This is a genomic window from Janthinobacterium sp. GW822-FHT07H11 (assembly GCF_058798615.1).
Map to the genome: position 1 here is coordinate 4949584 of NZ_CM179507.1, position 230686 is coordinate 5180269.

The window sequence follows — 230686 nt, forward strand, 5'->3', positions numbered from 1 at the left end:
AAAAATCCGCGAGCGCCCCTGAAGGACTAACTACAATTAAAAGTTCAACGTGCGCTTGTCAACCGCCAGTGCCGCTTCCTTGGTCGCTTCCGACAGGGACGGGTGGGCGTGGCAGATGCGCGCGATGTCTTCGGCCGAGGCCTTGAATTCCATCGCCACGACGGCTTCGGAAATCAGTTCGGACGCCATCGGGCCGACGATGTGCACGCCGAGGATTTCATCGGTGGTCGCGTCGGCCAGGAATTTCACCATGCCCGAGGTGTCGCCCAGCGCGCGCGCACGGCCGTTGGCCATGAACGGGAAGGTGCCGGCCTTGTAGGCGATGCCTTCCGCCTTCAGGGTTTGCTCGGTCTTGCCAACCCACGCGATTTCCGGCGAGGTGTAGATCACCCACGGAATCGTGTTGAAGTTGGTGTGGCCATGCTGGCCGGCGATACGCTCGGCCACGGCAACGCCTTCTTCTTCGGCCTTGTGCGCCAGCATCGGGCCGCGCACGACGTCGCCCACCGCCCACACGTTCGGCAGGTTGGTCTTGCAGTCGCCGTCGACGGCGATGAAGCCGCGCTCGTCGAGCTGCAGGCCGACCTTGTCGGCACCCAGGCCGTTCGTGTTCGGCGTGCGGCCGATCGAGATGATCAGCTTGTCGAACACGGCTTTTTGCGCTTCGCCCTTGGCGTCCACGAATTCCACGGTGACGTCTTTCTTGCCTGGCGTGATCGCACCGATCTTGCAACCGAGGTTGATCTTCAAGCCTTGCTTGGTGAACAACTTCGACGCTTCCTTGGCGATCTGCTCGTCGACGGCGCCCAGGAAGACCGGCAGGCCTTCGAGCACGGTGACGTCGGAGCCGAGGCGGCGCCAGACGCTGCCCATTTCCAGGCCAATCACGCCGGCACCGATGACGCCCAGCTTGGCGGGGACGGCGTCGATGGCCAGCGCGCCCGTGTTCGACAGGATCAGTTTCTCGTCGAATGGTGCGCCCGGGAGTTCGCGTGCGTTCGAGCCGGTGGCGATGACCACGTGCTTGGCCGTCAGGGTTTCGTTGGCTTCGCCCGTCACGCTGATCTCATACGTGCCAGCGGCGGCGGCGGCGAAAGCGGCGCGGCCGTGGAAGAAGGCGATCTTGTTCTTCTTGAACAGGTACAGGATGCCGTCGTTGTTCTGCTTGACGACGGTGTCCTTGCGCTTGAGCATCTGGCCCAGGTTCAGCTTCAGGCCGGCGACGTCGATGCCGTGCTCGGCGAAGCTGTGGCCCGCGTGTTCGAAATGCTCGGACGATTGCAGCAGCGCTTTCGACGGGATGCAGCCGACGTTGGTGCAGGTGCCGCCAGGAGCGGCGCCGCCCTTGGCGTTCGACCACTCGTCGACGCAGGCGACGGAAAAGCCCAGCTGCGCTGCGCGGATGGCGGCGATGTAGCCGCCAGGGCCCGCGCCGATGACAACTACGTCAAATTGTTTAGTACTCATGTTTTGTTATTCCAATCTCTTCGTCTGGTACGAAAATCCACAATAGAAGGTAAATCACCACGCCGAAGCCGAAGGTCAATGTAAACAGGACGAAGACGAGGCGCCAGATCCACGCTTCCATGCCGGAAGCGCGGCCCAGGCCGCCGCACACGCCGCCGAGCCAGCGGTCGTTGCGCGAGCGGCGCAGGCGGTTGAATTCCTGCACCAGGTCGTTCGACGGGCCGGCACCGGACGTGCTGTCCGGCTTGTCCAGGTTGATATTGCTCAGGAGCTTGGCTTTCGCTTGCGCGAATTCCGCGTCGCTCAGGGCGCCCGCCAGGTGCAACTCGTGCAGACGCTTGATTTCTTCAGAGACGTTCATGGGAATCCTCTTTCATTGAGATCAGCCAGCTGCGTCTTCTGGCAAGGGGTATCAGCTACATTGCCCCGGCGGCGACGCCGGGGGACTACAGTGCTTACAGGTCCAGCAGCAGGCGTGCAGGATCTTCCAGCGCTTCTTTCATCGCCACCAGGCCCAGGACGGCTTCGCGGCCGTCGATGATGCGGTGGTCGTAGGACATGGCCAGGTAGTTCATCGGACGCACCACGATCTGGCCGTTTTCGACAACGGCGCGGTCCTTGGTCGCATGCACGCCCAGGATGGCCGATTGCGGCGGGTTGATGATCGGGGTCGACAGCATGGAGCCGAAGGTGCCGCCGTTCGAGATCGAGAACGTGCCGCCCGTCAGGTCGTCCAGGGTCAGCTTGCCTTCCTTGGCTTTCGCGCCGAATTCACCGATTTTTTTCTCGATGTCGGCGATCGACAGCTGGTCCGCGTTGCGGATGATAGGCACGACCAGGCCGCGCGGCGAACCGACAGCGATGCCGATGTCGAAGTAGCCGTGGTAGACGATGTCGTTGCCGTCAACGGAGGCATTGATGATCGGGTATTTTTTCAGGGCGGCGACGGCGGCCTTGACGAAGAAGGACATGAAGCCCAGCTTGACGCCGTGCTCTTTCTCGAACTTGTCCTTGTACTTGTTGCGCAGGTCGATGACCGGCTGCATGTTCACTTCATTGAACGTGGTCAGGATGGCGTTCGTCGATTGCGATTGCAGCAGGCGCTCGGCGATACGCGCGCGCAGGCGGCTCATCGGCACGCGCTCTTCCGGACGGTCGCCCAGGCTGGCGGCCGACGGCGTGGCAACTTGCTGCAGCGCCGGCTTGGCGGCGGCTGGCGCCAGTGGCGCGACAGCTGGCTTGGCGGCAGCGGCCAGGGCGTCGCCCTTGGTCACGCGGCCGTCTTTGCCGGAACCGGCGACGTCGCCAGCGGCCAGGCCTTTTTCGGACAGGATCTTGGCGGCGGCAGGCATGGCGACATCGCCCTTGCTCGCGGCAGCTGGTGCGGAGGCGTTGGCGGCGTCCTGCGCGGCGGCGGCCAGGGCTGGCGCAGGCACGGCCGACACTTCCATCGGGCTGACCTTGGCCGAACCGTCGGTATCGATGATGGCGATGACTTCGCCGGCGACGACGGTGGCGCCGTCAGCCTTGATGATCTGCACGATCACGCCTGCGGCCGGCGCCGGCAGTTCCAGCACCACTTTATCGGTTTCGATATCGATCATGTTTTCGTCGCGCGCGACTGCTTCGCCGACTTTCTTGTGCCATGCCAGCAGGGTCGCTTCCGCAACCGATTCCGACAACTGGGGAACTTTGACTTCGATTTGTGCCATGTAAAACTCCGTTTATTTTGTTATTGCGGCGCCGCCCCTGCGTAGCAAGGGCGGCGCTCCGTCACGATGTATGCGAACAGGCGCCATGCGTAGGCATGGCGCCCGTTATCCTGCCACTTACTTGGTCAGGATAAAACCCTTCAGCTTCGAGAATGCCGTTTCCAGCAGATCTTTTTGCTGGGCGTAGTGCTTGTCATAGTAACCGACAGCAGGCGACGCCGAAGCAGGACGGCCGGCGTAGGCCAGACGCTGACCCGATTCCAGGCCTTCGAAGATGTTGTGCTGGATCTGGAACCAGGCGCCCTGGTTTTGCGGCTCGTCCTGTGCCCAGACGACTTCGACCAGGTTCGGGAACTTCTTCAGTTCGGCAGCAAACGACTTGTGCGGGAACGGATACAGCTGTTCCAGGCGCACGATGGCCGTGTCGGTCTGGCCGCGGGTCTTGCGTGCGTTGACCAGGTCGTAATAGACCTTGCCCGAGCAGGCGACCACGCGCTTGACCTTCTTGGCGTCGATTTTGTCGTCGACTTCGCCGATGACGGTCTGGAAACCGCCCTTGGCCAGGTCGGTCAGCGGCGAACCGGCATCCTTGTTGCGCAACAGCGACTTCGGCGTCAGGATGACCAGCGGCTTGCGGAACTGGCGCACCATCTGGCGGCGCAGCAAATGGAAGATCTGCGAAGCCGTCGTCGGCTGCACCACTTGCATGTTGTTGTCTGCGCACAGCTGCAGGAAACGCTCGGGACGCGCGGACGAGTGCTCAGGACCCTGGCCTTCGTAACCGTGCGGCAGCATCATGACCAGGCCCGAAGCGCGGCCCCACTTCACTTCGCCGGAGCTGATGAATTGGTCGATCACCACTTGCGCGCCGTTGGCGAAGTCGCCGAACTGGGCTTCCCAGATCGTCAGCGTGTTCGGTTCAGCGGTCGAGTAGCCGTATTCGAAGGCCAGCACGGCTTCTTCGGACAGCACCGAGTCGATGACGGTGAACGGCGCCTGGTTGTCCGACACGTTTTGCAGCGGAATGTAGGTACCGGCATCCCAGCGCTCGCGGTTCTGGTCATGCAGCACGGCGTGGCGGTGCACGAAGGTGCCGCGGCCCGCATCCTGGCCCGTCAGGCGGATGGCGTAGCCGGACGATACCAGCGATGCGTAGGCCAGGTGTTCGCCCATGCCCCAGTCCAGGTTCATTTCGCCGCGGCCCATGGTGGCGCGGTCGCCCAGGACTTTTTCCACCAGCGAGTGGACCTTGAACTGTTCCGGCACGGTGGTGATGCGCGCGGCCAGGCGTTTCAGTTCCGTCATCGGCACGGCCGTATCGGCCGAGTCGGTCCATTTCTTGTTCAGGAACGGCAGCCAGTCGACGGCGTACTTGTTCTTGAAGTTCGAGATGACAGGATCGACGGTGTGCTTGCCGGCGTCCATGGCGTCGCGGAAGGCGGCTACCATCTTGTCGCCGCCATCGGCAGGGATCACGCCTTGCGCCACCAGCTTGTCCGCGTACAGCTTGCGGGTGCCTGGATGCTGGCCGATGCGCTTGTACATCAGCGGTTGCGTCAGTGCCGGCGTATCCTGCTCGTTGTGGCCCAGCTTGCGGTAGCAGATGATGTCGAGGACGATGTCCTTCTTGAATTCCATGCGGTAGTCGAGCGCGATCTGCGTCGCCAGCACCACGGCTTCCGGATCATCGGCGTTGATGTGCAGGACCGGTGCTTCGATCATCTTGACGACGTCCGAGCAGTACAGGGTCGAGCGCGAGTCGCGCGGGTCCGAGGTGGTGAAGCCGATCTGGTTGTTGATCACGATATGCACCGTGCCGCCCGTGCCGTAGCCGCGGGTCTGCGCCAGATTCAGCGTTTCCATGACCACGCCCTGGCCGGCGAAGGCGGCATCGCCGTGCACCAGGATAGGCAGCACTTGCGCGCCATGCACGTCGCCGCGGCGATCCATGCGGGCCTTGACGGAACCTTCAACGACAGGGTTGACGATTTCCAGGTGCGACGGGTTGAACGCCAGCGACAGGTGGACCGGGCCGCCCGCGGTGGAGATGTCCGACGAGAAGCCTTGATGGTACTTCACGTCGCCGGCAGGCAGGTCGTCGCCATGCTTGCCTTCGAATTCTTCGAACAGTTCCTGCGGCGCCTTGCCCAGGGTGTTCACCAGCACGTTCAGGCGGCCGCGGTGGGCCATGCCGATGACGATTTCCTGCACGCCTTTTTCGCCGGCGCGCTGGATGGTCTCATCCATCGAGGCGATGAAGGTTTCGCCGCCTTCCAGGGAGAAGCGCTTCTGGCCCACGTAACGGGTGTGCAGATAGCGTTCCAGGCCTTCAGCCGCGGTCAGGCGGTCGAGGATGTGGATTTTTTTCTCCGGGGTGAAGTTCGGGGTGGAGCGGATCGATTCCAGTTTCTCTTGCAGCCAGCGCTTTTCGGCCGGGTCGGAGATGTACATGAATTCGGCGCCGATCGAACGCGTGTAGGTATCGCGCAGGAAGTTCAGCAGGTCGCGCAGGGTGGCGGTCTCGGGGCCGAAATAGGTATTGCTGATGTTGAACACGGTGTCCATGTCCGCATCGGTGAAACCGTAGAAGCTCGGTTCCAGTTCCGGGATCATCGGACGTTCCTGGCGCTGCAGTGGGTCCAGGTTGGCCCAGTGCGTGCCCAGGTAGCGGTAAGCGGCGATCAGCTGGGTGGCGGCGACGCGCTTGCGGCCCATTTCGGCATCGAAGGAAGCGGTCACTGTACGGATCGGGCCTGCTTTTGCGCGCTCGGCGAACGAGGCGACGACGGACGCATGCGCCACGTCAGGCTTGTTGCTGCCATCGACTGCAGGCACGTGCTGCATGGCGTCGAAATAGGCGCGCCAGTTGTCCGGTACCGAACCTGGGTTATTGAGATACGCTTCGTACAGATCTTCCACGTACGGAGCATTCCCACCGAACAGGTAGGAGTTGGACGTAAATTGTTGCATCATATTGCTCACCTTTCTTCGCGCTTCGCGAGATTAGCGGGTTAATCTAACCTTCCGCGACACGGCCTGACCGGTTAGCGGATTGCACATCAAGTTGTGGGGAAGGGCTTTTTTATTGCACCAGCATTCTTCATACCGTCATTTAGAATAGCACGCGGTATTGTAACGCAACAACTGCAAGTTGAATTTTATTTGGCAAGCAAATGTAAGCGGTGTTGCTGATTTTGCCGGGCTTGCAAGCCTGTTACTGTTGCGCTTGCGGCACTTCCTTGCCCACGCCAGGGTGGCGCTTGCGGCCAGGTGGTCTGCCCGGCAAGGACGGCGCCGCGATGGCCGCCAGCCAATCGGCATCGCCGGCGAACCACTCCACCAGGAAGTCGAGCATGGTGCGCAGCAGCGGCGACATGTGCTGGCGCGAGGTATAGATGCCGTAGATGCCCATGTCCTGCGGCTGGTAGGCTGGCAGCAGCTCGACCAGCTGGCCGCTGGCGATCAGCGGCGCGACCGAATAGCGCGGCTGCATGGCGATGCCCGCCCCCGCCACCGTGGCCACCATCAGCACCAGCGACTCATTCGCCGACAGCCGGCCACTGACGGGGACAGTGAGCGCTTCCCCATTGTAGGTAAACTGCCACAGGCTCTTGCCGAAATACGTGTACGTCAGGCAATTATGCAGGGCCAGGTCCTGCGCCCGCCGCGGCGTGCCGTGCGCCGCCAGATACGATGGTGCGGCGCACACCACCGAGGCGCAGCTGGCCAGCTGGCGCGCGATCAGGTTCGGCTCGAGCGCATTCGTGATGCGGATCGCCAGGTCGATGCGCTGCTCCACCAGGTTGACGGCGCGGTTCTCCATCTGCAGGTCGACGGCGGCGCGCGGGTAGCGCCGCAGGTAAGCGGTCACTGCGCCGGCCAGCGCCGTCTGCGCCAGCGATTGCGAACAGGTAATGCGCAGCAAACCATGCGGCGTATCGAGCCCCTCGGGCGAAGCGACGGCCATGGCGCCGGCCACGTCCAGCATTTGCCGGCAGCGCGCCAGGGTCGCGTCGCCCGCATCCGTCAGGCTCAAGCGGCGCGTGGTGCGATGCAGCAAGCGCGCCCCCGCCCACTGCTCCATCTCGGCCAGGTAGCGCGTCACCATGGCGCGCGACATATCGAGCGCCTCGCTGGCGGCGACCATGCTGCCCCGCTCGGCAATGGCGACAAACACCTGCGCGGCGGTTATGCGGTCCATCTGCGGCTTTCCATTGATTCGTCCGATCCATGCAATTAAGTATTGCAATCTACCCTATTTCTCGCCTCCCGGTGCACGGATAGTATGAGGCAATGATCATGAATGTGGGATAGAACCCGTGTTATCGACCTCCGTACTGTATGACCGCCTGGACTTTGGCGCCCCTTCCGGCGGCAACTCCGTTCCGCGCCACGCACTGGCCGGCTTTGCCATGCGCCGCCTGGGCTGTGCCCACGCCCCTTCCCTGCTGCTGAGCGGGCACGGCGAAGCCATCCTCGTCAATGCACAATTCCTGCACAGCGACGCCGTGCAGGTAGCGCAAGCGGTCCAGGCCAGCGGCCGGCGCCTGAGCGCCATCTATATCAGCAGCGCCGAGCCGCAGGCATATTTCGGCCTGGGCGTGCTGCAAGCCGCCTTTCCGCACGCGCGCATCCTCGCCAGCGGCGAGACGGTCGAGACGATCCGCCGCCAGGCGGGCGCCAAGGTGGCCCACTGGGGCGGCATTCTCAAGCACAACGCCCCGCGCAGCATCATCCTGCCGCAGATCCACGAGGGCGCCAGCCTGCCGCTGGAGGGCGCAAGCGTGTGCCTGCAGTCGCTGCTGGCGGCGCTTGGCTGATTCGAACAACATCTGTGCGCATAAAAAAACGGGCCGAAGCCCGTTTTTTGTTTGCTCGATACCGCCGTGGATTAACGCTTGTCCAGTGGCAGTACTTCGCGCGTGGTCGAACCGACGAACAGCTGGCGCGGACGGCCGATTTTCTGTTCCGGATCGGCGATCATTTCGTTCCACTGGGCGATCCAGCCGATCGTACGGGCCATGGCGAAGATACCGGTGAACAGCGATACCGGGATGCCCAGCGCCGATTGCACGATGCCCGAGTAGAAGTCGACGTTCGGGTACAGCTTGCGCGACACGAAGTATTCGTCGTTCAGTGCAATCTTTTCCAGTTCCATCGCCAGCTTGAACAGCGGATCGTCTTGAAGACCCAGTTCTTGCAGCACTTCGTAGCAGGTTTCACGCATCAGCTTGGCGCGTGGATCGAAGTTCTTGTACACGCGGTGGCCAAAGCCCATCAGCTTGACGCCGGAGTTCTTGTCCTTGACTTGCGCGATGAAGGCAGGGATGTTCTCGACGGTGCCGATTTCCTTCAGCATGTTCAGTGCCGCTTCATTGGCGCCGCCGTGGGCAGGGCCCCACAGGCAGGCGATACCGGCAGCGATACAGGCGAACGGGTTGGCGCCCGACGAACCGGCCAGGCGGACGGTCGACGTCGACGCGTTCTGCTCATGGTCCGCGTGCAGGATCAGGATGCGGTCCAGGGCGCGCACCAGCACGTCGTTGACCTTGTACTCTTCGCACGGGTTGGCGAACATCATATGCATGAAGTTGGCGCTGTACGACAGATCGTTGCGCGGATACACGAACGGCTGGCCGACCGAGTACTTGTAGGTCATGGCGACCAGGGTTGGCATCTTGGCGATCAGGCGGATGGCCGACACTTCGCGGTGACGCGGGTCATTGATGTCCAGCGAGTCATGGTAGAACGATGCCAGCGCGCCGACGGTGCCCACCAGGACCGACATCGGATGCGCGTCGCGGCGGAAGCCACGGAAGAAGAATTGCATCTGTTCGTGCACCATCGTGTGCTTGGTGACGGTGTCGACGAACTTGGCTTTCTGCGCCGCGTTCGGCAGTTCGCCGTTCAGCAGCAGGTAGCACGATTCCATGAAGTCGGCGTTGACGGCCAACTGTTCGATCGGGTAACCACGGTACAGCAGCTCGCCCTTGTCGCCGTCGATGTAGGTGATCGACGAGTTGCAGGCGGCCGTCGACATAAAGCCTGGGTCGTAGGTGAACTTGCCGCTACCGGCGTACAGTTTGCGGATGTCGATGACGTCCGGGCCAACCGTGCCTTTGTAGATTGGAAATTCAAGCGATGGGCTGCCATCGGAGAACGACAGGGTAGCTTTTGTGTCAGAGATATTCATGGGCTCTTCCTTCTCGGGAGTGAGTCGAAATTAAAATCAAAAATTCTGGCTGCAATTCGCACCGCATTCGGCAGTGCTACAGCGCGCCACTCGCACCGTTTGCAATATATCGCCCAGGCGTCTAGGCAATGCGCAGTCGTTGCAGCAGTGCGCGCACATGCGGCAGATCGACTTCGCCTTCCGGCTCTTTACGGGCCAGTACCAGATCCATTAACGCATTGTCCGACAAATCCAGCAAACGCGTCAGCGCGTCAACTTCTTCATCGGTCAATTCGGTTTCATACGCATCGAGAAAACGGGTCAGGATAATGTCGTTTTCCAGCAGGCCACGGCGTGAACGCCAGCGCAGGCGGGCGCGGTTGGCCGGGTCGGCCTGATGCGAGGACAAAATTGATTCTGTCATTTGGTTTACCACCTTACAAGTGCCTTGCGGCACGGTACTGCTTTGCAGGCGCCGCCTACAGGCAAGAGAGCATACCCTCTTCCCGCAAACGGCGCCCGGCGGACGCGATCAGACGGATCAGATCGCGCGGCGGACCATCAATTCCTTGATCTTGCCGATCGCCTTGTTCGGGTTCAACCCTTTCGGGCAGACGTCGACACAGTTCATGATCGAATGGCAGCGGAACAGGCGGTACGGGTCTTCCAGGTTGTCCAGGCGCGCGCCGGTGGCTTCGTCGCGCGAGTCGGCGATGAAGCGGTAGGCTTGCAGCAGGCCGGCCGGGCCGACGAACTTGTCCGGATTCCACCAGAACGACGGGCACGACGTGGAGCAGCATGCGCACAGGATGCACTCGTACAGGCCATCGAGTTCTTCGCGCTGTTCCGGCGATTGCAGGCGCTCTTTTTCAGGCGGGATCGAATCGTTGATCAGGAAAGGCTTGATCGAATCGTATTGCTTGAAAAATTGCGTCATGTCGACGATCAGGTCGCGGATGACCGGCAAGCCTGGCAAGGGACGCAGCACGATAGGCTCCGTCAGCTCGTTCAGGTTGGTGGTGCATGCCAGGCCGTTCTTGCCGTTGATGTTCATCGCGTCCGAACCGCATACGCCTTCGCGGCACGAGCGGCGCAGGGCCAGCGAGTCATCGACGTCCGCCTTGATACGCTGCAGTGCATCGAGCAGCATCTTGTCGGTGTCTTTCAGTTCGACCGTCAGGTCTTGCATGTACGGCTTGGCATCCTGGTCAGGATCGTAGCGGTAGATTTTGAATTTGAGAGTGCGTGCCATGGTATAGCCTTAGAAAGTACGTGGTTTCGGTTTGAAGGTATCTACCGTCAGCGGCTTGGTCACGACTGGCTTGTATTCCAGTCGGTTGCCTTCCGAATACCACAGCGTGTGCTTCATCCAGTTGTCGTCGTCGCGTTGCGGGTGGTCGTCCTGGGCGTGCGCGCCGCGCGATTCCTTGCGGGCGGCGGCCGAAACGATGGTCGCTTTCGCCGTTTCGATCAGGTTGTCCAGCTCCAGCGCTTCCACGCGGGCCGTATTGAAGACCATCGATTTATCCTTGAAGGAGACGTGCTTGCGGCGCTCGTCGAGCTTCATGATTTCTTCGACGCCCTTGTTCAGCATCTCGTCGGTACGGAATACGCCGCAGTACTTCTGCATCGTGGCGCGGATGTCGTTCGCCACGCCCTGCACGGTTTCCGAGCCGGTCGAGTTTTCCAGGCGCGCCAGGCGGCCCATGGCGAAATCGGCCGCGTCGGCTGGCAAAGGCTTGTTTTCCTTGGCTTTCAGGCCGCTGCCCACGATGTGGTTGCCGGCCGCGCGGCCGAAGACCACCAGGTCCAGCAGCGAGTTCGTGCCCAGGCGGTTGGCGCCGTGCACGGACACGCAGGCGCATTCGCCGATCGCGTACAGGCCGTTGACGACTTTCGCCGAATTGTCCGGACCGGTCGGGGTGACGACCTGGCCGTGGATGTTCGTCGGGATGCCGCCCATCTGGTAGTGAATCGTCGGCACGACAGGAATCGGTTCCTTGGTGGCGTCGACGTTGGCGAACTTGTGGCCGATTTCCAGGATCGACGGCAGGCGCTTGGCGATGGTGTCGGCGCCGATATGGCGCAGGTCCAGCATCACGTGGTCCTTGTTCGGACCGCAGCCGCGGCCTTCCTTGATTTCCTGGTCCATCGAACGCGAGACGAAGTCGCGCGGCGCCAGATCCTTCAGGGTAGGCGCATAGCGCTCCATGAAGCGTTCGCCTTCGCTATTGATCAGGATGCCGCCTTCGCCGCGCACGCCTTCGGTGATCAAGACGCCCGCGCCGGCCACGCCGGTCGGGTGGAATTGCCAGAATTCCATGTCCTGCAGCGGCAGGCCGGCGCGTGCCGCCATGCCCATGCCGTCGCCGGTGTTGATGAATGCATTCGTCGAGGCGGCGAAGATGCGGCCTGCGCCGCCCGTTGCCATGACCGTCGTCTTTGCTTCCAGGATCATGCATTCGCCGGTTTCCATTTCCAGCGCGACAACACCGATCACGTCGCCTTCGGCGTCACGGATCAGGTCGAGAGCCATCCATTCGACGAAGAAGTGCGTACGCGCACGCACGTTGCGCTGGTACAAGGTGTGCAGCAGGGCGTGACCGGTACGGTCGGCTGCCGCGCAGGCGCGCTGCACCGGCTTTTCGCCGAAGTGGGCCGTATGGCCGCCGAACGGACGCTGGTAGATGGTGCCGTCAGGGTTGCGGTCGAACGGCATGCCGAAGTGTTCCAGTTCGTACACGACCTTCGGTGCTTCGCGGCACATGAATTCGATGGCATCCTGGTCGCCCAGATAGTCGCCGCCCTTGACGGTGTCGAACATGTGCCAGAACCAGTTGTCTTCGGCCATGTTGCCGAGCGACGCGCCGATACCGCCCTGCGCTGCCACGGTGTGCGAGCGGGTCGGGAAGACTTTCGACAGAACTGCGACGTTCAGACCGGCTTCAGCCAGCTGCAACGACGCGCGCATGCCGGAACCGCCGGCGCCAACGATGACCGCATCAAAGCGGCGGGTAGGGATTGCAGATTTATATGCTGCCACGATTACACACTCCAGAGTATCTGTACCGTCCAGCCGGCACAAGCGATCAACCACAGCATGGTGGCAATTTGCAGGGTCAGACGGAGGCCAGCGCTTTTCACGTAGTCCATCCAGATGTCGCGTACGCCGACCCATGCGTGGTAGAACAGGGCGACGAAGGTCACCAGGCTGAACAATTTAAACCACTGCTGTGCGAACAGACCAGCCCAGCCTTCATAGCTGAAGTTGCTGCCGGTCAAGAAAGAAATGAGCAGGATGGCGACATAAGCCACCATGACGATGGCGGTGACGCGTTGCGCCAGCCAGTCGCGCAAGCCGTAATGGGCACCGACGACGAGGCGTTTCGGTCCGATGTTATTGTCTGCCATGTTTAAAATACTCCAAACAGTTTCAAAGCGACCAAGGCCGTCAGCACCAGGCTCACGACCAGCACCGACGAGGCGGTCTTGCGTGCCGAATCTTTTTCGATGGCGACGTGCACGTCCATGAACAGGTGGCGGATACCGGCGCAGAAGTGGTGCAGGAAGGCCCAGACCAGGCCGAGGGTGATCAGCTTGACGAACCAGTGCGATGCGATGCCCTGGAAGTAGGCGTAGGACATTTCGGAACGCAGGCTCAGTTCCAGCATGTACAAAATACATGGCAACAGGGCGAAAATGATAAAGCCGCTGATGCGATGCAGGATCGAGACGATGGCGCCGACAGCCATGCGGTAGTTCGACAATTCGGTAACATGAATGTTACGGAATTGCGGCCGTTCTTTTTTTGGTACTTCTCTTACGGCTTCAGACATAACAAAAACCTCCCCTTGATAACTAAATATTGAAGCGAAGCCGCGATTTTCGCCGATTTTCGCAACCTGCACCAATATCTATTGTTGCATATAACCAAAATGGTTTTTTACTACAAAATACCGCGCTACTTTCCGTAGTTCACGTAATTTAATTACAGAATCGCCGGCAAAACGCCGCCCGCCCGGTGCTGGCCACGCTTTGCCTGCGTGTTCTGCTGTCTCCAATGCCCGTCTTGCGACAGGCACCTTACAAGCGATGCACTTCAGCCTTGCCGCTTGTCCGGACGCCCGCGGGCGCCCCGCTACTTCAGCTGAGTTCATTCTGATAATGATGACGACTGGTCAGGTACAGGCCCCGGCGCAGTTCGACCGGCTTGTCGCCGTAGGTAAACGACACGCGCTCGGAACTGAGCAAGGGCGTGCCGAGATCGATATTGAGCAGATGGGCGGCACCCGCATCGGCGCACACGGCGCGGATCTGCTCGGACGCGCGTATCATGCGCGTGCCAAATTCCGTTTCAAACAGGCCATACATGGGGCCCTTGTATTCCACCAGGCGCTCGGCCGTCAGGCCCTTGAAGATCAGGCCCGGCAGCCACAGCTCTTCGACGATGGTCGGCACGCCGTCGAAATACTGCACGCGCTTGATGAAGATCACGGCGTCGCCGGATTTCAGGTCCATCAGGCGCGCCACGTCAGCCGGCGCGCGCACGCGCTTGACCTCAATAAACTTGCTTTCAGGATAATGCGGCACGCCCTCGTCCGGCACCAGGCGCAGGAAGCGGAAATGCGCGCGTGCCTCATGGTGGGTGGACACGAAGGTGCCCTTGCCCTGGCGCCGCATGACGAGGTTCTCGGCGGCCAGCTCGTCGATGGCCTTGCGCACCGTGCCCTGGCTGACCTTGAAGCGGCCCGCCAGCTCGACTTCGCTGGGAATGAGCTCGCCCGGCTTCCATTCGCCCGATTGCAGGCTCTGCGTGATGAGCGCCTTGATCTGCTGGTACAGGGGACTGAAGGTGGGCGAGGCAGTGACTGCAGGCACGGCAGGCGCAGTGGTATTGCTGCTGGCCGTCACGGTGACTGGCGTACTGGCCGCCGCGGCGACGGGCGTGGCCGGGGCGCCCGCGGTCGGACTGACCGCCCCGCTTGCAGCAGTGGCATTGTTGGTCAGATTGGACGAGGCGGAATTCATAGTCCGACATTTCAACACAAATCACTGCCCGCGTCCAGTAAAACACTCGCAGTTATCTGTCTTATATAAGACATAAGATATGATTGACAGATGGAGATCAGAGGCCTAAACTGCCTTCGATAAAACTTGTGAGCCAGCGTTTTTTGCTGTCGGCCAGCCACTCTGGCCTCGTACAGCACAAGCGTGACGGCAGCGTACACCAGCAATTCGGTGGCGCCGGCCGGTTTTGGTATCATTATAGTTTTTCCGGATAAGCGTAAGCCCAGCTTCAAGCCCGTTTTCTTTCCCATTTTTGGAGATTCATCATGGCTAAAACCCCAATGCGTGTTGCAGTGACCGGCGCCGCCGGCCAGATCGGCTACGCCCTGTTGTTCCGCATCGCCAATGGCGACATGCTCGGCAAAGACCAGCCTGTCATCTTGCAACTGCTTGAAATCCCGGACGAAAAAGCCCAGAAGGCGCTCAAGGGCGTGATGATGGAAATCGACGACTGCGCCTTCCCGCTGCTGACGGAAATGACCGCCCACTCCGACCCGCTGACCGCATTCAAGGATGTCGACGTGGCCGTGCTGGTGGGCGCGCGTCCACGCGGCCCAGGCATGGAACGCAAGGACCTGCTGGAAGCGAACGCGCAGATCTTCACGGTGCAAGGCAAGGCGCTCGACGCCGTCGCTTCGCGCAATGTCAAAGTGCTGGTGGTCGGCAACCCTGCCAACACCAACGCCTACATCGCCATGAAATCGGCACCGTCGCTGCCGGCGAAAAACTTCACCGCCATGCTGCGCCTGGACCACAACCGCGCGCTGTCGCAAGTCGCTGCCAAGACCGGCACCGCCGTCAAGGACATCGAGAAGCTGACCGTCTGGGGCAACCACTCGCCAACGATGTACGCCGACTACCGCTTCGCCACCGTCAACGGCAAGGCCGTCAAGGACCTGATCAACGACCAGGAATGGAACGCCAACGTGTTCCTGCCAACCGTCGGCAAGCGCGGCGCGGCCATCATCGAAGCGCGCGGCCTGTCGTCGGCAGCGTCGGCAGCGAACGCCGCCATCGACCACATCCATGACTGGATGCTGGGCACGGCTGGCAAGTGGACCACCATGGGCGTACCTTCCGATGGCTCGTATGGCATCCCTGAAGGCACCGTGTTCGGCTTCCCGGTCACCACCGACAACGGCGAGTACACCATCGTTCAAGGTCTGGAAATCGATGCATTCTCGCAAGAGCGCATCAACCTGACCCTGAAAGAACTGACCGAAGAGCGCGAAGGCGTGAAACACCTGCTGGCATAAATCCAGTATTGGCGGCGCGGCAATGCGCCGCCCGCCAAGAAGGCCGCCCCGCGAGATTCGCGGCGCGGCTGTTTTATCAAGTAGTCTTTACCTGCAGAAATGCCTTAAGCATGCACCCTTCCGAGGTTTTATTCCAAGGCAAACGCCAGCCGCTGTTGCTCGCCGCTTGCGACCACTACGCCGGCTCCGAAAAGCTGATGCGTAAATCGATTGCTTTGCAACAAGAGCTTGGCCCCCTGTTCGACATCACCTTCGACTGCGAAGACGGCGCCAGCGCCGGCAATGAAGAAGCCCATGCGCAGCTGGTCGCCGGCCTGCTGGCCAGCGACGAGAACCAGTTCAACCGCATCGGCGTGCGCGTGCACGACGTCGACAGCCCGTTTTTTGCGCGCGACGTGGAAATCGTCTGCGCCGCCGCGCAGCGTCTCGCCTACATCGCCGTGCCCAAGGTGGGCGGCGTGCAGGACGCCATGCTGGCCATCGACCTGATCAACCTGCACGCGCGCCGCGCCGGCCGCGACAACCTGCCCGTGCACATCCTGATCGAGACGCATGGCGCGCTGCGCGATGCCTATGCGATCGCCGCCCTGCCCCAGGTCGAATGCCTGTCCTTCGGCATCATGGATTTCGTCTCGGCCCACTACGGTGCCGTGCCGGCCGCCGCCATGCGCACGCCGGGCCAGTTCACGCATCCGCTGGTGGTGCGCGCCAAGCTCGAAGTGGCGGCCGCCTGCCACGCGCACGGCAAGGTGCCGTCGCACAACGTGACGACCGACGTGCGCGATTCGGCCGTGGTGGCGAATGACGCCCAGCGCGCGACGGCCGAGTTCGGCTACACGCGCATGTGGAGCATCCACCCGGACCAGATCAAGCCCATCATCAAGGCCTTCACGCCCCGCCTGTCCGAGGTCAATGAAGCGAGCAACATCCTCAATGAAGCGCTGCGCGCCAACTGGGGACCGATTGCGCAAAATGGCCGCTTGCACGACCGCGCCAGCTACCGATATTATTGGACCGTTTTGCAACGCGCCAAACTGGCGGGCCTGGGCCTGCCCGAGGCGGCCGCCGCATTACTGAATACGCCTTCTTCCGGCACCACTGAAAACTGACAGGAATTACACGATGTCCATCTCCAAATTAGCAATTGCCTGCAGCGTCGCGCTGGGCGCCATGACCCTCACGCTGGCACCCGCCAGCTTCGCCGCCACGGATACCAAAGAGCCGGCCAAGGCCAAGGCCGTCAAGGCCAAGCCGAAAGCCAAGGCCACCAAGGCCGCCGCCAAGGAAGCGCATCCGCTCGCCATGTCGGTGGTCGACAAGGAAGAGTCCGATGAACCGGACACCGCGGGTTCGGCCTCCACCGATTTCAATTGCGAACTTGGTAACAAAATTACCATTTACACCAATGCCACGGATGACAAACACATCGCCCTGCGCTGGAAGAAGCGCCTGCACCGCCTGAGCCGCGTTGGCACCACCACCGGCGCCAATCGCTTCGAAAACCGCTTGTACGGTCTGGTCTGGATCGGCATTCCTGCCAAGGGCATGCTGCTCGATTCCAAGCAGAACCGCCAACTGGCCAACGAATGCAAGGATGCGGAGCAAGCCAAGCCGGCGGCAGTGGTGGAAGCCGCGCCATCGCTGGGCGTGCTGCCGGCGACCGGCGGCTGATGTGCGTAGCAAGGGCCTCTTCGGGGGCTCAGTCATGTTTTGTAACTTGAATAATCAATAATAGACGATACCCAACAAGGAGAGGTCATGTCCCGCAACACTCTGAACACGCTCAAGGACTTTAATATTTCGGACAGCAAGAAGGGCAAGCTGTATTCCCTGCCTGCGCTGGAAAAAAGCCTGGGCATCAATGTCTCCCGCCTGCCGGTGTCGATTCGCATCGTGCTCGAATCGGTGCTGCGCAACTGCGACGGCAAGAAAGTCACCGAAGAACACGTCAAGCAATTGGCGAGCTGGGGCCCGACCGCCGAACGCACCGACGAGATCCCGTTCGTAGTGGCGCGCGTCGTGCTGCAAGACTTCACCGGCGTCCCGCTGCTGGCCGACCTGGCCGCCATGCGCAACGTGGCCGCCAAGATGGGCATCAACGCCAAGAAGATCGAACCCTTGGTGCCGGTCGACCTGGTGGTCGACCACTCGGTGACCATCGATCACTACCGCGAAAAGAAGGCGCTGGACCTGAACATGAAGCTGGAATTCTCGCGCAACAACGAGCGTTACCAGTTCATGAAATGGGGCATGCAGGCATTCGACACCTTCGGCGTCGTGCCGCCGGGCTTCGGCATCGTCCACCAGGTCAACCTGGAATACCTGGCGCGCGGCGTGCACCATTCGGGCAAGAAAGCCGGCGACGTGTACTACCCTGACACCCTGGTCGGCACCGACTCGCACACCACCATGATCAACGGCATCGGCGTGGTTGGCTGGGGCGTGGGCGGCATCGAGGCGGAAGCCGGCATGCTGGGCCAGCCAGTCTACTTCCTGACGCCTGACGTCATCGGCGTGAACCTGACCGGCGCGCTGCGCGAAGGCTGCACCGCCACCGACCTGGTGCTGACCATCACCGAACTGCTGCGCAAAGAGAAAGTCGTCGGCAAGTTCGTCGAATTCTTCGGCGAAGGCACCGAATCGCTGACCTTGACCGACCGCGCGACGATCGCCAACATGGCACCGGAATACGGCGCGACCATGGGCTTCTTCCCGGTCGACGAAGCGACCATCGATTACTTCAAGGGCACCGGCCGCAGCAAGGCTGAAATCGCCGCGTTCGAAGGCTACTTCAAGGCGCAAAACCTGTTCGGCGTGCCAAAAGCGGGCGACATCGACTACACCCGCGTGGTGGAACTGGACCTGGCCACGGTCGCTCCGTCACTGGCCGGCCCGAAACGCCCGCAAGACCGTATCGAAATCGGCAACGTCAAGGCCAACTTCGCCGAGCTGTTCGCCAAGCCAACCTCGGAAAACGGCTTCAACAAGAATCCGGCCGACCTGGCTGCCGTGTACGAAACGACGAACGGCGTGAAAGTGTCGAACGGCGACGTGCTGATCGCCGCGATCACCTCGTGCACCAACACCTCGAACCCGAGCGTGATGCTGGCTGCCGGCCTGCTGGCCAAGAAAGCCGTGGAAGCCGGCCTGAAGGTCGCGCCGCACATCAAGACCTCGCTGGCCCCTGGCTCGCGCGTCGTGACCGAGTACCTGACCGCTGCCGGCCTGCTGCCCTACCTGGAAAAACTGGGCTTTGGCGTGACCGCCTACGGCTGCACCACCTGTATCGGCAATGCGGGCGACCTGACGCCCGAGCTGAACGCCGCCATTGCCACGCACGACATCGTCGCGTCGGCCGTGCTGTCGGGTAACCGCAACTTCGAAGCGCGCATTCACCCGAACATCCGCTCGAACTTCCTGGCCTCGCCACCGCTGGTCGTCGCCTACGCCATCGCCGGCAACATGACGCGCGACCTGATGACGGAACCTGTCGGCAAGGGCAAGGGCGGCAAGGACATCTACCTGGGCGACATCTGGCCAAGCTCGGCTGAAGTGTCGGCCATGATGAAGTTCGCCATGAACGCCAAGGTGTTCAAGGACAACTACGCCGACGTCAAGGGCGCGCCAGGCAAGCTGTGGGAAAAAGTCACCACCGTCTCCGGTCAAGTCTACAACTGGCCGAAATCGACCTACATCGCGGAACCACCGTTCTTCGACAACTTCTCGATGACGCCAGCGGCCGTGGCCACCGGCATCGAAGGCGCGCGCGCACTGGGCGTGTTCGGCGATTCCATCACCACCGACCACATCTCGCCAGCCGGCTCGATCCAGGAAAACGGCCCTGCAGGCAAATGGCTGAAGGAAAACGGCGTCCTGAAGGCGGACTTCAACTCCTACGGCTCGCGTCGCGGTAACCATGAAATCATGATGCGTGGCACGTTTGCCAACGTGCGTATCAAGAACCGCATGATCCCTGCCAAGGCGGACGGTTCGGCGGTCGAAGGCGGCATCACGATTCACCAGCCTTCCGGCGAAGAAATGTCGATCTACGACGCCGCGATGAAATACGTTGCCGAAGGCACGCCAACCATGGTCTTCGGCGGCGAAGAGTACGGTACGGGCTCGTCGCGCGACTGGGCGGCCAAGGGCACCCAGCTGCTGGGCGTGAAAGCCGTGATCACCCGTTCGTTCGAGCGCATCCACCGCTCGAACCTGGTGGGCATGGGCGTGCTGCCGCTGCAATTCATCGGCGACGACAGCGTGCAGACGCTGGGCATCACCGGCAAGGAAACCTTCGACCTGAAAGGCCTCGAAGGCGAAATCAAGCCGCAGCAACTGGCCACCCTGGTAATCCACCGCGCCGACGGCAGCAGCCAGGAAGTCAAGGTCCTGCTGCGCATCGATACGCCGATCGAAGTCGATTACTACAAGCACGGCGGCATCCTGCCATTCGTGCTGCGTCAACTGCTGGCCGAGTAATCGTCCCAGCCTTGATGTAAGATAAGAGCGCCGGTTTCGACCGGCGCTTTTTTTTCGCCCCTGCCCTCCATTCGCGCTTGAAATTGAGGCAATCGGCATGATCTACAGACAGCTTACGTATTGCGTGCGGCCGAATCCTCTACAATACGGTTATAAGGGTTTATCATTGTTTGACTGATCCATTTTTTTCACTTTCCGAGACTCTTATCCCGCTATGCGTCGTCCTTCCAAAGATTCATCCCATAAACTGACTGCCGACAGCCAGCGCCTGGTCACCTTTGCCCAGGCGATCGTACAGGCAGCCAGCCGTCTCGAAGAGCGGTCCTGGGAACACAGCCTGGATACGCAGCTCCAGAAATTACTCAAAACCGGCCACCAGGACACCATCGACAACACCCTGGGCAGCCTGTTCAAGGAAGACTTGAACGCCTACGACGTGCTGATGGACTGCGTTGAAGCCGTCAGCGAATCGACCGTCGTCGTGCATGAAGACGTGCGCTACGACGCCCTGCTGGTGGCCGTGCCCATCCTCGCGTGGACGCGCTTTTCCATCGCCTCCGGTCCCATGGCCGGCGATGCGCACGGCGTATTGTCCGCGCACTTTGCCGCCCACTTGCTGGCCGACGGCACGAAGATGGCCATGGCGCCGACCCTGTACTCGATCGACCAGTTGCCGCGCAGCCACGTCGAGACCTATGCCAAGACGCAGAAGCTGGCGCAAGCGGCGCTGAAGGGCACGGCCGTCAAGGCTTCCGCCAAGGAAGCGGAAACGGCGCCTTTCCTGGCCGACACGCGCTACCTGCTGGTGGCCGTGGTGGCGCCTGCCGGCACCCCGCTGTTCCGCTGGCAGACGCCGGCCAGCCAGCTCGACTTCATCGCCGAGCGCAGCGCCGCCCTGGAACAATGGCGCGCGCAGGCCACGCCGACCATCGCCCGCCTGCTGCCCGGCTGCGGCCTGGAGCTGCTGCTGCCGGAAGCATATTATGTGGCGTGCCGCGAAGCGGACAAGCTGATACGTCCCGTCTCCGTGCGCGCCGCCGTGCACTACCTGACGCACACCTTGGCCATCGAGCCGTCGGAGCTGCGCGCCGTCATCGCCGGTTTCGGCGAGGAAGCGGCCGACGGCCAGGTGGACGAGTACCGCATCGCGTTCACCCTGCGCCAGGCGCCGGAAGTCATCTACGGCATCGTCTGGCCCCTGTACGGCCAGGAAGACGAGGACGGCACGCCGATCGAAGGCCTGATCCAGGTCGGCATCGCCGCGCTGGACAAGCAAAAGACACCGGTCGATGAAATTATCGAACACCTGAACGCGGCTGGCGTGACACAGATCAAACGCCACGCGGAACGCTTTGTCGGCGAATACTGCGACGACTGCGGCGCACCGCTGTTTGCCGACCCGGTCGGCGAGCTGGCGCATGCGGAAATGCCGGAAGATACGCCGCAGGGCACCGAGCATTTCCATTGATGCGGGCTTGTCGGATTACGCGCGCAGCGCTAATCCGACCTACGATGCCGGCATAGGCCGTAGGTCAGATTAGCCGGAACGGCGTAATCCGACTACGGTTTGAAGAGGTGTCGATGCAATAGGTGTCGATGCAATGGTTGAAAGGCAGGCCGTAGGTCGGATTAGCCGGAACGGCGTAATCCGACAACAGCGTTGGCGCATAAAAAAGGCGGAACCCCGGTTGCGCCTTTTTGCATTTCAAGCCACGCTTAACGCGCCATCACCACTGTGAAAACGGGTGGCGGATCAAATTCGCGTTGTAGTAGCGCGCATCACCCGACACTTCCGCGCCTATCCATTCCGGCTTCTCGAAGGGCTGGTCTTCCGACGCCAGTTCGATCTCGGCCACGATCAAGCCCGCGTTGGCGCCGAGGAACTCGTCGATTTCCCACACCATGCCCGCGTGCTCGATGCGGTGGCGGACCTTTTCGATCAGCGGCTGTTCGCACAGGCCGTCGAGCAGTTCGACGGCGTCGGCCAGTGGAATCGGATATTCCCACTCGCCGCGGGCCACGCCCACGTTGGCGCCCTTGATGGTCAGCATGGCCTGTTCGCCCTCGATGCGCACGCGCACCACGCGCTCGCGCGCGGACGACAGGTAGCCCTGGCGCAGCAGGACACGCTGGCCCAGGCCACGCCAGGCCTCGCCTTGCAACAGGAATTTACGCTCGATCTCGACGCCCATGATCAACGCCGTTCAATCCAGCGACAGCAGGATGGGCTGCAGCATGGCTGCGCCCAGGGCCGCGCTGCGCGCGCCGTTCCAGCCCACGCTTGGGTCCGGCAAGTCCGCGTTTTCCTTGAACGGCATTTCCAGGGTCAGCGCCAGGCAGCCGAAGTGGTGGCCGATGTATTTCGACGCCAGGGTCAGCATGTCCGATTTGTACTTGCTGGCGGCGTAGCCGAACTTGTCCTGGAAGTCGGGGCTGGCCTGCTTGTAGCGTTCGATGAAGGCCTTCTGGTGCGCGGCCTGGGCCGGCGTGAAGTTTTCCAGCATTTCGTTGCCGGCCACAAAGTTGTACGGCAGCGCCTCATCGCCGTGGATGTCGAAGAACATGTCGACGCCCGTTTCGTGGATCTTGTTTTTCACGCACAGCACTTCCGGGCTCGATTCCAGCGATGGCGTCATCCATTCGCGGTTCAGGTTGGCGCCTGCCGCATTCGTGCGCAGGTTGCCGCGGATGGAGCCGTCCGGGTTCATGTTCGGCACGATGTGGAACACGGCGCGCTGCAAGAGCTTGCGCGCGATCGGGTTGGCGTCGTCCAGCAGCGAGTCGATCAGGCCTTCGACAAACCATTCGGCCATCGATTCGCCCGGATGCTGGCGCGCGATGACCCAGATTTTCTTTTCCGCCTGCGGGTTGCCGATGGTCACCATGTTCATGTCGCGGCCGTCGACCGTGCTGCCCAGGTCGGACACGCGCGCCAGCGGATGCTCGGCCACTTCGCCCAGCAGGCGCAGATGGCGTTCCCACGAATACGGCTCGAAGTAGGCGTAGTACACGCTGTCGAGTTCCGGCGTGTGCGAGATCGTCATCACCTGGCCGTCGAACGCCGTCGGCACGCGGAACCAGTTTTCGCTGTCGTAGCTGGCCACGGCCTGGTAGTCTTCATAGCCGGCCGGATAGGTGGCCTGGCCCGCGTTCAGGAAGCGCAGCGTGCATGCCTGGCCACGCGCGCCTTGCAGGCGGAAGTGGAACCACTGGTGGATGTCGGCGTGGCTGTCCTTGCGCAAGTTCAGGTCGATGGCGCCGGCGCTGCTGGCGCTCACCACCTCGATGGCGCCCGAGTCGAAATTCTGGCTGATTTTAATGGTCATGTAATGATCCCTTCAGTGTTGTTAGGCGTAGTCGGGTGACGCGGCGGCGCCTCGTGAGCGGCCGTCGGCACACCCAAAAACGCAGTGTAAGCGATCCCGCCATTTTCCGCCCTTTGCCGGCATTCGCAAAGCCTGGCAAGCCGATTTATGCACCAATCCGGGGCATCGACGGAAAAGGCACGGGCAAAAGGGGGAAAAATTGGCCAGCTGTCGCATCTACCGGACAAAAAACTGATTTGTAACAACGCCGGACACATTGGCAAGCAATACCGCCCCTATAATTCTTTCTTTCATAGAGTCGCCAGGAAAGAGTCGTGGACAAGAAGTTAACAAATATTCAGGAACGCAAGCTGCGCGAAGCCCAGGCGCGACGCGAGCACATCATCGACGTCGTCAAGGATCTCATCAAGAAAGGCGGCGCGCGCGCCGTCTCCATCCGCAAGGTCGCCGAGGCGGCCGGCTTTTCCACCACCGTCGTGTATGCATTGTTCCGCGACAAGGCCACCCTGATCGCGCAGGCCATGGACAAGGACTTGCTGGAACTGGTGCGCGCCATGCGCAGCGCCAGCGAGGCCGGCGTCGACCACTGGGAACGCATCCGCCTGGTGGGCCGCGCCTATGTTGAGTATGGCTTCCAGCACCCCGACGAATACTCGCTGATCTTCATGGAATTGCGTCCGCATGCGGAAGTCGACGCTGTCGAAGTCGAACACGGCAATATCGAACAGGACCCGTATGCCTACGCGCTGCACCTGTTCGGCGAACTGGCGCAAACGGGCCAGGTGCGCCACGACGAGCCGGCGCTGCACGCCATGACGCAAATCTTCTGGCAATCGCTGCACGGCCTCGTTTCGCTGCGCATCGTCATGGATGCGGGCGACCCGTGGACGCCGCACCCGGAAATGCAGCAGCACATCGACGACTTGCTGGCCGTCGTCACGACAGGCATCCGCCTGCGTTTTGCTGCCATTTCCTGACGTTTGATCCAGCACAAACCGCGCCGGCGAAAAAGGCGGACAGTGGAGTCAAGCCGCCTGCGCTGGTGCAGCACGGCTGGCGCGAAGGAGCTTGAAATGAACGAAGCCTATGCCACGGACCGGCTTGACAAACAGCAAAGCGCGCACAATGCTGTCCGTATGGAAGCGCGGCTGACAAAATTGGAAACGGACCGGGAACATGACCGGCAATGGTTCAAGACGCTCGAACAGCGTCTTGGCGATGGCCTCGACAACGTGCGCACGGAATTGCGCGACGAATCGCAGCTGCTGCGCGCCGACCTGACGCAGTTTCGCGGCGACCTGCGCGGCGACTGCCATGCCCTGCGCACGGAACTGGGCGATATCCGCAAGCACATGCATACCCACTTCCTGTGGTTCATGGGTATTCAGGCCACCACCACGTTTGCCTTGCTGGGCTTGGGCGCCAAGGCCCTGCATATGTACTGAAGAGTGAAAAAGGCAGGTGCGGTGCTGCACCGCCCTGCCCTTGCGCCGCCCCGGCCTTAGCGCGCTGCCAGCATGCTCTGCGTTTCCTGGTAGCGCGTATGCCACGACAGGGCCTGCTCCAGGATGTGCGGCGTGTGGCCACCGCGCTGGCATGCCGCGTCGTAATAGGCACGCAATTGCTCGCGGTACTCGGGATGCGTGCAGCGCTCGATGATCAGCGGCGCCCGTTCGCGCGGCGCCAGGCCGCGCAAGTCCGCATAACCCCATTCCGTCACCAGCACGTCGACGTCATGTTCCGTATGGTCCACGTGCGAGACCATCGGCACGACGCTGGAAATGCGCCCGCCCTTGGCCGCCGATTTCGACACGAACATCGACACTTGCCCGTTGCGCGCAAAGTCGCCCGAGCCGCCGATGCCGTTCATCATGTGCGTGCCGCACACGTGCGTGGAATTGACGTTGCCGTAGATATCGAACTCGAGTGCCGTATTCAGGGCGATGATGCCCAGGCGGCGCACGATTTCCGGGTGATTGCTGATCTCTTGCGGGCGCAGCACGATTTTTGACCGGTAGTGGTCGATATTGTCCATCAGCTTCTGGTGCACGGCGGCCGACAGCGTGATCGACGAGGCCGAGGCGAAGGCCAGCTGGCCCGAATCGAGCAGTTCGATGGCGCTGTCCTGCAGTACTTCCGAATACATCGTCATGTTCTGGAAGGGCGAACCGATCAGGCCGTGCAGCACGGCGTTGGCGATGGTGCCGATACCTGCCTGCAGCGGCAGCAACTCTGGGCCCATGCGTCCGGCTGCCACTTCGCCTTCGAGGAAGGCGATCACGTGGCCGGCGATGGCCTGCGTTTCCGCATCGGGCGGCAAGGCGTTCGACGGGCTGTCGGGGCTGTCCGTGATGACGATGGCGGCGATGCGGGCCGGATCGATGGCAATGGCCGTGCTGCCCAGGCGCTGGTCCACGCGCGTAAGCGGGATCGGCTCGCGGCCCGGCAAGGTGTGCGGAATATAGATGTCGTGCAAGCCTTCCAGCGCCAGCGGCGTGGACAGGTTGATTTCGATGATGACTTGTGCTGCCTGCTGGGCAAAGGCGGCGGAATTGCCCACGGACATGGTCGGGATGATGGCGCCGGCCGCCGTGATGGCCGTCGCTTCGATGACGGCGATATCGACGGCGGCCAGGTTGCCAGAACGCAACTGCTCGGCCGTTTCCGACAGATGCTGGTCGATGAACATGACTTCGCCATTGTTGATCTTGCCGCGCAGCACAGGGTCGACCTGGAAGGGCATGCGGCGCGCCAGCACGCCCGCCTCGGCCATCAGGCCGTCGCTGCCGTTGCCCAGCGAAGCGCCCGTGATCAGGGTCAGGCTCAACGGGTCTTGCAGGGCGCGCTCGGCCAGCGCGCGCGGCAGGGCCTTGGCGTCGCCGGCACGGGTGAACCCGCTCATGCCGACACGCATGCCGTTGTGGAACAATTTGGCTGCCTCATCGGCGCTCATGATTTTGCTGAGCAAGCCTGGGTGGCGGATACGGTCCTCGTACATCGTGATGCTCCTGATATTCTTAATATTCTCAAATTGGATGGCTGTCATACACCAGCCCCATAAGTGGGTTTCAGTATAAAATCCCGTCCATATGCATGGCATGAATTAATTTCGCCATATCCAGTCGATATTTTCATACCATGCGGAGACGAGCCCCATCTTGGATATCCGTTCCCTGCGCTATTTCGTGGAAACCGTGCGCCTGTCGAGCTTTACACAGGCGGCCGAATCGCTGCACCTGACCCAGTCGACCATCAGCAAGATGGTGCGCCAGCTCGAAGATGAAGTGGGCGCGCAGCTGCTGGTGCGCGACGGGCGCAAGCTGACCCTGACGGACACGGGCCGCATCGTCTACCAGCACGGCCAGGAAATGCTGGCGAACATGCGCCAGCTGACCCTGGAAGTGCGCGACACCCAGGCCTTGCAGCGCGGCAGCCTGACGGTCGGCATCCCGCCCATGATCAATGTGCTGTTTACGCCCGTCTTAAAAGCCTTCCGCGCGCGCCATCCGCACATCAGCCTGACCCTGCAGGAAGACACGGGCCAGCAGATCGAGCGCCAGGTGGCGGCCGGCGAGCTGGAAATCGGCATGACGGTGCTGCCGGCCGATCCGGAACTCGACCTCGTGGCCGTGGAAGTGGCCAGCTACCCGATCTGGGCCCTGGCCGAGCCGGGCACGTTCCAGAAAAACCGCACCACCTTGCCCTTCAAGGCACTGGCCGACTTGCCGCTGGTGTTACTCAAGGATGATTTCGCCCTCACGCGCAGCCTGCGCCAGCATTTCGCGCAGGCGGGCTTCACGCCGACCATCGCGGCGCAGAGCGGACAATGGGACTGGCTGGTGGCGATGGCCTCGGCGGGCCTGGGCGTGGCCCTGCTGCCCGAGCCGTTCATCCACCGCCTGGCCGGCGAACCGCTGGAGACGGTGCGCATCGTCGAACCGGAGGTGGCGTGGCAGGTGGCGCATATCTGGAGCGGGCGCTATCTGTCGCATGCGGCGCGCGCCTGGCTCGAAGTGTGCCAGGACGTGCTGGGCACGCAATTGACGCCCTGACGCAAAAAAAGGGTGGCCGAGGCCACCCTTTTTACTTACCGCACAGTGCTGCGCTTATTTCGCGCCGTCGTTGTACATGCTGGCGTATTTCCAGCCGAAGTACAGAATGAAGGTGTAGCACAGGGCCGGCACGAGGAAGGACAGCTGCAGGTTGATGTGGTCGGCCAGGAAGCCCTGGATGAACGGCACGATGGCTCCGCCGACGATGGCCATGCACAGGATACCCGAACCTTGCCCCGTTTGCGCGCCCAGCTTGTTCAAGGCCATGCTGAAGATGGTCGGGAACATGATGGAGTTGAACAGGCCGACGGCGATCAATGCCCACATGGCCGTGTGACCGCTGGAGAACACGGCGACGAGGATCAGCGCGATGACGACGGCGGCGTTGAAGGCCAGGGTCTTGCCCGGGCTGACATAGCGCATCACGGCAAAGCCGACGAAGCGGCCCAGCATGGCGCCACCCCAGTAATAGCTGACGAAATAGGCGGCGTCGGCGTGGCTGAGGCCCGCGATATGGCTCTCGCCCAGGAAGTTGATCAGGAAGCTGCCGATGCTCACCTCTCCGCCCACGTACAGGAAGATGGCCAGCGCGCCCAGCACCAGGTGGCGGTGCGACCAGATCGAGACCTTGTTGCCGTCCTGCGCCAGAGCCGCCGCATCGTCGGCATGCGAAATCTTGGGCAATTTCGCCAGTGCGAACAGCACGGCCAGGATCACCAGGGTGGCGGCCAGCGCCAGGTACGGGCCCTGCACGGAAGCGGCTTCCTTGGCGCGGTAGGCCAGCTGCTCGGCCGCCGGCAGCAGGTCGAACTGCTGCACCGTCAGCACGGTGCCCGACAAAATCAGCATGCCGCCCAGCGCCGGCGCCACGGTGGTGCCCAGCGCATTGAACGCTTGCGTCAGGGTCAATCGGCTCGACGCCGTCTGCGGGTCGCCCAGTTCCGTCACGTACGGGTTGGCCGCCACCTGCAGCACGGTGATGCCGGCCGCCAGGATGAAGAAGGACAGCAGGAACAGCGCATAGCTGCCGGTGGACGCGGGGTAGAACATGGCGCAGCCGGCGGCGGCGATCAGCAGGCCGGCGACGACGCCGCGCTGGTAGCCGATTTTCTTGATCAGCATGCCGGCCGGCAGGGACACGATGGCGTAGGCGCCAAAGAAGCAGAACTGCACCAGCATCGCCTGCACATAGGTCAAGGTGTAGATCGAGCGCAGATGGGGAATCAGCACATCATTGAGTGAGGTCAGCAGTCCCCACATGAAAAACAGCACCGTGACAATGATCAGGGCGCCTGTATTGTTTTGCGTGCCGGCCTGTGCGCGCGGTACGCCCAGCCCCTGCTTTACGTGTTCCATACTTTCTCCATTGTTCTATCCAAGATTGTCTTGCCCTGCCTGGCGCATCGATTGCATGCTCACCGCCCGGCAGCGGCACCGCTCGTGTTTGAAAGCAACATTCCCCACAAGCCCGAGCGCGTAGTAAAACTACCTATCTACGACCGCATTATGCCCGAAAGGCCCCGTATTGCGCAGCTTTCCCAGCCATTATTCGATAATTGAATAGCTGACATTCGAAATCAAAAGTAGCCTTATAACTTGGAATCGCTATACTTATATTGCAGTGCAGCACAACGCGGCACGCCACTCAAAGGAGTCTGCCATGTCTACCGCATTTACTTACCACACCACGCAAAACAGCAATATCGTCGCCACCCTGGTCCATGCCGCCAAGCGCGTCGGCGCCTGGCTGAATCACAGCAGCGACCGTCGCGAACGCGCTTACGAAGAAGCCTACCTGGCCGAATCGACCGACCGTTACGACCTGGAATACCGCATGCGCGAACTGGCCCGCGCCAACCCGCAGCCTAGCTGGATGAGCGGCCTGAGCCGTTAAGAGTGCAGCAATACCAGCCATGCATTGCAGCCCATCCTCGGCTGTTGCAATAGCGATAGCGCCATCCTGCTCGCCTTGCGCTTGAGCACAGGATGGGCTATACAGGCGGGATGCAAACGCCCATTACGATTCTCGCCATCGCCGGCAGCCTGCGCGCCGCCTCCCTGAACACCGCCCTGCTGCGCGCCATCGCCCGGCTTGCCCCGCCGCCATTTGACGTCCGCATCTATGCGGGACTGGGAGAATTGCCGCTGTTCAATCCCGACCTCGACGCCGACAGCGTGCCGGCCGTGACGGGCCTGCGCGACGCCATCCTGGCGGCCGACGTGCTGCTGCTGGCCAGCCCCGAATACGCGCACGGCGTGAGCGGGCCCATGAAAAATGCGTTGGACTGGATGGTGGGAAATGAATCATTCATCGACAAGCCGCTGGTGCTGCTGAACGCCTCGCCGCGCGCCACGCATGCGCAGGCGGCCCTGCGCGAGACGGTGCGCACCATGTCGGCGCGCCTGATCGACGAAGCCTGCATCAGCCTGCCCCTGCTGGGCTCGGGCCTCGATGCCGACGGTATCGCCGCTGACCCGGCATTGCGCCGGGCCATACTCAATATGCTGCAGTGCATCAGGTCATTTTCATGACCCTCTGCACGTTTCGCTATCAGTTCATCTAGTTTTACTACGTACTTCTACGGACTGCTCAGTGCGGGATCATGCCGGTGAAGACATAGGCCTGCAGCATGGTGATCACGCCGATGATGATGGCGAACAGCAGGCTGTGCTTCAGGGTGAAGCGGAACAGGTCCGATTCCTTGCCCACCAGGCCCGTCGCCGCGCAGGCGACGGCGATCGATTGCGGCGAAATCATCTTCGCCGTCACGCCGCCCGTCGTATTGGCCGCCACCATCAAGGTATCGGACACGCCGATCTGGTGCGCCGTGGTGTTTTGCAGTGAGCAGAACAAGGCGTTCGACGAGGTGTCGGACCCCGTCAGGAAGACGCCCAGCCAGCCCAGGAAGGGCGAGAAGAACGGGAAGGCGGCGCCGCTGCCGGCCAGCAGCAGGGCCAGGGTGGACGACATGCCCGAGTAATTGGCGACAAAGGCAAACGCCAGCACCAGGCCGATCGACAGCACGGGACGGCGCAATTCCATCACGGTTTCCACGAAGGCCTTCACGCCATCGCGCGGCTTCATGCGCAGCATCAGCATCGACAGCACGGCCGTCAGCAAGATCGCCGTGCCCACGGCCGACAGCAGATCGAGCTTGAACACGGCGTCATACGCCTTCGGCTCTGCCACGATGGGCATGGTCTTCATCACCAATTTATCGAGGTAGGGCACGTGGATCTTGATGACCAGGCCAGACAAGGCGCCGCCGGCCGCAAACAGGGCCTTGAAGCCGGGCAGGCTCCACACGGTGACGATGGCCGTCAACAGGCCGAACGGTGCCCAGGCGCGCATGGTCTGCGCCGTCGTGTAGGGCGAGGCGGCGCGGTTGCCGCCGCCGCGCACGTCCGCCTTGCCCGCGCCACCGCCAAAACCGGACAGCGCGGCCGTGCCGCCACCGACGGCGTGGGCCACTTTCGCGTTCTTCGGCTGCCATACTTTCAGGAACAGGGTCAGCGACACCAGGCTGACGAGGGCCGAGGTGATGTCCGGCAGTTCAGGGCCGATATGGTTGGACGTGAAATACTGGGTCACGGCAAAGCTCAAACCCGTCACCAGCGCGGCCGGCCACACTTCGCGCACGCCGCGAAAACCATCCATCATGAAGACCAGCCAGAATGGCACCAGCAGCGACAGCAGCGGCAGCTGGCGGCCCGCCATGGCACCGATCAGGAAGGGGTCGATGCCCGTCACCTGCCCCGCCACGATGATGGGAATACCCATGGCGCCGAAGGCCACGGGCGCCGTATTGGCGATCAGGCACAGGCCCGCCGCATACAGCGGGTTGAAGCCCAGGCCCACCAGCAGCGCCGAGGTGATGGCCACGGGCGCGCCAAAGCCGGCCGCCCCTTCCAGGAAGGCGCCGAAGGCAAAGCCGATCAGCAGCACCTGCAGGCGCTGGTCGTCCGTCACCGACAGCACGGAGGCGCGGATGATATCGATCTGCCCCGTCTTGACGACGATCTTATACAGGAAGACGGCCGTGACGATGATCCAGGCGATGGGCCACAAGCCGTACGCGAAGCCGTAGCCGGCCGCCGCCAGCGCCTGCGGCACGGGCATGCCATATGCGAAGATGGCCACGGCCAGCGCCAGCGCCAGCGTGACGGCGGCCGCCACGTGGCCCTTGATGCGCAGCGCCGCCAGGGCGATGAAGAAGAAGATGATGGGAACGGCTGCCGCCAGCGACGACAGCCAAAGGCTGCCGAGCGGTGTATAAAGTTGGGTCCAGGTTTGCATGTCGGGTCTCCTCCGGTGGATGCGGGTTGATGAAAAAACGGCTTTTGATGTAATTGTGTGTAGCGTGTTTTTTGCGGTGCTTCGGTGCTGCCGGGCCGGGCTATTCTTCCTGCCCGCGTGCATTGAGCAGGTCGGCCAGGCTGCGCGGCGCCGGCGTCAGGGGCTTGCGGTGCTGCGTCCAGCCCAGCTGGGCACGCGGCGTCAGCGCGCGCAGGCGCGTGGCGGCCCAGCGGAACAGGCGGTAGCTGGCGGGGCGCGCAAAGGCGCCGCTCCAGAAGCGCCAGATCAGGCTTTCGCCGCGGCTGAACTTGGCCCCCTGCCCGCGCAGCGGATGCGCCACCTGCTCGTCGGGATTGCGGTTCGCCTCCGTGCGCAGGCGCACCAGCAGCTGCGGAATCGGGATGCGCACGGGGCACACCTCGCCGCAGGCGCCGCACAAGCTCGACGCGGTCGCCAGGTCGGCCGTCGCGTCCAGCCCCAGCAAGTGGGGCGAGATGATCTTGCCGATCGGCCCCGGATACGTGGTGCCGTAGGCGTGGCCGCCGATGCGCGTGTAGACGGGACAGTGGTTCATGCAGGCGCCGCAGCGTATGCATTGCAGGGTGGCGCGCAGCTGCTCGTCCGCGTAGGCCTGGCTGCGGCCGTTATCGAGCAGCACCAGGTGCACTTCGCGCGGGCCATCCTTTTCGCCGGCGCGGCGCGGGCCGGAAATGAGGTTGAAATACGTGGTGATGGCTTGCCCCGTCGCCGAGCGCGTCAAGAGACTGGCCAGCGGCACGATGTGTTCCAGCTTGGCGACCACCTTTTCCATGCCCATGATGGCGATGTGCACTTCCGGCACGGAGGTGGTCAGCCGGCCATTGCCTTCGTTCTCCACCAGCCACAAGGTGCCCGTGTCGGCTGCCGCGAAATTCACGCCCGACAGGCCGATGTCCGCGTCGACGAAGGCCTGGCGCAGGGCGCGCCGGCCCGTCTGGATCAGGCTGTCGACGTCTTCCGTGTAGGGCGCGTCGGGAATATGCTCGGCGAACAGGCCGGCGATGTCGGCCTTGGTCTTGTGAATCGCCGGCATGACGATGTGCGACGGCTTTTCGCCGGCCAGCTGGACGATGTACTCGCCCATGTCCGACTCCAGGCAGGTCATGCCGCGCGCTTCCAGGTAGTGATTGAGCTCGATTTCCTCGCTGGCCATCGACTTGCCCTTGATGAAGCGCGTTGCCTTGGCCTTTTGCGCGATGGCGTGGATGATGGCGTTGGCCTGCTCGCCATCCTCGGCCCAGTGCACCTGCACGCCGGCCGCCGTCAGCGTGTCTTCCAGCTGCACCAGCAGCTCGGGCAGGCGCGCCAGCGCGTGCTGGCGCACGGCTTCGCCGATGTCGCGCAGGCGTTCGAGTTCCTCGCCGTCGGGGAACTGCGCGCTGCGCTTGTCCTGTAAAAAATCCATGGCGCCGCGAAAGCTCTGGCGCAGCTTCGGGTCGTCCAGCGCGGCGCGGGCGCGCGCATGGAAGTCCGCCGGCTTGACGAATTGCAATGGCTTGGCGTTCATGGCTGGCCTCCTTCATGGGCTGACAGGTCGTCGACGATCAGCACCCACAGCCAGCGCGGGCCGTGCGCGCCATACGCGAGGGTTTGCTGGATATCCGACGTTTTCGAGGGGCCGGAGACCAGCACCAGGTTCGCTGGCATGCCGTCCGCCCAGCGCTCGGCGCGCGCCGCCGCATGCAGGTCCGCATGCAGCGTGCTCGCATAGACAAGGCAAGCGTGCAGCGGCGGCGCCAGCGACACCGTGCGCGGCGTGGCCGCATCGGGTGCGATGACCAGGGTCCCGCTGGCGGCGATGCCGGAACGGGCAACGGTGAAACCCGCGTCGACGGTGTCGAACAGTTCCCCCTTCCACTGCGCCAGCGGACGCTCGAACGACAGCGCCTCCACGCCCTGCGGCAAGGCGGCGCGCAAGGCCCGCCCTTCGGCGCTGCCGGCGTCGAGCAGCAAACGGCGTACGCCGTGTTCACCGAGGCGCCGCGCCAGCAGGGCCGGCCAGGCGTCCACGCTGACGCAGTCAACCTGCGCGTGCGAAGCGCGCAGGGCCGCCTGCATGGCGTCGAGCTGCTGGCGCGGCGACTGCGGCAATTGCGCGCGGCGCGCCTGGTAGTGATTGTCGATGGCCGTATCGATGAGCTCCACCGCCTCGGGCGCGGAGGGTGCGGCGGCGCGCAGCCGGCCCAGCATGCGTTCGCGGGCGGTCAATGCCGTGCTCATGGCGCGCCTCCCGTGCGGCGCCACAAGAAACTGGCCAGGTGTTCGACCGGCAGCGGCGCGCCCTGGTGCTGCGCGGCGTGGCCGATGTTGAGCAGGCAACCGCAGTCGGCCGAAACGAGCCGGTCGCAGCCCGTGGCGCAGGCCGAGGCGATCTTGTCGCTGACCATGGCGCCGGAAATGTCCGGGTGTTTCAGTGAAAACGTGCCGCCGAAGCCGCAGCATTCCGATTCGCGCTGGTGTTCGATGCGCGTCACGCCGGGCAAGGCGTCGACCATGGCCACGCCATGGCTGCGCGTGCCCATCTCGCGGCGCGCGCCGCACGAGGTATGCAGCACCACGTTTTCGTCCGGCTGCCCGGGGGCAGCCAGGCCGGCCAGGTCGAGCTTCAGCACGCAGACGAGAAATTCGCTCAGTTCATACACGCGTTCGGCCAGTTCTTGCGCCTTGGGACCGGCGACGCGGTCATCCTGGAACAGCTGCGGCCAGTGGTGGCGCATCATGCCGGCGCAGGAACCGGACGGCACGATCACGGGCCAGGGCTGGGCAAACAGGTCGAGCTGGGCACGGGCCACGGCACGCGCCTGCTCCGGGTTGCCGCTGCTGTAGGCGGGCTGGCCGCAGCAGCTCTGGCCACGCGGATAGTGCACCAGCAAGCCTTCGCGCTCCAGCAGGCGCACGGCATCGAGTCCCGCCTGCGGCACGAAGAGGTCCACCAGGCAGGTGGCGAACAGGTATACCTGCAATGGCGCGGGCGGATAGTGGCGTGGCGCGTGGCGCGGACCTGGCTGCATGACTGTGTCTCCCCGGCGCTCTGTGTGTTGCTGTGGCGCCGCTATGCGTTGTTAAGAATGACTGCTTGACGCATAATTCCAGCTTCCAGGGGACACTTCAAATTGCTTGGACCACTTTAAAACAACAGTGCGGCACAAGACAAAGAGACGGCGATGGCGACAGGCATGCAGGGGCGGGGAAGAGTCGAGGCGGTGATGCGGCGGCTGGAGACGGCATTGCTCGACGGCAGCTTGCCGGCGGGCGCGCAACTGCCGGCGGAACGCCTGCTGGCGGAACAATATGGCGTGGCGCGCAACACGGTGCGCGAAGCGATACAGCGGCTGGCCGCGCGCGGCCTGGTGCGCAGCCGGCGCGGCGCCGGCGTCTTCGTCACGGACCAGCTGCGCACGGGCATCGCCTCGCCATGGAGCCAGCTGGTGGCGGACCACCCAGCCCTGCGCGACGACATCCTGGAGTTTCGCCGCGTGCTCGAAGGGGCGACAGCCTATTTTGCCGCGCAGCGGGCCAACGCGGACGAGCGCGCGCACATCATGGCCCTGCTGACGGAACTGGAACAGGCGCGGCTGGCCGACGACAAGCACGGCGAAGCGCAGGCCGATGCGCGCCTGCACGAAATCATCGCGCAGGCCTCGCACAACACCATGTTCCTGCACTTACATACCAGCGTCATCGGCATGCTGCGCGAACACATCACCCTCAACGGCACGGGCTTGCGCCAGCAGGACGACGCCACCTCGCATCAATTGCTGTCGCAGCACCGCACCGTCTGCGAAGCGATCTGCGCCAGCCAACCCGAAGAAGCGCGCACGGCCATGCAAAGCCATATCGATTTCGTGCGCACGCGCGTCACCCGCGAGGACGGCTAGGTCCCGTCCTGGGGTGCATGCCTGCCCGGCACGGGTGCCAATCGCCCACTGGTAGGACCAATCGCGCATTTTCCTGCGCACGCCTGGCAAGCGTCGTAATTTGTCGCAGGGCGCTGCAAGAATGGCGCTTCGATCCGCTACCCGACAGGTTTTCATGCATCCGCACCGCGCAACCGACGATTTCCGCAGCCTGGCGCTGCGCCCCCTGCTGGCCTTGTATGCCATCGGCAGCGCCACCTTCGGCGCCGCGCTGCTGCCCGCCTCCTGCTGGCCGCTGGCCGCCGCCTTCTGCTGCGCCATGGCGGGCACGCTGGCGTGGGCACTGCGCGCGCCCGATACGGGACACTGCCGCGACGCCGCCGGCTGCATCGTGCTCGTCATGGGCATGGCCGGCTTCCTGCTCTGCTTTTCTCTGCGCGCCAGCGATGCCAGCTGGCATCCGATGGCGTTCTGCGCCCTGCTGCTGGCGCCATATGGCGGCATCACGCAGCGCATGCTGTGCGGCGCCGGGCTGGGCATCGCAGCCAGCGTGGCCTGGCTCTGCCTGCAGGATGGCATGCCCGCCGGCAGCGCCACCACCCTGCTGGCGCTGAACCTCGGCGGCATCGGTGCCGCCCATGGCCAGCGGCGCCAGCGCAACGAACAGGACAAGGCGCTCGCCCTCCTTGCCGACCAGGCCGTGCGCGACCACCTGACCGGCTGCTACAACCGCCGCTACCTCGATGAACACCTGCTGGGCACCGAGCTGGCACGTTCGCAGCGCCATGGCCTGTGCCTGACCGCCATCATGTGCGACCTCGATCATTTCAAGCGCATCAACGACGCGCACGGCCATGCCCGCGGCGATGAAGTGCTGCGCATCTTTGCCGGCCTGCTCGGCAATGCCATCCGCCGCGGCATCGACAGCGTGGTGCGCCACGGCGGGGAAGAATTCCTGCTGATCCTGCCTGAAACCGATCTTGCCGGCGGCGTGCGCCTGGCCGAGCGCCTGCGCGCCAGCCTGCCCCGGCACATCACCACCACCGCCAGCTTTGGCGTCGCCTCCATCCATTTCACGCCGGGCGGCAGGCATTTGAACGCCGCCACCCTGATCGCCGCCGCCGATACCCAGCTGTACCAGGCGAAGCGCGCCGGACGCGATTGCGTCAAGGCGGCCATGCTGCGCGCCGATACGCCCCAGGCGGCGACGCTTTAATTATCAACAAATTAATGTTACCATACGCCAACTTATGCACTGACCAGTGCATGAACACCTGCCATCGAACTGAACGGAACCACCATGTCTGAGCGCACGCCTCGCCCGTCCACCATCATGCGCCAATGGCAGATGCTGAACCTGATTCCCTCCGCGCCGCGCACCATCACCGTGGCCGAATTACACGAAAAACTCAAGGCGTGCGACTTTGCCATCGGCAAGCGCACGATACAGCGCGACCTGCTGGACCTGGCCGAGATATTTGCGCTGACCAATCCAGCCGACAGCAAGCCATTCGGCTGGTGCTGGATGGACAATGCGGCGCGCATGGACATGCCGGGGCTGTCGACACCGGCCGCCCTGACCCTGGCGCTGATGGAACAGCACCTGCGGCATGCGCTGCCGCCCTCGACCCTGGACAGCATGCAGCCGTACTTCAGCGCCGCGCGCCAGACCTTGAACGCCACCAACGAGCGGGCCAACTCGCCCGCCTGGCTGGACAAGATCCGCACCATCGCCCCGATGCAGCGGCTGCTGGCGCCCGTCATCGACGAAACCTGCCAGCGCACTGTATACGAAGCGCTGATGCAGGGCCGCCAGTTGAAGCTCAGCTACAAAAAGCGCGACGCCGACACGCCCGTCTGCTATGACGCCGTGCATCCGCTGGCCATCGTGCAGCGGGGCCAGCTGATCTATCTGGTCTGCCTGTTTGCCGACTACCACGACGTGCGCACCCTGGTGCTGCACCGGGTACAACAGGCGGAGATCCTCTTCCTGGCAGCCCGCAAGAAAGACGGTTTCGACATCGACGCCTACATCGCCTCGGGCGCCATGGGCATACGCGATGGCGAGCCGGTGCGGCTCGAAGCGGCGTTTGCGCGGCGCAGCGGCGAGCACTTGTATGAAACAGCGCTCAGTGCAGACCAGGTCTTGCGCGAACTCGACGATGGACGCCTGCACCTGAGCGCCACCGTGCCCAATACGCGCGAACTGCAATGGTGGCTGCTGGGCCTGGGCGATGGCGTGGAAGTGCTGGCGCCGGCCGCGCTGCGCGAACAGATGAAGGGCACCATCGCCAGCATGGCCAGCCGCTACGCGGCCTGACGCCGCCCGCCAGACCTGCTAACATCGCGCGCCGCCACTTTTTTTCGCCCGCCATGACCGTCCTGAGCCATACCCATCCGCTGGTGATCCAGCTGGAAAACGACTTGCTGCCCCTGTTCCGCGCCGCGCTGCCGCGCATCGCCGCCGCCGCGCCACGGGCGCTGGCATCCGTCTTCGCCTTTTCCAGCGGCTCGGCGGATGCCTTCCAGGCTTACCACTTCGGCATCTCCTGCCTGCTCGACGCCGTGGAGGAAGAGCAGCCCGAAGAAGTAGCCCTGCTGGTCAGCGCGTCGGGACTGGAAGCTGGCGCGCAACTGAGCGCCCAGGTGGTCTGGGGCCAGCCGTCGGGCAAGGTCGAGGCGCGCGCCGACTTGCCGCAAGCGCGCATGCCGGACCTGCACCAGGCACTGCCGCTCCTGCTGGACGCACTGCTGAAAGCGACCAGCCGGGGGCGCCCGTCTAGGCTGGCGGCAACTTGAAAAAAGTGCCGCCAAACAACAACCTACGATTTCCGCCTCGCAACATTATTGACTTGCACTAGCCATTCGCCCTATCCTTTCGGTTACGTTCGGTGAGAATGTATGCGTGCTGACGCGGCATCCCGCATGCCTGCGCGCAGCGTATTCCAGCCACGCCGGCTCGCCCAAAAACTAGTCTTTTCCGCAACTTTGCCGCATTTTATTGCAACCATCAGGGCAGCGCGCCTGGACGGCCGCCGCCAGCAAACTACGGAGCCGACTGACATGCCTCGCCTGAACCGCCATCCCGCTTATTCCTTCGCCTGCTGTGCCTGTGCCTGTGCACTGCTGGCCGCGCTGCCGGTGCGCGCGCAAACGGCGCCCTCGGGCGATGCCCCCGCCGCCGCCAGCATCAGCGCCAACGCGACACTGGCGTCGCAATACATTTCCCGCGGCTTTCGCCAGACCTGGGGCCAGCCCGCGCTGCAGGCAGGCGCCGACTACAGCCACCCCGGCGGCTGGTCGCTGGGCACCTGGCTCTCCACCGTCAGCGACCGCTACATCCAGGACGCCACGCTGGAATGGGACCTGTACGGCGGCTATGCCGGCACGGCTGGCGAAGTGGGCTACAGCGTGCTGGCCTACTATTACAAATACCCGGGCGCCGTCTACCGCGCCACGGGCGTCAAGTACGACTATGGCGAACTGTCGCTGGGCCTGAGCTACAAGATGCTGTATGCCAAGTACAACCATACCGTCACGCGCGACTTCTTCGGCATCAGCAATGCGCGCGGCACGGGCTACCTGGACGTGGGCGCGAATATCGACCTGGGCAGCGGCTTCACGCTGAACCTGCACGCCGGCAACGGCAGGGTGGCCGGCACGGGCAACGACATCTGGAACTGGCGCGACGCCAAGGTCGGCCTCAGCAAGGCCTTCGACGGCGGCTGGAGCGTGAGCGGCGCCTGGACGCGCGCCTGGGGCGCCAGCAACGCCTACGACCACTACACCCTGGGCATTCCGAATGCCGCCGGCCAGTTCGACACGTCGAACCCGGCCGAGGCCACCTTCGTGCTGGCCGTCAGCAAGACTTTCTGAGCGCGCCACCCGCGCCGCTCATGACACCGATTTCCCTCCTCACCAAGGAACAGCAATCATGCAACTCTCGTTAAACAGCAAAATCTGCGTCGCCGCCACGGCCCTGGCCATCCTCAGCCTGGGCATCACGGCGACCGTGATCGGCTATAAAAGCAGCGCCAGCGCCGAAGCGGCCGCGCTCGAACTGGCACGCACCTCGGCGCGCGAAGTGTCGGGCGCGCTGCAGGCGCGCATCTCCAGCAACCTGGCCAGCGTCAGCAGCCTGGCCGGCGCCATGCGCGGCACCCGGGCCGCCAACCTGCCGATGCAGCGCGAGCAGATCAACGAATTGACCAAGGCCACGCTCTCCAGTTCGGAAGACTTGCTGGGCGCGGCCGTGACGTGGGAAGCGAATGCGCTCGACGGCAAGGATGCGGACTTCGCCAACCAGAAACCGAACTATGACGCCAGCGGCCGCTTCATGCCCTACTGGACCAGGGGAGCGGGCGGCAAGCTGCAGGTCGAACCCATCGTCTTCGACCCGAAACCGGGCGCGAACGACTGGTATGACGTGCCCAAGCGCACCGGCAAAACTTTCTTCACGGAACCCTACGTCTACCCCGTCGACGGCAAGAATGTGCTGATGGCCTCGCTCGTCGCGCCCATCATGATCGATGGCGGCTTCAAGGGCACGGCCAGCGCCGACTTCATGCTGACCCGGCTGGCGAAAATCCTGGCCGACCTGAAAGTGATCGAGGGCGGCAAGCTGGCCCTGATCTCGAATGGCGGCCTGTATGCGAGCCACCCCGTGTCCGAACGCCTGGGCAAGAAGGCCGACGACGTGCCCGCCGCCGGGCTGGACAAGGTGCGCCAGGGCCAGCCCTACGAATACGAGGATGGCCAGGGTTATGTGCACCTGCTGCAGCCGCTGCTGATCCACCCGGACATCGCGCCGTGGAGCGTACAACTGAGCTTTCCGAAAAGCGTGGCCACCGCCTCCGCGCGCGAACTGATGACCTATACCCTGATCGTCGCGCTGCTGTGCGCGGCCGCCACGGCCGGCATCCTGATTCTCGTCGTCAATCACCTGACCCGCCCCTTGCGCACCCTGGGCGCGACCATGACCGACCTGTCCAGCGGCGACGCCGACCTGCGCGTGAAGCTGGAAGTGCAGGGAACCGATGAGCTGGCCGTCATCGGCAAGGGCTTCAACCAGTTCGTGGAAAAGATCCATGCCGTGCTGCTGCAGGTGCAGGCCAGCGCCGACAATGTGGCGCGCGCCAGCGCCGAGATCGCCCAAGGCAATAACGACCTGTCGGCCCGCACGGAACAGCAAGCCAGTTCGCTGGAAGAAACGGCCGCCTCGGTGGAAGAACTGACGGGCACGGTGAAGGAAAACGCCGACCACGCGCGCCAGGCCAATCAATTGGCCGCTTCCGCATCGAATGTGGCACAGAAGAGCGGCGAAGTGGTCGGCAAGGTCATAGCAACCATGACCTCGATCAATGACTCGTCCAATAAAATCGTCGACATCATCAGCGTCATCGACGGCATCGCCTTCCAGACCAATATCCTGGCCCTGAACGCGGCCGTGGAAGCGGCCCGCGCGGGTGAACAGGGACGCGGCTTCGCCGTCGTCGCCACCGAAGTACGCAGCCTGGCGCAACGCTCGGCAGCGGCGGCCAAGGAAATCAAGCTGCTGATCGACGATTCCGTGGGCAAGGTGGCGGCCGGCAGCAAGCTCGTCGATGAAGCGGGCGCCACCATGGAGCAGGTGGTCGACAGCGTGCGCAAGGTCACCGCCATCATGGCCGACATCAGCGTCGCCACCAGCGAGCAAAGCGACGGCATCGCCCAGGTCAACCAGGCGCTGGCGCAGATGGATGGCGTGACGCAGCAGAACGCGGCCCTGGTCGAGGAAGCGGCGGCGGCCGCCGAAAGCCTGCAAGACCAGGCCAGCCACCTGGCCCAGGTGGTCAGCGTGTTCAAGCTGGGCGAACAGCTGCGCCAGGCGCCGCAGCCCGCCAGGCCGGCCGCGCCGAACAAGCACCTGGCCGCCGCCAAGCCTGCCGCCGTTGCCGCCGCCGCACGCGCCCCGGCCAAGGCGCCGGCCGGAGATGACTGGGAAGAGTTTTAAGCGGACTGCCATCGTCACGCACGCCTCTTCCGCCACGACAAGGTGAACGTCGCCATCCCCGCATACCGGCTGGTGCTCAATGGCGCGGGCGCCTCCCATGTGGCCAAGGATGGCCAGCCGAATGGTGCTTCAGTACCGGCGGCATCGACATGCACGGCCATACCCGGTATCTGCTGTCGCCTGAGGGAAGCACCGACGTGGCAGATAAAAGCTGACGCGCAAAAAACAGCGCCTGCCAGGCACGGCCTCGCCGGCCGCGCCTGTTTGACGGCCAGTGTGCAGAATCGAACATACATTATAAAAATGGAAAGCTAGACTGTTAAAAAACAGGAGCTTGCCATGCCTTCCACCGCCTTTCCCCTGCCCTCCGGGCAAGACTTCAGCCAGCCGGCCTTGAACGCGCTGCTGCGGCCGCAGGACAGTGATTTTTCGCCCATCGAAGGCTTGCACCGCCTGCTCGCCGCGGGCCTGGACCAGTTGCCCCTGCCCGGCCATGGTGCCACGCTGCAACGCTGGCAGGCCCTGGCCGCCATCGCCGCCATCGACCTCTCCCTGCTCAAGCTGTATGAAGGCCATACGGATGCGCTGGCCATCCTGGCCGAGATCGACGGTCCCGGCGCGCCGGCAGGCAGCAGCTGGGGAGTGTGGTGCGCGGAAATGCCCGGCGCGCGGCTCACGCTGCATCAGACGGCGGATGGCCGCTCCCTGCTGGAAGGACGCAAGGCCTGGTGCTCGGGTGCCGCTGGCCTCAGTCATGCCCTGCTCAGCTGCTGGAATGAACAGGGCCAGGCCTGCCTCGCCTCCGTGGCGCTGGCACAGCCGGGCGTGCGCGTCACCGGCGAAGGCTGGCAGGCGGTCGGCATGGCCGCCTGCGCCAGCGTCGACGTGGAATTTACGGGCGCGCGCGCCTTGCCCGTGGGAGCGCCGGGCGCCTACCTGGAACGGCCCGGCTTCTGGCACGGCGGCGCCGGCATCGCGGCCGCCTGGTATGGCGCGGCCAGCGCGCTGGCCAGCCACCTGCACGCGCGGGCGCAGCAGGCCGCTCCCGATCCGATCCGCCTGGCGCAGCTGGGACAGATCGATTGCGCGCTGCGCTGCGCCGGCGCGCTGCTGCGCGAAGGCGCGCTGGACATCGACCGGCATCCGCAGCGCGATGCCATGGGCCTGGCCCTGCGCCTGCGCCTGGCAGTGGAAGACGCGGCCACCATGGTCCTGCACCTGGCCACGCGCGCCTTGGGCGCCGGCCCGCTGTGCCGCGATGCGCGGTTCGCGCGCCTGGCGGCCGACCTGCCCGTCTTCCTACGCCAAAGCCATGCCGAGCGCGACCAGGCTACCCTGGGCGCCATCGTGGCCGGTGCCGAAGAACATCCTTGGGCGCTCTGACATGCGGCCACGCCACGACACGCAGGCGCGCCGCATCGAAGGCGACGGCACGCCGGACCAGGCCTGGCAGGCCTGGCCGCAGTTGGCCGCGCTGCCGACGATCGGCGCGGCCGAGCTGGTGCCGGCAGGCGCGCGCGCCGTCATCGTCGCGCCGCATCCCGACGACGAGATCCTCGCCTGCGGCGGCTTGCTGCAGCTGCTGGCGGCAAACGGAAGCGAGATCCTGCTGGTGGCCGTCACCGACGGCGATGCCAGCCACCCGGATTCGCCGCTGTGGCCACGGGAGCGCCTGCGCCGCGTGCGCCCGCGGGAATCCCGGCAGGCGCTGCAAACGCTGGGACTGGCAACGCCAGCATGGCTGCGCCTGCACCTGCCCGACGGTGGCCTGGCCGCCATGGCCACGCAGTTGCAAGCCTTGCTGGCAGCCCGGCTGCTTCCCGGCGACAGGGTCCTGACCACCTGGCGCCTGGATGGCCATCCTGACCATGAAGCCTGCGGCTGGGCCTGCGCAGAGGCCGCCTCCGCCTGCGGCGCGGCGCTGCTGGAAATGCCCGTCTGGGGCTGGCACTGGGCCGCGCCGGGCGACACGCGCCTGCCGTGGCACCGCGCGCGCCGCCTGCCGCTGCCCGAAAACGTGCTGCAACGCAAACGCGCCGCCGTGCGCTGCTTCGCCAGCCAGTTGCAGGCCGATCCGTCGACGGGCCGCCCCGCCATCGTTTCCAGCCACGCGCTGCAGCGCCTGCTGCATGCCTGGGAGATCTATTTCATATGAATCCATCAGCCAACACGGGCGACCCGCGCGGCGCCTATTTCGACCAGTTGTACCGGCACGATGCCGACCCCTGGCTGGTACGCGCGCGCTGGTACGAGGAGCGCAAGCGCACGCTGCTGCTGGCCTGCCTGCCGCAGGAACGCTACCGCCATGCCTACGAACCCGGATGCGGCAATGGCGAACTGACGCTGGCCCTGGCGCAACGCTGCGACCGCGTGCTGGCCGCCGACCTGTCCGAAGCGGCGCTGCAGCTGGCGCGGCAACGGCTGCTCGACGCGGGGCAGGACGGCAATGCCAGCTTCGCGCGCCACCAGTTGCCGCGGGACTGGCCGCGCATCCTGCCGGGCGGTGAAAAATTCGACCTGATCGTCATCAGCGAGATCGCCTACTACCTGTCGCCGGACGAGCTGGCGCTGCTGGTCGAGCACTGCGTCGCCAGCCTGGCGCCGGGCGGCAACATCGCCGCCTGCCACTGGCGCGCGCCGTTTGCGCAGCGCAGCATATCGACGGTGCGCGTGCATGCCGCATTCCAGGATGCGCCCGGCCTGCACCGCCTGCTGCGTCACGAGGAAGCGGATTTCCTGCTGGGCGTCTGGTCCAACGATGCGCGCTCGGTGGCGCAGCGCGAAGGGTTCGCATGATCGGCGTGGTGGTTCCCGTGCATGACGAGGAGGCATGCCTGGGCGCCTGCCTGGAGGCGCTGCGTGCCGCCGCCACCTGCGCCCTGCTGGCCGGCGAAGCCGTCGGCATCGTCATCGTGCTCGACGCCTGCAGCGACGGCTCGCAGCGCATCGCGCACGCGCATGCCATGCATGCGGACGCGCGCTGGCGCCTGGACTGCATCGCCATCGACCGGCGCAACGTGGGTGCCGCGCGCGCCGCCGGCGCGCAGCTGCTGCTGCAGCGCGGCGCGCGCTGGCTGGCCTTTACCGATGCCGACACGCGTGTTTCGCCCACCTGGCTCAGCACGCAACTGGGCCTGCATGCCGACGCCGTCTGCGGTTCGGTGGGCGTCGACGACTGGTCGCCGCACGAACACAGCGCCGACGCCCTGCGCGCGCATTTCGAACGCAGCTACACGGACGCCGACGATCACCGCCACATCCACGGCGCCAACCTGGGCGTATGCGCCAGCGCCTACCTGCGCGCGGGCGGCTTTGCACCGCTGGCCTGCAGCGAAGACGTGGCGCTGGTCGCCGCCCTGCAGGCGAGCGGCGCGCGCATCGCCTGGAGCGCCGCGCCCCGCGTCACCACCAGCGCCCGCCGCAATGCCAGGGCCAGGGGCGGGTTTGGCGATACCTTGCTGCAAGTGGTGGAGGCGATGGCTACGCAGACGGCGGCGACGGACCTGGCCACATAGCGCCCCGGTGACGCCCCGGGCGTCCAGCCGCTCCCGCGGCGCCGCGTCTGCCTGCCCCCTGCCGCTGCGCCCGCCCCTTGCGCCCCCTGTTCCCCTGGTCGGCGCCGCCCGTGCCAGGCATGCCGGCAAGCTAGTCGATCGCGGCCTTCAGGCCCGGCGCAAATTCGGCGCCATGCTTGATCTGCGCGGTGGAAGCCTTGACGGTGCCGCCTATCGGCTCGGCGCGTCCGTCGAGGCACTTGCCGAGGAAATTCTCCGTCACCGCATTGAAGGCGATATTGTTCACCGGCCGCGCAAAGCCGTGGCCTTCATCGGGGAACAGCACATAGGTGACGGGAATATGCCTGGCCGCCATCGCCGCCACGATCTGGTCCGATTCGCGCACATTGACGCGCGGGTCGTTGGCCCCCTGGCCGATCAGCAATGGCCGCTGGATGTCTTGCGCAAAGTTCAGCGGCGAGCGCTCCTTCAGCAGCGCCTTGCCTTCCTCGGTCGTGGGGTCGCCCATGCGCTTGTAGAACTGCTGCTTGCCCGCCTCCCAGTAAGGGGGGATCGTCTGCAGCAGCGTGAACAGATTGGACGGTCCGACGATGTCGACGCCGCAGGCGAACGTGGTCGGCGTGAACGCCATGCCGGCCAGCGTGGCGTAGCCGCCGTACGAGGCGCCCATGATGGCGACCTTGTCGGCCGTGGTAACGCCGCTCTTGACGGCCCATTGCACCGCGTCCAGCAGGTCGTCATGCATCTTGCGGCCCCACTGCAGGTCGCCGGCCGAGATGAACTGCTTGCCGAAACCCGTCGAGCCGCGGTAATTCACCGACAGCACCGCATAGCCGCGATTGGCCAGCCATTGATGGTAGCCGTTGTAGCCATACGTATCGCGCGCCCACGGCCCGCCGTGCACCAGCAGCACCATCGGCACGGGCCTGGTAGCCTTGCCGCTGCCGCCCGCATCGGCCGCTCGCGGCAAGGTCAGGTAGGACACCAGGGTCAGCCCGTCGCGCGCCTTGATTTCCTGCGCATGCATGGGTACCAGCGGCGCGCCGTCCAGTTCCGGACGCGTCGCGTACAGGCGCGTCAGGCGCCTGGCCTGGCGCTCGTACAGCCAGGTCGTTGGCGGCGCGGTGACGGCATCGACCGAAACCAGCCATTTGTCGTCGGCCTCGGTACGCGAGGTAACCATGAACTGGCCCCGGGTATTCTCTTTCAGGAAAGCCAGGTCGGCCTTGAGATCCTCCGACAGCGGCAGGTATTCCTGCCGCAGGTAGTCGACCGTATAGGCTTGCACGCGCCCCGTGCGCGTATCGTACAGCGCGTTGGCGATGTCGGCGCGCGGGTCTTGCGCCACCACCGTGGTCTGGCCGCTGGCCACGTCCTGCGCCAGCAGGGCCGAGGTATTGCGGCCGCGCGAATCGGTCCAGTACAAGGTCTTGCCATCGGCCGTGAACGCCAGCGGTTCCGTCGTCTGCGCATCTTCCAGGCCCACCTCGGCCAGCGGCGCACTGTCGACCTTACCGTCCGTCATGCGGAAATACGTCATGCCGCCATCGGCGCGCGCCTTGCTGGCGATGCGCAGCTTGAGCATCTCGTCGGCCAGGTAGTCGCCATAGCCGTCATTCTGCTGCACCAGGGTCAGCTTGCCGCTGGCCAGGTCCAGGCTATACACATCGTGCCAGCGCGCATCGCGGTTATTGATGCCCACCAGGATGCGCTCCTTGACCTTGCTGCTGACCTGGATCACGCGCACGCGGGTCTTGTCAAACGGCGTGTAATTGACCTGCTTGCCGCTCGCGACATTGACGCCATACAGCAGGAAATTCTCGTCGCCGCCCTTGTCCTGGATGAACAGCAGCGTCTTCGAATCGGGTGCCCAGAAGCTGCTGCGGATGGGACGCACGGTTTCCTGCGTCAACGGCCGCGCCTGCGCCAGATCGCTGGCCGGCGCCACCCAGACATTGAGCACGCCGTCGCGCGGCGCGATCCAGGACAGCCACCGGCCATCCGGGCTGATCTTGCCGCCGGACTTGCTGGGATTGCCAAAGAGCTTGGCCCGCTCGATCAGCTGCACCTCATCGACAGGGGCTTGGGCATGCGCCGGCAGTACGCTGGCGAACAATAGTGCAGGCAGGGCATAGCGAATCATGGACACCTCATGGGGAGTGAATGAAGGGAAAACATGGCAATCTTGCATGTGCCAGGCAATCATAGGCCAAAGCTGAGTTGCCAGCTTGATTACAGTGATGGACGACGGGAAACGGGGAACAGGAGGACCGAAACGGGGGATGACATGCGGCGGCGCTGCAGAAGTGGCCCGCGAGCGGCGGCAGCCTGCGGATCCGCCATGGCCGAAAGAGAGGCCACCGCGAAGAGTGGCCTCATTGCTTGCTCTATTGCTCGGGGCCGGTAACTGCCCCATGCATCGCCAGAAAAAAGGCTGCGCCGGCGCCCGCCGACGGACGCGCGTCAGCCCACCGGCACGTCTTTTGGCGCTCCCGCGTATCGAACGAAGACGAGCGCGGTGAACGCGGCCAGGCCAGCGGCGACGCCCGCGCCCAAGAATGCCGCCTGGAAACCAGTCAGCATGGCTTCGGCGCTCTGGCCGCTACCGTGGCCGGAACTGGAGGTCGAGAGCGCAACCATGATCGCAAGACCGATGGCCGAGCCGATCTGGTAAGTGGTATTGATCAGGCCTGAAGCCAGTCCCGTCTCCTCGGGCTTGGCGCCAGCCATGCCCGTCATCGTCGTCGGAATGTACGCCAGCGCCATGCCCAGGGCGGCCAGGACCGAGGCCGGCAGCACGCTCGTCGCGAATGACCCGTCGAGCGGCAGGTTTGCGAACAGCAGCAGCGCGCCGCCCATCAATAGCAAACCGAGCACAAGATTGGGCTTGACGCCAAACCGTCCGATCAGCTTGCCCGAGAAACCCACCATCACGATCATGATCGTTACGGTCATCGGCAGGAGTGCCAGGCCGCTGGCGAGCGCCGACAGGCCAAGGATCTGCTGCAGATAGAGGTTCAGGAAGAACCAGAGTGGAATCCAGGCCGCCCCAAGCAATGCCATCACGAGATTGCCCGCCGCCAGGTTCGGCGCCTTGAAGATACCCAGAGGAAGCAGCGGTGCGCGTCGCACGAACTGGCTGATCAGGAAGACGACGAACAGTCCGGCCGAAATCGGCAGGATCGGCACGGAGCCAAAGCCGGCCGATTCCATGGTGACGATGGCATACACCAGGCTGACAAGCGCACCGGTCACGCTGATCGCGCCAAACCAATCGACGGCCCCGCTGCTGCGCGGCGACTTGCGCAGCACGGCCGGGACCAGTGCCAGCACAAGCAGGCCAAGTGGCACATTCACCAGGAAGGTCCAGTGCCAGGTCATCCATTCTGTGATGACGCCTCCGAGAAATACGCCCGCCGAGCCGCCTGCGGCGGCTGCCGCCCCCCAGAAGCCGAATGCCTTGCCAAGTTCGGCGCCGTCATGCCCGAACAGGCGCATGACGATCGTCAGCGCGGCCGGCGCGATCAACGCGGCGCCAACGCCCTGCAGTGCGCGGCCGGCAAGCAGCATTTCCTGGCTTTGCGCCAGTCCTGCCAGCAATGAAGCAAGGGTCAGTATGGCAAAGCCGCCGGTAAAGATGCGGCGGGCACCGAGCAGATCGCCCAGCCGTCCTCCCAGGAGCAGCAGGCCGCCAAAGGCCACGACATAGGCATTGAATATCCAGCTCAGCCCGCTGGCGCTGAAGCCGAGGTCCGCCTGCATGGCGGGAAGCGCGACGCCGATGATGGACGTATCGAGTATCACGATGAACTGGGCGGCGCACAGCAACGCCAGAGCGGCCCATCTCTTCGGATCAGGTATGACTTGTTGCATTGGAGTTCTCCAAAATCAATTTCTCGCTGATTGCGATTGATGCTGAGTGTTTGGCCTACAACGCTGGGATGGTCAAGCGAGAAAACCAAACCCGGTGCGAAACCGCTGCAATCGCCTGCGGCATCGCGGCCTGCATTCAGAGCCTATCCCAGCAGATGCATGCATCTCCCGCTGGCGCGCCTGAGAAGCGGGGACTGCGTTGAGCGTCGTCGCGTGGCGCGCCACGCGTCCTCTACATCCCCGCCGAAACACCGGCGGTTTGGCGACGCGCCGATATTGCCGCGGAGGTGAAGAAGGCATCGGCATGCAGATCCTCCGGGCGCATGCCGCCTGCCGTACAGATCTGCATGGCCGCTTCCACCATCGGGGGCGGTCCGGCCACATAGGCTTTCCAGCCATCGAAATCCTGCAAGTCCCGGGCCACGGCATCGGTCACCAGGCCGCTGCGCCAGGGCGATCCGCCGCGGGTCGCGGAGACGACAGGCGTGAAGGTCAGGTTGGGCAGCCGTCGCGCCAACGCCTCGAAATGATCGACGAGATACAGATCGCGGGCGCTGCGGGCGCCGGCATACACATGGATCGGCTGCCTCATGCCGCGGGCGATGGCCGACTCGACGATTGCCCTGACCGGCGCGAGGCCCGGGCCGCCGGCAAGGCACAGGATAGGCCCGGCATGCTGCTCGCGCAGGTAGGAAGCGCCGAACGGCCCTTCGAGCAAAACACGATCGCCGGACTTGAGCGACGCGTGGACGTGCCGGCTCGCGGCACCACCCGGTATCCGGCGGATGTAAAAATCGAGCTCTTCCCCGCCCGGACCGCTTGCCATCGAATAGTCGCGCGGCGGAGCGCCGGGGAACGTGAGCCGAACGTATTGACCCGCCGCATAGGCAAGCGGCGCGGCCCCGTCGACGACGAGCCGGACATGCTTGATGTCGTGCGTGGCGTCCGCGATCGCGCTGACGCGGCAGTGCAGGCGCCGCTGCGGATGCGCGGGCATCTCCTCGTCGCCGCCAAGCCAGGCAACGACCGCATTCCTTGTCGGGATCGCGCTGCAGGCCAGAATCAGGCCCTGCGCCTTCTCCCCGGCCGAGAGCGCGAAGCGGCTGTGAGCGAGCATATCGACCGCGCCGCTGACGAGGCGCGACTTGCACGCGCCGCACCGGCCGGAGCGGCAGCCATGCGGATAGGCGATGCCGCCGCCGAGCGCCGCCTCCAGGATCGTGACGCCGTCCGGCACCGCGACGGTGTGGCCGGCCTGGCGTATTTCTACATACTTGATCATGCTGTTCTCACAAATGGTATCGGATTGGCCGATTGTTGCGGCAAAAACACAGGCCCGTCCGGCCACAGGAAGGGAGAGCATTGCGCTCGCCCTTGACCGTGTCGACGGAAGAAAAGCCCGCTTGCTGCTGCCATGCGAAGGTCAGGGCTTGTCGGCACGCTGTTGCGCCAGCGGCGATCGGGGTGCGGCGCCGCCGCAGTCGTGATCTGCCTGCGCACAGACCTCCCAGCCGCCGCCCAGCGCCTTGTAGATGCTGACGACGGCAAGCCGCTGCTTGGTGCGGGCGACCGCCAGCGCGCGCCGGCTGGCAAAATCGGCGCGCTCCGCCTCGAGCACATCGAGGTAGAGGCCCGCACCTTCCGCAAAGCGCAGGCGGGCAAGACCTGCCGCCTCGCGGTTTGCCGCCGACTCAAGCAGCCGTAGTCCAAGCGTGCTGCCGGCGGCACCATAGGCTGTGAAGGCATCCTCTGTTTCCTGTAGTGCGCGCAGCACGGTCTGGTCGTAGACGATCAGGGCCTCCCGGGCGCGCGCCTCGCTGGCGGCGATGCGGGCACGCACGCGCCCCGTATCGAGCAGATTCCACCGAATGACGGGGCCGAGAAAGCTGGACTGCATTCCGGCGTCGCCCATGGCGTCGAGGCTGCCCCCGACGAGACCGATGGAACCGAGCACCTGGACCTCGGGATAGAGGCCAGCCGTCTCCACCCCGATGCGGGCCGTTGCCGCAGCAAGGTTCCGTTCGGCCGCCGCGATATCGGCGCGCCGCGCGAGCAGCGTGGCGGGATCGCCCACGGCGATCGTCCGCACCGACAGCGCGTCACCCCTTGGCATGGCGGCGGGAAGACTGAACGTCTGCGGGACTTCGCCCAGGAGGATGGCCAGTGCGTTGACGCAGGCCGCGCGGCGGCGCTCCAGCTCGGGCTCGGCCACCTCGACTGTGCGCAGCATGGCCTCGGCACGAAGCCGGTCGAGTTCGCTTGCAGCCCCGACGCTCATCAGGCGCTCGACCAGCGCCAGGCTGTCGCGCTGGCTTTGCCGGATGCTGGCGACGACAGCGAGTTCAGCTTCGATGCCGCCCAGCTCGAACCAGGTGCCCGCCACGGCGGCGGCAACGCCCGCCTGCACGCCGCGCAGCAACGCTTCGCGTGAGCCCGCCAGCGCCCGCCCCGCCTCCACGGAGCGCCGCACGCGGCCAAACAGGTCGATTTCCCAGGCAGCGTCGACGGTACCGCGATAAGTCTCGCTCTGGCGCGGCTGGCCGGGAAGCGTCTCGATCTTGCTCAAGCGACGCTTCTCGTAAGCGAGCGCGGCGCCGCCCTGTGGCAGGAAGCCCTGCCGCTCTTCGCGCAGCAGGGCTTTTGCCTCTGCCAGCCGCACGGCAGCGATGCCGACGTCATGGTTGGCCGCCAGCGCCCGCTGGATCAGCGTGACCAGCGCCGTATCGTCGAAGCTGCGCCACCACTCCACCTCGACCGCCCCCGGAACGAGCGCGGCGTGCGCCTGGCCAGCGCCGCCGGAAAACTGCGACGACGACAGCGGCGGCGGCAAAGGCGGCGCGTAATCGGGACCTGCCGCGCATCCGGCCAGCACGATCAGCGCACTGAGCGAGACTACAACTGTGTGATACGGGCGGTTCATGATGTGCTCCTGTCCATGCTGGTCTTGTGTGTTGGCGTGCGGCGCTCGAAGCGGGCCGCCAGGGCGCGCATCACCACATAAAACACCGGCGTGAGGAATAATCCGAACAACGTCACGCCGAGCATGCCGGCGAACACCGCGATGCCCATGGCATGGCGCATCTCGGCGCCGGCGCCACTGGCGAACACCAGCGGCACGACGCCGGCGATGAAGGCGAGCGAGGTCATCAGGATGGGGCGCAGCCGCAGCCGGCAAGCCTCGATGACCGCATCGAGCGCGCTCGCCCCTGCCGTTTCCAGGCTACGTGCGAACTCGACAATAAGGATGGCGTTCTTGGCCGCCAATCCGACGAGCACGATGAGCCCGATCTGCACGAAGATATTGTTGTCGCCGCCCACCAGCCACACGCCGATGATCGCGCTCAGCAGACACATCGGCACGATCAGCAGGACCGCCAAGGGCAGCAGCCAGCTGTTGTACTGTGCGGCCAGGATGAGGTAGGCGAGCAGCACGCACAGCGGGAAAATGAACAGCGCGGAATCGCCGGCCAGCTTTTGCTGGTAGGTGAGGTCGGTCCATTCAAAGCTCATGCCTTCAGGCAACACCTCCTTCGCCAGGCGTTCCATGGCGGCAACCGCCTGCCCCGAACTGACGCCAGCCATCGCGCCCCCCGAAATATCGGCCGACGGGTAGCCATTGTAGTGAACCACGCGGTCCGGACCGGAACTGGGGGTGACGGTGACAAACGACGACAAGGGCAGCATGTCGCCGGCCGCGTTGCGCACCTGCAAGCGACCGATGGCCTCGGCCTGCATGCGGTGCTCCGCATCGGCCTGGGCCGTCACCTTGTAGGTCCGGCCAAAGCGGTTGAAGTCGTTGACATACAGGGAACCGAGATAGATCTGCAGCGACTCGAACACATCGGCCAGGCGAACTCCCTGGCTCTTGACCTGGGTGCGATCGATGGCAACGTCGAGCTGCGGGGCATTGACGTCCAGGCTGGTCATGAGTCCGGCCACCAGTCCCGATTCGGTGGCCTTGGTCATCAGGATATGCGTCTGCTGGACCAGGGCATCGAGCCCGGCGCTGCCGCGGTCCTCGACCAGCATCTTGAAACCACCGGTCGCGCCAAGGCCGGGCACGGGCGGCGGCGGGAACACGCCGAGGAAACCATCGGGAATGCCGGCGAATTTCGCCTGCAGGCGCGCGGCGATCGCGCTCGCGGTGAGATCGGGGGTCGTGCGGTCCTTGAACGGATCGAGCATGACGAACATGACGGCGGCGTTCGGCACGTTGACGAAGCCGTTGATCGACAAGCCAGGGAAGGCAACGACGCTTTCAACGCCAGGTTCGGCCAGCGCGATCCTGGACATCTGCTTGGCGACCGCGTCGGTACGCTCCAGCGATGACGCGTTCGGCAGTTGAGCGATCGCAACAAGGTAATATTTATCCTGCATCGGCACGAAGCCCGGCGGCACGGCCTTGAAGCCGAAGAAGGTCAGCGCCAGCAGGCCGCCGTACACCAGCAGCGCCACGCTGCTGACCCCGACGACCTTGCGCACCGTGTTGCCATAGGCATCCGGCGCGCGCTGGAACGGCCGGCCCAGCATCTGCAACAGGCGCTCGGCGCGACCGCGCAGGCTGCGCGGGTCATGCACAGCCTCGGCCTCGGCCTTGCGTGGCTTGAGCAGGAGGCCGGCAAGCGCCGGGCTGAGCGTGAGCGAATTGACGGCCGACAAAATGGTCGAGATGGCGATCGTCAGCGCGAACTGGCGGTAGAACTCGCCCTGCAGGCCGCTCAGGAAGGCGGTTGGAATGAACACGGCGGCGAGCACCGAGGTGATCGCGATGATGGGGCCCGTGACCTCGTCCATGGCGCGCCTTGCCGCTTGCTTGGGCTCTTCGCCGTCTTCGATGTGACGCTCGACATTCTCGACCACCACGATCGCGTCGTCGACGACGATACCGATCGACAGCACCAGGCCAAACAGGGACAAGGTATTGAGCGAGAATCCCATCAGATGCATGACGGCGAAGGTGCCGATCAGCGACACCGGCACCGCCATGAGGGGGATCAGCGAGGCGCGCCAGTTGCGCAGGAACAGCACCACCACGATGACGACGAGAATGATCGCCTCCAGCAAGGTGGTTGCCACCGATTCCAGCGAGGCGCGCACAAAGACCGTCGGGTCATAGGCAATGCGCGAGCTCAGCCCCGCCGGGAAATTGCCCTCCAGCCGCCGCATGGTTTCCCTTACCGCTTGAGAAACATCAAGCGCGTTGGCGCCCGGGCTCTGTATGATTTGCAAGGCGACGGCCGGCTCGCCGTCAAGCAGGCTGCGCAGTGCATAGGCGTCGGCCCCCATCTCGATGCGGGCGACGTCGCGCAGGCGCGTCACCTGGCCTTCGGCGCCCGTGCGAATGATGATGTCGCCGAACTGTTCCTCGTCGGTCAAGCGTCCGAGCGTGTTGACCGTCACCTGGAAGGCGGCGCTGGAATCGGGAGACTGGCCGACGGAACCGGCTGCCACCTGCACGTTCTGTTCGCGTACCGCGGCAATCACGTCGCCGGCCGTCAAGCCGCGCGCGGCGATCAGGTTCGGATCGAGCCAGAGCCGCATGCTGTATTCGCCCGCGCCCCAGACGAGGACGTCGCTGATCCCGGGAATGCGGGACAGCTCATCGCGCACCTGAAGGTAGGCGTAATTCGACATGTACAGCGGATCATAGCGCTTGTCGGGCGACAGCAGGTGGACCACCATCAGGATGTCCGGCGAGGTTTTCTGTGTGACGACGCCCTGCCGCTGTACTTCTTCAGGCAAACGCGGCAGCGCGCGCGCGACCCGGTTCTGCACCTGGATCTGCGCCATGTCGGCATTCGTCCCCTGCGCGAAAGTGACGGTCAGGATCATGCGGCCATCGGTTGCCGATTGCGACGACATGTACAGCATGCCCTCGACCCCGGTGATGGCCTGCTCGAGCGGCGCCGCCACCGTTTCGGCGATCACCTTGGGATTGGCGCCAGGATAGGCGGCGGTCACCTGCACGGTCGGCGGCGTCACGGCCGGATATTCGCTGAGCGGCATCTGGAAGAAAGCCACGATGCCGCCAAGCACCATCAAGACCGAGAGGACGATGGCAAAGATCGGGCGATCGATGAAGAAACGTGGAAAAGACATTACGCGGCTCCCGAGGTTTTCGGCACGGCAATGGGCGTGCCGTCCATCGCGGCTGACTGTGGCGTCACCTGCATGCCAGGGCGCACCAGGCCCTTGACGACGATGCGCTCGCCTGGCTGCAACCCTTGCTCGATCACGCGCAAACCGTCGACAACCGGGCCCAGCTCGACGGGCCGGTATTGCGTCTTGTCATCTTTGCCCACCACGAGCACATAGCGGCGCCCCTGATCCGTGCCTATCGAGTGATCGGCAACCAGCACCCTGGCTTGCGGCGCCCCCGTTTCCAGCCTGACCTTGGCAAACAGGCCGGGCGTCAGTTTTCCATCGGGGTTGTCGACCACGGCGCGGACGCGCACCGTTCCCGTCCCCCGATCGGCGGCATTGGCGAGGAAGTCGATACGGCCGGGACGCGAATAGCTCTTGTCCGTGGCCAGTGCCACCATGACCTTGGCCGCCTGCGTCCCATGCGGGCTGGCACCGGCCCGGCCGGCTGCGAGCGAGCGCAAATAGGTGCGTTCATCGACATCGAAATAGACATGCAGGGGATCGATGGAGACGATCGTCGTCAAGGGCGTCACGCCGCTGGCGACGTAGTTGCCTTCGGTGACGAGGACTTGGCCGACTCTTCCGCTGATCGGTGCCGTGACGCGCGTGAAGCCGAGCTCCAGTTGCGCGGCGTCGAGCGCGGCCTTTGCCGCGTCGACCTGTGCCTTGCCTGCATGCAGCGCCGCCGTTGCCATGTCGAGACGGTCGCGCGCGACGATTTTCTTGGCGAACAGCTGTTCGGCTCGCGCATGCTCCGCCTGGGCCAGCATCGATGCCGCCTCAGCCTCGCGCAGGCGCGCCGCGGCAGCATGCAGTGCAGCCTGGAACACGCGTGGATCGATGCCAAAGAGCTTGCTGCCCTTCTCGACGAAGCGTCCTTCAGGCACGCTCACGTCCTGCAGGTAGCCGGCCACCTGCGGGCGCAGCTCGACGCGCTTGACCGCGGTCAGCGAACCGTTGAACTCGACGTAAGGTGTTGCCTGGCGAACGATCACTTCGGCCACGGGCACGCTGGGCGGCTTGGCGGCAGCGGCAGCGGATGCCGTCTCCTTGCAGCCGCTGATGGTGAGCGCGGTGCCCAGGACCGCGGTGATCAGGATTATTGGTTTGACTTTCATCATTTTGCCTTTCGCGACTGGAGTCGACTTGGTTTTGTTGAGCTGAAGCAGCTCCCAATGCCTTTATCCGACGTGACACACTTGGAAAGTCAAGCATTTTATGAATTCGGGAGGGAGCGGGACAGGACTGTCGCTACCCGCATTCACGGTCCCGGTATCCCCTCCCCGATGCCCACGCTGAGCGCGTCGGCAGCCATGGGGCGGCCTGCTCACGATACTGAAATCAACTGAAAGTGAAAAATGAGCGATATGAGCGAAGTTAAAAACCCATGCGCATGCCGGCGGTGACTGCGGCAACCGGCAAGGCGCGCCAGGCCAGCAGATCTGCGTCGCACTCGGCGCAAGCGAGTCGACCATTCGGCGCCGAAGAGAGGCGGAGTACAACGACGCACCACCGGTTCTGAGCTGGCGGGGAATCCACCAGTTAGACCTCCTATCGTCGCATGAGAGGCCATCAGCATAATCGGTACCACCGGTCGGCTCTTAAAGAGACCGGCATACCTTAATGAGTATTTCACAAGCTGGCATGCCATAGAACGTAGCGACATGGCCATGACACATTTTTATTGCCATGTGGAAATTTTTTGACTATGCAACAGTATTTTCAACACAGAAAATTACATCTTTTTTTATACAATATTGACAATACATGTTTTTAATTAAGCAACACAAGAAAATCTATGCCCGTGTATTAGCAATGGGCTATTCGGACAAGAAATATCATCAAAAAATATAATATTGATAATTGTGAGTATTGGTGATAATTTGTCATCGCAGTACGGACTTTCTGAAACATTAATCGTCTTTCAGGGGAGAACAACATGAAATTAAAGTCACTCATTGCAGCAGCAGTATTGAGTGCTGCTTCCATCGGTAGCGCCAGCGCCACCGCCTATACTGTCAACCTCGTCAATACTTCAGGTAACCTGTGGACCAGCGGCTTCAACGCCGTGCCCAGCCCGCTCGGCGACTTCACGGATGTCTTCACCTTCACCCCCAGCGCGACCTTCGGCTCGACCGCGCAGGCCTTTCTTGCCAATCTATCCGTCACGGGCTCGGACAGCTCTTCCATCAAATTCACCAGCGCCAACCTGAACGGCATTGGACTGACAGGCTTTGGCGGCCCCACCGTCTTTGGCTATGCACAGGGCGAAGTGCTGGCGCCCACGAGCGTCCTGTTCAATGGCCCGCTGGTCCTGACCGTGGTGGGTAACACCAAGGGCGGCAGCTATGGTGGCGTATTCAACTTGAACCTGGCTCCTGTTCCCGAACCGGAAACCTATGGCATGCTTCTGGCCGGCCTGGGCATACTGGGCTTCCTGGCGCGGCGCCGGAAGCAATCTTGAGTGCTCCTCCAAAAGACGCTGCGGCGTCTTTTTTGTCAACAGCCACGAAATCGATTGCCTGATTGCCAGATTTACTTTCGACGCCGATACCGTGTTTAGTTCTGCGTTTACAATAGCCCGGCTGGCTCTGCCATCCTATCCCAACTAATAATCAGCTCCCTGCGCTCGACTGCCTTGCCGCCACCACCTACGTTGTACGGAATACGGGTCGTATCCATCACCGGCCAGGTCATCGTAGCTGATGTTCTCGAAAGAAAGCGTGCAGCCATCGGCATGCGGCAATGAAAATCATACGGCATGTAAACGGAAAAAACCCAGCACCGATATTATACAAACGTATAATATCCAGTACTGGGTTTCTATACAGCTTGCGCTGTAAGTCCTTGAATCTAATGGTCGGGGCGAGAAGATTCGAACTTCCGACCCCATGCACCCCATGCATGTACGCTACCAGGCTGCGCTACGCCCCGACGAGGTAAGAATTATAGCAGACGCTTTTAGGTTTTTGCCATGCTTTACGCTTGATTCATACCGAACTGCGCAAAGATTTTTATCCTCCCTGGCAAGGTGCCTATTCTTGCAGCAACAACGCCGTCAGGATGATGCGAAAACCGGCGATCAGCGGTTCGACCTTCACGTCAGGATTGTGAATGAAGCGCACGGGCAGCCCCTGGTACAAGGCGACCAGGGCATCGAGGCGCCCCTGCAGCATTTCCTCGTCAGCCGGCAAGCCACGCTTGATGCGCGCGTCGCGGATGATGGAGAGGAATAGCTGGCGCGAGCGCTGGTCCGCGCATTGCAGCATGGCGGCGATCACCGGATTGCGCGACGCTTCGGCAAAAATTTCCAGCGGCATCATCCATGTCTTCGGATCCAGCGCTTCGAGCACATGCTCGCCCGCATTGTCGATCACGGCCTGCAGGGGATCGTCGCGCTGCGCCAGGTCCTGCATCAGGTTCGACACCCGCTCCGTATTCTGCATGACGAAGGCGGCGATGATGGCATCCTTGCTGTCGAAATAATTATAGATGTGGCCCGCGCTCATGCCGGCCGCCTTCGAGATCTCGGCCATGCTGGCGCCGTGGAAGCCGCGGCGGCTGAAGCAGCTTTCGGCCGCATCGAGCACCTGCTTGCGCCGCGTATTGGCGCGCTCGGGATCCGGATGCTTCTTTTCAACTTGGTTCATGACTTTTCCAGTAGCGCGCCGGCCCTGCCCCTGCGGACAAGGGCAGGGCCGGCGTCGGCGTCCCCGTGATTATTGGACGCCGCCAGCCGCCGCGACGGCTGTCTGCTCAGGTTGCCAACCGCCGCCCAGCACCTTGTACAAGGTCACCAGGTTGGTCGATTTGGCCAGGCGCGCCGTGATCAGGCTTTGCTGCGCCGTGTACAGCGCGCGCTGGGCCACCAGGGCGTTCAGGTAGGACTCGGCGCCCTGCTTGTAGCGCGCGTCGTGGATGGCATAGCTCTTCGTCGACGCCTCGACCAGCGAGACCTGCGACTGCAGGCGCTCGTCGATGGTGCCGCGCTGGGCCAGCGCATCGGACACTTCACGGAAGGCGACCTGGATCGCCTTTTCGTATTGCGCCACGGAGATTTCACGCTGCACCTTGGCGATATCGAGGTTGGCGCGGTTCACGCCGCCATCGAAGATCGGCAAGCTGATCTGCGGCAGGAAACTCCACGTGCCGCTGCCCGCCTTGAACAGGCCGGACAGGTTGTCGCTGACCGAACCCGCCGTGGCCGTCAGCGAAATGCGCGGGAAGAAAGCCGCGCGCGCCGCGCCGATATTGGCGTTGGCGGCGCGCAGGGTGCGCTCGGCCGCCAGCACGTCGGGACGGCGCTGCAGCACATCCGATGGCAGGCCGGACGGAATGTCCGCCAGGGCCGTCACGGCGCCGAACTCGCCTTGCGGCAGCAGATCGGCCGGCACGGGGCCGCCCACCAGCAAGACCAGCGCGTTTTGATCCAGCGCAACCTGGCTGGTGAACACGGCCACGTCGGAACGGGCCGATTCGACGCTGGTCTGGGCATCGTACTTGTCCAGGCCCGAAGTAGCGCCGGCACTGAAGCGGCGCACGGCCAGGTCATACGACGACTGCTGGCTCTTCAAGGTGTCCTGCGCCACGCGCAGGCGCTGCTGGTCGGCCACCAGGTTCAGATAGGTGCTGGCCACTTCGGCCACCAGGCTGATCTGCTGCGCGCGGCGTGCTTCTTCCGTGCCCAGGTATTGCTCCAACGCGCTGTCGGACAGGCTGCGCACGCGGCCGAAGAAGTCCAGCTCGTAGGCCGACACGCCCAGGTTCGCCGTGTACTGGCGGTTGATCGACGCTTCGCCCGTCGGGCTGGCGTTTTTCGAGATGCGCGTGGCCGACTGGCCGCCCGACGCCGACAAGGTCGGGATCAGGGCGGCGCGTTCGATGCCGTACGTGGCGCGCGCCTTCTCGATGTTCAGGATCGAGACGCGCAGGTCGCGGTTGTTGGCCAGCGCCAGTTCCAGTACCTGGCGCAGGCGCGCATCGGCAAAGAACTCGCGCCAGGCGACGTCCGCCACCGGCTTGGCATCGGTGGCGGCCGTGTCGGCCTTGTAGGACGGGCCGGTCGGCCAGCTTGTGGGCGCCGGCGCGGCCGGACGCTCATACGTGGGAGCCAGGCTGCAACCGGCCAGCAAGGCCAGCGCCGCCATGGAGAGTAGCGATTTTTTCATATTAATGTGCATCCTTGGAAAGCGTGACGGCTGGCGAACCAGGCGTCGCCGGCGTGGCGGGCGCGTCCGGCTTCGAGAAGAAGCCGCGCACCAGCACGAAGAACACCGGCACGAAGAAGATACCGAGGAAGGTGGCCGTCAACATGCCGCCCAGCACGCCGATACCGATGGCGTTCTGGCTGCCGGAACCGGCGCCGCTGGAAATGGCCAGCGGCAACACGCCCAGGCCGAAGGCAATCGAGGTCATCAGGATCGGACGCAGACGCAGACGCACCGCATGCAAGGTCGCGTCCAGCAGCGACATGCCCGATTCCTGCATTTCCTTGGCAAATTCCACGATCAGAATCGCGTTCTTCGCCGACAGGCCCACCACCGTGAGCAAGCCCACCTGGAAGTACACGTCGTTCGACAGGCCGAACAGCCAGGTGCCGAGCACGGCGCCGATCACGCCCAGCGGTACCACCAGCAGCACCGAGAATGGAATCGACCAGCTTTCATACAGCGCAGCCAGGCACAGGAACACGATCAGCAGCGACAGCGCGTACAGCTGCGGCGTCTGCGAACCGGATTCGCGCTCTTCCAGCGACACGCCGGTCCAGCTGAAACCGATGCCAGGCGGCAGCTTGGCCACCATCTCTTCCATGGCGTTCATGGCCGCGCCCGTGCTCTGGCCCGGCGCCGGCGTACCGAGGATCTCTACCGACGGCAAGCCGTTGTAGCGTTCCAGGCGTGGCGAGGCGTAAATCCACTTGCCGGTGGCGAAGGCCGAGAACGGCACCATCGCACCAGCGGTGTTGCGCACGAACCACTTGTTCAAGTCTTCCGGCAGCATGCGCGATTCGGCATTACCTTGCATAAACACTTTCTTCACGCGGCCACGGTCGAGGAAGTCGTTCACATACGAACTACCCCAGCCCACGCTCAGCACGCGGTTGATTTCCGCGATCTGCAAGCCCAGCGCCGTCGCCTTCTGCTGGTCGATCTCGATCTTGTACTGCGGCGTATCTTCCTGGCCGTTCGGGCGCACGCCGACCATGGCCGGATTCTGCGACGCCATGCCCAGCAACTGGTTACGCGCCGCCATCAGGGCGTCATGGCCGACACCGCCGATATCCTGCAGCTGCATGTCGAAACCGGTGGCGTTACCCAGTTCCAGCACGGCAGGCGGGGCGAACGTAAACACCATCGCATCCTTGATCTGCAACAACTTGCCCATGGCGCGACCGGCCACGGCGGGCGCTTTCTGCGCCACGTCCTTGCGCAGCGACCAGTCTTTCAGGCGCACGAAGGCGATACCCGTATTCTGGCCGTTACCGCCGAAGCTGAAACCGGCGACGGCAAACACGGAAGCGACGTTGTCTTTCTCGCTGTTCATGAAGTGGTCTTCGACCTGCTCGATCACTTTCAGGGTGCGCTCTTGCGTGGCGCCCGTCGGCAATTGAATCTGCGTAAACAGGATGCCCTGGTCTTCTTCCGGCAGGAAGGAAGTCGGCAGGCGCATGAAGATGAACACGAGGCCGGCCAGCAGCAGCACGTACAACAGCATCGAGCGGAAGCGGTGGGTGATCATGGCGCCAACCCAGCCCTGGTAGGTGTTGCTGCTGCGGTCGAAGCTGCGGTTGAACCAGCCGAAGAAACCCTTGTTGGTGGCGTGATGGCCCTTCTCTACCGGTTTGAGCAAGGTGGCGCACAAGGCTGGCGTAAACACCAGCGCGACGACGACGGACAGCACCATCGACGACACGATCGTGATCGAGAACTGGCGGTAAATCACGCCCGTCGAACCGCCGAAGAAGGCCATCGGCACGAACACGGCCGACAGCACCATGGCGATACCGACCAGCGCGCCCGTGATCTGCGTCATGGACTTGCGCGTCGCTTCCAGCGGCGACAAGCCCTCTTCGCTCATCACGCGCTCGACGTTTTCCACCACCACGATCGCATCATCGACCAAGAGACCGATGGCCAGCACCATGGCGAACATGGTGAGCGTATTGATCGAATAACCGAACGCGTTCAGGATGCCGAAGGTACCGAGCAGCACGACCGGCACGGCCATGGTCGGGATCAGGGTGGCGCGGAAGTTTTGCAGGAACAGGTACATCACCAGGAACACCAGGATGACCGCTTCGACCAGGGTCTTGACCACTTCCTCGATCGACAGCTTCACGAACGGGGTGGTATCGAACGCCACCTGGTAGCTCATGCCTTCAGGGAACTGCTTGCTCAGCGTACCGAGCATGGCCTTGGCCGCATTGGCCGTGTCGAGCGCGTTCGCGCCCGTCGCCAGCTTGATCGCCACGCCGGTGGCCGCATGGCCGTTGTAGCGGGCCACGGTGTTGTAGTTCTCGCGGCCCAGTTCCATGCTGGCCACGTCCTTCAGGTGCACCATGGCGCCGTTGGTCGTGGTTTTCAGCAAGATGGCGCCGAACTGCTCCACCGTTTGCAAGCGGCTTTGCGCCGACACGGTGGCGTTCAGCTGCTGGCCCTTGACGGACGGCGTGCCGCCCAGTTCACCGGCCGACACTTCCGCATTCTGCGCCTGCACGGCCGTGATCACGTCCGCCGGGGTCAGGTTGAAGCTTTGCAGCTTGGCCGGGTCGAGCCAGATACGCATCGCGTACTGCGAACCGAACAGGGTCACGTCGCCCACGCCAGCCACGCGGCTCAGTGGATCGACGACGTTGGCGGCCACATAGTCGCTCAAGTCGGTCTGGTCCATCTTGCCGTTTTCGGAAATGAAGCCGAACACCATCAGGAAGTTCTTCGTCGCTTTCGACACGACCAGACCCTGCTGCGTGACAGCCGTCGGCAGCAGTGGCGTGGCCAGCTGCAGCTTGTTCTGTACTTGCACTTGGGCAATATCAGGATTGGTGCCGCTGGTAAACGTCAGCGTAATGCTGATGCCGCCAGTCGCATCGCTCGACGAAGCCATGTAGCGCAAGCCGTCGATACCCTTCATCTTTTGTTCGATGACCTGGGTGACCGCGTCTTCCACGGTCTTGGCGGAGGCGCCAGGGTAGGAGCCGCTGATCGAAATCGACGGCGGAGCGATGCTCGGGTACTGCGCGATCGGCAGGCTGAGGATCGAAATCACGCCGGCAAGCATGATGACGATCGCGACCACCCAGGCAAAAATCGGGCGGTCAATGAAAAAACGGGCCATTAATATTCTCCTGAATTAGTGGGCGCTGGCAGCCGATGCGGCGGCAGAGGCGGCAGCGGCGGGCGCAGGAGCAGCTTCGGCCTTGGCCGGCACGGCAACGGCCGGCGCGCCTGGCTTGATTTTTTGCAAGCCTTCCACGATCACGCGGTCGCCTGCGGCCAGACCCGATGTCACCAGCCAGTTGGTGCCGACCGTGCCGCTGGTCGTCAGCACGCGTTGCTCGACCTTGTTTTCCTTGTTCAGGATCATGGCCGTGGCCTGGCCCTTCTGGTTGCGCGTCACGCCCACTTGCGGCACGGTGATGGCTTTTTCATCGACGCCCGTTGCCAGCTGCGCGCGCACGTACATGCCTGGCAGCAATTCGCCTTTCGGGTTCGGGAACAGCGCGCGCAACACGACGTTGCCGGTGGTCGGATCGACCGTCACGCCGGCGAACTGCAGCTTGCCCGATTCGCCGTACTTGCTGCCGTCCGGCAGAATCAGATCGACCTTGGCCTGGCCCTCGCCGACTTTCTTCAGCGAGCCGTCGGCCATCTGGCGCTTCAGGCGCAGCAGGTCGGTGCTCGACTGGGTCACGTCGACATAGATCGGGTCGAGTTGCTGCACGGTGGTCAAGGCTTCCGCCTGGCCCGCCGTGACCAGCGCGCCGGCCGTCACGGTCGAGCGGCTGGTGCGGCCGCTGATCGGTGCCGTCACGGTGCTGTACTTCAGGTTGATATTCGCCGTTTCCAGCGCCGCGGCGGCGGACTCGACGTCTGCCTTGGCCTGTTCGAAGGCGGCGACGGCGTCATCGTATTCCTGGCGGCTGACGCCTTCGATGGCGACCAGCTCCTTGTAGCGCGACGCTTTCGGACCAGCCGTCAGCAGGTTGGCCTTGGCTTTCGACAGCGCGGCCTTGGCCGAGTTATAGGCGGCCTGGTAGGTGGCAGGGTCGATCTGATACAGGGCCGTGCCCGCTTTCACATCGCTACCTTCGACGAACAGGCGCTTCTGGATCAAGCCGCCCACTTGCGGGCGCACATCGGCGACCTGGTAGGCATTCGTACGGCCGGGCAATTCGGCGCTCATCGGCAACGCGGCCGGATTAACAGTAAACACGACGACCTGCGGCGCTTGCTGCGCGTGAGGAGCTTCCTGTTTTTTACTGCAGCCGGCCATGATTACAGTGGCGCACAGAACGGCAATAGCGCCGCTCGTACGCGGCGACGTCAAGGAAAAGGTTGGTTGCATCTTGGACTTTCTGAAAAAGAAGCTGGCTAGTGTCGTTAGAAATGACTAAATTTATTAACGCAGATCAAAGAATGAACGATCATTCTAAAATCGTCAAGCATCGTTACAATTGAAACATAGTAACTTTCAATTGAATTTTATTGCCAATGATGCAATAAAATTGACAAAAACAGCAGGAGCGCACCACCAGGATCAGTCGAAAAACTGGCAGGCAACGGTAAAACGGTCAGGCGGGAAAGTTGTATTGAATGAATACTGTAGCAGGCAAAGGATATTTTTGCTGAAGATGCAGACAAGTACGCAACAGTTGCTGGCGCAGCCAGGATTGCCGCATAATTATTTACTAATGGTATCGAAAAGACATGGCATGGCGTGTGCGCTAAGATAGATGCCCGCAGCTTGACATGGCAGGGGTACAGCGATGACAGCACAGGCGCAGGAAGCCATACCACCGTACGGCACGGCCAGCCAGGCCACGCCCTCCCTGCTGTCGACCGGGGTTCCCGGCCTCGATGCCGTGCTCGCCGGCGGCCTGCTGGCAGAACGCCTGTACCTGGTCGAAGGAGAACCGGGCACGGGCAAGACCACGCTGGCGCTGCAATTCCTGGCCGAGGGGGCGCGCCACGGCGCTTCCGTGCTGTATATCGCACTGGCCGAATCCGAAACCGAACTGCGCGGCGCGGCCCTGTCGCACGGCTGGGACCTGGCCGGCATCGCCATCGAGGAAGTGGCGCCCAGCGACGACATGCTCGACCCGCAACGCCAGTACACCATCTTCCACCCGTCCGAAATCGAACTGGCCTCGACCAACCAGCGCATCCTGGCCGCCATCGAAAAACACCGGCCCGCCAGGCTGGTGCTCGACTCCTTATCCGAATTGCAACTGCTGGCGGAAAACCCGCTGCGCTACCGGCGCCAGGTCGTGGCCCTGAAGCAATATCTGGCGAGCCGGCAGTGCACCACCATGCTGATCGACGACCGCTCCGCCCTCGATGACGGCTTGCAGGTGCGTAGCGTGGCCCATTGCGTGATTTCCCTGGAACTGCAAAACCAGGCCTATGGCAACGACCGGCGCCGCGTGCGCGTGGTGAAATACCGGGGCGTGCCATTTCGCAGCGGCACCCACGATTACAAGATCGCCCACGACGGCCTGCTCGTCTATCCGCGCCTGGTGGCGGCCGACTCGCGCCGCGATGGCGATCACCGCCGCCTCTCCAGCGGCGTGCCCGAACTGGACGCCATGATGGGCGGCGGTCTGGAAGAAGGCATGAGCACCCTCATTTCCGGACCCGCCGGCAGCGGCAAGTCCACGCTGGCGGCGCAATTCGTGCACGCGGCCACCGCGCGCGGCGAACCGTGCGCCATGTTCCTGTTCGAGGAAGCGCGCAGCAAGCTGCTGCACCGGGCCGACGGCGTGGGCATGCGCCTGAAAAGCGCGCTCGACACCGGCTTGCTGAGCGCGCAGCAGATCGATCCGGCCGAACTGGCGCCCGGCGAATTCGCCCAGGCCGTGGTCGATGCGGCCGAACGGGGCGCCAAGGTAATCGTCATCGACAGCCTGAACGGCTACATGCATGCGGTGCCCGACGAGCGCTTCCAGAGCACCTATCTGCATGAGCTGCTCAATTACCTGAGCCAGCGCGGCGTGGCCACCCTGCTGGTGGGAGTGCAGCAGAACATGCTGGGCACGGCCATGACCACCTCGGCCGATGCCAGCTACCTGGCCGACAGCGTCGTCATGCTGCGCTACTACGAAACGGAAGGCGAGGTGCGGCAAGCCATTTCCGTCTTCAAGAAGCGGGGCAGCGCGCACGAACGCAGCATCCGCCGCTTCGAAATCAGTGCGCAGGGCATCCGCATCGGCCCTGCCCTGGCCGGTTTCCACGGCATCCTGTCGGGCATACCCACCGTCGGCGGCACGCCATTTCCCTAGGGCTTGCCATGGAACAGCGCATCCTGATCTACGCCCCGGTCGGCCAGGACGCCAGCCTGGCCGGCAAGGTGCTCGACAGTGGCGCCATCGCCAGCCATGCCTGCCAGTCCGCCGGCGAGCTGGCGGAGCAGCTGCCGCTGGGCGCGGGCGGCGTGCTGACAGTGGAAGAGGCGCTGCATGCGGGCGCCTACCAGGTGCTCGATGACTACACGCGCCAGCAGCCGGACTGGTCCGACCTGCCCATCATCCTGCTCACGCATGGCGGCCAGGATACGCTGCCGCTGCGGCAAGCCATTTCCACGCTGGGCAACCTGACCCTGCTGGAACGCCCCGTCCACATGCTGACCCTGCTCACGTGTACGCATGCGATGCTGCGCGCGCGCCAGCGCCAGTACCAGGTACGCGAAACGCAGCAGCGCAAGGATGAATTCCTCGCCAGCCTGGGCCATGAACTGCGCAATCCGCTGGCGCCCATCAAGACATCGATGGCCCTGCTCGGCCACCTGTATCCGGAGTCGGAGCAGGTAGCCAAGGTCAGGGGCGTGATCGACCGCCAGGTCACGCATTTGACGCGGCTGGTCGACGATTTGCTCGACGTGGCCCGCATCACCAGCGGCAAGGTGGAGCTGCAACGCAAGCACTTTTCACTGGAACGGGTGATCGCGCATGTGCTGGAACTGTGCCAGCCAGCGGCCTGCAAGGGACTCGTCAGCATCGGCGTGGACTTGCCGCCATATGCCGTCATGCTGCATGCCGACTATGCGCGCGTGGTGCAGATCTTTGCCAATATCGTCTCGAACGCCGTGAAATTCACGCCGCCCGGCGGGCATATCCATCTGGGGGCGCACCTGGAAGAAAACCAGCTGTCCGTCGCCATCGAGGATAACGGCATCGGCCTCGACGCCGCGGCCATCCCGCGCATCTTTTCCATGTTCGAACAAAGCCGCACCGTGGCAGGCCAGATGGCCAGCGGCCTGGGCATCGGCCTGAGCCTGGCGCGCCAGTTCGCCGAAATGCATGGCGGTACGGTGCAAGCGTACAGCGACGGCCCCGGCCGGGGTAGCCGCTTCGTCGTGACCTTGCCTGCCAGCATGGCCGGCGCATCGCAGGACGCTGACGATGCCACGGCGCCAGGGGCGCCAGCCGGCATGGGCCAGGCGCGACAGGTGCTGGTAGTGGACGACAACCGCGATGCGGCCGATTCGCTGCAAACCCTGTTCCAGCTGGAAGGCTATGCCGTGGCCGTCGCCTACGACGGCGCGCAGGCGCTGGCGGCCGTCGAGACGGCATGGCCGCAGCTGATCGTGATGGACCTGGGCATGCCGGGCATGGATGGCTACGAAACGGCGCGCCGCATCCGCCAGCAGGCGCGCGGGCGCGACGTGCTGATGATCGCGCTGACGGGCTGGGGCCAGCGCGACGCACGCCACCGCACGGCGCAGGCGGGCTTCGACCACCACCTGACAAAACCGGTGGACTTTGCCACCATCATCGCCCTGCTGGAACAGCACCTGGCGCGGCGGACGGCGGCGCAGAAAACATAAGCGCCGCCTCCGCCGTGGCCGCTACTTCCACTTTCCCCGCAACTCTTGCACTTTTTTCTGCAGCAATTCCGGCGTGGCGGCCTCGGGCGCGACAGGCATGCCCACCGCCAGCGACAGACGCGAGCGCAAGCCCGCCTTGAAGGCGCGCTCGAACAAATGGCCATTGCGGTGGCTCAACAAGTGCCCCCAGAGGCCGCGCAGCGCCAGCGGAATCACGGGCACCTTGCTGCGCTCGACGATCTTGGCGATGCCGCCCTTGAATTCGCTGATCTGACCCGTGCGGGTCAGTTTGCCTTCGGGGAAGATGCACACGAGTTCCCCCTCGTGCAGGGCTTGCGCAATATCAATGAAGGCCTTTTCCATCAGGAATGGGTCTTCCTTGGCCGGCGCGATGGGAATCGCCTTGGCCGTGCGGAAAATCCAGCCCATCAGGGGCATCTTGAAAATCTTGTGGTCCATGACGAAACGGATGGGACGGGGGCTGGCCGCCATGATGACGATGGCGTCGACGTAGCTGACGTGGTTGCACACCAGCACGGCCGCGCCTTCCGCGGGAATGCGCTCGCCATCGACGACTTTGACGCGATGCACGGTCTGGATCAAAATCCACGCCAGGAAGCGCATGAGGAATTCCGGCACCAGCGAGAAGATGTAGGCGGCCACCAGCGCGTTCAGAATCGCCGTGACGAGGAACAGCTGCGGTATGGTAAAGCCTTGGCCCAGCAGCACGATGGCCACGCCGGCGGCCGCCACCATGAACAGGGCGTTGAGAATATTCATGCCGGCGATCGTGCGCGAAATGTGTTTCGGGTCGCAGCGCGTCTGGATCAGGGCGAACAGGGGCACGATGAAGAAGCCGCCGAACATGCCGATCATGACGATGTCGAGCAAGATGCGCGGCACGCCCGCCTGGCTGACAAAGGCCAGCGCGTCGACCACTTGCGTATTCGCATAGGCATTGCTGGCGAAATACAGGTCGATGCCAAACAGCGACAGGCCGATGGAGCCGAACGGCACCAGGCCGATCTCGATCTTGTGGCCCGACAGACGCTCGCACAGCAAGGAACCCGTGCCGATACCGACGGAAAACACCGTCAGCAGCAGCACGAACACGCTGTGGTCGCCATGCAGGAAGTCCTTCGAATACACGGGGAACTGGGCCAGGATCAGGGCGCCGTAAAACCAGAACCAGGAGTTGCCCAGCATGGCGAGAAAGACGGGACGGTTCTTGCGCGAAAAATTCAGGTTGCGCAACGATTCGGCGACAAAGTTCAGGCTCACCTTCAGCTCCGGCTCGGGCGCGGGCGTGCGCGGCACGCGGTAGCTGGCGATCAGGCCAAACACGGCCACGGCAATCGTCGCGCCGGCCACCAGTTCCACGCCCAGCGGCTTGTGCACGATCAACACGGCACCGAGGATTTCCCCCAATAAAATGCCGACAAAGGTGCCCATCTCGATCAGGCCATTGCCGCCGACCAATTCCTCGGGTTTGAGCTGCTGCGGCAGATACGCATACTTGACGGGGCCAAACAGGGTCGAATGCACGCCCATGCCGACCACGGCGGCCACCAGCAGCCACAGCGTGTGCGTCATCCAGCCAGCGGCGGCCACGGCCATGATGGCCAGCTCCATCCATTTGACGAAGCGCGCCAGGCCCGCCTTTTCGAATTTATCTGCCAGCTGGCCCGCCGTGGCCGAGAACACGACATAAGGCAGGATGAACAGGCCGGGAATCAGGTTGGTGATGGTCGACGGATCGAGCGTGGTCCAGCTCAGCGCATCGTAGGCGAGGATCACCATCAGCGCCGTCTTGAACAGATTGTCGTTGAAGGCGCCAAAGAACTGGGTCCAGAAAAAGGGCCCGAAACGGCGCTGCGACAATAAGGAAAACTGGCTGCTTTGACTCATGGCATGGGGAACCGGCAATTAAGGAATTGCTAAAATACAGCACTATCTCGCGCACGACAATCTGAATGTCGTCATCTTGCTCACCGTCAATACGGGAAGCCGGCAACCGTCCCAAGCTGGGACCGCCCATTCGACAGGCTGCCTGGCACTGCAAAAAATCGCCTGTTTATTGATAATAAGGTAAGGTGCGCATCATCGGGCGCCGTTGCCCGTCCTTTCAGGAAAGCTGCCCCATGTTTGGATTGTTATCGCTGATCATACTTGGCTTGCTGATCGCCGCCTTCGTGCAGGTACTGCAGCACCGCAGGAAAGTAGCCGATCTGGCGTTGCTGACGGCGCGCCTGCGCAAGGAGGTCGACGGCATGCAGGCCCGTCTGCAGGCGCTGGAAGGCCATGCCAAGGCGCCTGCTGCCGCGCCCGCCGTGGAGCCTGCTGCGCCAGCGCCTGTGCCGGCGCCTGTTACTACCTGCGTGACTGCACCGATGCCGCCTGCCGTGCCCGTGCAGCAAGCAGCCGTGATCGAGCAGGTCGAACTGGCAAAGGTCGCGCCAGCCATCACCTCCGCAGCTGCGCCAGCGGCACCAGCGGCCCCGTCCAGGCCCGTGCCTGCTGCGCCCGCCACTCCCAACACCCCGTCCTGGATCGCGCGCCCGGATGGCCTGTTTGCCAAGGCGAAGAACTGGCTGTTGACCGGCAACCTGGTCGCCAAGCTGGGTTTGCTGATCCTCTTTCTCGGCGTCAGCTTCCTGCTCAAATACGTGTCGGCGCAGGTCACGCTGCCCATCGAACTGCGCCTGGCCGGCATCGCGCTGGCCGACATCGCCCTGCTGGCCTGGGCCTGGCGCATCCGCGTCAAGCGTCCCGGCATCAGCTTGCCGCTGCAGGGCACGGCGCTGGCGATATTGATGCTGGTCACATTCGGCGCCTTCCGCCTGTATGCACTGATACCGGCCGGCCTGGCGTTTGCCATGCTGTTCGTGCTGACGGCGTTCACGTGTTTGCTGGCCGTGCTGCAAAACGCCGTCTGGCTGGCCGTCTTCGGCATCGTCGGCGGCTTTGCCGTGCCCCTGCTCGTGTCGACGGGCAGCGGCAACCATATCGGGCTGTTCAGCTATTACGCGCTGCTCAATGCGGGCGTCTTCGCCATCGCCCTGAAGCGCGCCTGGCGCGTGCTGAATGTGCTGAGCTTTGGCTTCACCTTCGTCGTCGCCACCACCTGGGGCCTGCTGCGCTACACCCCGGAGAACTACCTGTCGACGCAACTGTTTTTGATCCTGTTCGTGCTGTTCTATATCGGCATCGCGATCGCCTACTGCGCGCGCCAGGCGCCGCGCCTCAAGCATTACGTGGATGGCACGCTCGTGTTCGGCACGCCGCTGGCGGCCATGGGCCTGCAATACAGCCTGGTCTGGAATTTTAAATTTGGCCTGGCGTTTTCCGCGCTGGTCGCCGGTTTGACCTACACGGGGCTGGCCGTGGCCCTGTGGCGCAGGAACGGCTTCAAACTGCTGGCCGAAGCCTTCCTCGCGCTGGGCATCGTCTTCGGCACCCTGGCCATCCCGTTCGCCCTCGACGGCCGCTGGACGTCGGCCGCCTGGGCGCTGGAAGGCGCGGGCATCGTCTGGGTCGGCTTGCGCCAGCGCCAGACCCTGGCTTGGGCCTTCGGCCTGCTGGTGCAGGGGGCCGCCTGGCTTGCCTTCCTCATCGCCATGCAGCAACTCAATACGGCATTGGCCCTGCAGGCCAACATCTGGCTCGGCTGCGCGCTGCTGGCCGCCGCCGCGCTGGTGATGGCCTACAATTTCCGCCGCCATGGCAGCCACTTGCATCCGGAGTTCATGTGCAGCATGTCCGTGCTGTTCCTGACGGCCGCCACGGCCTGGCTGCTGGGCGGCCTCTGGAGCGAAATCCTGCTGCGCACGGACGCCGCCACGCAACTGAACCTGCTGACGATCAGCGCGCTGGCGGTGGCGGCCCTGCTGGCGGCGCTGGCGCGGCGCGAACAATGGCATGCGCCGCGCGCGCTGCTGCTGGCCGTGCAGGTACTGGCCGGCATGGTCATGCTCAGCCACGCCAGCTGGGCCTGGGACCAGCACCCGGCCAGCCTGTTCGGCGGCTCCTTCCTCAGCGCCCTGCTGCTGGGCGCCGCCGCCTTTGCCAGCGCCCGTTTCCTGGCGCTGCGCGCGCGCGGCGGCGACGCGCTGCTGGCCCTGGTAGCGCGTCCGCTGCTGGTCTGGAGCGGCTTGCTGTGGTTTGCCGCCATCCTCATGCCGTTCGTCAGCTGGCTGCTGCGCCTGATCGACGGCGACCCGGCCATGCAGCCGCACGCGGGCGAGCACTGGCTGGCGCTGTACCTGATCGCCGTGTGCGTGACAACGCCCTTATTCGCCATCCTGGCGCGGCGCCTGGACTGGCCGCAACTGCGCTGGTTGACCGTGGCCGCCTGGCTAGGCCTGGGCCTGTGGAGCGCCAAGCTGCTGCTGGCCTTGTACCTGCGCGATTACCTGCCGACAGGCTTGAGCTGGCTGGCGCTGGCCTGCGCCCTGGCGGCCGGCGAATATCTGCTGCGTGCCTGGCCGCAAGCGGGCTGGTCACTCGACGTACGGGCGCAGCGTCTGCTGCACACGCTGCGCACGGCCGCGCCATGGCTGATGCTGTGGCCCGTGGGCGCCATGCATGTCAGCACCTGGCTGGCGCGGCACGAAGGCAGCGTCAGCCCCGCATGGGCCCGCTACTTGCCAGCCTGGACCATGATGCTGGTACTGGCCTGGCTGATCCGCCGCTGCCGTGCTGGCGCCTGGCCGGTGGCGCCGCTTGCCGCGTGGTACCAGCGCACCTTGATACCGCTGGGCGCGCTGTGGTCGCTGCTGCTGATCGCCGCATGGAACGTCTTTGACGATGGCGCCATGGCACCGCTGCCCTACTTGCCGCTGCTCAACCCGCTGGACCTGAGCACGGGCTTTGCCGTGCTGCTGGCCATCGCCAGCTACCGTTCATTCCCGGCCGGCCAGATCCCGCTGCCGCCCCTGTGGCAAGCGCGCTTGCCCGTCGTGGCCGCGTGCTTGCTGTATGGCTGGTTCAACCTGATGCTGCTGCGCACGGTCTCGCACTACCTCGGCGTGCCCTACACCTTTGACGCCATGCTGGCCTCGCAGTTCGTGCAGGCGATGCTGTCGCTCGTCTGGAGCATCACGGCCCTGCTGCTGATGCGCCACGCGGCCCGCCAGCAGCGGCGCCAGCAATGGAGCATGGGCGCCGTGCTGCTGGGGCTGGTTGTCTTGAAACTGTTCCTGATCGACCTGTCGAACGTGGGCGGCATCGAACGCATCATCTCCTTTGTCGGTGTCGGCTTGCTGATGGTCTTGATCGGCTACCTGGCGCCTTTCCCCAAGGCTGTCGCGCCAGCGCCGGCCGAACCGCACCCGGAAGCCGCATGAAACCCATATTGATCTGTTGCAGCCTGCTGGTGGCAGGCGCCGCGCTGGCCGCGCCTGGCCAGGACCGGCCGCAGGACTATGGCTGGCGCATGCCCGTGCAGGTGCCGGCGGGCGCCGGCATCGTCCAGCTATCGTTGCCCAGGGAAGTCTACCTGCACGCCAGCTCGGCCAGCCTGGCCGACGTGCGCCTGTTCGATGGCGACGGCAAGCGCCTGGCCTATGCCATCGGTGCACCGCCCGCGCAGTCGGCCACGCGACGCACGAACATTCCAGCCCGGATCTTCCCCGTGACGGGCGCGCCGGCAACTGGCGATGGCTTGCAAGGCATCGACATCCGCACGGCCGACGATGGCCGGCTACTGTCGGTCAGCACGCGCGCCGGCACGGCAGCGGCCACGACGGCGCTGCAGGCGCTGATCCTCGACCTGGGCAAGCAAGGGCAAGACAAGCGCATCGCCGCCCTGCGCTTCACGCCGCCGGCCCGCACGGACAATTACAGTGCACAAGTGCTGCTCGAAGTAAGCGACGACCTGAAGCAATGGGACGCCATCGGCACCACCACCCTGAATTGGCTCAGCAACAGCGACACGCAAACCCTGGCCAACGACAGCATCGCCTTTGCGCCGCGCGCGTTTCGCTATGCGCGCCTGAGCTGGCAAGCGGGCGAAGCGCTGGCCTTTGCCGCGATCACGGCGCAAGCCGTGAGCGAAACGGCCGTCGCCCCACCGCATGCCTCCGTCGTGCTGCAAGGCGCGCCCGGCAAGCAGGACAATGAATGGCGCTACGCCACGCCCCGCGCCATTCCCGCCGACAGCATCGCCCTGCAATTGACGCAGACCAATACGGTGCTGCCCGTGACCCTGGGCGTGTATCGCCAGAACAGCTATGTTCCCCGGCACCGGCTGCACCTGCGCCAGCAGGCGCGTGCCGCGCAAGGCGCGTATTTCGATCCCCTGCTGAGCACGACGTTTTACCGCATCGGCCTCGATGGCAAGGAGAGAGTCTCGGGCGAGCTGGCCATGCCCGTGACGCACACCGGCGAATGGGTACTGCAGACCTCCCCGGAACACCCGCTCTCCGCCGGCAATGCACCCGCCTTGCGCCTGGGCTGGACACCGGCCACCGTCGTCTTCCTGGCCAGCGGCAAGCCGCCCTATCAGCTGGCGTTCGGCAACAGCGACGCCGCCGCCGTGGCGCAGCCGCTGTCGCAGGTGGCGCCCGGCTTCAAGGCGGACGAATTGCTGGCGCTCAAGACGGCCAGCGCCGGCCCGCTCCAGACCAGCGCCGGCGCTGAGGCACCCCCGCGCGTCAGCCAGGACGGGGCAACTTGGCGCCTGGCCGCGCTATGGGCCGCACTGCTGCTGGGCGTGGCCGTGCTGGGCTTTTTTGCCTGGCGCTTGCTGTCGCAGATGAAACAGGAACAAGGCAGTACCGACAAGCAGGAGCATTAGCCTGACCGCGACATCGCCACCGCTACTGCCGCAGCAGCGCCTTGAACGTCTGCGGCATCCAGGGACGCGCCGCCAGCATGAAGCTGATGGCCAGGCGCTCGTCGCCGGGCAGGCGCGCGTCTTCCTGGTGCTGCTGCGAAAACTCCACCGCCACTTGCTTCAAGCGCTCCAGCAAGGCCGCCGTGGATTTTTTCGACAGCATCACATTGACTAAACGCAATAATTCCGTCTCGCCATCGAATTGCGCATTCAGGTAGTCGCCATACGCTTCCTTTTTGAAATACGTGTGAATCGGGCCGTTCGGTATCCACGCAAACGTGCGCGCCACCAGCAGTTTGACCCGGTTATTCGGCAGCAGTTCCAGGAAACCGATCTTGTCGAGGCGCAGCAAATATTTGACGGCTTGCGCCTCGCTGATGTCATAGGTGGCGACGATCTGTTCCAGCGGCAGCAGGTTCAGCGCGGAGACGGCCACCACGAACAGCCGGGTATCCTCGATGATTTCCTTTTCCTGGGCATACGTCAGCCCCGTGATCAGGGTGGGCGCGGCCTGGGCGGACTGCACGGCCAGCGCCAGTTGCTGGAAATCGCTGCCGATGGCCACCAGGATCTGGTCCAGTCGCTGCAGGGTAAATTGCTTCTGCGAAAACATTCGCTTGACGCTGGCTTCGGACACGCCGATGCGCTGGGCCAGTTCGGCATACGTGACGGCGCGCGCCTTCAACAGGCGTTTCAGGGCTTCGATCAAGGCGTGGGTTTGCGGCATGCACTTCCTTTATAAAAATAGCATCGGTTCCAGCGGCAAAAAAGTAGCGCAATACGCTACCTGCGGTATGCCCGCCCGCTACGAGTAGCGTTTTCATTGACCAATTTCCCACAGTCTACAATGATGGCGTTGCCACTTGGCACACTTGAAGGAGAAACACATGAAACGCCTGCTGCCCCTTTGCCTGTCCCTGTCGCTGTTGACGCTCTCCGTGGCCGCTGCCGGCCCGGTCCACGCCGCCGCCTCGGAGAACCTGTCGAAAGGCTCGCAAAACCTCAGCCAGGGTTCCGCCGTCGTCGTCGCCGGCTCCATGTCGATGCTGGTCGCCTCCGGCCAGGTGGTCGTTGCCAGCGTGGAAACGGTAGGCGAAGGCATCGTCATCGTGCTGAAAGGCGCGTCCGAGGCGGGCGGCGCATCCATCCAGATGAGCACGCAAGCGGCCAAGGGCCTGTCGCTGGCGGCCGGCACCGTGGTCAACGTGGTGGCGCTGTCCACCGGCCATATGCTGGTCCTGTCCGGCAAGGCCATCGCCTTTATCCCGAACGAACTGGGCAAGGCACTGCTGCACCACTCCAAGGCGTAAGCACCCATGAACAACGCAAATCCCATGAAACAGTTGCTCGCCGCCGCCGTGCTGTGCGCCGCCAGCCTGGCGCCGCTGGCCCAGGCCAACTCCGATACCACCAACGCGTCCGACAACGCCAGCATGGCCTCGGCCGTCGTGCTGGTCGGCTCCATGTCGGTGCTGGCCGCCGCCGGTGACATCGTCATCGACAAGGTGGAAGACGCGGCCGATGGCAGTGTCCTCGTGCTGAAAAGCGCGGCCAACGGTGCCTCGCAGGCGGCCACGGCCTCCGTCAAGCTCAGCCAGAAGGCCACGCAAGGCCTGTCGCTGGCGGCCGGCACGGCCGTCAACGTGGTCGCCGTCGCGACGGGCCACATGCTGCTGCTGTCGGGCAAGGCCATCGCCTATGTGCCGAACGCGGCCGGCAATGCCATCCTCCACCATTCGAAAGGCTGAACCCCATGAAACGCCTGACCGTCATTGTTCTCAGCCTGGCCCTGGCCGGCGCCGCCCATGCGGGGCGTTCGTGCGAGGAAAAGCCAACGGACGCGAGCACCCTCGTCAAATCGATGGACCTGGCGCAAAAAACCCTGCAAGCGCTCGACGCCTCGGGCGCGCAGGTGGCGCTGGTGGCGCGCGCCGGCCAAGACCTGTCGAAGTACCATTTGCGCTATTCGCACATGGCGCTGGCCTGGCGCGACCATCCGAAGGGCCGCTGGCTGGTGGTGCATGAACTCAATGAATGCGGCACGGCGCAATCGTCGCTGTACAACGAAGGCTTGGGCAATTTCTTCATGGATGATGTGTTCATGTATGAAACCCTGATCCTGATTCCCGGCCAGGATACGCAGCAGCAACTGGCGCGCCTGTTGACGTCGAACACGCCCAAGCGCCTGCATGAGGCGCACTACAATATGCTGGCCTACCCGTTTTCCACCAAGTACCAGAACTCGAACCAATGGGTGCTGGAAACCTTGGCCGCCGCCAGCAACGAGCCTGGCAAGATCGAGACGCGCGCCGAAGCGCAAGGCTGGCTGCGCAGCGCCAGCTACGCGCCGCAAACGCTGAGCATACCCGCCGCCACGCGCCTGGGCGCGCGCATGTTCCGCGCGAATATCGCCTTCGACGACCACCCGTTCGAGCGCCGCATGACACGCCAGATCGACGTCGTCACCGTCGACTCCATCGTGCGCTTCATGCGCCAGCGCGAACCGAAGGTGCAGGAAATCGTCGTGCAGGGAAATTAAGCGCGCTGCAGCAGACGGAACAGCGGACCGATCAGCAAGACCAGCACCACCATGCGGGCCACGTGAAAGGCCGTGACGACGGGCACGCCCAGATGCAGGGTCTTGGCCGTCAGCGACATCTCGGCGATGCCGCCGGGCGAGGTAGCCAGGATGGCCGTGCCGGGATGGATGGCCAGCCAATGCGACAGGCCCAGGCCGAAGGCGGCCGCCACCAGCAGCATCAATGCCGTGCAGGCGGCCACGCTGGCCAGGTAGCGCGGGGCCGTGTGCAGGAAATCTGGACTGAAGCGCGTGCCCAGGGCGATGCCGATGAACAGCTGGCCCGCGCGTATCACCCACTCGGGCAGGCGCGACAGATGAATGCCGCATGCCGTCAGCAGCAGCGCCGCCAGCAGCGGGCCGATGACCCAGGCGTTGGGCAGCCGGCCCCGCTTGCATGCGAGGGCGGCCAGCACGGTGGCGCCGAGCAGCAGCGCCAGCCCGCCGTAGTCGACCAGCGCGGCGCCCGGCACGAAGCTTTCATGCCCCGCTGCCAGCCCGTGGCTGCCCCAGTAGCGCACGCCGAACGGAATGGTCGCCACCACCAGCATCATGCGCAGGCTGTGCGCGGCCGCCACCTTGCCCACGTCGGCGCCATGGCGCTCGCTCTGCACCGCCATCTCGGAGGCGCCGCCGACGGCCATGGCAAAAAAGGCCGTGGCCGTGTCGACACCGGACAGGTGCCGCAGCAGCAGCGCGCCGGCAGCACCCAGCGCCAGCGCGAACAGCACGGCGCCGGCAATCCACGGCAGGTAGGACGACAGCACGGCCAGCACGGGCGCCGTGAAATACAGGCCCAGCGCCGTGCCGATGGCCCACTGGCCCGCCTCGCGCACGCGCACGGGGCAAGCCAGTTCGCGTCCGGCCAGGCGCAGGGCGGCCGTGGCGAACAGGGGGCCGATCATCCACGGCAGCGGCGTGTGCAGCCACAGGCAGATGGCGGCGCCCGCCAGGCCGGCGATCAGCGCGGCAGCAAAGGCGCGCCAGCGCGGCCACCACGGCACCGTTAAAACACCCAGAGCTTGTCGGCCGGCATGTGCAGCCAGTACTTGCCCGCTTCAAGCTTGTGGCGCGAATACGCGCGCAGGCTGATGTTGTCCGCGCCGCCCCGTTCGAACAGGCATTCCCAGCGGTCGCCCAGGTACATGCAGGTCAGCAGCGGCAGCTCGATGGCGTTGTCCACCTGCGTGGCGCTGATCTTCACCTCCTCGACGCGGATCATGGTGGTCACTTCCGTGCCCACGTTGGCGCCGCGCGCCACGCCCTGCAGGGACGCGCCGTCGACGAGCAGGCGCACGGCACTGCCCTCGCGCTGCACCACCTTGCCGGGCAAGCGGTTATTGCTGCCCATGAACTCGGCCGTAAACAGGGTGTCCGGCGTTTCATACATGCTTTGCGGCGTGCCCTGCTGCTCGATCTTGCCGTTATTGAGCAGCAAGATACGGTCGGAAATGGCCATCGCCTCGCCCTGGTCGTGCGTCACCATCAGCGCGGACAGGCCCAGGCGCACGATCAGTTCGCGCAGGAAGGCGCGCGCCTCTTCGCGCAGCTTGGCGTCGAGGTTCGACAGCGGCTCGTCGAGCAGGATCACGGGCGGGTTGTACACCAGCGCGCGGGCGATCGCCACGCGCTGCTGCTGGCCGCCGGACAGCTGATGCGGATAGCGTTCGCCCAGGTGCCCCAGGCCCAGCTGCGTCAGCACTTCCTTGATGCGCGCGGCGATCTCCGTGCTGCCCATCTTGCGCAGCTTGAGGCCATAGGCGACGTTGTCGAACACGGTCTTGTGCGGCCACAGCGCGTACGACTGAAACACCAGCCCCAGGTTGCGCTGCTCGGCCGGCATCTCGAAATGCTGCGCGCCATCGAAGACATTGCGTTCGCCGATCTGGATCGTGCCCGCCTTCGGGCTTTCCAGCCCCGCCACGGCGCGCAGCAAGGTGGTCTTGCCGCTGCCCGAAGGCCCCAGCAGGGCAACCACTTCGCCCTTCTGCAGGTGCATGGATACGCCCTTCAGGATCTGGTTGGCGGATGGGCCGGTGCCGTAGTCCAGGTACAGTTCATTGACAGTCAATTCATTCATGATGTGGTCTCAGTCTTCTATTAATTATGGAGTTTCACGCCAAAACGCAAGGCGATGCCCAGGCCGATGGCCACCAGGGTGATATTGATGAAGGACAGCGCCGCCACCAGGTCGGTCGAGCCGCCGGCCCACAGCGACACCAGCATGGCGCCGATCACTTCCGTGCCCGGCGAGAGCAGGTACACGCCCGTCGAATATTCGCGCTCGAAGATCAGGAACACCATCAGCCAGGCGCCCAGCAAGCCGTATTTGATCAGCGGCAGGGTGACGTCGCGCGTCACCTGGCCGCGGCTGGCGCCGACGGCGCGCGCCGCCTCTTCCAGCTCCGGGCCCACCTGCAGCAAGGCCGTGGAAATGAGGCGCATGCCGTAGGCCATCCACACCACCGAATACGCGAGCCACAGGGCGAAAATCGTCGAGCGCAGTTCGCGCAGCACGGGAATCACGTGGCCGCTCAGCCACAGGGCCACGCCGTTGTCCATGCCTTTCAATATGCCGTCGAGCCAGGCCGGCACGAACAGGAACACCCACAGGAACGACAGGCCGGCCAAGAGGCCAGGCACGGCGCGCGGCACCAGCACGCTGTAATCGAGCAGGCGGGTGATGCCGTCCTGCTTGCGGTGCATGGCCAGCGCGATGAAGCTGTAGCAGCCCACGGCCAGCGCACCGCCGACGACGCCGATCAGGATGGTGTTGACGATGCCGCGCACCAGCGAAGGCTGATCGAAAATGTCGCGGAAATGCTGCAAGGTCAATACGTCGGCCAGGTGCACGCCCTCGCCCCAGTACTGCACGAAGGAGCGCAGCACGATGCCCGTCAACGGCAGGATGATGGTGAAGATCAGCCAGCCGGCCAGCAGGGCGAACGCCAGCCACTTCCAGCGCCCCAGCGGCATGGCCTTGCTGCGCGCGCCCTTGCCCTTGATCGACACATATTTGTTGGCGGATTTCAGCAGCCAGCGCTGTATCATCACCAGCGGCATGGTCACCATCACCAGGCAGACGGCGACGGCCGCCATCAGGTGGTACGACGGCGTACCGAGCTTGTTGGTCAGCTTGTACAGATAGGTCGGCAGCACCAGGTGGCCTTCCGGATCGCCGAGCACCAGCACCAGGCCGAACACTTCGAAGCCGAGGAAGAACACCAGCACGCCCGCATATGCCAGGGCCGGCATGATCATCGGCAGCGACACGTTCAACATCACCTGGATCGGCGAGGCGCCGGCCACGCGGGCCGCCTCTTCCACGTCCGAACCCAGGCTTTTCAGCGCCGACGAAGCGTACAAGTAGACGTGCGGCACGTGCGTCAGGCCGGCGATGATGACGATGCTGGTGAACGAATAGATATTCCAGGGCACGAAGCCGAGCAGCTCCTTGGCCCAGGTCGAGTAAAAGCCCACGGGACCCATCGAGACGACGTAGCCGAAGCCCATCACCATCGGCGAGACAAAGATCGGCACCAGCAGCATGGGGGCCACCCAGCCGCGTCCTGGCAGGTCGGTGCGCACCATCAGGAAGGCCAGCATGCCGCCCAGCGGCACGGCGATGACGGTCAGGCCGAAGGCCAGCATCAGGCCATTCTTGAAGGCCATGGCGAAGTCGGGATCATCAAAGATGAAACGGTAGGAATCAAAGCCGAATTCGCGCACCGGCATGAAAAACGGCGCGTTCAAAAAGCTCTGGTAAAAAATCAGGAACAGCGGCAGGAAAATGGCGATCAGCGTGATCGTCACGACTACGCCGCGCGACCAGTTCAGGCGCGACAAGGGAGAGCGCGACCGTGCAGGCAGCGGCAAGATGGCAGTTTGCATGATGAATCCAATGAATGAAGGGTATGGCGTACGCCCGCAAGCCAGGCTCGCGGGCGGCCAGGACGGCATTGGCTGTTTTTACTTCTTGCCGGCGGTCTCTTTCCACTGCTTCAAGAAGGCCATGCGCTTGGCAGGTCCCAAAAATTGCAGGATGATCGGGTGCACGGGTATCGGCTTGACGTTGGCCGCGCCGATTTGCTTGATCAGGTCGGCCGACGTGGTTTCGCCCGTGACGTCGGCGCGGATGGCGAACAGCTTGGCGCCGTTGGCGATGATGGTCTGGCCGCGATGCGACAAGATGTAATCGAGCCACAGCTTGCTGGCGTTGACGTTCTTCGCGTTCTTGTTGATGAACTGCACGCGCGACAAAATCAGCGTGTAATCCTTGGGCAGCACCACGCCGATCGACGGGTCGGTCTTGGCGCGCACCAGGGCATAAGAGCCCAGCACGTTGTAGCCGATCAGGTTTTCACCGGACGAAATGCGCTCCATCATGGTGCCCGTCGACGACTGCACGCGCACCTTGGCCGTGCCGAAGGCGTTTTCCAGCGCCAGGAATTGCGGGTATTCCTTGGCATCCTGCGCCATGAACATGAAGCCCACGCCCGATTTTTCGATGTCGTAGGTGGTGACCTTGTCCTTGAATTTCGGCGTGGCGATCAGCTTGACGAAGTCATCGTGATTCTTCGGCACTTCCTTGGCGTCGAGCAAGCGCTTGTTGTAGACGATGGCGGCCGGCTCGAACGTGGTGCCGTAAGCCTGGTCATCCCACATGGCCCAGCCGGGAATCTTCGCCGCTTCGACGGATTTGTACTTGAGCGCATAGCCATCGGAGGCCAGGCGCATCTGCAAGTCCATCGCGGACGACCACATCACGTCGGCCGTGTTGCCGCCGGCGGCCACTTCGGAAATGAAGCGGTTGTACACCTCGGTCGAATTCATGTCGTTGTATTCGACCGAAATGCCCGGATACAGGGCGCTGAAATCCTTGATCAGCGGCGCGGCGGCCTTGCTGTCGGTCGCGCTGTAGATCACCACCTTGCCTTCCTTCTTGGCCGCGTCGACGATCTTCTGGTAATCGGCCGGATAGCCGGGCGGCACTTGCGCAAAGGCGGCGCCGGCCAGGCTGGCAAACGCGGTGGCAATGGCGGCCTGAAGCAGGGTCTTGGTTTGCATGGGGTTGTCTCCGTCTGTGAAATAGTTTTTTAAATGGGATGGCGTTCAGCGCATTAATCCAAGCTCGCTGGCCTGCCGCGCATATTCGTCGACCGCCTTCCTGACATACGCGGTCAGCTTCGGCCCCGTCAGGGCGAACGGGTACAGGCCGGCCTGCGCGCGCCATTCGGCGAACTGCGGCGTGGCCATGGCGCGGTCAAAGGTGGCCACCCAGCGCTGGTAGTCCGCTTCGGGCACCTGCGGCCCCATCCACACGCCGCGGATGATGGGCCAGACCACGTCGACGCCCTGCTCGCGCGCCGTCGGTACGCCGGCCAGCACGCCGGGCAGGCGCTTTTCCGACAGCACCGCCAGCACGCGCGCATGGTTGGCGCCGGCGTTCAGGGTGGCTTCGGACGTATCGCCCGAGACCACCTGCACGTAATCGGCCTGCATCGCCGTGAATACTTCGCCGCCGCCTTCGAGGGCGACGAAGCGCAGCACTTTCGGGTCGATGCCGGCATGGCGCGCCACCAGCGCCATCTTCAGCCAGTCCTGGCTGCCGATGGTGCCGGAGACGCCGATCAGCACCCTGTCAGGATGCTGGCGTAATGCCGCGATCAGGTCGCCCAGCGTCTTGTAGGGCGAGTCGCTGCGCACGGCGATCATGCCGTAATCGGCGCCCAGCGCCGCCACCCAGCGCACGTCGCCCGCCTTGGCATTGCCGAACTTGCCCTGCGCCAGATTGAGCAGCGAGCCGCCCGAAAAGGCCACCAGGGTGTTCGCTTCCGCGCGGCGGCGCTGCGAGCCCATCGAATGCCAGGCCACCGCGCCGATGCCGCCTGGCAGGTAGCTGATGCGCATGGGACCTGCCGCTGCTGCCGCGCCCTCTTGCGCCAGGCCTTTTTTCGCCAGCTTGCACGTCAGATCCATGGCGCCGCCCGGCTTGGACGGCACCACGCATTCGACCGGCGCCGGCGCGCCGGCCTGCGCCACCGCACAGGCGGGCAGCAGCAGGCACAGCATCGACAGGAACGGAAGGCGCGGCATGCTCATGGCTTAGAAGCGGTGCTGGATGCCGGCGATGACGCCACGCTGCGTGTTGCCGAAACCGGCATCGTCGCGCGACAGGCTGACCAGCTGATTGTTCTTGGCCTTGGCGTAGGCGCCAGCGACGTACAGGTCAGTGCGCTTGGACAGCGCATAGCGCACGCGCGCCACGTACATGATCGGATCGGCATCCGTATTGGCGGCCACGTTCTTCACGTCCTGGTAGTAGATGACGCCCGTCAGCGTGACTTGCGGCGTGGTCAGGTAGCTGACGCCGCCCCAGTACAGGGTGCCGCGCACATCAGGCTTGCCGCTGGCGGCCGGATCGAGCTTGTAGTCGCGCGCCACGGCCTGCACCTTCCATGGACCTTCGTTGTACATCGCGCCCAGGTGATAGGAGGTGGTCTTGTCGCGCGCACCGCCCGCGATGCTGTCGGCGTTGACGCGTTCATAGGTGGCCAGCAGGCTGACCGGACCGGCCGTATAGGTCACGCCGGAAGAAAACTTGGCGCTGTCCTGGGCGCCCGTGGCTTTCTCGCCGAAACCGTAGGAGGCGCCGAACTTGAAGTCGCCGGCCGTGCCCGAGTACTTGACCAGGTTGTCGAAACCGGTCGTCATGCCGTACTTGCTTGGGCCGCTGGCGTTGGCCGAGGTACCCCACGAATAGTAAGGCGCATAACCCATCGGATCGAACGGCAGCACGAAGTCGTACACGGTGGTGAACGAGCGGCCCAGCACCAGGCGGCCATAGCTGCCTTCCAGGCCCACATAGGCCTGGCGCTTGAACAGCACGGCACCATCAATGGCCCCCGTATCCATCAGAATGCCGCCTTCCAGGTTGAACACGGCTTTCAGGCCGCCGCCCAGGTCTTCATTGCCGCGGATGCCCCAGCGCGAGGTATTCATGCCGCCGGAACTGACGCGGCTGAGCGAGCCTTTCGATGCCGAAGCGTTGCTGGTGTTGTCGACGCCGACGTCGAGCAAGCCATAGACGGTGACGTTCGACTGTGCCTGGGCAGCGCCGGCTGCGGCGGCGAGAACGGCCATGGCGGCCAGCGAGAATGCGGTTTTTTTCATAATGGGTCTCCCTCAGATATAGTTATTGGTGATATGCCTGATCAATTTCATGAATCAGGATCACACTATATGAGCGCCATCCTTTCAATTGGCTTTCAGCATGACAGGTGTCGCCGGCCAGCCACAATGGACATCAACATATTCATCGCCGCCCCTGCCGCCAGGCTTACACTGCATCATTTCAAGGAATGGCGGAGACCATGCGCATATTATTAGTGGAAGACCATCTGGAGCTGTCGCACTGGCTGGCAAAGGCCCTGCGCGACGCGCACCTGACGGTGGAGACCGCCCACAACGGCGCCGATGCCGACGCCCTGCTGCACACGCAGGAATACTCGCTGGTGCTGCTCGACCTGACCCTGCCGAAGATGGACGGCCTGGACGTGCTGCGCCGCCTGCGCGCGCGCGGCGGCACGCGCGGCAAGACTCCCGTCATGATACTCACGGCGCGCGGCGGACTCGATGACAAGGTACAGGGCCTGAACCTGGGCGCCGACGACTACATGGCCAAGCCGTTCGAGCTGGCCGAGCTGGAAGCGCGCGTAAAGGCCCTGCTGCGCCGCAGCCAGGGCAACGAAGCGCTGGTGCATAGCTGCGGCGCGCTCAGTTTCGACACCGTCACGCGCATGTTCAGCTATGCCGGCGCCCCTTTTCCCCTGACGCCGCGCGAACACGCCGTGCTCGAGGCGCTGATCACGCGCTCGGGGCGCGCCGTCTCGAAGGAAAAGCTGTTCGACGAAGTCTTCGCGCTGGCCGACGACGCCAACCTGGACGCCATCGAACTGTACATCCACCGCGTGCGCAAGAAGCTTGAAAGCGAGGCACCAGACGCCGCCGCCATCACCACCCTGCGCGGCATCGGCTACCTGCTGCAGCCGCGCAGCGCCATGGCGCCGGCGACGCCAAAATGACCGTGCGCGCCCCACGCCTGCCCCTGTTCGAGCGCCTGCGCCGGCGCTGGGCGCAAGGCCGGCCGCTGGGCAGCCTGCGCAGCCAGCTGCTGCGCTGGCTGCTCATCCCGCTGGTGATGCTGGTGCTGCTCGACGCTTTTTTTGTTTACCGCAATGCGCTCGACGCGGCCGACATGGCGTACGACCGCTCGCTGCTGGCCTCGACGCGCGCGCTGGCAGAACGTGTGTCCATCGTGAGCGGCAAGGTGGTGGCGGAAGTGCCTTACGTGGCGCTCGACAGCTTCGAGACCGATACCCTGGGCCGCATCTACTACAAGGTCACCGGCATCAACGGCGAGCTGGTCTCGGGCTATGGCGACTTGCCGCCCGTGCCGAAAAACGTGCCGCGCTCGCAGAATTACCCGGCCCTGGTGCGCTTCTACCACGCCGACTACCACGGCAAGCCGATCCGCATCGCCGCCCTGCTGCAGCCCGTGTATGACGATTCGATGCGCGGCATCGCCCTGATCCAGGTGGCCGAGACGCTCGATGCGCGGCGCGGCCTGTCGAACCAGATCCTGCTCGACACCCTGAGCTGGCAGGCGGCGATGATACTGGTGATGGGCGCCCTCGTGTGGTTTGCCGTGCGCCTGGTGCTGCAGCCGCTGATGCGCCTGAAGACGGAGGTCGAGACGCGCACCCTGTCCGACCTGTCCGATGTCGATCCCGCGCTGGTGCACAAGGAAATGCGGCCACTGGTGAGCGCCATGAACGGCTCCCTGTCGCGCCTGCAGCAGCTGATCGCCAGCCAGCGCCGCTTCATCGCGGACGCCTCGCACCAGCTGCGCACGCCGCTGACCGTCCTGAAGACCCAGGCGGAACTGGCCCTGCGCGCCTGCGACCGTCCATCCGGCACGCCGTCCGACATGGCCGCGCTGCGCGACATCGTGCGCTCCATCGCCGCCACCACGGATTCGGCCGTGCTGCTGGCCAACCGGCTGCTGACCCTGGCGCGCATCGAGCATGGCGGCGACAGCCTGGCCATGGAAACCGTCCCGCTGCGCGACGTGGCGCGGCAGGTGGGACTGGAAATGGCCATGGCCGCCGTCGGAAAAAATATCGACCTGTCGCTGGAAGCGCCCGACGAGGCGCCCGTGCATGGCCAGGCCTTGCTGCTGCACGAACTGCTGGCCAACCTGGTCGACAATGCGCTGCGCTACACGCCGCAGGGCGGCAGCGTGATCCTGCGCGTGCGCGCTGCACCAGCGGGGCACGGCGCGGTGCTGGAAGTGGAAGACAGCGGCGCCGGCATCCCGCCAGCCGAACGCGAACGGGTATTTACGCCGTTCTACCGCGTCGGCGCGGCGCTGGAGAGCAATCCCGGCGGTGCCGGGCTGGGCCTGGCCATCGTGCGCGACATCGCCGCCCTGCATGGCGCCAGGCTGGAACTGGCGACGGCGGCCAATGGGCACGGACTGAAGGTCCGCGTGCATTTCGTCTGCGCCACATGACGGCAGGCGCAAAGAGGCACGCCATGTTACTCGTTGCAAAAAAACAACGAATGATTTATTTCTAATATTTTTAAAATAATTGCCTTACATAAACATATTCATCCCTATACAATTCGGCTCCCATTAAGCGGCGAGACAGTCTCCCCGCATTAATTATCTAGGATTAATATGAAAAAGCAATTGTTCGCAGTCGTTGTTGGCGCCGCCCTGGCATTCCCTTTGTTTGCACAAGCTGAAAACATTTATGTCGGCGCAAATGTCGGCCGTTCGGAATTGAAATTGTCGGGCGATGAAGTTTCGGGCAAAGAAAACAAAACCGGCTTTAAAGTTTATGCTGGCTACGACTTCACGCCTAACTTTGGCGCAGAAGCCGGCTACGTCAATTTCGGCAAACTGAAAGAAAGCGAAGGCAAGGAATCGCTGAGCATGGAAACGAGCGCTTTCTACGCAGCAGCCACGGCTACGCTGCCACTGAACGAACAGTTCTCGCTGTTTGCAAAAGCTGGTGTCACGCAAAACCACACCAAAGTGAAATTGAACCTGGTCGGTTTCAACGCCAACGGTTCGAAAAACAAAACCGCCGCCCTGTTTGGCATCGGCGCTGCTTACAACATCAATAAAAACCTGTCGGCCGTTGCTGAATATGAAAACTTCGGCAAAACGCTGAGCCAGGATGGCATGAAACTGAAAGCCGACCTGCTGTCGATCGGCCTGCGCTACAAGTTCTAATTCACGCTCGCGCGAATCAGAATCAAGCCGTGGTTAACGGCTGATAAAAAACCGGCCATAGCGCCGGTTTTTTTATGCCCGAATGGCGTGCCGGCGGCATGGATGCTAAGATCGCGGCCTGAGATTTTAAGGAAGGCCCAGCGCCATGATGACCAAAGAAGATGTGACCGAACTGTTTGCCAATATCGCCGAGAACGCGCCGTGGGATTTGTCCCAGCCGCTGCTGTGGGGTTATTACTTCACCAACCAGACCTCCGCACCGCTGGAACAGGCCGCCGCCCTGCTGGCGATCCAGGGCTACCGCCCCGTGGAACTGTACCAGCCCGAACTCGACGACCCGGCCGCCGCCCCCGTGTGGGTGCTGCACGTGGAAAAAGCCGAAGTGCACGGCGTCGACAGCCTGCACGCGCGCAATGGCGAACTGATGCAGTTTGCGCAGGACAACCAGCTGGCCAGCTATGACGGCATGGACGTCGGCCCCGTCGGCGCGCCCGAAACAGCGTAGGTCGGACCAGGTCCGAAGGGCCTTAATCCGACAACATCACGAAAAACGGCGCCCGCGGGCGCCGTTTTGCATGGCTCGCTGAAAACGCTCAGCTGAGGTTTTCCAGGCGGATCTTGGTCACCGTGCCCACCACGCTGTGCAAGGCTTCCATCTTTTCGATGGCGGCCGTGACGTTCTTTTCCTGCGTCTGGTGCGTCAGCATGATGATGTCCGTATGCGTCTCGCCCTCGGCCGGCTCTTTTTGCAGCATGGCGTCGATCGAGATGCCGCGTTCGGCCAGGATGCGCGTCAGGTCGGCCAGCACGCCCGGCTGGTCGGCCACGTGCATGCGCAGGTAGTAGCTGGTGGTGATTTCCGACATCGGCAGGATCTCGATGTTGGTCATCGCGTTCGGCTGGAAGGCCAGGTGCGGCACGCGGTGTTCCGGGTCGGCCGTGGCCAGGCGCGTGATGTCGACCAGGTCGGCGATCACCGACGAGGCGGTCGGTTCGGCGCCCGCGCCGCGGCCCGAGTACAGGCTGGCGCCGACGGCGTCGCCGTGCACCAGCACCGCGTTCATGGCGCCTTCCACGTTGGCGATCAGGCGCTTGGCCGGAATCAGTGTCGGGTGCACGCGCAGCTCGATGCCTTCCACGCCATTGACCGTGGCGCGCTTGGTGATGCCCAGCAGCTTGATGCGGTAACCCAGCTGCTCGGCGTAGCGGATGTCGACGGCATTGAGGTTGCTGATGCCTTCCACGTAGGCCTTGTCGAACTGCACCGGGATGCCGAAGGCGATGGCCGACATGATGGTGGCCTTGTGCGCGGCGTCCACGCCTTCGATGTCGAAGGTGGGATCGGCTTCCGCATAGCCGAGTTCCTGCGCCTGTTTCAGCACGGTGGCGAAATCGAGACCCTTGTCGCGCATTTCGGACAGGATGAAATTGGTGGTGCCGTTGATGATGCCGGCGATCCATTCGATGCGGTTGGCCGTCAAGCCTTCGCGCAGCGCCTTGATGATGGGGATGCCGCCGGCGACGGCCGCTTCGAAAGCCACCATCACGCCCTTGTCCTGGGCGGCGGCGAAGATTTCGTTGCCGTGCACGGCCAGCAGGGCCTTGTTGGCCGTGACCACGTGCTTGCCGTTGGCAATCGCCTGCAGCACCAGGGTTTTCGACAGGTCGTAGCCGCCGATCAGTTCGACGACGATGTCGATCTCGGGATCGTTGACGATGAGCATCGGGTCATTGACGACCTTGCAGCCGCCGGCGACCAGCGCTTCGGCGCGCGCCACGTCACGCACGGCGACGGCGACGACTTCGATGCCGCGGCCGGCGCGGCGCTTGATTTCTTCCTGGTTGCGTTTCAGGACGCTGAACGTGCCGTAACCGACATTGCCCAGGCCCAGCAGGCCGATCTTGATGGATTTCATAGTTGTGCTTGACTGCTCATAAGTGGCGCCCCCTAGAGCGGCGCCAGGTTGATCGGTATGGTTGATCGAGATTGCTGCTGGCTGGTTCAGCCCCGGCCGTGACGCTTGCGGTAACCTTCGAGGAAGCGCGCGATGCGTCCCATCGCCTCGGTCAGGTCATCGGAATTGGGCAGGAAGACGACGCGGAAATGGTCGGGCGCGATCCAGTTGAACCCCGTGCCCTGCACGATCAGCACCTTGGCCTCGGCCAGTAATTCATAGGCAAACTGCTGGTCGTCGGCGATCGGGTAGATCTCCGGGTCCAGGCGCGGGAACATGTACAGCGCGGCCTTCGGCTTGACACAGGTGACGCCCGGGATATCGGTCAGCAGCTTGTGCGCCAGGTCGCGCTGTTTCAACAGGCGTCCGCCAGGCCCCACCAGGTCTTGTATGCTCTGGTAGCCGCCTAGCGCCGTCTGGATGGCAAACTGCCCCGGCGCATTGGCGCATAGCCGCATCGAGGCCAGCATGTTGAGGCCCTCGATGTAATCCTTGGCGTGGCGCTTTTCGCCCGAGACCACCATCCAGCCGGAACGGTAGCCGCAGGAGCGGTAATTCTTCGACAGGCCGTTCATGGTGATGAACAGCACGTCGTCGGCCAGCGAGGCGATCGACACGTGCTCGGCTTCGTCGTACAGCACCTTGTCGTAGATCTCGTCGGCGAAAATGATCAGCTGGTGCTGGCGCGCCAGTTCGACGATTTGTTGCAGCACGGAAACCGGGTACAGCGCGCCCGTGGGATTGTTCGGGTTGATGACGACGATCGCCTTGGTCTGCGGCGTAATCTTGCGGCGCATGTCCTCGATGTCGGGATACCACTCGTTCTGCTCGTCGCACACATAGTGCACGGGATTGCCGCCCGACAGGCTGACGGCGGCCGTCCACAGCGGATAGTCGGGCGCCGGCACCAGCACTTCGTCGCCGCTGTTGAGCAGGGCGTTCATCGACATGACGATCAGCTCCGAGGCGCCGTTGCCCAGGTAAATGTCGTCGATGGTCACGCCGGCGATATTCTTGCCCTGCGTGTAGTGCATGACGGCCTTGCGCGGCGCGAACATGCCCTTCGAATCCGTGTAGCCGGCCGCGTTCTGCAGGTTGAGCATCATGTCGCGCACGATCTCGTCGGGCGGATCGAAGCCGAATACGGCCAGGTTGCCGATATTGAGCTTGGTGATCTTGTGGCCTTCTTCTTCCATTTGCCTGGATTTTTCCAGGACCGGGCCGCGGATGTCGTAGCAGACGTCCGCCAATTTATTCGATTTCTGAATCGGTCGCAAAATAAATCCCTGTCGTGATGCGGCGCTGCCGGGCTACGCTTGCGGCGTAGCACCCGCGCCAGAACTATGAACCCATGAGACTGCAATGCGAGAGACTGCAATGCGAAAACAACCATTCTCGCCGAAAGCAGGCCATTTTATCAAATTAAACATGGCGGACTGCAGCATTTAGCGCCGATTCTGCCACGCCTGCCCACGAGGCAGGCATTTCCGCCCGCCGCAGCTTCATCTTCCCTTAATCTTTGCGCGCTACCATGGCGCGGCGCGCAGCGGCAGCCGCTTTGCCAAATATTGCAAATTGGAAAGAAACAGCCTTTCCATTCGCTCTTTTCTGTCATTTATGGCATGCTTACGCCCTTCGTCGCAGCCAGGCGCTGCCCGCACGCACCCCGATCAACCGCCCCGACCAGCCCCGAAATCGCCATGAAACTTCATGCCAGCATCACCCAACAGTATCAAACCGTCACCGGCTACGATGAAAACGGCGTTGAAATCAATGCCCAACCCTACAACTACAGTCTGATCGTCATGCCGGAGACGCCGCCGCGCGCCTGGGACGTGGCCAGTTTCGAGCAGTTGAGCGAGGCGCATTTCGCGCAGATCCTGGCGGACGCACCGGACGTGGTCATCCTCGGCACCGGCGAGCGCCAGCGCTTCGTGCATCCGAAGCTGACGGCCGCGCTGACCATGCGCCGCATCGGCGTCGAATGCATGGATAGCCAGGCCGCCTGCCGTACCTACAATATCCTGATGGGTGAAGGCCGCAAGGTCACGCTGGCGCTGATCCTGGCACCGGGCGCAGGCAGCGCTGCATGAAAATCAACGTCAACGAACTGCACTCCTCGCGGGTGCTGATGTGGAGCCTGCTGGGCATCTTCATCGTCGTCACCCTGTATGCGCTGGGCATCCGCACCCTGGTGCCGCCCGACGAAGGCCGCTACGCCGAGATGGCGCGCGAAATGTTCGTCAGCGGCGACTGGATCACCACGCGCCTGAACGGCATCAAGTACTTTGAAAAGCCGCCGCTGCAAACGTGGATGAACGCGCTCACCTTCGCCGCCTTCGGCCTGGGCGAATGGCAGGCCCGCCTGTGGACTGGCCTGTGCGGCATCATCGGCGTATGCATGACGGCTTACGCGGGCAAGAAGGTCTTCGGCCCGCGCGTGGGCCTGTACGGCGGCCTGGTGCTGGCCTCGAGCCTGTTCTGGCTCGCCTCCGGCCAGATCAATTCGCTGGACATGGGCCTGTCGGGCATGATGAGCATCGTGCTGATGAGCTTGTTGATCGCCCAGCGCGACGACGCCACGCCGGCGGAGCGGCGCAACTGGATGCTGGCCTGCTGGGCAGGCATGGCGCTGGCCGTGCTGGCCAAGGGCCTGATCGGCATCGTGCTGCCGGGCGCCGTGCTGGTGCTGTATTCGCTGTGCGCGCGCGACTGGCGCATCTGGACCCGCTTGCACCTGCTCAAGGGCTTGCTCGTCTTCTTCGCCATCGCCACGCCATGGTTCGTGCTGGTGGCCCTGCGCAATCCCGAACAGCCGCATTTCTTCTTCATCCACGAGCATTTCCAGCGTTTCCTGATGAAGGGCCACAAGCGCGAAGGCGCCTGGTATTACTTTCTGGTGCTGCTGATCCCCGGCATCCTGCCGTGGATAGGCGTGCTGCCGCAAAGCCTGGCCGCCGCCTTCAAGCGCCAGGATGGGGCCTTCCAGCCGCGCCTGATGCTGCTGATCTGGACGGTCTTCATTTTCTTCTTCTTCAGCTACTCGACCTCGAAGCTGCCTGGCTACATCGTGCCCATCTTCCCGGCCCTGGCGCTGCTGGTGGCGCTGTTCCTGGAATCGGCCTCGCGCCGCCAGCGCCTGTTTGCCGCCGGCCTGCTGTGCGCGCTGGGCGCGGCGATACTGATCGGCGCGCCCATCGGCTTCAGCCATGCGAGCGGACGCAGCCCGGACGAGCTGACGGCACTGAAAGGCTACCAGCCCTGGGTGATGGCGGCCGGCTTCTTTGCGCTGGCCGGGGGCGCGCTGGCGCTGCTGCATGCGCGCCAGTTGCGCCGCGACATGACGGTGCTGACGATCGCCGGCGCCGGCTTCCTGGCCACACACTGCATCCTGGCCGGTTCCGAGCTGTATGGCCAGAACCGCGCGGGCACCGACCTGCTGCCGCAGATCCGGGCCGAACTGGCCAGCGACACCAAGGTCTATTCGGTCGGCATCTATGAGCAATCGCTGACCTTTTACCTGCAGCGGCCCGTGATCCTCGTCGACTACCGCGATGAGTTCACGTTCGGCCTGCAACAGCAGCCCGAACTGTCCATCCCCACGGTCGAGCCTTTCATCGAACAATGGACGCGCGATGCCCATGCCGGCGTGCGCGACGTGGCCATCATCAGCCTGGACCGCTACAAGGATCTGCAGCAACGCGGCGTTCCCATGCGCGTCGTGGCACAGGATGCGCGCCGCATGGTCATTGCAAACAAGTAATTATATTTTCACAAGGAGCGCGCGCCGGCATCGGAAACCGTAGCCGGCCGCGCTCCAGGCCAGCCTGCCCCGCCCCCGCAACAGAGACTTTCCGCTCTGAAACGACTGCGCCATCACCTTGATAAAGCATTAAAATAGCCTTGCCTTGCCCGCGGACTTTGATCTCGCTGGCGGCCTGTGCAACACTGACTGAAACCTATCCAAGAACAAGACGAGCGACTCATGACCTCTGCCCTGCCCTTTTTACCTTTTTCCAAACCCTCCATCGACGAGGCGACCATCGCCGCCGTTGGCGAAGTGCTGCGCTCGGGCTGGATCACCAGCGGCCCGAAAGTGCAGGCATTCGAGGCCCAGTTGTCCGAGTACTTTGGCGGACGCCCCGTGCGCACCTTCAATTCCGGTACCTGCACCATGGAAATCGCGCTGCGCATCGCCGGCATTGGCCCCGGCGACGAAGTCATCACCACGCCCATATCGTGGGTAGCGACGGCCAACGTGATCATCGAAGTGGGCGCCACGCCCGTGTTTGCCGACATCGACCCCGTCACGCGCAATATCGACCTCGACAAGCTGGAAGCGGCCATCACGCCACGCACCCGCGCCATCATCCCCGTCTACCTGTCGGGCCTGCCCGTGGACATGGACCGCCTGTACGCAATTGCTGAAAAGTACAATTTGCGCGTGGTGGAAGATGCGGCGCAAGCGTTCGGCTCGACGTGGAAAGGCAAGCGCATCGGCGCCTTTGGCGACTTCGTCTCGTTCAGCTTCCAGGCCAACAAGAACATCACCACGGGCGAAGGCGGCTGCCTCGTCCTCAACAACCTGGAAGAAGCGAAGCTGGCCGAAAAATACCGGCTGCAAGGCGTCACGCGCAGCGGCGTCGACGGCATCGATGTCGACGTGCTGGGCGGCAAATACAACATGAGCGACATCATGGCCGCCATCGGCCTGGGCCAGTTTGCCAATATCGAAGCGATCACGGCGCACCGCCGCGCACTGGCGCGCCACTACTTCGAACAGTTCGGCAGCGATTTCGAAGCGCAAAGCGGCGCCCAATTGCCGGTGCAGGACTTTGAAAACAGCAACTGGCATTTGTTCCAGATCATCCTGCCCGACAATGGCCCCGGCACGCGCGCCGCGTTCATGCAGCAAATGGCCCAGCAGAACGTGGGAACGGGCTATCATTACGCACCGATCCACTTGTTTACCATGTACCGCGAGCGCGGCTTTACCGACGGCATGTTCCCTGTCTCGGAAAAGATCGGCCGCCTGACGGTGACCCTGCCGATGTTCTACGCCATGACCAAGCAAGACGTGGAACGCGCCGTCGCCACCGTCAAATCCATCCTCATCAAGTGAGCAGCGTGCCGATGAAACCCGAACTGTCCATTATCATTCCGATCTACAACGAGCAGGATGGCCTGGCCAGCCTGTTCGCGCGCCTGTACCCGGCCCTCGATGCCCTGCAAACCAGCTATGAAATCATCTTCGTCAACGACGGCAGCCGCGACAACTCGGTGAGCATCCTGGCCGAGCAGTTCCGCCAGCGGCCCGACGTCACGCGCGTCGTCCTGTTCAACGGCAATTATGGCCAGCACATGGCCATCCTGGCCGGCTTCGAAGCTTCGCGCGGCCAGATCATGATCACGCTCGACGCCGACCTGCAAAACCCGCCCGAGGAAATCGGCAACCTGGTGGCGAAGATGCGCGAAGGCTACGACTACGTGGGTTCGATCCGCCGCAAGCGGCAGGATTCCGCATGGCGCACGCTGGCCTCGAAAATGATGAACCGCCTGCGCGAAAAGATCACGAATATCAAGATCACCGACCAGGGCAACATGCTGCGCGCCTATGGCCGCAATGTGATCGACCTGGTCAACCAGTGCGCCGAAGTGAACACCTTCGTGCCGGCGCTCGCCTACACGTTTGCCCGCAAGCCCACGGAAATCATCGTCGAGCACGAGGAACGGGCGGCCGGCGAATCGAAATACTCGCTGTATAGCCTGATCCGCCTCAATTTCGACCTGGTGACGGGCTTCTCGCTGATCCCCCTGCAAATCTTTTCCATGCTGGGCATGGCGCTGTCGCTGGGCTCGGCCCTGCTGGTGGTCTTCCTGCTGGTGCGCCGCTTCCTGCTGGGCGCGGAAGCCGAAGGCGTGTTTACCCTGTTTGCCATCGCCTTCTTCTTCATGGGCGTGATCCTGTTCGGCATCGGCCTGGTAGGCGAATACGTGGGACGCATCTTCCAGCAAGTGCGTGCCCGTCCCCGCTACGTGGTGCAGACCATCTTGCAGGACGGCATGACGCAGGCCGAGGCGGAGGCGCCATCGTACGTGCGCCTGGAAAAACGCCAGGTGAGCCGCTGATGCCCGCCGTCACCGTGGCTGGCCAGCCAGCCCCGCGCGCCGTCGTCTTCGGCTACCACAATGTGGGTGTGCGCTGCATCAAGGTGCTGCTGGCAGGCGGCGTCGATATCGCCCTGGTAGTCACGCACGAAGACAGCCCGACTGAAAACCTGTGGTTCGAATCCGTGGCGGAGCTGTGCCAGGCCGAAGGCATCCCGTACATCACGCCTCTGGACGCGCGCGCGCCGCAACTGCTGGCGCAGGTGCAGGCGGCACAGCCGGACATGCTGTTCAGCTTTTACTACCGCTACATGCTGCCGGCCAGCATCCTGGAGGTGGCGCCCGCCTACAATATGCACGGCTCGCTGCTGCCGCAGTTCCGTGGCCGCGCGCCCGTCAACTGGGCCGTGCTGCATGGCGCCACGGAAACGGGCGCCACCCTGCATGAAATGACGGTCAAGCCCGACGCCGGCGCCATCGTGGCGCAGACGGCCGTCCCCATCCTGCCCGACGACACCGCGTTCGAAGTGTTCGGCAAAGTCACCGTGGCCGCCGAGCAAACCCTGTGGGGCGTGCTGCCGGCCCTGCTGGATGGCACGGCACCGCGCCAGTTGAACGATTTGCGCCAGGGCGGCTACTTCGGCGGACGCAAGCCCGAAGATGGCCGCATCGACTGGTCGCTGCCCGCGCACACCGTGTATAACCTGCATCGCGCGGTCGCGCCGCCCTATCCTGGTGCGTTTACCGAGATCAACAATGTCGTTTACATCATCGAAAAAGCCCGTTTGAGCAAGCATCCCGCGGGAAGTTTGCCACCGGGCTTGGCAGTAGTGGATAATTGCATCTTTGGCGTCTGCGGTAACGGCCAGATGCTGGCCATTTCCGCACTGAAGGCTGGCGAGGAGCTGATTTCCGCCACGCAACTGCAAGACAGACTGGCCGCCGCCGTCAGCGCACACTGAACATCACACACGAGAATCTCACATGAAAAAAGTCCTCATCTTAGGCGTCAACGGCTTCATCGGCCACCACCTGTCCAAGCGCATCCTGGAAACCACCGACTGGCATGTCTACGGCATGGACATGAACCGCGACCGCATCACGGAATTGCTGGACAACGAGAACTACAAGTCGCGCATGCATTTCTTTGAAGGCGACATCACCATCAACAAGGAATGGGTCGAGTACCACGTCAAGAAATGCGACGTGATCCTGCCGCTGGTGGCCATCGCCACGCCATCGACCTACGTCAAGCAGCCGCTGCGCGTCTTCGAACTGGACTTCGAAGCCAACCTGCCCATCGTGCGCTCGGCCGCCAAGTACGGCAAGCACCTGGTCTTCCCATCGACGTCGGAAGTGTATGGCATGTGCCACGACGAAGAATTCGACCCGGAAAACTCGGAACTGATCTGCGGCCCCATCAACAAGCCGCGCTGGATCTATTCGAATGCCAAGCAACTGATGGACCGCGTGATCTGGGGCTACGGCATGGAAGGCTTGAACTTCACCCTGTTCCGTCCATTCAACTGGATCGGCGCCGGCCTCGATTCGATCCACACGCCGAAAGAAGGCTCCTCGCGCGTGGTCACGCAATTCTTTGGCCATATCGTGCGCGGCGAAAACATCTCGCTGGTCGACGGCGGCGCGCAAAAACGCGCGTTTACCTACATCGACGACGGCATCGATGCGCTGATCCGCATCATCGCCAACAAGAACGGCATCGCCAGTGGCAAGATATACAATATTGGCAATCCGGTCAACAACTATTCCATCCGCGACCTGGCCGGCATGATGCTGACCCTGGCCGCCGAATATCCGGAATACGCGGAAGGCGCAAAACACGTGAAGATCGTGGAAACGACCTCGGGTGCCTACTATGGCGCCGGCTACCAGGACGTGCAGAACCGCGTGCCGAAAATCACGAATACCTGCGAAGAGCTGGGCTGGGCGCCAACGACGTCCATGGCCGATTCCCTGCGCAATATTTTCGATGCCTACCGCAGCCAGGTAGCCCAAGCCAAAGCCCTGATGGATTAATGTTGAGCAAGCCGTTCCTGACCCTGAAGATCGACGTCGATACCTATCGCGGCACCCGCGAAGGTATGGGCAACCTGGTGCGCATGTTGCTGGCGCACCAGGCCAACGCCACCTTTCTGTTCTCGCTGGGCCCCGACCATACGGGCTGGGCCCTGCGGCGAGCACTGAGGCCGGGCTTTTTCAGCAAGGTATCGCGCACGTCGGTGGTCGAGCACTATGGCTTGAAAACCCTGATGTATGGCACCCTGCTGCCGGGACCCGATATCGGCAAGCAATGCGCGACGCAATTGCGCGCCGTGCGCGATGCCGGTTTCGAGTGCGGCATCCACACCTGGGATCATACCTTGTGGCAAGACAACGTTGCCAAGCGCAACGCCGCCTGGACCCTTGCCATGATGCGCAAGGCGGCCAACCGCTACGCGCAGGTATTCGGCACGCCGGCGCACACGCATGGCGCGGCTGGCTGGCAAATGAATGTCAGCGCCTTTGTCGAGCATGACACGGCCGGCTACCGCTATGCGTCCGACGGCCGCGCCATCCTCGATGAGCGCGGCGCCATGGTCAACCCGGGCCATGGTCCGCATCGCGTGCGCAACGGCAATACCTTGCTCAAGTGCGTGCAGTTGCCCACCACCCTGCCCACGCTGGATGAACTGCTGGGCTGCGAAGTCGATGGCAAGCTGCTCACGACGGGCAACATCGCCGAACACATGCTGTCGCTGACGGCGGACAACCGGCGCGACCACGTATATACCTTGCATGCGGAACTTGAAGGACAGAAACTCGCCCCCATTTTCGAACAACTGCTGGCTGGCTGGAAAGCCCAGGGTTACCAGCTGAGTTCGATGGGCGATTATTATGAAAAGATAAAAGACACCGACCTGCCCGTTTGCCCCATCACCTGGGATGAATTGCCAGGCCGTTCGGGACGCCTGATTGTGCAGGGCAAAGCCGCCTGAATGCTGTATTGTTTCACCTGGATGCGTTGCCAGGATAAAAACAGCGCTGATGATCACCGTTCAGGAGAGAACCTGTGGCTGATAGCCAATCCCTCGTTAGCATACCCGACTTTAGCGCTGCCATGACCAGCGGCAAGACCTTCCAGCTGCTGGGCCGTCCGGCCAAGGCCACGGTGCTGTTTTTCTATCCCAAGGACAACACGCCAGGCTGCACCACGGAAAACATCGCCTTTCGCGACGCCTATGCGCAGTTTACCGCCGCCGGCGTGGAAATCTACGGCATCAGCCGCGATTCGCTGCGCTCGCACGAAAGCTTCAAGGCCAAGCTGGACTTGCCATTCGAACTGATTTCCGACCCGGACGAAGCCGTTTGCCAGCTGTTCGGCGTCATGAAGATGAAGCAGATGTACGGCAAGACCGTGCGCGGCGTCGAGCGCAGTACGTTTGTGATTGACGCCCAGGGCCGATTGGTGAAAGAATGGAGAGGCGTGAAGGTCGCAACTCACGTGGAAGAAGTGCTGGAATTCGTAGCGCGTCTGAAGTGATCGTCTGTACTGATCGAATGCGCGTTGTCGGCGTCCAGCCAGCTTAGCTCAACCTTAGCTCAACCGCAGTCCAGTTCACAGCACCTATCGCCATTTTGAGTCAACGAAGCGTCTCTACCCACTCCGCCAGGCGGGCCTCCAGCCCGCCGATGGCGTTCATGACCGGCCATGCAGCCGGCCGTCCGGCAGTCACTCGTCCTGTACCATTGTTGTTCCCCCGCATCCACCCCATGCGTAGTGCCGCCAGCAAGCTGGCTGCCCATGGGCGATTCATTCCAGAAATTTTTTGATTGAGATCCTGATGCCACTGCCAAAATTGCCAAGCAAGCCAGCCACCATCCTGGCCACACAAGATTACCCAACCGCAGGCGCGGCGCGCCCGGCCACAAAAACCCCGACGGCCAAGAAAGTGGCCGCACCGATTATTGAAGCGGCGATCGCCGAAGTTAGCAAGCCGGTCCGCAATGCGGCCACGAAAATCAAGCAAGTGGCGGCCCTGATGGTCGCCAAGCCCGTGCCGGCGCCTCCTGCACCTGCACCTGCGCCCGCACCTGCGGCCGCTGCCAAAGCCAAGCCGGCGCCGAAAGCCAAGGCGCCCGCCGCCAAGGTCACGCCGATCAAGTCCGTCAAACAGGCTGAGCAACCGCATCCTGCCAAGCACAAGGCCGTCGAAGTGCAGCTCAAGTCGTCGACCAGCCGCGCGGCCGACCAGCGCGGCATCCGCAAGCTGTTCGTACTCGACACGAACGTGCTGATGCACGATCCATCGTCGCTGTTCCGCTTCGAGGAACACGATGTCTACCTGCCGATGATGACGCTGGAAGAACTGGACAACCACAAGAAGGGCATGACCGAAGTGGCGCGCAACGCACGCCAGGTGTCGCGCACCCTGGATGCCCTGATCAGCAACACGGATGACGATGCCATCGAGCAAGGCATCCTGCTGTCCAAGCTGGGCAACAAGGATGCCAAGGGCCGCCTGTTCTTCCAGACGCGCCTGCAGAACGCCGACCTGCCCGCTGGCTTGCCAGTCGGTAAAGCCGATAACCAGATCCTCGCCGTCGTGCGCTCGCTGGAATCGGAGCAGGAAGGCCGCCCCGTGGTGCTGGTGTCGAAAGACATCAACATGCGCATCAAGGCGCGCGCGCTGGGCTTGCCTGCGGAAGACTACTTCAACGACCATGTGCTGGAAGACACGGATTTGCTGTACTCGGGCATCGTGCAACTGCCAGACGATTTCTGGAACAAGCATGGCAAGGACATGGAATCTTGGCAGGAAAGCAAGAATGGCTACAGCACCACGTTCTACCGCGTGACGGGTCCGTTCGTGCCGTCGATGCTGGTCAACCAGTTCATCTACCTGGAGCCGAAAAACGGCGAAACGCCATTCTATGGCCAGGTGAAACAGATCAACGGCAAGACGGCCGTGCTGCAAACCCTGCGCGACTTCAGCCACACGAAGAACAATGTCTGGGGCGTGACGGCCCGCAACCGCGAGCAGAACTTCGCGCTGAACCTGCTGATGAACCCGGAATGCGACTTCGTCACCCTGCTGGGCCAGGCCGGTACCGGCAAGACCCTGCTGGCCCTGGCCGCCGGCCTGGCGCAAGTGCTGGAAACCAAGCTCTACAACGAAATCATCGTCACCCGCGTGACGGTGCCTGTCGGCGAAGACATCGGTTTCCTGCCTGGCACGGAAGAGGAAAAGATGTCGCCATGGATGGGCGCCTTCGACGACAACCTGGAAGTGCTGAACAAGTCCGATTCCGACGGCGGCGAATGGGGCCGTGCGGCAACGCAAGACCTGATCCGCTCGCGCATCAAGATCAAGTCGCTCAACTTCATGCGCGGCCGCACTTTCGTCAACAAGTTCCTGATCATTGACGAAGCGCAAAACTTGACGCCGAAACAGGTCAAGACCTTGGTCACGCGCGCCGGTCCCGGCACGAAGATCCTGTGCCTGGGCAACATCGCCCAGATCGACACGCCCTACCTGACGGAAGGCTCGAGCGGCCTGACCTACGTGGTCGACCGTTTCAAGGGCTGGTCGCACAGTGGCCACGTCACCCTGGCCCGCGGCGAGCGTTCGCGCCTGGCCGACCACGCCAGCGAAGTGCTGTAAATTTTATGCGGCGGCGCAAGCCGCCTCGACAACAAAAGCCCCGGCTGCAGCGATGCAGCCGGGGCTTTTTTCTTGCCGGAACAACTAGGCGCTTTCCTGTGGCCGAACTTCGAACATCTCGCCGTTTTGCTGCAGCAAGCCACGCAGCACCAGCTCATCGATGCGCACCCTGATCGTTTCACGCAATTGCGGGCTGGTGGCCTTGAAGCCGAACAAACGCGCCACGTACTGCGCAATTTCAGTCAGCCCCGCCGCATAGTTTTTCTGTAGCGTATCGAGAATAGCCACATCGATTTCCTGCGGCGGCAACATATCGGGCTTGCGCAAGGTATCGGACACCACGCCGCTACGATCACGGATGGAAATAACGGTATCGGGCATGCTCAGGAAACGGCCAGCCATCAGCAGGCCGTCAAAGCGGACCGCAGCCGTGACAGCGCGCTCGACGGCGGCCTGGATGCGCGCCCCTGCCCGCTTTAGTCCCCAAGCAGCGCGCAGGCGCACCACGACCTCGTCGAAGTGCACGGGTCCTTCCACGGTGACGACCTGCCTGACGATTGAGCTCAAGGCGGCGACCGGGAGCTCGTGCAGCTCATCGGCGTACGACGGTTTGACAGGCGTCGCCTCGACATAGGCCGCCGGCCGGTTGGTCGCCCTGCGTTCCAGGCTCATTTCCGCATGCTCTTCCCGCTCCACGGTAACCACGGAAACGCCAGGCGCGTGCTCCCGACGGCCAGACAATTCGGCGCGCGCCGCCAACTCGACCTTGGCAGCATCGATGGCCATGATCAGGCGCTGCAATTCATTGTTCGGGCGTTGAAACCAGTCGAGGCTCCAGATGCGGTGAATGATCCAGCCATGGTCTTCCAGCACTGCCTGGCGCAGGCGGTCGCGGTCACGCGCCGAGCGCGAGCGATGGTAGGACTCGCCATCGCATTCGATGCCCAGCAAATAGCGGCCCGGATGCTCGGCATCGGCAATGCCCAGGTCAATGAAAAATCCTGCGATGCCCACTTGCGGATGTACTTCGTACCCGCAAGCCTTGACAGCATCGGCAACCTGCACTTCGAACGGGCTGTCATATTCGCGGCCCGACACGCGGGAGAGTCCCAGCTTGCCGGTTCGTGCGAAATGCAGGAATAGTTTGAAGGCGGCCACACCACGCCCCTTAGCCCGTTCGAGATCGATATCTTCATCGGTAATCGAGGCAAATACTTCGCAGCGGCGCTTGGCACGGCTGATCAGCACATTCAGGCGCCGCTCGCCGCCCTCGGCGCTCAGGGGGCCGAAACGCATGGCCATGTAGCCCAGCTTGTTGCGGCCATAGCCGACCGAAATGAAGATCACATCGCGTTCATCACCCTGCACGTTTTCCAGATTTTTGATGAAGAACGGTTCGCTCGGGTGCTGCTGGAAAAACGGCTCGCTATCGGGATGCAGGCGGCGCAGCAATTCCAGTTCATCCTGGATGGCGCGCCGCTGCCTGACGGAGAAGGTAGCCACGCCCAACGAGTGGCCGGGCGAGGTGCGGGCATGGTGGAGGATCGCTTCGGCAATGACCCTCGCTTCTTCCGCATTGGTACCGGTATTTCCCGAATCGAAAATGCCGTTGGCGATGTGGTGAAACTGCAGACCCATGCCCGCTTCCTGGGTATAGGGGCTAGGCACGATGAACAGCTTGTTTTCATAAAACTGGCTGTTCGACACGGCGATCAAGGACTGATGCCGGCTGCGGTAGTGCCAGCGCAGCATGCGCTGCGGCAAACCGCGTGCCGTAAACAAGCCCAGGATGCTTTCGATGTCGGATACCTGCGTATCGTCGTCGCCCTCTTCATCGGGCTCGGCACTGGTCATCTTGGAAAAGAATTTTGTTGGCGGCAGCTGGCGTTCATCCCCCACCACGACCACCTGGCGCGAGCGCGCGATGGCTCCCAGCGCATCGACGGGCTGTATCTGGCTGGCCTCATCCATGACCAGCAAGTCAAAACTCAGTTGCCCGGGTGGCAGGAACTGGGCCACCGATAAAGGGCTCATCATGAACACGGGCTTGAGGGCCTGGATGGCGGGCGCCGCCCTTTGCATCAGGCGGCGGATCGGCATATGTCCCTTGCGCTTGGCCATTTCGCCGCGCAGCACGCCCAAAGGGCCGATGGCGCCGCCGCCCTGCGGTATCCGCCGGTGATGGGCGCGCACCACTTCCAGGCTGGAGGCGGCGATGCGCTCAATATCCATCTGCGCGAAACTGACGGCCAGACGTCCATGCAGGTGGCCGTCAAAATGGGCCAGGGCCTGGTCATTGCGTACCTGGTCGGCAAAGAGCGCCTCGAAGTACGCCATCGTGAAGGTGCGCATGGCATCCCTCGGCACCAGCACGCCAGACTCCAGCTGCGTAACGATTTCACCGATGCCCAGTTGCCGCGCCTTGGCGCAACGGTCACGGTACATGACCCACTTCGACAATTGCTCGGAAAACTCGATCCACAAGCCCAGGCGCCCCAGCAAGGCAAAGGCGGGCAAGTCAAGGATGGCCGGCACCTGGAACAGTTTTTCATTATTCGTGCATAACTCGCCATACAGCGCGTCGAGTTCGGACAGGAACTGGATCTGCGTTGCGTCAATTTCCAGTGCGCGCTGCAAGGGAGCCGCCCGCTCGTCATGGCGTGCTGCCGTATGCCGGAATTTTGCATGATCTGCCATCCACAATGCGCAACTGCGCAAGTGATGCCAGTCCGATCGTGTGTCCTGCCATGCCACTCCGAACGCGTCACCCGCAAGGTCACCGGCGGCCTTGATACGGCGTTGCAATGCCTGCATCTCGATCAACATATCAAGAATGGCAACTTTTTCAGCCGTGCCGGGCGGCACGCTCAGCATGACGGACAGACACCCCGACTGACAGCCTTCAAGCCGCGCGACGTGTTCCATTATCCGCTCCAGCGATGCCGCTTCCACGCTGCTCCACTCGCGAAATGCCGGATCAGCGCTCCAGCCGTTGAACCACATCGCGTCCAGCAGCGGCCGCATGTCCTGCAACAGGCTGTCGAGCAGCGCCGCGCGCCTGCTGATTTCCAACCGGTCCGGCAACTTGCTGGCGATAATGCGCGGCTGCGCACCCAGGCCACGCAGGCTGCGCATCCATTCGACCAGCGCCAGCAGCGGTGCCGAACGCGTCTGCTCGCCACGCCAGTCCGTGCCAAAGGCGCCACTGCCAAACGTATCCTGGGACGCTATGCGTTCCAGGAGCTTCCGGGCCTGCGCAAGATGGTCGAGAATTTCCAACTGTTCCGGCAGCGGCGCGTCCGGATTGCGCAACACGCCCTTGACCTGCCTGTTGGCGGCGCGCCATTCCCCATTTACGAAACGCAACAAACTGTCGCCATGGGCAGCAAGTACCTGCCGGGCGCCGGCCAGATCGACCTGCCAGGCATCGCTGCTGACTTTGCTTTCCAACCGGGCCTGCAAGCTTTCCAGCGTCGCCACCGCTTGAGCCAGGTCGGCGGCCTGCTCCACGCCCTGGTCCCACACCGTCGAGACAAATACGTCAGGACTCACATCGGGCGCGGTCGCCACTTTCTGCGCCGTCAGCACCAGGCGATTGATGTCGCTGTAGCTGGCCATCCGCCCCCCGCCATCGATACCAAGCAAGCGGCGCAGCAGAGCCACTTCCCCATCAAGCCTGCCGAACAGCGCTTGCAAGGTGACGGCCCGTTCACATGCCGGCGCATCCGCGTACGGCGGCAAGCCGACCAGCTGCTGCCGTAACTCAAGCACATCCATCGCCCCGGCCTCGGGCTTGATGTTGCCTTCCAACGCAGCGGTCACACGCTGCAACTGCAGGCCATCTTCAACCAGGGCAATCAAGTCCTGCGCCCGACCGTCCCATGCCGGCGACCGCAAGGCCGCGGCGGACAGCTTGGGCGCAGCGGCCACGGCGCGCGCCAGTTCGATCACATAGCCAAAATCGCGCAGTACCGCCGGCGCCAGCGTATCGAGCGACATGGCAAGCTCGGCCTGCTGCCCAGCAAGCTGCCTGCACCGCGCGTGCATGGCCGTGATGCGCGATACCAGGCGCTCCACGTCATTGGGCAAGATCACCTTGAGCGCCACGCCGCGCCAAGGATGGTCTAGCGGCTCGCCGATATCGACGATGCGCTGTGCCAGCTCCTCGACTACCGCCAGTCGTTGTTGCACCTCATCGGGCGACCAGCTTTCTGGCTGCTGCAAACGGATATCGACCGGCTTCACGTTCTCTTGCCGCAACTTGCTCAATTCACCGACCACCTGATATGGCGTCAGCCTGGCCGCAGGATGACGTTCGTGCAAGCGCGCACTGTGCTGGTTGAGTTCATTGCGCGCCGCCAGCAAGCGGCTGTTCAAAGTGCTTGCCGCATCCCCCTTGGGCGAGCCCAGTTCGGACGTACGGCGCAATTCGTCGAGAAACATCTTCTTATTGGATTTATTGCTGTGCAATTCGACACAAGCATCGCCGACGCCGGCCTGATCCAGGCGCCGTTTGACCACGTCAAGCGCGGCCATTTTTTCCGCGACAAACAGGACCGTCTTGCCATCCGCAATCGCCGACGCAATGACGTTGGCAATGGTTTGCGATTTACCCGTGCCTGGCGGGCCTTGAATCACCAGGTTGCGCCCTGCCCGCACATCGTGCACGGCCAGCGTCTGCGAACTGTCGCAATCGACGATATGCAGCAAATCGGCGGGCGCGATATGGTCGTCCAGATTGGCGTCCTCCGATATTGTCGACGCATCGGCTGCGAAACCGTCGGACAACAGGCCTCGCATCAGTGGCTGGCCGGTCAGCCCGCCTTCGACCGGCCAGGTGGCAGGATCGAGGTCGCGGTACATGAGGAATTTGGAAAAGGAAAAAAAGCCAAGCACGATATCATCGGCGTTGACCACCCACCCTTCCTTTGATTTCACCGTATCTTGAACTGCGGCGATGTAGTCCAGCGGGTTGAACTCTTCCCCGGCCTCATAGGCAGGCATGCTCAAATGATGTACGCGCTCGAGAAAAGCCTCCAAAGACAGATTCGGAGAATGCTCCTCCTGGCGCCATTTCAATTTGAATTGCTCGGCGGCGTTTCCCCGTTCCAGGCTGACCGGAATGAGTATCAACGGCGCATAACGCTCGTTTTTCGCATTCAGCGGATCGAGCCATTTCAGCGTGCCGAGCGCCAGGAACAGGATATTGACACCCTGCTCTTCTTCCAGGGTGCGGGCATCGAGATACATGTCGAGCAAACGCTTTTGCAATCCCTTCGATGTCAGCCGTGTTTGCAACTTCGTATCGGCATGGCGAGACAGGACGCCACGCTCATCGACACTGTCATTGTCGGGCTGCGCCAGGTCGTCAATTTCCTCCGCCTCTACGTCACCATCCGTCTTGCCGAGCCCAACCTTGATCGATGCCTTGCCAGGCAAGAAAGTAAAGGGGCGACTTTCAGCAACCATCAATCGAAATATCTCGCTTGTTTTTTCATCGACCACATCAATGGTGCGCGCAGTCGTTGACGAGCGAGGGATATTCAGCAGACGGTTGCGTGCCGTCAGATCCAGCAACTCGGTACGGGCGCGCTCAAGCTTCGCGTCGGCCGACAAGGAGCCTTGCAAAAAAGTCGATTCAAAAGCCGGTATTACCACGTCCGCATCATTCATTCTCGCCTCACCACATCATCATGCATATTGAAACGCTCGGATTTTATCCGCAACTTTACTCCCTAACGACCATCACCGAACTTAATAGACATGGAATCATACTCACTTGACGTTAAATCAATACAAACAACAGCTCACGCCATACGCCACGATGATGTTGCATACACCTACCAACGTTACATGCGGCGTACCAGATATACCGTTTTCTGTTGCCATGTTTCAATACGGTTCCCAGCCCTGATCCCGTTGCGCAATGCCCCCACTCATCCAGTTCCTGTTCGCCACGTTTCTATTCATGCTGATCCATGTTTCCGTGATGGCCCTCTGTGCCCATTGGTTCAACATCACCATCCGCAGCATCAGCTATGGCGTGGGGCCGACCTTGTTTTCAATCGACAAGGCGCAGTTCAAATTGTTCCCGTTTGCCGGCAAGCTGGTGCTCAAAGAGAGGCGGGAGCACAGGGCTGGGATGGTTTTTCGGCCGCCTGCGCACAGATTTTCGCGGGCGCGCTGGCGCCCCTGAGCAAGGCGCAGCTGCTGCTGGCGGATGGGGAGGCATTTGCCCGTACGCACGGTATGGTTCCGCTGTTCGCCCTTGTCAGCCTGAAACTGTGTGCATTCAACCTGCTGCCGTTTGCTGGCTTGGCTGGCGGCCAGGTGCTGCTGGTCCTGGCACGCGGCGGCATCCCCCGTGTCGCATGGGAAGAAACGGTAACGAAATGGCTATTGCTGCCGGGGTTGGCGGTCTTGCTGGCCTGGCTGGTGGCGTTCGTCTGGCATGCCTGGAAGGCGCTGACGGCATAAGGCAGCGCCAGCATCTGGAACGGCAGCCGCAAGAGTGTCGCAGCGGCACACACCTGGCCCAGGCGGGCGTCTGCGATTGCGGCAAGCCCTCGCCGGACTGTCATCATTGTTCCCGCGGCCCATGCGACCGGCGCAATGCTGGCTGCCCCGGACGCAAAAAAGACAGTCGTGGAAAAGCATGGCATCATAGCAATTTAAACCATAGATGAAATATTCATTCATGAAGTGAATAACACCCATTATCACTGTGAATTGGCTGGAAGCGAAGCGGCGGCCTATACTCATGCCGTCTCCCCTACACTGCTTCCCATGCACACCCAGCTCAGCCCGCACACACCGCGGGCTTTTTGTTCCCGGCACCTGCCGTTCTGCCATTTCACACCATTTACCCATCACCGGACCCGCGTTTCCCCGCCAGCCCCGCAACCGGCATGGAGTCCATCATGATCGTGCGCGAGCGTCCTTCGGCGCTACGGCTGTTCCTCGTGGTCCGCGGCTCCATCCTGCCGCGCATCCGCACTACCCTGATCGTCAATACGCTGATCGCCACCCTCGTTACCTGGTGCCACGGCACCCTGTTCGACCACAAGGTCATCCTGACCACCATTCCTTTCACGCTGATCGGCTTGCCGCTGGCCATCTTCCTTGGTTTTCGCAACACGGCCGCCTACGATCGCTACTGGGAAGCGCGCAAGCTGTGGGGCGAACTGGTCCTGCGCAGCCGTAACTTTTCGCGCCAATGCCAGACCCTGATACGCAGCGACACGCCAGCCCATGCCAGGCTGGGCCTGGACGATGTGCGCGTGCGCATGATTTACCGCACCATCGCCTTTTGCCATGCGCTGCGCCACCAGTTGCGCGACACGCGCGGTCCCGCCGACCTGGAGCCGCTGCTGCGTCCCGCCGAGTGGGAAGCGGCGTGCAAGTCGTCGAATCCGTCCGACTTCCTGATGCTGCAGATGGGTCACGACCTGGCCGACTGCGTCAGGCAGGGACGCATCGATGGCATTCTCGCCGCACAGCTCGACAATTCGATCTCCGCCATGGTGGGCGCGGGGGCATCGTGCGAACGCATCCGCAGCACGCCGATTCCGTTCTCGTATTCGCTGCTGCTGCACCGCACGGCCTACCTGTACTGCTTCCTGCTGCCCTTCGGCCTGGTCGATTCGCTGGGTTTCATGACACCGTTCGTCGTCGCCATCGTCGCCTACACCTTCTTTGGCCTCGACGCGCTGGGCGACGAGATCGAGGAACCGTTCGGCGAAGATGCCAACGACTTGCCCTTGAGCGCCATGTGCCGCGCCATCGAGATCAACCTGCGCGAATCGCTGCAGGACGAGCATGTGCCGCCACCGATGCAGCCGCATGACTTCCTGCTGACCTGACATCTTTTCCCTTGACCTTGCCATCGGGGGAAGGATTACAGTAATGCTACCTAATCATTCAAGGAGTGCTTGTCATGTATCAGTTGCAAGTTGAAAACATGAGCTGCGGCCATTGCGTCGGCTCGGTCACGAAAGCGGTGCAAGGCATCGACCCGCAAGCCCAGGTGCGAATCGACCTGGCCAGCAAGAGCGTCACGGTGGAATCATCCAGCGAACTGGGCGCCATCAGCGCCGCCATCGTGGAGGCGGGCTATCCCGTCACCCACGCGCAGTAAGCGACAGGCGCAGCAAACAGCCGGCCATTGGGCCGGCTGTTTGCGTTTACCCGTCCAGTTCAGGATACTGGCGGAAGATGCCTTCCTCATTGAAGGGAATCCTGCGCTTCGATTTCAGGTAGCGGGCAATGTTCGGCCGCGCCGCCACGGCGTCGTGCAAGTCGGACAAGGAGGAGTATTGCGGCCCCAGGCGCGCCATGGCTTGCGGAAACGCATAGCGCAAGCCGGCCAGCATCTGGAACAGCGACAAGTCGCCATACGTGAGCCGTGCTCCCACCAGGTAATGGCCACGGCTACGATTACTCAGCAAGACTTGGGTGAAATAATCGAGGAATTTGGGCAGCCGCGTCTCGCGAAAATCCTGCGCGCGCAAGGCGGCGGCATCTTTTTGCTCGGCATAATACAAGTTCATCGACAGCGGATGGTGGCTATCGTGCACTTCCGTCAGCCAGTCGGCCATGGTCAGCTGCAGCTGGTTCAGCCACAAGCGGCCGCTTTCCGCGCGCGGCGCCAGTCCCAGGCGACGGCCCAGGTACAGCAGGATGTTGCTGGTCTGGCCGATCAGCAGCTCGCCATCGCGCAGCACGGGCGGCGCGTAGGCCGCTTGCGGCGTGGCGGCGCCATCGAGGCAAGCCAGCATGGCGGGCAAGCCCATGCCGCGGCGCTCGGGCAGGCGGGCGATATCGAGATAGTCGGCGCCCGCTTCTTCCAGTGCCAGCCGGATGAATTCGCCACGCCCCTGTATCGTGGGCCAATAGTACAGTTCGTAAGGCATGCCAGCTCCTTGCTTGCTCACGTCAATGGCAGCACGCTTTCGTGTCGCCCGGCTCTTCGCCAGCCAGGCCCAGGCTTTGCAGGATAGGGCAATCGGGCTTGTCGTCGCCGTGGCACGATTGCGCCAGGTGGGCCAGCGTGTCGCGCATTTCCGTCAATTCCGTGATGCGCTTGTTCAGCTCGGCTACATGCGCCAGCGCGATGCCTTTCACGTCGGCGCTGGCGCGCTGGTCGTTTTGCCACAACGACAGCAGCTCGCGTATCTGTTCCAGCGAAAAGCCCAGACCCCGACCGCGCTTGATGAAGTGCAGCGCGTGCAAGTCCTTCGGTGTATAGATGCGATAGCCCGCGTCGCTGCGCGCGCTGGGTTTCAACAAAGTAATACTTTCGTAGTAGCGTATCATTTTCGCCGATACGCCCGTTTCGCTTGCCGCCTGGCCGATATTCATTGTTGTACCTCCTTGGTGTGCGCGCTGCGCGCTTTCCAGCGGCGCAGCAACAGGGCATTGCTGATCACACTCACCGAACTGAAGGCCATCGCCGCGCCCGCCACCATGGGATTGAGCAGGCCGAAGGCGGCCAGCGGGATGCCCACCAGGTTATAGATGAATGCCCAGAACAGATTCTGCCGTATCTTGCTGTAAGTGCGGCGCGAGATATCGATGGCGTCCGCCACCAGGGCCGGATCACCCCGCATCAGGGTGATGCCGGCCGCATGCATGGCGACGTCGGTGCCCGTCGACATGGCGATGCCCACGTCGGCGGCCGCCAGCGCCGGCGCATCATTGATGCCGTCGCCCACCATGGCCACTTTCGCGCCTGCCCTCTTGAGCTCCTCGATTTTAGCGGTTTTATCGCCAGGCAGCATTTTCGCCACCACCGTATCGATGCCCAGCGCCTGGCCGACGGCGTCCGCGCTGCCCTGGTTATCGCCCGTCAGCATCACCGTGCGGATGCCCAGCGTGTGCAGATGCGCAATGGCCGCCTGCGCATTCGGCTTGACCTGGTCGCTGAAGGCAAACAGGCCCAGCAGCTCCGATCCCGACGACAGCCAGGAAATAGTGTTACCCGTCGCTTCCAGCGCCTGCGCCTCGCTGGCGAGCGGCGCCATGTCCACGTGCAATTCCTGCATCAGACGGGTACTGCCCAGCTTCAAGTCCAGGCCATCGACTCGCGCCGCCAGGCCCCGGCCCGGCAAGGCCGATAGCGCCGTGGCGGGCAAGGCAGCGACCTGGCGCGTACCGGCCGCATCCAGCACGGCGGTGGCCAAGCTGTGCTCGCTACCGCGCTGGATGCTGGCCGCCAGTTGCAGCAGGCGGTCATCGGCGATGCCGTGCGCATGCATGGCCGCCAGCGCCGGCTTGCCGACAGTCAGGGTGCCCGTCTTGTCGAAGACCACCGTGGTGACGGCGTGCGCCACTTCCAGCGCTTCCGCATCCTTGATCAGGATGCCGTAGCGGGCCGCCACGCCCGTACCCGCCATGATGGCTGTCGGCGTGGCCAGGCCCAGCGCGCATGGACAGGCGATCACCAGCACGGCGACGGCATTGATGATGGCATTTTCCAGCTCGCCGGTGGCGAACCACCAGCCCAGCATGGTCAGCAGTGCCAGGCCCAGCACCACGGGAACGAAGATTGCGCTGACCTTGTCCACCAGGTGCTGGATGGGTGCCTTGGCCGCCTGCGCGTCCTCCACCAGGCGGATGATGCGCGACAGGGTCGTCTCGCCGCCCACGGCCTGCGTGCGCACCAGCAGCAAGCCATCGGCATTGATGGAGCCGCCCGTGACCTTGTCGCCCGGATGCTTATCTACCGGCAAGCTTTCACCCGTAATCAGCGATTCATTGATCTGGCTGGCACCCTCGACGACCACGCCATCGACGGCGACGCGCTCGCCGGGGCGTATCACCACCAGGTCGCCCACCCTCACCTGCTCGACAGGCAAGTCGGTCTCCACGCCGTCGCGGCGCACGCGCGCCGATTCCGGACGCAGCACTTGCAGCGCGCGGATGGCCGAGGCCGTCTGACGCTTGGCGCGGCTTTCCAGCCATTTGCCCAACAACACAAGGGTGATGACGACGGCCGATGCTTCAAAGTACAAATGCGGCAGCATCTCGCCCGCCGTCAGCCATTGATAGACGGACAAGCCATACGCGGCGCTCGTGCCCAGCGCCACCAGCAGATCCATATTGCCGCTGCCCGCGCGCGCCGCCTTCCAGCCCGCCTTGTAGAAACGCGCGCCAAAGTAAAACTGCACGGGCGTGGCCAGCGCGAATTGCAACCAGCCGGGCAGCATCAAATGGATGCCGGCCCACTCGAGCAGCATGGGCAGCATCAGGGGGAAGGCCAGCACGGCCGCGAACGCCACTTTCATGCCGTCGCGGTTGGGCACGGCGGCAGGCGCGCTGGCCTGGCTGGCGGCGGGAACTTTGGCTTCATAGCCAGCCTTGTCGATGGCGGCGATCAGGACGCCCACATCGGCGTCGCCCGTCACCGTGATGCGCGCGCTTTCCGTGGCCAGGTTGACGCTGGCGGCCAGCACGCCCGGCACCTTCAGCAAGGCTTTTTCCACCCGGCCCACGCACGAGGCGCACGTCATGCCGGCGATATTCAGGTCGATCTCGCGCTGCGCCACCGCATAGCCGGCCTTGTCCACCGCCGCCTGCAAGGTAGCCAGCGGAACGTTCTGGCTGGACGCCACCCTGGCCGTATCGGTGGCCAGGTTGATGCTGGCGCTGGTCACGCCCGGCACGGCCGCCAGCGCCTTTTCAACGCGGGCGGCGCACGAGGCGCAGGTCATGCCTTCGACCGTGAACGATTGCAAATAAGGGGAAGCTGGCTGCATGGCGCGGATCCTGTAGATAAGAGGTGATGTCTACAGGATCGTCCCTACCATGATGGGAAGGTCAAGCGAAAATCAGCGTACTTCGCAGTCGACGTTGTTCGACTTGCCCGGCGTGGTACTGCTGGCGGCCGGGCCGATGCTGGAATTGAACACGGGCGGCGGCGTAAACGGAATCCCCGGATTGCTCGGCAGCGGCACCGGCGGCTGCCTGAAATTCGGCGTGTAACCAAACTGGCCGGCGCTGAAATTGAGCGTGCCGCCTGGATTCGTCACATGAATCAGGCCATCGAGCACTTGCACATACAGCCCCGGTGGCATGGCCGGCGTCGGTACGGTGTGTGCGGCCGCGGTTGGCACGGTCGTCAAGGGCGCCACGTACTCGGCAGTGAAATACGTGCCACGGATGCCGATGGTGGCGGCCGGCGTTTTCAGGGAAAACTTTTCCTTGCTGCGCTTGCCCAGCAAGCCCGACAGCGAACGCAAGCCTCCCTTGACCAGGTTGAACGAGGCCCGGTCACCCTCCGGCTGATCGGCCTGGTAGGCGAACTGCTCGACCACAAAGGTGGTACTTGGCTTCAGGGTGATCTCGCTGTTGTCGATGAATTTCACCAGGGCATAGGTGTTTTTCTCCGTCACCAGCGTATCGCCAGCCTCCACCTCGGACTTGAGCGACAGCACCTTGATCTTGCCGTCGGCCTTTTTCGCCATCATCGGCCCGCTCAGCTGCGTGACCGTGCCGGCCACCTGGGCGAACGCCTGCAAGCTGATGCTCATCAGCACCAGCCACAGCATGGCGCCCGCCAGCATTGACCTAGTTGCAATAGGTCTTCTTGATACCATGTTGAGGATCATCTGTTGCTTCCTTCGTCGATTCTTTGGATGTCTTGCCCGCCAGCAGCGGCGTGATCACGCTGTTGGGCGTAGCGAACTGATTGAGCGGGTTGTATTGATCGCTGAGCGCCCGCACGGTATTGCTGGTGTTGATGATGGTATCTGGCGGCACCACGGGCGTCGTCACCGGCCGAGCCACCAGCACCGAGGCCGGCACGTTGACCCGGCCATTCGGCGCCAGCAGCGACACGGGCGCGCCGCGGCTGTTGATGCGCACGGTCTCGGCGGCGGTCAGGTCGCCGTTTTTCGCCAGCACGGCGATGCCGCCCGTGGCCTGCACATCGAGCTTGGCTGCGCCGGCAAAGGTAACGCCGGTACCGGCCGTGACCGCAATGGCGCGCGCCGCATTGACGCGCGCGCCGTCTCCGAAGGCCACCTCCGTGCTGGCGTCGACGGTGACGTCGTTGCCTTTGACTTCGCCCTGCACATTGATGGGGCTGTGTGCGATCAGGCTAACATTGCCGCTATTGGCATTGATCGCATGGCTCTCGATGCCGCCCGTGCTTTCGATGCGCACATCGCCGGAACCGGTAGACAGGCCGCCCAGCACCAGTACATCAGGCGCGCTGGTATTGGTCAGGGCAATGCCACCGGCGCCACTGTTGCCGGCGCTGAAGTTCTTGACACGGTTGCCGGCGTCGTTCAGCACGGTACCGGTTTGCGATTGCGTGGCCAGGCTGCCGGCAACCACGGCGCCGCTCTGGCTGATGGCGCCCGCGCCAGCGTTCAGGCTGATGCTATTGGCGGTCAACGCCGCGAAACGCAGGTCGCCGGCGGCCTGGGTCACGGCCAGGTTGCCGCCGATATGGATGGCGCCGGCGCTCTGGCTGAAGCTGTTGCTGACCGTAACATTGCCCAGGCCGCCCAGCAAGCCGCCGGTCTGCGCATAGTTGGCCACCGTCAGCGCATTATTGACCAGCAGGCTGCCGCCGGTAAGATTCAGGCCGCCGCGCGAACTCAAGCGATCAAGCACGGTATCGCCGGCCGCCGCCGTGTACACCACATTGCCGGTGCTGGCCGAGAAATCGGCCGCCAGCACATTGGTGCCGCTTGGCGCCACGCCGCCTTCCCAGTTGGCGGCGTCGCTCCACAAGCCACCGGCCGCGCCGATCCAGGTCGACAGGGCGCGCTGGGCAATGCTGGCCTGGGCCACGCCGCCGGTCGAGGTCAAAGCGTAGTTGCCGGCATCCGCGCCCGACAGGCCAAAGCCGCTGACATTGACCGTCTTGCCGCTGCCATAGTTGCGGTCGGAAAACGTGCCACTGCCGCCCGCCAGGCTGACGGCATCCTGGCCGATCACGCCCGCCACAGTACCGCTGACATTGGCTACTTGCGTGCCGTCGTACACCTTGTCGCTGGCGCTGACGCTGGCCAGAGTCAATGCCGCGCGGGCAATAGTGGCCGTGGTCGCGCCAGTCGCGCTGGCCAGGCGGTAGTTAGCAGCATCGTTACCGGACAGGCTGGCATTCTGTACCGTTATCGTCTTGCCGCTGCCGGCATTCTTGTCGGCAAACGCCGCGCTGGCCGATGCGCTCAGCACATCGCCGGCGATGCGGTCGTCGCTGATCGCCACCTGCGCGCCGGTCACGCCGTCATACACCTTGTCGACACCCGTATAGCCCAGGTTCAGCGTACGCTGCGAGATGCTGGCCATTGCCGTGCCACCGGTCGTGCCCAAGGTGTAATTGCTTGCGTCAAGGCCGGACAGGCTGGCGTTTTGCACGGTAACCACTTTGTTGCTGCCGGCATTCTTGTCGGCGAAGGCACCGATGGCCGTGGCCGTCAGCACGTCGTTGGCAATACGGTTGTCGGTGATGGCGAGCGTGGCAGTTGTGTTGCCGTCATAGGTCTTGCCGGCGGCGGTAAAGCCCAGCGCCAGTTCGCGCTGGCTAATGGCGGCGCTGGTGGCGCCGGTGGTCGAAGTGAGTACATAGTTGGCGGCATCCGCACCGGACAGGCTGGCGTTTTGCACCGTCACGACTTTGTTGCTGCCGGCATTCTTGTCGGCGAAGGCACCGATGGCCGTGGCCGTCAGCACGTCGTTGGCGATACGGTTGTCGGTGATGGCGAGCGTCGCGCTGGTGTTGCCGTCATAGGTCTTGCCGGCGGCCGTAAAGCCCAGCGCCAGTTCGCGTTGCGTGATGGCGGCGCTGGTGGCGCCGGTGGTCGAGGTGAGCACATAGTTGGCGGCATCGGCACCGGACAGGCTGGCGTTTTGCACGGTCACGACTTTGTTGCCGCCGGCATTCTTGTCGGCGAAGGCGCCGATGGCCGTGGCCGTCAGCACGTCGTTGGCGATACGGTTGTCGGTGATGGCGAGCGTGGCGGCGGTGTTGCCGTCATAGGTCTTGCCTGCGGCCGCAAAGCCCAGCGCCAGTTCGCGCTGGGTGATGGCGGCGCGGGTGGTGCCGGTGGTCGAGGTGAGCACATAGTTGGCGGCATCGGTACCGGACAGGCTGGCGTTTTGCACGGTCACGACTTTGTTGCTGCCGGCATTCTTGTCGGCGAAGGCGCCGCTGGCCGTGGCCGTCAGCACGTCGTTGGCGATACGGTTGTCGGTGATGGCGAGCGTGGCGCTGGTGTTGCCGTCATAGGTCTTGCCTGCGGCCGCAAAGCCCAGCGCCAGTTCGCGCTGGGTGATGGTGGCGCTGGTGGCGCCGGTGGTCGAGGTGAGCACATAGTTGGCGGCATCGGTACCGGACAGGCTGGCGTTTTGCACGGTAACCACTTTGTTGCCGCCGGCATTCTTGTCGGCGAAGGCGCCGATGGCCGTGGCCGTCAGCACGTCGTTGGCAATACGGTTGTCGGTGATGGCGAGCGTGGCGCTGGTGTTGCCGTCGTAGGTCTTGCCTGCGGCCGCAAAGCCCAGCGCCAGTTCGCGTTGCGTGATGGCGGCGCTGGTGGTGCCGGTGGTCGAGGTGAGCACATAGTTGGCGGCATCGGTACCGGACAGGCTGGCGTTCTGTACCGTCACCACTTTGTTGCTGCCGGCATTCTTGTCGGCGAAGGCACCGATGGCCGTGGCCGTCAGCACGTCGCCGTCAATACGGTTGTCGGTGATGGCGAGCGTGGCGGCGGTGTTGCCGTCATAGGTCTTGCCTGCGGCCGCAAAGCCCAGCGCCAGTTCGCGCTGGGTGATGGCGGCGCTGGTGGCGCCGCTGGTCGAGGTGAGCACATAGTTGGCCGCGTCGGTACCGGACAGGCTGGCATTTTGCACCGTCACGACTTTGTTGCTGCCCGCATTCTTGTCGGCGAAGGCACCGATGGCCGTGGCCGTCAGCACGTCGTTGGCAATACGGTTGTCGGTGATGGCGAGCGTGGCGCTGGTGTTGCCGTCATAGGTCTTGCCTGCGGCCGCAAAGCCCAGCGCCAGTTCGCGCTGGGTGATGGCGGCGCTGGTGGCGCCGGTGGTCGAGGTGAGTACATAGTTGGCGGCATCCGCACCGGACAGGCTGGCGTTTTGCACGGTAACCACTTTGTTGCTGCCGGCATTCTTGTCGGCGAAGGCACCGATGGCCGTGGCCGTCAGCACGTCGTTGGCAATACGGTTGTCTGTGATGGCAAGCGTGGCGGCGGTATTGCCGTCATAGGTCTTGCCGGCGGCCGTAAAGCCCAGCGCCAGTTCGCGCTGGGTGATAGCGGCGCGGGTGGCGCCGGTGGTCGAGGTGAGCACATAGTTGGCGGCATCGGTACCGGACAGGCTGGCGTTCTGTACCGTCACGACTTTGTTGCTGCCGGCATTCTTGTCGGCGAAGGCGCCGCTGGCCGTGGCCGTCAGCACGTCGTTGGCGATACGGTTGTCGGTGATGGCGAGCGTGGCGCTGGTGTTGCCGTCATAGGTCTTGCCAGCCGCAGTAAAGCCCAGCGCCAGTTCGCGCTGGGTGATGGCGGCGCTGGTGGCGCCGGTGGTCGAGGTGAGTACATAGTTGGCCGCGTCGGTACCCGACAGGCTGGCGTTTTGCACCGTCACGACTTTGTTGCTGCCGGCATTCTTGTCGGCGAAGGCGCCGATGGCCGTTGCCGTCAGCACGTCGTTGGCAATACGGTTGTCGGTGATGGCGAGCGTGGCAGTGGTGTTGCCGTCATAGGTCTTGCCAGCCGCAGTAAAGCCCAGCGCCAGTTCGCGCTGGGTGATGGCGGCGCTGGTGGCGCCGGTGGTCGAGGTGAGCACATAGTTGGCGGCATCGGTGCCGGACAGGCTGGCGTTCTGTACCGTCACGACTTTGTTGCTGCCCGCATTCTTGTCGGCGAAGGCGCCGCTGGCCGTGGCCGTCAGTACATCGTTGGCGATACGGTTGTCGGTAATGGCGAGCGTGGCGCTGGTGTTGCCGTCATAGGTCTTGCCTGCGGCCGCAAAGCCCAGCGCCAGTTCGCGCTGGCTAATGGCGGCGCTGGTGGCGCCGCTGGTCGAGGTGAGCACATAGTTGGCCGCGTCGGTACCGGACAGGCTGGCATTTTGCACCGTCACCACTTTGTTGCTGCCGGCATTCTTGTCGGCGAAGGCACCGCTGGCCGTGGCCGTCAGCACGTCGTTGGCGATACGGTTGTCGGTAATCGTCAATGACGCGGCGGTGTTGCCGTCATAGGTCTTGCCAGCCGCCGCAAAGCCCAGCGCCAGTTCGCGTTGCGTGATGGCGGCGCTGGTGGTGCCGGTGGTCGAGGTGAGCACATAGTTGGCCGCGTCGGTACCGGACAGGCTGGCGTTTTGCACCGTCACGACTTTGTTGCTACCGGCATTCTTGTCGGCAAAGGCGCCGATGGCCGTGGCCGTCAGCACGTCGTTGGCGATACGATTATCGCTAATCGTCAATGACGCCGCGGTATTGCCGTCATAGGTCTTGCCAGCGGCCGCAAAGCCCAGCGCCAGTTCGCGCTGGGTAATGGCGGCGCTGGTGGCGCCGGTGGTCGAGGCCAGCACATAGTTGGCGGCATCGGTACCGGACAGGCTGGCGTTTTGCACCGTCACCACTTTGTTGCTGCCGGCATTCTTGTCGGCGAAGGCACCGATGGCCGTGGCCGTCAGCACGTCGTTGGCGATACGGTTGTCGCTAATCGTCAATGACGCGGCGGTGTTGCCGTCATAGGTCTTGCCTGCGGCCGTAAAACCCAGCGCCAGTTCGCGCTGGGTGATGGCGGCGCTGGTGGCGCCGGTGGTCGAGGTGAGTACATAGTTGGCCGCGTCGGTACCGGACAGGCTGGCGTTTTGCACCGTCACGACTTTGTTGCTGCCGGCATTCTTGTCGGCAAAGGCACCGATGGCCGTGGCCGTCAGCACGTCGTTGGCGATACGGTTGTCGCTAATCGTCAATGACGCGGCGGTGTTGCCGTCGTAGGTCTTGCCGGCGGCGGTAAAGCCCAATGCCAGTTCGCGCTGGGTGATGGCGGCGCTGGTGGCGCCGGTGGTCGAAGTGAGTACATAGTTGGCGGCATCGGTGCCGGACAGGCTGGCGTTCTGTACCGTCACGACTTTGTTGCTGCCGGCATTCTTGTCGGCGAAGGCGCCGATGGCCGTGGCCGTCAGCACGTCGTTGGCGATACGGTTGTCGGTAATCGTCAATGACGCGGCGGTGTTGCCGTCATAGGTCTTGCCTGCGGCCGCAAAGCCCAGCGCCAGTTCGCGCTGGGTGATGGCCGCGCTGGTGGCGCCGGTGGTCGAGGTGAGCACATAGTTGGCGGCATCGGTACCGGACAGGCTGGCGTTTTGCACCGTCACGACTTTGTTGCCGCCGGCATTCTTGTCGGCGAAGGCACCGATGGCCGTGGCCGTCAGCACGTCGTTGGCAATACGGTTGTCGGTGATGGCGAGCGTGGCGTTGGTGTTGCCGTCATAGGTCTTGCCTGCGGCCGCAAAGCCCAGCGCCAGTTCGCGCTGGGTGATGGTGGCGCTGGTGGCGCCGGTGGTCGAGGTGAGCACATAGTTGGCGGCATCGGTGCCGGACAGGCTGGCGTTTTGCACCGTCACCACTTTGTTGCTGCCCGCATTCTTGTCGGCGAAGGCACCGCTGGCCGTGGCCGTCAGCACGTCGTTGGCGATACGGTTGTCGGTGATGGCGAGCGTCGCGCTGGTGTTGCCGTCATAGGTCTTGCCTGCGGCCGCAAAGCCCAGCGCCAGTTCGCGCTGGGTGATGGCGGCGCTGGCGGCGCCGGTGGTCGAAGTGAGCACATAGTTGGCGGCATCGGTGCCGGACAGGCTGGCGTTTTGCACGGTAACCACTTTGTTGCTGCCGGCATTCTTGTCGGCGAAGGCACCGATGGCCGTGGCCGTCAGTACATCACCTGTCACGCGATTGTCGGTGACCGTCACGACCGCTGCCGTGCCACCATCGTAGACTTTATTGGCGCCGGCAAAGGCCAGGTTCAAGGTACGTTGCTTGATCTCGGCCGTGCCGGTGGCGGTGGCAGCCAGGCTGTAGTTGCCCATCGCGCTGCCAGACAAGGTCAGTTCGCTGAGATTGACGGCCTTGGCAGTGCCGGCGTTCTTGTCGACGAACTGCGCGCTGCCGGTCACGCCCACGGTATCGCCGCTGACCATGTTGCCCAGGCTGAAGGTCGCGTTGGCAAAGCCGAGCTGGCCGTCATACACCTTGCTGCCGCCGAGGATCACGCTCAGGGCGCGCGGCGTGATGGCCACGGTGGAGGTACCGGCATAGCGGATATCGTATTGGGTCGACCACAGGCCGCCCAGCGCATAGCTGCCGACATTGCGCGCGTCGCCGTAACTGGCCGTACCGCTGGCTGCCAGGTCGCCATTGAGCAGACCAATATAGCTGAGCTGGCCGACGCTGGCCACCTGGCCGTCATAGACCCGGCTGGCCGCGCCGCTGGCGCTTACCGTCAAGGTTGTCAGGAAAGCCTTCAACAGCGGCGTGGTATGGCCATCGTAGATGCGCCAGATGGCATTCTCGCCGAAATTGAAGCCGCCGAAGCTGCTTTGCTGCTTCATTTCGGCCGTACTGCGCCCGGCAGATCCGCCCTGGTCGAGAATGGTGCCGGCGGTATTGCTGTCAAAGAAAGCCGGCCCCACGACCGCGCCCGTATCTGCGCGTCCGACCACTGCTCCCACCGTGCCCGACGCAAAACCGCTGCCCGATACGTTGCCTGAGAAATACAGGCGGCTGGCGCGGCTGCCCGCCACGCTCCAGCCAATCACACCACCCAGATTTTGCTGGCTCGCCGCGCTATTGGCGGACAAGCCGATGGTGCCGGTCGCATAGGCGTCTTCGATAGTGCCGCCATTGCGTCCGACCAGGCCGCCGACACTGGCGCCGCCGCCCACGACACCGGTAGCATACGCTTGCGAAATGGTGCCGTCGTTATTGCCCACCAGGCCGCCGACCTGTTCGCCGGAAGCCGTGACGGCGCCGCTGGCGCGCGCCACGGTGATCGTGCCGCCGTTGTTGTTGCCCACCAGGCCGCCAACATTGCTGACACCGCTGACAGCCATGCTGCTGCTCACGTTGCTGATCGTGCCGCCGCCGTTGTTGCCCACCACCGCACCGACATTGTTACCGCCGATAACGCTGCCGCCTACCATCGCCAGGTTGCGAATGGTACTGCCCGCCTCCATCCGCGCAAACAGGCCGCTGCCATAATGCGGCGGATTGGCGCCGCCGTTGATCGACAATCCGCTGATGCTGTGATTGCCGCCATCAAAGACGCCGGCATAGGCAGCGTCGTCGCGCTGGAACATGGGCGCGAAACCGGTGCGACCGTCGCCCCGGTTCCAGTTGGCCGTGCCGCTGGCGTCGATATTGGCCACCAGGCTGTAATTTATGCTGTTGCTCAGCGTACCAATACCTTGCAGCCCGTATACGTCGGCGATACGGAACGGCGTCGCCGCCTGGCCATTGCCACCCTTGACGCGCAAGAAAGTACCGTTGTTGATGCTAAAGCTATAAGCGGAAAAGGCGGGCAAACTCGCATTGTTTTGCACCCAGTTACCGCCATCGAGCACGAAAGCGCCGCCGACGTTGACGATGCCATTGGCGTTGACGAACCAGTCCGACCCGGAGGTACCGGCCCCTATCGTCAGGTCCTTCCCGACAGCTAGCGCGCCGTTCAGGTTGATATTGCCACCGGTGCGCAGTTCCAGCAGGTTCAGGTTACTCAATTGGCGCAGGTCCAGCGCGCCCTGCAGGTTCAGCGTACTCGTATACTCGCTGCCGCCGATGGCGATGGTCGGCGCGCTGATGGTTTTCAGTTCGCTGTCGGTCAAGCCCAGGCTGTCGGCGCTGTCCTCCCCGGCGCTGCCGATCTCGATGCTGCCGCCGTTGCCGCGGCGCTTCAGGCTGACCGTGCCGGTCCCGGCGCCGGCGGCGATCGACTGCGCCGCGCCGCCCAGGCTCATGTTATCGGCCACCAGATTGACCGCGGCCTCGGCAGACAGGCCGCCGCCGCTGGCGACAATGATGTTGCCGGCCTTCACATTGAGCACGCTGCCCGCCTGGAGCATGGCCAGCTTGTTCGAGGCGATCAGGGTACCGCCGGTTTCCAGGTTCAGGGTCGCGACGCTGCTGGTCCTGTCGAGGCTGACCGGGGCGCTGATGGTGATATCGCCGGAACTGGCATCGCCGATATTGATGGTGCCGACGGCAACACGGGTGAGCTCGTCGTATGTGAGGCCCAGCGCAGTATCCGATTTTCCGCCAAGATCGATCTGGCGGCCATAGGTGAACGGCTTGAAGGTAAGCGCTGCCTGGCTGCCGGCGCCGCCGAAATTGATGTTGCCGGAAAGACTGATACTGTCCGCTTCCAGCAGCACCGTCTGTCCGGATGCGCCGCTGCCAAGCAGTTGATCGGTGAAGCCGTCCAGTTCGATGGTGCCGCCCGCCAGGTTGCTTCTCAAGCTCAGGTTGCCATTGCCGACATCGACCCTGCCGCTGCCGGAGCTAGCGCTGATAATGCTGGCGCCCGTGAGCGCCACGGCGCCACCGTTGGTCATGATCGGCGCGTTCAGGTAGACATTGGCGTCGCGCCCATTGGCCTGGCTGCTGATGGCGTCGTTGGCCGACAGCGTTACGTCCCCGTGCTGGGTGGTGATCGGCGCGTTGACATAAATGCTCTCGCCGGCGGTGGCCGACAGTCCAACGTCGTTGTAGGCCATGTTGATGGCGCTGCTGAACGTGATGCGGTGCGTTGCCTGCAAGATGACATTGCTGGTGGCGTCGGAAATCGTGCCTGCGCCGATGGTGGTGTCGAACGGTTCGTCGGAAAATTCGTCGAATTCTTGCAATTGGCCCTGGTAGCCGTCGACCACATCGATATCGTAAGGGTCAAGCAGCCAGTTGCCGCGCTTGCCGCGCCGCGCACTGGTGTCGACACGGATGCCATCGACGGCCAGGTAACGGCCCGACGTTTCCACCAGCCCGCCGTTGCCCGAGGCCGCGCCGCCGCGCGCCGAAATGCTGCCGAACACGCGCGCCGTCTCGTTGCCCCAGACGATGACCTTGCCGCCGTCGCCGCTATCGAGCGCGTCGGCGGCAATGCTGGCATCCTTGCCGACCGCCACCTGGCGCGCATTGACAATCGCCGCGTTCTTGCCCTGGTAGTCGCCGCCCAGCAGCACCGTGCCGCCGCCCGTGGCGCCGCTGGCGTCCACTTTGGCGTTGCCTTGCATGCCGACCTGGTCGCCCAGCACCGTAATCTCGCCGCCCTTGCCCACCGCACTGGTGGCGCTGGTGACGCTGCCGTTTTCCAGCAGCGCCTTGCCGGTGGCTTTCAACACGATCTTGCCATTCTCGCCGACCACCGCACTGTTGGCGTTGAGCACGCCACGCTGGTTCAGCAGCGCGCCGACCATGCCGATGCGCCCGCCCTGCGCCACGATCCGGCCCACATTGATGGCCTGGTCGGCGGGGGCCGACAGCACCACGCGCAAGTCCGGGTTGGCGGCGTCGGCCAGTTGCACGCTGTGGCCGGCGGCCAGCAGCACGTCGCCGTTCGGCGCGGTGATGACGCCGCTGTTTTCCACGTTCGGCGCGATCAGCAGAATCTGCCCGCCGCTGCCGGCATGGATGGATCCCTGGTTGATGACGGCGCCGGCCTGCTCGCCGGCCTTGAAATTCATCTTGCCGGCCAGGAAATCCTGGTTCGACAGCGCCAGGCTGGACGCCACCAGGCCCGCCACGTCGACCCGCGCATCACGGCCGAACAGCACGCCGTTCGGATTGATCAGGAAGACCTTGCCGTTCGATTGCAGGGAGCCGAGGATCTTGCTGGGGTCTTGCCCCGTAATGCGGTTGAGCACGCTACTACCGGCGTTTTGCTGGAGAAAGCGCGTGATTTCACCCGGATTGACGGAAAAGCTCTGCCAGTTGATGATGGTATTGGGCGTATTGGTGATCGTAAACAGATTGCCCTGCTGGTTGAACGTGGCCTGACCATGCACCACTTGCGGCAAGACCGGATTGGCGTAGGCGGCGTTGAAACAGGCGGCAATCAAGAGCGCCAGCGCGGTGCGGCGCAGCGGCGGCTCGACAGGGCCGCCAGCAGGCACGGTGCGCAATGGTTTTTGTTTGGTCATGGTGTTTTATCCTTGGGGCTCAGTACATCAGTACGACAGCGCAACTCTGAAATGCAGGCGGTTGGCGTCGCGGCGGCCCGTCTGGCCGGGGTTGAGCACATGCGCGTAGTCCAATTGCAGGTTGGCGTAGCGGTTCAACAGGATGCGCAGGCCCAGGCCGCTTGAACCGATCGCCATGCTGTCGATTTCGCCGGGCAAGACATGATTGCGGCGCACCCAGGCCGTGTCATAAAACGCCAGGGCGCGGCACTGGTAGCCGCCATCGCCGCACCAGTTCGGCGTGTACAGTTCCAGATTCAGGTTGGCGCCGGAATCGTTCGCCACTTCGCGTTCCAGGAAGCCGCGCACGGTGGCCGCGCCACCGACGCCGAACTGCTCGCCCGGCACCAGCGCATCGGGCGTGTACTGGCCGTTGAATAAGGCGCGCCATTGCCAGTCGTTGTCCAGCACCTGGGCATGACTGGCGCTCAGGCGCAAGGTGCTGTAGCCGGCCTTGGCGCCGAAACGTGCCAGCGTAAAATCCTGCTGGCCGCCATTCTTGCCGCCGGGAATATTGCGCGCCAGAGTCAGGCCCACGCTGGCCTCGCCACGTGGCAAGCTCCAGGCGCCGATATAGGCGATGCTGACGGGGTGCACCGTCACGTCGGTGCCCAGCTCCATGCCGAAGAACTGCAGGCTGTTGCGGTAGGCCTTGAAGTCCAGGCCATACACCAGCTTGGGTTCATAGTTGTCGCGCTTGCCGAAGTTCTGGTTGTAGCGCGCGCCGGCGGTGGTGCCGCGGCCGCTGACGGCCAGATCAAAAATACCGGCCGCGACGCTGCCCGAATCGACGTTCGAATAACTGGCAAAAAAGTCCAGCGAGTCGCCCAGCGCATACAGCGGCACGTGGTAGCCGAGGCCATACACAGCAACCTGGTTGGCGTGCTCGAGCGAGGTGGTGTATTGCAGGCTGGCCACATGATCGCGGCCCCACAGGTTGGCATGCTGCAGCACCACGCCGGCGTGGGTCTTGCCGGAGTCCTTGCTGCCGGTATTGTCGAGGTTGAGCGTGGCTTTCCAGGCGCGTTCGTCCGCCACCGCGATGCTGGCGTCGACCGTGCCGTCGGCCTCGCCGGTAGCCAGCCTGACTTCCATCTTGCGGGCCGGATTTTCATTGGCCAGCTTCAGGCTTTGCCCCAGGGCCGACATGTTCGGCGTCTGCCCTTCGACCAGGGCCGGCAAGGCGCGCCGCACATTGGCATCGTCGACATACTGGTTACCGCTGATGGCCACCTTGCCAACCTGCGTCTGCACCACTTCCAGGTGCACGGCGCCATGCGCCAGCTCCTGTTCCGGCAAGGCCACCAGCACCATGGTGTAGCCGCGCGCGCGGTAGGCGTTTTCCAGCGCCTCGACGGCTTGCTGGATGGCGCCAAAGTCGCGCTGCGGGCCGGCGAACGGCGCCACCAGCGATTGCACCAGTTGCGGCCCCAGCAAGGTATCGCCGCTGACCTCGTAGCTGGCGATATCAAACAGCGGGACGGCACTGTCGGCGGCGGGGGTTTGGGCGTTTGCGCATGCCGCGCAGAACAACAGCGCGGGACCTGCAAGCAGGCGCACCAGACGATAATTCATGTGTGAGAATTCTTGTGGTTGCATGGCCAGCCAGGCGCGGCTAGACCATCAATTAATTAAAAGCAAAGTTTAGACGGATTTTCGTTTCCAGTCAGAAATTTCTCTGCTGGCGATGCTTACTTGGTCTGGAAGTTGGTCACACCATCCCAGTCTTCGCCAGGCGGCGTTTCGCGATACTGGCGCAGGCGCCCGGCGTACAGCTGGCGCAGTCCATCGTCTGGCAGTTCCGATAAGATTGCCTCTGCGCCATCCCAGTCGCGCACACGCAACAGTTCCAGCACGCGCGACCAACGCGCCAGCAGCGCCAGTTCGCCGGCATCGGCTTCGGCAAGCAAGCAGCGCGGCTCGAAAATGGCCACCGGTTCGGTCTTGCCCTTGACCCGCACGCGGTCCAGTTCGCGGTAGGCGAATTGCGGCGCCTGCGCACGCGTGAATTCGCTCACGGCGATGCCCACGCCATACACCTTGGTCATGCCTTCCAGGCGCGCGCCCAGGTTGACGGCGTCGCCCATCACGGTGTAGGCGCGGCGGATGCGCGAGCCCATGTCGCCCACGTGCATCAAGCCGCTGTTGAGGCCAATGCCGATCTGCAGCGCCGGCCAGCCGCGCGCCTGGAATTGCTGGTTCAATCGACCTGCGCTGCGCTGCATCAGCAGGGCGCTGGCCACGGCCCGGCCCGCATGGTCGGGAAACGCCACCGGCGCCCCCCAGAACGCCATCACGGCGTCGCCGATATATTTGTCCAGCGTGCCGCCGTGGCTGTCGCGGATGTCTTCCGACATGGCCGTCAGGTACTGGTTGATATATTCGCGCAACTGCTGCGGCGTCATCTGTTCCGAAATGGCCGTAAAGCCGCGCACGTCGGCAAACAGCACCGTCAGCTCGCGGCTTTCGCCATGCATGCTGTAGCGGTCGGGATTGTCGGCCATCTGCGCCACCAGTTCCGGCGCCACGTACTGGCCGAAGCGCGACACCAGCGCCCTGCCCTTGCGCACTTCAAAAAAATAGCCCCAGGCCAGATTGGCGACGAACAGCGCCGCAATCAACAGCAGCAACACGGCAACATCGAGCGCCACGTCGAAGTAGTGATACAAGCACCAGTTCAGGCCCAGCGCGCCGGCCAGCGCCGCGCCGGCCAGCAACACGGCCGCCGCCGGCGCGGCCAGCGCCAGTGCGCCGCCGAGCAGCAAGCCCACCAGCACCACCTGGCCGAACTCGATCGCCAGCGCATAGTCGGGTCGCGACTTGAAATGGCCGTCAAGGATGGATTTGATCAGGTTGGCGTGCACTTCCACACCGGGAAACTCGGCATTGACGGGCGTGGCGCGAATATCGTTCAGGCCGGCGGCAGTGGTACCCACCAGCACGATGGCGCCGTGCAGCACGTCCGTCGGCACCGCCCCCATCAGCACGTCGGCCGCCGACACATAGCGGAAGGCGCCACCGTCCGGGCCGCCCTTGCCACGAAACTCGATGGTGGTGGTCAAGGCTTCGCCCACCGGGATATCGAGGCGTCCGCGCGGCGTAAATACGGCGATGCGGTCCAGGCCGCCGTGCTCGCGCTCGGCCTCGGACAACTTGTCGGCGGTCTGGCCGAACACGGGCGCGATCGCGCGCGCCTTCAGGTACACGCTGGCCGTGGCCAGCGACAGCGACGGGTAATACGCGTCGCCGATGCGCGCAAGCAGGGTCGATGAGCGCAGCACGCCGTCGCTGTCGGTCAGGGCCGTGAAGATGCCGGCCCCTTGCGCCGCCTGTTGCAGCTGCGCCAGGTTGGCTGCATAGCCGGGCGACGTAAACGCCGTCACCGTACGCCCGTTCAGATCAAGCACGGTGAACGCCGGCTTGGGCAGCATGCCTTTCTTTTGCCGGTCCGACACGCTATAGCCCAGCACCACCGGCTGGCCGCGCATCGCCTCGGCAAACAGGGCGTCGTAATCCATCCGCGGTTTCAGGCGCTCCAGCTGGTCGCTCAAGCCCGGCACGCCGGCCAGTTCGCCCTTGGCCAGTTCGGCCAGCACGCCATAGCCGGAACTGCTGTCAGGTTCGGGAAACGAGATATCGAAGCCGACCGCCGCCACGCCATAGTGGCCCGTCAATTGCGTCACCAGCCGCGCCTGCACGTCGCGGCCCCAGGGATAGCGGCCGATCTGGTTCAGGCTTTTTTCATCGATATCGACGATCACGATGCGCTTGTCGAGCTGCGGCGCTTCGGCGCGCATGCGCATGTCGCCCAGCATGGCGTCGAGCCGGCCCAGGGTATCGACGCCGAAGAGACCGATGCTGGCGCAGGCGGCCAGCAGCGTCAACAGCGCGCCCAGCAGCAGCCGCGCGCCATGCTTTTTCATTACCGCAAGCCAGCGCATCAGGGCACGTAACCGGGAATGGCCGCCTCGTCGATGGCGTCGATCTGTTCGGGATGCATGTGCTGCCGGGCAAACGTCAGGTACACCTTGCTGCGAATAAAGACATCGAACAGGTCGGGATCGATATGGCCGTTCAGGCTGAAGTGGCCCAGGATGCGCAGCGACTCGGACAGCGACTTGCCCTTTTTATAAGGACGGTCGCGCGCCGTCAGCGCCTCGAAAATATCGGCGATCGCCATCAGCCGCGCCGGCACCGACATCTGCTCGCGCGTCAGCCCGCGCGGATAGCCCTTGCCATCCATGCGCTCGTGATGGCCACCCGCGTATTCCGGCACCTTTTGCAAATGCTTGGGCCACGGCAATGCTTCGAGCATGCGGATCGACACCGAAATATGGTTGTTGATGATCTTGCGCTCGGCATCGGTCAGGGTGCCGAAACGGATCGTCAGATTCTCCAGCTCATTGACGTCAAGAAAATCGCGCTCGACACCGTCGGGGCCGGTCCAGCGCCGCGCCGCGATCGCGCGCACCCGTTCCTGGTCGGCCGGCGACATGCCTTCGCCGCCGATATTGGCATGGCGTAAAAAGTCGCGCTCTTCGCGCAGCACAACTTGCTGCTGCTGCAATGCTTGCGCGATCTCCTGCTGGCGTTCGGGAGCCGCCAGTTGTTCTTTTAATGCGGCAATTTCCACGTCGCGCAGCAGTACTTCGAAGCGCGTGTCGACCAGGTGGATGCGGTCATGGATGGTTTCCAGCTTGGTGGCCTTGTCGACCACGTGCACCGGGGTGGTGATCTTGCCGCAATCGTGCAAGAGGCCAGCCAGCCACAGCTGCTTGCGTTCGTTCTCGCTCAGCTGGAAAGCGGCCATCGGCCCTGTATCGACCGCATGCACGGCGTCGGCCAGCATCATCGTCAGTTGCGGCACGAACTGGCAATGGCGGCCCGTGTACGGCGACTTTTCATCGATGCCGATATTGATCAGGGTGACCAACGACTCCAGCAACTGTTCCAGTTGGCGCAGCAGCAATTGATTGGTCAGCGCCACCGCAGCCTGCGCCGCCAGCGCCTCGATAAAGCGCTGGTCGGTGGCGGAAAACGCCTGCACCGCGCCGGTCGCGCGATCCTGGGCATTGATCAATTGCAGCACGCCGATCAGTTCACCTTCATGATCGCTCATCGGCACCGTCAGGAAGGACGTGGAACGGTAGCCATAATGGCCGTCAAAGGCGCGCATGCCCGAGAAATTGAATTCGCCCGACTGGTACACATCGTCGATATTGACCGACACGCGGCGATGCGCGGCATACGCCGCCACCGATGCCAGGTTGGGCGCGCCGTCTTCCAGCCACAGCGCCACGCCCGGCACGCCGACCGCCACGCCGGCGCTGGCGCCCTGGCGCAGCCCCAGGCTGTCGTTGATACTGATATGAAATTCCAGGCTGTGCCCATCGGCGCTGGGACGGTACAAGGTGCCGCCGTCGGCGCCCGTCATGTCCTTGGCGACCAGCACGATGCGTTCGAGCAGGGGCGTGATATCGCCGCCGTGCAGCATGCCTGCCGCCGCGCCACGGCCCAGTTCGACGCTCAGTTCAGTCAGCTGGTCGAGCCGCTGGGCGATTTGCTCGGGGTGCGGCTGCAGCATGATGGAGGACTGGGGAAGTGGCAACAACCGCAAGTGTACCGTTGCCAGCTGCCGGCTGTACATTACAAAAAGGCAACAACTGAAAAAAGATTTCCGAAACACAACAACCATTAAAAATGCCGTTTCTTGCCCGACAATTAGAATAGAATCAACAATCGTTACACTATAACAAGGCAGCGATGAAATTCACCTTCAGGGGCGTGCGCGGTTCGATCCCCTCGCCCGGCCCGCACACGGTGCGCTACGGCGGCAACACGACCTGCATCGAAGTACGCACGGCCAGCGACGCCCTGCTGGTACTCGATGGCGGCAGCGGTATCTTTGCCCTGGCCAGCGCACTGCCGCCAGGACCCGCCACGGCCCACATCCTGATCACCCACAGCCACTGGGACCATATCCACGGCCTGCCCATGTTCGCCCCGCTGTTCATCCACGGCAGTCGCGTGCGCCTGTATGGCGCGGCGGACGCGGCCGGCAATGGCATCGAACACGTGATGGCCACGCAGTTGCAGAACAATTATTTTCCCGTCAGCGAAGCGGCCATGGCGGCCGAGATCGGCTACCACACCCTGGCCGTCGGCGAGCGCGCGGAAGTGGCCGACGCAGTGGTGACGAATGCCGAAATGAACCACCCGGTGATCAACCTCGGCTACCGCATCGAGTCCGGCGGCGCCTCGCTGTTTTTCAGCGGCGACCATGAACCGTTCAACAATCCGCATGCCAGCGGCTCGCCCGCATATTCGGCCTGCCAGGCCATGATCGCGCAGCGCCAGGCCGCCATCGACCAGACCATTGCCGGCGTCGACGCCCTGATCATGGACTGCTCGTACACGCGCGACGAATACGAGGCCAAGCGCGGCTGGGGCCACGGCACCTTCGACGGCGCGTTGGAACTGGCCCTGCGCTGCGGCGCCAAACGGCTGTATTGCACCCACCATGAACCGGGCCGCAGCGACGATCAATTGGAAGCGGCTTTTGCCGACGTGATGGCGCGCTTTGCCGGGCGGCTGGGGGCCTTGCAGGTGTTCCTGGCGGCCGAGGGCATGACCGTCGAGCTGGGCTAAGAGCCTATCCCAGTAGGGAGCGTCTTCTGCTGGCAGTTCATCAGGAGTGCGGACAAGGCGTGAGGAGGACGCGTGGCGAGCCACGCGACGACGATCAACGCAGTCCCCGCTTCTGAGGGGCGCCAGCAGGGGATGTATTCATCTACTGGGACAGGCTCTAAGGCCTGTATATGTTGGGTAGCGAACGGTGAATCCGGCGCAAGCGCAGCATGATGACTGCTTGTTTATTCAAGGACACTGCCATGACCCAGCAAAGCGAAAAAGCGCGCGAACAGCAGCAGCGCGAAGACCAGCAAGCCCAGCATGAAGCGAACAAGAGCCGCCAGCAGGCAGAGCAGAACAAGGGCGCGATCCGCCAGAATGACGGCCTGAAACCGCACCATGGTGGCGACAAGGGTCCGCGCGGCCAGTAATTCTCGACCACCAGACAGGCGCCGCGGCGCCTGTTTCATTTGGCGCTGCCACTGCATGAAACACCTGCTGACGATTGCTGGCCTTGCTCGCGGCGTTTGCCGTGATGGGCGCCGCCCCTGTCGTGTGCCAGGTGCTGTTGGTACTGCCGTGCATCGGCTATGCGCGCCGGCGCGCCAGAGCAGCCCACATCGACAGATAAAAAAAAGGGAGCCTGGACGGCTCCCTTTTCAATCGCGACGGTACTTCATCACATGATGTGGTGGCCAATCCACCAGGCGATCGCGGCGACGAAGGCCGAAGCCGGAATCGTGAAGATCCAGGCCCAGACGATATTGCCCGCCACGCCCCAGCGCACGGCCGACATCTTTTGTGCCGAGCCGACGCCGACGATGGCGCCCGTGATGGTGTGCGTGGTCGACACGGGAATGCCCAGCGCCGTCGAGACGAACAGCGTGATGGCGCCGCCCGTTTCGGCGCAGAAGCCGCCCACCGGTTTGAGCTTGGTGATTTTCTGGCCCATGGTCTTGACGATGCGCCAGCCGCCGAACAGCGTACCGAAGCTGATCGCCGTGTAGCACGAGATGATGACCCACAGCGGCGGCATGGCGTCGGCCGCGTTCGAGTAGCCGGCGGCGATCAGCAGCATCCAGATGATGCCGATGGTCTTTTGCGCATCGTTGCCGCCGTGGCCCAGGCTGTAGGCGGCCGCCGATGCCAGTTGCAAACGGCGGAACCACTTGTCGACCTTGCGCGGCGTCGAACGGACAAAAATCCACGACACGAGCAGCATCATGATCGAGCCGAACACGAAGCCCAGCACCGGTGCGATGACGATGAAGGCCACGGTTTTCCACAGGCCGGCCGCGACCAGCGCGCCCGTGCCCGACTTGGCGACGGCGGCGCCCACCAGGCCGCCGATCAGCGCGTGCGAGGACGACGAGGGAATGCCGTAGTACCAGGTAAACAAATTCCAGAAGATGGCGCCCATCAGCGCGCCGAAGATCACGTACTGGTCGATCACCGCGGGGTCGATGGTGCCCTTGCCCACCGTGGCGGCCACGGTCAGCTGGTGGAAGACGAAGATGGCGACAAAGTTGAACGTGGCGGCCATGGCAACCGCGGTCTGCGGTTTCAATACGCCCGTCGAGACCACCGTGGCGATCGCGTTGGCGGCATCGTGGAAGCCGTTCATGAAGTCAAACAGCAGCGCCAGGACGATCAACAGGCCTAGCACGTAGATGCTGATTTGTATGGTCATTATAGTTTCTTTTCTGATTCTGGTTCAGGACAGGCCCAACGCTTACGCGTTTTCGACGATGATGCCTTCGATAATATTGGACACATCTTCGCAACGGTCGGTCACGGTTTCCAGAATTTCGTAGATCGCTTTCAGCTTGATCAGGTTGCGCACGTCCGGCTCGTCGCGGAACAGCTTGGACATGGCGGCGCGCATCACGTGGTCGGCGTCCGATTCCAGGCGGTCGATCTCTTCGCAGATGGCGACGATCTTGCGCGAGTTATCCATGTTGTGCAGCATGGCGACGGCGTCGCGCACTTTTTCGGTACAGGCCAGCACCAGTTCGGCCAGGCGCTTGGCTTCCGGCGTGACGGCTTTCAGGTCGTACAGCGAGACGGTTTGCGCCGCATCTTCCAGCAGGTCGAGGATGTCGTCCTGGCGCGTGATCAGCTGATGGATGTCGTCGCGGTCGATCGGCGTGATGAAGGTCTTGTGCAGCATTTCCACGGTGGCGTAGGTGACTTTGTCCGCCTGTTTCTCGATGCTTTCGATCGCATGCACGCGGTTTTCCAGGTCGTCGAAATTGGTCATCAGGCCGAGCATCTCTTTCGCGCCCTTGACGCACAGTTCCGCGTGCTGGTTAAACAATTCAAAAAACTTGCCCTCAGTGGGCATCAAGCGTCCAAACATGTCATTCTCCGTTAAGCATTGAGTCGTGTTATTTACTACAGAAAGCCGCCCCGTATGAGGGGGCGGCCAATGGAATTGCCAGTGCTGCTGAGTCTTAGTCGCCTTGGTAGAGCGCCAGGCCACCACTGTAATTGCCAAATTTGGTGTACTGCCCCATGAAGGTGAGGCGGATGCTGCCGATTGGACCGTTACGCTGTTTGCCGATGATGATTTCGGCCGTCCCCTTGTCGGGCGAGTCGGGGTTATACACCTCGTCGCGGTAAATGAACAGGATCACGTCGGCATCCTGCTCGATAGCGCCCGATTCGCGCAAGTCGGACATCACGGGCCGCTTGTTCGGGCGTTGCTCCAGCGAGCGGTTCAGCTGCGACAGCGCGATCACGGGGCAGCCAAGTTCTTTCGCCAGCCCTTTCAAGCCGCGCGAAATCTCGGAAATCTCGGTGGCGCGGTTGTCGCCCGGCGTATTGGCCGACATCAGCTGCAAGTAATCGACGATGATCAGGCCCAGCTTGCCGCATTGGCGCGACAAGCGGCGCGAGCGGGCGCGCAGCTCGATGGAATTGAGCGCCGGCGTTTCATCGATGTACAGCTGCGCGTCGTTCATCTTCTGGATCGCGTTCGTCAGGCGCGGCCAGTCTTCGTCGTTCAGGCGGCCCGTGCGCAGGCGGTGCTGGTCCAGCTGCCCCACGGAACCGAGCATACGCATGGCCAGCTGGGCGCCGCCCATCTCCATCGAGAACACGGCCACGGGCAAGCCGCTGTCGATGGCCACGTTTTCGCCGATGTTGACGGAAAACGCCGTCTTGCCCATCGATGGGCGGCCCGCCACGATCACCAGGTCGCCCGGCTGCAGGCCCGAGGTCATGCGGTCGAGGTCGATGAAACCGGTGGGCACGCCCGTGATTTCACTCTGGTTGTCGCGGCTGTACAGTTCGTCGATGCGCTCGACCACCTGCGTCAGCAGGGGCTGGATGGCGGTCCAGCCCTGGGCGCCGCGCGCGCCCTCTTCGGCGATGGCGAAAATCTTCGACTCGGCCTCGTCAAGCATCTGCTTGACTTCCTTGCCTTGCGGGCTGAACGCCGTGCCGGAGATATCGTCGGCCACCGTGATGAGTTTGCGCAGCACGCCGCGGTCGCGCACGATCTCGGCATAACGGCGGATGTTGGCGGCCGATGGCGTGTTTTGCGCCATGGCGTTCAGGTAAGCGAGTCCGCCCACATCCTCGGCCTTGCCGAGCTGGGTCAGGGTTTCAAAAACAGTAATGACATCGGCTGGCTTGGAAGCGTTAACCATCTTGACGATTTGCTCGAAGATGATGCGATGGTCATAGCGATAGAAATCCTCCGCGTGCATGAAGTCGGCGATGCGGTCATATGCGGCATTGTCGCGCAGCAGACCACCAATGACGGATTGTTCTGCTTCGATCGAATGCGGCGGAATACGGAGGGAATCCAGTTGCGGATCAGAGGGGGCGTTCATGGCGCGAATTATACCCGCTTCGGCGTGCGGGCAAAAAAAAAGGGCGAAAAATCAGCGAAAAAAAGACGACAAAAAAGCCGGGCGAACCCGGCTTTTCATAGTACTTGACAGTACGGTAGCGCATGCGGGCCAGGCCCGCAGACGATTACGCGTTCGCGTCTGGAACGACAGCGATGACAACTTCCACGACCACGTCGGTGTGCAGAGCAACCGAAACGTTGTGCTCGCCAACGATCTTCAGCGGGCCGGTAGGCATGCGGATTTGTGCTTTTTCAACAGCAAAACCTTGCTTGGTCAGCGCTTCAGCGATGTCGAAGTTGGTGACGGAACCGAACAGACGGCCATCGACGCCAGCTTTTTGAGCAACTTGAACGGTCAGGCCGCTCAGTTTTTCGCCCTGGGCTTGCGATGCAGCCAGTTTGGCGGCAGCAGCTTTTTCCAGTTCGGCGCGCTTGACTTCGAATTCAGCAACGGCCGAAGCCGTGGCACGACGTGCCAGGCGTTGTGGGATCAGGAAGTTACGTGCGTAACCGTCTTTGACTTTGACGACTTCGCCGAGGTTACCGACGTTAACAACTTTTTCTAACAGAATGATTTGCATAGTTCTTCTCCAGGAATATCTGACCGATTAAGCGTGGTGCAGATCGGTGTATGGCAGCAGCGCGAGGAAGCGAGCGCGCTTGATTGCGGTGTCGACTTGGCGCTGGTAGTGCGCTTTGGTACCGGTCAGGCGTGCTGGCATGATCTTGCCGTTTTCTTGGACGAAGTCTTTCAGCGTGTCGACGTCTTTGTAGTCGACTTGCTCAACGTGAGCTGCGGTGAAGCGGCAGAACTTCTTGCGTTTGAACAACGGATTTTGCTGTTTGCGTTTTTCTTTAAGCTTGAGCTTATTTTTGTCGAACTTTTTACCGAATGCCATGTCAGGCTCCTGTATCTAAAATGCGCTAGTCGGGAATGACTGCACTAAAATCAATGATGTGAAACACCAAACTCTTGCTGTTGCGGCTCTTCCTGGCCAGGAAACCCGTGAACTGATATACCCCGCCCAAGCTTGCCTGACTGAACCGGCCTGAGATTTCGCCAGCGGCTAGCGCGGCAACATCAAACTCGGTCAAACGGGCAATTCCTGCTTCCATCTGCTGCGAACTGTGTTGCAATACTGCATTCACAATCGGCAGCCCTGCCGGGGTATAGCGCAATATTTCGCGCTCGGCAATGATGGCGGTAACTTGTAGCTGGTTCAGCGCACGATCCTGGTCAAGAATTAAGCTGCTGCTGCGGCTGGAGCGGCTGCTGGTGCTTCGGTGCGGTGGCTTTTGGCCGCGTCTTCGCGTTGTACCGATTTCATCATCGGCGAAGGAGCTGTTTCAGCTTTCTTCATTTTAACGGTCAGGTGACGCAACACGGCATCATTGAATTTGAATGCTGTTTCCAACTCGACCAGGGTCTCGTTGTCGCATTCGATGTTCAGGCAGATGTAGTGTGCTTTAGGCAGCTTTTGGATCGAGTAAGCCATTTGACGGCGGCCCCAATCTTCCACGCGGTGAACCGAACCGCCGCGGGTGGTTACGCTGGCTTTGTAGCGTTCGATCATCGCGGGCACTTGCTCGCTTTGGTCCGGATGGACGATAAAGACTATTTCATAATGACGCATGCAAACTCCTTCAGGTCGGATTGATAATCGCCCACCCCGGCGTCAAGACGGGTGTGGGAAGGTCAGCCGAAGATTATAACCGCTATTGGCGAAGTATTCAATCATTCCTTCCGCAACGGCCACCAGCACGTCGCCACACCCCCGCATTTCAGCCCGGCGCGACTATTTCTTGCAAAATCACGCAAAAAGCCCGAAATCCGCTTGCATAGTCGGCGATACTGTACAAAAATACAGACTGTTCATATAGACAGCATTTTAGTATGCACCCACCGCTCATGATCAAGCTGACAGCACGACAAGAACAAATCCTGAACCTGATCAAGGACGCGATTGAAAACACGGGTTTTCCCCCTACCCGTGCCGAGATCGCCAACGAATTGGGTTTCAAATCGGCCAATGCGGCCGAAGAACATCTGCAGGCCCTGGCCCGCAAGGGCGCCATCGAGATTTCGCCGGGCACTTCGCGCGGCATCCGCCTGATCGGCGTTGCCGCTGAAACAGCGCCATCGAAGGTGCCGGCGGCCCTGCTGATGTCGCTGCCGCTGATCGGCCGGGTGGCGGCCGGCTCGCCCATCCTGGCGCAGGAAAACCTGGAAGCGAGCTACAACGTCGATCCGGCCCTGTTTTCGGCCAAGCCCGACTTCCTGCTGAAAGTGCGCGGCTGGTCCATGCGCGACGCCGGCATCATGGATGGCGATCTATTGGCCGTCAAGAAGGTCGACAGCGCCAAGAACGGCCAGATCGTCGTGGCCCGCATCGGCGACGAAGTCACCGTCAAGCGCTACAAGAAGACGGGTTCCGTGATCGAACTGCTGCCGGAAAACCCGGACTTCAAGGTCATCACCGTGTCGCCGGAAGATGAATTCGCCCTGGAAGGCCTGGCCGTGGGCTTGATGCGCAGCTGGCATTAAACCGCTGCACACAAAAAGGGCCGCAACAGCATGACTGTTGCGGCCCTTTTCATTTGTCCGGCGACTTATACATCGAGTGCCTGGCGGAAATCCTCGAGCAAATCCACCTCATCCTCGATACCGACGGAAACGCGGATCAGCGACTCGGCGATACCCATGCTGGCGCGGCGCTCGGCGCCCATCTCATAGAAAATCGTGTGGGCGACGGGAATGACCAGGGTGCGCGTGTCACCGAGGTTGCTGGCCGGAATAGCCAGATGGAGACGATTGAGGAAATCGAAGCAGTCGATGCCGTCCTTCAATTCAAAGCTCAACAGCGAACCATAGCTGCGGAACAAATCCGTCGCCAAGGCGTGCTGCGGGTGCGAGGCCAAACCCGGGTAATGCACTGCCGCCACGCGCGGGTCGGCGGCCAGCATGGTGGCCAGCGCCAGCGCGTTCGAGCAGGTACGGTCCATGCGCAAGGCCATGGTTTCCGCGCCGACGGCGATATGGTGCGCCGCTTCCGGACCCAGCGAGGCGCCGAAGTCGCGCAAGGCCTTGGCGCGGATTTGCGCGATGCCCCACTGCGCCGGCGCCGCCTTCTTGTAGTTCTCGAAAATATTCGGATACTGCGTCCAGTCGAACACGCCCGTGTCCGTCAAGCTGCCGCCCAGCGCATTGCCGTGGCCGCCGATGGATTTCGTCAGGGCGTTGACCACCAGGCCCGCGCCCACGGCTTTCGGGCGGAACAGGTAGGGCGTCGTCATGGTGTTGTCGACGATATACAAAATGCCTTTCTCGCGGCACAAGTCACCGATTTTTTGCAGGTCGGCGATCTGCGTGCGCGGATTGGCAATAGTTTCCACGAATACAATCCGCGTGGCCGGCGTGATGGCGGCCGCCACGTTGGCCACATCGGTGGCGTCGACGAACGATACGGCGATACCTTGCCCCGTCACCGTTTGCCACAGGCTGTTGGTGTTACCAAACAGAAAGGCCGACGACACGACATGGTCGCCCGCGCGCAACAGCGATTGCACCACGGCGCCGATGGCGCCCATGCCGGTGGCGAAACACAGGGTGGCCACGCCGTCTTCCATCTTGTTGACCTTGTCTTCCAGCGCGGACACCGTCGGGTTGCCCTGGCGGCCATAGCGGAAACCGGGCTCCTTGCCCTGGAAGACGGAAGCGAGCTGGCGCGCATCGGCATAACCAAACGCGACGGAGGTGTGCACGGGCTTGTGCAGCGAGCCGTGCTCGATGCCCTTGCGACGGTCGTTATGCAGGATGGTGGTGGTAAAGCCGTAGTTTTTTTTATCGTTCATGATCGCGGAGCAAAAAAAGCCCGGCGCTAGCCGGGCAAGATAATTACGCTTCTGTCGTTGCCAGGTTCAGGTTCAGCTGGGAACGCGGCGTATCTTCGGGCGCTGCCGCCTTCGGATGGTGGCGCGCGTATTCCAGGCGGTCCAGGTATTCCTGCGACACGTCGCCCGTCACGTAGACGCCGTCGAAGCACGAGGCCTCGAAGTTCGTCAGGGCCGGGTTGACGTCGGCGATCGCCTGCTTGAGCGCGCCGATATCCTGGTACACCAGGTAGTCGGCCGTGATTTCGCGGCACACTTCTTCCGTCGTGCGGCCATAGGCGATCAGTTCGTCGCGCGTCGGCATGTCGATGCCGTACACGTTCGGGTAGATCACCGGTGGCGCGGCCGAGGCGAAGATGACCTTTGTCGCGCCCGCTTCGCGCGCCATCTGCACGATTTCACGGCTGGTGGTGCCGCGCACGATGGAGTCGTCGACCAGCAACACCACTTTATCCTTGAATTCGGATGGAATCGCGTTGAGCTTCTGGCGCACGGATTTCTTGCGCGCCGCCTGGCCCGGCATGATGAAGGTGCGGCCGATGTAGCGGTTCTTGATGAAGCCTTCGCGGTACTCGATGTTCAGCGCCATGGCCAGCTGGATGGCGGCCGGACGCGACGAGTCGGGAATCGGCATGACCACGTCGATATGTACGCCAGGCAACTCCGTGCGGATCTTTTCCGCCAGGTATTCGCCCATTTTCAGGCGCGTGGCGTACACGGAGGCGCCGTCGATGACGGAGTCGGGACGGGCCAGGTAGACGAATTCGAACACGCACGGGTTCAGGCTGGCGTTGTCGGCGCACTGGCGGCTGTGCAATTGCTTGTCAGCATCGATGAAGACGGCTTCGCCGGGACCGATGTCGCGCACGAAACGGAAGCCCATGCCTTCCAGCGCCACGGATTCGGAGGCGATCAGGTATTCGGCGCCCTGCTCCGTTTCATTGATGCCCAGGCACAGCGGACGGATGCCGTGCGGGTCACGGAAGGCCAGCAAGCCCACGCCGGCGATTTGCGCCACGGCAGCGTAGCCGCCCTTGACGCGGCGGTTCAGCACGGTGACGGCCTTGAAGATGGCGTCCGGGTCCAGGTTCAGGCCCGTCGTCGCTTCCTGGATTTCATGCGCCAGCACGTTGAGCAGCACTTCCGAGTCGGAATCGGTATTGATGTGGCGGCGGTCGTTCTTGAACATTTCCTGCTTCAACTGTTCCCAGTTGGTCAGGTTGCCATTGTGCGCCAGGGTGATGCCGAACGGCGCATTCACATAAAACGGCTGCGCTTCCTCTTCGCTCGACGAACCGGCCGTCGGATAGCGGCAATGACCGATGCCCGAGTTGCCTTGCAGCGAACGCATGTTGCGCGTACGGAAGACGTCACGCACGAGGCCGTTGGCCTTGTGCATGGAAAACATACTGCTGTGATTGGTCGCAATCCCTGCCGCATCCTGGCCGCGATGTTGCAAAAGCAACAATGCATCATAGAGCAATTGATTGACAGGTTGATGGGAAACGACGCCGACGATGCCACACATGGTGTGCTCCTAAACTGTGCTACTGATTTTAAAAAAAATTCAAAATTTCACATGCTGCGCGTAAGCGGCAGGCAGATAAGGCTTGATGGCGCGCGCGCCCTGCTCCGCGAACGGGCTGAGCAGCGCGTTTTTCCAGAATGGCTGCTGCGGTATGGATGTCATGCCACACAAGATGACGGCGGTCAGCACGATCACAAGCCCCCGCGCCAGACCGAACAGGCTGCCCAGGGTGCGGTCGGCCAGGCTCATGCCCGTCACCTTGACCAGCGCGTCGACCGTCATGCCAAGCAAGCCCATCAGGATGCGCACACCGATGAACAGCAGCACGAAGGCCAGCAGCAAGCGGATGGCTTCGCCGGGCACCGCTTCAGGCAGGAATTTCGCCAGGGTGGCGCCATAGGCGTTGGCAATGACAAAGGCCACCACCCAGCTGACCAGGGACAGCATTTCCTTGACCAGGCCGCGCATCATGCTGATCAGCACGGATGTCGCCAGCACGAACAGCACCAGGTAATCGAAGATCGTCACGCCCGCTCAACCCTGCAAGGTCACGCCGGCACCAGGCTGCCGCCCAGGCCCAGCTTTTGCAACTTCGCGCGCGTCTTTTCCGCGTCTTCACGGCTGCTGAACGGCCCCACCCGCACGCGGATGCGCTCGCCCGCCGGGCTGGAGACTTTCTGCGTGTACGACTTGATGCCCGCCTCGCGCAGCTTGTCCTGCAATTCATCGACCTTGTCCTGCGTCGCCAGGGCCGCCACCTGCACCACGAACTTGCCGCTGCCGCTGTCGTGCGGCTTGTCCTGCGTTTTGTCGACGGGCTTGCCTTCCAGGATGGCCAGCGCGCGCGCGGCATCGTCGGCCGATTGCGCCGGCTTGGCCGGTTTCGCCTCGGGCTTGGCTTCGGGCTTCACCTCGTGCCGGGGTTCAGGCTTGCTCTCGTGCTTAGGTTCCGGCTTGGCTTCATGCTTGGGCTCGGGCTTCGCTTCCACCTTGACCGGCTTGGGTTCGGGCTTGGGTTCCGGTTTCGGCTCCGGTTTCGGCTCCGGTTTCGGCTCCACGTATTGCGGCTTGGCTGGCGCGGGTTCGGCAGCTGCCAGCACCGGCGCCGGCTTGGCTTTCGGCGGCAATGGCGTATCGACGAATTCCTCGCTCTGGTCCAGGCCACTGCTCGAGGCCACCGGCGCGGACGCCGGCACGGGCTGCACGGGAGCGGGGGCTGGCGCGGCGGCAACCTTGTCTTTCGACGGGATGTCGATGGCGATGTCATGGACGGGCGCCTTCGGTTCGGAATCGAGCAGCATCGGCAGGCCGACGGCCACGCCCAAGGCCAGGGCGATGGCGCCGACCAGGCGGCGGCGCGCGCGTTTCTTTTCCGGCAAGACCGGGTCCGGCGTTTCCTTGCCGCCCCGGCGCGAACCACCACCACCGGAGGTATTGGCGGCGCGCTTGCGGGTCGGCGACTGCGCTTCGCCAGGAACATAAAAGCCGCTGTCTTCGCCAGAGGATTCTTGCTTGTTTTTAAACAGTTTCGAGAACAAGCCCATGCGTGATTTTCAATCGAATGCGTTTCAGTGAAGTGAGGATTTTCGGGCCTTCATCACACCGGCAACGGTGAGGAAAGAACCAAAGACCACAATTCTATCATTCTCACCGGCCCGGCTCATTGCATTTGCAAAAGCTTGTGCCGGATCATCAAAAATAGACACAGTATGCTCGCTGCTGTCAGGCTTGCCTTCCAGCATGATCTGCACCTTGGCAGCCAGTTCGGAAGCCGTGGCCGCGCGCGGCGAAGGCAGGCCCGCCAGGCACCAGTGATCGACGTGTTCGCTCATGGCGGCCAGCACGCCATCGATATCCTTGTCCTGCATGGAACCGAACACGGCGTAGGTGTATGGGTGGAAGCCCATATTGCCCAGGTTCTGGTTCAGGGCCGAGGCTGCGTGGGGATTATGCGCTACATCAAGGATCACGCTGGGGCGGCCAGGCAAGACCTGGAAGCGGCCAGGCAATTCCACCGTCACCAGGCCCGTGCGCACTTCCTGCGCGCCCACGGGCAGTGTCAATTTCAGCACTTCCAGCGCAGCCAGCACGGCCGTCGCATTCAGGATCTGGTTGGCGCCGCGCAAGCTCGGATACGCGAGCGAATTGCGGCGCTGTTCGCGCCCGCCGTAGTTCCACTGCTGCTTGTCGCCCGAATAGTTGAAATCGCGGCCCATCAGCCACAGGTCGGCGCCGATGGCCTCGGCATGGTCGATCAGCGACTGCGGCGGCACGGGGTCGCTGCAGATGGCGGCCTTGCCCGGGCGGAAGATGCCGGCCTTTTCAAAGCCGATCGCTTCGCGCGTGTCGCCCAGGTAATCCGTGTGGTCGATGTCGACGCTGGTGACGATGGCCACGTCGGCGTCGATCACGTTGACGGCATCGAGGCGCCCGCCCAGGCCCACTTCCAGGATGGCCACGTCCAGCTTGGCTTGCGACAGCAGATGCAAGATGGCCAGCGTGGTGAATTCGAAATACGTGAGCGGCGTATCGCCGCGCACGGCTTCGACGGCCTGGAAGCTGGCGACGAGCTGCTCGTCGCTGGCCATCTCGCCCAGCACGCGCGCGCGCTCGTTAAAATCGAGGAAATGCGGCTTGATGTACAAGCCCACTTTGTAGCCGGCACGCAACAGTACGGATTCCAGCATGGCGCAGGTGGAACCCTTGCCATTCGTGCCCGCCACCATGATCACGGGGCAACTAAAAGCGAGCTGCATGCGCGCCTTGACGGCTTGCACGCGATCCAGGCCCATGTTGATCTGGGTTTCCGAATGGCGGGTTTCCAGCAGGGCGAGCCAGTCCGGCAATGACGTAGGGAGGTTTTGCATGGGAGACTTCTTGAAGGATGCGATGCGCAAGGCGCAGAAGAGATATAACGAGGCAGGACGATGTAGGTCGGGTTAGGCCAAAGGCCGTAACCCGACGCCAGCGGTAAATTAAGCCAGCACTTCCACGGCCTGGTTTTGCAACAAGGCCAGCAGACGGGCGATTTCTTCGCGCATCTTGCGGCGGTCGACGATCATGTCGACGGCGCCCTTGGTGACGAGGAACTCGGCGCGCTGGAAGCCTTCCGGCAGTTTTTCGCGCACGGTGTTTTCAATCACGCGCGGGCCGGCAAAGCCGATCAGCGCTTTCGGCTCGGCGATGACGACGTCGCCCATGAAGGCGAACGAGGCGGACACGCCGCCCATGGTCGGGTCGGTCAGCACGCTGATGAATGGCAATTTCTTTTCCGACAACTTGGTCAGCATGGCCGTGGTTTTCGCCATCTGCATCAGCGACAGCAAGCCTTCCTGCATGCGCGCGCCACCGGTGGCGGTGATGCAAATGAACGGCACTTTCTGTTCCAGCGCGATCTGCGCGCCGCGCACGAAGCGCTCGCCCACGACGGAGCCCATGGAACCGCCCATGAATTCAAATTCGAAGCACGCCACGACCACTGGCAGGCTCATGATGGCGCCGCCCATGACGACCATCGCATCGGTCTCGCCCGTCGCTTCCATGGCCGATTTCAGGCGGTCCGGGTATTTCTTGCTGTCCTTGAATTTCAAGGTATCGACAGGCAGGATTTCCTGGCCGATTTCATAGCGGCCACCGGCGTCGAGCAGGCTGTCGAGACGTTCACGCGCACGGATGCGCATGTGGTGGTCGCATTTCGGACACACGTGCAGATTCGATTCCAGGTCCGTACGGTACAGCACGGCCTCGCACGACGGGCACTTGACCCACAGGCCTTCCGGCATGGTCTTGCGCGCGGCGGCATCCGAACGCTGTATACGCGGTGGCAGCAGTTTTTCCAACCAACTCATATTTTCTCCTTGGGCCCTTGTAGGGGTAGCGTCGGTGGACGCCCCCGGCAGACGGTCAACGGCGGCGCCCCGCGGGACGCCACCAAAAATTTTATCTATTGCACAATAACAGGCAAATCAGTGGCCGAAGTGTAGCCGTTTATCGCCGGGCTGTCGAACTTTGCCGTCACCGCAGATTGTGTAAACGGCAAGCTTGCTCAGGCGTCCAGTGCGGCACGTATGCCTGCCGTAAAGCTGCGCACGGCATCGACGGCGCCCCCTTCCGGCGCATTTTCTATCTCCTGGATGATGCGGCTGCCGATGACGACGGCATCGGCCACCTTGGCAACGGCCTTGGCCGTGGCGCCATCGCGGATGCCGAAGCCCACGCCGATGGGTAATTTTACATGCTGGCGGATGGCCGCGAGGCGCTCCGCCACCTGTTGCGTATCAATGTTTCCCGCTCCCGTGACGCCCTTGAGCGACACATAATAGCTGAAGCCGCCGCCAACCTTGGCCACTTGCGCGATGCGCTCTTCGGTCGAGGTAGGCGCCAGGAGGAAAATCAGGTCGAGCCCCGCCGCGCGCATGGCGGCGGCGAATTGCTCGCATTCTTCCGGCGGATAATCGACGACGATGGCGCCATCGGCGCCGGCCGCTTGCGCTGCATCAATAAACGCGGCGCTGCCGATGCGCTCGATGGGGTTGGCATAACCCATCAGCACCACGGGCGTCGTCTGGTTCGTTTCGCGGAACTGGCGCACATAGCCGAACACGTCGTGGATGCCGACATTGAATTTCAAGGCCCGCTCGCAGGCGCGCTGGATGACGGGGCCTTCGGCCATGGGGTCGGAAAACGGCACGCCCAGCTCCAGCACGTCGGCGCCGCCCTCGACGAGCGCGTGCATCAGCGGCACGGTGGCGTCAGGGCCGGGGTCGCCGGCGGTGATGAAGGTGACCAGGCCGGTCTTGTTACTGGATTTTAAATGGGCGAAGGTGGTGGCGATACGGGACATGGGGAGCTTTCTTTATCGGTGGAGGATGTCGGATGACGCGCTTGCGCGCTAATCCGACCTACGCGTTATTGAGAATTGACAGTTGTTTAACTGAAATTCAATCCCATGCGCTCCGCCACGGTATGCATGTCCTTGTCGCCACGGCCCGACAGGTTGGCCAGCACGATCTGGTCTTTCGGCAAGGTGGCCGCCAGCTTGGCCGCGTAGGCCAGCGCGTGCGACGATTCCAGGGCCGGGATGATGCCTTCGATATGGCAGCAGTCGTGGAAGGCCTGCAACGCCTCGTCGTCCGTGATCGACACGTATTGCGCGCGGCCGGAATCTTTCAGCCAGGCATGTTCCGGACCCACGCCCGGGTAGTCGAGACCGGCCGAGACGGAATGCGTCTCGATGATCTGGCCATTTTCATCCTGCAGCAGATAGGTGCGGTTGCCATGCAGCACGCCCGGGAAGCCGGCCGTCAGCGAGGCCGAATGCTTGCCCGTATCGAGTCCTTCGCCGGCCGCTTCCACGCCGATCAGTTTGACCTGTTTCTGGTCGATATACGGGTAAAAGATGCCCATGGCGTTCGAGCCGCCGCCGATGCAGGCGACCACATAGTCGGGCTGGCGGCCCGTCATTTCCGGCATCTGCACCAGGCATTCCTCGCCGATCACGGACTGGAAGTCGCGCACCATCATCGGATACGGATGGGGACCGGCCACGGTGCCGATGATATAAAAGGTGTTTTCGATGTTGGTGACCCAGTCGCGCATCGCTTCGTTCAGCGCATCCTTGAGGGTCTTCGAACCCGATTCCACGGGCACGACGGTGGCGCCCAGCAATTTCATGCGATACACGTTCTGCGCCTGGCGCTTGACGTCTTCGCTGCCCATGTAGACCACGCATTCGAGGCCGAAGCGGGCACAGATGGTGGCCGTGGCCACGCCATGCTGGCCGGCGCCCGTCTCGGCGATGATGCGCGGCTTGCCCATGCGCTTGGCCAGCAGGGCCTGGCCGATCACGTTGTTGATCTTGTGCGCGCCCGTGTGGTTCAAGTCTTCGCGCTTGAAATAGATTTGCGCGCCGCCGGCCCTTTCGGACCAGCGCTTGGCGTGGTAGATGGGCGACGGGCGGCCGACGAAGTGTTTCAGCTCGTAGCGGAATTCTTCGAGGAATTCCGGATCGGCGCTGTAACGCGCGTAGGCGTCCTTCAGCTCGGCCAGCGCATGCGTGAGCGTTTCGGCCACGAAGGAGCCGCCGTAGGGGCCGAAATGGCCGCGCAGGTCGGGAAATGGATAGTCGGTGGCGTGGAACAATGCAGCGGCTGCGCCACTGTCTTTGATTTGGTCAGTCATGGGTAAATCCTCTGGCAATGATGGCATCGGCATCCTGCACCGCGGCGATGAACGCGCGGACTCGGGATGCGTCCTTGATGCCCTTGGACGCTTCGACACCACTGCTGATGTCGACGGCGTAAGGGCGCACGCGCACCACTGCGTCAGTCGCGTTTTGTACGCTCAAGCCACCACTTAAAACGACCCGAGGCGCGAGTTCTTCTGGAATGAGGGACCAATCGAATACCTTTCCTGCGCCGCCATACGCATCCACATAGGTATCGAGCAAGAGGCTCGCGAACAAGGGACTGGCGGCGCGATAGCGCTGTTCGTATTCTAGCAAATCTTCAAAGGAGGTGTCGGGTTTGACGCGGAACACCTGCGTAAACGGTGTATTCACGGCGCCGGCCAGCGCGGCGCTGTGTTCGGGCGTCTCGTCGCCGTGAAATTGCAACAGGGACAGGGGCGCCACGGCCCTGGTGGCCCGCACTTCTTCCACGGTGGCGTTGACGAACAGCCCCACGGTCGTCACGTAAGGCGGCATGGCCGCGATCAGGCCTGCTGCCTGCCCGGGCGTGACGTAACGGGGGCTGTTCGGATAAAACACGAAGCCGATGGCGTCGGCACCGGCCGCCACGACAGCCTGGATGTCTTCGACGCGGGTCAGGCCGCAGATCTTGATGCGTGTGCGTGGCATGCGATTCCTTTCTTGATACAGCTCAAAACCAGGGCAAGGCGCTGCTGCTGTCTTGCGGCAATTCCCATTTCGGATCGTAATCGATCTGCGCCAGGTACAGGCCATCGGGCATGAAGGTGGGCGCGGCCGCGTGGCGATCCTTGCTTTCTAGCAAGTGCCCGAGCCAGTCCGGCTTTTCGCGCCCCGTGCCGATATACACGAGCGAGCCGACCAGGTTGCGCACCATGTGGTGCAGGAAGGCATTGGCCGTAATGGTAAAAATAACGCAATCGCCGCGCCGCTCGATGCGGATGTCATGCATGAGCTTGACGGGTGACTTGGCCTGGCATTGCGCGGCGCGGAAGGCCGTGAAATCGTGCCAGCCCAAGAGCGGCTGCACGGCCTGGCGCATCAGGTCCACGTCCAGCGGGCGGAAAAAGAAACCGGCGCGCCCTTCCACCAGCGGCGAACGCGTGGCGTTGTTGTACAACACATAATGATAGGTGCGCGCGCGGGCGCTGAAGCGGGCGTGGAAGAAATCGTTGACGGTGGGATCGCCGTCGAGTTCCTTCGCCCAGCGCACGGCGATGGACTTGGGCAGGAAGGCGTTGACGCCGCGCACCCACGAGTGCACGTCGCGGTGCAGTTCCGTATCGAAATGCACGACTTGCTCGAGCGCATGCACGCCCGTATCCGTGCGGCCGGCGCAGGTGGTGGCCAGGCGCACGCGGGCAAACTGCTCCAGCGCGTTTTCCAGCTGGTCCTGCACCGTCTGCCCGTCTTCCTGTTTCTGGTATCCATGCCAGGCCGTGCCGTCATACTGCAGGCCGAGGACGATACGCTTGAATGGCGTTGCTGTCGTAATATTTTGCATCGAAGCATTATACCGGCGCAAAGGCGGCCCCGCCTCCCGACGACACCAGTGCCTGAGACGGCGTTCAGGGCAAGGCGCGCGGTCGAAGACAGTACGAATAGTACGGCGAGACCGTGCAACGCAGCCATGGACGTCGTATCTGGTGCTGGAAAGCGAACGAGACGGCGTTCAGGGCCAGGCGCGCGGTCGAAGACAGTACGAATAGTACGGCGAGACCGTGCAACGCAGCCATGGACGTCGTATCTGGTGCTTAGCTCAGAAGTGCCTTCATTGTATTCGCCTTGGCAACCTGCTCTTCGCTGCCGCCCTTGATGACTTCATCGATCAGCTCGCGCGCGCCTTCCTTGTCGCCGATTTCCTGGTAGGCGATCGCCAGGTCCAGCTTGGTATCCATTTCCATGTGGATGGCCGACAGCGGGTCGTCCACGCCCGCGCTGGCCGTCTTGCCATCGTTGAGGTCCAGGTCGATGCCGGACAGGTCGAATTCCTGTGCCGGCGGTATGGCTTCCGGCAAGGTCGCTGGCGCTTGCGCGTCGTCAAACAGGCTGTCGAGGGAAGGCTCGGCAGCCGCCACCGGTGCGGCAGCCGGCACCACCGGCTCGTCGAGGTCGAAATGCGCCAGGTCGACATCCTTCAACGGGTCAGGCAACGGCGTCAAGCCGGCGCCCACGCCATTCACGGGGCCGGCGGGCGGCTCCAGGTCCAGGCCGAAGTCCATGCTGGCGTCATACTGCGCATCGTGCGCATCGTGCGCATCGTGCATCTCGTGCGTGGCAGGCTGCGGCTTGCTGTCCGGCCCCGGCATGACGATGGGGTCGCTGGTGGAGACCGGCTCGAAATCGAGGCTGTCGAGGTCGAAATCGAGCGGGTCGCGCTGGCTGCGGCCAGGCACTGCCGGCTCGGCCGGCGCCAGGTCGGCCAGCGGCGCGGACGGCGCGCCCGGCAAGTCCATGCTGTGGCCATGCAAGCCGTCTTCCGCGCCCTTGCTCAGGCTGACCACGGCATCGCCATCGGTATCGCCATACAGCGGGTTGGTGGGGTCGAGCGCCAGGCCCAGCGCAGCAGCTTGCGGCCACTCCTCGCCCTGGCCCCGCGTCAGGCTGTACAACTCGCTGGCCTGGTCTTCGAAGGCGCGCGCGTCATTGCGGGCGGAATAAATTTCCAGCAGTTTCAGGCGCGCCGCATGGCGTTCCGGATGGATGCGCAAGGCTTCCTTGAGGATGTCTTCCGCCTGGCCGTCGCGGCCATAGGCGATATACACGTCCGCTTCGGCGACGGGGTCGACTTCATTGCCGTCCAGCGTACTGGCGGCCGTGGCCGCCATGCCGGCTGCGGCGGCACCGGCGCCAAACAGGTGGTTGCTCGCTTCCGATTGCTGGTCTTCCGGCGCCACGCCGGGCGCGGACGACGGCGCCACCGGCGCTTCCGGCTCAAACGACGGCGCCGCCCCGTCGCGCGGCGGTGGCGGCACGTCCTTGCGGCGGCGCGCGATCACCAGCGCGGCCACGGCGGCAAGCAAGGCTGCCAGGCCGATGCCGATGGCACCCAGGTGGTCGCCGATCTTGTCCGTAATGGTCGGTTCCAGCGGCGATGGCTTCTTGACCAGCGGCACGGGCTTGGCCTTGGGCACGGCCGGCTGAGGCACGGACGACGGGGCTTCCGGCGCGCTTGCCGCCGCGCTGGCAGCGGCTTCGGCCGGCTTGGCCGGCGCTGGCGCGCTCTTGTCGGCCATGGCCTTGTTCTTAACCGCCATCAACTTTTCCAGGTCGCTGACGTTCTTTTCCAGTTCCTTGACGCGGGCGGCCGCTTCATCGACCTGTTTCGCCTTGGCGATCTTGTCTTCCTCGCTGGCCACGGCGCTCTTGCCGGCCGCCTTGGCCGCCGGCTCCGCCTTCGACAGTTTCAGCTTGTCTTGCGCTTCGCTCACGGCCGTGGGCTTTTCCTGCACGCGGGTAGGCCCGATCTTGCCGGCCGTGCTTTGCGTCGCCTGCGCGGCCTTGGCCGGCTTGCTTTGCGCGACCTGGCCCGCCAGCTTGTTGCGATACGCTTCGAAATCGATGGCATGCGCCGTCACGACGCCCTTCGCTTCGGCCGCGCTGGTGGCGCGCACGGCGTCCGCGCCCGGCACGGCCAGGATGCGTCCCGCCTGCATGCGGTTCATGTTCTCGCCCTTGAAGGCATCGGGATTGGCGCGGTACAGGGCCACGAGCATCATGTCGAGCGACACGCCCGAAGGTTTGAGTTCGCTGGCGATGCGGCTCAGGGTATCGCCCGCCTTGACCTTGTATTCGCCTGCCGCCTTTTTCGCCGGCGCGGCATCCGCAGCGGCGGCGGCCGGCTTGGCCTTGCCCGGCTCCACCGGCGCCATGACTTGCGCGCCGCGCGTCTGGCGCGCTTCGGGCGTGTCGAGCACGAACGCATATTCGCGCACCTGGCGGCCACTCTTGCTGCTCAGCTCCAGCAGCAGGTCGACCAGTGGCTCGGCCACCGGCTGCGCCGAACTGATGCGGATGAAGGGCTTGCCGTTGCGGTTTTCCACGGCAAACGTCAGCGCATTGAGCGCGGGATTGAATTCCACGTTGGCCTGGCGGTAAGCGTCGGGCGGGGCCAGCTTGGCCAGCAGCGAGGATGCCTCATCGGGCTTGATGGCCGACAATTCGACCTCGGCGCGCAGCGGCTGGCCGGCGGCGGACAGCACCGTGATCTTGCCCAACTCGGCTGCGGATGCCGCCGGTGACAATAACACCGCGCAGGCGACCGCGCTGCTGAGTGTTTTGATGGCAAGGGAGGCGACCCGGGGACGAGTGTGTACAGGCATAGTTGGCGGCATCTTAGTTGACATGGGAAAACAGTTACTTTTCCAGAGGTATCAACATATCATCATGCCCAGAGCTATGCAAGCTCCGCATGGTTGAGCCTTGACGGGCTCAGGGCGAAAAAAAAGCCGGGAAAACAGCCCCGGCTTGATCTTGATCAGCGATTGATTGCTGATTTATTGCTGTTACGCATCCAGCAAGATGCGCAGCATGCGGCGCAGCGGTTCGGCCGCGCCCCACAGCAATTGATCGCCCACGGTGAAGGCGGACAGGTATTCGCCGCCCATGCTCATCTTGCGCACGCGGCCGACAGGAATCGTTAGGCTGCCCGTGACGGCCGCCGGGGACAGGTCGCGCACGGACGCTTCGCGCGTGTTCGGCACGAATTTCACCCATTGATTGTTGCTGGCGATGATGTCGTTGATTTCATCGAGCGGCACGTCTTGCTTCAGCTTGATGGTCAGCGCCTGCGAATGGCAGCGCATGGCGCCGATGCGCACGCACAGGCCGTCGACAGGGATTTCCTTGCTGCCAAAGTCGGCGCCGCGGCCGAGGATCTTGTTCGTTTCCGCGCCCGCCTTCCACTCTTCCTTGGACTGGCCGTTGCCCAGGTCCTTGTCGATCCACGGGATCAGGTTGCCGGCCAGCGGCGCGCCGAACTGCTTGATTTCGTCCGGGGAATAGCCGTGCTGGGTAGCCAGCACCTGGCGGTCGATTTCCAGGATGGCCGAAGCGGGGTTTTCCAGCAGCGCCTTGACGGAGCTGTTGATGGTGCCAAATTGCGTCAGCAGCTCGCGCATGTGCTGCGCGCCGCCGCCCGACGCCGCCTGGTAGGTCATCGACGTCATCCAGTCGATCAGGTCGTGCTGGAACAGGCCGCCCAGGCCCATCATCATACAGGACACGGTGCAATTGCCGCCGATGTAATTCTTGACGCCCTTGCCCAGCGCATCCTTGATGACGTGCAGGTTGACGGGGTCGAGCACGATGACGGCGTCTTTTTCCATGCGCAAGGTCGAGGCCGCATCGATCCAGTAACCGTTCCAGCCCGCCGCGCGCAGCTGCGGGAAGACCGCGCTCGTGTAGTCGCCGCCCTGGCAGGAAATGATGATGTCGCACTTGGACAGCTCGGCGATGTTGTTGGCATCCTTGAGGATGGTTTCATTCTTCGCCATGGCCGGCGCCGCGCCGCCCGTGTTCGACGTCGTGAAAAACACCGGTTCGATATGGGCAAAATCGCCCTCTTCCTGCATGCGCTGCATCAGGACCGAACCGACCATACCGCGCCAACCTACCAAGCCAACTAATTTCATTACCATTCCTCAAGATGAGACGGCGACTGCCGTCATTAGACTATTTTATCCCAGTGCTTTTACAACTGCATCACCCATGGCCTCGGTACCGACCAAAATCGTGCCCGCTTCGTGGATGTCGGCCGTGCGCAGCCCCTGCGCCAGCACTTGCTTGACGGCGCCTTCGATGCGATTGGCCTGCTCTTCGCGGTTCAGCGAATAGCGCAGCATCATGGCGGCCGACAGGATCGTCGCCAGCGGATTGGCGATGCCCTTGCCCGCGATATCGGGCGCCGAACCGTGCGAGGGCTCGTACAGGCCCTTGTTGTTGGCGTCCAGCGAGGCGGACGGCAGCATGCCGATCGAGCCCGTCAGCATGGCGGCCGCGTCCGACAAGATATCGCCGAACATGTTACCCGTCACCATGACGTCGAATTTCTTCGGCGCCCGCACCAGCTGCATGGCCGCGTTGTCGACATACATATGATCGAGCGCCACGTCGGGGTATTCCTTGTGCACGTCGATGACGATGTCTTTCCAGAACTGGAAGGTTTCCAGCACGTTCGCCTTGTCCACGCTGGTGAGGCGCTTGTCGCGCTTTTGCGCGGCCTGGAACGCCACGTGGGCGATGCGGCGGATTTCGCCTTCCGCATAACGCATGGTGTCAAAACCTTCGCGCTGGCCCTTGAACGGACCGTCCGGGCACTCGCGCACGCCACGGGGCTGGCCGAAATAAATGTCGCCCGTCAATTCACGGATGATCAAGATATCCAGGCCGGACACCACTTCCGGCTTCAGGGTCGAGGCGCCCGCCAGTTCCGGGTACAAGATGGCCGGACGCAGGTTGGCGAACAGGCCCAGGTTCTTGCGCAGACCCAGGATGGCCTGCTCGGGACGGAACTGGCGTTCCAGGCTGTCGTATTGATAGTCGCCCACGGCGCCGAACAGCACGGCATCGGCCGCCTTGGCCAGCGCCAGGGTGCCTTCCGGCAGCGGGTGGCCATGGGCCGCATAGCCGGCGCCGCCCACGGGCGCTGTTTCCAGCTCGAACGATTCGCCCAGCACATGCAAGACCTTGACGGCTTGCGCGACGATTTCAGGACCGATGCCGTCGCCGGGTAAGATTGCAATTTTCATGGAATAATCTTTAGATAACGTTGGCCAGCCAAGGCTGATTGGTCAAATGCCGCTCTTCGAAGGCGCGGATCTCGTCGGCATGGCGCAGGGTCAGGCCGATATCGTCGAGCCCATTCATCAGGCAATATTTGCGGAAGGCGTCGATCTCGAATGGATACGAGACAGAACCATTGCTGGTGCGCACGCACTGCTGTTCCAGGTCCACCACCAGTTTGTAGCCGGGGAAGGCCTTGACTTCATTGAACAGGTGCTCGACCTGGCTTTCCGACAACACGATGGGCAGCAAGCCGTTCTTGTAGCAGTTGTTGAAGAAGATGTCGGCAAACGAGGGCGCGATGATGGCGCGGAAGCCATATTGATCGAGCGCCCACGGCGCGTGTTCGCGCGAGGAGCCGCAGCCGAAGTTCTTGCGCGTGAGCAAGATCGAGGCGCCCTGGTAGCGCGGCTCGTTGAGCACGAACTCGGGGTTCAGCGGGCGGCGGCTGTTGTCCTGGCCCGGCTCGCCATGGTCGAGGTAGCGCCATTCGTCGAACAGGTTGGGGCCGAAGCCGCTGCGGTGGATCGATTTCAGGAATTGCTTCGGGATAATCGCGTCGGTGTCGACGTTGGCGCGGTCCAGCGGGGCGACCAGGCCTTCGTAAATCGTAAATTTATCCATGCTGTTTCTACTCGGTAAGACGCGCGGCGCGGGGCGCCGCCACGTCACGGTTTATTTTCCGCCGGCGCCAGTGACAACCTGGCCGACTTTCTGCACATCGCGGCCGATGCCGGAGACGGTGTTGCAGCCGGACAAGATGACGGTGGCGATGAGGAGGGCGAAGAGTTTTTTCATGATGATTTTTTAATAGAAATTAAGGGACCGGAAACGCTAGTGTACGCCAGCGGCGCCGGTCCCTGCCGTCATCGCAAAGCCCGCACGTCGACAAAGTGGCCGGCGATACCGGCGGCGGCCGCCATCGCGGGCGACACCAGGTGCGTGCGGCCGCCCTGCCCTTGCCGGCCTTCGAAGTTGCGGTTCGAGGTCGAGGCGCAGCGTTCGCCCGGTTCCAGACGGTCCGCATTCATGGCCAGGCACATGGAGCAGCCCGGCTCGCGCCATTCGAAGCCGGCATCCTTGAAGATGCGGTCCAGTCCTTCGCGCTCGGCCTGGTCTTTCACCAGGCCGGAACCGGGCACCACCAGCGCCAGCGTCACGTTCGAGGCGCGGTACTTGCCGCGCACCACGGCGGCGGCAGCCCGTAAATCCTCGATGCGCGAATTGGTGCAGGAACCGATGAAGACCTTGTCGATGCGGATGTCTTCGATGGCGGTATTCGGTTTCAGGGCCATGTAGACGAGGGCCTTTTCCATCGCATCGCGCTTGACGCTGTCCTTTTCCTGGTCGGGATCGGGCACGCGGCCATCGACGCCGATCACCATTTCGGGCGAGGTGCCCCAGGTCACTTGCGGCACGATATCTTGCGCGTTGAGCGTGACGACCAGGTCGAAGCGGGCGCCCGGGTCCGAATGCAGGGTGCGCCAGTAGGCCACGGCGCGTTCCCAGTGCGGACCGGCCGGCGAAAACGGGCGGCCCTTGACGTAATTGATGGTGGTGTCGTCCACGCCGATGATGCCGGCGCGCGCGCCCGCCTCGATGGCCATGTTGCACACCGTCATGCGGCCTTCCATCGACAGGGCGCGGATGGCCGAGCCGCCGAATTCGATACAGTAACCGGTGCCGCCGGCCGTGCCGATCTTGCCGATGATGGCCAGCACGATGTCCTTGGCCGTCACGCCGGCAGGCAAGGCGCCGTCAACCTGCACCAACATGGATTTCGATTTCTTTTGCAGCAAGGTTTGCGTGGCCAGCACGTGCTCGACCTCGGACGTGCCGATGCCGTGCGCCAGCGCGCCGAACGCGCCATGCGTGGACGTGTGCGAGTCGCCGCAGACCACCGTCATGCCGGGCAGGGTCGCGCCCTGCTCGGGGCCGATCACGTGCACGATGCCCTGGCGCTTGTCGTTCATGTTGAAGTAGGTCAAGCCGTAGTGCTTGGCGTTCTTGTCCAGCGTTTCCACCTGCAGGCGCGACACCGGGTCGGCAATGCCATCGGCGCGGCTGGTGGTGGGCACGTTATGGTCGGCCACGGCCAGGTTGGCGGACACGCGCCACGGCTGGCGGCCCGCCACGCTGAGGCCATCGAAGGCTTGCGGGCTGGTGACTTCGTGCAGCAGGTGCCGGTCGATGTACAGAATTGTCGTGCCATCAGCGTCGGCCCGAACAACGTGGGATTCCCAAAGTTTGTCGTAAAGCGTCTTCATCATGATTTATGCAGCGTTGCCACAGCCTGTAGTAAGTAAACAAGTCATACGGAAATCAACAATGATTATGCCATATATTGTGCAATGCAGAACCAAAAGCAAGCCCGGCGTGGACTGGGCGATACAAAATTTGGTTCCATTTACCTATATGGCTAAAAAATTGCTGAATCTAAAATTCCGCCAAATACCTGGCGAAGCGAATAAAAACCGAAAAAAGCCGAAAAAAAAGCCCGCTGCAGAGGTCTGCAGCGGGCTGGGTGTGAACTTGCCAGTGTTTCTAGGCAGCCATGCGCACACTTCCCCTGCAACCATCCATCAGGAAAGATAGGCCCACGACTAGCACCAGCTCGCCTTCAGCCGAGCGGGCCGTGCCGGTAATGCCTTCCACTGTGATGGCCGTCATCGGCTTGATCACCAGGTCGGCCGTGCCGTCGACGGCTTCCACGGCGAGAATGTACGGCTGTGGCGCGGCGACAACAATGCCGACGCGCTCGCTGCACGACTCGTAGCCCAAAGCGCCGGCCAGCGAGCGCACGGGCAATGGACGGCCCTGGTCTTTCAGCACGGGCGCGCCACCCACTTCCATGAAGGTTTCCGGCAATTCGACGACGCGCTGCACCACGGCCATCGGCAGCGCCAGCGCGGCGCCCGAAGTGGAAACAAGCATGGTCGGCACGATCGACAGTTCGATCGGCAGGCGGATGGCGAATTTGGTGCCCTTGCCCAGCGTCGACTCGATGTGGATGGCGCCGCGGTTTTTCTCCACGGCCGTCTTGACCACGTCCATGCCCACGCCGCGTCCGGAGACGCTGGACGCGACTTCCTTGGTCGAGAAGCCCGGCAGGAACACCAGCTGGAAGCACTCGTCGTTGCTCAATTGCGCGTTTTCGCTGATCAAGCCCTTTTGCTGGGCCTTGCTGCGCAGGAAGACCGGGTCCATGCCCTTGCCATCATCCTGCAGCACGATCATGACACTGTTGGCTTCCTGCCATGCCTTGAGCGAAATATACGACTTGGCGGGTTTGCCGGCGGCCAGGCGCGCTTCCGGCGATTCGACGCCATGGTCGAGCGAATTGCGCAGCATGTGCACGAGCGGATCGTACAGGCTGTCCACCACCACGCGGTCGACTTCCGTCTCCGCGCCCTCGATGGTCAGTTCGACATCCTTGCCCAGGTCTTTCGCCAGTTCGCGCACCAGGCGCGGGAATTTCTGGAACAAACGGCCCACGGGCTGCATGCGCGTGGCCAGAGTCGCCCGCTGCAGTTCCGTCGAGTAGCGCGACGCGCGTTCCAGGGTTTCCGCCAGGGTCGCCATCAGGGTGGCGGCCTGGCCTTCGAATTTGAATTGCAGCAAGCGCTCGAGCAGCACGGCAGCCTGGTTGGCCGCCTGCACGGATTCACCGGCCACTTCCAGCAAGGCGTCGAGCTTGACGGCGTCGACGCGGATGCTGTCTTCCTTCACGGGCGCGGCGTGGCGCACGTCGGGACGCTCTTCGCGGCGGTCCACGCCATCCCAGTTCTTGCCGCCCGGCTTGGCGGCAGCGGCGGGCGCGGCCGATGGCGCAGCGGCGGCGGGCGCGGCAGGCGTGGCCGCCACGGCGGCGGCAGGCGCGACGGCCAGCTGGCTGCCGGCCGGCACGACCGCGTTATACATGCTTTCCCAGTCCAGTCCATCGGCGCCGACCGAAGAGACGGCGGCCGCTGGCGCGGGCTCGGCCACGGCGGCCACCGCCACTTCCGCCACCACGGCAGGCGCGGCGGCAGCGGCAGGCGCGTCCATGCTCTTGCCTTCGATGGCGTTGGTGAGGATGTGCTCAAGCTCTTCAGGCATGGCCGGCAAGGTTTCAGGCGCGGAACCATTGGCCAGCTCCGTCAGCTGGTCGGCCACGAAGCCGGACGCTTGCAGCGCCGCCTCGATGGCGATGGGGGTGACGGGCGCGGCACCCGTGCGCAAGGCATCGAACAGGTTTTCCGTCAGGTGGCAGGCCGCCACCAGCGCGGGCAAGCCCATGAAACCGGCACCGCCCTTGATCGTATGGAAGGAACGAAACACCGCATTGAGTGTCTCCTTGTTGTCAGGATCGCGCTCGAGGCGCAATAAGTGCTCTTCAACATTAACCGCAAGATCCATCGCCTCGACGACGAAATCCTTGAGCATATCGTCCATTAGAATCCCAAATCTGCAAGAAGGTCGTCTACATTATCCTGGTCCAGCGCCACCGACGGCACGGAAGGGCCCTGCATCAGCGGCACCGGCTTGTGCGCCAGTTTTTCGCGCACTTCGGCCGGCGCGTTGTCGCGCAGCAGCTGGGCGAGTTCGTTTTCCACCGTCTTGGTGATGTTGACCACTTTCTTGATCAGCTGTCCCGTGATGTCCTGGAAGTCCTGGGCCATCATGATTTCCAGCAAGCGCGCCTTTTCCGCTTCCGTCGCCTCGGCCACGGCTTGCGCGAACTGGCGCGAATCGCCGGCCAGCGCCTTGAATTCGTCCAGGCTCAGCTTGCCATCGAACAGGGCCGTCCAGCGGCCATCCATGTCCTTGGCTTTCTTCGACAGCACATCCTGCGCGGGCATGCCTTCGTCGAGCGTGTTCAGCACCTTGTTGGCGGCCTGTTCGGTGAGCGTGGCCACGTATTCCAGGCGGTCCTGCGCATCGACGATCTGCGACGACGCTTCCGTCAGCGCCTTGTCGTAGCCGAGTTCGCGCAAGGAATCGTGCAGCAGGCGCACGATGCCGCCCAGGCGCTCGAACATCGGCTTGTCGGACTGGTCGACAGGGTCGGCGCCTTCGGCCGCGGCGGCCACTGGCGCGGCCGGCGCAATGTCGGCCAGCGGCGCGGCGACAGCCTCGGGTTCCGGCGCCGCGGGCGGCGACACGGCGGCACCGGCCGACACGGAGTCGAACAGCGCATCGAAATCGTCATCCGCAATCACGGTGGGAGCGGGCGCGGCGGCAGGCGCGGGCGCCGGAACGGCCGCGCGTTGCGCAGATACTTCATCGAATAATGCATCGAAATCATCAGCGGCGTTGGTCATATCCCTGCTTCTCCATAATTTGTCAAAATTCCGCCTGAACTGTGCGTTTTACAGACTGATACCCGCAATTTCTCGATTAAGATGATTTGAGGCAATACCGCTGCGATGGTGCGAGTGTAGCAGGGCGCCGCCCTGTTGGTAAATCTCAAAACGCGCTTCCCCGCCGCAAAGCGGGTTTACAAGAGCTTTTCCTCAAGGAAATAAGTGTTCCCACTGTTGTATTTTGAAATACTACCATTGGCGTGCAGGCAAGAGCACCTATCTTGCAAGAAATCATACTCCTGTGCCGCACACACATCCACGATAATTACAGGCAAAAACGCAGTCTTTCAGCCAATGTTGTCTATACTGAAGGTGCAATAGTGTTGATAATTATCAAGTCTTTACATGAATACAATGCTGCAGCCACGTCTACAATAAGACTCGTTGTGCGCGCCGGTCCACTGATGAAGGAACTGCCATGTATAAGAAAATTCTGATCGCCACCGACGGTTCCACCGTCTCCAACCTGACCGCTTGCGCCGGTGTCGCCTTCGCCGAACAGATGCACGCCGATATCCTCGCCGTGTACGTCGCCCCCGAGTACCAGTACCCGGTCTACATCGAGATCATTCCTCCCAGCTATCCCAGCGAAGAGGAATACCGCATCGCCATGCGCAAGACGGGCGCCGAGCACTGGCAGCCCATCCTCGACGCGGCCGCCAAGCGGGGCCTGCAGGCGACGGGCCTGACGGCGTTTTCCGACAGCCCCGCCCTGAAGATTGTGGAAGTGGCGCAACTGCAGCAGTGCGACCTGATCTTCATGGGCTCGCACGGCCGCAGCGGCTGGGGCCAGCTGCTGCTGGGCAGCGTGACCAACAAGGTGTTGTCGCACTCGAAGCTGCCAGTGCTGGTGCACAGGCTGATCAAGGAACCACCGCCGCAATAGCGGGTCACATGGCAAGCGGATGGCGGCCTGTCCATGCCGCTCTGCCGTGTCGAGAAAACGGCAAGCCTGCCGCCATTTTCAGTTAATATGACAACCTTTCTCGTTTCTTAACATTTGGCTGCCAAGTAAGGGCCGGAACCGATAGCTCGCCTATGATACGCATTGTGATTGCCGACGACCACACCATCATGCGCGAAGGTCTCAAGCGCATTCTCGACGGCGCGCCGGACATCGACATCGTGGGCGAAGCCATCGACGGCTTCGAAGTGCTCAACCATGTGCGCCAGGGCGGCTTCGACCTGCTGCTGCTGGACCTGTCGATGCCGGGACGCAGCGGCGTCGACCTGATCCGGCAAATCCGCAGCGAAGCGCCCAAGCTGGCCATCCTGATCCTCACCATGCACGAGGAAGAGCAGTATGCGGTGCGCGCCATCCGCGCCGGCGCGCAAGGCTATCTGACCAAGGAAAGCGCGGGCACGCAGCTGGTGGGCGCCATCCACAAGGTAGCCTCGGGGCGCCCCTACATCAGCGCGGAAGTGGCCGAGCAGCTGGTGCTCAACATCATGATGCCGAATGAAAGCCTGCTGCACAAGCAGTTGTCGGACCGCGAATTCGAAGTATTTTCGCTGCTGGTGGCCGGCAAGTCGATCACGGAAATCGCCAACAACCTGCACCTGAGCGTCAAGACGGTGAGCACGCACAAGACGCGCATCATGCAAAAGATGGGCATGAGTTCGCTGTCGGAAATGGTGCAGTACGCTGTCGCCCACCGGCTGCTGTCGCCGTTCAAGACCTGAACCGGGCAGCAGCACCTGTAGGAACAATCCTACTTCCCCTACCTCAGCTCCTACCACCATATTCAGCCACTGCTGATATTAATTGCCTACGGTTGTTGGCATACTGAAACCAGTATTCAAGTTGCTGGGAAGTTACTTCATCACACAGCAAGTCTTCAGCGAATTGAGCAATACCTGCCTGGACGAGCACCGCCGCCCCCTGACAGCGTGCGCGCCGCCCTTGCACATCCCGTCATTCAACTCTGAACTACCTGTTACCAGGAGATGAACATGCTGTCCACGCAAACGTCTGAAAACCGCCCTGCCTCCACCCCGCTGGTCCCATCGCCCTCGATGGAAGCGGGGCGCCAGCGCCAGGGGCGGCTGTGGTCGAACCTGAAGGAAGTATGCGACCTGCTGCATATCTCCAGCGCCTGCGCCATCGCCGCCGACGAGCTGCTGTTCCAGCACGTGCAGTTCAAGACGGGGCAGCGCGTGCATACCATCGGCCAGCCCTTCGATACCCTGTATATCGTCAACTCGGGCTTCCTGAAAACCGTGCTGATCGATGAATTCGGCAATGAGCAGGTACTGAGCTTTCCCATGAAGGGCGACATGCTGGGCGTCGATGGCATCCACTCGCGCCATTACTCGTCGGAAGCGGTGGCGCTGTCCGATTGCGACCTGATCCTGCTGCCGTTCAAGAAGCTGACGGCGCTGGGCCGTGTCCACCTGGAGCTGGAAAATGTCATGTATGGCGTGATGAGCCGCGAACTGGTGCGCGAACAGGCCATGATCGGCATGCTGGGCGCCCTCAGCGCCGAGGCGCGCGTGGCCCGCTTCCTCGTCTCGCTGGCCGACCGCTTCGCGCAGATGGGCTATTCCAGCAAGCTGTTCAACCTGCGCATGACGCGCCATGAAATCGGCAGCTACCTGGGCCTGACCCTGGAAACGGTCAGCCGCACCCTGTCCGCCTTCAATGAAATCGGCCTGATCACGGTTGACCAGCGCACCATCGGCATCAAGGACCCGGATGCGCTGAAAACCCTGCGCCGCCTGCCGCCGTCGCGTTCGCGCGCCAAGCAGCTGGCCGCCGCCAAGCTCAAGGCCGATACGGAAGCGGCGAGCACGGCCGCCATCGCTTCGGCGCCATTGCTGGCCACTATCTAGCGCCCTTCCACCGCATTCAAGCTTGGCACAGGCTTGACCCGGCCGGGGCGCGCACCGCCCCGCCGGGTCTTTTTTGCGTCTCCCGTCGCCCCGGCCGCCCAGGCAAGTCCCCCCTCCGGCAGGCGCGGCGCCCGCGCACAGGCATTTCCTCACTGCAATCTTCCAGCGCGCCCTGCCGCTGCAAAAAAGCGCGCCCCGCACACAAATAAGCCTTGCTTTTCGGGCCACATTCAACAATAATGCAAATACGAATCATTCTCAACTGAGACAAAGAAAGCCAACATGCAAAGCTCAAAACCAGCCTTGATCCAGGATGCCGCCAGCGCACACGTCCGCCCTCCCGTCAGCATGGCGCAACCGGCGCGCCGCATCACCAGCGAAGCGCTGCTGCAGCAGGGCCGCGAAGTGGAGATTGAACACAGCGGCAAGATCTATCGCCTGCGCGTCACCCAATTGAACAAGCTGATCCTGACTGCCTGACACCGCACGGCAGCCAGTCACCACACCCGCCAGCCAGTCGCGCGTCCTGCGCGCGCCAGCCAGCCAAACCACCGCACAGGAGCGTTTGATGGCGACCGATCGTACTGACCCGATGTATTCCTGTTCAAACGGGCAACAGCCTGAGTTGATGCTGTCGGCCGTGCTGCACCTGATGTCCCATTACCATGCGCGCAGCGCCGACAACGATCCCTGTCCGAAGCTGGCCGGCGTCATCGAGCGCCACCTGCAAGTGCTGGCCGGCCTGCCCGACCTGGGTCCCGTGCTGCAGGCAACCTGCCAGCAACTGTCGCAGCAATGGGCGACGCTGGTCACGCTGCATCTGCCTGCGCCGCCGAAAAGCACACTCATCGAACGCCTGGGACGGCTGCTTGGCACCAGGCGCGCGGCCGCTCCCCTGCCGCATTGACCGTTCCGACCATTTTCCCTACGCCTAACAGGATACCGCCATGTGTGACAAAGACCAGTCCCTGCCCGTGATCAGCAATTGCGCCCACGCCGACACTGAAACGGCCGCGCTCGCTTCGCGCCGCCGCCGGCTGTGGGAGCTCTCGCATACCTGCCACTGTCCGCTGGTCGGCGTGGGCTTGCCATTGGGATACCTGCGCAAGCTGGTCGGCAAGATGACGGGCGGGCGCGTGCTGGCCGACGACTACGAAGTGCATGTAGGCGCCGTGACGGAATGCGGCGCGCGCAACCGCCTGTCCGAAGCGCTGCAAAAGGAACTCGAGCGCCGCTATGCGCCCGTGATCCTGCGCTTTCGCGGCGCCAAGACGACGCAGCAGGTGGCGCAGCTATGGCGCGCCGCTGTGGGCAATGGCGACGTGGCCGGCGCCTTCTGGGCCGGCCTGACGCACCCGCGCTGCGACGCCGAACTGGAAGAGCAGATGTGCCGCGACCTGCACATGATCCAGCACCAGGCCGGCGCCTGCGTGCGCGCCGACATGGGCAAATTTACGGCATTGCAGGAAGAAAACGCGCGCCTGGCACACGAACTGGCCAAGCTGCAACAGCGCAGCCAAACCATGCTGACGGAAAAGACGGGCGAGCTGGAGCGCCAGGAAGCCCTGCTGCTGCGCACGCGTGCCGAATCGATCGGCAAAGATAGCCTCATCGACGGCTTGCGCCTTGATCTGGCGCAATTGCAGGCCGCGATACCCGCGCTGGAATCACGCACGCGCCTGGTCGAACGCCTGGCGCAGATGGATGAACGCGAGAAGGAATTGCGCCAGCAAATCGCGGACTTGAAACAGGCCCAGCCGCGTCCGCACGCCGCCGTGCCGCCACCTGCGCCCAAGCTGGAACTGCCGACGGGCGGCAAGCTGAAAATGCCGATCCGCCTGGTCGATCAAAGCGTCTTGTGCGTGGGCGGACGCAGCGGCAATGTCGCCACCTACCGCGCCCTGATCGAGCGCGTGGGCGCGCAGTTCGCCCACCACGACGGCGGCCTGGAAGACAATGCCAACCTGCTCGATTCGAGCCTGGCGGCGGCCGACCTGGTGATATGCCAGACGGGCTGCATCAGCCACAGCGCCTACTGGCGCGTGAAGGATTACTGCAAGCGCACGGGCAAGCGCTGCGTCTTCATCGACAACCCCAGCATCTCCAGCCTGGCGCGCGGCCTGCAGGAAGTGAGCGGCGAGATGGCAGCGGCGCCGCTGGCTGCGCTCCAGCCGTAAGCGGGCTTGCCGAATAAAAAAGGACTGGCCCGGCCAGTCCTTTTTTATGCGCAGCCGGTCAATACACGTCGCGCCGGTAGCGCCCCTCGGCCGCCAGCGCATCGAGCGCGGGGCGGCCCAGCATTTCCTGCAGGGCCTGGTCGACGCCGCCCGCCATGCCGGCCAGGCTACCGCAAATGTAGATGGCGGCGCCCTGCTCCAGCCACAGCCTGACTTCGTCGGCATTGCCGCGCAGGCGGTCCTGCACATAGGTGCGCTCGGCCTGGTCGCGCGAAAACGCCAGGTCCAGGCGCGGCAGCTCGCCGCTGGTATGCCAGCGTTCAATTTCTTCGCGATAATGAAAATCGTGGGCGGCGTTGCGCTCGCCAAAGATCAGCCAGTTGCGCCGCTGCCCCGCCAGCACGCGGCTTTTCAAATGCCCGCGCAAGCCGGCGATGCCGCTGCCGTTGCCGATCAAAATCAATGGCCGCTGGGCATTGTCTTCCAGCCGGAAGCGCTTATGCTGGCGCAAGCGCAGCTGCACCACGTCGCCGACCTTGGCCTGCGCCGTGAGCCAGCCCGAGGCCAGGCCCAGGCTGCCGTCGGGATGCGCATGCTGGCGCACCAGCAAGTGCACGCCGCCATCGCGCGGAATCGAGGCGATCGAATATTCGCGCGGCTGCGAGGGGTCGGCGGGCGCGGTCACCTGCACCAGGTCGCCCGACTGCCAGTCGGGCAAAGCGCCCGCCACGGGCACCAGTTCCACATGATAGATGGCGCCGCCCGCGCTGCCCGGGTTAAGCAGCTGCCTGCGCGTCAGGCGCCAGTCGCCGAAGGCCGGGGCGCTCCAGTCGGGCGCGTCGCTGGTGCCGGCCAGGTGGCTCAGGTGCTGGAACCATTGCTCGATGGCGGCACCGGCGCTGCGGTCGACCTCGATGCGTTCGAACAGCCGCGAGGCGCCCTGCGCGGCCAGCCAGGCGTCGAGCGCGCGGCCGAAGCCGCAGAACTGGCCATAGCTGCGGTCGCCCAGGGCCAGCACGCCATAATGCAGTTGCGGCAGCGCCAGCCCGCCCGTCATCAGGCGGCCCATGAAGGCGGCCGCATTATCGGGCGCATCGCCCTCGCCATAGGTGCTCACCAAGAACAAGGCCCGTTCCGCTTGTTGCAGATCAAGGGCCGTGAGTTCGGCCAGCGCGCACAGGCGCACGGGAATGCCGGCCAGCTGCAGGCTCTGCGCCGTTTGCGTGGCCAGTTCCTCGGCATTGCCCGTCTGGCTCGCATACGCCACCAGCCAGGCGGGACTGTTGGCCAGCGCCGCCTTGGCGGCAGCGGCGCCGCGCCGCCGGGCGCGCGCGCGCAGCCACGGCGCCAGGCAGACGCCCGCATAACTGAGGGACAGGGCGGCCAGCAAGGCCAGCCGCGTCGTATCGTGCGTAAAGATCATGGGATTAATCGTTCATTCGTCGAGCATGGCCAGCATCTGGCTGCTCAGGTGTTCGCGGTAGCCTTGCCCGTCGCGCTGCAGGAAACGCGCGGCCAGGCCCTGCTCTTCGGCCAGCGCCAAGCCGGCCTCGACACCGAGCACCGTCAGGGCCGTCGACCAGGCATCGGCCGCCATGCATTCGGCATGCACGACGGTGACGGAAGCGAGTTGATTGGCGATCGGCATGCCGCTGCGCGGGTCGATCGTATGCGAAAAGCGCGCCGTGCCGTCTTCGAAGAAACGCCGGTAGTCGCCCGACGTGGCCACGGACAGGCCGTGCAGCGCCAGCAGCATGTCCGCCGGATGCAGTGCATTGTCGGCACTATCGACCTGTTCCAGCATGACCCACCACGGCTGGCCGTCGGGCTTGCTGCCGGCGCCGCGCAGCTCGCCGCCCACTTCGACCAGGTAGTGGCCGATGCCCTGGCTGTCCAGGTAGCGGGCCAGGCGGTCCACGCCATAGCCCTTGGCGATGGCCGATAAATCGAGCTGCAAGCCGCCCGGTTGGCGCGCGCGGCGGGCTGGCAAATCCAGCTCCAGGCGGCGGCGCTGGCGCTGCGCCAGCAGCAGGGCGACGGTATCGTGCCTGGGGGGAAGAAAACCGGGCTCATCGTAGCGATGGCGGGGGCCGAAGCCCCACAGGTTGACGAGGGCGCCCGCGCACGGGTCGTACGCGCCGCCCGACGCCTGCGACACGTGCATGGCAAAGCCCAGCACCTCGCAAAAGGCGGCGGGCAGGCTGTGCCAGCTGCCGGGCTCGGCCCGGTTGAAGCGGCCCAGGTCGGACTCGTCGCTCCAGTGGCTCATTTGCGCCACGACCAGGTCCAGCTGCTGCTGCAAGCCTTGCTGCAGGTCGGCGCTGGCGGCGCGTCCCGGCGTGGCGGGCTCGATCAGGCGCACCGACCAGCTGGTGCCCATGGTCAAGCCGCGCAAGTCCCGGATGGCGGCGCCGGGCGGCGCGACCTGATCGGAAATATGCTGCGGCAGCAAGACCCGGCGCATCGGCGAGCTCGTGACGATGCCGCCGCTTACTGCGGCAGCACTTCCACGGTGGCCGCATACGTCATGCGGCGCTCGGGCATGGCCAGCGGCTGGCCGGCCACGGCCGGCGCGGCCGCCGGCCAGGTGCTGCTCAGGTAATACATGCCGGCGGCCGGCACGGTGAACGTGATCTCGCCCTTGGCATCGGTGCTCTGGCGGATTTCACCGAGCACGCCACGGTAGCGCACGCCGCCCGGCACCAGGCTGAACGCCTGGTTCGCGGCCGGCTTGCCGTCGACCAGGAAACGCCACGTGGCTTTCTCGCCCGCGCGCAAGTCGTTCGGATGGGTGACAGGCACGAATTCCAGGCCCACGCCCGTCGGCTTGAACACTTCCGTGCTGGTCTCGCCATTGCTGAAGAAGGTTTCCAGGCGCGCCGCCGTGCGCGTGATTTTCAAGTCCTTCGCGTCGGCCGGCACGTCCTTCTTGAAGCTTTCCTCGTTGCCGCGGAAGCGCTTCTGCTCGCCATTCACGGTGTAGCTGCCCATCACGTTTTGCGACACGATGGCGGCCTTGTAGGTGCCCGGCTTTTCCATCTTCACATCAAACACGCTGCGCAAACGGCCCGTGAGGGTATTTGCCGGCGTCACTTTCGCGCCATCGGGACCGATGACTTGCAGCGCGTCCAGGCGCAGCGGCTGGTGATCGATCTCGAACAGGCCGTCGGACACGGCCGCGTCCACCGTCACCCAGGCGTCCTTGCTTTCCACCATCGTGCTCGATGGCACCATCCAGCCGCGGTGGGCGTGGGCATTCATGGCCAGGCCGGCCAGGGCCAGGGCGATCAAGGGCTTATTCAATTGGTTGAACATGGTGGGGCGCCTTTATGGTTTGAGTTGGACGACGACATTGCCGAGTTCTTCCTTGCCCTTGGCAGGCACGGACTGGGCCGACTTCGGCGGCCACTGGAAGGGCACGCGCACCAGTTCGCGGCCGCCCGCTTCGCGCGCCGCTTCCACCACCAGCTGGTATTCGCCGGCCGGCAATTTGTCGAGCACGGCTTTCGAGCCGGGGAAGGTCAGATTGTGCTCGCCCGGCGCGCGCGTGGCGCCGCTGACGCCATCGACGGGCATGGCCAGGTCGCGGCCGCTCTTGCGCCACCATTGGCGCATGTCCTTCAGCCATTTTTCGCCCGCCTTGTCCTTCTTTTTCACGTCGTACAGCACGGCCAGGTTGCCAACGACCTTCTGGTCCGCCGTTTCCAGCCATGCCGCCACGTAGGGACGGTGGTATTCCGCCACGTTCAGTTGCGGAATCTCAATCTTGAGGGCCAGGTCGGCCGCCATCGCCGAAGTGCCGATCAGGGGAAGGCCAAGCGCCAGGGAGTAGCGTAATTTCATGGTGTGCCTGTAAAAAGGAAAAATAAAAACGATCAGTGTATGAACAGCAAGGCGATCGCGCAGGGTATCAGGATACCGAGGCCAACCATCGGCCAGGTAAATGGCCGGTTGGCCGCGTGGAACTTCAAAATCAGCAAACCCGTCAGGCAAAACACGATGCAGGCGCCGGCAAAGATGTCGATGAACCAGTTCCAGGCCACGCCCGTGTTGCGGCCCTTGTGCACGTCGTTGAGCCAGGACACCCAGCCCCGGTCCGTCAATTCATATTCAGCGGCCCCGTCTGCCAAGCCAATGCGCACCCAGGCGTCGCCGCCCGCCTTGGGCAGGGGCAAATACACTTCGTCGACGCTCCACTCGGCGGGACGGCCGCCCGCGTTGAGCGACCATTGCTGTTTCAGCCAGCGCTCGGCGGCGGCCGGCATGGGCGCGTTGGCGCCGTCGTGCCCGGCGGCATACGCGGCCAGTTCCGCGACGAGAGGAGCGGGCAACTGTGCCTGCTGCCGCGTCACCGACGGTTTCGACTCGATCTGGCTGGCGTGGTTCAGGGTGATGCCGGTGATGGCGAACAAAAACATGCCCAGCAGGCAAAGCGCCGAGCTGATCCAATGCCATTGATGCAGATTCTTCAACCAGACGGCGCGGCTGGCGTTGTTCCTGGCCTTGTCGGCGGCGCCCGCACTACGCATGGCCCGCTCCCGGCAAGGGGCGAGCCAGGTGGCGCGACCAGTCAGATTGCTTCATTCCCATCCTTCAATTAGTAACTACATGCCTATCAATGCAAACAAATGATAATGATTATCATTTATTAAGTCAATACAGGAAACCCCTGGCAAGGCCAGCGTTTTGTAACAGCCTTGAAACAAAGCGTGGCCGGCATCTTGCCGCGCCGCCCTGTCGATTGCCTGCCTGGGTAAGCTAGCGTACAGAGCCGCAAGCAAACGGCGTCTATGCTGTTGTTCAGGACTACATTAAGGGGAAACCATCATGACGAGTTATACCAGCGAACAACTGGCCGGCATTGCAGGCAAGATCAAGAATGTGAAGTTTGGCATGTTTACCACCAGCGACGACACGCGCACGCTGACCAGCCGGCCCCTGACCCAGCAGCAAATCGACGAGCAGGGCCAGATGTGGTTTTTTGTTTCCGACGAAGCCGCCTACACGCGCGACCTGTTGAACAACCCGCAAGTCAATGTCAGCTTTGCCGACACGGGCGACAGCCTGTATGTCTCTGTCTGCGGCCATGCGGAATTGCTGAAGGACCGCGCCAAGGCGGAGGAACTGTGGAGTCCGCTGGTCAAGGCCTGGTTCCCCGGCGGCCTCGATGATCCCAAGCTGTCGCTGATCAAGGTAACGATACAGTCGGCCGAATACTGGGATAGCAGCGCCAGCAAGATGATGCAGTTCTTTGAAATGGCCAAGGCCGCGCTCACGGGCGATACGCCCAAGGACATGGGCGAACACGGCCGTATCGACCTGTAAGGGAAGCGCATAATTTTACCCGGGTTTTATTGACATTTATTTTTACCCGGGTTAAATTGCCGAGATCCATCCACCAGGAGACCAGACATGCAAGCAGATACCGGGCTCACCGCGTTCGCCGGCAAACGCAAAATCGCCACCGGCTCGCTGCACGCGCTGGCGCACGCCTTGAAGACCCTCGTCACGCGCGAACCGGAAGCGCAGATCCTGGTCTTCGACGATGCCACGGGCAGCCAGGTGGACTTGAACCTGCACGGCAGCCTGGAAGACGTGTTGCGGCGCCTGCCCCGGCCACGCAGCGCAGCGCCCGCGCCGCCAGACGAGGCACCGCTTGCCGTGCCGCGCACGGCGGGTCGTCCCCGGCTGGGCGTGGTGGCACGCGAAATCACCTTGCTGCCCCGTCACTGGGAATGGCTGGCCAGCCAGCCGGGCGGCGCCTCGGTGGCGCTGAGGAAACTGGTTGAACACGCGCAGCGCGACAACAAGGCGGCCGACGAGCAGCGCCAGGCGCGGGAAGCCGCGTATCGATTCATGAATGCCCTCGCAGGCGACGAGCCGGGTTTCGAGGAAGCCAGCCGCGCCCTGTTCGCGGGCCAGCGCGCGCCCTTCCTGTCATGCGTGCGCGACTGGCCAGCCGACGTGCGCGAACACGTCTTGCAGCTGGCACAACGAGGATGGCACGACAGTTGAAGCGGGCCGGTCAGACTCCCGTGCTGCCCGTCGTATCGGGGGCATCATCGGCGCTCTGGCGGCTCTGGCCAGCGGTGCCGGACTGGTGGTGATGCGGCAGGCGATCGGCGCGCCGTACCTCGCCGATGGAAAACAGATCGTCGCCGATATCGAGTCCCTGCTCGCTATCGACCAGCACAAAGCTTTCGGCCGCCTCGGCCGAACTTTGCTTGCTGCCCGCCGTGGAAGGCGAGCCGCCCTGGCTGTTGCCAGGCTGTGGCGTGTTGGAATTGCCCATCATGTTCTCCCGAATGGTTGACTGCTCATTGACTGCTTGCGGCCGACGCTTGCCGGCCGTCGCAGCCATTTCATCATAGTCCATGCCTGCTGCATGGCATCAAAATTTTGCATTTTCCCGTCAACGAAGGCCATCCAGACGCGGCTACTGGCCAGCGGAAATGCGCCACTCCCGCCGGCCAGACTATCAAGCTGATATCACCAGGTCTGCCAAGCCTGCTTCACCGGCCATGTTCACCGCACCGGCTATGGGCCAGGCTATGGGCTATTTGTTGCGCGAGCCCGAACCGGAACCCGAACCGGAGCCACCGCCCTGCTTGTTGTCGCTGGCATTGTCGCGCGATGTGCTGGAACTGGCGGCGCTTTGCCGGTTCGCATCGTTTTTATGGCTTTGGCTGCCTGCACGGCGCGCTTCTTCCGACGTGAACTCGTGAGCCGTGCCTTTTTCATGGGCGGCCCGGCCCCCTTCGCTGGCGATTTCACGCTGCTGGGCAGGATCCATGGAAGCAAAGCCCCGTTTGCTCGTATCGCTTTGCTTGCTGCTGCCGCTGCCGCTGCCGCTGCCCTTGCTACCTTGACTACCTTGACTACCTTGCTGTTTGTTGTCACTCGATGTGGCCATGATGATCTCCTTGATCGATAATCGGAAAACAAAGCAAACCATGCAATCCATCCCCCTCGCATGGCAAGGGAGACGTCATCTTAGTGCGTGCATGGGCAGCAAGAAATAGGAGGATGGCAAGCGCGCGTGTAGGATGAGTCCCGCCCTTGGTGGCGCGGTTACACCTCATTTGATACTGAAAGTATCTACCCCTGGCGCCTCAGCCGGGCACGCGGAAAATCGACGCATCGGCCGTCACGAACACCGTCTCGCCAGCGGCCGCCCGCACGGCGTGGCCCCCCGTAAACGCGCCAAACGCAGGCAGGATGGCGCGTGCCTGGCCCAGCAGGAAACACGGCAGGCGCAAGCCGCCGCGCGCCGCGCGCAGCCGGAACACGGGATGCACGTGGCCGGCCAGCACGTAGGCGGTGGCGGCCGTGTCGGAGTGATGGCAAAAGGCAAAGGCGCCCACCGTATGCGGCTCGTCCACCATGGCGATGCGCAGCGCGCAAGCGGGGTCGCCCGCATGCGCGTCGTGGTTGCCGCGCACCAGCGTCAGGCGCAGGCGCGGGTGGCGCGCGCGCCATGCCAGCATGGCCGCCAGGGTCGCGGGCGCATGCGCGGCCCTGGCATGCAAAAAGTCGCCGAGGAAGACGATTTCGTCGCAGGCGTGGTCATCCAGCAAGGCGTCGAGCGCCGCGAGGTTTTGCGTCGTCGTACCGCGCGGCACCGGTACGCCCAGCGCGCGGAACGCCGCCGCCTTGCCGAAATGGATATCGGCCACGATCAGCATCTTGCGCGCCGGCCAGTACACGGCTTTTTGCGCCAGCAGCCACACCAGCTCGCCCGCCAGCTCCACCGCGCAATGCGCGTGCCCGCTCATGCGGCCGCCTTTTCCAGCGCACTGACCAGCCGCGCCACGCGGTCCGACAGCTTTTCCGTCGTCAGCTGTTCGCGGAAGCGCTCGACCATCAGGCCGAAGGCCAATGGCGAGGCGCGCTCCAGTGGCTGCAGGGAAATATTGCGTTCATGCAGCTCGCGCAGGGTGGCGCGCAAACGCGTCAGTTCCAGTTCCTGCTCCAGCACTTCGCGCTGCGCCTGCGTGAGCAGCAAATTGGCCGCGTCGTGCTTGCGGAACACCTCGAAAAACAGCGAAGACGAGGCCTGCAGCTGGCGCGCGCTTTTCGGCTGGCCCGGATAGCCCTGGAAGACGAGGCCGGCGATGCGGGCGATCTCGCGGAAGCGCCGCTGCGACAGTTCCGTCGCGTTCAGGCTGGCCAGCACGTCTTCCAGCAAATTATCCGTGCTGAACAGGGCCAACCCCGCGCCCGTCGCAGAGCCGAACAGCGGCGCAAACGCGAGATCGTCCGCGCCCAGCAATTCAAAGCCGTAATCGTTGACGGCGATCGACAAGGTGGCCGGCTGCACGCGCGCGATGCGGTAGGCCAGCAGGGACGCCAGGCCCAGGTGCACGGCGCGGCCCGCGAACGGATACACGAACAGGTGCCGGCCTTCGCGGCTGGACAAGGTTTCCACCAACAGGCTGGTGCGCGTGGGCAGGCTGGACCATTTCTGCTGGATGGCCAGCAGGGGCGCCAGCGCGCGCATTTCCGGCCCGCTGGCACGGCCCTCCTGCGCCAGCTGCAGCTGGTCCAGCACGGCGTGCGCCAGTTCCGACGACAGCGGCATCTTGCCGCCCTGCCAGCGCGGCACGGCGCCGCGGCTGCCTGTGGCGCGCCGTACATAGGCCGTCATCTCGTGCACGCGCACGAATTCCAGGATGCGCCCGCCAAACAGAAAATGGTCGCCCTGCTTCAGGCGCGCGATGAACGATTCCTCGATGCTGCCGATGCGTCCCCCGCCGAGGAACTTGACCTGGATCGCCGCTTCCGAGACGATGGTGCCGATGCTCATGCGGTGGCGCCGCGCCAGCGCCGCGTCCGGCACGCGGTAGATGCCGGCATCATCGGGCAGCACTCTGCGGTATTCCGGGTACACGGTGAGGCTTTGCCCGCCGCGCGCGACGAAATCGAGCGCCCATTGCCACTCGTCCGCTGTCAGCTGGCGGTAGGACCAGGCGGCGCGCACTTCCGCGTACAGGGCCGGCGAGTCGAATCCGCCGCCCAGGGCGATCGTCACCAGGTGCTGCACCAGCACGTCGAGCGGCTTGTCCGGCACGGGGCGCGCTTCCAGGTGGCCCTGCGCCAGGGCGGCGCGGGCGGCGGCCGCTTCCAGCAATTCCAGGCTGTTGGTGGGCACCAGGGTGACGCGCGAAATGCGCCCCGGCGCGTGGCCGCTGCGCCCGGCCCGCTGCACCAGGCGCGCAATGCCTTTCGCGCTGCCCACCTGCAGCACGCGTTCGACGGGCAGGAAATCGACGCCCAGGTCCAGGCTGGACGTGCACACGACGGCTTTCAGCTCGCCCGTCTTCAGGTGCTGCTCGACCCACTCGCGCACTTCGCGGTCCAGCGAACCGTGGTGCAGGGCGATCAGGCCCGCCCAGTCTGGCCGCGCATCGAGCAGGTGCTGGTACCACAGCTCGGCCTGCGAGCGCGTATTGGTAAATACCAGGGTGGTGGCGCTGCCCTCGATCTCGGCGATCAAGGGCTGCAGCATCTGGATGCCCAAATGCCCGCCCCAGGGAAAGCGCGTCGGGTTGACGGGGATCAAACTGTCGACGAGGATGCGCTTCTTGATTTTACCTTCGACCAGCACGCCATCGTTTTGTTCTCCCAGCAAGACGTCCTGCGCCTGCCGCAAGTTGCCCAGGGTGGCCGACAGGCCCCACGTCATCAAGCTTCCATTCCAGCGGCGCAAACGGGCCAGCGCCAGCTGCACCTGCACGCCGCGCTTGCTGCCCATCAATTCGTGCCACTCGTCGACGATCACCGTTTCCAGCAAGGCGAAGCGTGCCTGCGCATCCGCCTGGCTCAGCATCAGGGACAGGCTTTCCGGCGTCGTGACGAGCACCTCGGGCCAGGACTTCGCCTGCCGCGCCCGCTGCGCGGCGCTCGTATCGCCCGTGCGCGCCTCGATGCGCCAGCCGGGCGCCAGCGTTTCGCCGGATGCCTGCAGCGCGCGCACCGTATCGGCCGCCAGCGCCCGCATCGGCGTGATCCACAGCACGCGCAAGCCCTGCTTGCGGCTCTTGCGGGCCAGGCGCTCGGCGCGCAGCAAGGCGCCGAACCAGACGGCATAGGTCTTGCCGGAGCCCGTGCTCGCATGCAGCAGGCCCGATTGTCCCTGTGCAGCGCTGCGCCAGACGGCGCGCTGGAAGGGAAAGACCGTCCAGCCGCGCGCCGCAAACCACGCATCGATGCGCTGCGCCAGCGCGCTTTTGCTCATCGCCTGCTCATGCGGCGCCCGCCAGCATGGCCTTCAGGGTGGCCAGGGTGTCGGCCTCGGCGACGGCCTTGTCTGCGCGGCGGCGCAGGATGCGGGGAAAGCGCACGGCGACGCCCGCCTTGTGGCGGCCGGAGGCGGCGATGCCTTCGAAGCCGATCTCGAACACCATCGTCGGCTTGACGCTGCGCACGGGGCCGAATTTTTCTATCGTCGTCTTGCGGATGGCCGCGTCGACCTGGGCGATCTCCGCATCCGTCAAGCCCGAATACGCCTTGGCGAACGGCACCAGCTTACGCTCCCCCTGCTCGCCCTCCTCCACTTCATCCCAGACGGCAAAGGTGTAGTCCGTGTACAGCGACGCGCGCCGGCCATGGCCCGCCTGGGCGTAGATCAGCACGGCATCGATGGCATACGGATCGATCTTCCATTTCCACCAGGTGCCCACATCCTTGGTGCGGCCCACGCCATACGCGGCCGACACGGCCTTCAGCATCAAGCCTTCCACGCCGCGCCCGCGCGATTCCTCGCGGATGGCCGCCAGCGCATCCCAACTCTCGGCGGCGACGCACGGCGACAGGCGCAGCGCGGGCGCATCCACCGCGGCGACGACGCTTTCCAGCAGGGCGCGGCGCTCGTGCTGCGGCAGGTGGCGCACGTCCACGCCTTCGCATTCGAGCACGTCGTAGGCCACCAGCACGGCGGGCAGCTCGGCCAGCAGCTTCGGCGAGACCGTCTTGCGGCCCATGCGTTTTTGCAAATCGGCAAATGGCGCCGGCACGTCGCCCGGCTGCCAGACGAGGATTTCGCCATCGAGCACGGTGCCTTCCGGCAAGGCCAGCTGCGCCAGCTCGGGAAAGCGCTCCGTGATGAGTTCCTCGCCGCGCGACCACAGCCAGTTCACGCCGTCGCGGCGCAGCAGCTGGGCGCGCATGCCGTCGTATTTCCACTCGACCAGCCAGGCGCCGACCTCGCCCAAGGTGTCCGGCGCCGCCTGCAAGGGGTGCGCCAGGAAGAAGGGGTAAGGCTGGCCGCCGCGCAGCGCCTGTTCGCCATCGGACGGCGCGGCGATCAGTTTCAAGAAGCCCGCCCCCGTGGGGCTGAGCTTGCCATCGGTCCAGCCCATCAGGCGCTGGGCGATCAGCTTGCCGTCGACGGCGGCGATCGATGCCAGCGCGCGCGTCACCAGCAGTTTCGACACGCCCACGCGAAAGCCGCCGCCGATCAGCTTGATCAGCAGGAAGCGTTCGCGCGTTTCCAGCTCGTCCCAGTAGGCCAGCAAGGCCGTCCGGATGGCGTCCGGCGCCGCGCCGCGCAACGGCGCAATGCGCTGCTCGACCCACTCGGCCAGGCCGATGTCGCTGCGCTTGCCCGGCGCGGGCAGGATCAGGGCGATGGTTTCGGCCAGGTCGCCCACGGCGTGATAGGCCTCGTCGAACAGCCAGGCATCGAGGCCCGCCCGTTCCGTCGCATATTCGCGCAGCAATCTGGTGGGCACGGCCTGGCGCGGCTTGCCACCGGCCAGGAAATACACGGCCCAGGCCGCATCGTGCGGCCGGGCACGCTGGAAATACGCCTGCAGGGCCGCCAGCTTGCGGCTGGTGGACGTGGTGTCGTCGAGTTCCGCGTACAGCCGGGCAAAGTCACGCATGCGCAACGTCCTCCGGCGGCGCGGGCACGCTGTCTGGCATCTCGTCATCGCCATATTCCGTCTCGAAGCCGCCCGCCTGCCAGCCGTTCTGCCGCAGCCAGCGCACCATTACGGGGATGGCGCCGTGCGTGACGATGATGCGTTCGGCCTGCGTGGCCGTGATCGCCTGCATCAGGCCCGGCCAGTCGGCATGGTCGGACAGCACGAAACCCCGGTCCACGCCGCGCCGCCGGCGCGCGCCGCGCAGCAGCATCCAGCCGCTGGCAAACGCATCGCTGTAGTCGCCGAAGCGCTTCATCCACGGCGAGCCGGCGGCCGACGGGGGCGCGATCACCATGGCCGTCTTCAGCGCCGCCTTGTCGCCCACCGCGTCCACCATGACGGTGGCGGGCAAGGCCACGCCGGACTCGCGGTAGACCTGCGTCAATGCCTGCGCCGCGCCATGGCAGATAATGGGGCCAATGCTGGCGTCCAGGCCCGCCAGGATACGCTGCGCCTTGCCGAAGGCATAGCAGAACAGCACGCTGGTGCGCCCCGCAGCCGCATTGCCGCGCCACCACTGGTTGATGTCATCAACAATATCCTGCGGCGCCTGCCAGCGGTAGATGGGCAGGCCGAAGGTCGACTCCGTGATGAAGGTGTCGCAGCGCACGGGGTCGAACGGTGCGCAGGTGGGATCGGGCTGCAGCTTGTAGTCGCCCGACGCCACCCATACTTGCCCGCCGTGCGCCATGCGCACCTGGGCCGAACCGAGCACGTGGCCGGCCGGATGCAGCGACACTTGCACGCCGTGGTGTTCGACGGTGTCGCCATACGCAAGGCCCTGGATGGAAACGGCGCCCAGGCGCGCGCGCAGCACCTGCACGCCGGGCGCGGCGCACAGGTAATGGCGATGGCCGACTCTCGCATGGTCGGCATGCGCATGCGTGATGACGGCCCGCTCGACGGGACGCCACGGATCGATATAAAAATCGCCAGGCACGCAATACAGGCCTTCCTTGCGCACCACCACCATGTCCGCCATGCCCTCTCCTACGTCAAATCAAAACTGTCTTGGAATGGGCTGATTCTAGCGCTCTTGCGTTCGATCACTGTTCGACAGCACACACTGCCTTCATGCCGGTGCGACAAACTCGGCCATGAAAGTGCGCGTGGTGTTTTCCGCAAAGGCGATGGTGACCTGGTCGCCCGCCACCGACAGCACGGTGCCGATATCGAAACGCGGCACGCGCACGCGGCTGCCGACGGCAATCAGGGGCGCCGATGGCTCGGCCGGCGGCGCTGGCACGCTGGCATCGTCGAGGAGGATGGGCGTCGCCAACGCCGGCGGCGACTGGCAATTGTCGCAGGTGCAGCAGCGCTCGAAGTCCCCCGCATCGCCGAAATACTCGAGCAGCAGCTTCCAGCGGCAAAAACCGCTTTGCGCATACGCCACCATCTGCTCGAGCGCCTGCCTGTCGCGCTCCTGCTTGTCGACATAGATCTGCGCCAGTTGCGCATACGTGGGCGAGCTGGCCGAGGGCGCTTTCAGGCTGTAGCCGAGCTTTCGGTCCTGGCGCAGCAGCTTGCCGTCTTTCAACAACTTCAGGCACACCTTCAGGTGGCTGTCGGAAAACTCGGGCAGGCTGGACGCCAGCGCAGCGAATGCAAACGTGGCCGGCAGCTCTTGCGCCGCCGCAATGATCGCAGCCAGTTCGTCGGCCGTGGGGTAATGCTTGGCAAGAAAGAATTGCTGCACCCGCTTGTCCTCCTGGAAGTAAAGCAAGGTGCAGTCGGCGGGCAAGCCGTCGCGTCCCGCCCTGCCCGATTCCTGGTAGTACGCTTCCAGGTTGGCCGGCACCTGCAGGTGGATGACGAAGCGCGTGTCGGGCTTGTCGATACCCATGCCGAAGGCATTCGTGGCCACCATCACGCGCCGCGCGCCGCCCATGAACAGGTCCTGGTTATGCTGGCGTTCGCGCGCCGCCAGCCTGCCGTGGTAGCAGGTGACGCTCTCGCCCAGGTCCTGCAGCCGTGCCGTCAGTTCTTCGACGGCCTTGACGGTGGCCGCGTAGACGATGCCCACGCCGGCCGTTTCGCGCAACAGGCGCAGGACGGTGTCCTGTTTCTCTGCCGCATTGGTCACCTGGATCACGCGGTAGCGCAGGTTGGCGCGATAAATGCCCGTGTTGACAACATGCAACTTGGGCGCGGCCAGCTGGGCGCCGATGTCGGCGATCACTTCACCGGTGGCCGTGGCCGTCAGTGCCAGCACGGGCGGACGCCCCAGTGCGCGCAGCGCGGCGGCGATTTCCAGGTAGGCGGGCCGGAAGTCGTGGCCCCAGTGGGAAATGCAATGGGCTTCGTCGATGACCACCAGCGAGGGCGGCGCGGCGGCCAGCAGGGCCAGGAATTCGCCGGTCGCCAGCCGTTCCGGCGTGCAAAAAATGATGAGCTTGTCGCCGCGCGCGATGCTGGCGATGGCCTCGTCTTCTTCGCCGCGCGACAGGCTGCTGTTGAGCTGCACGGCCGTCACGCCCAGCTGCGCGAGCTTTTCCAGCTGGTCCTTCATCAGCGAGATCAGCGGCGACACCACCACGGTGGCGCCCGGCAAGAGCGCGGCGGGAATCTGGTAGCACAGCGACTTGCCGCTGCCGGTGGGCATGATGGCCAGGGTATCGCGCCCGGCCAGCACGCTATCGATGACTTCCTGCTGGCCAGTGCGCAGCCGTTCGATGCCAAAGACGGTGCGCAGCAGGCGCTGGATTTTCCTGCCCTGCTGCTTGGCCGACCCGGTCTTGTCGTTGTCCTGCCTGTTCGCGTCGCTCGTTGCCATCGTGCTCATCCCCCGAATGCCGGCGCCCATGCGCCGCCGTGACGCTACTGTATGGTCGGGCCTGGCGGCACGCCATAGGACGGGCACCAGCGCCGGTGTAGGAATTCAAGAAGCGAACAGGATGGCCCACAAGATCATCAGTATGCCGGCCAGCGACACGCACCACGCGAGGGTGCGCACGACGGGAATGCCGAACGCATACAGCGGCAGGTAGATGACGCGGGCAGCCAGGTACAGGGCCGCGCCGTACAGCGTAAGCGCGCTTTCCTGCGCCGTGACGTGGGCGATCAGCACGGCGGCGGCAAACAGGGGCAGGGTCTCCAGCAGGTTGGCCTGGGCCCGCTGCAGCCGGCCCGTGACCTTGCCCACGGGCGGCCCCGCAGCATCGCGCGCGCCCACATTGTAGGCGGCGCCCGTTTCCCGCGTGCGCCACAGCGCTGGCAGCAGGATCTGCACCAGCGCCAGCACCAGGGTACAGCCAAGTATCGTCAGTTCAGGGCTCATGCCATTGCTCCTTGCGGTCACGGGCAGGCCGCTGGCCGCCGCCTGCCCGTGTCAGGGTTGATCGAGTGCCGCTTGCAATTCCATCAGGTCATACGGTTTGCGCAGGACGCTGGCGGAGAAGCCCAGCTCATCCATCGATTCCTTGCCATAGCCGGTGGAAAAGATGATGCGCGTGCCAGGCTTGTCGCGCAACACCATGCGCGCCAGCGCGATGCCCGACATGCCAGGCAGGCTGACATCGGTAAACAGGATATCGAAATCTTGCTCATTAAGCAATTTCCACGCAGCCTCGCCATCCGACACGCCACTGACCGTATGGCCAAGCATGCCTACCAGCTCGCACACCATCAGCTGCGAATCGAGATTGTCTTCCACCACGAGAATTTTCATCGATGTCGGCAGGTCGCCCTGCGGTTCCGGTGCATGACCCGTCAAATCGAGGCCCGGCGTGCCGGCCCCCAGCGCGCCGGTCGCCGTGCTGCCGGCCAGCTCGAACTGGCGCGCGCGCATCTGCTGCTGGCGGTTGGCCAGGATGTGGCGCAGCTTGCGTGCCAGTTCTTCGCGCCGGTACGGTTTGCTGAGCAATTCCACGCCCGTATCGAGCCGGCCCTCGTGCACGATGATGTCTTGCGCATAACCGGACGTAAACAGCACGGCGATATCGGGCTGCAGCTCGCGCGCCTGGCGCGCCATTTCCGTGCTGCTCACGGGGCCGGGCATGATCACGTCCGTAAACAGCAGGTCGATCTGCGCGCCGCTATGCAGCACGGCCAGCGCGCTTTCGCCATCCTCGGCCTTGAGCACCGTGTAGCCCAGCGCGCCCAGCATGTCGACCACGGTGGTGCGCACGCCCACGTCATCTTCCACCACCAGCACGGTTTCCGTGCCGCCCGTGACGACGCCGCTCAATTCCAGCTCTTCGTCCGCTTCAGCCATCAGGGAGCGGGGCAAATAGATTTTGACTCCCGTTCCCAGTCCCGGTTCACTGTAGATGCGGATATGGCCGCGGCTTTGCGTGACGAAACCGTAGGCCATCGACAGGCCCAGGCCCGTGCCCGCCCCTTCGGGCTTGGTGGTGAAGAACGGCTCGAACGCGCGCTGCAGCACGGGGCCGCTCATGCCGTGGCCCGTGTCGGTCACCGACAGCATCACGTACTGGCCGGCCGGCACGTCGACCAGGTTGTGCACATATTGTTCATCGAGCACGACATTGCCCAGCTCGATGGTCAGCTTGCCCGCGCCATCCATGGCGTCGCGCGCGTTGATGGCCAGGTTGAGGATCACGTTTTCAATCTGGCTGCGGTCGACCAGGGTATTCCACAGGCCGCCGCCGCCGACCAGCACGATCTCGACGGCTTCGCCCAGCGCGCGCCGCAACAGCGCATCCATGTTGCGCACCACGCGCGAAAGATCCGCCACCACGGGCTTGAGCGGCTGGCGGCGGGCAAAGGCCAGCAGGTGCGACGACAGCTTGGCCCCGCGCTCGACGGCGGCGATGGCCGTGTCGAGCCGCTGGCGCATCAGGCCATCCGTACCCGCCAGCTGGTGCAGCAGGTGCAAATTGCCGGAAATAATTTGCAACACATTATTGAAGTCATGCGCAATGCCACCCGTCAACTGGCCCACGGCTTCCATCTTTTGCGCCTGGCGCAAGGCGTCTTCGGCCTTGGTGCGCTCGCCCACTTCCTGTTCGACCCGGTGTTCAAGCGTTTCGTTCAATTCGTGCAGCGCTTTTTCGACGCGGCGCCGGTCCGTGATATCCGTCTTGACGGCGATCAAGGAACGCGTGTGTCCCTGTTCATCCACCAGGCGGCTGACATTGCTCGATACCCACACTTGCGTGCCATCGGGCTTCAGGTAGCGTTTTTCCAGGCTGAACGATTCCCCCGTTTCCACCAGGCGCCGGAACAGCACGTTGTTGCCGGCCACGTCATCGGGATGCAGGATGTCGTTCATGTTCAAACTCAGCAATTCTTCGGCCGAGCGCCCCAGCATCGTGCACAGCGCGCCATTGACGCGCTGGAAACTGCCGTCGAGGCCCAGCTCCGACAGGCCCACGGAGGCCTGGCCGAAAATGGCCGCCATGCGTTCCTGGCTGGCGTTGAGCTCGTCCTCGATCAGGCGCCGCTCCGTCACGTCGAACGACACGCCCACATAGCGGCGCTGCCCCGGCATCCTGCCGTCGACCACCTCGCCCTGGCGCGCGATCCAGCGCACGGCGCCGTCGAGCGGGCGGCGGATCCGGTACTCCACGTATTCGAGCGGATTCTGCGCCGCATGCAGGCGGCTCGGCCCCACTTTCGCCAGGTCGCGCGCGTCGACCAGGCTCACCAGCAATTGCTGCGTGACCTCGGTGTCCTCGGCTATGCCCCACAGGCGGCGGAAGGTGGGCGAGACCAGCATCGCGCCCGTCTCGGGGAACCACTCGAAGGTGCCGATGCCGCCCGCCTGCTGCGCCAGGCGCAGGCGCTCCTCGCCTTCCATGCGCTGCGTCACGTCGATGCCCTCGACCAGGATGCCGCTGACCACCCCGTCGTCATCCTTGATGGGCTGGTAGACGAAATCGACCTGGCGCTGGTCCGTGCCGCCCTCGCCCATCCGCAAGTCCACCGTCAACTGGCGCCCCTCGAAGGCCACGCCGGTGCGGTACACCTGGTCGAGCAGGTCGATGAAACCCTGTTCCCGCACTTCCGGCAAGGCAATCTCGACGGGCTTGCCGATCAGGTCGCGGTGCCCCACCAGGCGCAGATAGTGCTCGTTGGCCAGCTCAAACACGTGCCGCGGCCCGCGCAGCACGGCCATGAAGCTGGGCGCCTGCTGGAACAATGCGCGCAGCAAGGCGCGCTCTTCGCCCAGGCGCCGGTTGGCTTCGCGCACCGCCTCGCCCTCGGCCTGCAGCGTGACATTCAATTCGCCCAGCGCGGCCGTGGCCAGCTTCAGCTGGCGCCCCTCTTCCATGCGCGCCGTCAATTCCAGTGCCGTGCACAGCACGCCGTCCACCCGGCCATCCTCGCCATGCACGGGCGTGTAGAACAGGTCGAAGACGACGTCCACCGGCACGCCGCCGCGCAGCAGCGGCAAGGCGCACTCGCGGTGCACCTGCGTCTCGCCGCGCAGGCCCGCGTCCAGGATGCGCGCATTCCAGTCCCAGATCTCGGGCCAGATGGCCGGCACCGTGCCGCCCAGCGCCGCCGGATGGCGCGCGCCGGCGATCTTGATGTATTCATCGTTATAGATCATCACGTGCTGCGGCCCCCACATCAGCACCATCGCCATCGGCGAATTGAGCACGATATCAACACTGGTGCGCAAGTTGGCGGGCCAGCCGGCCAGCGGCCCCAGGCTGGTGGCGGACCAGTCGAACCGGCGCACCAGTTCGCCCGTGACGCCGCCGCCGCGCGGCAGATACGGCAGCACGACATCGTGCAGGGCGGCGCTCATGGGGCCGCCACTTCAGGCTGCACGCATACCTGGCAGTGGCGGGGAATGCGCACCGTGATCAGGGTGCCCTGCGTCGGCGTGGAACTGAGCGCGACGGTGCCGCCATGCGCCTTGACGAACATGTTGACGGTGTACAAGCCCAGCCCCAGGCCCTGTCCCGTCTTGCGTTTCTCGCCCGCCTGCCGGAACGGTTCGAACAGAGTCGGCAGCAAGGCCGGGTCGATCGCGCCGCGATTGCTGACGCGCAATTCGATACTGTCGGCGGCATGCCCGTCGAGCGCCAGCTGCACGGGGGCGCCCGGCTCGCCGTGCGTGATCGCATTGCATAACAGATTGGAAATGACTTGCGACAGCAAGCCTCCGTCGCACTGACCGTGCAGCTCGCCGATGCAGCTCACCTCGATGGGAGCGGCGTGGGCCGGGGTGTCGAATTCATCGACGATGGCCCGCGCCAGCGCCTGGTAATCGTGCATGCTGCTGCGCAACTCCATGGTACCCGAGCGTATCCGCGCCAGGTCCAGCAGCTGGTCGACCATGCGCGCCATGCGCCGGGCGCTGCTCTCGATGCGCTGGGCCGTGACCACCACTTTCGGGTGGTCGCTCATCATCGGCAACAGCATGGCGCCATTCATGACCACCGACAGCGGCGTGCGCAGGTCGTGGCCCAGCACGGCCGTAAACAGCTCGTTCAGGTGCAAGGCATGCTTGAGTTCATCGAGCTGGGCCGACAGTTCGCGTTTCTGCCGGTACAGCTGGACCAGCACCTGCACCTTACTTTGCAAGGCCTTGGCGTCGATGGGCTTGTACAGGAAATCGACGGCGCCAGCCTCGTAGCCACGGAAGCTGTAGCTGGGCTCGCGCGACGCGGCCGTCAGGAAGATCAGGGGGATGGTGCGCGTGCGTTCGCTGCCGCGTATCAGCTCGGCCAGCTCGAAGCCATCCATCTGCGGCATCTGCACGTCGATCAGGGCCAGCGCCACCTCATGCGTGAGCAGCAGTTCCAGCGCCTCGGCGCCCGAGGCGGCCTTGAGGATGACAATGCCGGGACGCGCCAGCACGGCTTCGGCGGCGACCAGGTTTTGCGCGATGTCGTCAACGACAAGAATATGGATAGGAGCAGTCACGGATCAGTCTTCAGGCATCGCCATGGCGGCATGCCGGCATGTTGCGATATTAAAAATTAGTATTATTTCTGTGTTCACATCAGTGGTCATATATTACACGCACTCCCCCTCCCCATCCATTTGTCCGTTCAGTCACCGAGCTGCGCCAGGCTGGCCGCCATCTGCGGCAAGTCCAGCACGCGCTCGGCGCCCGCCCGCTGCAGCGCGGCCGCCGGCATGATGCCATATGCGGCCCGCGCCGGGTCCTGCACCCAGGCGCCGCCGCCCAGCTGGCGCACGCGCGCCAGGCCCGCCGCGCCGTCGGCCGACGCCCCCGTCAGGATAATGGCCAGCATGGCGCCCCGGTAGGCGTGCGCCGCCGTTTCCAGCATGATATCGATCGATGGCCGCGAAAAATGCACGGGCGCATCAAGCGACAGGGAAAAGCAGCCGTCCGGCTCGACTTGCAGGTGGTAATCGGGCGGCGCGAAGTAAACGATGCCGCCCTGCACCGGTTCCTTGTCCTGCGCTTCCTTCAGCGGCAACTGGCAGCGGTCGGCATACAGCTGCGGCAGCCGGCTGGAACGGCCCGGCGCCAGGTGCAGCACCACCACCACGGCCGCGCGGCATGTGCGCGGCAAGGCGCCCAGCACGATGCCCAGCGCCTCCACGCCGCCGGCCGAGGCGCCGATGGCGATCAGGCGCAGGCCCGCGGGCGGTGGCGCCACGTCGGTGATGGGCAGGCTGTGCGGCATGGGCCGGGTCAGGCACGCTGGTAGATTTTTTCAGCCGGGCACAATTCGCGGAAATTGCCCGCGTGGCGGCTGAAATGCAGGCTTTCCTTCATGCCCAGGCCCAGGAAGCCCCGGTTCACCAGCGCTTCGTGGAACAGGCCCAGCGCCCGGTCCTGCAAATCCTTGTTAAAGTAAATCATGACATTGCGACAGGAAACCATGTGCACCTCCGAAAACACGCTGTCCGTCGCCAGGCTGTGGTCGGCGAACACGAACTGGCGCCGCAGGCGGCGGTCGAAGATGGCGCCCTTGTAGGCGGCCGTGTAATAGTCGGACAGCGAGCGCTTGCCGCCCGCCAGTTGGTAATTCTCGCTGAACTGGGCGATGCGGTCGATCGCGTAAATACCGGCCTCGGCAGCGGCAAGCGCCTCGACGTTGATATCGGTCGCGTAAATCATGCTGCGCTCCAGCAAGCCCTCTTCTTCCAGCAGGATGGCCAGCGACCACACTTCCTCGCCACTGCTGCAGCCCGCCACCCAGATCTTGATCGACGGATAGGTATGCAGCACGGGCACGACCTTTTCGCGCAAGGCGCGGAAATACGCGGGATCGCGGAACATCTCGCTCACCTGCACCGTAAAAAATTGCAGCATCTGCGCAAACACGCCCGGTTCATGCAGTATGCGGTCCTGCAGCTGCGACAGGCTGGCGCAGCCGAAGCGCTCCATGGCCTGGCGCATGCGCCGGCGCAGCGAGGCCACGGAATAGTCGCGGAAATCGTGCTGGTATCGCAGCAATATCCCCTCAAGCAATAATTTCAGCTCAATATCAAAAATATCATCGTCTAGCAATTTACATCCATCCTGGTTGGCCCATGCCCGCTCGCAGCCCGCGGCGCCACGCCAACGTGGGGGCGAGCAGGAATGCTAGCAGATCGTCACGCATTTTCCCCCATCAAAAGCGCGAGTTAAGTTCGCTGGCGTACACTGCGCCCTATTTTTATGCATCCACGCCCTTCATGCCTTCGGCCGTATACCGCTGGCCCGCCGCCGCGCCCGGCGGAAATGCCGCGTCGATGGCGGCCAGCTCGGCCGCGTCGAGGCGCAGCGCCAGCGCCCCCAGGTTGTCGTGCAGGTAGGCAATGCGCTTGGTGCCGGGGATGGCGATGATGTCGTCCCCCTGCGCCAGCAGCCAGGCCAGCGCCAGCTGGGCCGGCGTGCAACCCTTGTCGCGCGCCAGTCGCCGCACCCGCGCCGCCAGGTCCAGGTTGCGCGCCAGGTTGTCGGCCGCGAAACGGGGGTTGAACTGGCGGAAATCCCCCGCGTCGAGACTGGCGGCATCCGCAATGGTGCCCGTCAGGAAGCCCCGGCCCAGCGGGCTGTAGGCAAAGAAACTCGCGCCCACCTCGCGGCAGGCGGCCAGCACGCCCTGTTCCGGCTCGCGCGTCCACAGCGAGTACTCGCTCTGCACGGCAGCCACCGGGTGGATGGCGGCCGCGCGCCGCAAGGTGGCCGCGCTCACTTCGCACAGGCCCACGGCGCGGATCTTGCCTTCCTGTACCAGCCGCGCCAGCGCCCCCATCGAGTCGGCCAAAGGCGTGTCCAGGTTCAGCCGGTGCAGATAGAACAGGTCGATGGTATCGACGCCCAGCCGCGCCAGCGACGCCTCGCACGCCTGGCGGATGTAGGCCGAAGAGTTGTCGACGCGGCGCGCATAGCTGCCCGCCTCGCGCGCCAGGCCGCACTTGGTGGCGACCAGGGCCTGGCCGCGATGGCCTTGTAAAAATCGCCCCAGCAATTGCTCGTTGTGGCCGAAGCCGTAGGCGTCGGCCGTGTCGAACAGGGTCACGCCCGCCGCCAGGGCCGCTTCCAGGGTGGCCAAGGATTGCGCCTCGTCGGTGGCGCCATAGAATTCCGACATGCCCATGCAGCCCAGGCCCAGCGCCGAGCTGCTCAAGCCGCTATGGCCGATGCGTCGTTGTTGCAGTTGCATGTTGATCTCCCTCAAGTGTCAATGCCGCCAGTCTGCGCCGCGCCGGCTGGCAAGGGAATGCGCGATTTCGTGATACCTTTCTGGTATGAGAGCCCTCGATACCCACGCCTTGCACCTGTTTTGCGCCGTCGCCCGCTGCCTGAACTTCCGCCAGGCGGCCGAGCAGCTGCACATGACGCAGCCGCCCCTGTCGCGCGCCATCCGGCTGCTGGAAGACAGGCTGGGCGCGCGATTGTTCGAGCGCGACACGCAGGGCGTGGCCCTGACGCAGGCGGGGCGCACCCTGCTGCCGCAGGCGCTGCACATCCTGAGCCTGCTTGATACGGCGCAAGCGTCGCTGCGGCAAGACAGCGCCCCGGCGCGCCTGCGCCTGGGGCTGACCAGTTCCGTGGAAGCGGGCCTGTTCCGGCCCCTGCTGGCGGCGCTGGAGGCGCAGTCGAAGCAGATGCGCGTGGAATTGACGGCCGCGCCCTCGCCGCGCCTGGTCGCCGCCGTGCGCAAGGGCCAGCTCGACGCGGCCCTGCTTGCGCTACCCAGCGCCACGTTCGAGCTGGCCGTGCAGCCGCTGGCGCGCCAGCCCATGATGCTGGCGCTGCCCGCCGCTCACCGCCTGGCCCGCAAGCGCAAGCTGGGCCTGGCCGATATCGCTGCAGAACCGATCTACTGGTTCGAGCGCGCGCGCCAGCCCGCGTTCTTCGACCATTGCCAGGCCATCTTCCGGCGCCACGGCTTCGCGCCCGCCCTGCTGCGCGAGCCGCCGGACCACCATGTGCTGCTCAGCGACGTGGCCGCCGGCAAGGGCATGGCCCTGCTGGCCGACTCGTTCCGCGCGCTGCGCCTCGACGGCGTGGCCTACCGGCCCCTGGTGGAAGGCGAAGAGCTGGCGGCCGGCATCGGCCTGGCCTGGCGCGAAGCGCACGACCATGCCGCGCTGCCCCTGCTGCGCCGGCTGGCGGTGGAACATCTGACAAGGTGAAGGCCGCGCACGCGCGCGCCAGACGCGCTACCATGGCGGCTTTCCCATTTGGACCACCACGACCATGACGTTTACCCTCAGCGACGCCGCCTACGGCACCGACACCCCCGCCGCCAAGCAGGCGATGTATGCGGACCTGCGCTCGCAACTGCAAGGATTGCTGTCGGGCGAGAGCGATTTCATCGCCAATACGGCCAACTTCAGTTCGCTCGTCTTCCACACCATGCCGGGCCTGAACTGGGCCGGCTTTTATTTCCTCAAGGGCGAGGAACTGGTGCTGGGGCCGTTCCAGGGCAAGCCGGCCTGCATCCGCATCAAAAAAGGGCGCGGCGTGTGCGGCACCACGGTGGTCGAAGGCAAGTCCATCGTCGTGCAGGACGTGCATGCGTTTCCCGGCCACATCGCCTGCGACGTCAACTCGCGCTCGGAACTGGTGGTGCCCGTCTTTGCGAACGGCCAGATCATCGGCGTGTTCGACCTCGACAGCCCCTTGACCGGCCGCTTCGACGAGGTCGATGCGCAAGGCGTCGAATCGCTGGTGCGCGTGCTGCAAGCGGCTATCGTCGCAGCGTAATCAGTTGCCGGACTTGACGGCGATGAATTCGCCCTTGCCGACCGTCGCCAGGCACGCCGTGTAGCGGCTGTCGGCACGGATGGCGTCAAGGAATGGCGCCATGTCGGCGTAGTGCGAACTGGCGTTGTCGACCACCAGCACGCCGCCGGCCGCCAGCGCGCGGTCCAGCTGCGGCCACCATTGTTCGTATTGCTGGCGCGCGGAATCGAGGAAGATGAAATCGTAGGCGCCGTCCGCCGCATCGCGCAGCACGTCGCCCGCGTCCGCCAGCAGCTGGCCGATCACGCCCTGCAATTGCGCGCGCGCAAAATTGGCATGCGCCATGTCGAACTTGTCCCGGGCCTTTTCCACCGTCACCACGCTGCCGCCCAGCGCCTGCGCCGCGCGCGCCAGCCACAGGGTGGAATAACCGTTCGAGGTGCCGATTTCCAGCACGCGCCGGGCGCCGCGCGCGTGCACGAGCACGGCCAGCAGCTCGCCCGTGTCGCGCGTGATGTTGAGCATGCGGCTGGCGCGTTCCGCGTGCGCCGCATCGTTGCTGCTACCGAAGGCTTCGAGTTCGCTTAAGAGGGTATCGAGGGTATCGATGCTTGGCATGGCGGCTCCTTGTGCAAAGCATCAGCATAGCAAAAAAACTAGGCCGTGGCGCGGCGCAGCGGACGCTTCAGGGTTTGCACCATCAGCACGCCCAGCAGGGTCACGCCGCCGCCGATCACGTCATAGCTGTGCAAAGTTTCACCGAGGAACAGCATGGCGATGATGACGGTGAACACCGGCAACAGATTCATCAATGTCGTGGCGCGGCTGGGGCCCAGCTTGGCCAGGCCGTGCATCCACAAAAACGGCGCGATGATGGAGGCCGGGATGCCGGCAAACAGCACCAGCGGCAAGCCGGCGCCCGTGACGGGCGGCGCCGACTGGCTCAGGTAGTACACGCACAGCACGGGCACGGCGCACCAGACCTGGATCAGCAGGGAGTGCCAGTTATTCAGGGGAATCTTCCAGCGCTTGAGCAGCACGCCATAACCCGCATACGACAGGCAGGCCAGCAGCATCAGGGCGTCACCCACGGCCGCGCCATGGGCGAGCAGCGCGGCCGGGTCGCCATGGCTGAGCAGGTAGCCGAGGCCCAGCAAGGACACGATGCCGCCGAACACGCCGCCCACGGTAGGCGCCTCTTTCAACACCAGCACGGACAGGCCCACGGCCAGCAGCGGCATCATCGACGCCAAAATGCCCATGTTGGTGGCCGTCGTCGTTTGCGCGGCGATATAGGCGAGGCACTGGTACATGACCATGCCCAACATGCCCAACACAAACAGTTTCCCCAGATACGGTTTCACCACGGCCCGCTGTTTCCACACGGGACGGGCAAACACGAGCGCCAGCAACACGCCGGCCAGCAGCCAGCGGTAGAACGAGATGGCGGCCGGGTCGATCACGCCCACGGCCATCTTGCTGACGATGGTGTTGATGGCCCAGATCAGCACGGCGATCACGGGAAACAGATAATGCTTGGCTTTCATGCAACAGCTCCAGTATTCAATGACAGCCATTTTCGCATGGTCCGATTCCATGGATATAATGCATACCGGACAAACGATGACGATATCGAGACAAGATGGCCACCAACCTGCATTTCCCCGCCGTTTCCGACACCCTGCCCTACCCCGTGTACTTCCGCCTCGACGATTACCACGCGCACCAGCAATTCGCGTACCAGAGCCACCCCTGGGGCCAGCTGACCTATTGCTCCACAGGCGTGATGGAAATCATGGTGGCCGGCCAGCGCTACCTGTCGCCACCCCAGTATGCCGTATGGATACCGCCCGAGACCTTGCATGACGGCTACATCCGCCAGGACGTGGTGTTTCACTCGGCCTACATCGACGCCAGCCTGTGTGCGCAGCTGCCGGCGCAGCCGTGCGCGCTGGTGCTCAGCCCCCTGCTGAAAGCCATCCTCGGCGACTTCGCGGAAAGAAAGGTCACCACGCCCACGACCGAGGCCGACCAGCGCCTGGCGCAAGTGCTGGTCGACCAGCTGCAGCTGGCGCCGTGCAGCAGCAACTACCTGCCCGGCAGCGACGAGCCCGTCATCGCGGCGCTGCTGTCCGCGCTGCAGGCGGAGCCGGGAAGTAACCGCTCACTGGCGGAGTGGGCCGCGCAACTGCACCTCACCGAGCGCACCTTGGCACGGCGCTGCCAGCGCGAGCTGGGCATGCCGTTCGGCGAATGGCGCCAGCGCCAGCGCTTCCTCGCCGCCCTGCCTCTGCTGGAGCGGGGCGAGACGGTGCAGGAAATCGCCTTGACGCTCGGCTATAGCACGGCCTCGGCCTTCATTGCCATGTTTCGCCGGCAAAGCGGGGAAACGCCGGACCAGTTGCGCCGCGGCATGCGCTGAAAAACGTGGCCGCACCGCGCTGATTTGCACGACGAAAATGCTAAAATAAAAACATCTTTCCTACGAGAAAAAGGATGCGTGCATGAAGCCTAGCACCGAGGCGGCCGGCGACAGCGGCCGCCGCCAGGACTTGCCGGAGCCGCCAGGGAGCGCCGCCAAGGCCCCTGCTCCCGCCCCCCTCCGGCTGGACCAGGCGGAGGCTCCGGGCCTGCTGGGCAAGCTGCGCACCCTGGTGCAGCGCAAGACACGCTTCGCGCCGCAAGACATCACGGCACTTGCCGAGGAGGAACTGCTACAGGATTTTTCGCTGCAGGCGAACTACGCGCTCGAAGCGCGCAGCGAGAGCCGCCCCATCAACGGCTATTTCAGCGCCTCCGGCGACGATTGCCAGTGCGACGCCCAGGCAGTGCGAGCGCTCGCTGACGCGCAGGGCAAGGAACGCCTGCGCCGCGCCGCGGCCAGGCTGGACGGCGCCCTGCGCCAGGCGGGCCAGGCCTACGATGGCATCGAGGCCGGTCCCTACCTGCCGCATGCCGTCAAGTACTGGCACCTCGATACCTGTCGCCCCTGCCATGGCAAGGGCCGCATCGGCTGCGGCACCTGCCACGGCTCGGCCAGGGAAACCTGCTGGAATTGCCATGGCGGCCGCACTGTCAGCTGCGGCGCCTATGGCTGCCACGGCAGCGGCAAGGTGGCGTGTACCTGCTGCAACGGCAGCGGCACGGTCGCGGAACAGCTCACCGACTACGTGACGGTGCAAGTGCCCACTACCACTTATGAGAACGGCAGCCCGCATACCCGCTACCACAGCGAAAGCCGTATGCAATACCGCACCGTGCATCGCAATTGCCACCATTGCAGCTTTGGCAAGGTCACGTGCAACAGCTGCCATGGGTCGGGCAACGTCCATTGCGGCACCTGTGGCGCCAGCGGCAACATCACTTGCCGCACATGCACCGGCCTGGGCGACCTGCGCTGCCAGCCCTGCGACGGCTCGGGCAAGGTGGGCGAGGCGGCCTGGCTCGACGTGCACGTGGCGCCACGCTACAGCCTCAGCCTGCCCAAGCAGGCGCCGGACGACGCGCGCCGCATCCGCGACAAGGAAGGCGTGCACTCACTGGCCGCCATCGCCAGCAGCCTTGCATTGGCACAGGTGAGCATTTACGACAGCGACCATCCGCAGGAGGTCGATGCCCTGTATGCGGGCAAGCTGCGCATCGCGCGCCTGGACGCCGCCTGCCACGGGGAACGGCACGGCCTGGTGGCTTATGGCACGGACCTGCGCTGGCTGACGCTCGACGATATCGTGGAAAAGCTGCTGCGCGGCGACCTCAAGGCGCTCAGCGACGCGCTGGCCGGCAGCGCCGGCGACGGCCTGTTCTCGGCCCGGCTGCAAGGCCTGCTCATGCCGCTGCGCGACGTGGCGGCATCCGAACTGAATGCGGACGTGATCGAGTCCATCCTCGGCGGCGAAACGCAGCACGCGCACATGGACGTGGTATCGCCCGACTACGCGAACAGTGTGCGCACCTGCGTGCTGGGGGCGCTGCGCCAGGTGTATGCGCGCCTGGCCAAGACCTACTGGTGGAAAAGCGCGCTGGCGGCGCTGGCCATCGCCCTCGCCGCCTGGTTCCTGGCCGGGCGTGGCGCGGCGGCCGTGGCCGGCCTGCTGGCCGCCGGCGCCGGCTACGGGCTGTTCAACCGCAAGGTCGGCAAGGTACTGAGCGCGGCGCTGGGCGGAGGAAAGCAGGCCAGGCGCGCCATCAGCATCGCCGGCAAGGGACGACGCAACCAGCTGGCGCAAGTCCTCATCCTGGCGCCCGCCAGCCTGGCCGTGCTGGCCGCCAGCTATGGCTTGCCCGCGCGCATGCGCCCGCCCGCCACGCAGCCGCTGGCGGCCATGGCCTCGGCCCCCGTGCTGCCGCATGCGCCGGCCGCGGCGCCGCAAGACGCCAGTGCGCCGCAAGCCGTGGTCCTGTATGAAAATGGCGACAAGCCGCAGGCGCTGGCCATGCTGGAAAGCCTGGTGCGCGATGGCGACGCCAGCGCCTATGGCCTGTATGGCTGGATGCAGCTGATGGGCGAAGGCAAGCCCGGCCCCGCCGCCGCGACGGCGCAGCAGCGGCAGGCGCGCCAGGTGACGGCCAAGCCGTGGATCACCAAGGCCCTGGCCAGGGGCGACAGCTACGCGCTGGCGGCGAAAGGCGTGATGCTGGCCGAAGGCTGGCAAGAGCAGCGCAACATGCCGCGCGCGCTCGACTTCCTGAGGCAGGCGGCGCAAAAGGGCAATGCGCAAGCCATGCACCTGCTGGGGCTATACCATGTGCGCGGCCAGCACACGCCGCTCAACCACGGCGAGGCGCGCAAGTGGTTTACGCTGGCCGCCGACAAGGGCAGCGCGGGCGACATCTACAATGTGGGCCTGATGGATTGGGAAGGCGCCGGCATCCGCCAGCCCGACCGCGCCAGTGCCATGCGGCGCTGGAAGGTCGCCGCCGGCATGGGCGAGGAGCGCGCCATCCGCGCCGTGGCCCAGGGCCATCCCTGAGACGCCGCCGGGAAAAACCTTGGCGCGGCGGGCACACCGCATGACGTGCCGCTTCCGGCTTCCCGCGCCGGCTTACGCGGCCGCAGCCGCCAGCGCCTGCAGGGCCATGGGGTTCGGCGTCGGTTCGGCGATTTTTTTCAGCAGGTTGCGGTCCGTGTGGTGGAACGGCTCGTCCTTGCCGCGGATGAGCATGACCGTGTCTTCATCATAGCCCCAGCTGCCGTCCGCATGGATGTCGACCTTGATGCGGTATTCGACGGTGGTGAACGCGTGTTCGAGGAAGGGATTCGAGCAGATGCCGTAGGCCGTCGAGTCGCGCTTGGCCACCAGTTCGAAACTGGTGGCGTCCGCCGTCGCCGTGCCCGACGCCATGGCGATCTGGCCGCGCGGGATGGCCAGCGTCTGGATCACGGCGCCCGTGGCCGGCTCCCACAGCCAGTAGCCCACCTGCTCATGATAGGTTTTGACCTGATCCGGCTTGGTGATGTGGATGTAGTAGCGCAGGCCGTAGAACAGCTGCGGGCCGTTGGTGACGGGGTCGATCGGCTGCAGTTCGATGCGCTCGACGAAGGCCTGCTTGCGCGGGCCGTCCGCTTTCGGCTTGACATCCAGGCCGCGCGTGCCCGTCCAGATGCCGGCCATGCCGGTCAATGGACCCAGGTTGTTCAGGGTATGCACGTCGGCGGACGGCTCGGTGTAGATATCGTCGGGAAAATCGCTCATGCGGAAGTCTTCAAAATGGGGCAACAGTGCTTGCCGCCATTGTAAGACGCCGGCCGCTATCTGGGAAAGAGCGCGATGTGGCGTTCGGTGAACAGCAAGGCCGCCGTCGCCAGCGCAGGGCGCTGCGTTTCAAACATGGCTGCATCGCGCGTTTGCAGCAGATTGGCGGCCGCCTCGGGCAGGCGCAAGCCGCCGGCGACGAACGCCGCCACCGCGTCGATATTCGCGTGCAGGGCGCTGTCGAAGCCTTCCCAGTCCACATAGGCCAGCCACTCGGCCAGCATCACCACGCCGGCGACGGGCGACGCCAGGGCCGCGATGCGTTCAGAACGCAGCACGCTGTCGTCGCGGATGCCTTCCTGCTGCAGCACGGCCAGCGCCACCTGCTGCAGCGCGTCTTCCGCGTCGTGCCGGTATTTGTTCAGCAGGCGCCGCGTCAGGCTGGCACTGGCCGCATCCATGCCTAGACCAGCGGGTCCGGCAAGCCGGTCAGCGTGAAGATTTCAAAGCCCGTCTCCGTTACGGCCAGCGAGTGCTCGAACTGCGCCGACAGCGAGCGGTCCTTCGTCACCGTGGTCCATTTGTCGGGCAAGACCTTGACCTGGTAGCTGCCCACGTTGAGCATCGGCTCGATCGTGAAGATCATGCCCGGTTCGAGCACGATGCCCGTGCCGGCGCGGCCATAGTGCAGCACTTGCGGCGTGTCGTGGAAGACCTGGCCCACGCCATGCCCGCAGAAGTCGCGCACGGAGGAAAAGCCCTGCGCCTTGGCCACCGCCTCGATGGCGGCGCCCACGTCGCCCAGGGTCGCGCCCGGGCGCACGGTGTGGATGCCGGCCATCATGGCGTCATACGCGGTCGTCACCAGGCGGTTGGCCAGGATGGACACGGCGCCCACCTTGAAGGTGCGGCTGGTGTCGCCGAACCAGCCGTTGAACTTCGGCGTCACGTCGATATTGAGGATGTCGCCCACCTTCAGGATCTTGGTTTCGGACGGAATGCCGTGCGTGACCACGTGATTGACGGAGATGCAGCTGGCGTGCTTGTAGCCGTGGTAGTCGATGGTGCCGGGAATGGCGCCGGCGGCGCGCATGAATTCCTCGCACAGGGCGTCGAGCTTGGCCGTCGACACGCCGGGTTTGACGAAGGGCGTGATGTAGTCGAGCGTGTCGGCGGCGATGCGGCCGGCCGCGCGCATGCCGATAAAGCCTTCTTCATCGTGCAGGGGAATTTTCTTGCCGTGTTCAAGCTGGGTGGAATAACGCATGAAATCTCTTCTTTATCAGTGTGTGGTGATGTTGGCGGCCCAGCCGCGCACCGCATCGTGCGAGGCGCGCAGCATGGCGTCGACGCTGGCAGGTATCGGCCGCTCCTGGGTCAGGTAGGGCTTGACGACGGCCACGGGCGCGTCGATCAGCACGAATTTGAGCAGCATGTGATCAAGGTCCAGCTCCGGGGTGGCGGGCATGGCTTCGGCGCAGCGGGCAAAGCAGGCGTCGAGCGCCGCCTGTTCCTCTTCGACGGCGGCCAGCAATTGCTCGCTGAGGCCACTGCTGAAATCGGGACTGTCCGCGCATTGCAGCAGGAAGCGCGCGTACACGGGCTTGCGCCGGCACCAGTCCAGCAAGCCGTGCACGCCGGCCCAGGTGTCGCCGCCGAGCCAGCGGCTGGCCACCTCCTCGCGGAAGTCGCTTTTCACGCGCAGCCAGGCACGCGCCAAAATCGCGTTGCGCGAATCGAAGCGGTGATACACGGAGCCGATGGGCGCGCCGGCCTTGACGGCGATGGCGGCCATCGACACGGCGCCCACGCCGCACTGGGCGGCGACGGCGATCGCGCTGTCGATGAAGTTGTTTTCGTTGAATTTGGCGAGTCTGACCATTCAAATAGAATACAGATTCTATTTGAATCCGTCAAGCGCCCCCCGAGATGCACCGACAAGAGTTGCCCCGCTGCCTTACAATGGCATGCACGAACCGCTACAAGGAGAATCCGCTTGCTTACGCCCCCCTTCATCGCCTCCTCCCGCTTCGACGATCCACGCCTGGCGTTGGAACAGGTGCAAGCCATCTACCGCAGCAGCATCGAACACTTGCGCGACGCGCTGCAGCGCTTCGTCGCCGGCGAAGACATGCACGAGCGCGTGCGCGCCTGCTACCCCTTCGTGCGCATCCAGACCGACACCGTGGCGCGCGCCGATTCGCCGCTGGCCTACGGTTTTGTGGCCGGCCCCGGCGTGTTTGAAACCACGCTGACGCGCCCCGACCTGTTCGGCGATTACTACCTCGACCAGTTCACCCTGCTGCTGAAAAACCATAACGGCGGCCAGAAAGTGCACCTGGAAGTGGGCGTGAGCGCCCAGCCCATTCCCGTGCATTTCTCGTTCGCCGAGCATGACCATATCGAAGGCAATATGGATGCGGGCCGCCGCCTGGCCATGCGCGACCTGTTCGACCTGCCCGACCTGTCGGCCATGGACGACGGCATCGCCAACGGCACGCACGAACCGGCGCACGGCGAAGCGCAGCCGCTGTCGCTGTTTACGGGGCCGCGCGTCGATTACTCGCTGCAGCGCCTGCGCCATTACAGCGGCACCTCGCCGCAGCACTTCCAGAACTTCGTCCTGTTTACCAATTACCAGTTCTACATCGACGAATTCATCCGCCTGGGCCACGCCATGATGGAACGCGCGCCCGACGCCGCCGCACCGTCGGACGACGATGGCTATATCGCCTTTGTCGAGCCGGGTAACGTGGTCACGCGCCGCGTCGGCCTGGCGCTGGAAAGCGATGACCTGCTGGGCGCCGCGCCGCCGCGCCTGCCGCAGATGCCCGCGTATCACCTGCTGCGCGCCGACGGCAGCGGCATCACCATGGTCAATATCGGCGTGGGACCGGCCAACGCCAAGACCATCACCGACCACATCGCCGTGCTGCGCCCGCACGCCTGGCTGATGCTCGGCCATTGCGCCGGCCTGCGCACCACGCAAAGCCTGGGCGACTACGTGCTGGCGCACGCGTATGTGCGCGAAGACCACGTGCTCGACGAAGACTTGCCGCTGTGGGTACCGATTCCGCCGCTGGCGGAAATCCAGCAGGCGCTGCAAACGGCGGTGGCCGAAATCACCCAGCTGACGGGGCATGATTTAAAACACATCATGCGCACGGGCACAGTCGCCAGCACGGACAACCGCAACTGGGAACTGCTGCCGCAGCGTACGCCGGAACGCCGTTTCAGCCAGAGCCGCGCCATTGCGCTGGACATGGAAAGCGCGACCATCGCCGCCAACGGCTTCCGTTTCCGCGTGCCCTACGGCACTTTGCTGTGCGTGAGCGACAAGCCGCTGCACGGCGAAATCAAGCTGCCCGGCATGGCCAACCACTTCTACCGCGAACGGGTCGACCAGCACCTGCGCATCGGCATCCGCGCCGTGGAACTGCTGCGCCGCCAGGGCGTGGACCGGCTGCACAGCCGCAAATTGCGCAGTTTTGCGGAAGTGGCGTTCCAGTAAGCACGAGTCAGGGGAAAAACCGGGGATCGTAGCTCCACCGCCTGACGGTGCTGGCGGTGACCGCCGCGGCATCGGCATGGCGGGGATTGAGCAAGACATTGCATTCGTCGGGCACGATGACGGAAGGCACCAGCAACAAGGCGGATTTCCCCGCTGCAATCCAGCCATCGCCGGCCTGCTTGCCCGACAAGCCGGCCGGTATGGCATCCCAGCCGCCGGGGCATGGGTCGAGTACCTGGCGCGCGTTCCACACGTCATCGGGAATGGCGATGCGCACCAGGTAACGGTTGAACGGCAGGCCGCCACCGCGCAGGTAATGGACGGTTTCCAGCGTGGCCAGGGCGATACTTGTCGAACAATACACGACGGGGGCGCCCTTGCTGTTCCAGCGGCCGCCCGTGATCCTCGCGCCGGTGCCGCTCAGATCACTGGCGGGATAGGCTGGCGTCTCGACGGCAATACGCCAGAGCACATTCATGCATAGGCTCCACTCTGCGTCATGGACAGCAATTCCGCCACCAGTTTTTGTCCCTCGAAGGTATCCATGTAGCTGGCCGGCGTTGCACCCGCCAGCGCAGGCAGCGGCTTGCTCAGCCAATCGGAGACCCAGCGCGCCGCGTCAAAGCCGGCGGGATCGCCCGATTGTTCGACCATCGCCTGCACCATGCCGATCAGGGTTTCGATACCCAGCACGCGTTCCGATTCATCCTTCGACAGCAAGCTGGCGTCTTTCTCCTTGCGGCTGATGGTGGCACGCGACAGTCCCAGGCTGGACAACAGGAATTCCTTGCTCATGCCCATGCGCGCGGACAGACGGCTGATCGCCGAAGCTGGAATGCCCCGCCGTATCAAGGCAATGCGCGCATCAGTGTCAAAGCCATACAGCGCCATGCCCTCGTATGGCGTCCTCGCTTGCTGGAGCGGGACGGGAATATCAACTTGCTGCGCCATAATCGCCTCCTTTAAGACGTCAGTATAGCTCAAATGAGGCAAGTCACAAGGTTTGCTCATGCCAAAAAAAATGCCGTTCAGCGCAGGCTGAACGGCATGAGCGGCGGCACTGCGCCACCTTCCAGGGCGTTCCTTACAGGAAGCGATCCAAAATCTTGCGCGTCGTCTTGTCGATATTGAACATGTCGCGTATCAAAAAGTGAATGCCGTGGTTGTCGGCGATCAGCAGCGACGCGGCGCCGATGCGGCGGATGTCTTCCTCGCCCTTCAGCACGAATTGCGTCTCGCCCCGGTCCGTGTCGACATGCCAGGTGCACGGCGTGGCGAAACTGGAAACGCTTTTTACGCGCGCGATCTCGGGCATGAATTCGCGCCCTTCCAGCTCTTCCTGCAGCAGGCCGCGCGCCGGCTCCGGCAAGGCGTCGAGGCGGTCGATCCACGCCACTTCCTTGCCGTCGCCCAGCACCAGCGAAATGCCCTCATCGGGCGACTGGATGGGAAAGGCGCGCACGGGCGCCACGCCCTCGAAGACCTGGCCGTCAGCGTCCGTCATCACCAGCTTGCCGAAGCTGTCGCGGTGTAATGTAAAAGTTGTACTGGCCATGCTTATTCCTTGTCATCCAGGGCGAGTTCGTTGTTGCGCGCCTGTGCTTCGTAGAGGCGGAAATAGGCGCCCTCTTTCGCCATCAGCTCGTCGTGGCTGCCCACTTCGACGACCTGGCCGCGGTCCAGCACCACCAGGCGGTCGGCCCGGTGCAGGGTCGACAGCCTGTGCGCGATGGCGATCGTCGTGCGGCCCTGCACCAGGTTGTCGAGCGCCTTTTGAATCTCTTTTTCCGTTTCCGAGTCGACCGACGATGTCGCTTCATCCATGATCAGGATGCGCGGATCGATCAGCAGGGCGCGGGCGATCGAGATGCGCTGGCGTTCGCCGCCGGACAGGCCCTGCCCGCGCTCGCCCACCATCGAATCGTAGCCTTGCGGCAGGCGCAGGATAAATTCGTGCGCATGCGCGGCGCGCGCGGCGGCGATGATGTCCTGGCGCGTCGCATGCGGCTTGCCGTAGGCGATATTTTCCGCGATGGTGCCGAAGAACAGGAACGGCTCCTGCAGCACCAAACCGATATTGCGGCGGTAGTCGGACACGGCGAACGAGCGGATGTCGACGCCGTCGAGCAGGATCGCGCCTTCCGACACGTCGTAGAAGCGGCAGATCAGGTTGACCAGCGTGCTCTTGCCCGAACCGCTGTGGCCCACCAGGCCGATCATCTCGCCGGCCTTGATGTTCAGGGTGATGCCGCGGTTGACGGCGCGGTTGCCATAGCGGAAACCGACTTCGCGCAAATCGATCCTGCCTTCGATCTTGTCCAATTTGACCGGTTGCGCCGGTTCCGGCACGCTCGACACGTGGTCGAGGATGTCGAAGATGCGCTTGGCGGCGGACGCCGATTTCTGCGTCACGGAGACGATACGGCTCATCGAATCGAGGCGGCCATAGAAGCGCGTGCTGTAGGCGATGAAGGCGGTCAGCACGCCGACGGTTATTTCGCCGCGCGACAGCTGCCAGATGCCGAAGCACCAGATGACCAATAAACCCATCTCCGTCAGGAAGGAGACGGTGGGCGAGAACAGCGACCAGACCTTGTTCAACTTGTCGTTGACGGCCAGGTTGTGCGCGTTGGCGTCGCGGAAGCGGGCCGCTTCGCGCTTTTCCTGCGCAAACGCTTTGACGACACGGATGCCGGGAATGGTATCGGCCAGCACATTGGTCACTTCGCTCCACACGCGGTCGATCTTTTCAAAGCCCGTGCGCAAACGGTCGCGCACCAGGTGGATCATCCAGGCGATAAAGGGCAAGGGCGCCAGGGTCATGATGGCCAGCCACGGGTTCATCGACCACAAAATGACGCCCGTCATGATAATCATCAACACGTCGGACGCGAAATCGAGCAAATGCAGCGACAGGAAGACGCAGATACGGTCGCTGCCGCTGCCGATGCGCGCCATCAGGTCGCCCGTGCGCTTGCCGCCAAAGAATTCCAGCGACAGTTTCATCAAATGCTCATACGTAGCCGAGCGCAAATCGGCGCCCATGCGTTCGGACACCAGGGCCAGCACATAGGTCTTGCCCCAGCCAAGCAGCCAGGCCAGCAGGGCCGAACCGAGCAAGCCGCTCATGTAGTACACCACCAGCCACGGGTCGATATGCTTGCCGTTCTGATACGGAATCAGCACATTGTCCATCAGCGGCGCCGTCAGGTAGGGCGGTATCATGTGCGCGGCGGTGCTCAGCAGCATCAGCATGAAGCCCAGCGCCAGCTGGCCACGGTAGGGATGGGCGAAGCGCCACAGGCGGAACAGGGTCCAGGTCGATGGCGGCGTATGCAGCACCTTGGCGCAGATCGGGCATTCTTCCTGCTCCGGCGCCAAAGGCGCCTTGCAGCTGGGGCATACTTCCTGCTCCGCTTCCAGCACGGGCTGGCCCGTCAGGTGGCTGTCGAGGCGCTCGACGAACTGCTCCAGCACGCGGATCGCGTGCAGGTTCTGGCCCAGGGTGAAGCGCCACGAGGCCAGGCGGCCGTGGTCATCGAACAGTTCCAGGTGGCCGACACCGGCGTGGTCATGGTGCGTCAGGCGCAGTCCGGGGCGGAAAGACCAGCTTTTCCATTCGTTTTCGCCCGGCGAACGGGCCAGCAAACGCTTCTCGGTGACAACAATTATGCCTTTTGTGAAACGTAATCGCGCATCGAGGTCAACCTCAACGCTACTTAAAACGTTCTCCCCTGGAGAAAGCTTGCTTTCCACCTCCAGCAGCCAGTGTTCCGGCAGCGAGGTGATGGGGATAGTTGTTGCAGGAACACTCAGTTCAGTTGTCATCGTAAAGCATACTCCGGCTCGAGGCCAAGCCCTTCAGGGGCGGGATTTGGGGGGATGGGGCAGTCGCCCGATCAATGTTTGTGTACTGCGCGATGGCGGGGCGGATGCACCAGTGGCAATTTCCTGTATTGTATCGAATGGATGCATGCCGGTAAGGAATGGATAGCGAAACGGGCAATAAAATGATCAAAAACCGGTCAGGAAGCGGCAGAAGTGCCAGGCAGTCGCGGCGCTTTTGCAACGCTGCGCAGGCAGCTGCCCACGGCGGCAAGTATACAACAGCTCGCTGTTGCGCAAATGCTCCAGCTTTCGCGGGAGTTGCTGCTTTTATGACAAGTAAGGCAACAATTAGTAACAATTAGAGCGCCAACACCAGCAGAATACGAGAAGCAAACGCGACAAGAGGCCGCTAAAAGTGGCACACTGCGCATACCCGGGATAAAGAACCACGCACGAGCCTGAAAAGACTCTGTAGAGCCAACATAAAGTATCTGGCGCCCAGACGCCTGGCTTGTTATCAAGAAACCACTTACATGATCAAGAAGAAGAACATCGAATTTGTCCGCGTCACCCACTTGCGCGGCCCCAACATCTGGACTTACCGCCCGGTGATTGAAGCCTGGGTCGACATCGGCGAACTGGAAGACTATCCATCCAATACCCTGCCCGGCCTGTACGAGCGCCTGGTGGCGTGGCTGCCCGGCATGATCGAGCACCGCTGCGGCGTGGGCGAACGGGGCGGCTTTTTCGAGCGCCTGCGCGAAGGCACCTGGTCGGCCCACATCCTCGAACACGTGGTGCTGGAACTGCAAAACCTGGCCGGCATGCGCACGGGCTTCGGCCAGACGCGCTCGACCAGCCAGCGCGGCGTCTACAAGATGGCTTTCCGCACGCGCGAAGAGCAGGTGGGCCGCGCCGCCCTGGCCGCCGCGCGCGAACTGCTGATGGCCGCCATCAACGATGAAACCTATGACCTGGAAGCGGCCTTGGCGCCCCTGCGCGACATGGTCGACTCGCGCTGCCTGGGCCCGAGCACGGCCAGCATCGTCGATGCGGCCACCGAGCGCGGCATCCCGTCGCTGCGCCTGAACGACGGCAACCTGGTGCAACTGGGCCACGGCGCCGCGCAGCGCCGCATCTGGACGGCCGAAACGGACCGCACCAGCGCGATTGCCGAAGGCATCGCCAGCGACAAGGATCTCACCAAGTTCCTGCTCAAATCGTGCGGCGTGCGCGTGCCCGAAGGCAGCCTGGTGCGCAGCGCCGAAGCGGCCTGGGAAGAAGCGCAGGACATCGGCGTGCCTGTCGTCGTCAAGCCCTATGACGGCAACCATGGCCGCGGCGTGTCGCTGAACCTGATGACGGAAGCCGACGTGAAAGCGGCCTATGAACTGGCGGCGCGCAAGGGCGACAGCTCGGCCGTGCTGGTGGAAAGCTTCATCACGGGTGACGAACACCGCCTGCTCGTGGTCGGCAACAAGCTGATCGCGGCCGCCAAGGGCGAATCCCTGTGGGTCGACGGCGACGGCGTCTCCAGCGTGCTGGAACTCGTCAATACGCAGATCAATATCGACCCGCGCCGCGGCGAAGGCGAAGATTTTCCATTGGGCACCGTCAAGCCGCATGAATCGGGCGAAATCGTGCTGGAACTGCAGCGCCAGGGCATGACCGCCCTGTCCGTGCCGCAGGCCGGCCAGAAAGTGCTGATCCAGCCGAACGGCAACGTGGCCATCGACGTCACCGACGACGTGCATCCATCCGTCGTGCACGCGGCCCTGCTGGCCGCCCGCGTGGTCGGCCTCGATATCGCCGGCATCGACCTGGTCACCAGCGACATCACGCGTCCTTTGGCAGAGCAGCGCGGCGCCATTATCGAAGTCAATGCCAGCCCCGGCCTGCTGGCGCACATCAAGCCCGGCGTGGGCCAGCCGCGTCCCGTCGGCGCGGCCATCGTCGAGCACCTGTTCGCGCCCGAGGAAACGGGCCGCATTCCGCTGATCGGCGTGACGGGCACGCGCGGCGCCAGCCTGATCGTGCGCATGCTGTGCAAGCTGCTCAACCTGTCGGGCCTGCACACGGGCGCCGTCTGCAGCGAAGGCATGTACCTGGACCAGCGCAGAGTCGTCAGCAGCGATTGCGTGAACTGGGATGCGGGCCAGCGCCTGCTGCTCAACCGCACCGTGCAGACGGCCCTGTTCGAGAGCAATCCACGCATGATCCTGGCCGACGGCCTGGCCTATGACAAGTGCCAGATCGGCGTCGTCACCGACATGGGCAGCCTCGATAGCGTCAAGGATTTCGACGTGCTCGATGATGCGGGCTTGTACAAGGCCGTGCGCAGCCAGGTCGACGTGGTCGTGCCAACGGGCGTGGCCGTGCTCAACGCCGCCAACGCGCAGGTGCTGGAACTGGCCGAGCTGTGCGATGGCACGGTGACCCTGTACGCGCAGGATGGCAGCTTGCCGGCCATCGCGGCGCAGCTGGCTGCCGGCCAGCGTGCCGTATTCGTGCGCGGCAACCACATCGTGCTGGCCGAAGGCGGCATCGAAACGGTCTTGCTGTGCCTGGACCTGCTGAAACCGGCCACGGCCGGCAATGTCGACAGCGTGCTGGCCGTGGCCGCCGCCGCCTGGGCCCTGAACCTGCCCGTCGATCTGATTTGCGCGGGCCTGCGTACCTTCGACGCGGCCCCCGGCTGCATCGGCAACTAAGGCAAAGCAGCACTCAAGCCCGGCTACGGCCGGGCCCACAAGAACACAACAGGATTACGGTTTAATTATGGAAGTATCTCGCGTACGGGCCTTGCGGGGCCCCAACCTCTGGAGCCACGACACCGCCGTGGAAGCCATTGTTTCCTGCACCACGCAGGAACTCGACATCGCGCAGCTGCCCGGCTTCGAAGCCCGCCTGCGCGCACTCTTTCCGCAACTGAGCCCGCTGCAACCGCTGGGCAACTACAACGCCGCGCCGATGGCGCAGGTGCTGGAACTGGCGGCGCTGGGCCTGCAGGCGCAGGCCGGCTGCCCCGTCACCTTCAGCCGCACCACGCCGACCCTGGAAACGGGCATCTTCCAGGTCGTCGTCGAATACTCGGAAGAAGCCGTCGGCCGCCTGGCCCTGGAACTGGCGCAGCAGCTGTGCCGCGCAGCGCTTGACGACGCGCCGTTCGACCTGGCCGGCGCCCTGCACCAGCTGCAGGAACTCGATGAAGACGTGCGCCTGGGGCCGTCCACCGGCGCCATCGTCAACGCCGCCGTGGCGCGCAACATCCCGTTCCGCCGCCTGACCGAAGGCAGCCTGGTGACGTTCGGCTGGGGCAGCAAGCAGCGCAAGATCCAGGCCGCCGAAATGGACGGCACCAGCGCGATTGCCGAAGCCATCGCGCAGGACAAGGAACTGACCAAGAAGTTGCTGGACTCGGCCGGCGTGCCCGTGCCGCAAGGCCGTGTCGTCGTCGACGCGGATGACGCCTGGGCCGCCGCCTGCGACATCGGCCTGCCCGTCGTCGTAAAACCAAAGGATGGCAACCAGGGCAAGGGCGTCACCGTCAACATCACCACGCGCGAACAGCTGACGGCCGGCTTCATCGCGGCGCAGGAATTCCGCGACGACATCCTCGTCGAACGCTATCTGCCGGGCCACGATTTCCGCCTGCTCGTCATCGGCAACAAGATGGTGGCAGCGGCCCGCCGCGACCCGCCGCAAGTGGTGGGCGACGGCCAGCACACGGTGCGCGAACTGGTCGACCAGGTCAACCTGGACCCGCGCCGCGGCAGCGGCCACGCCACCTCGCTGACGAAAATCCGCTTCGACGACATCGCCCTGGCCAGCCTGGCCAAGCAGGGCTATGTGGCCGACTCCGTGCCGCCCGTGGGCCAGCGCGTGATCCTGCGCAATAACGCCAACCTGTCGACGGGCGGCTCGGCCACCGACGTCACCGTCGACGTGCACCCTGAAGTGGCGGCGCGCGCCGTCGCGGCCGCGCACATGGTGGGCCTGGACATCTGCGGCGTGGACGTGGTCTCCGAAAGCATTCTGAAACCGCTGGAAGAGCAGAACGCCGGCATCGTCGAAGTGAACGCCGCGCCGGGCCTGCGCATGCACCTGGCGCCCTCGTTCGGCAAGCCGCGCCCCGTGGGCGAAGCCATCATCGCCGCCATGTTCGCCGAAGGCGACGATGGCCGCATTCCCGTCGTCGCCGTCACCGGCACCAACGGCAAGACCACCACCGTGCGCCTGATCGCCCACCTGCTCACCACCTCCGGCCTGCGCACCGGCATGACGAACACGGATGGCGTGTACATCGAAGGACGCCAGATCGACAGCGGCGACTGCAGCGGCCCGCGCAGCGCGCGCAACGTGCTGCTGCACCCCGACGTCGACGCGGCCGTGTTCGAGACGGCGCGCGGCGGCATGCTGCGCGAAGGCCTGGCTTTTGATCGCTGCCAGGTCGCCGTGGTGACGAATATCGGCGCCGGCGACCACCTGGGCCTGAACTACATCACCACCGTGGAAGACCTCGCGGTACTCAAAAGAGTGATCGTGCAGAACGTGGCCGACAGCGGCGTGGCCGTGCTCAATGCCACCGACCCTGCCGTGGCGCGCATGGCCAAGAATTGCAGCGGCACGGTGACCTTCTTCGCCGCCGACAAGACGCATCCCGTGATGGCCACGCACCGCGCGCAGGGCAACCGCGTGGTGTACGTGGAAGACGGCAAACTGGTCGCGGCGCAAGGCCAGGAGCGCCACGAAATCGCCCTGTCGCAGGTGCCGATCACGCGCAACGGCGCCATCGGCTTCCAGGTCGACAACGTCATGGCGTCGCTGGCCGCCGCCTGGGCCGTGGGCCTGGACTGGAACACCATCGCGCTGGGCCTGAAGACCTTTGCCAATGAAGCCGACAATGCGCCGGGCCGCTTCAACGTCTTCGATTACAAGGGCGCCACGCTGATCGCCGACTACGGCCACAATCCGGACGCCATCCTGGCGCTGGTGCAGGCCGTGGAAAGCATGCCGGCCAAGCGCCGTCTTGTCGTCATCAGTGGCGCCGGCGACCGCCGCGACGAAGACATCCGCCAGCAGACGGAAATCCTCGGCGCCGCCTTCGACGACGTGCTGCTGTACCAGGACCAGTGCCAGCGCGGCCGCGCCGACGGCGAAGTGGTGGCACTGCTGCGCCAGGGCCTGGACGGCGCCAAGCGCACCAGCCATATCGATGAAATCAACGGCGAATTCGTCGCCATCGACAAGGCCCTGGCGCGCCTCGCCGAGGGCGACCTGTGCCTGATCCTGATCGACCAGGTGGAAGAAGCGCTGGCGCACATCGCCATGCGCGTCGCCGAAGCGTAAGCGCAGCCTGACTGCACACGAGGGCGGCCTGCGGGCCGCCTTTTTTTCGTCCCTGCGCGGCCGGCACGGCGCCACCGCATGCGCGCGCTCGACGCAGCCGCCGCCACACAACACAAAACTGTTTTTCGCCACGTGTGGACCCTCTGCAACGGTCACGCAACGGCAAGACGCGCACGCGCCTGCCGCCAGGGCGCATGGATGCAGCAGGGATACCGGAATTGATATGGACATCGCAAAAGAAGTCATTTGTGGGGCAAAGTCATACCCCCTACCATGATTCTTGAGCAAGTTTCAGCTCTGGCGGCGACTGCCGCGGCGTTCTCAACAAAACTACAATACAGGTGGAGACAAGATGGACAGATTGATAGCAACGGGCACCCGCACGTCCCGGCACAACACACGGCTGACCTTGAAGGCCACGGTGGCCGCGCTGGCCGGCGCAGGGCTGCTGAGCAGCGCTTCCGTATGGGCGCAACAGGCGCCCGCCGTGGAGCCAGCGGCGGCAGAAGTGGCAGAAACAGCGCCGGCAGCGACGCCAGCCGACAGCGGCATCGCCGTCGTCGCCGTCACGGGCGTGCGCAGGGCGGCACAGAGCGCGCAGCAAATCAAGAAAAACAACGACCAGGTGGTCGACTCCATCGTCGCCGATGAAATCGGCAAATTCCCCGACAAGAACGTGGCTGAAATCCTCGGCCGCGTGACGGGCGTGCAGATCCGCCGCGAAGGCGGCGAGGCCGGTTCCGTCATCATCCGCGGCTTGCCCGGCGTGGTGACCCTGCTCAATGGCCGCGAAATGTTCACCTCCGTGGGCCGCAACCTGTACCTGGCGGACATCCCGACGGCCATGCTGCAGCGCGTGGACGTGTACAAATCGCAGGGCGCCGACATGGTCGAAGGCGGCACGGCCGGCGTGGTCGACGTGCGCACCAACCGCCCCTTCGATTTCAAGGGCTTTACCGCCTCGGGCAATGTGCGCGCCGAGCACCGCGACAAGTCCGGCTCGACGGACCCGAACGTCAGCGGCATGGTCTCGAACCGCTGGAAGACCCCCTACGGCGAATTCGGCGCCCTGCTCGGCCTGTCCTACCAGCGCAGCAAATACTATGACGAGACGATCTGGAACGCCGAACCCGTCAAGCGCCCCGAAGCGGGCAATATCACGGGCCCCGACTCCGTCGGCATGATCCCGACCGTGGGCGACCGCAAGCGCTACGCGGCCAATGCCGCCTTCCAGTGGCGTCCGAACTCGCAGGTGGAAGTGTATGCGGAAGGCATGTCGACCCTGATCAAGCATGCGTTCGACAGCCAGTTCTTCGTCGGTTCGCTGCCCTGGGGCCAGAACCCGGACATCACGCTGATCCCCGGCACCAATCAGGCGGCCACGGTGGGCAAGATCGACGGCCCGTGGTCGCCGTTCACGCTGGGCTCGACGCAGGCGCGGCGCGACCGCTCGATCGGCTCGCAAGGCGCCGTCGGCGCGCGCTGGGACATCACGCCGCAGCTGCGCGCCACCACGGAGCTGGCGCGCACGGTGAGCAATCTCAAGCGCGAATTCCCCATCCTCGACTTCCTCGCCCACCCGACCAGCATCATCGGCAGCACGAATGTCAACGGCGGCGCGCAGATCAGCTACCCCGGCTACAACATGACGGATCCGAAAAACTACACGCTGCTCGGCTTCTACGATAACCACAACCACGACGAAGGCAGCTCGACCGACTGGCGCGGCGACCTGACCTACGACATGGACAGCACGGGCTTCTTCCGCGAATTTTCGGGCGGCGTGCGCCTGGCCAAGCGCAAGGCCGAATCGATCCGTGAAAAAAATGGCCAGGCCGGCTTGTCTTCGACCATGTACGCGGACGCGATTCCCGGCCTGGCCTGCGCCTCGCACAAGAACACGGGCAACTTCGGCCTGCAAAGCTGGCTCACGCCGTGCCGCGACTTCATGCTCAACAACACGGCCGCCCTGCGCCAGCTGTTTACAGGCAGCAGCGAACGCAGCCCGGACGATCCGATGACCCACTACAAGGATGTCGAAAAAACCAATGCCGTCTACGGCAAGGCGCGCATCGGCTTTGACCTGGCGCAAGTGCCGGTCGATGGCACCGTGGGCGTGCGCGTGGTGCAGACGAAGCAGGACTTGCAAGGCAATTCCTCGCAAAACGGCATCGTCACGCCGGTGCGCGTGAAGACGTCGGATACGGACGTGCTGCCCAACCTGACCCTGAAAGCCATGCTGCGCCAGGACCTGATCGCCCGCATGACCGCCGGCAAGGCCGTGCAGCGTCCCAACTTCGCCGACTTCAATCCCGGCGTAAGCCTGGGCCAGAGCCTGGAAATGGTGCGCCCGACGGGCAGCGGCGGCAATCCCGACCTCAAACCTGTGGAAGGCAAGAACCTCGACCTGGCGCTGGAATGGTATTTCGCCCAGACGGGTTCCGTCACGGCCACCGTGTTCCGCCACAACTTCAAGAATTACATCCTGTCCGGCTCGGCCAAGGAAACGTACAACGGCATCGAGTACGACATCACGCGTCCGCGCAACACCTCGAAGGGCCACCTGCAAGGCATGGAAATGGCCTACCAGCAGTTCTACGACAAGCTGCCCGGCTGGATGAGCGGCCTGGGCCTGCAGGCCAACGCCACCTACATGACGGGCGAGCTGGAAGAACTCAATGGCGGCGTGCATCCGTTCACGGGCATGTCGAAGTGGTCGGCCAATATCGTCGGCCTGTACGAACAGGGACCGTGGTCGGCGCGCCTGGCCTACAGCTGGCGCGACAAGTACGTCGACGACTACAACTACCGCGGCAAGGGCATCCACCTGACCGTGGCGCCGACGAAAACGCTGGACGCGTCGCTCTCGTACAAGCTCAATGCGCACACCACGGTGACGCTGGACGCGAACAACCTGCTCGACTCGACCTACCGCGACTACCACGACACGCCGGACTATGTGCGCGACGTGCGGCGCTATGACAAGGTGGTCGGCCTGTCCATCCGCTGGAGCCTCTGAAAACGCCCAGGGCGTTGTTGCCGCGCCTGGCCGTACCATGCGTACGGTCTTCGACGCGGCGCCTAGCCCTGGACTGTTTTAGCATCGGCAACAACACCCGAGCAAACCGGCTGCGCGGCGCGCTGTGCGGCCGGCGATGCGCACGGCACTAAAGTGCCGTTGCGCTTCCCGGCCACACCTCACTGCCGCGCGCGATGGTTTTGTCAGGCGTCGAAACGTGATTGAAAAACAGATGTTTTCTTCCTTTCAGGGTTTTCAGCGCCAGCCGGCAACGGTTGGCGCTTTTTTTTGCTCTGAGGAATCTATCCGAGCTAGGAATTGATTTGGCGCAAGATGGCCTGGCATGGGAATTTTATGCTGTCAGCTCGACCATCCAACCCGGCGACAGCACCATGCGCGATGCACGGCAAGTCGATGCACAGTTATTTCGGCCCGACATACCGACGCGGCTCGACATGCGCACGGCGGCGCTGGTCGAGCATGCGCTGGCCTTGCAGGAAATGGCCGGCACGGGCGCCGCCGCCCTGTTCCTGCATTGCCACGACGTGCCGCTGGCCACGGCCCTGCGCGTGCTGACCACGGGGCCGCGCCGGCAGCCGGCCGGGCCGCACCTGTTTGCCCGCCTGCGTCCGCGCACAGGCGCGCAGGCGCAGGGCTTGCCGCTACCGGTGCGCTGACGAATCCTGTACCATCGCCGCAACCAATCGATTTGAGGCACGGCGATGCAGGCAGCACATACGAACGACAGTCATGCGGCCCTGGTGGCCTTGATCAAGGAACGCTATGCGGGCCTGAGCCCGCAATTCCAGGCCGGCGCCCGCTACCTGGTCGACCATCCCGACGAGGTCGCCGTGTCGTCGATGCGCAGCATCGCCACGCGGGCCCGCGTGCAATCGGCGGCCCTGGTGCGCCTGGCGCAGCAGCTGGGCTTTGCCGGCTGGCCCGAACTGAAAGCCATTTTCGTCGAGCGCCTGCGGGCCGGGCCGGCCGGCTATGCGGAAAAGGCGGGCGCGCTGGCGGGCAAGGACGGCGACCTGATCGCCGAAGTCTTCACGGTACAGCAGCGCAACCTGGCCGCCACGGAAACGGCCAACCATGGCGCGCTCGATGCCGCCGCCAGCCTGCTGCAGGCGGCGTCGCGCGTGCACGTGGCCGGCTTTCGCGCAGCCCACCCGATCGCCTACACGCTGCACTATCTGTACCGGCTGCTGCGCCCCAGCGTGCAGCTGCTGAGCGGCCAGGGCGGCACGCTGGAAATGGACTTGCGCGCCCTGCAGGCGGGCGAAGCCGTGGTCGTCGTCAGCTTCGCGCCGTATTCGAGCGAGGCGCTGCTGGTGGCGCAGGCGGCGCGCCAGGCCGGCTGCCGGCTGGTGGCCATCAGCGACAGCGCCATGTCGCCGCTGGCCATGCAGGCCGACGCCAGCATCGTCATCGCCGTCGACAGTCCTTCGTTCTTCCCGTCCATCGTGGCCGGCATCGCGGCCGTGGAAAGCCTGGCCGAATTGCTGGTGGCGCGCGCGGGGCCGCAGGCGGTCGAGGCCCTGGCAGCGGCGGAAACGCAACTGCGCGCGCTGGGCGCGTATGCGCGCGCTTCCTAATTCGTCACCACCTTGATCTGCTTGACCTCCAGCGTCGACTCGCCAAAGGTTTCCTTGTCGAACTTGCCGCTCAATTCCACCAGCGTGTTGTGGTCGATGGCAAGGCCTTCGGGGAAGCGCTTGGCGTCGATCTCCACGGTCATCCTGCCGCTGGCATCGGCAAATTCATAATGGTCGCCACCCTTGTGGCTGAGCAATTTCCCCTTTACCTTCACGTACTGGTCGTCCTTGCCCTTGGCCAGCAAGTCCTTGGCGCTGATCAAGGGCACGCTCGATGGTCCCGCATAGCCGGCCGGGGCGGACGCGGCCTTGCTGGATGGCCCCGTGTAGCCGCCCGGCTGGGCGATGGCAAAGGCCGAGGCGGCGAGCAAGGCAGTGATGCCGGAGAGTTGGAGCAGCTTTTTCATGGTCGGTCCCTGGGTTCATGGTGAATGGAAGTCGTGGCCGGCTGTTGATCGCAGGCACGGACACATTACACCGGGCGGACATTAACCGTATCTTAAGACGCGCCTACGGTGCGGCCGCCTGCGGCAAGCCGGGCGGCAGGTCAAGCACCACGCCCAGCCCGCGGCCATCGAGGCCGGCGCCAAACGCCAGACCGATGCCATGCAGCTCGGCGATGCGCCTGACGATGGACAAGCCCAGTCCATTGCCGCCCTGCCCCTGCCCCAGCACGCGGAAAAAACGCTCGCCCAGCCGCTGGCGGCTGGCGTCGTCGACGCCGGGACCATTGTCGCGCACGGCAATGCGGGCACGGCCGGCATGCGCCGCCGCATCGATCTCGACCCGGCTGCCGGCCGGGCAATAGCGCAGGGCGTTATCGAGCAGGTTGCGCAGCATGATGCCCAGCAGTTGCGGATCGGCGTTGACGCTACCGAGCGTGCAGCGCACGCTCAGGGCGATGCCGCGCCGCGCCGCCTCGCCCGCATGGCTGGCCAGCACCTGTTCCAGCAAGGGCGCCAGCGGCACCGTCCGGCCCGCCAGCTGCCCGCGCGCCAGCGGGTCCAGCCGTGCCAGGGTGAGCAGGCTGTCGACCAGTGCCGTCACGCGCGCAATATCCTGGCGCAGCTTCTGGAATGCCGTGGCCAGTTCGGGATGCTGGCGTTGCAGCAACTGCACATGCATGTGCAGGCCCGCCAGCGGCGTGCGCAGTTCGTGGGCGGCATCGGCCGTGAAGCGGCGCTCGGCCTGCAGCGCCGCATCCAGGCGCGCCAGCACGCCGTTCAGCGCCTGCACGATGGGCAGCAGTTCGCGCGGCTGGCCCGCCGTCGGCACCTGGGCCAGGTCGTCCGGTGTCTTGCCGGCGATGGCCGACGCCGTCCGGCGCAAGGGCTTCAGCACGCGCCCGGTCAGCATCCAGCACACGAGCGCCAGCAGCCCCAGGAAACCCAGCACGGGCAGCCACAGATGTTCGGCCAGCTCTTCCAGGATATCGTAGCGCTTCTTGTACTGCTGGCCCACCTGCACTTCAAAGTGGCGCTCGTCGTCGCGCACCACGAAGACGCGCCAGCGGCGCTGCGCCACCAGCGGATCGGCAAAGCCGTGCTGGCCGTCGAAGCCGCTGACGAAAGGCTGCGCCGGCGCGCCACTGGTACGCTGCAAGACCCGGCCATCGACCACGACCTGGTACTGCATGTCGACCTTGCGTTCCGGCCCGCCGCCGGGCCGCGCCTGCGCCAGCAGCCCGCGCTCGTCCCAGTCCGTGGTGGCGGCCAGGATCATGTAGCCGGAGTCTTCCAGCGCATCGTCAAACACCTCGTTCGTCTCTTGCCAGGCGATCACGGTGACGATGCCCAGGCTGGCCAGCCACAGCACGGTGCTGGCGGCAACGATGGCGGCCAGCAGGCGCCGCCGCAGCGACCACGGCGCCGTGGCCTCAGTTCCCCTGGCTGCCATCATTTTTCAGCCGGTAGCCCAGGCCGCGCACCGTGACGATGCTGTCGCCGCCCAGTTTCTTGCGCAGGTTGTGGATGTACACCTCGATGGCGTTGCTTTCCACTTCCTCGCCCCAGCCATACAGCGTTTGTTCGATCTGGGCGCGCGTGACGATGCTGTTCTTGCGCAGCAGCAGCGCATACAGCACATGGTACTCGCGCGCGGTCAGGACCACCGGATGGCCGTCCAGGCTGGCCTGCCTGGTTTCCAGGTTGAGGGTCATGCCGGCGTGCGCCAATGTATTGCTCACCTGGTTGGCGCCGCGCCGGACGGCTGCGCGGATGCGCGCCGACATTTCCTCGAGCTCGAAGGGCTTGACCAGGTAATCATCGGCGCCCAGGTCCAGCCCCTCGACCCGGTCGGCCAGCGCGTCAAAGGCGGTGATCAGGATCACGGCGACACGGTTGCCGTCCGCCCGCAGACGGCCCAGCAAGGCGTCGCCGCTCATGCCGGGCAGGCCGCGGTCGAGCAGCACGCAATCGTAGTGGTGGGTCAGCAGCGCGGTATGCGCGGAATCGCCGCGCTCGACCCAGTCGACGGCATGCTGGTCCAGCCGCAGCCAGGCGAGGATGGTCTCGCCCAGGGAAATATCGTCTTCGACTAGCAAAATGCGCATGGCTGTCCATCGGAAAGAAAGGAAAACAACTGCAGTATGGCGGAAAAATCGCGCTGCCGATTATGGGCTGGAAAGATGAATGCAATCTTAAGGGCCGCGGGAAAGCGGCTCCCCGCACGTAAAAACATCAATTGATGTATATGCAAACACCAAACAACATATGTTGTAAATTCTTGTGCGCCATTCTATACTGCGCCTTCTCCATTGCCGAAAGAAAGCCCGCCATGAGCCATGTCTTCCACCGCAGCCTGGCCGCCAGCTACCCTGTCGCCACGGCAGGCGACGGCCCCTACCTGATCGACACGAGCGGCAAGCGCTACCTGGACGCCTGCGGCGGCGCCGCCGTCTCCTGCCTCGGCCATTCGGATGCGGCCGTCATCGCCGCCGTGCAGCAGCAGGTGGCCAGCATGGCGTATGCGCACAGCTCGTTTTTCACCAGCGAGCCGATGGAACAGCTGGCCGATTTCCTCGTCGCCCGGGCGCCAGCCGGCATCGACAGCGTGTATTTCGTCTCGGGCGGCTCGGAAGCGGTGGAAAGCGCCTTGAAAATGGCCCGGCAGTATTTCGTCGAGCGGGACCAGCCGCAGCGCCGCCACGTCATCACCCGCCGCCAGAGCTATCACGGCAACACCCTGGGCGCGCTGGCCACGGGCGGCAACGCCTGGCGCCGCCAGCAGTTCGAGCCGCTGCTGATTGGCGTGACCCATGTGTCGCCCTGCTATGCCTGGCGCGAGCAGCAGGCGCATGAAACGGATGCCGACTACGTGGCGCGCCTGGGCCAGGAGCTGGAAGAGCATATCGCCGCGCTGGGCGCGGAGAACGTCATGGCCTTCATCGCCGAACCCGTCGTCGGCGCCACGGCCGGCGCCCTGCCCGCAGTAAACGGCTATTTTGCGCGCATGCGCGCCATCTGCCAGCGCCACGGCATCCTGTTGATCCTCGACGAAGTCATGTGCGGCATGGGCCGCACGGGCAGCCTGTTCGCCTGCGAGCAGGAGGGCATCACGGCCGACCTGATCTGCATCGCCAAGGGCCTCGGCGCCGGCTACCAGCCCATCGGCGCCGTGATGGTGTCGCAGGACATCCGCGAGACGATCCGCGCCGGCACGGGCTTCCTCCAGCACGGCCACACGTATATCGGCCACGCCACCGCCTGCGCCGCCGCCCTGGCCGTGCAGCGGCAGATCGAGGAGCGCGATTTATTGGCCAACGTGCGCGCCATGGGCGGCTTGCTGCAAGAGCGGCTGCGCCAACGTTTCGATGGCCATGCGCACGTGGGCGACATCCGCGGACGCGGCCTGTTCCTGGGCCTGGAACTGGTGCAGGAGCGCGCCGGCAAGCAGCCGTTCGACCCGGCCCGCCGCCTGCACGCGCGCATCAAGGCGCAAGCCATGCAGAACGGACTGATGTGCTACCCCATGGGCGGCACCATCGACGGCCTGCACGGCGACCACATCCTGCTGGCGCCGCCCTACATCATCGACGCCAGCCACGTCGATGAGATCGTCGACAAGCTGGGCACGGCCATCGACGCCTGCCTGGGCTAACCGCGCCCGCTGCTGCCCACAGTGGACATCAGGCTGGCGCCGCAGCTGGTCTTGTGCCCCTCGAAGGCCACGGGCACGCCATCAATCAAGACTTGCGGATCGCCCTCGGCGATCACGCAGCGCACGTGGCCCTTGATCGGGCACACGCAAGGGTCGCCCTTGCGCGCCACGGCCACGCCCAGCACCGTGCTGTTCGGCGCCGCCCCTACCACCTTGCCGCCGTGGCTGGTGGGATCGTTCAAACGGATCACGCCACGCATGCTCTTCTCCTTGAACAGGTCACACGCCTCATTGCGAAAACCCCTGGTAATACTCGGGCGCATTGTGGCGCAAACCCCACCAGGGCAAATACGCATGGTTGCCGCTGCGTGCGCGGAACCACGGCTTGCCGGGCTGGATCGGCCGCACGACGGCGGGCGGCGCCACCACCAGCGCCACGGGGGCGGACAGGTCGCTGGTGCCGGCCACCAGCACGGGCTTGCCGAAATGGTGGGCGTAAGCGATGCCCAGCGCCACGTTCGTCAGGGCCGTACCCGCGCCCGTCTCGCCCAGCACGGCCGTCAGATTGAAACTTTGCTTCAACAGATCGAATTCCGGCAATTGCACGGTAAGCGTCTGCGCCAGCGCACCGAGCCGCGCGGAAGAATCCGGGTGCGTATTGCCGGCGTCGTGGATGACATAACCGATCCCGGTCTCCGCTTGATTGGCCTTGCCTGCGGCATCCTCGATGGCCGCCGTCCACGCCTGCACCAGCCGCGGCGGCTCGCCCTTCTTGACTTCAAAATCCGCCACCTGTTTCGTGCTCGGATACCCGAGCCACGCCAGCGGCGCCCGCTCCGTCTTGTAGTCGGGACCGGCCAGCACCAGCAGCACCAGGTTTTCGTTGATCTGCCGGTCCAGCGGCCGGCTGGGCGCATCCCAGTTCATGGCCCAGACGGTTTCCTTGGGGTGAGTTTGCAGATAATCGAGCGCGGCGGAAAGTGAAGTGAAACCGGCGTTGGGACCGCCCGTGGTGACGCGGACGTCGGGCGGGGTGGAGCGGGTCCAGAGGGTGGGAGAGTGAATGTTGCCGATGCTAAAAATATCGGCAACATATTCCCGGACGAAATTGGCTGCTTCCACTGGGTCGAGCTTGCCTTCAGGTAGCGCATATTCAATGTGAATGCCTGCAAGCTCGCGCCAACGTGATCTTTTTTCAGCTGAGTGAACGTTGTAGAAGTACTCTGGGTCGGAGTAATACACTCCATGAAAACGATCAAACATATCTTCGATATATTTATGGTGGTAACCGCGGAAGGTTTCAGAACCATTATTTCCAACAGCAATAGACGCAATGCTTTGCAGCCGGGTATATTTCTCGGGTTTTTCCCTGACCATCTCGTCGCCTGGATTCGGCTGCACCAGCCCCAATGCCCACAGCAACTGCCATTGGGTTGGATAGTCGCGGCGCTGCAAGGGATTCAGCCATTGCAATCCCACCACCTGCGCCATAAACGGACCGCTGCGTGGCACCGTTGCCTCCGGTAATGGCGGCGTCGCACACGCACCAAGCAAAAGCGACATGAGGACCGCGAGCAGCGCCCTCATTGCGAAAACCCCTGGTAATACTCTGGCGCATCGTGGCGCAAGCCCCACCAGGGCAGATACGCGTGATTGCCGCTGCGTGCGCGGAACCACGGCTTGCTGGGCTGGATCGGCCGCACGACGGCGGGCGGCGCCACCACCAGCGCCACGGGGGCGGACAGGTCGCTGGTGCCGGCCACCAGCACGGGCTTGCCGAAATGGTGCGCGTAAGCGATGCCCAGCGCCACGTTCGTCAGGGCCGTACCCGCGCCCGTCTCGCCCAGCACGGCCGTCAGATTGAAACTTTGCTTCAGCAGATCGAATTCCGGCAATTGCACGGTGAGCGTCTGCGCCAGCGCGCCGAGCCGTGCGGAAGAATCCGGGTGCGTATTGCCGGCGTCGTGGATCAAATAGCCGATGTCAGTATCGGGCCTGTTCGCCTTCGCTGCCGCCTCCTCGATGGCCGCCGTCCACGCCTGCACCAGGCGCGGCAGTTCGCCCTTTTTGACTTCAAAATCGGCAACCTTCTTGGTACTCGGATAGCCCAGCCACGCCAGCGGCGCCCGCTCCGTCTTGTAGTCGGGACCGGCCAGCACCAGCAGCACCAGGTTTTCGTTGATCTGCCGGTCCAGGGGACGGCTGGGCGCATCCCAGTTCATGACCCAGACGGTTTCCTTGGGGTGGCTCTGCAGGTAGTCGAGCGCGGCGGAAAGTGAAGTAAAACCGGCGTTGGGGCCGCCCATGGTGAGGCGAACGTCGGGTGGGGTGGAGCGGGTCCACAGGGTAGGAGAGTGGATGTTGCCGATGCTAAAAATATCGGCAACATATTCCCGGACGAAATTGGCTGCTTCCACAGGGTCGAGCTTGCCTTCAGGTAGTGCATACTCAATGTGGATACCAGCCAGCTCGCGCCAACGGGACTTGTTTTTAGTCGAGTGGACGTTGTAGAAATAATCTGGATCGGAATAGTACACGTCATGAATTAAATTAAAAGTCTTCGCTATGTATTTTTCATGGTAACCATCGAACGTTTCAGAACCATCATTTCCAACCGCGACAGAGGCAATACTTTGCAGCCGGGTATATTTCTCTGGTTTTTCCTTGACCATATCGTCGCCTGGATTCGGCTGCACCAGCCCCAAGGTCCACAGCAATTGCCATTGCGTGGGGTAATCCCGCCGTTGCAAGGGATTCAGCCATTGCAATCCCACCACCTGCGCCATAAACGGACCGCTGCGTGGCACCGTTGCCTCCGGTAATGGCGGCGTCGCGCACGCGCCAAGCAAAAGCGACATGAGAACCGCGATCAGCGCCCTCATTGCGAAAACCCCTGGTAATACTCGGGCGCATCGTGGCGCAAACCCCACCAGGGCAGATACGCATGGTTGCCGCTGCGCGCGCGGAACCACGGCTTGCCGGGCTGGATCGGCCGCACCACGGCCGGCGGCGCCACCACCAGCGCCACGGGGGCAAGCAAATCGCTGGTGCCCGCCACCAGCACGGGCTTGCCGAAATGGTGCGCGTAAGCGATGCCCAGCGCCACGTTCGTCAGGGCCGTACCCGCGCCCGTCTCGCCCAGCACGGCCGTCAGATTGAAACTTTGCTTCAACAGATCGAATTCCGGCAATTGCACGGTAAGCGTCTGCGCCAGCGCACCGAGCCGCGCGGAAGAATCCGGGTGCGTATTGCCGGCGTCGTGGATGACATAACCGATCCCGGTCTCCGCTTGATTGGCCTTGCCTGCGGCATCCTCGATGGCCGCCGTCCACGCCTGCACCAGCCGCGGCGGCTCGCCCTTTTTGACTTCAAAATCGGCAACCTTCTTGGTACTCGGATAGCCCAGCCACGCCAGCGGCGCCCGCTCCGTCTTGTAGTCGGGACCGGCCAGCACCAGCAGCACCAGGTTCTCGTTGATCTGCCGGTCCAGGGGACGGCTGGGCGCATCCCAATTCATGGCCCAGACGGTTTCCTTGGGGTGGGTTTGCAGATAGTCGAGCGCGGCGGAAAGTGAAGTGAAACCGGCGTTGGGGCCGCCCATGGTGAGGCGGACGTCGGGCGGGGTAGAGCGGGTCCAGAGGGTGGGAGAGTGGATGTTGCCGATGCTAAAAGTCCTTGCTACGCGCTGACGAACAAATTCCGTCGTCTTGACTAAATCCAGTTTCCCTTCTGGCAACGCATATTCGATATGGATGCCGGCCAATTCACGCCAGCGCGACTTATTTTTAGTTGAATGGACATTGTAGAAATATTCTGGGTCGGAGTAGTACACGTCATGAATTAAATTGAAAGTCTCCGCTATGTATTTTTCATGGTAACCATCGAACGTTTCAGAACCATCATTTCCAACCGCGACAGAGGCAATACTTTGCAGCCGGGTATATTTCTCTGGTTTTTCCTTGACCATATCGTCGCCTGGATTCGGCTGCACCAGCCCCAAGGTCCACAGCAATTGCCATTGCGTGGGGTAATCCCGCCGTTGCAAGGGATTCAGCCATTGCAATCCCACCACCTGCGCCATAAACGGACCGCTGCGTGGCACCGTTGCCTCCGGTAATGGCGGCGTCGCGCACGCGCCAAGCAAAAGCGACATGAGGACCGCGATCAGCGCCCTCATTGCGAAAACCCCTGGTAATACTCGGGCGCATCGTGGCGCAAGCCCCACCAGGGCAGATATGCATGGTTGCCGCCGCGCGCGCGGAACCATGGCTTGCCGGGCTGGATCGGCCGCACGACGGCGGGCGGCGCCACCACCAGCGCCACGGGGGCGGACAGGTCGCTGGTGCCGGCCACCAGCACGGGTTTACCGAAATGGTGCGCGTAGGCGATGCCCAGCGCCACGTTCGTCAGCGCCGTGCCCGCGCCCGTCTCGCCCAGCACGGCGGTCAGATTGAAGCTTTGCTTCAACAGATCGAATTCCGGTAATTGCACGGTGAGCGTCTGCGCCAGCGCGCCGAGCCGTGCGGAAGAATCCTGATGTGTATTGCCAGCGTCGTGGATGAGATAGCCGATGTCAGTATCGGGCCTGTTCGCCTTCGCTGCCGCATCTTCAATGGCCGCCGTCCACGCCTGCACCAGGCGCGGCGGTTCGCCCTTTTTGACTTCAAAATCGGTAACTTGTTTGGTACTCGGATACCCTAGCCACGCCAGCGGCGCCCGCTCCGTCTTGTAGTCGGGACCGGCCAGCACCAGCAGCACCAGGTTTTCGTTGATCTGCCGGTCCAGAGGCCGGCTGGGCGCATCCCAGTTCATGGCCCAGACGGTTTCCTTGGGGTGGCTTTGCAGATAGTCGAGCGCGGCGGAAAGTGAAGTAAAACCGGCGTTGGGGCCGCCCATGGTGACGCGGACATCGGGTGGGGTGGAGCGGGTCCAGAGGGTGGGAGAGTGGATGTTGCCGATGCTAAAAGTCCTTGCTACGCGCTGACGAACAAATTCCGTCGTCTCGACTAAATCCAGTTTCCCTTCTGGCAACGCATATTCGATATGGATGCCGGCCAGTTCACGCCAGCGTGATTTGTCCTCGGCTGAATGAACGTTATAAAAATATTCTGGATCGGAGTAGTATACATCATGAAGTAAACTCATCAACTTACTGATATATTTCTCATGATAACCATCAAATGATTCTGAACCATCATTTCCCGCCGCAATAGATGCAATGCTCTGAAGTCTAGAGTATTTATCAGGTTTTTCTTTTACCATCTCATCATCCGAATTCGGCTTGACCAACCCTAGCATCCAAAGCAATTCCCACTGTGTTGGGTAGTCTCTACGCTGCAAAGGATTTAGCCATTGCAAACCAACGACTTGAGCCATTAATGGCCGCGCTACTGGCATAAGAGTATTTTGGGTTACAGATACCACCTTTGTGCTTGTAGGCGTACGCAAGCGTACACAGGCTGACAAAATCAAAACAATCAGAAACGTACCGAGCGCATAAAAAAGTATAGATCTAACCACGGTATAGCCTCCAAAAAATTGGAACAACTTTGGAATACACTAAAAATTCAATATCCAGCTAAAAAATGGGCTTTAGTTAAATGCTCGCTCACCAGAATTGGGATGCGAATCAGGAGCAGAGTTTTCTCGCACATCAACTATAGATGCAGGAAGGCTCCCACCCCCATTGGTCTGCTGCGTCCAGTCCGTGATGGTCAATCCATGGAATTTCCCTTCAATAAAATACTCCTCAAATAATCTAGCTGATTCTGTTTTACTCAGCACCTCCAACAACCTCCAATCCGCCGCCACCCTCAACTTGCGCAGCTGATCCGGCTTGATGCGGCACACGCCCACCGCCACGTCATACGCGAGCGCCCGCTCTGCGTGCATGGGGTTGGTCAGGATGGTGGAGTGGTCGGTGGCATAGGCGCCGGCCTGGCTAGACATCATTTCCTCTACCCGCGTGCTGCGCCATGCTTGGTATTCGGCGTCGGGCGTGGCGTTGGGCATTTCCTGCTGCACTTTTTGACCCTCGGGACTTTTCCCTTCCCGTATGGCCAGGGCGCGTATCACCGCGCGCTGCTCGAATCGCAGGCGCGCCTCGTCATCGGCCGTGCCCCTGGCGCTGTCCATGCGTTTGGCTTCGTTTTTCCCCGCCTGCCCCTGCAGGCCGCCGGGCGGAATTTCATGATCGGCAAGGAGGTCGTCGCCGGGCGCGCGCTGCTTGCCCGCCTGGCGCGATTCGCCGGGCGGCGCGTAGCCTTCATCGAATTCCTCGCTTGTCTGTCCAAAGCGCAAGGACTGCGGCTTGAAGGGCGGCAGCAGGTCAGGCGCGTTCAGTTCGATTTTCCAGTCTTTGTGGGGAGAGGCATTGCAAGGGCTGCGAGCCAGGCCCGTGGCCACGATGAACAGGGGCGCAAACCCGACCGTCAGGATGGTGGAAAAGGAGCCCTCGCTGGCCTCCACGCCCTGCTTGATGGAATACGACGCATATTTCTGCGCCGGAAACCAGAAATCGTTGCCTCCCGGCGCAGGCTTGCGCCAGTGATCGCTCCAGTAGTGATAGCTGCCCTGCTTGCCCACCTCAAAACCCTGGGCAAACACGCGCTGCACGCACACGCCTGCGGCCTCTGTGGCAGCCAGCTCGCCGCCGTCCTTGCCGTCCTTGGCCAGCGAACCCGACAGGCCGCGCCAGCCGATGCCCTCGATGGCCACGGACGACACCACCACATCGTGCGGATTGCAATAGATGGTCACCCTGCCATACGATGATTTCTTGCCGCCCCGGGCGGCGCCGGCAATCCCGTATTGTTCACGATCTTGGGCGGCGGAAAAGCCGTGTTCCAGATTGGCCATGCAGCGGTCGATTTCCTCGTCTGTCTGCACCTCGCCCAGGCTGGCGCGCTGGCCGATGATGGCAAAGAAGTTTTTCAAGGTGGCGATGCGCGCCTGCACCGTCACCCTGCCCGTGCTGCCGTCCGCCGCGCGCAGCTTGCTGGCCACCCAGTTCTCGGCGCTATTGCGTTTCGCCAGGCTGTACGGCGAATTACAAATCACATAGTTGTCGGCCACGCAGGGAAAATTGTCTTTCACCTTGGGCAGGTTTGCGCCCAGAAAGGCAGCCGCCATCGCCACCATCGTGCCCTGGCTATGGCACACGATGGTGACGGGCACGTCGGCCTGCTGCTGGCGGATGGCTTCGACCAGCCGGGCCAAACGATAGGCGGCCAGCACGAAATACGGGCGCGGCGGGCAGCTGTACACTTGCCGCTCCGGGAAGGGATTCATGTGCTGGATGGTGTTCCACAAGAATAAACCCTCGCTCAGTCCGTCCTTCCACAAGTCGGCCAGCGCGCTGCAGCCATTGGCAAACGGCCCGCCGCCCCAGTAATTATCTTCGTTCAGGTAGATGCCCTTGCCGTATTTCTGCAGTTCCTCGCCGGAAGCCTTGTAGCCCCAGCGAAAACGGATCACGGGAGAAAAAGTGCCGGCATCGCGGATCAAGGTATCGGCCGACATTTCCGGGTTGAGAAAGCCTTCGGCCGTGATCTCGGCGCCATAATTGACCGCCGTCAGTTCGCCGCCTTCCACGCCACGGTGCTGCATGTGATGGCAGGAACGCTTGAGGCGCTCGTTCAGGCCCTTGCACAGTCCCTCTTCAGTTGCCGCGTACCACTCGCCATCGGAATTGACGCCGTGCACGAAGATCACGATGCCGGGCAGCGGCAGTTGCTGCAGCGTGTCGCGGTCGCTGCTCTGGAAATTGGCGTTGCAGGAAAACTGACCGAGGATATCGATTGTGGGGTCGTCGCACAGCGGCGGGTGGGGATCGAACAGCATGGTATGGCCTCCGATGTCGGGTTTCAGGAACGGCGGCGGAAGAAGAAACCCTTCAGCCGCTGCAGGTGATCGGTCGCCACCTTCGGCCCGCGCCCGTCGGCGCCGCTGACGCCCGTCACGGGACCGTCGCCTTCGCGCTCGATGTGCACTTCCACGCCTTCGACGGGCAAGCCATCGGTGGGACGCAGCAAGCGCGGCACGCGGCCCAGCTCGCCCTCGCCGAAGGTGGGCAGCTCGCCTTTCATGCTGGCCGGGCCGTTCCAGTGGTGGCCATCGGTCTTCACCGTCAGCGCGCCGGGTCCGCCCAGTTCCACAGCACCGCCGGACAGTTTCAGGTAGGCGCCGCCCGCCGTCATGAAGGTGATCTCGTCCTGCGCCACGCCGACCAGGCGCGTGCCGGCCGTCAGGCGGATCTCCTTGGCGGCGTCCGCCTGCAGAAGATCGTGCTGGCTTTGCAGCAAGAACTTGCCGAAATGGGCCACTTGCACGATGCCATCCTGATGCGCGAACAGGGAAATACCCTTGCCCGCGTTGACGTTGCAGCGCTGGGCCGCGCTCAGTTGCAGATGCTGCTGGGCCACCAGGTCGATATTCGCGCCCGCGTTGCCGCTGATGGTTTTGGGGGTACTCAGCGCCACGCCCTCGGGCGCCGTGATGCTGACGGCGGGCTGGTCGGCGGCAATCGCCGCTCCCAGCGCCGTGCTGCCGGCCGCGTCCAGCGCCAGCGCCTGGTGCTGGGCGGCAAACTCGCCCAGGGAGGTCAACAATTCCAGGCACTCCTGCATCACGGCGGCATGCTCACTGCCGTCGAGCTGCTTGCCGCTGGCGCCCAGCTGTTTCCAGGCCGAAATCAACAGCGAACGGGCCGTGCGCACGCTGCCGCTGGCGTCGCTGCGCAACTCGAAGCCGTCGCCGCGCTGCCGCCCTGCGCCGTCGCTGCGCGGTTCGGTCAGGTAGCCGAGGTTCAACTGCGTGGCCGCCTGGTCGCTGGCCAGCTGCGCGCTGATCTGCGACGGCGTGTCGTCAAAGCACAGCTGGTTGCCGCGCCCACCGCGCACTTCGCGGCTGCGCATGCCGGACAGATAGCGGTTGCCAGGCAAGGCGCCGCGCGCGCTCAAGCCCGGCGGCACGCCCACGGCGTTGTACAGCTGGCCCACGATGATGGGCCGGTCCGGGTCACCGCCGAGAAAGTCGATCAGCACTTCCGCGCCGATGCGCGGCAAGCTCAAGGTGCCGCATTGGCTGCCGCTGCCCGGGCCATTGCCGCTCCAGCTCGATGCCACGCGCACCCAGGCCGAATCGCGCTCCGTATCGGAGGCGCCGGAGCCGTTGGCATGCGCGTGGTCCGGCGCGCGCGTGGCGCCAAAACGCACCTTGACGCGCCCCAGCGCATCGCAATGCACTTCTTCGCCGGCAGGCCCGACGACCAGCGCGCTTTGCAAACGAACGGCGGGGAAATCGCTGCGCGGATCAAAAGCGGGCACGATGGCGATGCCGCGCCGCACGCAAGTAAAACGGTTGCGGTAGCGCAAGGCCGGCTGGCCATCGGCGCCTGCTCCTTGTGCCGGGCCGGCATCGCACTGCCAGCCGCTCTGCGCAAACAGGCGCCCGACCCGCGCGTCTAGCCCTGTCGGCAAGTTATTGCTGGCCGCTACGCTCAAGGCCGTGATGACGAAACTGCGCTCGGCCACCGGGTGGCTGTCGATATCGGCATGCCCTTCCAGGCTGAACCATTGGCCCGCGCAAAAGTCGCGCACGCAGCCTTCTCCCTGGAAACACTTGCTGTCCAGATCGTGACGCGCCATCGCCAGCTGGCCCAGTTGCCGCAATTCGTCATTGCTGCCGGCGGCCAGCGGCGGCTCCACGATATAGTCGTCGAGGCTGGCCGCCAGGCGATTGCCATGGCTGCCCTGATCCACGCCGCCGCGCGACCGGGTGGCCATGAACTGCGGACTGTGCGGGTGGCCATCGTCCCAGCTGTAGCGTTCGCACTTTCCCGCTTGCAAGCGGCGCACGGCGCTCCAGCCCGTCACTGCATCCCTTTCCTCGGTGGCGTCATCGCGGTGATAGCGCACCGTGCCAGCCGCGTTTTGCGCCAGGCGGCTGGCGTCGTCGAACAGCAGCAGGGCATGCGCGGGCGTGGTGGCGGCGTTCGCGCTGGACGGCGCTGCCGCCTGGAAGCACCAGGCGATGCCGCGGCGCTTGAGCAGGCGGCGGATAAAGGCGGCATCGGATTCATTGTGCTGCATCGTGAAGTCGCGCACGGGCATGCTGCGCGCCGCCAGCGCCGCGTCGATGGACAGATCCAGGCTGGCGGCGAGCACGCTATTGCCCTGCCGCCATTCCTCAAACAGCAACTGGACGATCTGCAATTCATGCTTGTTGCGAAACACGCGCGTGTTGATGCGCTTTTCCATCAGGGCCAGGCCGTCGCGCAGCACCAGCTGATAGCTGGCCAGGCCGCCGTCGCTCTGCCCCGCGCACGCTTCGGCGACGATGCCGCAGACCCTGCGCAGCTGCCCCTGGTCCGTCACGATCTGCAATTCGGCCGGCACGGCGATGAACTGTTTCAGCGGCAACCGCGCTTCGGTGGCCACGCACAGAATACGGTATTCCAGGCCGCCACAGATGGCCTCGCTGCCGCTGACGCGCTGCGGCAGCAAGACATCCTCATTGATGCCTTCCGGGTAGGCGAGGCGCAGCCGCAAGGCCCGGTTACCGGCGGTCAAGGCCTTGTCCACGGCCAACCATTGCGCGAAGTCTTCCATGGTTTTCTTCCTTCCAGCAGTCATCGGGGCACAGCATGTACGGCGATCTCAGGCGGAACCATCGAATCGTATGTCGTAATGCATGTCGTCACGGTCGCGGGCCGGCAGCTTGCCGACCAGAAATGCATCCTCCGCCAGGCAGGCGCCCATGCCCAGCACGCAGGTGCGCACATCTTCTTGGCGCAGTACCAGGCGTATCTCGAAGCCCACGCCGGGCAAGCCGAACAGCGCCAGCATCTGGCGCAGGGCCAGCGCGCCGGGTCGGCCTGGCAAGAAATCCGCGTAGGCGCGGCGCTCCAGCGGCCCCAGCACCAGGCGCACGCGCAGGTCGGCGCGCCGGCAGCGCTCGCCCAGCATGGCGCCTTGTCCCAGCCGCGCGTTGGCGCTCGCCAGCAAGGTGCGCTCCTGCGGCGCGCGCCGGAACCAGGCGCCCACAAACCGCTGCAAGCGCACGGGCACGCCGAAATACTCGGCCAGCACCGCCTGCATCACGTCGGCCGTCACGGGCCGATGCCGCAGCAAGGCCGCGTAATGGGCCAGCACATGCGCTGGCAAGCCATCCGTCAGCTTGGCCACCTGGGCAGGCCAGGCGCCGGCCAGGGCCAGTTGCAAGGGCAGGAAATCGCCGCCGTCGGCGTCCATCTGGCATTCGATGCGATAACGTGCCCAGGCCTGGTAAAACAGGGCCAGCGCGCGCTGCGACAGCGTATCGAGCCAGGCACGGGGACCGTCATCGCCCGTTTGCCGCTCGTGGCGGGCGAGCGTTTCCGTGTAATGCAGCGGCAAGCTGCCATGCACGCCCAGGAAACCCAGCATGGCCGCCCGCACATGCACCTGCGTATGACCATCTGCTTCCTGCTCCAGCCACAGCTGTTCGATTTCACCCGGCGCAAACGACAGCGACGCGCTGCCATGCAGGCGCAGGCAATCCTCAAACACCTGCTCCTGCGACATACCCTGCTGTATCAGCCAGGCCGACAACAGACGCACGGCCTGAAAGAAGCCGGTGCCGGACGGGTCGGCCAGCAGGCGCGCGACTACACCAGCGTCTGGCTTCCATTGCGGGGCAAGCAGCACAGCAACTCCTTTCCAGTCTTCTGCGACAAGACGATCAGGCGGGTAAACGAGCCCAGGTGCACGTACAGCCCGAGAAAACGTTCGATCACCTGGGCAAACGCATGCAAGCCGCTGCCGACAAAGGCTTCTTCATCGACAGACAGCAGGACGTCGATGCCGAACACGAGGCTGCCGCCCGCCTCGTCCTGCAGCCAGGTACTGGCGGCGCGCTGGCGCAGTCCCGTCACGCCTGATATCTGGCGCGCGGCGCTGGCCGAACCGGGCAAGTTGTACAGCTCGAGTATTTGCTTGAAGAGCGGCAAACCCTGCTCACTGAGCGACTGATGGTTCAGCGACAATTGCGCGATCAGCCGCCAGTGCGACGACGCACCCGCAGGGAATCGGTACGGCGCGCCGGGTTTGCGCAGCAGGCGCACCGGCAAGGCGCTGGCCACGCCGTCATGGTGCAAATCGCCCGCGGCATTGCCGAACACCAGGCGGCTCGGCAAATCGCGGTTGCTGCAGGTGAGCATGATGGACACCGTTTGCGTGGCGTCGTGCAGCGGCTGCATCGTCCCGTCGACAAAGGCGATGCGCATGTCATAGCCGGGATTGCTCAACGCCATGTCCTCGTCGCGCCGCGTCACCCAGTAGCGCCCCTGACGGCCGCCCGCCTCGCCGTGACGCATCGAATAGAACGGGTGGAACGTATCCAGCGAGGCACCCTGCGCCGTTTCACCGAGCACCTGCACACTGTCGACGCTGTAGATATCGTAACAATGCGCCTGCCTGACCGATGGCAGCAGCACATGCTCGGCGCTCGTGTGCGTCAGGCGGATGGGATTGGCCGCCTGGCGGAACAGGTTGACGACGGGCGTGCATCCCGTCAGCAGATGCTTGGCGGACAGCGGCCGCAGGATGCGCGCGATATCCGCATCGGCCTGCACGTCGGCCAGCAACAGGTGCACGGTGCAACGCCGGCAGGCCGGAGGCAACTGCGGGCGCAGCGCGGCCAGGTCCAGGTCGACGAAATTGAATTTTTCCGGAAAGGCAAACCATTCGCCCAACAGAAGGTAGGCTGGATGCGAGGCGGCCTTGGCCGGCATCAAGGCATCCTCGGCGGCAAAACCGGCCGGATGCAAGGGCACCGCGTCCAGCGCATGCCATACGCCGTCGACCTCCACATAGGCACAACGCCCACGCAGGAACAGGCTGTCGCGCAAGGCGGCGCAAAAGGAAGGCTCGCCGTCGAGGAACAGGCGCAGCGCCGGCAGCGGCAGCCCGTCCAGCGTGGACGTGGCGCCCGTCGCTTCGAGCGTGATGCTGATCGCCGCCCCCAACCCCGGTGGCAGCCGCACTGCGGGCGGCGCCGCCACGATGGACTGGAAGCACACCTCGGACAGGCGCAGCGGCGCCACGGCGACATCGTAGGCGGTGGTGAACTTGCAGGCAACGCCTTGATGCTCGGCTGCATGCATGACCGTGCCGCGCGGGATCACGGCCAGCGCGGTCACCGTGGCAAGGTCGTTATCGACGCGGGCAATGGAGCAGGCAGGAAACGGGCGCAAGTAATGGGGAAAATTAACTTCCAGCAAGGTTTCACTGAAGGTGCCGAAGCCATCGGCCAGCCGCTTGGCGGTGCGCGCATTGAACATGGCAAACGCCTGCAGCATGCGCGCCAGCTGCGGGTCGCCCATGTCGCCCCCCAGGAGGCCCAGCGCCCCGGCGATGGCGGGATAGCGCCGGCCAAACGCCTGATTGTGCGCATGCAAGGTGCCCAGTTCGCGCTCGTAATATTGCAGCAACTCGTCCATGTCCGCTCCCATCGCCCGACCCGCGCATGCGGGTACGGCCCCATCTGGATTATTGAGGAAGCGGAAAAAGGAAAATTGAGTTTGAACAAGATTACGCGCATGCGTCAGCAAGGAATGGCATGCCAGCGTTGGCACAGCAGCTTTTGTTCACCCCTTGCCAATATTAATTGACTTATTCTAAACAATCGTTTTAAATCAGGATGTTACTCAAAATCAATCATCTTGAGCATGCACGCATCGCATTGACCCTCTCGATGCTTGATGCTCAGGTAAATGCACTCTGAAGCCAAGGTATATGGAACTGCTCGACTCCCTGCGTCAGCCCTCGTTACAAGACGGCACTATCAGCGGGCACTATGAAGTGCGCCGCTTGCTGGGCGAAGGCGGTTTCGGCCATGTATTCGAAGCCTGGGATGCCAAGCTGTGCCGCAGCGTGGCGCTCAAGCGCCTGAAACCGCAAGCCGACGTGCTGCATCCGGAAAAACTCATCAATGAAGCGCGCCTGGCCGCCTCGCTGCGCCATGCCGCCTTCGTGCGCATCTTCGCCATCGAGGGCCAAGGCACGGGCCAGTCCATCGTCATGGAACTGGTCGAGGGCCAGACCCTGGGCCAGTTCATGCACGGCGGCCAGGCTGACGTGCAGGCGGCGCTCGACATCGCCTACCAGATCGCCGACGCCATGGACGAGGCGCACGCGATGGACCTCGTGCATGGCGATCTGAAACCGTCGAACCTGATGCTGGAGGCAAACGGCAAGGTGCGCATCCTCGACTTCGGCCTGGCACGCCACATCGACCCGCAAGCGACGCAAACGACCACTCTGTGCGACCTGCAGGGCACGATCGCCTACATGGCGCCCGAACGCCTGATGGGCCGCCTGCCCGACACGCGCGGCGACGTGTATGCCTTGGGCGCCATGCTGTACGAAATGCTGGCCGGCCAGCGCCACTTCGCCCACCTGAACGGCCTGGCCCTGGCCGCCGCCCACATGCAGGCGACGGAACCGTGGCCCGACCTGCCGGACTCCGTCCCGCCCGCCATCAACGCCCTCGTGCGCGCGATGACGGCGCACGACCCGGCCGAACGGCCACGCACCATGCGCGACGTGCGCGAGGCCATAGGGGCGCAGCGCGGGGAAGCTGTCACCGTGGCTGCATCCCTTGCCGACGATACGCCCGCGAAGGAAGAACCACCCGCCAGCGTCTCCATCCGCCTGCCCCTGCCCCGCAAGCGCACGCTGAAATGGGGCGCGGGCGTGGCCCTGCTGGCCGTGCTGGCGGGATGGCAGCTGCCCAACATCGTTCCTGCCGTCAAATCGTTCGTCACCGGCGAAAAAGCGCCGGCGCCGTATTCGGAAATGGCCAGCATGGCGGCGGGGATGGAAGCATTGCGCGCGTTCGATCAGGATAACAACCAGAAACAGGCTATTGAACATTTCAGCACCATACTCAAACACAATCCAGAGCATGCGGCGGCAAATGCCGGCTTGTCGCTGGTTTTCACGTTGCGTTATTTAGGAACCAACCGAGATGAAACCTGGTTGCAACGCGCAGATATCGCCGCCAAACAGGCGCTGGCAACGGACGATCAGCTGGCTCTTGCCCATGTAGCGGCAGCCTGGGTCCTTGAACATCATGGCCGTCGTCAGCAAGCGATGCAAGAAATTACCACTGCATTGAACCTTGAACCAAACAATCCTCTGGGCATGTATGGCAAGGCACGCTTGCTCATCCACGCACAAAAATTTGATCAGGCCAGGGAATTGCTTGACAAGGCCGTCACCCTATATCCTGACGAGCGTCCATTCATTTCGATGTTAGGCAGGATGCACTACAACCTGGGCAACTATACGGAAGCTGAAAAATTCTTCCGAAAAACCATACAAATGGCTCCCCAAGTGGCTGATGCGTATGCCCAA

General features: G+C 63.8%; 182 protein-coding genes and 1 tRNA gene (1 of these 183 cut by a window edge). 68 read left to right on the forward strand and 115 right to left on the reverse strand.

Going from position 1 to position 230686, the window contains the following annotated elements; translation table 11 throughout:
• Positions 1-36: 36 nt before the first annotated feature.
• The 5 genes from lpdA to AC3RCJ_RS21895 form a co-directional block, all read right to left on the reverse strand.
• Positions 37-1467, reverse strand: a complete 1431-nt coding sequence (gene lpdA, locus AC3RCJ_RS21875) for a dihydrolipoyl dehydrogenase (RefSeq protein WP_070254080.1) — start codon at positions 1465-1467, stop codon at positions 37-39.
• Entirely contained in the window at positions 1457-1828 is a 372-nt protein-coding gene (locus AC3RCJ_RS21880; RefSeq protein WP_492959018.1) for a PspC domain-containing protein, read from the reverse strand. Before AC3RCJ_RS21880 ends, lpdA begins: the two co-directional genes overlap by 11 nt.
• Positions 1829-1922: 94 nt before the next feature.
• The gene (odhB, locus tag AC3RCJ_RS21885; protein ID WP_492959020.1) at positions 1923-3179 is read right to left on the reverse strand and encodes a 2-oxoglutarate dehydrogenase complex dihydrolipoyllysine-residue succinyltransferase; all 1257 of its coding nucleotides are present in this window, start codon (positions 3177-3179) and stop codon (positions 1923-1925) included.
• A 117-nt stretch (positions 3180-3296) separates the two neighbouring features.
• Positions 3297-6152 carry a 2-oxoglutarate dehydrogenase E1 component gene (locus tag AC3RCJ_RS21890; RefSeq protein ID WP_492959022.1) on the reverse strand — a complete coding sequence of 952 codons (2856 nt, stop codon included), beginning with the start codon at positions 6150-6152 and terminating at the stop codon, positions 3297-3299.
• Positions 6153-6393: 241 nt separating this feature from the next.
• Entirely contained in the window at positions 6394-7380 is a 987-nt protein-coding gene (locus tag AC3RCJ_RS21895; protein ID WP_492959024.1) for a LysR family transcriptional regulator, read from the reverse strand.
• Between the two features lie 118 nt (positions 7381-7498).
• Here AC3RCJ_RS21895 and AC3RCJ_RS21900 point away from each other — a divergent pair, with 118 nt between their 5' ends.
• Positions 7499-7999 carry an MBL fold metallo-hydrolase gene (locus tag AC3RCJ_RS21900; RefSeq protein WP_492959026.1) on the forward strand — a complete coding sequence of 167 codons (501 nt, stop codon included), beginning with the start codon at positions 7499-7501 and terminating at the stop codon, positions 7997-7999.
• Positions 8000-8070: 71 nt separating this feature from the next.
• On the opposite strand, the gene gltA is transcribed toward AC3RCJ_RS21900, so the two are convergent.
• The 7 genes from gltA to AC3RCJ_RS21935 all read right to left on the reverse strand — a co-directional run bounded on the left by gltA (position 8071) and on the right by AC3RCJ_RS21935 (position 14379).
• Complete coding sequence (gene gltA, locus AC3RCJ_RS21905; protein WP_034752071.1) at positions 8071-9372, reverse strand: citrate synthase; 1302 nt, start codon at positions 9370-9372, stop codon at positions 8071-8073.
• A gap of 121 nt (positions 9373-9493) precedes the next feature.
• Positions 9494-9775 (reverse strand): FAD assembly factor SdhE, encoded by a 282-nt coding sequence (locus AC3RCJ_RS21910; RefSeq protein ID WP_034752073.1) that lies wholly within the window; start codon positions 9773-9775, stop codon positions 9494-9496.
• Between the two features lie 117 nt (positions 9776-9892).
• Positions 9893-10603: a succinate dehydrogenase iron-sulfur subunit gene (locus tag AC3RCJ_RS21915; protein WP_422726423.1), complete on the reverse strand. Its 711-nt coding sequence runs from the start codon at positions 10601-10603 to the stop codon at positions 9893-9895.
• A gap of 9 nt (positions 10604-10612) precedes the next feature.
• Positions 10613-12394 carry a succinate dehydrogenase flavoprotein subunit gene (gene sdhA, locus AC3RCJ_RS21920; RefSeq protein ID WP_492959029.1) on the reverse strand — a complete coding sequence of 594 codons (1782 nt, stop codon included), beginning with the start codon at positions 12392-12394 and terminating at the stop codon, positions 10613-10615.
• Positions 12395-12396: 2 nt separating this feature from the next.
• On the reverse strand, positions 12397-12762 hold the full coding sequence (gene sdhD, locus AC3RCJ_RS21925; protein WP_034752078.1) for a succinate dehydrogenase, hydrophobic membrane anchor protein: 366 nt from the start codon (positions 12760-12762) through the stop codon (positions 12397-12399).
• A 2-nt stretch (positions 12763-12764) separates the two neighbouring features.
• Positions 12765-13187 carry a succinate dehydrogenase, cytochrome b556 subunit gene (gene sdhC, locus AC3RCJ_RS21930; RefSeq protein WP_034752080.1) on the reverse strand — a complete coding sequence of 141 codons (423 nt, stop codon included), beginning with the start codon at positions 13185-13187 and terminating at the stop codon, positions 12765-12767.
• Positions 13188-13494: 307 nt separating this feature from the next.
• Positions 13495-14379 carry a GntR family transcriptional regulator gene (locus tag AC3RCJ_RS21935; RefSeq protein WP_492959031.1) on the reverse strand — a complete coding sequence of 295 codons (885 nt, stop codon included), beginning with the start codon at positions 14377-14379 and terminating at the stop codon, positions 13495-13497.
• 305 nt (positions 14380-14684) lie between these two features.
• Between AC3RCJ_RS21935 and AC3RCJ_RS21940 the strand changes: the two genes are divergently transcribed.
• From AC3RCJ_RS21940 to AC3RCJ_RS21960, 5 genes are all read left to right on the forward strand, one after another.
• Complete coding sequence (locus tag AC3RCJ_RS21940) at positions 14685-15674, forward strand: malate dehydrogenase (protein WP_034752084.1); 990 nt, start codon at positions 14685-14687, stop codon at positions 15672-15674.
• A gap of 110 nt (positions 15675-15784) precedes the next feature.
• Positions 15785-16783, forward strand: a complete 999-nt coding sequence (locus AC3RCJ_RS21945; RefSeq protein ID WP_492959033.1) for an HpcH/HpaI aldolase/citrate lyase family protein — start codon at positions 15785-15787, stop codon at positions 16781-16783.
• A gap of 13 nt (positions 16784-16796) precedes the next feature.
• Complete coding sequence (locus tag AC3RCJ_RS21950; protein ID WP_492959035.1) at positions 16797-17345, forward strand: hypothetical protein; 549 nt, start codon at positions 16797-16799, stop codon at positions 17343-17345.
• Between the two features lie 87 nt (positions 17346-17432).
• On the forward strand, positions 17433-20153 hold the full coding sequence (acnA, locus tag AC3RCJ_RS21955) for an aconitate hydratase AcnA (RefSeq protein ID WP_492959037.1): 2721 nt from the start codon (positions 17433-17435) through the stop codon (positions 20151-20153).
• Positions 20154-20367: 214 nt separating this feature from the next.
• Positions 20368-21621, forward strand: a complete 1254-nt coding sequence (locus AC3RCJ_RS21960) for a DUF2863 family protein (RefSeq protein WP_492959039.1) — start codon at positions 20368-20370, stop codon at positions 21619-21621.
• Between the two features lie 259 nt (positions 21622-21880).
• On the opposite strand, the gene AC3RCJ_RS21965 is transcribed toward AC3RCJ_RS21960, so the two are convergent.
• Both AC3RCJ_RS21965 and AC3RCJ_RS21970 read right to left on the reverse strand, forming a co-directional pair.
• Positions 21881-22345 carry a CYTH domain-containing protein gene (locus AC3RCJ_RS21965; protein WP_492959041.1) on the reverse strand — a complete coding sequence of 155 codons (465 nt, stop codon included), beginning with the start codon at positions 22343-22345 and terminating at the stop codon, positions 21881-21883.
• A gap of 12 nt (positions 22346-22357) precedes the next feature.
• Positions 22358-23479, reverse strand: coding sequence for a M14 family metallopeptidase (locus tag AC3RCJ_RS21970; protein ID WP_492959043.1), 1122 nt, complete (start codon positions 23477-23479; stop codon positions 22358-22360).
• A gap of 314 nt (positions 23480-23793) precedes the next feature.
• Here AC3RCJ_RS21970 and AC3RCJ_RS21975 point away from each other — a divergent pair, with 314 nt between their 5' ends.
• Positions 23794-24456, forward strand: a complete 663-nt coding sequence (locus AC3RCJ_RS21975; RefSeq protein ID WP_492959045.1) for a TetR/AcrR family transcriptional regulator — start codon at positions 23794-23796, stop codon at positions 24454-24456.
• Between the two features lie 96 nt (positions 24457-24552).
• A complete protein-coding gene (locus tag AC3RCJ_RS21980; RefSeq protein WP_152281136.1) occupies positions 24553-24924 on the forward strand; it encodes a hypothetical protein in 372 nt (123 codons plus the stop codon).
• Between the two features lie 56 nt (positions 24925-24980).
• On the opposite strand, the gene scpC is transcribed toward AC3RCJ_RS21980, so the two are convergent.
• Positions 24981-26477: a succinyl-CoA:acetate CoA-transferase ScpC gene (scpC, locus tag AC3RCJ_RS21985; protein WP_492959048.1), complete on the reverse strand. Its 1497-nt coding sequence runs from the start codon at positions 26475-26477 to the stop codon at positions 24981-24983.
• 160 nt (positions 26478-26637) lie between these two features.
• On the opposite strand from scpC, the gene AC3RCJ_RS21990 reads away from it, so the two are divergent.
• Complete coding sequence (locus tag AC3RCJ_RS21990; RefSeq protein ID WP_492959050.1) at positions 26638-27531, forward strand: LysR substrate-binding domain-containing protein; 894 nt, start codon at positions 26638-26640, stop codon at positions 27529-27531.
• Positions 27532-27585: 54 nt separating this feature from the next.
• On the opposite strand, the gene fucP is transcribed toward AC3RCJ_RS21990, so the two are convergent.
• A complete protein-coding gene (gene fucP / locus AC3RCJ_RS21995) occupies positions 27586-28887 on the reverse strand; it encodes an L-fucose:H+ symporter permease (protein ID WP_492959052.1) in 1302 nt (433 codons plus the stop codon).
• Positions 28888-29191: 304 nt separating this feature from the next.
• Between fucP and AC3RCJ_RS22000 the strand changes: the two genes are divergently transcribed.
• Together AC3RCJ_RS22000 and AC3RCJ_RS22005 are read left to right on the forward strand one after the other, a co-directional pair.
• On the forward strand, positions 29192-29425 hold the full coding sequence (locus AC3RCJ_RS22000) for a DUF3563 family protein (RefSeq protein ID WP_131688218.1): 234 nt from the start codon (positions 29192-29194) through the stop codon (positions 29423-29425).
• 110 nt (positions 29426-29535) lie between these two features.
• On the forward strand, positions 29536-30063 hold the full coding sequence (locus tag AC3RCJ_RS22005) for an NADPH-dependent FMN reductase (protein ID WP_492959054.1): 528 nt from the start codon (positions 29536-29538) through the stop codon (positions 30061-30063).
• Positions 30064-30121: 58 nt separating this feature from the next.
• Here the strand turns inward: AC3RCJ_RS22005 and AC3RCJ_RS22010 are convergent, their stop codons facing one another.
• The 4 genes from AC3RCJ_RS22010 to AC3RCJ_RS22025 all read right to left on the reverse strand — a co-directional run bounded on the left by AC3RCJ_RS22010 (position 30122) and on the right by AC3RCJ_RS22025 (position 34878).
• A complete protein-coding gene (locus AC3RCJ_RS22010) occupies positions 30122-31828 on the reverse strand; it encodes a lactate permease LctP family transporter (RefSeq protein ID WP_492959056.1) in 1707 nt (568 codons plus the stop codon).
• A gap of 100 nt (positions 31829-31928) precedes the next feature.
• Positions 31929-33374 carry a LutB/LldF family L-lactate oxidation iron-sulfur protein gene (locus AC3RCJ_RS22015; protein ID WP_492959058.1) on the reverse strand — a complete coding sequence of 482 codons (1446 nt, stop codon included), beginning with the start codon at positions 33372-33374 and terminating at the stop codon, positions 31929-31931.
• Positions 33371-34087 carry a LutC/YkgG family protein gene (locus AC3RCJ_RS22020; RefSeq protein ID WP_492959060.1) on the reverse strand — a complete coding sequence of 239 codons (717 nt, stop codon included), beginning with the start codon at positions 34085-34087 and terminating at the stop codon, positions 33371-33373. Before AC3RCJ_RS22020 ends, AC3RCJ_RS22015 begins: the two co-directional genes overlap by 4 nt.
• Positions 34084-34878 (reverse strand): (Fe-S)-binding protein, encoded by a 795-nt coding sequence (locus AC3RCJ_RS22025; RefSeq protein WP_492959062.1) that lies wholly within the window; start codon positions 34876-34878, stop codon positions 34084-34086. Before AC3RCJ_RS22025 ends, AC3RCJ_RS22020 begins: the two co-directional genes overlap by 4 nt.
• A 153-nt stretch (positions 34879-35031) precedes the next feature.
• Here AC3RCJ_RS22025 and AC3RCJ_RS22030 point away from each other — a divergent pair, with 153 nt between their 5' ends.
• The 10 genes from AC3RCJ_RS22030 to AC3RCJ_RS22075 all read left to right on the forward strand — a co-directional run bounded on the left by AC3RCJ_RS22030 (position 35032) and on the right by AC3RCJ_RS22075 (position 45231).
• Positions 35032-35745 carry a FadR/GntR family transcriptional regulator gene (locus AC3RCJ_RS22030; protein ID WP_492959064.1) on the forward strand — a complete coding sequence of 238 codons (714 nt, stop codon included), beginning with the start codon at positions 35032-35034 and terminating at the stop codon, positions 35743-35745.
• A 154-nt stretch (positions 35746-35899) separates the two neighbouring features.
• Complete coding sequence (locus AC3RCJ_RS22035; protein WP_492959066.1) at positions 35900-36940, forward strand: GGDEF domain-containing protein; 1041 nt, start codon at positions 35900-35902, stop codon at positions 36938-36940.
• A gap of 84 nt (positions 36941-37024) precedes the next feature.
• Entirely contained in the window at positions 37025-38044 is a 1020-nt protein-coding gene (locus AC3RCJ_RS22040; protein ID WP_492959068.1) for a helix-turn-helix transcriptional regulator, read from the forward strand.
• A gap of 53 nt (positions 38045-38097) precedes the next feature.
• Positions 38098-38523: a hypothetical protein gene (locus tag AC3RCJ_RS22045; RefSeq protein ID WP_492959070.1), complete on the forward strand. Its 426-nt coding sequence runs from the start codon at positions 38098-38100 to the stop codon at positions 38521-38523.
• A 264-nt stretch (positions 38524-38787) separates the two neighbouring features.
• Positions 38788-39600 carry a TorF family putative porin gene (locus AC3RCJ_RS22050; RefSeq protein WP_492959072.1) on the forward strand — a complete coding sequence of 271 codons (813 nt, stop codon included), beginning with the start codon at positions 38788-38790 and terminating at the stop codon, positions 39598-39600.
• Positions 39601-39658: 58 nt separating this feature from the next.
• Positions 39659-41716: a methyl-accepting chemotaxis protein gene (locus tag AC3RCJ_RS22055; RefSeq protein WP_492959074.1), complete on the forward strand. Its 2058-nt coding sequence runs from the start codon at positions 39659-39661 to the stop codon at positions 41714-41716.
• 339 nt (positions 41717-42055) lie between these two features.
• The gene (locus AC3RCJ_RS22060) at positions 42056-43099 is read left to right on the forward strand and encodes an acyl-CoA dehydrogenase family protein (RefSeq protein WP_492959076.1); all 1044 of its coding nucleotides are present in this window, start codon (positions 42056-42058) and stop codon (positions 43097-43099) included.
• 1 nt (position 43100) lies between these two features.
• Complete coding sequence (locus AC3RCJ_RS22065; RefSeq protein WP_492959078.1) at positions 43101-43871, forward strand: PIG-L deacetylase family protein; 771 nt, start codon at positions 43101-43103, stop codon at positions 43869-43871.
• Positions 43868-44512: a class I SAM-dependent methyltransferase gene (locus AC3RCJ_RS22070; RefSeq protein ID WP_492959080.1), complete on the forward strand. Its 645-nt coding sequence runs from the start codon at positions 43868-43870 to the stop codon at positions 44510-44512. Before AC3RCJ_RS22065 ends, AC3RCJ_RS22070 begins: the two co-directional genes overlap by 4 nt.
• Positions 44509-45231: a glycosyltransferase family 2 protein gene (locus tag AC3RCJ_RS22075; protein ID WP_492959082.1), complete on the forward strand. Its 723-nt coding sequence runs from the start codon at positions 44509-44511 to the stop codon at positions 45229-45231. Before AC3RCJ_RS22070 ends, AC3RCJ_RS22075 begins: the two co-directional genes overlap by 4 nt.
• A gap of 130 nt (positions 45232-45361) precedes the next feature.
• Here the strand turns inward: AC3RCJ_RS22075 and AC3RCJ_RS22080 are convergent, their stop codons facing one another.
• The 6 genes from AC3RCJ_RS22080 to AC3RCJ_RS22105 form a co-directional block, all read right to left on the reverse strand.
• A complete protein-coding gene (locus AC3RCJ_RS22080; protein WP_492959084.1) occupies positions 45362-47374 on the reverse strand; it encodes a S9 family peptidase in 2013 nt (670 codons plus the stop codon).
• Positions 47375-47694: 320 nt separating this feature from the next.
• A complete protein-coding gene (locus AC3RCJ_RS22085) occupies positions 47695-49104 on the reverse strand; it encodes an MFS transporter (RefSeq protein WP_492959086.1) in 1410 nt (469 codons plus the stop codon).
• 232 nt (positions 49105-49336) lie between these two features.
• Positions 49337-50386, reverse strand: coding sequence for a 2Fe-2S iron-sulfur cluster-binding protein (locus tag AC3RCJ_RS22090; protein ID WP_492959088.1), 1050 nt, complete (start codon positions 50384-50386; stop codon positions 49337-49339).
• Positions 50387-50527: 141 nt separating this feature from the next.
• Positions 50528-52024: an efflux transporter outer membrane subunit gene (locus AC3RCJ_RS22095; protein ID WP_492959090.1), complete on the reverse strand. Its 1497-nt coding sequence runs from the start codon at positions 52022-52024 to the stop codon at positions 50528-50530.
• Positions 52021-55203 (reverse strand): efflux RND transporter permease subunit, encoded by a 3183-nt coding sequence (locus AC3RCJ_RS22100; RefSeq protein ID WP_492959092.1) that lies wholly within the window; start codon positions 55201-55203, stop codon positions 52021-52023. Before AC3RCJ_RS22100 ends, AC3RCJ_RS22095 begins: the two co-directional genes overlap by 4 nt.
• Positions 55203-56369, reverse strand: coding sequence for an efflux RND transporter periplasmic adaptor subunit (locus AC3RCJ_RS22105; protein WP_492959094.1), 1167 nt, complete (start codon positions 56367-56369; stop codon positions 55203-55205). The genes AC3RCJ_RS22100 and AC3RCJ_RS22105 overlap by 1 nt, the downstream gene beginning before the upstream one ends.
• A gap of 851 nt (positions 56370-57220) precedes the next feature.
• On the opposite strand from AC3RCJ_RS22105, the gene AC3RCJ_RS22110 reads away from it, so the two are divergent.
• Positions 57221-57712, forward strand: a complete 492-nt coding sequence (locus AC3RCJ_RS22110) for an FxDxF family PEP-CTERM protein (RefSeq protein WP_492959096.1) — start codon at positions 57221-57223, stop codon at positions 57710-57712.
• Positions 57713-58105: 393 nt separating this feature from the next.
• On the opposite strand, the gene AC3RCJ_RS22115 is transcribed toward AC3RCJ_RS22110, so the two are convergent.
• The 5 genes from AC3RCJ_RS22115 to AC3RCJ_RS22135 form a co-directional block, all read right to left on the reverse strand.
• Positions 58106-58182: transfer RNA gene (locus AC3RCJ_RS22115), tRNA-Pro, on the reverse strand.
• A 101-nt stretch (positions 58183-58283) separates the two neighbouring features.
• A complete protein-coding gene (locus AC3RCJ_RS22120; protein WP_492959098.1) occupies positions 58284-58898 on the reverse strand; it encodes a TetR/AcrR family transcriptional regulator in 615 nt (204 codons plus the stop codon).
• A gap of 69 nt (positions 58899-58967) precedes the next feature.
• Positions 58968-60416, reverse strand: coding sequence for an AdeC/AdeK/OprM family multidrug efflux complex outer membrane factor (gene adeC / locus AC3RCJ_RS22125; RefSeq protein ID WP_492959100.1), 1449 nt, complete (start codon positions 60414-60416; stop codon positions 58968-58970).
• Position 60417: 1 nt separating this feature from the next.
• Positions 60418-63582, reverse strand: a complete 3165-nt coding sequence (locus tag AC3RCJ_RS22130) for an efflux RND transporter permease subunit (protein ID WP_492959102.1) — start codon at positions 63580-63582, stop codon at positions 60418-60420.
• 15 nt (positions 63583-63597) lie between these two features.
• The gene (locus AC3RCJ_RS22135) at positions 63598-64812 is read right to left on the reverse strand and encodes an efflux RND transporter periplasmic adaptor subunit (RefSeq protein ID WP_492959104.1); all 1215 of its coding nucleotides are present in this window, start codon (positions 64810-64812) and stop codon (positions 63598-63600) included.
• Between the two features lie 421 nt (positions 64813-65233).
• Between AC3RCJ_RS22135 and AC3RCJ_RS22140 the strand changes: the two genes are divergently transcribed.
• Positions 65234-66745, forward strand: coding sequence for an ATPase domain-containing protein (locus AC3RCJ_RS22140; RefSeq protein ID WP_492959106.1), 1512 nt, complete (start codon positions 65234-65236; stop codon positions 66743-66745).
• Between the two features lie 8 nt (positions 66746-66753).
• On the forward strand, positions 66754-68289 hold the full coding sequence (locus AC3RCJ_RS22145; RefSeq protein WP_492959108.1) for a hybrid sensor histidine kinase/response regulator: 1536 nt from the start codon (positions 66754-66756) through the stop codon (positions 68287-68289).
• Positions 68290-68310: 21 nt separating this feature from the next.
• Here the strand turns inward: AC3RCJ_RS22145 and AC3RCJ_RS22150 are convergent, their stop codons facing one another.
• Positions 68311-70197 (reverse strand): MFS transporter, encoded by a 1887-nt coding sequence (locus AC3RCJ_RS22150; protein WP_492959110.1) that lies wholly within the window; start codon positions 70195-70197, stop codon positions 68311-68313.
• A gap of 233 nt (positions 70198-70430) precedes the next feature.
• On the opposite strand from AC3RCJ_RS22150, the gene AC3RCJ_RS22155 reads away from it, so the two are divergent.
• Together AC3RCJ_RS22155 and AC3RCJ_RS22160 are read left to right on the forward strand one after the other, a co-directional pair.
• Complete coding sequence (locus AC3RCJ_RS22155) at positions 70431-73634, forward strand: DUF2339 domain-containing protein (protein ID WP_492959112.1); 3204 nt, start codon at positions 70431-70433, stop codon at positions 73632-73634.
• Positions 73631-75085, forward strand: a complete 1455-nt coding sequence (locus AC3RCJ_RS22160) for a DUF3999 family protein (protein ID WP_492959114.1) — start codon at positions 73631-73633, stop codon at positions 75083-75085. Before AC3RCJ_RS22155 ends, AC3RCJ_RS22160 begins: the two co-directional genes overlap by 4 nt.
• A 22-nt stretch (positions 75086-75107) precedes the next feature.
• On the opposite strand, the gene AC3RCJ_RS22165 is transcribed toward AC3RCJ_RS22160, so the two are convergent.
• Positions 75108-75851, reverse strand: a complete 744-nt coding sequence (locus tag AC3RCJ_RS22165) for a helix-turn-helix domain-containing protein (RefSeq protein ID WP_492959116.1) — start codon at positions 75849-75851, stop codon at positions 75108-75110.
• A 160-nt stretch (positions 75852-76011) separates the two neighbouring features.
• Between AC3RCJ_RS22165 and AC3RCJ_RS22170 the strand changes: the two genes are divergently transcribed.
• From AC3RCJ_RS22170 to AC3RCJ_RS22180, 3 genes are read left to right on the forward strand one after another with little or no spacing between them, the layout of a single operon-like run.
• The gene (locus AC3RCJ_RS22170; RefSeq protein ID WP_492959118.1) at positions 76012-76434 is read left to right on the forward strand and encodes a hypothetical protein; all 423 of its coding nucleotides are present in this window, start codon (positions 76012-76014) and stop codon (positions 76432-76434) included.
• Positions 76435-76458: 24 nt separating this feature from the next.
• Complete coding sequence (locus AC3RCJ_RS22175; RefSeq protein ID WP_492959120.1) at positions 76459-76872, forward strand: hypothetical protein; 414 nt, start codon at positions 76459-76461, stop codon at positions 76870-76872.
• A gap of 5 nt (positions 76873-76877) precedes the next feature.
• Positions 76878-77663: a DUF2145 domain-containing protein gene (locus tag AC3RCJ_RS22180; RefSeq protein ID WP_492959122.1), complete on the forward strand. Its 786-nt coding sequence runs from the start codon at positions 76878-76880 to the stop codon at positions 77661-77663.
• Here the strand turns inward: AC3RCJ_RS22180 and AC3RCJ_RS22185 are convergent.
• The 6 genes from AC3RCJ_RS22185 to AC3RCJ_RS22210 form a co-directional block, all read right to left on the reverse strand.
• Entirely contained in the window at positions 77660-78706 is a 1047-nt protein-coding gene (locus AC3RCJ_RS22185; protein ID WP_492959124.1) for an AbrB family transcriptional regulator, read from the reverse strand. The genes AC3RCJ_RS22180 and AC3RCJ_RS22185 overlap by 4 nt on opposite strands.
• Positions 78707-78708: 2 nt before the next feature.
• Positions 78709-79782, reverse strand: coding sequence for an ABC transporter ATP-binding protein (locus AC3RCJ_RS22190; RefSeq protein WP_492959126.1), 1074 nt, complete (start codon positions 79780-79782; stop codon positions 78709-78711).
• Positions 79783-79802: 20 nt separating this feature from the next.
• On the reverse strand, positions 79803-81593 hold the full coding sequence (locus AC3RCJ_RS22195) for an ABC transporter permease (RefSeq protein WP_492959128.1): 1791 nt from the start codon (positions 81591-81593) through the stop codon (positions 79803-79805).
• Between the two features lie 78 nt (positions 81594-81671).
• On the reverse strand, positions 81672-82769 hold the full coding sequence (locus AC3RCJ_RS22200; RefSeq protein ID WP_492959130.1) for an ABC transporter substrate-binding protein: 1098 nt from the start codon (positions 82767-82769) through the stop codon (positions 81672-81674).
• 45 nt (positions 82770-82814) lie between these two features.
• Positions 82815-83774, reverse strand: coding sequence for a Bug family tripartite tricarboxylate transporter substrate binding protein (locus tag AC3RCJ_RS22205; RefSeq protein ID WP_492959184.1), 960 nt, complete (start codon positions 83772-83774; stop codon positions 82815-82817).
• Positions 83775-83807: 33 nt separating this feature from the next.
• Entirely contained in the window at positions 83808-84875 is a 1068-nt protein-coding gene (locus AC3RCJ_RS22210) for a porin (RefSeq protein WP_492959132.1), read from the reverse strand.
• A 200-nt stretch (positions 84876-85075) separates the two neighbouring features.
• On the opposite strand from AC3RCJ_RS22210, the gene AC3RCJ_RS22215 reads away from it, so the two are divergent.
• The 4 genes from AC3RCJ_RS22215 (at position 85076) to AC3RCJ_RS22230 (ending at position 88510) form a co-directional block, all read left to right on the forward strand.
• A complete protein-coding gene (locus AC3RCJ_RS22215; protein WP_492959134.1) occupies positions 85076-85786 on the forward strand; it encodes a response regulator in 711 nt (236 codons plus the stop codon).
• Complete coding sequence (locus AC3RCJ_RS22220) at positions 85783-87276, forward strand: sensor histidine kinase (RefSeq protein WP_492959136.1); 1494 nt, start codon at positions 85783-85785, stop codon at positions 87274-87276. The genes AC3RCJ_RS22215 and AC3RCJ_RS22220 overlap by 4 nt, the downstream gene beginning before the upstream one ends.
• A gap of 168 nt (positions 87277-87444) precedes the next feature.
• On the forward strand, positions 87445-88005 hold the full coding sequence (locus tag AC3RCJ_RS22225) for a porin (protein WP_492959138.1): 561 nt from the start codon (positions 87445-87447) through the stop codon (positions 88003-88005).
• 145 nt (positions 88006-88150) lie between these two features.
• A complete protein-coding gene (locus AC3RCJ_RS22230; protein ID WP_492959140.1) occupies positions 88151-88510 on the forward strand; it encodes a ribonuclease E inhibitor RraB in 360 nt (119 codons plus the stop codon).
• Between the two features lie 88 nt (positions 88511-88598).
• Here the strand turns inward: AC3RCJ_RS22230 and AC3RCJ_RS22235 are convergent, their stop codons facing one another.
• Positions 88599-89921: a homoserine dehydrogenase gene (locus AC3RCJ_RS22235; RefSeq protein WP_492959142.1), complete on the reverse strand. Its 1323-nt coding sequence runs from the start codon at positions 89919-89921 to the stop codon at positions 88599-88601.
• Positions 89922-90007: 86 nt separating this feature from the next.
• Positions 90008-91237 carry a pyridoxal phosphate-dependent aminotransferase gene (locus tag AC3RCJ_RS22240; protein WP_100873950.1) on the reverse strand — a complete coding sequence of 410 codons (1230 nt, stop codon included), beginning with the start codon at positions 91235-91237 and terminating at the stop codon, positions 90008-90010.
• Between the two features lie 423 nt (positions 91238-91660).
• On the opposite strand from AC3RCJ_RS22240, the gene AC3RCJ_RS22245 reads away from it, so the two are divergent.
• The 9 genes from AC3RCJ_RS22245 (at position 91661) to AC3RCJ_RS22285 (ending at position 101731) form a co-directional block, all read left to right on the forward strand.
• A complete protein-coding gene (locus AC3RCJ_RS22245; RefSeq protein WP_492959144.1) occupies positions 91661-92053 on the forward strand; it encodes an Mth938-like domain-containing protein in 393 nt (130 codons plus the stop codon).
• Entirely contained in the window at positions 92050-93723 is a 1674-nt protein-coding gene (locus AC3RCJ_RS22250; protein WP_492959146.1) for a glycosyltransferase family 39 protein, read from the forward strand. The genes AC3RCJ_RS22245 and AC3RCJ_RS22250 overlap by 4 nt, the downstream gene beginning before the upstream one ends.
• 222 nt (positions 93724-93945) lie before the next feature.
• Positions 93946-95082: a DegT/DnrJ/EryC1/StrS family aminotransferase gene (locus tag AC3RCJ_RS22255; protein WP_492959148.1), complete on the forward strand. Its 1137-nt coding sequence runs from the start codon at positions 93946-93948 to the stop codon at positions 95080-95082.
• Positions 95083-95093: 11 nt separating this feature from the next.
• Positions 95094-96089: a glycosyltransferase gene (locus tag AC3RCJ_RS22260; protein WP_492959150.1), complete on the forward strand. Its 996-nt coding sequence runs from the start codon at positions 95094-95096 to the stop codon at positions 96087-96089.
• Positions 96089-97030, forward strand: coding sequence for a formyltransferase (locus tag AC3RCJ_RS22265; RefSeq protein WP_492959152.1), 942 nt, complete (start codon positions 96089-96091; stop codon positions 97028-97030). Before AC3RCJ_RS22260 ends, AC3RCJ_RS22265 begins: the two co-directional genes overlap by 1 nt.
• A gap of 22 nt (positions 97031-97052) precedes the next feature.
• The gene (locus tag AC3RCJ_RS22270; RefSeq protein WP_492959154.1) at positions 97053-98105 is read left to right on the forward strand and encodes a bifunctional UDP-4-keto-pentose/UDP-xylose synthase; all 1053 of its coding nucleotides are present in this window, start codon (positions 97053-97055) and stop codon (positions 98103-98105) included.
• Positions 98105-99064, forward strand: a complete 960-nt coding sequence (locus AC3RCJ_RS22275) for a polysaccharide deacetylase family protein (RefSeq protein WP_492959156.1) — start codon at positions 98105-98107, stop codon at positions 99062-99064. Before AC3RCJ_RS22270 ends, AC3RCJ_RS22275 begins: the two co-directional genes overlap by 1 nt.
• A gap of 74 nt (positions 99065-99138) precedes the next feature.
• A complete protein-coding gene (locus AC3RCJ_RS22280; protein WP_492959158.1) occupies positions 99139-99609 on the forward strand; it encodes a peroxiredoxin in 471 nt (156 codons plus the stop codon).
• 301 nt (positions 99610-99910) lie between these two features.
• On the forward strand, positions 99911-101731 hold the full coding sequence (locus AC3RCJ_RS22285) for a PhoH family protein (RefSeq protein WP_492959160.1): 1821 nt from the start codon (positions 99911-99913) through the stop codon (positions 101729-101731).
• An 84-nt stretch (positions 101732-101815) separates the two neighbouring features.
• Here AC3RCJ_RS22285 and AC3RCJ_RS22290 read toward each other — a convergent pair whose 3' ends face one another.
• Positions 101816-107404, reverse strand: a complete 5589-nt coding sequence (locus tag AC3RCJ_RS22290) for a DUF3320 domain-containing protein (RefSeq protein ID WP_492959162.1) — start codon at positions 107402-107404, stop codon at positions 101816-101818.
• A 90-nt stretch (positions 107405-107494) separates the two neighbouring features.
• Between AC3RCJ_RS22290 and AC3RCJ_RS22295 the strand changes: the two genes are divergently transcribed.
• The 3 genes from AC3RCJ_RS22295 to AC3RCJ_RS22305 all read left to right on the forward strand — a co-directional run bounded on the left by AC3RCJ_RS22295 (position 107495) and on the right by AC3RCJ_RS22305 (position 109868).
• The gene (locus AC3RCJ_RS22295) at positions 107495-108208 is read left to right on the forward strand and encodes a hypothetical protein (protein WP_492959164.1); all 714 of its coding nucleotides are present in this window, start codon (positions 107495-107497) and stop codon (positions 108206-108208) included.
• A gap of 443 nt (positions 108209-108651) precedes the next feature.
• Positions 108652-109593: a bestrophin family protein gene (locus AC3RCJ_RS22300; protein ID WP_492959186.1), complete on the forward strand. Its 942-nt coding sequence runs from the start codon at positions 108652-108654 to the stop codon at positions 109591-109593.
• 74 nt (positions 109594-109667) lie between these two features.
• On the forward strand, positions 109668-109868 hold the full coding sequence (locus tag AC3RCJ_RS22305; protein WP_492959166.1) for a heavy-metal-associated domain-containing protein: 201 nt from the start codon (positions 109668-109670) through the stop codon (positions 109866-109868).
• 46 nt (positions 109869-109914) lie between these two features.
• On the opposite strand, the gene AC3RCJ_RS22310 is transcribed toward AC3RCJ_RS22305, so the two are convergent.
• The 8 genes from AC3RCJ_RS22310 to AC3RCJ_RS22345 all read right to left on the reverse strand — a co-directional run bounded on the left by AC3RCJ_RS22310 (position 109915) and on the right by AC3RCJ_RS22345 (position 130523).
• The gene (locus AC3RCJ_RS22310; protein ID WP_492959168.1) at positions 109915-110643 is read right to left on the reverse strand and encodes a glutathione S-transferase; all 729 of its coding nucleotides are present in this window, start codon (positions 110641-110643) and stop codon (positions 109915-109917) included.
• A 22-nt stretch (positions 110644-110665) separates the two neighbouring features.
• Positions 110666-111091, reverse strand: coding sequence for a Cu(I)-responsive transcriptional regulator (gene cueR / locus AC3RCJ_RS22315; protein WP_492959170.1), 426 nt, complete (start codon positions 111089-111091; stop codon positions 110666-110668).
• A complete protein-coding gene (locus AC3RCJ_RS22320; RefSeq protein WP_492959172.1) occupies positions 111088-113487 on the reverse strand; it encodes a heavy metal translocating P-type ATPase in 2400 nt (799 codons plus the stop codon). Before AC3RCJ_RS22320 ends, cueR begins: the two co-directional genes overlap by 4 nt.
• Before the next feature lie 72 nt (positions 113488-113559).
• Positions 113560-114294, reverse strand: coding sequence for a FecR family protein (locus AC3RCJ_RS22325; protein ID WP_492959174.1), 735 nt, complete (start codon positions 114292-114294; stop codon positions 113560-113562).
• Positions 114295-114298: 4 nt separating this feature from the next.
• The gene (locus AC3RCJ_RS22330; protein ID WP_492965183.1) at positions 114299-124900 is read right to left on the reverse strand and encodes a YDG domain-containing protein; all 10602 of its coding nucleotides are present in this window, start codon (positions 124898-124900) and stop codon (positions 114299-114301) included.
• A gap of 27 nt (positions 124901-124927) precedes the next feature.
• Positions 124928-126514 (reverse strand): ShlB/FhaC/HecB family hemolysin secretion/activation protein, encoded by a 1587-nt coding sequence (locus tag AC3RCJ_RS22335; RefSeq protein ID WP_492964253.1) that lies wholly within the window; start codon positions 126512-126514, stop codon positions 124928-124930.
• Positions 126515-126630: 116 nt separating this feature from the next.
• Positions 126631-128862, reverse strand: a complete 2232-nt coding sequence (locus AC3RCJ_RS22340) for a CHASE2 domain-containing protein (protein ID WP_492964254.1) — start codon at positions 128860-128862, stop codon at positions 126631-126633.
• A gap of 17 nt (positions 128863-128879) precedes the next feature.
• Positions 128880-130523: an HD domain-containing phosphohydrolase gene (locus tag AC3RCJ_RS22345; RefSeq protein WP_492964255.1), complete on the reverse strand. Its 1644-nt coding sequence runs from the start codon at positions 130521-130523 to the stop codon at positions 128880-128882.
• Positions 130524-130702: 179 nt separating this feature from the next.
• Between AC3RCJ_RS22345 and AC3RCJ_RS22350 the strand changes: the two genes are divergently transcribed.
• Positions 130703-131587: an MBL fold metallo-hydrolase gene (locus AC3RCJ_RS22350; RefSeq protein ID WP_492964256.1), complete on the forward strand. Its 885-nt coding sequence runs from the start codon at positions 130703-130705 to the stop codon at positions 131585-131587.
• A gap of 242 nt (positions 131588-131829) precedes the next feature.
• Entirely contained in the window at positions 131830-132000 is a 171-nt protein-coding gene (locus AC3RCJ_RS22355) for a hypothetical protein (protein WP_492964257.1), read from the forward strand.
• Between the two features lie 248 nt (positions 132001-132248).
• Here AC3RCJ_RS22355 and AC3RCJ_RS22360 read toward each other — a convergent pair whose 3' ends face one another.
• The 7 genes from AC3RCJ_RS22360 to rpsF form a co-directional block, all read right to left on the reverse strand.
• A complete protein-coding gene (locus AC3RCJ_RS22360) occupies positions 132249-133262 on the reverse strand; it encodes an inorganic phosphate transporter (RefSeq protein ID WP_492964273.1) in 1014 nt (337 codons plus the stop codon).
• Positions 133263-133301: 39 nt separating this feature from the next.
• Positions 133302-133928, reverse strand: a complete 627-nt coding sequence (locus AC3RCJ_RS22365; protein ID WP_010400015.1) for a DUF47 domain-containing protein — start codon at positions 133926-133928, stop codon at positions 133302-133304.
• A gap of 94 nt (positions 133929-134022) precedes the next feature.
• Entirely contained in the window at positions 134023-135408 is a 1386-nt protein-coding gene (locus AC3RCJ_RS22370) for a replicative DNA helicase (protein WP_071322553.1), read from the reverse strand.
• 145 nt (positions 135409-135553) lie between these two features.
• Positions 135554-136009, reverse strand: a complete 456-nt coding sequence (gene rplI / locus AC3RCJ_RS22375) for a 50S ribosomal protein L9 (RefSeq protein WP_492964258.1) — start codon at positions 136007-136009, stop codon at positions 135554-135556.
• A 27-nt stretch (positions 136010-136036) separates the two neighbouring features.
• Positions 136037-136327 carry a 30S ribosomal protein S18 gene (rpsR, locus tag AC3RCJ_RS22380; protein ID WP_010400024.1) on the reverse strand — a complete coding sequence of 97 codons (291 nt, stop codon included), beginning with the start codon at positions 136325-136327 and terminating at the stop codon, positions 136037-136039.
• Between the two features lie 25 nt (positions 136328-136352).
• A complete protein-coding gene (priB, locus tag AC3RCJ_RS22385; RefSeq protein ID WP_086144118.1) occupies positions 136353-136652 on the reverse strand; it encodes a primosomal replication protein N in 300 nt (99 codons plus the stop codon).
• Positions 136653-136672: 20 nt separating this feature from the next.
• Positions 136673-137062: a 30S ribosomal protein S6 gene (gene rpsF, locus AC3RCJ_RS22390; RefSeq protein ID WP_034750499.1), complete on the reverse strand. Its 390-nt coding sequence runs from the start codon at positions 137060-137062 to the stop codon at positions 136673-136675.
• A 275-nt stretch (positions 137063-137337) separates the two neighbouring features.
• On the opposite strand from rpsF, the gene lexA reads away from it, so the two are divergent.
• Positions 137338-137973 (forward strand): transcriptional repressor LexA, encoded by a 636-nt coding sequence (lexA, locus tag AC3RCJ_RS22395; RefSeq protein WP_492964274.1) that lies wholly within the window; start codon positions 137338-137340, stop codon positions 137971-137973.
• Between the two features lie 65 nt (positions 137974-138038).
• On the opposite strand, the gene AC3RCJ_RS22400 is transcribed toward lexA, so the two are convergent.
• The 18 genes from AC3RCJ_RS22400 to AC3RCJ_RS22485 form a co-directional block, all read right to left on the reverse strand.
• A complete protein-coding gene (locus AC3RCJ_RS22400) occupies positions 138039-139280 on the reverse strand; it encodes a cystathionine gamma-synthase family protein (RefSeq protein WP_492964259.1) in 1242 nt (413 codons plus the stop codon).
• 43 nt (positions 139281-139323) lie between these two features.
• Entirely contained in the window at positions 139324-140847 is a 1524-nt protein-coding gene (gene purF / locus AC3RCJ_RS22405; RefSeq protein ID WP_492964260.1) for an amidophosphoribosyltransferase, read from the reverse strand.
• Positions 140848-140886: 39 nt separating this feature from the next.
• A complete protein-coding gene (locus AC3RCJ_RS22410; protein ID WP_492964261.1) occupies positions 140887-141375 on the reverse strand; it encodes a CvpA family protein in 489 nt (162 codons plus the stop codon).
• 20 nt (positions 141376-141395) lie between these two features.
• Positions 141396-142391: an SPOR domain-containing protein gene (locus tag AC3RCJ_RS22415; RefSeq protein WP_492964262.1), complete on the reverse strand. Its 996-nt coding sequence runs from the start codon at positions 142389-142391 to the stop codon at positions 141396-141398.
• Between the two features lie 24 nt (positions 142392-142415).
• Positions 142416-143714, reverse strand: coding sequence for a bifunctional tetrahydrofolate synthase/dihydrofolate synthase (gene folC / locus AC3RCJ_RS22420; protein ID WP_492964263.1), 1299 nt, complete (start codon positions 143712-143714; stop codon positions 142416-142418).
• Positions 143715-143822: 108 nt separating this feature from the next.
• The gene (gene accD / locus AC3RCJ_RS22425) at positions 143823-144695 is read right to left on the reverse strand and encodes an acetyl-CoA carboxylase, carboxyltransferase subunit beta (RefSeq protein ID WP_010400390.1); all 873 of its coding nucleotides are present in this window, start codon (positions 144693-144695) and stop codon (positions 143823-143825) included.
• Positions 144696-144892: 197 nt separating this feature from the next.
• A complete protein-coding gene (gene trpA, locus AC3RCJ_RS22430) occupies positions 144893-145690 on the reverse strand; it encodes a tryptophan synthase subunit alpha (RefSeq protein WP_492964264.1) in 798 nt (265 codons plus the stop codon).
• Between the two features lie 86 nt (positions 145691-145776).
• The gene (trpB, locus tag AC3RCJ_RS22435; RefSeq protein ID WP_492964265.1) at positions 145777-147027 is read right to left on the reverse strand and encodes a tryptophan synthase subunit beta; all 1251 of its coding nucleotides are present in this window, start codon (positions 147025-147027) and stop codon (positions 145777-145779) included.
• The gene (locus tag AC3RCJ_RS22440; protein WP_492964266.1) at positions 147020-147703 is read right to left on the reverse strand and encodes a phosphoribosylanthranilate isomerase; all 684 of its coding nucleotides are present in this window, start codon (positions 147701-147703) and stop codon (positions 147020-147022) included. The genes trpB and AC3RCJ_RS22440 overlap by 8 nt, the downstream gene beginning before the upstream one ends.
• Before the next feature lie 22 nt (positions 147704-147725).
• Positions 147726-148556, reverse strand: a complete 831-nt coding sequence (gene truA, locus AC3RCJ_RS22445; RefSeq protein ID WP_492964267.1) for a tRNA pseudouridine(38-40) synthase TruA — start codon at positions 148554-148556, stop codon at positions 147726-147728.
• Positions 148557-148806: 250 nt separating this feature from the next.
• The gene (locus AC3RCJ_RS22450; RefSeq protein ID WP_492965190.1) at positions 148807-151374 is read right to left on the reverse strand and encodes a motility hub landmark protein FimV; all 2568 of its coding nucleotides are present in this window, start codon (positions 151372-151374) and stop codon (positions 148807-148809) included.
• 183 nt (positions 151375-151557) lie between these two features.
• Positions 151558-152685 carry an aspartate-semialdehyde dehydrogenase gene (gene asd, locus AC3RCJ_RS22455; protein WP_086144106.1) on the reverse strand — a complete coding sequence of 376 codons (1128 nt, stop codon included), beginning with the start codon at positions 152683-152685 and terminating at the stop codon, positions 151558-151560.
• Positions 152686-152730: 45 nt separating this feature from the next.
• On the reverse strand, positions 152731-153801 hold the full coding sequence (gene leuB / locus AC3RCJ_RS22460) for a 3-isopropylmalate dehydrogenase (protein WP_492964269.1): 1071 nt from the start codon (positions 153799-153801) through the stop codon (positions 152731-152733).
• A gap of 10 nt (positions 153802-153811) precedes the next feature.
• Positions 153812-154459, reverse strand: a complete 648-nt coding sequence (gene leuD, locus AC3RCJ_RS22465) for a 3-isopropylmalate dehydratase small subunit (protein WP_492964270.1) — start codon at positions 154457-154459, stop codon at positions 153812-153814.
• Positions 154460-154510: 51 nt separating this feature from the next.
• The gene (locus tag AC3RCJ_RS22470) at positions 154511-154633 is read right to left on the reverse strand and encodes an entericidin A/B family lipoprotein (protein ID WP_010400408.1); all 123 of its coding nucleotides are present in this window, start codon (positions 154631-154633) and stop codon (positions 154511-154513) included.
• Positions 154634-154701: 68 nt separating this feature from the next.
• Positions 154702-156105: a 3-isopropylmalate dehydratase large subunit gene (leuC, locus tag AC3RCJ_RS22475; RefSeq protein ID WP_492964271.1), complete on the reverse strand. Its 1404-nt coding sequence runs from the start codon at positions 156103-156105 to the stop codon at positions 154702-154704.
• 274 nt (positions 156106-156379) lie between these two features.
• Positions 156380-158269 carry a chemotaxis protein CheA gene (locus AC3RCJ_RS22480; protein ID WP_492965193.1) on the reverse strand — a complete coding sequence of 630 codons (1890 nt, stop codon included), beginning with the start codon at positions 158267-158269 and terminating at the stop codon, positions 156380-156382.
• Positions 158269-159138, reverse strand: a complete 870-nt coding sequence (locus AC3RCJ_RS22485; protein WP_492960963.1) for a protein phosphatase CheZ — start codon at positions 159136-159138, stop codon at positions 158269-158271. The genes AC3RCJ_RS22480 and AC3RCJ_RS22485 overlap by 1 nt, the downstream gene beginning before the upstream one ends.
• Positions 159139-159598: 460 nt before the next feature.
• On the opposite strand from AC3RCJ_RS22485, the gene AC3RCJ_RS22490 reads away from it, so the two are divergent.
• From AC3RCJ_RS22490 to AC3RCJ_RS22515, 6 genes are all read left to right on the forward strand, one after another.
• On the forward strand, positions 159599-160066 hold the full coding sequence (locus tag AC3RCJ_RS22490; RefSeq protein WP_492960965.1) for a universal stress protein: 468 nt from the start codon (positions 159599-159601) through the stop codon (positions 160064-160066).
• Between the two features lie 152 nt (positions 160067-160218).
• Entirely contained in the window at positions 160219-160863 is a 645-nt protein-coding gene (locus AC3RCJ_RS22495) for a response regulator (protein WP_034750556.1), read from the forward strand.
• 333 nt (positions 160864-161196) lie between these two features.
• The gene (locus AC3RCJ_RS22500) at positions 161197-162012 is read left to right on the forward strand and encodes a Crp/Fnr family transcriptional regulator (protein WP_492961155.1); all 816 of its coding nucleotides are present in this window, start codon (positions 161197-161199) and stop codon (positions 162010-162012) included.
• Positions 162013-162294: 282 nt separating this feature from the next.
• Entirely contained in the window at positions 162295-162492 is a 198-nt protein-coding gene (gene hemP, locus AC3RCJ_RS22505; protein ID WP_102298110.1) for a hemin uptake protein HemP, read from the forward strand.
• An 88-nt stretch (positions 162493-162580) separates the two neighbouring features.
• Positions 162581-162919: a hypothetical protein gene (locus tag AC3RCJ_RS22510; protein ID WP_492960968.1), complete on the forward strand. Its 339-nt coding sequence runs from the start codon at positions 162581-162583 to the stop codon at positions 162917-162919.
• 40 nt (positions 162920-162959) lie between these two features.
• A complete protein-coding gene (locus AC3RCJ_RS22515; RefSeq protein WP_492960970.1) occupies positions 162960-164189 on the forward strand; it encodes a DUF2325 domain-containing protein in 1230 nt (409 codons plus the stop codon).
• Between the two features lie 58 nt (positions 164190-164247).
• On the opposite strand, the gene AC3RCJ_RS22520 is transcribed toward AC3RCJ_RS22515, so the two are convergent.
• The 5 genes from AC3RCJ_RS22520 to AC3RCJ_RS22540 are packed head-to-tail and all read right to left on the reverse strand — an operon-like array spanning position 164248 to position 168718.
• Positions 164248-165612 carry a sulfite reductase subunit alpha gene (locus tag AC3RCJ_RS22520; RefSeq protein WP_492960972.1) on the reverse strand — a complete coding sequence of 455 codons (1365 nt, stop codon included), beginning with the start codon at positions 165610-165612 and terminating at the stop codon, positions 164248-164250.
• 12 nt (positions 165613-165624) lie between these two features.
• A complete protein-coding gene (locus tag AC3RCJ_RS22525) occupies positions 165625-166653 on the reverse strand; it encodes an FAD:protein FMN transferase (RefSeq protein ID WP_492960974.1) in 1029 nt (342 codons plus the stop codon).
• Between the two features lie 26 nt (positions 166654-166679).
• Positions 166680-167504: a DUF4198 domain-containing protein gene (locus tag AC3RCJ_RS22530; protein WP_492960976.1), complete on the reverse strand. Its 825-nt coding sequence runs from the start codon at positions 167502-167504 to the stop codon at positions 166680-166682.
• 12 nt (positions 167505-167516) lie between these two features.
• Complete coding sequence (locus tag AC3RCJ_RS22535) at positions 167517-168032, reverse strand: DUF2271 domain-containing protein (protein WP_076572480.1); 516 nt, start codon at positions 168030-168032, stop codon at positions 167517-167519.
• 32 nt (positions 168033-168064) lie between these two features.
• Positions 168065-168718, reverse strand: coding sequence for a PepSY-associated TM helix domain-containing protein (locus AC3RCJ_RS22540; protein WP_492960978.1), 654 nt, complete (start codon positions 168716-168718; stop codon positions 168065-168067).
• 298 nt (positions 168719-169016) lie between these two features.
• Between AC3RCJ_RS22540 and AC3RCJ_RS22545 the strand changes: the two genes are divergently transcribed.
• Entirely contained in the window at positions 169017-169514 is a 498-nt protein-coding gene (locus AC3RCJ_RS22545; RefSeq protein ID WP_492960980.1) for a pyridoxamine 5'-phosphate oxidase family protein, read from the forward strand.
• Between the two features lie 87 nt (positions 169515-169601).
• Complete coding sequence (locus tag AC3RCJ_RS22550; protein WP_492960982.1) at positions 169602-170204, forward strand: DUF2239 family protein; 603 nt, start codon at positions 169602-169604, stop codon at positions 170202-170204.
• Between the two features lie 10 nt (positions 170205-170214).
• Here the strand turns inward: AC3RCJ_RS22550 and AC3RCJ_RS22555 are convergent, their stop codons facing one another.
• The 13 genes from AC3RCJ_RS22555 to AC3RCJ_RS22615 all read right to left on the reverse strand — a co-directional run bounded on the left by AC3RCJ_RS22555 (position 170215) and on the right by AC3RCJ_RS22615 (position 186663).
• A complete protein-coding gene (locus AC3RCJ_RS22555) occupies positions 170215-170484 on the reverse strand; it encodes a hypothetical protein (RefSeq protein WP_492960984.1) in 270 nt (89 codons plus the stop codon).
• A gap of 261 nt (positions 170485-170745) precedes the next feature.
• Positions 170746-171102, reverse strand: coding sequence for a KGG domain-containing protein (locus AC3RCJ_RS22560; protein ID WP_492960986.1), 357 nt, complete (start codon positions 171100-171102; stop codon positions 170746-170748).
• A 199-nt stretch (positions 171103-171301) separates the two neighbouring features.
• Positions 171302-171964, reverse strand: coding sequence for a ligase-associated DNA damage response endonuclease PdeM (pdeM, locus tag AC3RCJ_RS22565; protein WP_492960988.1), 663 nt, complete (start codon positions 171962-171964; stop codon positions 171302-171304).
• On the reverse strand, positions 171961-174426 hold the full coding sequence (locus tag AC3RCJ_RS22570) for a ligase-associated DNA damage response DEXH box helicase (RefSeq protein WP_492960990.1): 2466 nt from the start codon (positions 174424-174426) through the stop codon (positions 171961-171963). The genes pdeM and AC3RCJ_RS22570 overlap by 4 nt, the downstream gene beginning before the upstream one ends.
• A gap of 7 nt (positions 174427-174433) precedes the next feature.
• On the reverse strand, positions 174434-176074 hold the full coding sequence (locus AC3RCJ_RS22575; RefSeq protein ID WP_492960991.1) for an ATP-dependent DNA ligase: 1641 nt from the start codon (positions 176072-176074) through the stop codon (positions 174434-174436).
• Positions 176067-177098, reverse strand: coding sequence for a ligase-associated DNA damage response exonuclease (locus tag AC3RCJ_RS22580; RefSeq protein ID WP_492960993.1), 1032 nt, complete (start codon positions 177096-177098; stop codon positions 176067-176069). The genes AC3RCJ_RS22575 and AC3RCJ_RS22580 overlap by 8 nt, the downstream gene beginning before the upstream one ends.
• 90 nt (positions 177099-177188) lie before the next feature.
• On the reverse strand, positions 177189-178889 hold the full coding sequence (locus AC3RCJ_RS22585; protein ID WP_492960995.1) for a RecQ family ATP-dependent DNA helicase: 1701 nt from the start codon (positions 178887-178889) through the stop codon (positions 177189-177191).
• 105 nt (positions 178890-178994) lie between these two features.
• Complete coding sequence (locus AC3RCJ_RS22590; protein ID WP_492960997.1) at positions 178995-179393, reverse strand: MAPEG family protein; 399 nt, start codon at positions 179391-179393, stop codon at positions 178995-178997.
• Positions 179394-179444: 51 nt separating this feature from the next.
• Positions 179445-182834: a hybrid sensor histidine kinase/response regulator gene (locus AC3RCJ_RS22595; protein WP_492960999.1), complete on the reverse strand. Its 3390-nt coding sequence runs from the start codon at positions 182832-182834 to the stop codon at positions 179445-179447.
• Positions 182831-183958 (reverse strand): hybrid sensor histidine kinase/response regulator, encoded by a 1128-nt coding sequence (locus tag AC3RCJ_RS22600; RefSeq protein WP_492961001.1) that lies wholly within the window; start codon positions 183956-183958, stop codon positions 182831-182833. Before AC3RCJ_RS22600 ends, AC3RCJ_RS22595 begins: the two co-directional genes overlap by 4 nt.
• A gap of 128 nt (positions 183959-184086) precedes the next feature.
• Positions 184087-184692 carry a chemotaxis protein CheB gene (locus AC3RCJ_RS22605; protein WP_492961003.1) on the reverse strand — a complete coding sequence of 202 codons (606 nt, stop codon included), beginning with the start codon at positions 184690-184692 and terminating at the stop codon, positions 184087-184089.
• An 8-nt stretch (positions 184693-184700) separates the two neighbouring features.
• Complete coding sequence (locus AC3RCJ_RS22610) at positions 184701-185522, reverse strand: CheR family methyltransferase (protein WP_492961005.1); 822 nt, start codon at positions 185520-185522, stop codon at positions 184701-184703.
• A 148-nt stretch (positions 185523-185670) separates the two neighbouring features.
• Positions 185671-186663: an aldo/keto reductase gene (locus AC3RCJ_RS22615; RefSeq protein WP_492961006.1), complete on the reverse strand. Its 993-nt coding sequence runs from the start codon at positions 186661-186663 to the stop codon at positions 185671-185673.
• Between the two features lie 85 nt (positions 186664-186748).
• Here AC3RCJ_RS22615 and AC3RCJ_RS22620 point away from each other — a divergent pair, with 85 nt between their 5' ends.
• Positions 186749-187639 (forward strand): LysR family transcriptional regulator, encoded by an 891-nt coding sequence (locus tag AC3RCJ_RS22620; RefSeq protein ID WP_492961008.1) that lies wholly within the window; start codon positions 186749-186751, stop codon positions 187637-187639.
• A 64-nt stretch (positions 187640-187703) separates the two neighbouring features.
• Entirely contained in the window at positions 187704-188213 is a 510-nt protein-coding gene (locus tag AC3RCJ_RS22625) for a GAF domain-containing protein (RefSeq protein WP_492961010.1), read from the forward strand.
• Here the strand turns inward: AC3RCJ_RS22625 and AC3RCJ_RS22630 are convergent, their stop codons facing one another.
• Both AC3RCJ_RS22630 and AC3RCJ_RS22635 read right to left on the reverse strand, forming a co-directional pair.
• Positions 188214-188810, reverse strand: a complete 597-nt coding sequence (locus tag AC3RCJ_RS22630) for an O-methyltransferase (protein ID WP_492961012.1) — start codon at positions 188808-188810, stop codon at positions 188214-188216.
• A 38-nt stretch (positions 188811-188848) separates the two neighbouring features.
• Entirely contained in the window at positions 188849-189739 is an 891-nt protein-coding gene (locus tag AC3RCJ_RS22635; protein WP_492961014.1) for a DMT family transporter, read from the reverse strand.
• 95 nt (positions 189740-189834) lie between these two features.
• Here AC3RCJ_RS22635 and AC3RCJ_RS22640 point away from each other — a divergent pair, with 95 nt between their 5' ends.
• On the forward strand, positions 189835-190614 hold the full coding sequence (locus tag AC3RCJ_RS22640; protein ID WP_492961016.1) for an AraC family transcriptional regulator: 780 nt from the start codon (positions 189835-189837) through the stop codon (positions 190612-190614).
• Positions 190615-190696: 82 nt separating this feature from the next.
• The gene (locus AC3RCJ_RS22645; protein ID WP_492961018.1) at positions 190697-193162 is read left to right on the forward strand and encodes a tetratricopeptide repeat protein; all 2466 of its coding nucleotides are present in this window, start codon (positions 190697-190699) and stop codon (positions 193160-193162) included.
• Positions 193163-193234: 72 nt separating this feature from the next.
• On the opposite strand, the gene AC3RCJ_RS22650 is transcribed toward AC3RCJ_RS22645, so the two are convergent.
• The 4 genes from AC3RCJ_RS22650 to AC3RCJ_RS22665 are packed head-to-tail and all read right to left on the reverse strand — an operon-like array spanning position 193235 to position 195767.
• Entirely contained in the window at positions 193235-193885 is a 651-nt protein-coding gene (locus tag AC3RCJ_RS22650) for an FABP family protein (protein ID WP_492961020.1), read from the reverse strand.
• 56 nt (positions 193886-193941) lie between these two features.
• Positions 193942-194346, reverse strand: a complete 405-nt coding sequence (locus tag AC3RCJ_RS22655) for a hypothetical protein (protein ID WP_492961022.1) — start codon at positions 194344-194346, stop codon at positions 193942-193944.
• Between the two features lie 2 nt (positions 194347-194348).
• Positions 194349-195152 (reverse strand): type I methionyl aminopeptidase, encoded by an 804-nt coding sequence (map, locus tag AC3RCJ_RS22660; RefSeq protein WP_492961024.1) that lies wholly within the window; start codon positions 195150-195152, stop codon positions 194349-194351.
• A 15-nt stretch (positions 195153-195167) separates the two neighbouring features.
• Positions 195168-195767 carry a TetR/AcrR family transcriptional regulator gene (locus AC3RCJ_RS22665; protein WP_492961026.1) on the reverse strand — a complete coding sequence of 200 codons (600 nt, stop codon included), beginning with the start codon at positions 195765-195767 and terminating at the stop codon, positions 195168-195170.
• 114 nt (positions 195768-195881) lie between these two features.
• On the opposite strand from AC3RCJ_RS22665, the gene AC3RCJ_RS22670 reads away from it, so the two are divergent.
• Positions 195882-197396, forward strand: coding sequence for an AMP nucleosidase (locus AC3RCJ_RS22670; RefSeq protein WP_492961028.1), 1515 nt, complete (start codon positions 195882-195884; stop codon positions 197394-197396).
• Positions 197397-197403: 7 nt separating this feature from the next.
• Here AC3RCJ_RS22670 and AC3RCJ_RS22675 read toward each other — a convergent pair whose 3' ends face one another.
• From AC3RCJ_RS22675 to AC3RCJ_RS22690, 4 genes are all read right to left on the reverse strand, one after another.
• Positions 197404-197874, reverse strand: a complete 471-nt coding sequence (locus AC3RCJ_RS22675) for an RES family NAD+ phosphorylase (protein WP_492961030.1) — start codon at positions 197872-197874, stop codon at positions 197404-197406.
• Positions 197871-198347 (reverse strand): Xre family toxin-antitoxin system antitoxin, encoded by a 477-nt coding sequence (locus AC3RCJ_RS22680; protein WP_492961032.1) that lies wholly within the window; start codon positions 198345-198347, stop codon positions 197871-197873. Before AC3RCJ_RS22680 ends, AC3RCJ_RS22675 begins: the two co-directional genes overlap by 4 nt.
• Positions 198348-198480: 133 nt before the next feature.
• Entirely contained in the window at positions 198481-198951 is a 471-nt protein-coding gene (locus AC3RCJ_RS22685; RefSeq protein ID WP_492961034.1) for a cyanophycin metabolism-associated DUF1854 family protein, read from the reverse strand.
• 2 nt (positions 198952-198953) lie between these two features.
• Complete coding sequence (locus AC3RCJ_RS22690; RefSeq protein WP_492961036.1) at positions 198954-201224, reverse strand: cyanophycin metabolism-associated ABC transporter; 2271 nt, start codon at positions 201222-201224, stop codon at positions 198954-198956.
• A gap of 533 nt (positions 201225-201757) precedes the next feature.
• Between AC3RCJ_RS22690 and AC3RCJ_RS22695 the strand changes: the two genes are divergently transcribed.
• The 5 genes from AC3RCJ_RS22695 (at position 201758) to AC3RCJ_RS22715 (ending at position 211190) form a co-directional block, all read left to right on the forward strand.
• Positions 201758-203935 carry a cyanophycin synthetase gene (locus tag AC3RCJ_RS22695; RefSeq protein ID WP_492961038.1) on the forward strand — a complete coding sequence of 726 codons (2178 nt, stop codon included), beginning with the start codon at positions 201758-201760 and terminating at the stop codon, positions 203933-203935.
• Between the two features lie 67 nt (positions 203936-204002).
• Positions 204003-206573, forward strand: coding sequence for a cyanophycin synthetase (gene cphA, locus AC3RCJ_RS22700; RefSeq protein ID WP_492961040.1), 2571 nt, complete (start codon positions 204003-204005; stop codon positions 206571-206573).
• 352 nt (positions 206574-206925) lie between these two features.
• Positions 206926-209592, forward strand: a complete 2667-nt coding sequence (locus AC3RCJ_RS22705) for a TonB-dependent receptor (RefSeq protein WP_492961042.1) — start codon at positions 206926-206928, stop codon at positions 209590-209592.
• Between the two features lie 323 nt (positions 209593-209915).
• Positions 209916-210269 carry a hypothetical protein gene (locus AC3RCJ_RS22710; RefSeq protein WP_492961044.1) on the forward strand — a complete coding sequence of 118 codons (354 nt, stop codon included), beginning with the start codon at positions 209916-209918 and terminating at the stop codon, positions 210267-210269.
• A 45-nt stretch (positions 210270-210314) separates the two neighbouring features.
• Positions 210315-211190 carry a MurR/RpiR family transcriptional regulator gene (locus AC3RCJ_RS22715; protein ID WP_492961046.1) on the forward strand — a complete coding sequence of 292 codons (876 nt, stop codon included), beginning with the start codon at positions 210315-210317 and terminating at the stop codon, positions 211188-211190.
• On the opposite strand, the gene AC3RCJ_RS22720 is transcribed toward AC3RCJ_RS22715, so the two are convergent.
• From AC3RCJ_RS22720 to AC3RCJ_RS22730, 3 genes are all read right to left on the reverse strand, one after another.
• Positions 211187-211597, reverse strand: coding sequence for a YgiW/YdeI family stress tolerance OB fold protein (locus AC3RCJ_RS22720; protein WP_492961048.1), 411 nt, complete (start codon positions 211595-211597; stop codon positions 211187-211189). The two genes, AC3RCJ_RS22715 and AC3RCJ_RS22720, sit on opposite strands and share 4 nt — an antisense overlap.
• 103 nt (positions 211598-211700) lie before the next feature.
• Entirely contained in the window at positions 211701-213089 is a 1389-nt protein-coding gene (locus AC3RCJ_RS22725; protein ID WP_492965207.1) for an ATP-binding protein, read from the reverse strand.
• A complete protein-coding gene (locus AC3RCJ_RS22730; RefSeq protein ID WP_492961052.1) occupies positions 213067-213741 on the reverse strand; it encodes a response regulator in 675 nt (224 codons plus the stop codon). Before AC3RCJ_RS22730 ends, AC3RCJ_RS22725 begins: the two co-directional genes overlap by 23 nt.
• Before the next feature lie 224 nt (positions 213742-213965).
• Here AC3RCJ_RS22730 and AC3RCJ_RS22735 point away from each other — a divergent pair, with 224 nt between their 5' ends.
• Positions 213966-215288, forward strand: a complete 1323-nt coding sequence (locus AC3RCJ_RS22735; RefSeq protein WP_492961054.1) for an aspartate aminotransferase family protein — start codon at positions 213966-213968, stop codon at positions 215286-215288.
• Here AC3RCJ_RS22735 and AC3RCJ_RS22740 read toward each other — a convergent pair.
• The 9 genes from AC3RCJ_RS22740 to tssF form a co-directional block, all read right to left on the reverse strand.
• Complete coding sequence (locus tag AC3RCJ_RS22740; protein WP_492961056.1) at positions 215285-215548, reverse strand: PAAR domain-containing protein; 264 nt, start codon at positions 215546-215548, stop codon at positions 215285-215287. The genes AC3RCJ_RS22735 and AC3RCJ_RS22740 overlap by 4 nt on opposite strands.
• A gap of 28 nt (positions 215549-215576) precedes the next feature.
• Entirely contained in the window at positions 215577-216875 is a 1299-nt protein-coding gene (locus tag AC3RCJ_RS22745) for a hypothetical protein (RefSeq protein ID WP_492961058.1), read from the reverse strand.
• Positions 216872-218170, reverse strand: a complete 1299-nt coding sequence (locus AC3RCJ_RS22750) for a hypothetical protein (protein WP_492961060.1) — start codon at positions 218168-218170, stop codon at positions 216872-216874. Before AC3RCJ_RS22750 ends, AC3RCJ_RS22745 begins: the two co-directional genes overlap by 4 nt.
• Positions 218167-219465 (reverse strand): hypothetical protein, encoded by a 1299-nt coding sequence (locus AC3RCJ_RS22755; protein ID WP_492961062.1) that lies wholly within the window; start codon positions 219463-219465, stop codon positions 218167-218169. The genes AC3RCJ_RS22750 and AC3RCJ_RS22755 overlap by 4 nt, the downstream gene beginning before the upstream one ends.
• Entirely contained in the window at positions 219462-220664 is a 1203-nt protein-coding gene (locus AC3RCJ_RS22760; protein ID WP_492961064.1) for a hypothetical protein, read from the reverse strand. The genes AC3RCJ_RS22755 and AC3RCJ_RS22760 overlap by 4 nt, the downstream gene beginning before the upstream one ends.
• A 216-nt stretch (positions 220665-220880) precedes the next feature.
• Entirely contained in the window at positions 220881-223130 is a 2250-nt protein-coding gene (locus tag AC3RCJ_RS22765; RefSeq protein WP_492961066.1) for a T6SS effector phospholipase Tle3 domain-containing protein, read from the reverse strand.
• 23 nt (positions 223131-223153) lie between these two features.
• Positions 223154-225898: a type VI secretion system Vgr family protein gene (locus AC3RCJ_RS22770; RefSeq protein WP_492961068.1), complete on the reverse strand. Its 2745-nt coding sequence runs from the start codon at positions 225896-225898 to the stop codon at positions 223154-223156.
• Positions 225899-225946: 48 nt separating this feature from the next.
• Entirely contained in the window at positions 225947-226975 is a 1029-nt protein-coding gene (gene tssG, locus AC3RCJ_RS22775) for a type VI secretion system baseplate subunit TssG (RefSeq protein ID WP_492961070.1), read from the reverse strand.
• On the reverse strand, positions 226936-228768 hold the full coding sequence (gene tssF / locus AC3RCJ_RS22780; protein WP_492961072.1) for a type VI secretion system baseplate subunit TssF: 1833 nt from the start codon (positions 228766-228768) through the stop codon (positions 226936-226938). The genes tssG and tssF overlap by 40 nt, the downstream gene beginning before the upstream one ends.
• 295 nt (positions 228769-229063) lie before the next feature.
• On the opposite strand from tssF, the gene AC3RCJ_RS22785 reads away from it, so the two are divergent.
• Positions 229064-230686: the 5' portion of a protein kinase domain-containing protein gene (locus AC3RCJ_RS22785; protein WP_492961074.1), read on the forward strand. Its footprint extends 618 nt past the window's final position; 1623 of the gene's 2241 nt are visible here — the first part of the coding sequence; it begins with the start codon at positions 229064-229066; its stop codon lies off the right edge, out of view.

Coding starts and splice junctions, on each gene's coding strand:
- AC3RCJ_RS22560 (WP_492960986.1), bottom strand. CDS start 171,102: ATGGCCACATCGAGTGACAACAAACAGCAAGGTAGTCAAGGTAGTCAA.
- AC3RCJ_RS22540 (WP_492960978.1), bottom strand. CDS start 168,718: ATGCGTAGTGCGGGCGCCGCCGACAAGGCCAGGAACAACGCCAGCCGC.
- scpC (WP_492959048.1), bottom strand. CDS start 26,477: ATGTACGAGGACCGTATCCGCCACCCAGGCTTGCTCAGCAAAATCATG.
- AC3RCJ_RS22515 (WP_492960970.1), top strand. CDS start 162,960: ATGTGTGACAAAGACCAGTCCCTGCCCGTGATCAGCAATTGCGCCCAC.
- lexA (WP_492964274.1), top strand. CDS start 137,338: ATGATCAAGCTGACAGCACGACAAGAACAAATCCTGAACCTGATCAAG.
- AC3RCJ_RS22440 (WP_492964266.1), bottom strand. CDS start 147,703: ATGCCACGCACACGCATCAAGATCTGCGGCCTGACCCGCGTCGAAGAC.
- leuB (WP_492964269.1), bottom strand. CDS start 153,801: ATGAAAATTGCAATCTTACCCGGCGACGGCATCGGTCCTGAAATCGTC.
- AC3RCJ_RS22720 (WP_492961048.1), bottom strand. CDS start 211,597: ATGAAAAAGCTGCTCCAACTCTCCGGCATCACTGCCTTGCTCGCCGCC.
- AC3RCJ_RS22750 (WP_492961060.1), bottom strand. CDS start 218,170: ATGAGGGCGCTGATCGCGGTTCTCATGTCGCTTTTGCTTGGCGCGTGC.
- AC3RCJ_RS22635 (WP_492961014.1), bottom strand. CDS start 189,739: ATGAAAGCCAAGCATTATCTGTTTCCCGTGATCGCCGTGCTGATCTGG.
- AC3RCJ_RS22605 (WP_492961003.1), bottom strand. CDS start 184,692: ATGCCGCACAGCCTGCCCATCACCGACGTGGCGCCACCGCCCGCGGGC.
- AC3RCJ_RS21940 (WP_034752084.1), top strand. CDS start 14,685: ATGGCTAAAACCCCAATGCGTGTTGCAGTGACCGGCGCCGCCGGCCAG.
- AC3RCJ_RS22245 (WP_492959144.1), top strand. CDS start 91,661: ATGAAACTTCATGCCAGCATCACCCAACAGTATCAAACCGTCACCGGC.
- AC3RCJ_RS22165 (WP_492959116.1), bottom strand. CDS start 75,851: ATGCCGCAAACCCACGCCTTGATCGAAGCCCTGAAACGCCTGTTGAAG.
- folC (WP_492964263.1), bottom strand. CDS start 143,714: ATGCAAAACCTCCCTACGTCATTGCCGGACTGGCTCGCCCTGCTGGAA.
- AC3RCJ_RS22200 (WP_492959130.1), bottom strand. CDS start 82,769: ATGCAAACCAAGACCCTGCTTCAGGCCGCCATTGCCACCGCGTTTGCC.
- AC3RCJ_RS22450 (WP_492965190.1), bottom strand. CDS start 151,374: ATGCCTGTACACACTCGTCCCCGGGTCGCCTCCCTTGCCATCAAAACA.
- AC3RCJ_RS22415 (WP_492964262.1), bottom strand. CDS start 142,391: ATGGGCTTGTTCTCGAAACTGTTTAAAAACAAGCAAGAATCCTCTGGC.
- trpA (WP_492964264.1), bottom strand. CDS start 145,690: ATGTCCCGTATCGCCACCACCTTCGCCCATTTAAAATCCAGTAACAAG.
- AC3RCJ_RS22725 (WP_492965207.1), bottom strand. CDS start 213,089: ATGATGGCAGCCAGGGGAACTGAGGCCACGGCGCCGTGGTCGCTGCGG.
- AC3RCJ_RS21960 (WP_492959039.1), top strand. CDS start 20,368: ATGCGTCGTCCTTCCAAAGATTCATCCCATAAACTGACTGCCGACAGC.
- AC3RCJ_RS22120 (WP_492959098.1), bottom strand. CDS start 58,898: ATGAACCAAGTTGAAAAGAAGCATCCGGATCCCGAGCGCGCCAATACG.
- AC3RCJ_RS22190 (WP_492959126.1), bottom strand. CDS start 79,782: ATGAATGAATTGACTGTCAATGAACTGTACCTGGACTACGGCACCGGC.
- AC3RCJ_RS22015 (WP_492959058.1), bottom strand. CDS start 33,374: ATGAACGCCAAGCCATTGCAATTCGTCAAGCCGGCGGACTTCCATGCG.
- AC3RCJ_RS22275 (WP_492959156.1), top strand. CDS start 98,105: ATGTTGAGCAAGCCGTTCCTGACCCTGAAGATCGACGTCGATACCTAT.
- AC3RCJ_RS22070 (WP_492959080.1), top strand. CDS start 43,868: ATGAATCCATCAGCCAACACGGGCGACCCGCGCGGCGCCTATTTCGAC.
- AC3RCJ_RS22025 (WP_492959062.1), bottom strand. CDS start 34,878: ATGCAGCCAGGTCCGCGCCACGCGCCACGCCACTATCCGCCCGCGCCA.
- AC3RCJ_RS22085 (WP_492959086.1), bottom strand. CDS start 49,104: ATGCAACAAGTCATACCTGATCCGAAGAGATGGGCCGCTCTGGCGTTG.
- AC3RCJ_RS22545 (WP_492960980.1), top strand. CDS start 169,017: ATGACGAGTTATACCAGCGAACAACTGGCCGGCATTGCAGGCAAGATC.
- AC3RCJ_RS22500 (WP_492961155.1), top strand. CDS start 161,197: ATGGAAGCGGGGCGCCAGCGCCAGGGGCGGCTGTGGTCGAACCTGAAG.
- accD (WP_010400390.1), bottom strand. CDS start 144,695: ATGAGTTGGTTGGAAAAACTGCTGCCACCGCGTATACAGCGTTCGGAT.
- AC3RCJ_RS22320 (WP_492959172.1), bottom strand. CDS start 113,487: ATGCAGCCAGCTTCCCCTTATTTGCAATCGTTCACGGTCGAAGGCATG.
- AC3RCJ_RS22665 (WP_492961026.1), bottom strand. CDS start 195,767: ATGGTCAGACTCGCCAAATTCAACGAAAACAACTTCATCGACAGCGCG.
- AC3RCJ_RS22705 (WP_492961042.1), top strand. CDS start 206,926: ATGGACAGATTGATAGCAACGGGCACCCGCACGTCCCGGCACAACACA.
- AC3RCJ_RS22210 (WP_492959132.1), bottom strand. CDS start 84,875: ATGAAAAAAACCGCATTCTCGCTGGCCGCCATGGCCGTTCTCGCCGCC.
- AC3RCJ_RS22570 (WP_492960990.1), bottom strand. CDS start 174,426: ATGAGCAAAAGCGCGCTGGCGCAGCGCATCGATGCGTGGTTTGCGGCG.
- AC3RCJ_RS22260 (WP_492959150.1), top strand. CDS start 95,094: ATGAAACCCGAACTGTCCATTATCATTCCGATCTACAACGAGCAGGAT.
- AC3RCJ_RS22480 (WP_492965193.1), bottom strand. CDS start 158,269: ATGGACGATATGCTCAAGGATTTCGTCGTCGAGGCGATGGATCTTGCG.
- AC3RCJ_RS22680 (WP_492961032.1), bottom strand. CDS start 198,347: ATGGCGCAGCAAGTTGATATTCCCGTCCCGCTCCAGCAAGCGAGGACG.
- AC3RCJ_RS22645 (WP_492961018.1), top strand. CDS start 190,697: ATGAAGCCTAGCACCGAGGCGGCCGGCGACAGCGGCCGCCGCCAGGAC.
- AC3RCJ_RS21915 (WP_422726423.1), bottom strand. CDS start 10,603: ATGGCACGCACTCTCAAATTCAAAATCTACCGCTACGATCCTGACCAG.
- AC3RCJ_RS22715 (WP_492961046.1), top strand. CDS start 210,315: ATGCAGGCAGCACATACGAACGACAGTCATGCGGCCCTGGTGGCCTTG.
- sdhC (WP_034752080.1), bottom strand. CDS start 13,187: ATGTCTGAAGCCGTAAGAGAAGTACCAAAAAAAGAACGGCCGCAATTC.
- AC3RCJ_RS22335 (WP_492964253.1), bottom strand. CDS start 126,514: ATGAATTATCGTCTGGTGCGCCTGCTTGCAGGTCCCGCGCTGTTGTTC.
- AC3RCJ_RS22630 (WP_492961012.1), bottom strand. CDS start 188,810: ATGCCAAGCATCGATACCCTCGATACCCTCTTAAGCGAACTCGAAGCC.
- AC3RCJ_RS22180 (WP_492959122.1), top strand. CDS start 76,878: ATGAAACGCCTGACCGTCATTGTTCTCAGCCTGGCCCTGGCCGGCGCC.
- AC3RCJ_RS22485 (WP_492960963.1), bottom strand. CDS start 159,138: ATGACCAACGCCGCTGATGATTTCGATGCATTATTCGATGAAGTATCT.
- AC3RCJ_RS22170 (WP_492959118.1), top strand. CDS start 76,012: ATGAAACGCCTGCTGCCCCTTTGCCTGTCCCTGTCGCTGTTGACGCTC.
- AC3RCJ_RS22050 (WP_492959072.1), top strand. CDS start 38,788: ATGCCTCGCCTGAACCGCCATCCCGCTTATTCCTTCGCCTGCTGTGCC.
- AC3RCJ_RS22005 (WP_492959054.1), top strand. CDS start 29,536: ATGCAAACGCCCATTACGATTCTCGCCATCGCCGGCAGCCTGCGCGCC.
- AC3RCJ_RS21890 (WP_492959022.1), bottom strand. CDS start 6,152: ATGATGCAACAATTTACGTCCAACTCCTACCTGTTCGGTGGGAATGCT.
- AC3RCJ_RS22255 (WP_492959148.1), top strand. CDS start 93,946: ATGACCTCTGCCCTGCCCTTTTTACCTTTTTCCAAACCCTCCATCGAC.
- AC3RCJ_RS22105 (WP_492959094.1), bottom strand. CDS start 56,369: ATGATGAAAGTCAAACCAATAATCCTGATCACCGCGGTCCTGGGCACC.
- leuD (WP_492964270.1), bottom strand. CDS start 154,459: ATGGATAAATTTACGATTTACGAAGGCCTGGTCGCCCCGCTGGACCGC.
- AC3RCJ_RS22265 (WP_492959152.1), top strand. CDS start 96,089: ATGCCCGCCGTCACCGTGGCTGGCCAGCCAGCCCCGCGCGCCGTCGTC.
- AC3RCJ_RS22745 (WP_492961058.1), bottom strand. CDS start 216,875: ATGAGGGCGCTGCTCGCGGTCCTCATGTCGCTTTTGCTTGGTGCGTGT.
- adeC (WP_492959100.1), bottom strand. CDS start 60,416: ATGAAAAAATCGCTACTCTCCATGGCGGCGCTGGCCTTGCTGGCCGGT.
- AC3RCJ_RS22620 (WP_492961008.1), top strand. CDS start 186,749: ATGAGAGCCCTCGATACCCACGCCTTGCACCTGTTTTGCGCCGTCGCC.
- rplI (WP_492964258.1), bottom strand. CDS start 136,009: ATGCAAATCATTCTGTTAGAAAAAGTTGTTAACGTCGGTAACCTCGGC.
- AC3RCJ_RS22640 (WP_492961016.1), top strand. CDS start 189,835: ATGGCCACCAACCTGCATTTCCCCGCCGTTTCCGACACCCTGCCCTAC.
- AC3RCJ_RS22160 (WP_492959114.1), top strand. CDS start 73,631: ATGAAACCCATATTGATCTGTTGCAGCCTGCTGGTGGCAGGCGCCGCG.
- AC3RCJ_RS22080 (WP_492959084.1), bottom strand. CDS start 47,374: ATGATTCGCTATGCCCTGCCTGCACTATTGTTCGCCAGCGTACTGCCG.
- AC3RCJ_RS22580 (WP_492960993.1), bottom strand. CDS start 177,098: ATGGCGGACATGGTGGTGGTGCGCAAGGAAGGCCTGTATTGCGTGCCT.
- AC3RCJ_RS22030 (WP_492959064.1), top strand. CDS start 35,032: ATGGCGACAGGCATGCAGGGGCGGGGAAGAGTCGAGGCGGTGATGCGG.
- AC3RCJ_RS22325 (WP_492959174.1), bottom strand. CDS start 114,294: ATGCTGGCGGGCGCCATGCTGTGGCTGGTGCTGATGAGCATCAGCTTG.
- AC3RCJ_RS22345 (WP_492964255.1), bottom strand. CDS start 130,523: ATGCTGCAGCCGCACCCCGAGCAAATCGCCCAGCGGCTCGACCAGCTG.
- AC3RCJ_RS22365 (WP_010400015.1), bottom strand. CDS start 133,928: ATGTTTGGACGCTTGATGCCCACTGAGGGCAAGTTTTTTGAATTGTTT.
- AC3RCJ_RS22655 (WP_492961022.1), bottom strand. CDS start 194,346: ATGGATGCGGCCAGTGCCAGCCTGACGCGGCGCCTGCTGAACAAATAC.
- AC3RCJ_RS22175 (WP_492959120.1), top strand. CDS start 76,459: ATGAAACAGTTGCTCGCCGCCGCCGTGCTGTGCGCCGCCAGCCTGGCG.
- AC3RCJ_RS22130 (WP_492959102.1), bottom strand. CDS start 63,582: ATGGCCCGTTTTTTCATTGACCGCCCGATTTTTGCCTGGGTGGTCGCG.
- rpsR (WP_010400024.1), bottom strand. CDS start 136,327: ATGGCATTCGGTAAAAAGTTCGACAAAAATAAGCTCAAGCTTAAAGAA.
- AC3RCJ_RS22215 (WP_492959134.1), top strand. CDS start 85,076: ATGCGCATATTATTAGTGGAAGACCATCTGGAGCTGTCGCACTGGCTG.
- AC3RCJ_RS22285 (WP_492959160.1), top strand. CDS start 99,911: ATGCCACTGCCAAAATTGCCAAGCAAGCCAGCCACCATCCTGGCCACA.
- leuC (WP_492964271.1), bottom strand. CDS start 156,105: ATGATGAAGACGCTTTACGACAAACTTTGGGAATCCCACGTTGTTCGG.
- AC3RCJ_RS21935 (WP_492959031.1), bottom strand. CDS start 14,379: ATGAATTCCGCCTCGTCCAATCTGACCAACAATGCCACTGCTGCAAGC.
- AC3RCJ_RS22035 (WP_492959066.1), top strand. CDS start 35,900: ATGCATCCGCACCGCGCAACCGACGATTTCCGCAGCCTGGCGCTGCGC.
- AC3RCJ_RS22615 (WP_492961006.1), bottom strand. CDS start 186,663: ATGCAACTGCAACAACGACGCATCGGCCATAGCGGCTTGAGCAGCTCG.
- pdeM (WP_492960988.1), bottom strand. CDS start 171,964: ATGAGCGGGCACGCGCATTGCGCGGTGGAGCTGGCGGGCGAGCTGGTG.
- map (WP_492961024.1), bottom strand. CDS start 195,152: ATGCGTTATTCCACCCAGCTTGAACACGGCAAGAAAATTCCCCTGCAC.
- AC3RCJ_RS22295 (WP_492959164.1), top strand. CDS start 107,495: ATGGAATCATACTCACTTGACGTTAAATCAATACAAACAACAGCTCAC.
- AC3RCJ_RS22040 (WP_492959068.1), top strand. CDS start 37,025: ATGTCTGAGCGCACGCCTCGCCCGTCCACCATCATGCGCCAATGGCAG.
- AC3RCJ_RS22510 (WP_492960968.1), top strand. CDS start 162,581: ATGGCGACCGATCGTACTGACCCGATGTATTCCTGTTCAAACGGGCAA.
- AC3RCJ_RS22535 (WP_076572480.1), bottom strand. CDS start 168,032: ATGAAATTACGCTACTCCCTGGCGCTTGGCCTTCCCCTGATCGGCACT.
- AC3RCJ_RS21950 (WP_492959035.1), top strand. CDS start 16,797: ATGTCCATCTCCAAATTAGCAATTGCCTGCAGCGTCGCGCTGGGCGCC.
- AC3RCJ_RS22355 (WP_492964257.1), top strand. CDS start 131,830: ATGACCCAGCAAAGCGAAAAAGCGCGCGAACAGCAGCAGCGCGAAGAC.
- lpdA (WP_070254080.1), bottom strand. CDS start 1,467: ATGAGTACTAAACAATTTGACGTAGTTGTCATCGGCGCGGGCCCTGGC.
- AC3RCJ_RS21895 (WP_492959024.1), bottom strand. CDS start 7,380: ATGGACCGCATAACCGCCGCGCAGGTGTTTGTCGCCATTGCCGAGCGG.
- AC3RCJ_RS22770 (WP_492961068.1), bottom strand. CDS start 225,898: ATGGAAGACTTCGCGCAATGGTTGGCCGTGGACAAGGCCTTGACCGCC.
- AC3RCJ_RS22525 (WP_492960974.1), bottom strand. CDS start 166,653: ATGCGCCGGGTCTTGCTGCCGCAGCATATTTCCGATCAGGTCGCGCCG.
- AC3RCJ_RS22740 (WP_492961056.1), bottom strand. CDS start 215,548: ATGCGTGGCGTGATCCGTTTGAACGATCCCACCAGCCACGGCGGCAAG.
- AC3RCJ_RS22675 (WP_492961030.1), bottom strand. CDS start 197,874: ATGAATGTGCTCTGGCGTATTGCCGTCGAGACGCCAGCCTATCCCGCC.
- AC3RCJ_RS22010 (WP_492959056.1), bottom strand. CDS start 31,828: ATGCAAACCTGGACCCAACTTTATACACCGCTCGGCAGCCTTTGGCTG.
- AC3RCJ_RS22055 (WP_492959074.1), top strand. CDS start 39,659: ATGCAACTCTCGTTAAACAGCAAAATCTGCGTCGCCGCCACGGCCCTG.
- AC3RCJ_RS22530 (WP_492960976.1), bottom strand. CDS start 167,504: ATGTTCAACCAATTGAATAAGCCCTTGATCGCCCTGGCCCTGGCCGGC.
- AC3RCJ_RS22340 (WP_492964254.1), bottom strand. CDS start 128,862: ATGAAAAAGCATGGCGCGCGGCTGCTGCTGGGCGCGCTGTTGACGCTG.
- AC3RCJ_RS22755 (WP_492961062.1), bottom strand. CDS start 219,465: ATGAGGGCGCTGATCGCGGTCCTCATGTCGCTTTTGCTTGGCGCGTGC.
- cphA (WP_492961040.1), top strand. CDS start 204,003: ATGGAAGTATCTCGCGTACGGGCCTTGCGGGGCCCCAACCTCTGGAGC.
- AC3RCJ_RS22140 (WP_492959106.1), top strand. CDS start 65,234: ATGACAGCACAGGCGCAGGAAGCCATACCACCGTACGGCACGGCCAGC.
- AC3RCJ_RS21910 (WP_034752073.1), bottom strand. CDS start 9,775: ATGACAGAATCAATTTTGTCCTCGCATCAGGCCGACCCGGCCAACCGC.
- tssF (WP_492961072.1), bottom strand. CDS start 228,768: ATGGACGAGTTGCTGCAATATTACGAGCGCGAACTGGGCACCTTGCAT.
- AC3RCJ_RS22000 (WP_131688218.1), top strand. CDS start 29,192: ATGTCTACCGCATTTACTTACCACACCACGCAAAACAGCAATATCGTC.
- AC3RCJ_RS22490 (WP_492960965.1), top strand. CDS start 159,599: ATGTATAAGAAAATTCTGATCGCCACCGACGGTTCCACCGTCTCCAAC.
- trpB (WP_492964265.1), bottom strand. CDS start 147,027: ATGACTGACCAAATCAAAGACAGTGGCGCAGCCGCTGCATTGTTCCAC.
- rpsF (WP_034750499.1), bottom strand. CDS start 137,062: ATGCGTCATTATGAAATAGTCTTTATCGTCCATCCGGACCAAAGCGAG.
- AC3RCJ_RS22330 (WP_492965183.1), bottom strand. CDS start 124,900: ATGACCAAACAAAAACCATTGCGCACCGTGCCTGCTGGCGGCCCTGTC.
- purF (WP_492964260.1), bottom strand. CDS start 140,847: ATGTGTGGCATCGTCGGCGTCGTTTCCCATCAACCTGTCAATCAATTG.
- AC3RCJ_RS22650 (WP_492961020.1), bottom strand. CDS start 193,885: ATGAGCGATTTTCCCGACGATATCTACACCGAGCCGTCCGCCGACGTG.
- AC3RCJ_RS22270 (WP_492959154.1), top strand. CDS start 97,053: ATGAAAAAAGTCCTCATCTTAGGCGTCAACGGCTTCATCGGCCACCAC.
- AC3RCJ_RS22020 (WP_492959060.1), bottom strand. CDS start 34,087: ATGAGCACGGCATTGACCGCCCGCGAACGCATGCTGGGCCGGCTGCGC.
- AC3RCJ_RS22590 (WP_492960997.1), bottom strand. CDS start 179,393: ATGAGCCCTGAACTGACGATACTTGGCTGTACCCTGGTGCTGGCGCTG.
- AC3RCJ_RS22765 (WP_492961066.1), bottom strand. CDS start 223,130: ATGCTGTTCGATCCCCACCCGCCGCTGTGCGACGACCCCACAATCGAT.
- AC3RCJ_RS22230 (WP_492959140.1), top strand. CDS start 88,151: ATGATGACCAAAGAAGATGTGACCGAACTGTTTGCCAATATCGCCGAG.
- asd (WP_086144106.1), bottom strand. CDS start 152,685: ATGAAATTAGTTGGCTTGGTAGGTTGGCGCGGTATGGTCGGTTCGGTC.
- AC3RCJ_RS22155 (WP_492959112.1), top strand. CDS start 70,431: ATGTTTGGATTGTTATCGCTGATCATACTTGGCTTGCTGATCGCCGCC.
- AC3RCJ_RS22730 (WP_492961052.1), bottom strand. CDS start 213,741: ATGCGCATTTTGCTAGTCGAAGACGATATTTCCCTGGGCGAGACCATC.
- AC3RCJ_RS22195 (WP_492959128.1), bottom strand. CDS start 81,593: ATGCAAACTGCCATCTTGCCGCTGCCTGCACGGTCGCGCTCTCCCTTG.
- AC3RCJ_RS22555 (WP_492960984.1), bottom strand. CDS start 170,484: ATGATGGGCAATTCCAACACGCCACAGCCTGGCAACAGCCAGGGCGGC.
- AC3RCJ_RS22220 (WP_492959136.1), top strand. CDS start 85,783: ATGACCGTGCGCGCCCCACGCCTGCCCCTGTTCGAGCGCCTGCGCCGG.
- AC3RCJ_RS22300 (WP_492959186.1), top strand. CDS start 108,652: ATGATCGTGCGCGAGCGTCCTTCGGCGCTACGGCTGTTCCTCGTGGTC.
- AC3RCJ_RS22100 (WP_492959092.1), bottom strand. CDS start 55,203: ATGTCTTTTCCACGTTTCTTCATCGATCGCCCGATCTTTGCCATCGTC.
- AC3RCJ_RS22095 (WP_492959090.1), bottom strand. CDS start 52,024: ATGAACCGCCCGTATCACACAGTTGTAGTCTCGCTCAGTGCGCTGATC.
- cueR (WP_492959170.1), bottom strand. CDS start 111,091: ATGAATATCGGCCAGGCGGCAAGCGAAACGGGCGTATCGGCGAAAATG.
- AC3RCJ_RS21970 (WP_492959043.1), bottom strand. CDS start 23,479: ATGACCATTAAAATCAGCCAGAATTTCGACTCGGGCGCCATCGAGGTG.
- AC3RCJ_RS22075 (WP_492959082.1), top strand. CDS start 44,509: ATGATCGGCGTGGTGGTTCCCGTGCATGACGAGGAGGCATGCCTGGGC.
- AC3RCJ_RS22520 (WP_492960972.1), bottom strand. CDS start 165,612: ATGATCTTTACGCACGATACGACGCGGCTGGCCTTGCTGGCCGCCCTG.
- AC3RCJ_RS21965 (WP_492959041.1), bottom strand. CDS start 22,345: ATGGGCGTCGAGATCGAGCGTAAATTCCTGTTGCAAGGCGAGGCCTGG.
- AC3RCJ_RS22575 (WP_492960991.1), bottom strand. CDS start 176,074: ATGCGTGACTTTGCCCGGCTGTACGCGGAACTCGACGACACCACGTCC.
- AC3RCJ_RS22350 (WP_492964256.1), top strand. CDS start 130,703: ATGAAATTCACCTTCAGGGGCGTGCGCGGTTCGATCCCCTCGCCCGGC.
- AC3RCJ_RS21980 (WP_152281136.1), top strand. CDS start 24,553: ATGAACGAAGCCTATGCCACGGACCGGCTTGACAAACAGCAAAGCGCG.
- AC3RCJ_RS22495 (WP_034750556.1), top strand. CDS start 160,219: ATGATACGCATTGTGATTGCCGACGACCACACCATCATGCGCGAAGGT.
- AC3RCJ_RS22470 (WP_010400408.1), bottom strand. CDS start 154,633: ATGAAAAAACTCTTCGCCCTCCTCATCGCCACCGTCATCTTGTCCGGC.
- AC3RCJ_RS22400 (WP_492964259.1), bottom strand. CDS start 139,280: ATGAACGATAAAAAAAACTACGGCTTTACCACCACCATCCTGCATAAC.
- AC3RCJ_RS22685 (WP_492961034.1), bottom strand. CDS start 198,951: ATGGCCAGTACAACTTTTACATTACACCGCGACAGCTTCGGCAAGCTG.
- AC3RCJ_RS22370 (WP_071322553.1), bottom strand. CDS start 135,408: ATGAACGCCCCCTCTGATCCGCAACTGGATTCCCTCCGTATTCCGCCG.
- sdhD (WP_034752078.1), bottom strand. CDS start 12,762: ATGGCAGACAATAACATCGGACCGAAACGCCTCGTCGTCGGTGCCCAT.
- AC3RCJ_RS22250 (WP_492959146.1), top strand. CDS start 92,050: ATGAAAATCAACGTCAACGAACTGCACTCCTCGCGGGTGCTGATGTGG.
- AC3RCJ_RS22735 (WP_492961054.1), top strand. CDS start 213,966: ATGAGCCATGTCTTCCACCGCAGCCTGGCCGCCAGCTACCCTGTCGCC.
- AC3RCJ_RS22760 (WP_492961064.1), bottom strand. CDS start 220,664: ATGGCTCAAGTCGTTGGTTTGCAATGGCTAAATCCTTTGCAGCGTAGA.
- odhB (WP_492959020.1), bottom strand. CDS start 3,179: ATGGCACAAATCGAAGTCAAAGTTCCCCAGTTGTCGGAATCGGTTGCG.
- AC3RCJ_RS21880 (WP_492959018.1), bottom strand. CDS start 1,828: ATGAACGTCTCTGAAGAAATCAAGCGTCTGCACGAGTTGCACCTGGCG.
- AC3RCJ_RS22310 (WP_492959168.1), bottom strand. CDS start 110,643: ATGCCTTACGAACTGTACTATTGGCCCACGATACAGGGGCGTGGCGAA.
- AC3RCJ_RS22065 (WP_492959078.1), top strand. CDS start 43,101: ATGCGGCCACGCCACGACACGCAGGCGCGCCGCATCGAAGGCGACGGC.
- AC3RCJ_RS22090 (WP_492959088.1), bottom strand. CDS start 50,386: ATGATCAAGTATGTAGAAATACGCCAGGCCGGCCACACCGTCGCGGTG.
- fucP (WP_492959052.1), bottom strand. CDS start 28,887: ATGGAACACGTAAAGCAGGGGCTGGGCGTACCGCGCGCACAGGCCGGC.
- AC3RCJ_RS22060 (WP_492959076.1), top strand. CDS start 42,056: ATGCCTTCCACCGCCTTTCCCCTGCCCTCCGGGCAAGACTTCAGCCAG.
- AC3RCJ_RS22690 (WP_492961036.1), bottom strand. CDS start 201,224: ATGACAACTGAACTGAGTGTTCCTGCAACAACTATCCCCATCACCTCG.
- hemP (WP_102298110.1), top strand. CDS start 162,295: ATGCAAAGCTCAAAACCAGCCTTGATCCAGGATGCCGCCAGCGCACAC.
- AC3RCJ_RS22585 (WP_492960995.1), bottom strand. CDS start 178,889: ATGGCAACGAGCGACGCGAACAGGCAGGACAACGACAAGACCGGGTCG.
- AC3RCJ_RS22235 (WP_492959142.1), bottom strand. CDS start 89,921: ATGAAATCCATCAAGATCGGCCTGCTGGGCCTGGGCAATGTCGGTTAC.
- AC3RCJ_RS22625 (WP_492961010.1), top strand. CDS start 187,704: ATGACGTTTACCCTCAGCGACGCCGCCTACGGCACCGACACCCCCGCC.
- AC3RCJ_RS22205 (WP_492959184.1), bottom strand. CDS start 83,774: ATGCTGTGCCTGCTGCTGCCCGCCTGTGCGGTGGCGCAGGCCGGCGCG.
- AC3RCJ_RS22550 (WP_492960982.1), top strand. CDS start 169,602: ATGCAAGCAGATACCGGGCTCACCGCGTTCGCCGGCAAACGCAAAATC.
- AC3RCJ_RS22695 (WP_492961038.1), top strand. CDS start 201,758: ATGATCAAGAAGAAGAACATCGAATTTGTCCGCGTCACCCACTTGCGC.
- AC3RCJ_RS22225 (WP_492959138.1), top strand. CDS start 87,445: ATGAAAAAGCAATTGTTCGCAGTCGTTGTTGGCGCCGCCCTGGCATTC.
- AC3RCJ_RS22305 (WP_492959166.1), top strand. CDS start 109,668: ATGTATCAGTTGCAAGTTGAAAACATGAGCTGCGGCCATTGCGTCGGC.
- AC3RCJ_RS22145 (WP_492959108.1), top strand. CDS start 66,754: ATGGAACAGCGCATCCTGATCTACGCCCCGGTCGGCCAGGACGCCAGC.
- AC3RCJ_RS22045 (WP_492959070.1), top strand. CDS start 38,098: ATGACCGTCCTGAGCCATACCCATCCGCTGGTGATCCAGCTGGAAAAC.
- AC3RCJ_RS22290 (WP_492959162.1), bottom strand. CDS start 107,404: ATGAATGATGCGGACGTGGTAATACCGGCTTTTGAATCGACTTTTTTG.
- AC3RCJ_RS22595 (WP_492960999.1), bottom strand. CDS start 182,834: ATGAGCGCCGCCCTGCACGATGTCGTGCTGCCGTATCTGCCGCGCGGC.
- AC3RCJ_RS21945 (WP_492959033.1), top strand. CDS start 15,785: ATGCACCCTTCCGAGGTTTTATTCCAAGGCAAACGCCAGCCGCTGTTG.
- AC3RCJ_RS22150 (WP_492959110.1), bottom strand. CDS start 70,197: ATGAGTCAAAGCAGCCAGTTTTCCTTATTGTCGCAGCGCCGTTTCGGG.
- truA (WP_492964267.1), bottom strand. CDS start 148,556: ATGCAAAATATTACGACAGCAACGCCATTCAAGCGTATCGTCCTCGGC.
- acnA (WP_492959037.1), top strand. CDS start 17,433: ATGTCCCGCAACACTCTGAACACGCTCAAGGACTTTAATATTTCGGAC.
- AC3RCJ_RS22135 (WP_492959104.1), bottom strand. CDS start 64,812: ATGCAACCAACCTTTTCCTTGACGTCGCCGCGTACGAGCGGCGCTATT.
- gltA (WP_034752071.1), bottom strand. CDS start 9,372: ATGAATATCTCTGACACAAAAGCTACCCTGTCGTTCTCCGATGGCAGC.